The following is a 221,041-nucleotide window of genomic DNA, read 5'->3' on the forward strand; positions in this document are numbered from 1 at the left end:
GCCGCATACACCACGGGTGCCCACACACCAAGACCAGCAAACAGGTCAGGGGTGATAGCACCAATAGCAGCGATGACCGCTACAAGAAGGATTGAGGTTACCGCTGATGCGATCACCTTAGGGCTGATAGTTTTCTCTGCATCGTTCATCGTGTTACTCCTTAGCGTTGGTGGCCTGTCGGCCTGGTTTTAGCGTGGTAAGCCCACCGGCCACGCAGGTGGTGGCGGGGCAAGTCCCTCCCAAATGTGGGAGCGGAGTTCGTAAATGTGTTCCCGGTACCCGTCCGAGTTGGTTTCTAGGCGGTTCAGCCGGATGTCCTGCTCGGTGGCTCTGCGGCCTGCATCATCCCGGTAGGTGCGTAGCTCTTCCTGTAGTTGGTCGATGAGAGTATTTTCGGCTGTGGACGCAACAACTTTTGAGGCGGTGCGGTTGCTGAGGATTGCACCCAACCAGACACCGGATGCGCCAATTGTGGCGACGGCGAGGGTGATGAGGGCAGTTATGAGCCATTCAGACATGTGTGACCTCCTACGGCCTAGGAGGGGTTATTTGATGATGGCGTCGCGTGCTGCTTTGCCATTGTCGGCAGCGGTCGGAATCTTGATCTGTGCTGCGAGTTTCGCGTAATCAATGACCACCGGTGTTGAGGTGGCTGGGTGGCCGGCCAACCATGCGGCATGATCCAACCGGGCGAATTCTTGTGCGGCAACATACTCATCACGCGCAAACCCGTCAGCACTACCGGAACCCAGCTCATAGAAGCGTTCCCACCAGAGGGCGCGTTTCGGGTCACTGGTGGTCACATAGCCGCGTTCAATGGGGGTAGGGCCGACCAGTGACGGCCATACCAGAGACCACTCTGCGGTTCCTTCGGTGCGTTTGATTACAGCGGGCATATCTGCTCCTTCGGAGGTTGTTGGGAATGGTGTTGTGTCGCCACTGGCAGGGGTTGAATCTTTGAGTAGTGCTTGGGCCAGATTGACGACAAGGTTGATGTTCATCCCGCCTGGGCAGGCTGTGGCATACGAGTCACCGAAGTAGCCGTAAATTTCTCGGTGCCCAAACACTGTCCACGTTTCCGGGGCACCGTTGCGGTGCGGCCAAAAATTGTCTTGCTCAGCCCAATATGCAACCTGCGCGGCCATTGTTTCGTGGGACTCACGACTGATTGTCCAGCCTGTCGTGGATTCGTTGGCGCACTCGATGGAGCGCAGTACCGAATCCCAGTAAGGGGAGCCGAGAGACCATGCACGCATCCCATCATCAACAACTTTTGCGTTGCGTTTGTCTTTGATGACACGCTGTGATGAGACTGTGCGTGACCCTGAGACCATCATGTTGATGATCCCTGTGGCGCTCGTTGTTGCCCCGTGATGCAGGACAACGCCACGGCGGGGGGTTTCTGTTAGTGCGGACTGCTGCCGTGTCCGGTGCGACTCCGTAACCGGGTTTTTGATAGCCATGGTGCCCCTCTCTGTGGTTTAGCTGCTGCGTGGTTTAGCGCCGACTTCTACACGGTCACCCACCCGGGGGAAGGGAGCTGCACACTGACAAACGTCTTCGACGCCCACTGCAGAATATTCTGCGCAGTAAGGACACCATCCAAATTGTCAGTAGTTGTGTTGATGCTTACTGTCGTGGCGTTAATATTTTTGACGATCACCGTCGTGCCAGGAGATCGACCCGCAACGGCCGGAAGTGACAGAGATCCGCCGCCAGCGATGTTGCAGATCAACGTCTTTCCCTCGTCGGTGTTGTTCAACGTTCGGGCAGTGGTGATGACCTTCGGGCCAGAGTTACGGACGATGCGGTTCGCAGTAGTACCCGTGAGAGTTTCCACAATCGCGTCAACGTTCACCCCGCCACGGATCTCATTGGCCAGACTGCCTGCCTTCCAGAACGCCCGCGGAATGCCCGACGCTGTTTCGTACCTGCCCTGGTCGAAGAGAATGTTGTTGCCAGCGCTGTCGATGGTCGCCTCGACGACCCCGCCCGAGTCTTCTAGAGACGGCTGATGAAACGTCCACCCATCGATAGCGGATGCAACACTGTCAATGAGAATATGCCGGGTACCCGCAACAGCAGTTCCCTCAGCTGCGTCGAAGTTGAAAGCCCCGCCGAACGTCTGGTTTTGGTTCGCATAACCGGCACCATCGGAAGTGATCTGCAGATTCCGTTTGTTGTTCAGCAGTGTTCCGAGATAGAACTCCGAATAAGTCACACCATTGCCTGCCGTTTCACCGCGGAACTGCAAACCCGTTTCGAAATTACGGACAGTCCCGATCTGGACAGTGCAATCGCTAGTGTTCACTACGCGCACACCGACCGAGCCCGCCACCTGTCCCCACCCGATAACAGTCTTTGACAAAGCGATGACGTATGGGGTGCGGATCGTTTTGCGGGAAATACTCGCGGGCGGGTTCCCGACAATGATGGCAATGCCCGTACCGGTGTAGTTGAAAACAGCACGAGACAAGTCGGCGTCATCCTTGATGGTGACGGTCGCATTGATGTTGTACTGGGCCGTCCCGCTCACAAGAGGAATACCTGCCGCGGAAGCGGCATTCAGCGCACTTTGTATAGCGCTCGAGCATTCAGTCACCCCGGTAGGGTCAACACCTGGAAACGTGTCCAGTTTCACGGCGGTGCGGTATTTTGCGCGCAAAGCATCACCGGTCGCGGTGGTCGCGGCTGACTCGGCAATGAACGCCGCAATCGCCGCATCATCTGCTGCCGCACCTGTCGCATTGTAACCGGCAGGCCCACGCAGTTCCGCAATCTTTGTCCACACCATTATTTACTCCATATCAGTAGGTCAGCATTGGGAGAATCGGTATCAAGCCACAAAGACGATTCGACAGGGACACCCAAAGGGGTATCGGGGCCAACGAAAGCTAAGGTCGGATTCCACTCAGTTACAAGAAGATCGGCAATCGTTCCCCCGTCTGGTGCTGCCCGATATCTTCCGGGTAGGAAGTCTTGTCGAATGAAATTACTGGCAGAATCAAGCCATGTGACATCGATCGTGTAATGACTATCTGGGCGCGCATCGGCATTTATAAAAAGATTCACACTGAAATCGCCGCCAGCGTCGGGAAACACTTTGATCGGTTTGGTGATGAATATGAATCCGAGATCAAAAGGTTGATAGGTGGCCGGGTTTGACGGAGTGAAGGTGATGACCACGTTTGGGCTCAGCGGAGTCGTGGTGAAGTCGGAAAGTTTGCCAGTATAGATAGCCATGAGTCTCCCTAGGAATACAAAAAGCCCCAGATTGGGGCTAGTGAAAATGGTGAATGCGAGTAGGATTCAGGGCACGTAAGAGGCCCGCGACTACGTAAATAGCCCGGACCCATGACCGACCTTAGGAGTCGATATGAACAAGATAACCCACACACTCATTGCGAGTGTTGCCGCCGTGCTGCTGCTAGCCGGATGCAGTGCCGCACCAGCCGAGACGGTTGAGCAAGGAACCGCCGCTCCCGCCGAAACGGTTGAAGCAACCCCGGAACCGTTAGTGGCAGACGAAGCAGAACCCGAAACCGCTGCTGCTGCTGGTGATGAAGTGTTCCTCACCGAAGTACGCATCCGCATCCAAGGCATCAAGAACGCCACCGACGAGCAACTCATCACAGCAGGGCATGAAGCTTGCGAGCTCTACACACAGGGCGAGACCAAGGACACCATGCGACTCATCGAAGGCGAGGAGCCAGACGCTGATGCCGGTTGGTACTGGGACAGCATGGTCATTGCTTCGTGGGCACCCCGAGCTTACTGCCCAGAGTACGACGAACTAGGTTAGGGCTCGACCGGCTTCTTTGACTCTGCAGCAAAGTCGCCGCCGATGCGCTCGCCCTTCACTATCCAATCGAAGTCGCGCCCAGCAGTGCCGTAAGCGGTAAATTTACCCGCGACCACACGGTCAGCGCCAACCATAAACGGCTGCCCGACTGCAGTGATATGAGCGGTGCGGTTCCCCGTTTTGTTTAGCGCCTCAAAGTATGCAGGCAACGTCACAATGCACTTGCCCACAGAATCGAATTTCTCTGTGCCTGTGTACTCTGTGCCGCTGATCGGTGACTCGGTTGAGCCGTGTTGAATCCACCACCCGGGTTTCGTGGGGTGATCCATCCGAAAACTCTTCGTGCCCGTCACAGTTTGATTGCCACTGACCGTCAGGTCGCCACTGACACCCAGATTGCCGCAGCCTAGTGGGCCTGAAACGGTGGTCGATGCGCCAAGGAAAATACTCGTGCCGTCAACAACCATCTGCCCAGATGACCAAATCCGCCCAGACGCAGTGCCCAACTTGTCGATCGTGACCGACCCGGCCTTGATCGTGCCAGTGCCCAGCACCAAGTTATTGTCTAGAGTCGTCAGACCCTTGATAGACATTGTGCCATTGACCGTCGTGGCACCGTTGATCGTCGTTACGCCGTCAATGATCACCGGGCCGTCGAGGTTCGATGTCCCAGTCCAAGTAAGCGTTCCCGAGCCGTTCAGCGTGCCCGTGATGACCAACTGACCATCGACCGTAGCGATACCTGACACCTTCAGGTTGCCGCCCTCAATGAGGAGTTCGGAGCCGTCATACATCCGCAGACGGCCACGACCCACCGACGTATTCGACAACGGGGTAGCCATCTCTAGCCGACTAATCCGAGAAACCAGCTCCGACAGCTCACCCTTGGTGAGATTATCTACCCTCGACATCAGACACCTCCCGGTTGGAACTGCAACTTCACTGTCTCCGAAAGATCACCAGAGAACCCAATAATCCTGTTGTCATGCCAACCATCAGAAAGCCACGGGTCATCCTGCACCCACGTCTTAGCAGAACCACCCAACAACAGATCCGAAACAGACGGTGTACCAGACGTGAGAATCGAAAAACCCCACTGCTCAGTTGGTTGCTTGAACGCCGCCAAATCACCAGACGCATACCGACCCAACGCCGCCAAATTGGTTGCATCAGGCAACGCCGCAAGACGTTCTGTAAACGGATACACCGGGCTAAGAACCCGCTGGTTTTGGGCAAGCTTGTCAATTTCAGAACCCTCACCAGTAGCAACCGAGTTCTGGGCAAGCTTCGCGGAATCCTCCGTCACAGTCAGCCCCAAAACACCAGACTTGCCCGCACCAACATTCCACTCAAAAGAACCCGCCGTCAGCGAACCTGTACGCATCTGCCAACTCAACTTGCCAGCAACCCACTGCGGACGGAAATCAATATCTGTTCCACCAGACTCATTCATCAAATCCCGCAACACATCGCCCAGCCACGGAAAGTGATACCCGTAATAGGTGCGCGAAATAGTGCCCGCAGCATCCGCAGAGAACGTGATCGGCAACAACATATTCGCATCAGGCAAACCGAGTAGAACCAGCTCAACCATCTTCTTCGCAACAGTCCCCGATGAGCGAGACGTGAACACCTGGTTTACGAATTTCGACTCAACCGTGTGATCAACAGCCAAACGGCGACTAAGGATCGTCCAAATATCTGAATGGGGAAAAGTCACCGTGCCAGCAGCATGGTTGTAGATCCGGTTATCAACGACACCCGCATAAACAACAACGCCATCCCAATCGAGAACCAGTGTTGTTGCGAGAGGCTTCGTCAACGTCTTCATGTCGAGCTTGCCAAAGTTGGTATCCCGAATTGGAACAACCATCGAACCGCCCGCCCCAGAATTCAGCGAACGCTCCCACGAAAACGACGCCGGCACCGGCAACTTCTGAAGCTTCGTGCCCGTAACCGTGTCACAAGACCACAACGACCACGCCATCAGATGTACGTATCCAAAACCGCTGTAGACAATGTGAGACCCGAACCGGTAAGTGTGTGCGTCACAGTGCCACCCCCCGGAATTGCCCAAGTATCTGCCGACGTCACCTGACCCGTCACAACCACACCGCCCACCTCAAGAAACCCTGTCGCCATATCAATGGTGTGAGGATTCCCAGAAGTGACCGCCTGCGTGACCGTGAACGTTTTACCGCCCGGCCCATTAATTGTGTAACCCGAACCAGTACCCGAAACGGTATGGATAGGAGATGCCGCAAAGTTGCCAAAATGGTATGCAGCAACACCCGCCGCGAACGTGCGAGTCTCACCAAACTTGCGCGGATCAGCAGCCCAAACCTGTAACTGGTATTGGGCAATCGAACCCGGCACAATCGTTTTGAACTTCGACCCCACACGTTGAACATCAGCCCACGACGTAACACCCTGATACTCAATAACCATCCGGTGCTGCTTACCATCAGCAGCCACCCCAGACAGTTGATTCTTCAAGTGCCCAAGCTCAAGCTCAGAGGCCGCAAAACACAAACCAGAAACCGAAATGCGCCGAGTGCCCGCAAACGCAGGCACCTCGAAAGAGCCGTGCGCTTGTGGACGCTCAATATCCGTTGTGCGGTAATCCACACTGTCGTCCCACCCAGCAAACCCGTCGTCACCAACGGTGAACCCGTCAGAACCGTCACCAGCATCCGCGAACCATGACCCAATACGAATTGACTCCATTAGGCGCTCCTTAAGTTCCAGTTCAATTGGTCGGCAGCAATGCGCCCCACAGTTTCAGCCGACATCCCCGGCTGTGCATAAATAGGCATGTTGACTTGTGCGCCCTGAGAGGTTGGTGCCGAACCCATCTGAGGTGCCGACGAATACTGCGACGACGCAAACTGTGAAGCCCCAAAACGATCAGCCGCAATATCCTTCAACAACGACCGATACTTAGACGCTTGCGGTTCAGGGGTAACCTCTTCACCCACCGACAGCATTGCGGCCACCGAGTCCGACTTTGATGTCCCCGGCCCGTGAACAGTTCCACCATCCGCAAACCCCAAAACGCCAGAACCCAACTTTGGAGAAGTCGTCGACCGCAAGTTGACTGTGGCACCATTCCAACGGGCAAGGAACCTCTGCATGGAAAGCTCAGCAGGGTCAGTATTGATGATGACCGCTGTTTCAATGTTTTCGGGAATCAGCCCTAACTTGTCGATATAGGTTTCTGCTGCTTCGCCTGTGATCCCGAACTTGGCCAGTTGCTCGATAAGAGCTGCACGACCATCATTGATCGCCGCCGTTGCTCCCTCTTGTGAACCAGTCTGTTCAAGAATTGATGCAGCAGACTCCAAGGCAGACTTAGCAATCGCATCAAGTGCGGCCTCATTGTTGCGGCCGGCCTCAGAGTTGATGTCAAGCGTCTTACCATTCTCAGCAACCGCATCCGTAGCATCATCGATCGCTGACTGGAACTGACGTTCCGCATCACGTGCAGACAAAGACGTTGCACCAAACCCACGAATCAGATCCGCAAGCCCCGCAATCTCCTGTCCGGCGCCCTCCGCCGCACCAGCCAACTCATCCAAAGTTTTCTTATGCCCATTGGCTGCACCAGCCGCGTCGCCATCAACGCTCGCCTTTTGCTTCGTGACACGTGCAGCCTCATCAAGCGATCCCGCAGAACCCTCAACAGCCATCTTCAAGTCACTGGATGCGGTGGACAGTTCTAGGGCACTCAGCCCGGTTTCGTCCATCTGTCGCTTCAAAAGATCAGAACCAGCCGCACCGATAACCAGTGCGCCCTTTAGTTCCTTCATTGCGCCAGCGTTACCCAGCGCCGCATCCGTCACAACATCAAGTTCAATGCCCAACTTCTTGGCTGCGTCAAATGCTGAATCAGATTCCATCCAGAGAAATGAATTCTTTGTGGCAAGGTTGGCTTTGACCAGCTCGCGTGAAGCCTCCGTGACCTTCCCCGTCTGCTGGTCAAGAGTGCCCGAGAACTCTTCTGTGCGCGCCTTCGCGTTAGCTTGCGCCGCGGTGAAAATTCCAAGAACGGCAGCAGCAGCAACAAAAGCCACCCCCAACACGCCCGCAGAAGTCGTGACTATCCTCGACGTTCTCTGAGCAGTCGTGCCCATCGTTGCCAAAGCAGCCTTGTACGCAGCAACCTTCGGGACGGCCAACAGGAACGCACCACCAGAAACAGCAGCAACACCACCCAGAACGGTGACAATGCCAACGACACCCATTAACGGCTTAGGCATAGCGCCTACCCCATCAGCGAAGATAGCTATACCATCAGAGGCAGCACTAACCGCAGGCAAAAATACTTCACCAAACGAGATCGCAGCATCAACAATGCTGTTACCTGCAACCTGCACCTTGGAGGCCGTCGTGTCATAACGTTTCGCTGCCTCGTCAACTAGGGCAGTGTTGTCCTCCCACGCCTCATTACCCAACGTAAGAGACTTCCGAAGAAGATCCCCAGAGTTAGCCATATTCAACAGGGCGCGAGTCGTACGAATATCTGTTTGCCCCAAAGTTTCCAGCGTGGCAAACACGTCACCACCGGAAGCGTCAAGCTTTCCCAAGCCCTCAACAAATGAGGCAATGGCCTCAGCCGGTGCCCCCTTGAAAGAACGTGCAAAGTCTGCCGACGACAAACCCGCAACCTTCGCGAACTCGTCCAAATCTTTACCACCAGCCGAAACCGACTTAGCAATATCAATCATGATTTTCGATATTGCCGAACCGCCAGCCTCAACCTCAACCCCAACCGACGACAGAGCGTTAGCCAAACCAAGAACCTCAGCCTCAGTCAAACCAACCGTCTTACCAGCACCAGCAATACGCGAAGCCATCATTACGATGTCGCGCTCAGTGGAAGCACCGTTGTTACCAAGCTGCACCAGCGCTGCACCCAAACGGTCAACATCACCAGGTGCGGTCTGCATCACGTTCATCATCTTTGCGATGGCTGTGGCCGCTTCTTCAGCAGACAAGTTTGTGGTCTGCCCAAGGTCAACCATTGTGCGTGTGAACTCAAGAATGGAACCTTGCTCGACACCCAACTGTCCGGCAGCTTCGGCAACAGCCGCCAACTCTTTGTGTGCGATAGGCAGCTCGCGTGCCATGCCCCGCAAACCGTCTTGGATTGCTTCGAGCTGTTCCGGCGTACCGTCAACAGTCTTCGTGACACCAGTCCACGCGGTCTCCCAGTCCATGGCAGCCTTAGTTGCAAGAGCAGCACCAGCCAGAGCCAACGTGCCCGCAGTGAGCGACGCACGGCCCAACATCTCGAAGGATTCTTTTTGCTTAGCCAAAGCCTCAGAAGAATCTTTCGACATCTTCTTGGTAGCGTTGGCAGCCTTCTCCATGCCCGCGATGTACCCATTCACCTGAGCAACGAGCGTTACCTTTGTGGTTCTTTCGGCCATGAGGTCTTCCTTCCCACAAAAAGCGGAGTATCGTTCTGGGCATGACAACGACACCGACCGCAGCAGGAAACCCTGTAGCAATCAGCTCGCTAGTTCTGGGAATAATCGGGGTAGCTGGTGCAGTTGTCGCAGGCGGTGCAGTCACAGCCCTAATCGGTGTCGTAGCCCTGTTTCTTGGGTTCCCAGGGCTTACCCGTTCCAAAACACTCGACTACCGCAAGGGCTACAACATGGCCATATTCGGTATTGTCATGGGCTGTATTGCCATAATTGTTTCGATCGGCAGGGCGATAGGCGCTTAGCGGCGCAGTTTTGCCGACCACATATGACCGGCCCGAATTATCGGATTCTTCGGGTCATCATTCTTGTAATAATCTTTTTGGCCCTTAGCCAACGCCTGCATCGACCAGTCCACAGTCGGACCCTTAGGCACCTCGAACTTGAACTGGTTTGCGGGATCGGTCGCATCCTGCATGTGAATACCAATCGGGTTTAGTTCGCCCTCGTACTCAGCCGCAGCCAACATGAGCGCTACCTGCCCTGAATCCCACTCAGGTTCCGTCAGCACAACAACTTCACGAACCCGGTTCCACGTCCACGGTTGCCACCACACGACCTCTTCATATTCGTAGAGGTGTGTTTGTGTGGGTTCCCACCCGTCGAGGCGACGCAACGAAACGCCAGCCTCACGCGCAAGCTTGGCGCGTGCGCGGACGTAACCGGTTAGGCTTTTTTTGCTGCTGCGATCCTCTGTTGCGGGTTCCACTCATTCAGATACCAGATAGCATCCGCAACGAGCGAAAAACTGTGACCATCGAGCGAATCGAGCAGGTCTGACCACTCATCAACCTTGTCGGTCACATCAAGTTTCGTTTCGACACCATCGACCAGCACAAACCCAGACAGCGGCGCAATACTGCGAACAACTTTGTGCACGTCATACCCGTAACGGAGGGCGATCAGACCGCCACCCACAGCCGGATGCTTAGCCGTAATCGAACCCCACACATCACCGGGAACTTGCTCGAACACGAGCGAGCGAACCTTCCCATTGAAAAGGATCTCAACTGGTTCGCACTTCTCACGCGGTGCAGCCTTAGCCTCCGCGATTTCTTCACTCAAAACAGACATAACAAAAACTCCCACCATCCCCGCCAAAGGGAGAAACCGGGTGCGTGTGAAGGCAGGGGAACACACACACCCGGTCGTTTATTGTTAGACGACCGTCGCCTGATTCTTCTTCAGAAGACCAGTCACATACAGCGTCTGCGAAATTGTTTGCAAACCATTCTCGACAGGTGCATCCCTACGCTGCGAACCCGCAACATAGATGATCGTGTCAACGACCTGAGCCGCAGCCCACGAAGTCGAGTTCGCAATCGAATAGCGCAGGCTCAGGTTGCCCGTGGAGCCCTCAGTGAGAGTCGTAGCAGCAACATCGCCCGCGTCACCAAAGACGTACTGAAGCTCAATAACAACAGTTGTCTTACCGGGACGTTGCAGATCCTGCTTCAGCGAAACACGCTTATCAGTGATCGTTGCCTGAGTCTCACCAATGTTCAGAGTGACCAGTGAATAGGTCAGATCGACACCAGCAGCAAGAGCCGCAGTGCTCAGTGGGTTAGCGCCAATCGCGGTCTTAGTGATTCGTAATTTGTCGTCGGAGTTGACGGATAGGGGAACATCTTCAGCGGCCATGGTTAGGACTCCTTCTTCTTATCGCCCGTGGGCGTTTTAGTGGTCACAGGTGCGACCTTTTCGGCGACCACAGGCGTGGCCTTAACCGGCACAGGCCGGAACTTTGCACGAACATCAGGCCAACGGTCGTAATGCTCCTGAGAGACCGTGACCTTGTTGCCGTGTGCATCTTGAACTTCCATGAGTGCTCCTTAAAAGCGAAAAGCCCCACACAAGGTGAGGCTTCAAACGGGGTAGAGGACTAGACAGGTTCAGAACGCCAACCGCACTCCACCACCTGAAAAACAATCTGCGGCAAAGGATCAGTAGACACCTGAACAGGAACGGGCGACTCAAACCAGAGAGGCTTCGCAGACTCCCCCACAACAGACACAACCACGCCACGACCACCAGGGAACAGTGCGGCCTCAAGAATGTCGGTAAGTAGCTGTGTTTGATCTGCGGTCACACCAACAATGTGGCCGGTGAACCGTGGATGCTTAGTCACTCTCGGCCCGGTCACACGCCCTTGGCTATTCGTGCCATTCGCCGGGTGTAAAACTAGGTAGGGTGCCTCGAATCCGGCTGTAACCACAGAGACGAACGTGCGCCCCGTGAATGCCGGAATTGCCTCACAGAGTGCAACCAGCGCCTTAGTGTGGACTCTGCTCATAGACCGGCCTGCCTCTCCGCATCAATAAGCGCGTTCTTTAGTCCACGCTCGAAATCGTCCTCATTCTTATGCAACGCATTCGCAAGATCCGACGTAGGCGCGAGCGCATTGGGAGAACCCGGTGCGCCAAACTCAATAAGGTTGCCAAGCTTGCCCGCATCAGTGTCTTTGTTGTAACCAATGTCAGACTTCAACACCGACACACCAAACGCCTGCAAAGTGTTGACCTCGTAGTCGATCCCAGCAGCGCCGCCCTTGAAATGCTTACGACGGCCAACCGTTTTCTGTGCATCCGTCTTGATCAGCTTCGACGTGAACTGCACAGCCGAGTTGATTAGCGGCCCCGCAATATCTGGGACATCGCCAAGATCAGCAGCAAGTTGTGTCAGCTCGGAAAGATCAAAATTGATGCTGTCAGCCATTGCGCTCCTCATTCCTACAACGTGGACAGAGCCAAATGAACTTGGGCACGTCATCCCAGAATGTAAGCGCCGCCATGATCGAATCAAACCGACACTTGGGGCACTCTTCGCCTGTGACGAATGGCTTACATGCGGTCAGCGTCACGATTCTTGAAGCCACCTAAACCGCCTGCTCAACTGGATAACGATGAACTGTTGTCTGCCCACCCTGTGGTAACGATGTCGTGCGAAACTCGCGCAACACCAACGACGCATCTGCTGTGGAAGCAGTCACGCGCCACACATGATTTTTGACAACATTCGGGGTCGCACCAACCGCAACATGAATCTGCACATCCGACACGGCAGGCACAAGCCCACCCTGATTGCGCTCATCAACAGACAGGTTCGGGAACTTCACCCGGCCAGAAACGGCAGCATGAACAACAACCTCAGTGTCCACATACAACCCAGTGGTCTCGTTCAACACCTGCGTCACATAGAACACCGTGAACGTTTCCGTTGCGCGAGTCGCAGCCTGTGCGCGGCCCATACCCAACACGCCACCCAGTAACGTCATCGTGTCGTCACCACCAGCGCACTATCCGAACCAAACTGCTTACGAATTAGTGCAATGTTGCGGTCATTTAGGGTAATGCCCGTAGCCTCACCAGCATCAGCAAACGCAGCCTTGAAATCATCAATCTGAATCGAAGACAAACCGCCAGCAGTCAAACCCAACTTTTGCTCAAGCGGGATTAGCGCCTGCGAAACAAGCACACACGTCCACCGCTTCAACGACTCAGGTGCCAGCGCATAGCCGTAAGTGAATGTAATATCCACCGGCTCATCAGAACTAAACCACAGCATGTTATCGCGCCGGGTATAACCCGAACCATCCACCAACACCACACCAGCACGGGCAACCGCACCAATACTAATCAGGGGAGGATTCGGGAGGTCAACCCGCCCACCATCCGGCCAGAACCGGACAGTGGACGAGCTTTGCGGGTACACCTGCGCGCCAATAACATCGTCACGCAGGTAGGTGGACGCATCCTCAAGAAGCGTCGTAATCCAAGGCTGCTCAGCCACACTAAACGTGCGATTGAGTCGAGTCCCCAGTTCTTGATATGTTGCGAATGCGTCCACCATGAACCCCCTACTTAGCTAGTTTTGACAGAAGCAACAACCAGCGCTTCAGGACGAACAACCTTCGTGCCGAACACGTGAAGACCCTTAAGGGCATCAGCGAAACGCTTCTCAGGGCGGTACGCTTCGAGCTCAAGAATCTGCTGTGCGTAAGATGTCGCAATGTTCGAGCCGGCGTAAGCAAGCTGTCCACCACCGGAAAGCGTGACGGTTACAGCAGCCGAAGCAGTCGAGTTGACCGTACCCGTAGCAACCGAACCATCAGCGTTCACCGAAGCGATAACCGACGCAGCACCAACACCAGTACCAGCAATGGCAAGACCGACATCGCCCTGGTTGAAGGTTCCAGCAGTAGCCGTGTAAGTCTTCGCACCAGTTGCAGTCGTGACCGCAGCAATTGCGCGGTTCGCCTGGAACGAGTTGTTCGACTTGTAGATTGTGAAGCCGTTAGCTGCACCAACGTTACCCGTGTGAAGGGCAGTGTTGCCGGACTCATTCGCCTTAATGAAACGGCTGTCCAACTGAAGCTGACCATAAGCGGCCGGCGACAGCACAAGCCAACGCATTTCTTCGGGAACGTTCGCCTCATCGAGCGAAACACCGGCAGGAACAATCAGGTTGTCGTAAACGTTCGCAGCCGTGGTGCCATCGACCAGACCAATCGAGTTGCCAGCATCGCGGGCAATACGGTTAGCGATAATCTTGTCGGCAGCATCACGCAGACCGAACGCCGCACGCTGAGTTGCCTCAGACATGAGTGCACCGTTGTTGCGAACCTGCGCCTTGTCGATGTCATCAATCTGGAAGTTGAAGCTGTTCGCTTGGTCGATAACCAGAAGCTGCTCAGCGTCAGTCAGTGCCTGCGGCGAACCGAGGTCAGTGTCCTTCGTGTACGGCGAAATTGCGGGGTCAGCAACCGACGTGATGTGAACAGTGTCACCAAACGCCGAAATGTCACCCTCATAGTCGCGGTTCGCAACGGAACCAAACACGAGAGACTTGTCGAGCACGGACAGCAGGCTCGCTGACCACACTTCAGGAATAAACTTTGTAATAGCCATTTGGGGCTACCTTTCTTGGGTTAGAGAATCGATGTAAGCTGCCCAGCTTTCTGCGCAGCCATAATTTCTTGCGGGGACATCGTTTTGAGCTGTTCGCGTGTCAACTGCGTGACACCTTCCGTTTTCTTCGCACCCTGATCGCCTGAGCCCTGAAACTTTCGGGCATCCGGCACGCCAAGATGCGGCTTGCGGGTCAACAGATCCGTGATGGCCTCCGCGAGAGCGTCAGAGTCAACGTCGCCGTTGTCGTCCACCTCGAAATCGTCCAGATTGATATAGAGAGCAGCATCGGTGGGGTCAGCAAGTTTGCCCGTGGCCGCAGCCTTGAGTTCACTTTTGATGTACCGTGCATCTGCTGCTTTGGTTGCTTCAGCGCGAGCTTCTGCCCGTGCCTCGTCCAACGCTTTCTCTTCTGCAGGCTTGTCCTTGTTCGCAAGTTCGGCGCGGATGTCCGCGAGTTCCTTTGCGATCGCCTTCTTCTCATTCCGAGCAACGTTGCGTTCCTCTTTCATGGCGTCGATGGCTTTCTTGCCTGCATCGCCCAGTTCCGGTTCAGGGGTTACCTCAACAGGTTCGGGCGTGACTTCAACTGGTTCTTCCGAAACTGGTTCGGGCGTAACGATTGGATCTGACATTAGAGAATTGCTCCCATAGTTAGCACCATTGCGGTGCGCTAAAACCCCACCAATAGAGTGGGGAAAATCGAACGTGCGTTCTAAGGCGCACGAATAGCACACGCTCAGCGGCCATGTGAGCCGATCTGAGGGTGTTAGGGGTCGATCTGGCAATAGTTTGATTAACCGACAATTCGGGGGTCGGGAGAGGCGAGTTTAGAACATGCGTTCTAAGGGATCAGACCCAACCAATTGACCGGCCTATACCCGGTTGTTTTTCCTTGAGTTGCAAATAGCATGCGCAAGTTGCGCATTCGCGTGGGAATGCTTGCCGCCTCTGCTGAGCGGCACAACATGGTCAAGTGTCTTACTCATCTTGTCCGGCCACGCCAAGTCAGGATCTATCGCTAAACCGCATATCCCACAGTGACCGGCATGCTGATCCCAAAGTATTTTTAGATCAACATCCTCTACGAATGCGTCGAGCAATCGAGCGCGACGGCGAAGATTTTTTTGACGCACGCCGTCCGCGTTAGATTTCCGATACGCACGATTTGACTCCGTCATTCGCGCGCGGTTTACGTCGCGCCATGCAGCGCGACGCGCCTTCTCTGAATCGACGTTCTTTGCGCGCCATTTGCGGTTAGCCTCGCGCCCGCTAGCCTGTACCGACAACCGACGCGCAGAATCGGCGTACCGCTCAATATGATTCTGCTTACTCCGCTGCTTATCGCGCTGAGATGTGCACGCACCAGAGTGCACCAGTCGTCTCGCGCCAGCCTTTTGTGCTGGTAGCGGCTCGCTACATATCGCGCAGGTTGCTGTTTCCATATCAACCTTCCGGTCTATTGCATGTACCCATAACGGATTAGAAGTTCCCGATATCGCGCCGGGTTACTCCCAGCCATTGTTTGAATGGCTTCTGGCATCAACCGAATACTTGTTGTGCGGCGAAGATCGCCACCAAACCGACCACGAGCCGTAGTGCCCTCCGTGGTCGCAAACACCCGCAAAGGTGAACCGTCAGCTTTCACGCCGATAGTTAGTGGCTTCAGACGGTTGCCCGAAACTGCCGCACCGCCATGACCGGAATAACCGATCCCGTAAGCGCCACGACGAGCATTGACAACCTGAATAGGGTTAGCCCCATTGCGGATAGCCTCAGCCCCAGCTTTTGTGAACACCCGGCTCTGTTCAGCCGGAGTCAGCGTCTCGAAATACTCTTCAGGCGAGCTCGGGAGGCCGTCGGGAATTTTCGCCCCGCCAGGGATCGCCATTGTCCCGCACTTGCACGAAACGTGCCGCTCGAACGCAACCATCCCCGACGACTTGCCGGCAAGAATCGCACACCGCGAACACGCACCAGCATTGAGTACACGCACATAAAGCGTGTACCCCTTACCAGCGGCAAGAACGCCGTCAGAACTGCGCCCCAAATCATGTACTGCGGCCTGAGCCAAAATGCCCAAAAATGCGGCTCCAGACTCGAACGCCCTCGACGGGGCAAGCCCAGAACCAATAAGACGTTTCGTTTGCGTCACAGCACCATACATAGCAGGGGCAACCTCACGGCCATCACTCATAACGCCAGCAAAAGCACCCTCGTTGAGAGTCACCGGCTTAGGTTGATACCCCCACGACTGGTCAACCGCAGCCATATAAGGAACGGACTGCTGTGCCGCCACCAACTGTGCAGAAGTCACCAACCCGACCAGTTGCGGTGCCACCCGATCCCAACCCGCTTCGAGGTCATCTAGCGGAACCGTTCGGAATGCCCTAACAGCTCGAACCGCTAGGTCATTGCCCAGGGCTTCGCGTCGAGCATTCTGCGCGTCACCAAGATCAGACTGCCGAGACATCGTTTTGGTTGATCGCATCGTTTACGGCAGCGTGAGCGGCAAAAGTAACCGCAGACTCTTCCTCAAGCTTCTTCATAGCAAGAACACGTTTGATTTCCACCGGATCGAGCCCATCAATTTCCATCAGGTACTCAAGGGGGTAACCAATCGACTTCTTCTTCACAAGCGCATCGGCAAGCTGAGACTCAGAACGAATCTCAGGGTTTGCCCACGCGATAGTTGCCAACCGTGCAGCCTGAGCCAACTTCTTATCACCCTTAGCGAGCGCAATAAGTCGGTACACCTCACGCAGTCGCGGGGTCACGAACGTCTGAAACTCGATGGTCTTCTTCACAAGACCAATCTCCGACGCTTTCAAACCATCAGCGCCCACATTCGACATCCCGGTTTTTGTAATCAGGTACGTAGGCGGTGTGCGAGTCTGTGCAGCAATATGGCCCACAGCTTCATCAATGACATCGGTGAACACATCCAGCTTTGCAGCCGGCCATGAATCAATCTTTGCGTCACCATTGGTCAGATAAAGGAGTCGCTTCTCAGCCAAATCCTTAATATCAACCGGCTTATCGCCGACGTGTTTTCCCTCACCGTCCAAAATGGGCATCATCGGTGGGCCTTGACCCGTAACCACACGAGCAGGCATCGACGCATAATCCGCCGCCAGGAACAGGTACGCCCAAAGAAGGTTGATCGCATCCTGCATCGGCATCACACCAGCAGTCTCGCTAATCGGATCATGCCCGAGCAGTGGACGGTTGGGGATCTCGACCACAGGAACCTCGCCAATGAAATTAGGCAAAGGCCACTGTTCATTCGCGGGCTCACGCGGAATCCAACCACCCTCAGTGCGGGCATCATCCTTCGCCTGCTCCGCCTGAGACTTGCGCTCATCCGGCGATGTCGTGCGGCCCCGCTCAAACTTCCACAGAAACTCTGGCGTGTAGAGGGTCGCGTACTCCTTCGAGTCATCCACCCACGTTTTCAACGCAGCCTTACGGATACGCGGGTTTTCCCAGTCGTACTCAATCTCAACCGAAGAAGGATGTTCCCAGGTAACCATTGGCTCATCGGTGAAACTATCGCCCCAGACAATGACAAACGAACGAGACGCATTCAACGAAGTCACAAAACCCTGTGACGACTGCATCTCCATATCGTTGAGCAACCACTGCTCCCAAAGAACCTCAGCACCCGAACCCGCACCATCAGGCAACTTGATCCCCGTATGGGTCAGACGTTCCGCCTCAGCATCAACCACCGGACGACACCAGTTATCCGAAAACCCCTCATAACGGGCAGCGTTCGCCTTCTTCCACTCAGCCGTAGCAAAGTTCAGCGGCTGCTTACCGTCGTAATAGTTCTCAGCCGTCGTAATTTCTGGGCGGCGATTCGACAAACGTGCATAAATCCTATTCACCAATTGGAGGGCTTCATCAGCATCCATCGAACGGCCTCCTAAAGGGCTTAGAAATATATGTAGTCCTGCTCCACGACCGCATTCGCCCCTGCCGCGATCGCATCCGAAACAGCCTCATGCGCCAAAACTGACGACATCGTGAGGTCAAACTTTTGATGATCCGCAGGCTTGCCCAAAATGTATTGACGCAACCCAGTGAGCTTGTCCACATTCCGGGCACGAATAATCGCATTCCGCATATGCGTTTCCACATCAACGTCACCGTCATGCGTAAACGTCGAATCCGTGTTGTAAACATCAGTACGGAACCGCTCGAGTGAAGCGTGCATAGCCGCAATACGGTTCGTGGGCCACTTGACGAAAACTTTCTCGCCATACTCCGCAGCCCAGTTATCAATGTCCGTTTCAAAGAACATCGGGTCGCAATACGCGCGCACCACCTCAAACTCAGAGTTGATCTCCGACCACGCCGAATTGATCTCAGAATGCGGGATCTTCCCGTTCCAGTCCTGCGGTCGCCAGTACGCTTTCCGGCGCGTTTCCCCATACGTCGGGGTGAACTGGAAACCATCAAGGGTCTCTAGACGAATACCGGTGTGGTCGTTGTTGTCCGAACCATCGAACCCGCCGCAAACCTTCGTGCGCGGACTGACAAAGAACGACTCAACACGTTTCCGCGCCGACCACTTCCCCATATCCATCCACGCACCAGAACCAGGAATAATTCGGTTACCAAAGAACCGTTCAGCCTCAGCAGGATTTAACTCTGCAAGAGCAACAGACTCGGCCTCAATCGACCGCTGATCAACCCATGGCGAAGACGAATAGTTCCACAAGAAAATCTGCTTACGATCAGCCTTCAAACTGAAATCAAGATGCGCAGGCGGGGGGAAATAATGTTTCAAAACATCAGGCCGCTTCGAGTCATATGTATCCTGAGCGACAGAATTTTCTGAAGGGTCGAAAGGGTTCGTGGACTGCGAAATGCGGCCACCCATACCAGCAGCACCACGCTGCAAAGTACGAATAAACTTCTTCATCGAATTCTGATCAGTCCACAAACCAGTCTCATCACACTTACCCGACGAAATACGTGCACCGAGCTTGCCGTCCGCCTTCGACGTCACAATCTCCACACGCGAATCCCGGTTCCGATTCGGATGACGAATAAACGCCTCACCAGTCTTAGGAATCACATTCGCAAGCGGCCCGTTATCAATCATCGGGATGAGAGCGCCCCAGGTGTTCTCCACCTGATCCTCAACCACAGCCGCAAGCTGTACACGCGGAGTAGGCCACGGGCGACCCATCGGCTCGCCCACCTCATAGAAGTACACCCCGCCACACGGGCACGGGATCGACTGATCCGCACAAGCATAAAAATCGCCCTCGACAGCAAAGCCATCAAAGAGAGCAGGGCCAACAAACTCAAGACACGTCTCAGCAGCCACACCCGGCGACTTGCCAACCTTCTGTGCAGCCATCCACATACTCGTGCGATACCTAAACGCCTGGTTCAGCTCACCACGCTTCGCAGCAGGACGAACCTCATACCAATTCGCCAAATACACACGATGGTCAACAGTCGGCACAAACGGATCACCAGCAGTCTCCCCATCAGGGACAACACAATGCTGCTCAATCCACCACATGCCCAAATAACCAAGCGAACGAGTACGCGGCGGGATCTTGTAATCAGGCCCCTTCAATGGAAACAGCCTTCAGCCAGTCGCCCGAAGTCGTCCGGCGCTTACCAGTCGACAACGAGGTAGCAACATCCGAAGAATCAGCAATCTGCCACTGAAGCGTTTTCATGCCATTCAGCGACAAACCAAGCTCGCCCTCCATACGCATAACCGCAGTCTTCAAACCAGCAGACGCATCGACCATCACAGACTCAAAATAGGAACGCACATACTGCGCCACCTGAAACTCAAGGCCCAAAATCTCCCACATCAGAGCCTGCGGTTTCGCCCACAACTTCTCCCACAAAGCAATCTCGACATAACTCGACTCCATCAACGGCCACTCAGGCGGCGCATCAGTACGACCCTGAACCGGCAACGTCACAAAATCCTCTTTGCCACCCAAACCACGAATCTGCGAACGCATCGAATTCGGATCAGCCGGACGACCAGCGCCCACACGTTTCCCACCCATAACAATCACTCCCTAGCCACATTGCGCGGCATAAAAAAAGGGCCCCCATTGCGGAAGCCCAAAACTGTGTGAAAACCACGCACCAACAACCCGAAAAAGCGGAAAGGCACCACCGAGGGGGCGATTTGGAAAGGTCTAGAATCCACCTCGCGCTTTTTTGCCCTCACCGGCGGAAAACTCGGATGGGCCGTTCGGGGGTCGTAGCCCGGTCGCTTTCCGGTGCCCCTCGGGTGTGCCTCTGACTGTCTGTTGGTGCCGTGCTGGGGCGTGGTGTGCGCTACTTGGTAGCGTGTGTTCGGCTTAGTCTCTGTTGTTCCATCCACCGGGGCTTGTGGCTGCTGTGTGTTTGTCGTGGCAGCCTTTGTCTAGCCCTCGCCCGTATTGGGGGTCGTTGGGGTTGAGTCCTAAGTCTTGAAGTTCTTTGCGTGTGCGTGGGTAGTGGTCGGCTACTGTCGCTTCACGTATCCCGCAGAGTACGCAGATGGGGTCGGCGGTTAGTACTGCCCGTCTGAATCTCTTATGGCCTGCGGTGGCGTATGGGTTGCCGTTTGGTCGTCGTGTTTGTTCTGCAAGTTTGCGGTGGTCACTGCATTGTGAGCCTTCGCCGGTGGGGTAGAGGTTGGGGCATCCTGGTTTGGAGCACACCCTCATGGTTGCTCCCTATGTGCAGATGATGACCGTCGCGGTTCCGGCGATGGCAATCACTGGGGTGGCGAGTAGTAGCATGATTGCTTTGTCGTATCGGATTGCTTTGCGCAAGGCGGGTGTGCAATCGGTGTGTTCTGGTGTCCAGAAGCTTCGGATGGTGTTTGCGAGTTGGCTGCTCATGGCTGCTCCTGCTCGTCTTCGTGCCCTGCGATGATCCGGTCGGCTGCGTCTCTAGCTGCTTGACTGATCCTGGCGCGTATGGAGTTGGTGGAGTATGGCACGCCGTTAGGTGCGATCCAGTCAGTCATGGGTGAGCTCACAATCGCGGGCGATTGATGGCACTACGAAGCGTCGTTGGCATCGGGCGCACTGGTAGGTGTCAGTCATTGCCGGCCAGAGCGTTGTCGAGCCATTCGTTGAGGCGTTCGACAGTCTCAGGTGGTAGCGAGCGGATGATTGAACATGCTGCGGTTTCTGCTGCGGTGAGGTTCATGTTGTCAGCCCGTCGTTGGGTTTCGGTTAGGTGGTGAAGTGCAGAGGGGTAAACGCTCCACACCACACCGGTCCCAGGTTGTTACTCGTCGTGCCCATACGCTGAATCGCGAGCGTTGCGCAATGTCTTGATGAGACGGTTGATCTGTGCCCGGTCAAGGTCGATGCTGATTGGGCCGACACCGTCACCCTCGGAAAGATTGAACGTTTCCGGGTGCTCGGGAGAAAAATAGAACCCGCCCGAATATCCAGGAAGTTCCCTCGCAGCAACAAACAAGTTCACACAGAGACCTTCAGGACCGCCAATTTCTTCCTGCTCGGCGCTTCCTTCTTTGCTCCAACGAACCATAATGTCCGCATACCCGCTGTTACCGCTTGCTCTTACACGTTCTTTAGGCATAATCGCCCCTATCGTCTTAGCTGCATCACGCAGCCTGCCCAGCATCGCGCCGGGAAGAATGAAACCTTGTGCACGAATCCTTTACACGCCGGTAAGACGTGTAAACATTTCGGGTGATTCTTTACAGGTGGTCACGAACCAACGATCTCTGAAGTGCCATCCCAGACGAACTCCGAGACAGGTGCGTGAAGTTGGCAAGCGCAACAATAAGTTGATCCGTAGAACTTCGGGTCGCGCGCGTACGTCTCAGCAAGTGCTCCACCCATGGTCGTCACCGCACCACACTTATGCACGTAGCTGCGGCGCACGGATCGGATGAATCCTTTGGCGCGCTCTTCATCACTGAGGACAAGATAAACGTCCTGCTGTGGGCGAGGCGCGCTGTCTGTACCGTGACCGAGACGCGGGTCGGTTGGATCAGTTGTTAGTGCCATGAGGTACTCCTGTCAGTGGTCGCGAGCAGGTGAGGGCACCGGTTGCGGAATCGAACCGCTCCACCCTGACTCAAACATGGTCAGGTGCTCTCACCAGAGAGCTTTCCCGGCACGCCCCACCGCTCCGAATTGGCGCTCTCCGCCCTAGACGGTGCAACCCATCCCGGTAGCGACCGAGCCTGTAAGCCCTGCTAGGCACGGATGACAGCAGGGAACTAAGTGAACGGCACATGCGCGATGCCCGCTGCTATCAGAGTGGTCGGGAGCGAGTGCCGAAGATTAAATGCGAAAGGCACCCAGTCCCACTATCAGGAACACGGATGCCTACGGCACCAGCCTACAACACCGATGCGACATCGCTCACCCATTTTTCTCTCGGCGTGTCTTAGATTCCGGTTCGGTTATGAGGATCAGCCGCAAGCGGGCGAAGAGGTCACTGGATCGGATATAGCGCGTCCCCCTCACCCTCTGCGTTGGCAATCCTGCTTTCAGCCACCGCTCCACTGACCGCCGTGAGCGTTGCACTTCCCGTGCCGCTTCTGCGATCGTGAACCACTCTTCACCGTCTGAGTCACGCACCTTTGGGATCTTCCCCTGTCTCTGCCCCCATAGGTTTGTTTCGTGTTCGCCAGCGGATAACAGTCTCGCCGGTAGATATGTCGTACTCACGGTTTATCTCAAATCCCGGATTGGTTTCGATGAACTCCGTCACGGCCTGCTCGAAGGCTCGGAGTTCACGCCAATGCATGTTCTCGATGACTTCGCGTGGAATGCGTTTCTCCCCGTGATCGCCTATAAAAGTTAGATCAGTACTCACGGTGTCTCCCCTGTCTCTGTACCTGCTGCACGGATAGCAAGGGCGGCTTGTTTTGATCCCCACCTGTGCAGTTGTGCGAGTTGCCCGGTGCCGAAGTATCGAGTTTCAGCAATCACCGCATCGGCTTCTCGTTGCTCTGCCCGCATCAGGGCATCATGGGAGGCAAGCCAGCGGTCGAACTCCGCAGCAGCCTCAGCATTGGTGCGTGATGTGCCTTCGAGATAATGGCAATAAGCCACCCTTACAGGTTCGTCCCGCAGTTCGTCACTCATGCGCTTTGCCCCGCTTCCCTGAGAATGTCCCAACCGTTGTCGTAGTGCCCCGCCAATTCCCAGAACACTTCGTCCATCTCCGCATACGTTTCATCGAACATCGCCGCAAGCTTTGATGTGGCGCTGGCAATCTCCGCAAAACCCAGCGAGAGCCAAATGGCCCCATCTTCTTTGAGGCTTTGGAAGTCTGCGAGCAACACCAAAAATCGGGTCATCTCGTCGTCTGTCATGATGCGCTCCTAAACATTTCGGCGTAATGAACATACTTCTCCGGCTCGGCGACCCACTTACAGCGGCCACAAAGCACCATCACATCAGAGTTGAATTTTGACGGCCACGCAACAAACACTTCCCTCTTCCCACACACAGGGCATTCCCGTTTATCGGCTGCCCTCGGTGGACGCGGTTCGACACCATACTGGCCGGTCAGTTTATACACCCCGGGTGATTCTTCCCACCCCCACGAAATGTCGTCGTGAAAGGCGATAGCAGACGGTGACCCCGCGATGGTGTCGAGTCTGACAAGGAACCACGAGGTGAGCTGTGCAGCCTGATCATGTGCCGCAATAGGTGAGACAGGGCGTGAACCTTGCACCTCACTGAATCCCATCCACACACGAATTGACGGCGGGTCAACATGCAGTTGCTCGGAGAGTGCATCAATCCATGAAACGAGTTTCGCGAAGAGGGCATCGGACGAATCCAAAGGACCAACCCGCAACGGTGCCGGCGAACCATCACCACCACCCTGGATACGTTCGCTGAGTTCGTAGTTGCCACCGGGCGTGATCTGCATTCGCATGTTCGCCATGAGGTCAGGAATCATCTTTAGCGCGTACCGCATCCGATAGAAACATGAGTCGCACAATTGCTCGCCGTGGTTGGCCGGTTTTGGTCGCGGCTCCTCACCCTCGACCATTGACTCCCAGACACAGCCACGGATGCACGGTGGCTTCTTGCGCTTTTCCTCGTGGTCGCTCATTTCGGTGTTCATAGCTCTTCCTCCCAATTGAACTCGCGCTTGACTCCTTCGAGCTTGAACTCAGGCTCCATCGGGTACGGCATCTCATCTGGTAGCACAACTTCAAGCGTGAAGCTGTCCTCATACAAGATGCGCTCAACCAGTGCTCGCGCCATTGCTCGGGCATAGTCGGTGGGGATGTGGCTATTGCCAGTCTTGAGGGAGTCGGGGTTCTCGGTTGCCCACGCCGTCTCAGGAACGTCGTCGTACTTGTCGTTCAGGTCCATGTGCGCGACGTGCAGCAGGGTGACGAACTCATCGACCATCCCGTCAATCAACATCTGGGCCTTCTTTAGTGTGTAGGTGTTCATAGCTCCGTGCCCTTCTCGTTGTTCTGCCATGCCCTGAAAGCTTCTGCTGATGAGATCGGGTCAGCAGTGTTGTTGGTGATGAACTGGCCATATTGGGCGTTCATTTGAGCCAGAAACGCTAGGCTTCGATCTACTTGGTGAAGGTGCTGCTTTTTTCCGCCCCGCATCTTCATCTTCGGGAAGTAGCGCGGGGTGCGAGGCAGTTGGCTCACTGGGTGCCTTTCGGTGTGTGGATTACGCGCAAAGTTCCTTGGGCGCACTCAACAATGGATTGCGGGGACCAGCGGCGTTCAGGATCGCCACCCAAAAGTTGCCAATCGCCCCAAGCTGTTTTGCAGCAGATCACCGGGGCATCCTCTTTAGCGTCGAACGGATCAATGACGATGCTTCCCACCGGGAGCGCATCGAGTTCTTCCCGAGTCGTGATCGTCGTGAATTTCTTAGTCTTCACTGGGTGCCACCTTCCTCGGTTAGCGGCAGGGCGCGGATCGACTGAACGTTTCGGCAGACACGGCACGTAAATTGGTATTCAGGGTGCAGCATGTCGTCGCATATCAGCGCCGCCCGTTCCCGCATATTGGCCACCCGCAGGTCAGCCTCGGCAGTCGTGACGACCAGGCCGGATGCGAGGATGGCGTCGGTCGCTGCGAGCGATTGATGCTCATTCAAAATTGAGGCCGTGCCCATCAGTACGGATGCAATCGCTTCGCGTGCTGCGTTCGTGTCAGACATGGGTGCCACCTTCCGTAACCTGCGTGGGGGTGGTCGGTTGTGGGAGCACCACTAGCAACCACCCGCCACCATCCCACTCGACGCTGACCGGATATGTTCCAAGCGCAAGCCCCTCAAAATATGTCTCAGGGGGCTCAGACTCGAAGACGAATAGGAGACCGCACCCGTTTGTCACTGGAACCATCCACATGCCGTCGATGTATGCGTGGTGCCCGACGCGATCATTGCCCCATTCGTCGCCAACAATTTCGTCATCTTTGGGGTGCCGGTGCCACGACTTTGTGCACTTACGGTAGGTTTCGCAGCGGCTATCGTGCTCGCCATGAAACTCGAACTCGATCTCTTCTTCACCAATACGGTTAATTGTCACGGTGTGGCTCATGCGCTCTGCCCCTTCGTCTCGTGCGGTTGTGGGTCTACCTGAACAGGCTCGACCGGGAGCCACTTAGTTCTTTTGGATGGAACGCCGTTGACTTTTGCGTACTCCCATTCAGGCTCTACCGGGAGGGCATCCATACGGCTAGCGAGCTTTCCGAGCATCGCCGCGATCAACGGGCCATCCGCCGAATAGCACTCATCAAAGAATGGATGACGGGCAATAGACTCCCACGCGTCCAAACGCTCGTCAGGCTCTACCGTTACGCTGAGGGTCGCGTGTAATTGGGCCTCAGCGAGAAACACATCCGCCTGCTTCGCCCAGCCTGCGCGAATTGCAGAACCTGCCGCGTTGCGGTCGCCAGCTGATGAGCGATATCCGCGCGAGAGCTTCAAAAGCTTTTCGGACTTGGCCCGGTGTTGCTCTGGTGTCGTGTCAGTCATTTCGTTACCCCTTCGCTCTCAGGCTCTACCGGGACAGGGAGACGTTCGGGTGCGCTCAGGATTTGATCGAGAGCACACCAAGCGCATTCATCCGTGCATTCGGCGGGTTGCTCGTCGGTGGCCTCATAAATTTCGTGAGATTGATTCTCGTGCGCCCACTCGCGGACTGCCATCAGTTTGTCCGTTAGTCGCTCAGACTCGTCATACCAATCCTTCGCCAGAGCGTCACTCTCTGTCGGTACGGTGACAGCCTCCAAAGCATCCGCAAGGCGACCGATTAGCCCCGTGACTTTCGCACTAACTTGCTCGGTCGAATCCGCATCAGGGTCTTCGTTTCGCCAAACCGTCGCTTCTGCGATCAGGTCGGTGATCGATACACCAGGCTTTTTGTTGAACTTCCACGATTCAGACATTTAGGCTGCTTCTTTCTCGTTGTTGGTGTGACACCGGCACGCAAGCACATGGCCGGTCGGATATGCATCCCGCACAGTCGAGTGACCGTGTGGGGTCTTGCAGCATGAAGGGCGACAGTTGCCCGCAGTTTGGTTATCCCTCGACTTCGGCAACCATTCGTTTCGTGGTTGACGTATCGGTCTTGTTGAGGTGCTCATTTTCAAAACGGAGTTTCGTCGCTGTAGCCCTGTGAGGCCGTAGGATTCTCCGCTGGGGTATTTGCCCACGGCTCCCCCGTTGTCGCCTCTGTGGTGGCACCGTTAGCCAGTCTGGCCTTATTCAGCGACCGCTTCACACTGTGAACTGTCTCGCCGTCACGGTTTTGCCACTCATCAACCTTGTCCCCATGCATCCCAGAAACCTCGATCACGTCACCCTCAGACAAACCATGCGGCTCATCAAAGAATGCTGCCCACCGGGTTTTCCCCTCCGAGCCGTCGCGCTTCTTGAACGCCTCAACAACTTCGGCGCCTTTGCCGTCAAAGAATGTGCGAGTTACCGTGCCCTGAACTTTTGTGAAAGCCATTTACTTCTTCTCCTTGATGGTTGCTGACTCTGAAACGTCGGGTTCATTTATCGACTCGCGGTCGATCATCTGCTCCAACGCTTTTTTGATCATTGCTCCGTCCGTCACCGTGCGGGTCTTCGCTTTGAGTGCGTCAAACTGTTTGCGCTGCTCGGCGGTGATCGACACGGTAATAACACGCTTCTTGAATGGCTCGCGCTCAGTGAAAGAGTTCTCATCCACGGTCATCACTTCCCCCGGTGAGTTTGCGTAGTGATTCCGCAATGTCAATCAGCGCGCCACACATCACTTCGTCGTGCATTGCGTTGCGAATATCTGGCGATGAAACCAGGTGTGCTTCCTGCAACGAACCTGCCGCCGCATCTGGATCGAAATGGTTACTTGCCATCGGTCTCTTCTTCCTGTTTCGGTTCTGGAAATGGTTTTCTGGACTTCCCACACGCACACACGAGAGTGCCGCCGGGGGTAATCCAGAAGTTGCATGAATGTGAATCGGTCATGCCACACGTCTCCAAACTTGTAACTCGATCTCAACTTCTTCGGACTTGTCGATCTGCTCCCCGCCACGAAAGAAGCGGTCAATCTGTTTCTCCTGCTTCGAGAACATTGCTGAACGATCACGCAACGCCTTATTTGGGGTCATGCGGGCAAGGAAATGTGAGAACTTGTGATCCGATGGGAACTCGACGTAGCTCATTGCGCCTCCGCCTTAGCTGCCCGGTGTGCTTCGATTGCTGCCAGGGTTTCGGCCTCAAACTTTTTGCGATCCAACGTGATCTTCGATGCCTCAATCGCCGGTTGCCGTTTGCGTTCCTCACGCTCCCGAGCATCCCTCGCCCGCACAGCACCAACACGAATATGATTCGGTGTCAGATACGCGGACGACTCGCGACGATGCAACCTGACAGCCTCGATCGCATCCTCAAACTTGAGATCACCAATCGACTCATGCCACTCACGCAACACAATTCCCTTGTCGTCAATCTCGCGGTTATCGCCTAACTGGATCTTCGCCAGCACTGCCGCCACTTGTGAGTTATTCATGCGCTGAGCTCCTTTCGTGCTTGCGCTTCATCCATCGCACGCCCCTGCTCGATAATGGACAGGGCGCGTTCATCCTTCGTTGGTTTGGTCTGCCGTGCAGTACGTTCAGCGTTAGCCGCCAACCGCAACTGGTCGTACTTCTCGCGAAACTTCGGCATTGACAAAACGTTCCCTTGCCAAAACTGATCTGCCTGAACCCACATGATGAGGCGGGCAGCGCTTTCGAGGTCGCGCCCGTCCTTGTCGATTAGCAGCCGTGCCGCGTCATGCCACCCAGCTCCGATAGTCGGTCTGAGTGAGCCGTTGCTCTCGATGAGGTCAGCGAGCAATGTGCAAAGAGATTCGACGTCGGCGCGGATTTCCGCGACGTTAATAGTGCTTTGCTTTGTATTGACTTGCTTTGTAGTGCTTTGGCAGGCGGAATCCGTACCGTTTCCATCCTGATTCCGGGCGGAATTCGTCGTCTTTTCCCCGAGATTACTGGCCTGCCGCAGCAAGTGACTTGCTGGCATTAATCCGTAACCCGCAGCGGTTGTGTCGTGATCATGCTGCGGAGTGTCGAGAGAGTGTGGAGAGAGTGTGGTCGGAGTGTCGTCGGAGTGTCGAGTTTTTGCGGCCTTCCTGTCACGATCGCGCTTCAGATTCTTGCCAATCTCTTCCGCCGTCTTGTTCCACTTGTGCCATGAGCGCGGTACAAAACCTCCATCAACTGCCTCCAACAAGCCGACTTCCTGCAACCGAGTGACGCGTTTCTGCACACTTCGCAGTCCGTAGCCGACCGCAAACTTGAGTTGTCGATCAGTAATGAACCCGTCACTAGAGGCATCCGAGAGAAACGCAAGCACTCGCACAAAGAGCAACTCGGCATCCGGGCCAGCCTCAAGGATCGCGTCGTCACGAAAGTAGGTAGCCGAAAGCGGGGCATATGAACCGTTTGATTTAGGACGTGCCATTCTTTTCCTCCTTCCTTGTGGGCATCAAAACGCGATCCCGTAACCTGTTTCGAGGGCACCAATCAGCACCATGTATTCGACTGCTGTGTGTGCATTCACCGGGACACGCACGACCCCTTCGAGGCGATACCAACCGTCCGCATATTGCACCGGGATGTTCACGCACCGTTCCGCTGTCTGCGCGTTCGTGGCACGCTTCTGAACACGGATACCCCGCGCGACGAGTTGTGCCCTGTACGGGCCGTTAGCGTCCTCTTTCATGCCATTGCAGATGGTGCACGCTGCGATCAGATTTTCGGGAATGTCGAGCACCTTCGATCCTCCCGCGCCTCTGTTCGCTCGATGGTCACTCGCCGTCGCTACCCCTGTGCAATGTGGGCCAGCGATCACACACCGGTGATTATCGCGAGCCAGAACAGCGGCGACAACCTTTCTCGGAATAGTCATAAGCTCCCCCAGAAGGTTGTCCCGAATACCCACACGATCTGCCACACAGCAACCGCCATGAGGATGGACAGGACCACAAGGAAGGGGAGGATAACTGCGGGGCGGGTCATGCGATGTCCTCAATAAGTTCTAGGTCTTCGGTGTAAACCTGCTCAATGCCATTACCGAAATCGACGTAAACAATGTCGTCGTCGTAGTGGCCGACTACCTTCCCGATCTCGCCCGCTAGCTTCACCTGAGCGCCCGTAGTCTGCGTTATAAGACGCCGATGCCGGGGACTGAGATGGGCGCTCATTCGGTGCCCCCTGAGATGATCGCGTCAGCCAACCGCACAATCAGGTTGTGTTCCTTGCCGAGCATCCCGGTACCATTCGTGCCGTCCGTGAGCTGGTAGAGAGCTTCGCTGAGTATCCCGATTTGTGCGTCGATGGTCGCGTGCAGAGTGCATATCAGGTCAGCATTGCTGCGATTGCCGTGAGTGCTCGCGACTAAATCCGCAGCATCGCCGTCACCGTTTCCCCACACGCGCGGCCAGCTAAGCGCCTGCTGTGTGAGAAACCATAAACCTGGAGTGCTGTTAGATTTCAACTCTTCGAGTCGCACTATGGCCGCTTCAATCCTCTGGGCAGGTGTTAGATCACTCATTGGGCACCCTTTCTAAGGTCTGCCACATGTTGCTCCCATGTGGCTTTACCGGCACGCAACTGTTCGATGCGGTGAGCGTGTGCGCCGGTATCGTCAAACTCCGCAATCTGGGCGTTGAACATGGCAAGTAGCCAGTTGGCTGTAGACAGTTGGTCTTGAGCTGAGCGAGTCATCGGTCTGCCTCAGGTGCGACATAGCTCGGATCGGATTCGTCCATAGGCCTGGGATCTGATTCGTCTACAGGCTTCGGCTCGACCACGACCGGTTCGGGTTCGTCACGAGTTACAACAAGATCGTGCATACCTGCGATGGACTCCACCTTCTGCTCGTCGGCTTCGACAGCGCGGCCCATCTCCGTGGACTTCGGCATGTACGGCGCGAGTGCACGAACACCAGACTTACGCGCCATCTCTTCCTCGTTGGTCTTCCACGGCGACTTCTCCCAATGCGCGGGACGACGGGCGAGCACCTTCTCGCGAGGCAGATACGCCCACACAGTTCCAGCACCAACGATCTTCGCCATAGCGACAACGCCGGTCCACTCACGGGTTTCGTCGTAGTCGGCAGGGTTCCAATCGAAAAAACGTCCTCTTTCGCTATTGGCTCCGTGGTCAAACTTGTCACCATCACGCACAAGGAATGTTTCGATCTTCTCGACCTTGCCCGAGCGGTACGCCAACTCCATATATCCGGCGTACCCAATAATGGGTAGGCACTCCCAGCGCTTCTGCCAGTTGTTCTCATTGTCTTTGTATGAGATCAGGCGGGGCGTGAGGTAGAAGTGCCCGAGCGCGGGGCCGACCTCAAGCTTGAGTTGCGCCGCGAGCATGATCGCACCAAGCACAGATGCAGGGGTGGCCTGTTGCAGCTTCTCGTCTTTCATGATGGTGCTGATCGCGGCTCTCACGAATGCACCAGAATTCAGGGTTCCCGCGAGCTGAGCCTCAATTGCAGGCTGTTGTGCTTGCACGAGATCGCGGATGGTGGGATTCTTCTTCTGCTCAACCGCTTTACTTGCGGTTGCTGCGGATAGATCACTCATTTGTCTGTCGCTTTCTTGCGTAGGAACGTGCGCGTGGGTTCCCCTTGTTTGGTGAACTCCGCCACAATTTCGGGGTGCGCTGTTTTCAGCGCTGAGGTGTCGAGCCGTTTAGATCCGGCGCGGGGCTTCCATGTGAAAAGGATTTGATCGCCGTAGGTCAGTTCGGTCGCGTCCTGCATCGCTTTTTGCAGTTCGAGCTTCACTCCGTCGAGCCGTTCGCCCACGTCGATCGCTTCGGCCTGCATCAACCCGTAAGCGCCCCACAGCTCGTAGAGCGCTTCACCACCGTCAACCGATAGTTCGGTGTCACCCGGCCACAACTCGACCGCCTCAGCGGACGTGGAGGGTTCCGGTGGGATGTTCGCCAAGACGTGCTCTTCCCAGAACGCTCTTGTCTTAGGAATGAGATGGTTGTTGATGAAATCGTCATCGCGCTCGACGCGGAACAGTTCAGGAGTGTTGCCACCGTGCAAAACTGCAAGCCACCCGTAAGGGGCACCAAGCACGGCAAGTTGTGTCTGAACTTGTGTTGCGTAGTAGAGAGGTACACCGTCAGCCCACGACTCCTTCGAGTACGCGCTAGACGTTTTGAGTTCCACCGGGATAACAACATGCGGGCCACCCGCCACTGTGCGGTCAGGTGTTGCCGTCAGCCACGGCCACTCCACCGAACGAGCAGACAAACCGGGCGATAGCGGCCCAACCTCAGCGAACCGTTTAGCGGTGATCCACTGCGAGATTGGCTCTTCGAGGGCGTGCCCAAAGAACGCCAGATTTTCGGGGATATCGTTTCTGACACCCTTCTTCGCCATGTAAACACCGAGCGGGGTTTGCCAAGGCGAGAGACCCAAGATCGCCGCTACTTCTGATGCGCCGATACCTTGCTCGCGGGATTGGTGCCACTGCTCGCTGTCTTGCTGAAACTCTGGGAGGATTTCAAAAGTCATCGGATCTTCTCAATTCTTAGTTCCATATGTGCGACATCCTCTGCCTTGTCGATCCACTGAATGATTGGCATGTGCTTGACCATGAATTGCTTTGTGTCGTCCTCAACAATTCCCGCGTCAACGAGTCCGTCACACCACGCTTTGAGGCTCGGTACGGGGTTCTCATCGTCGCGGCGTGCCTTTGTGATCACGAACCAGGTGAGGGTGATTTCGCATCTGCCGAGTTGGGGGATGCGGTGTGCGGCTACAGCGGCTTCGAGCCTCATCGCTGCGACCTTCTTCGCTTTCACCATGTGATGAAGTCGGTCGTTCATGCTCACCGGGGGTCGTGTGTGCTCGAACCGCAGCACGACCTCGAAGGGGATAAACCCGTCCTCTGGTTCGTGGTCGGCAAAGTCAGCAGCCGGTTCGAGAGTCATTCGTCTACCTCCACACCGAACTCCACAGAAAGCACTTGCACCATTGAGCGGAACGAATCACGTGTTCCGATGCCGTCATGGTTGCCTTGGTCACTGGCAATAATTTGGTCTCGAACCCGGTCGAGTACCTTCTTGGCTGTTACCGCTACCGGCTCCAAGCGGGTGAAAGGGACATAGCGGGCCGCATCCGAACGCTTCCACGACTCGCCAGCGTGCCTGAAAACAAGGCCCCCATTAAGCTTTTCGTAAGTCCAGAGCATCGCGTACCTATCAAGGAAAACCCCAGCCTCGGTCGGCAACTCGACGGCAGGTTTCGCAGGGACAAACAGAGACCAGCCGGCACAACGCACTTGCACCGTGTCTGACAGAATCCCGACTTCGAGATCAATTGCCCGAACTCGACAAACCGGTGTCGTGTAGATGTACTGAATCTTTCCGGTCAACATTCCACCTTCGCGTGTGACTCGCACCTGATCGCCAACCTTGACCGTTGACCAATCCTCTTGGGGTGTCCAGTCGGTATTCATGGCATGTTCCTTACTCTGTGATTGTGCGTCGGCGGATATTGCGAAAGGTGAGGCTGTAGATCGTGATCGGAACCACGAAAACCAGCACTCGCGCCCAGAACGACATGTCAAGTCCGTCAGTGAGGCTGCCCGCGATCCATGCGAGGGCTACAGATAGGTAGCCGAGCCAGTACCTCCATCGGGGCAGGTAGCGTCCATTCCGTTCGTCTTCTATGCGGACAATTCCTGCTGCGGTCATTTCTTCGTCTCCGTAAATGTCTGTACCCGGTAGGGATGATCTGCACCCCGGTGGTCTATGAACCAGAGGGTGTTGCCGAGTGGTGTCCGTTTGGGGAATGGGGTCGGGTCGGTGTAGCCGATGATTCGCACCATGTAGGTGGTGTCGGTGGCTGACTCGAATACGCCGGCGAATGACTCATCACGGTCAGGATCGAAACTGCTCATACGCCACACGGTGACCGCTTCACCCTTGACAGGTATCCACGTTGTGCGTCGTTGGTATCGGCGCGGGATGAACTCAGCTTCAGGGGGCCGCTTTGTGTTCAGGGTGTTCAGGATGTGGTTCGTTAGGTCAGTCATCGTCTTCCTCCGGGCTGCACTCTTTGCAGTTCTTCTCGTGGTCAGCCCACCCGAGCGGGTCTGTGTAGTAGCGGGTTGAGTCGTGCTCGTTCCACAAGTGGCGTGGGTTGATTGCCGAGAGTGCGTAGTTCTCACAGCAGACGTAAGACTCCATCGCAGCCGAGCGCCCAAATGGGTTCATGCGGTTGCCGTGGTCGGGGCACGCAACAGGTGTCCAACACTTCGGGCCACACACGAACTCGCTCACAACGTCACCCCCGAACCAACGAACGCGAACCATGCACCAATAGCGACATGCAACCCAATGGAAGCCGTCACAATTGCGACAAGGGGGGCTAGACGGAAATAACCTTTGGGGGCTTTCGTGAATCTGCCGTGCTCGCAGGTGTACATTTGGCGGGTCATCTTGCTCCTCCTCTTTCCCACTCAACGACGCGATGCTTTCGGCTCCCGTAGATAGCGAGCCTTTGAGCGCAGAGGATTGCAAAGTCGCGGTCATCATGGCGCTCGACGGTGATCCAGCCAGCAGCCCGCCACTCTTGGATTGAATAATTCGGGTGGCGACCCCTACCTTTGAACTCAGCAATAACCTTCGCTTCACGGGTCATCCCTGCACCTCTCTCTTGGCACGATCCCGGCGAACCTTCGCCCGACGCGACGACACCAAAGTGAAAACCGCAGTCACAGCAAGGATGATGAGCCAACCGCCAATTTCAGACACGGTGGCCGCGAACATTGCGGGGGTCACTTCGGCACCCCTGAACCAGTAATCCATGTGAGCGTTTGCTTGTACGTTTCGAGCACTCGCGACACTGCAAGCGAATACTCACGGATCAACGCTGTGCGCTGGTCGGCTCCCCTCGTTGGGCCTGAGTAGTCCCGGTCGAGTGACTTCGATGCTTTCTCGAACTCGGAGTGAAGGTCATCTAGTACACGCTGTACTTGGGCGTATCCGTTGTCACTCATGCTCGTACCGCCTTACGGATCAGGAACGCACCAGCCGCGAGAAGCAGTGATGCGATACCAGCAGGGATTAGAGGGCTAGGAGATCCCGTGCGTGCGAGTTCTTCAGCAACAGGGACAGTCGGCAACTCAACCGGGACAACTACCGCCGGCGGAATAACAGACGGGATGATAGGTGTCTCAACCTCAGGCGTTTCGACCGCGGGCACCTCAGGCACTACCGGGACAACATCGACCGGGCAGGTTTCCCCAAACTCAACCTCAGGGCACGGGTTATTACTCACACACGAAGTCGGATCGCCGAACTCATTGAGCCAACCTGGTACGGTACCTTCGCCACAATTCAGCACAGGCGGGGTATACGGCGGCTCCACCGGGGGTTCCTCTGGTTCCTCGACGGGCGGTTCCTCGACCACCGGTACGGCAACAAATGTCAGCGCGTAATGTGAGATGTCCTTACCCGAAGAATGCGTCAGCGTCAGCGACTGCACCGGCGAATCAAGGGTGAAACTCTCCGGCCCCAAACCCCGCTTGATTGAACCGGCCTTCACGCAATACCCGGCGATCAAAGATCCTTCAGGTGCGACAACATCCCAGGAAGTACTATCCGTGGTCGGTGTGAGGTGGCCTGTATCAAGTACCGGACAAACACCCTCATTAGCTGAAGCGGTGGTCGTACCGGCGAAAGTTAGTGACGCGGCAAGGATGCCAACGCCAAGAGTTGCAAGAGCCTTATTCATTTCGTGCTCGATTCGGTCGGGTCGGAGAGTTGCCACACGATTGCGCGGCGGTTGTTGCGAGTCATCCGGTAAATGCCGGTGGACTCGACAAGCCCCTTGCGGACCAGAGCGGCACGAGCTGTACGGAGTCGCTGGCCGGTATAGGGAAGAGCGACCCACGTTGCTGCGTTCTCAATCTCGTGATCTGCCAGAGGGCCACGCTCGGTCAGAGTTGCGAGTACCCAGCCGATGGACTTGGACACATCGTTTGTGTCTGCCGATTCGTGGGACGTGATCGGATCTGAGCGTCTAGCTCTTGGGCTGTCATCACCGAATGACGAATGAATCGCCGGACCGGTTACTATTGCTGTAGACATCTGGAATCTCTCTTCCTTGTGTTGTGCCCCTCATTCGCGTGAGGGGCTTTTTGGTTGATCCGGGCGACGGCTGGGGGCCAGAGTTGGCACCGCCGCCCGAAAATGTGTTTGTGTGACGCTGGGAATCGAACCCAGAAAAGCCCTTACGCCTCGCCACTGCCTTGCCTACGCCGAGCTGCTAGTCGTCGTAGGTTGTGGTCTCCGATTCGTGGTCTAAGGGGATGTCCTCTACCTGCCCGCCTAAGCGGTCTCGCCTACCACCCCGGGTACGTTGGGGGCGTTCTCACGAGTCACGAACCGTATGTAGTTGTTGCGCGACTACCCGTTTTTGGGTATGGCGTCGCCGTGCCTGAGACGCTTTCAACGGCGAAACAGGCTGAGAAGTGGGGAGGGTTATCCGGTTCGGCGCATAGGCTCTTCGGCTACATTCGGCGGGAACCCGTCAGCCTGATATGCGGCACCGAATGTTCCGTGCTGCATCATCACTTCGCGGATACGAACCAGCGCGGCGTTGAAGTCGCTGTAGGACTGTTCGGCTTGCTTGTAGTTCTGGAACCGGATTTCGTTCATCGCTGTCAGATCAGAGAGCGTCACATCACCCCACTGTTTCCGCAAACCTTTCCCAAGGGTGACAACAACGTCGAGGTCAGCGGCGACAAGTGGAACCTGCCCGAAAGCGGCACGGCGAATGATGGTGTCAGCGTTGCGCCCATCCTTCTCGTCGGCCTCAACTAGGCGACTGCGGAAGTAACGCTCAATGTCAACATCAAGCCTTCCCGCCCGGTGTTCAGCCATCAGGGTGCTCACCCCTGACTCGATTGCTTCCTGACGTGACACCCCCTCTGCCCCGTACAGTCCCACCGTTTCGCGGTAGACGCGTGTTATCGTTTCCTTAGACATTGGTTGACTCCATCTCAGTTGCCAGTTGTCCCAGCGATTCAGCTATTTGTCGTAGCTGTGCTGGATTGAAAAGATCGCGGTTGATTGGTGGCACTGCTCCATTGCCGAGCGGCCACCACTCACCGACGATCCGCGCCCGGTGTGCCATGTTCCCGAACCTCGACAAGACTTCGAGGGCACTACCGAGTTCTTTGGATGCTGTTTCCGCATTGAGCTTGAGTGCGGCATCACCGACAACAACAGGTTTCGGTTCAGGCCGCTTGTACTCTTTGCCATCAATCCCGGTCACGACCTTCACCGAGTGGGTTTCTGTGACTACAGAGTCATCGAGGACTTCGCCGGTGATCGGGTGAGCGATAGGCGGGCGGGTTGCTGCCTCAGCTTCGGCAACATCACGGTCGATAGCGTCCGGCTCAGGTGGGGAGATGTCCCCACCTGCACGAAGATCATTGCGAACGGTCTTCGGGTCGATGCTGAGAACTGGCGCGATAGCTCGCGTGCTCAGGCCAGCGTTCGACAGTTCGCGAACGACCTCGCGCCGCAACTCTGCGCCGAGCTTGCCGAGCGCATCACCGAACCGGTCTTTGACGTAAGCGCCAGGACTGGCATAACCGAGGATCGCGTGAACGTTGCGGTTGATCGCCTCACGGATGAGGGGCATCACCTTCACGTAGTTATCTGCGATGGTGTCGAGCCGGTCACCGATCCGCTCGGAAAGGCGCTCAGCACCCTCAACAGTCATTGCTGGGAGGGTAGCGACGATAGTCATGCTGCGTCACCCGAAGGTGCCGCCGACGTGCCCGAAGGGTTACGCACGTCGGCGGCGTCTCCTACAGTGCTCTTATCGGCATCAGATGTACCAGCATCCGAGCCAGCAACTGAAGGAGAAGAATTATGAGCTACAGCGATGTTGAAAAGTTCGCGAACGCGGCGAGCACCAGCGGACTGCAAGCGCGCCACCTGACCGAAGACCAGGCGACCGCAAAGATTGCCGAGGGAATCGAGAACCTTGGAATGGCTCTCGCTGAACTGGCCGGAGTCTTGCGCCGTACGGAGCGTTAGGTTCGCCCGGCGCAACAGGTCAAGTCTCATCCACCGAAGGAACTCTTCCGACGAGTCGAACCCGAACTGCTCTGCGGCTTCGGCGATAACGAGGTCGGGGTCACTGGCCATGCTCACTGTCGCGCTCATGATGTCTCCTTAGATACAAAAAAAGCCTCCCCACCTGGCGCGGAGGTCTTGGGGGAAGACGCATCAGGTGAGGAGGTGGTTTTAGGGGTGAGGGATTCGCCGCGAAGTAATGCTTCAACGTCGGATTGGCGGAACTTTCGCTGGTTGCCGGGAGTGCGAATGGCGCTGATCTTGCCGTCGCGCTCCCACGCTCGAACCGTGACTACGGTGACATCGAAGGCTTCCGCAACTTCACCGATTCGGAGAAGTTTGGGGACTTGGTACGTATCCGTATTTGCCATACGGGTACTTTGACACGCTGAATGCTAACTGTCAATACGTATCCGTATCTACGGCGTGTCTTGACAGGTTTATATACCTATTGCTAGGTTTGTCTTATGTCAATCGCACCAGTGATTCAGATACACGCGAAGGTTCCCGCATGGAGCTTCCCCGAGCGTCTCCGCAAGGTACGCCGTGAAGAAGTCAAGCTCACACAAGCTGAGTTCGCAGACCTGCTCGGGGTAAAGGAAAGCACCTATAGCGCATGGGAGAGCGGGCGCAATACGCCGGACATTCTCAAGCTCAGCGACACCCTAGAGGAAAAGACACACGTGTCCCGGTACTGGTTCCGGGGTGATCTAGATGCGAGTGCGTCCTATGACCCCGACACCGACCCCGACAATGGGAGCCACCTCGGAGAATCGAACTCCGGACCTTCTCATTACGAGTGAGATGCTCTACCAACTGAGCTAAGGCGGCCGGCCGCATTTTCATGAGGCACAGCAAGATAGCTTAGCCGAAGTTTTAGGGCTCCATAGCCGACACCGTGAACTTGGAGTTAGGCACTACAGTCAGGGTCGGCATCCGGAACCGTTCCGCTCACGAAATAGTCATCAACAGCGTTATCGATGCAGGTCACACCACCGTTGTAGGCCGTGTGACCTTCACCGTTGTAGGTGATCAGCTGCGCGCTTTGCAACTGCTCGCTCAACGCAACACCCCACTCGTACGGTGTCGCCGGGTCACCCGTCGTCGACACAATGAGCACCGGAGGTGCACCCTCACCGGTCAACTCGGTGATGCCGGGGCCGATGTACTTGTAGGGCCAATTCAGGCACGTGAGGTCCCCCGTTGGCGGGAAGTTGCGGTACGTCGTCGGCGACGCCTCGCGCATCAGCTTCTGCTGCTCAACCAACACTGCGGGGTCAGTCTCCACCGGATAGTCAACGCAGTAGATCGCAATGAACGCCTCAAGCGAGTTGTCAGTGTACGCACCGTCAGTGTCGCGGCTGTAATAGAAATCAGCCAAGAAAAACGCGGTATCCGTTTCGCCGCGCGCTGCCTCCGAGAACAGGTCGTTGAGGAACGGCCACGAATCCTGAGAATAGAGGGCAGTGCTCATCGCGATATCGATGACACCGGCATCCATCATGCGGCCATCGGGGGCAGCAACCGGATTCGCGTCATAGCGATCGTAGAGTTCACGGATGGTCGCCAGTGCGGCATCCACCCCACCAGGGAACGGACAGTCATCGAACGAGGTTGGGCAGGCCGCCAAATAGTTTTCGAGCGCACGCTGGAACCCAGTCGTCTGCACACGTCCAACCTCGAACACCGAGATCGACGAATCTGTGGCCCCATCGAGCACAATGCGGCCCGCGTTCTCGGGGAAGTTCTCGAGGTAATACGAACCAATATCGCTGCCATACGAATAGCCCAAATACTGCAGCTTCTCGTCGCCAACAATCGCGCGCAACATATCGAGGTCGTGCACCGTGCTCTGGGTATCAATGAACTGCAAGATCGGGCCCGTGTTATTGAAGCACGCCTGGCCGAAACTGATCGCCGCCTCTTCGCTCTCTGCAAGCCACGCGTCGCTGCCGACCGGCGCATCCGGAATCCCGAAAATAAACTCGTCGAGACCCTCATCATCGAGGCAGGTCACGGGAGTCGAACGGCCAACACCGCGAGGATCCCACCCGATCACGTCATAGTTCTCACGCAGGGTCGCACTCACGGCAAAATCCACATCGTCATGGATGAGGTCATAACCTGAAGCGCCCGGCCCACCAGGATTTACAAACAGCGACCCCATGCTCTCACCGGTAGCCTCGTGACGAGCCAGCGCAAGAGTGATGTCGGTCTCCGGTGTCGGGTTCGCCCAATCCATCGGTGCTGTCGCAGTCGCGCACTGAGCGCCATCATCACAGTCAACCCAGGTGAGCACCTGCTCGTAGTACGGGGCGAGCTCGGCCGACACTGACTCGCCTGTCGGCGCAGAACGCTCGCCTAACAACTCAAGCACGTTTAGGCAACCGCTCATCAACACCGTCACCGCCGCAGCAGTCACCACAAGGGCGAACCTGCGAGCACGAACAGCAGAACCAGTATTGGTGGACTTCACGGCCCCGAGCCTAGCGGTTAGCAGTTCGGGTCGGCGGCCGGAACCACGCCCGTCAATAGAAAGTCGTCCACCGTCGAGTTCACGCACTCATTCGACTTGTTATACGCCGTGTGACCTTCACCGTTGTACGTAATAAGGTGTCCGCTGTCCAGATTGTCCGCCACCGTCACCGCCCACTCATAGGGCGTAGCAGGGTCGTTAGTCGTACCAATCACCAACATGTCGGCAGACCCGGGAGCGGAAATCGCCACGCGATCACGCTTCACCTCCACTGGCCAGTTAGCGCAACCCGGAGCCCCATATGACATCTGCGGACCAAAAATGGGAGCCGCGACCGCAAGTTCGGCAGCCTGCTCACGCATGCGGGCGACATCGGCGGGCTCGCGGGCATCCAAACAATTGATCGCGATGAAGGCTTCAGTCTGGTTCTCGGCATAGCTGCCGTCTGGGCCACGGCCGTTATAGCTGTCAGCCAGATCGAATGCGATGCTCGCATCTCCCTGCATAACTGTGGTGAAAAGTTGGCGAAGGTAGGCCCAATTGTCTTGGCTATACAGCGGCAGGATGATGGCGCTGAACATGGTTCCGCTGCCCAGCTGGCGGCCGTCAGCGTTAGCGAGGGGACTCTCGTCGAGGCGATCCAGCAGTGTGCTAATTGCATCGCGCGACTGGTCGGTCGACCCTGTGAATGGGCAATCGCTTGCCCCCGCGCAGTCTTCCAAGAAGGCATCCAGTGCGCCCTCGAATCCTTGGGCCTGGGCCTTCGTCGCCTCAAATTCGGATACTGCGGGGTCAACCGCACCGTCGAGCACTAGCCTTCCCGTCTTATCGGGGAACAATTCGGCATATACCTGGCCCAGTAGGGTTCCATAGGAGTAGCCCAAGTAGTTGAGCGTGGTGTCGCCCAGCGCGGCACGAAGCATATCGAGGTCGCGGGCAGCGCTCGGAGTATCGACAAACCCTAAGAGCGGGCCTGTCTCCTCAAGACAACGCTGAGCAAACTGGGCGGATGATTCTGTGGCGGCGGTAATCCACTCGTCGCTGCCCTTCTCCCCCGGCGTGATGCTGTAAATGTATTCGTCGAGCTCGGCTGGGTCGGAGTAACACGACACCGGCGTAGAACGATTCACCCCACGAGGGTCAAAACCGACAACATCAAACTGAGACTGCAAGGCCTCACTCGTGGCGTAATCCACACTGTCGGCGATGAAGTCGAAACCAGAACCACCCGGACCACCCGGGTTCACCAACAGGGAACCGATGCGGTCATTGCCGCGCGCAGTTTGACGTACGAGAGCCAGCTCGATGGTGTCGCCTTCAGGGTTCTCCCAATCGACCGGCGCAATTGCCGTGGCGCACTGCAGCGCTTCGCCACAGTTCGCCCACTCCAGCACCTGCTGGTAGAAACGCTCAAGCTCCGGAGCCACAGCTTCTTCGGTGGGCGTCGACGTCAGGTTGGATGCCGGGGGCATGAACCACGAGACACAACCGCTGAGCAGTAATGAGACCACAAGTGCGACCGATGCCACCCCAAAGATGCGGGTGCGGGTGGTGCGGCTCATGCGCCGCGTCCCGAAACCGCGACCTTCACGAGCATTGCTTCGAGCGCCAGCGCTGGCGCAACGTTACTCTCAATGCGACGACGGGCTTCAGCGATACCATCCATGATTGCGAGCGTCGCGACAGGTGTTGTGCGGGCGGCGACCGCGGTGATGTTGTTGAGAATGCTGAGGTTAATGAGCTCGCCCGGGGCACCGATCTGCGTCAACAAGATGTCGCGGTAGAGCGAGAGCAGGTCAACCATAATGCGGTCGATGCCATCACGCAGCCCGCGGGTGGCGCGACGCTTTTGATCTTCTTCCATCACCTTGAGCTGGGCGCGCAATGCCGGCGGGATGGTTCCGCCAGGGGCAACACCGAGCGAATGCAGGGCAGATTCGCGTTCCTGGGCGTCCCGTTCTTCGGTGAGGGCTGTGGCATCCGCCTTTGACAGATCGAGAAGAGTTGCCGCGGCAATCACTGCCTCAGAGACCGAGCGGATGCCGAGAACAGTTGTCAGGGTACGTTCGCGTCGTTCGCGGGCTTCAGAATTGGTAGCGAGGCGGTGTGCCATGCCGATGTGGCTTTGAGCTTCACGCGCGGCACGCAGTGCAATGTCGGGTGCAACGCCATCGCGGTCTTGCAAGAGTTGGGCAACATCCGCGATGGCGGGGGTTCGGAGTCGCACACTGCGCACGCGCGAGCGGATGGTGGGGATGAGGTCGGCTTCGCTGGGTGCGCACAGAATCCAGACGGTGCGCGGCGGCGGTTCTTCGAGAGCTTTGAGCAGCACGTTGGAGGTGCGCTCGGCCATGCGGTCGGCGTCTTCGATGATCATCACCCGGTAGTGACCGACCGAGGGTGAGAATTGCGACGACGAAACGAGCTTGCGCACTTCGTCGATCGAGATGATGACACGTTCTGTGCTGAGCACTCCCAGGTCGGGGTGGGTGCGTGCCATGACCTGCTTGAACACGGACTCTTCGGTCTCGTCGCCGCGGGTTCCGAGCAGCGCTGCGGCGAACGCATACGCAATATTTGAGCGACCAGAACCGGGCGGGCCGGTGATCAGCCATGAGTGGGTCATCGACGATTCGTCGGTGCTCCCCAATGCCGAAGACGACGCGGCGGCTTCGAGAATGGCGATCGCCTCAGCTTGGCCGGTTAGGCCCTCCCACAACGACATGCGCTCAGTCTAAGCGGGTTGCGGAAGGTGATTCTGGATGCGCTCACGAATCGCTGTGGCGATCTCATTAATGTCGCGTGCGGCATCCACAACAAGGATGCGGTCGGGCTCTTTCGCGGCCCGCGCGAGAAATGCGTCGCGCACTCGAGTGTGGAACTCTTGCTTCTCAGCTTCGAGTCGGTCGTAGCGGGTGCGGGCACTATCGAGGCGTTTGCGTCCGTCGGTGGGGTCGAGGTCGAGCAGCACGGTCACGTCGGGGAGCAACCCTTGGGTTGCCCAGAGTGAGAGGTCGCGCACTTCGTCAGCACCGAGCACTCGTCCGGTACCTTGGTAGGCCTCGGATGAGTCGATGTAGCGGTCCTGAACCACAATGTCGCCACGTTCGAGTGCCGGTCGCACGACGGTTGCGATGTGGTGGGCACGGTCTGCAGCGTAGATGAGTGCTTCGGCGCGCGGGTCCATGTCGCCACGACGGTGCAGCACGATCTCGCGCAACTCAAGGCCGAGGTCGGTGCCGCCAGGTTCGCGGGTCACCACAACGGTGTGTCCTGCTTCTTCGAGCCAGTTCACGAGAAGCTTCGATTGCGTGGTCTTGCCCGCACCATCGCCGCCCTCAAGTGTGATGAAGAGTCCGGGCACGCTACTTGGTTTCGTCAGCCGACGGTGCGGCGGGCTTCGCGGCTGCCGTCTTCGCGGCGGGCTTTTTCGCCGTAGTCGATTTGGCTGCGGTGGTCTTCGCGGCGGTCGACTTGGCTGCCGGTTCTTTGGCTGCCGGTTTCTTGGCGGCTGGTTTCTTAGCTGCAGGCTTTTTGGCCGCGGTCTTCTTCGCGGCAGGCTTCTTCGCCGCGGTCTTGCGCTTGACCGGTCCCTTGGCGCGCTTGTCTGCGAGCAGTTGCACTGCACGCTCGAAGTCCACGTCTTCAACAGTTTCGCCGCGCGGGATGGTGGCGTTGGTGGTGCCGTCGGTCACATAGGCACCGAAGCGGCCATCCTTGATCTTGATCGGCTTTTCGCTCACCGGGTCAGCATCGAATTCTTTGAGAGCACTGGACGCTGCGCGGTTGCCGTATTTGGGCTGCGCGTAAAGTTCAACGGCTCCGGCTACATCGATGTCGAAGATGAGGTCTTCACTCGTGAGCGATCGGGTTTCAACGCCCTTCTTGAGGTAGGGGCCGTAGCGCCCGTTTTGCGCGGTGATTTCGACTTGGGTTTCGGGGTCGAGTCCGACAACTCGCGGCAGGCTGAGCAGCTTGAGCGCGGTGTCGAGGTCAATGGCGTCGAGTTCCATTGTCTTGAAGATGGATGCCGTACGTGGCTTGACTACGGCAACCTTCTTGGGTTTCTTGGCCTTTTTGACTTCGCCCGTCTTGGGGTCGATCTCTTCGACGGGCTCCGGTACGGGTTCCGGCTCGGGCTCAAGCTCGGTCACGTAGGGGCCGAAACGGCCATCCTTGGCGACGATCTCTTTGCCGGTTTCGGGGTTCACCCCGATTACACGGTCTCCGATGATGGGGGCGTCGATGAGTTCTTGTGCCTTGGCGAGGGTGAGTTCGTCGGGCGCGAGAGCTTCGGGAATGTTGATGCGGCGTGGTTTCTCGGGGTCGTCACTGGGAGTCTCCAGGTACGGGCCGTACTTTCCGATGCGCAGTGTCACGTCATCCGAGAGTCGCATGGAGTTGATCTCTTTGGCGTCGATCTCACCGAGGTTGTCGATGACGGTGCGCAGACCGCGGTACTTGTCGTCGCCGAAGTAGAACGATTTGAGCCATTCGACCCGGTTCTGGCTTCCTCCGGCAATGCGGTCGAGGTCATCTTCCATGCCTGCGGTGAAGTCGTATTGCACGAGGTCGCCGAAGTATTCTTCGAGCAAACGCACTACGGAGAAGGCGATCCAGTTGGGCACGAGTGCCTGGCCGCGCGGGGTGATGTAGCCGCGGTCGATGATCGTGGAGATGATCGATGCGTAGGTCGACGGGCGGCCGATTCCGAGTTCTTCTAGCTTCTTAACGAGGCTTGCTTCGGTGTAGCGCGGCGGCGGGCTAGTCTCGTGACCCTTGGCCTCGATGTCGAGCAGGGTGAGCGTCTGGCCTTCCTTGAGGGGAGGCAGTTTTGCTTCTTTGGGCTCGGCGGTGACGTTGCGTTCTTCGTCGTGGCCCTCTTCGTAGGCCTGCATGAAGCCGCGGAAGGTGATGATGGTTCCACTGGCCGAGAATTCGGCGACGGGTGCAACACCTGCGGTAATGGTGATGGATGCCGTTGAGCCTTTAGCGTCGGCCATCTGTGAGGCGACGGTGCGCTTCCAGATCAGTTCATAGAGCTTGAAGTCATTGCCGCGCAGCGTGGACTGCAGCGAGCTGGGAGTGCGGAAGGTGTCACCGGATGGGCGGATCGCCTCGTGCGCTTCTTGAGCGTTTTTACTTTTGCTGGCGTAAACGCGCGGCTTCTCGGGAATAGCATCCGCGCCGTAGAGGGAGACCGCTTGGCTGCGGGCTGCGGTGATGGCCTGCTGCGAGAGCGACGAGGAGTCGGTTCGCATATAGGTGATGTAACCGTTTTCGTAGAGCGACTGGGCGACGCTCATAGTTTGGCGGGCAGAGTAGCGCAGCTTGCGGCCAGCCTCCTGCTGCAGCGTTGAGGTGGTGAAGGGTGCGGCGGGGCGACGCGTGTATGGCTTGGTTTCGACCGTTTTCACGGCGATGGTTGTGCTCGGCATTCGCAGTGCGTCTGCAAGGGTTTGTGCGGCCTTTTCGTCGAGGGCTACGGCGTCGCCTGTGAGGTTTCCGCGGTCGTCGAAGTCACGGCCCGCAGCAACACGCTTGCCGTCGAGGCGTACGAGTTTGGATTCGAAGCCGTTGGTTTCGCTGTCGGGCGAGAGCTGGGCGATGAGGTCCCAGTAGTTGGCGGTGATGAAGGCGAGGCGTTCACGTTCGCGCTCGACGACGAGGCGGGTGGCTGCGGACTGCACGCGGCCGGCGGAGAGGCCTGGGCCGACTTTGCGCCAGAGGACTGGTGAGATTTCGTAGCCGTAGAGGCGGTCCAGGATGCGGCGGGTTTCTTGGGCATCAACGAGTGCGGTGTCGACGTCGCGGGTGTTGTTGATGGCCGCTTCGATGGCGTGTTCGGTGATTTCGTGGAACACCATGCGCTTGACGGGAACTTTGGGCTTCAGCACTTGGAGGAGGTGCCAGGCGATGGCTTCTCCTTCGCGGTCCTCATCAGTTGCGAGGTAGAGCTCGTTGGCTCCGCTGAGCGCTTTTTTGAGTTCGGAGACGGTTTTCTTTTTGGCGTCTGAGACTACGTAGTAGGGCTCGAAGTCGTTTTCTACGTCGACGGAGAACTTGCCGAGTGAGCCCTTTTTTAGCTCGGGCGGCAGATTGCGGGGTTCGACGAGGTCGCGGATGTGGCCGACGGACGAGAGCACGTCGTAGTCGTCACCGAGATACTTGGCGATCGTCTTGGCCTTGGTGGGCGACTCGACAATGACAAGCTTTTTGGTGCCAGACACGGGACTCCTTGGGTGATGACGCACTTGACCGGTGGCAGCGCCACTGTCTGCGACACATTACACACACCGACCGCTCAGTTACCTAATCCGCCCCAGTTGGGGGTGGGCCTGCTGTTGCGCTCGTTGTGACCAGTATGCCGAGGATGCGGCGGCTGGCGGTAACTGTCACGATACGCCCATCCACTGTGCACTCCTCTATATAGGCGTCATTTGCGACCGCAAGTCGAGCCGCGTTGTCGCACGGGTACCCGGCGATGAGGCCACTTGCGGTATCGGCGGCGGCGAGCGCGGCGGCGTCGGCTGCCCCCGCGAGTGCGTGCCTGACGCTCAGCGCCCAATAGAGAGGGATGACGAGGGCAGTAAGCGCGATGACTGTTGCGACGAGGCCGACCATAAGGATGGTGCCGGCACCGCGTTCGTCACGCATCCGGTTGTTCTCGCCCATCATTTGCCTCCGGCGAGCGCACAACTGCTGGCGCTGAGCGTGATCGGCAGCAGTCCGAGCAGTGCGTTGCGTGCTGGGGCGCTTACCGTGGCGCAGACGAGGTCGTCGCGGCGGTGAGTAGCAAGTCGTGCGGAGGAGACGAGGGCGGATGCGGTGGTTGCGACGGTGCCAGAGCTTTCGTCGCGCGCGAGGCTGCGTGCCGACGCGGCTGCCGCATCCTGAAGGCGGACCTGCATTCCGGCGAGCTGCACCCCGCTGAGGCAGAGTACGAGCACGAGAGCAACGGCGGGCAGCGCCAGCGCAAATTCTGCGGTGACGCTGCCGCGCTCGTTGCTGGCTCTTCGCCCGATGCTCGCGGCTCGTCCGTCGGCTCGCCCGTCTGCTCCCCTCCCCTCGCTACGAGGGAATGGAAAGCGCACTGCGAACAATGTCGGTGAGCATGCCGCGCACTTCTCCCGATCGAAGCACGACGACGAGCAAGCCAGCAAAACCGACCGCGGCGAGGGTGGTGATGGCATATTCGGCGGTGGCTGCGCCGCGTTCTGAACGGAGTCGGGCGCGCAGGATCGTGATTGCGCCGAGGTGCTGAGGCAGCGGCAAAGCAGGCCGCCCAATGGCTCGCGCTCGAGAGAAACGTCCCGGTTCTAAAGCGGGAAACTGGGCAAGGTGCGGATCGTTCATGAGGTACTCCTTCGTGCGCTGTCGCGCAGTCTGCGGCCGAGTACCTCAAGCCTGCCCAGCGTGAGTCCGCTGCGACACAAGACCGCCGGATGTGTGGAACACGGTCAGAACCCGGTAACGGTGGATGAGATGACCGCGACCATGAGGGGCAGCACCCCGAGAACCATGAAGGCGGGGAGCACGCACAGCCCGAGCGGGAGCATGAGTCGCACGGAAAGTGCGGCGGCACCGGCACGGGCATCCGCGTCCGCAGCACGACGCAGCTCGTCAGCTTCGGCCCGCAATAGCTCAGCGGCCGGAACCCCCGCCTCGTGCGAGAGCTGCAGTACCTCGTCAAGGTGATCACCATCACCAGGCAACCCGAAACGGTCAAGCGCTCCAGCAACGACCCCCCGCGCCTGCACGAGAGACCCGCCACCGGAAACCGCGATGGCCATGAGCTCGCACTCCAAACCGGGGGCTGCACGAGTGGGCGTTGCCGATCGCACGAGCCGCCGGTTCCAGCGCACCGCGACAACGATCAGCCCACCGCCTACCGCAAGGCACCCCCACCCGATCGGTGTCGTCACGAGCACTCCCAGGGTGTCGAAACCCAGCAGCGCCCCAAACACGAGTCCGACCGCGGGCAGCGCCAGAACCATGCGCGCCGTTGCGACCGGGGCTGCGAGTGCGGTCGCGACTTCGCGCTGCACGTGCACGAGCATCCGCAACGCCCTCGCGTGGGTGCGCAGTGCACCCGCAAGCGGCGCACCCACCTGACCCGCAACCGACCAGGCCGCAGCCAACGAGTTCCACGCCTGTCGATCAAGCGACGGCAAACTTTCGGATGCCCGCACGATCCGTTCCGGCGCTCCCCCGGGCTCGTCGCCCACCGCCGCTACCGCCGCAGCCACGCTCTCCGCAGGGCGACCGCGCGCCACATGACGCCAGGCCGACGACGGCGCGAGCCCGGCGTTCAGCAGCACGGCCAGACGCTGGGTGACGCCCGCCACCTCTGGCAGCTGTGAGGGTACGCGCTTCATCCGAGGTCGGCGATCGCGAGCCGGTCATGCTCATCGAGCACGAGCCGCCCCACATGGGTGAGCCTGCGCCTGCCATCGACCCGATCGATGTGCAAAACCGCACCAATCGCACTCACCGCCTGCCGGGCAATTGCGGACGCATCCAGTCCCGCGAGCGCCCCCAACGCCTCCAAGCGGCTCGGCACATCCTTCAACGAGTTCGCATGCAGGGTGCCTGCACCACCGTCGTGACCAGTGTTCAAAGCACTCAACAGTTCGCGGATCTCCGCCCCGCGACACTCCCCCACTACCAGACGGTCGGGCCGCATCCGCAACGCCTCTCGCACTAACGCGGGCAGGCCGTAGCCACCGGCGCCTTCGAGGTTCGCTTGCCGGGCCTCCAGCGACACAAAGTGTGGATGCTCGACCCGCAGCTCAGCAACATCCTCGATCGCCACAATGCGCTCCGATTCGGATGCCGCCCCCAACAGTGCGCCCAAGAACGTGGTCTTTCCTGCTCCCGATGCGCCCGAGATGAGCACGTTCTCCCGCCCATCGATGAGCGCTTTCACTCGCTCCAACGGCACCTCGCTGAAGAACCCCGCAAAGTCGAGCTGTGCGAGCCCGAACGGTTGGCGACTGGGAACCCGAATAGACAGCAGTGTGCCTGTGGGCGAAATCGGCGGCAGCACCGCATGCACGCGCACGCCGCCAGCCAAACGCACGTCAACGCACGGGGTCGCTTCGTCAATATGACGACCGCCAAGATTGATGAGGCGCACGGCGAGCGTCCGCAAATCTACCTCGGTCATCCCCACATCACCGACGGCCTCCAATCCACCACCGCGGTCAATCCATACCTGCTGGGCACCGTTCATGAAAACATCGGTGATGTTGGGGCGGCCGACATAGGGCGCAAGGGGGCCGAATTCGTGAACGACCTGTGCCGCGGCATCCCGGACCCCCACACCAATAGCCGAGCCCGAACCGACACCAGCACCAGCACCAGCACCAGCAACTGGCACCGCAAACGAACCACCGGCGGTCACACTCACGGTGAGGCTGGTCTCGGCCGTGAGCCGTCGACGAGCAACAAAAGGGACAGTATCGGGGGCGCTAGATGTCTCAGTCACGCTGCAACGCTAAGCACGCAGCGAAGCAGTATCGGCGGTTCCGCGCAAATCGTGGCTCGATCCCCGACACCGGGACTGTGCAGGAGCGGTAAAACGGCGGCTCAAAGCCACTATTCCGCCTCAGCGGTAGGCAGAAACGAGCTCAGCCCGGTTCGAAACACCCGCTTTACGGAGCAGGTTCGCGACATGAAATTTCACCGTGTTCTCGCTGATCGTCAACGACTGCGCGATCGCCTTATTGCGCGCCCCGGAAGCGAGCAGTTCGAGCACATCAGCTTCCCGTTCAGTGATCTGCCACTGCGCGTGAATTGACCGGTCGATTCCTTCGACGCTCAACGGCAAAACTACAGAAATCTCGGATCCCCAGCCCGCGGTGCCGGTCACCTGCAACCTTCCGCTGAGCGCGACTGCTCGTTCCAGAAGCTGCCGTACGGCCGGATCTTCGAGTGTCAACTCGCCAGGACCGTCGTCGCGAATTCCGATCAGTAGATTCGATCCGTCACAGTCCCACTCGACTCGCAGCCGAGCAACTCCCGGCTGATCCGCCAGCGCCAGCACCGCACCTCGAACAATCGCACGGCCCGCGTGCGCGACCTCTCCGGGAAGCGCCCGACCATTGGCCGGAGGCTCAATGAATTGCACATCGAGATCCCCGAATCTCACCAGCGGACGGAGGTCTGCCTTAAGTCGCTCGAAGGCTCGCGTGACCGGCTCTTCAGCCAAACTCCGATCCCGATCTGACACTGCCCGCAATCTGACCATCGCACTGGCTGCCAATTCGGTTGCCTCGCGCCTCACGGTCGAATCCGCAGTGTCGCGCGAACGCAACGTGGCAAGTAACTGTTCAAGCGTCGTGGAATGCGCATCCGTAAGATCGGCGATCACTTGCGCACGCTCACGCGACGCCATCCGTGAGTCTCGCAAATAGTCAGGACTTGCCACCGCAACCTGCTGCTGAATACTCACCGCAACCAACCGCCAGAGCGAAGCGATAGTCGCGAGGGCGTTGGCTTCAGACTGGGTGCCAGAAACAAGAACAGGATCGGTGAGGACCAGCAGAGACCCAGTCGGTGCGATCCACACTGCGGTCGAGCGTTCAGTCCGCGCGACTACCGCGCGAAGGCCCCACACTGGATGGCCCAGGTTGGAGACAATCTCCCGCACGACGTCGAGCTCCGCAATGCTCACATGGTCAGTGATTGACACATCACCTGCCTTCTTCTGCGGCCGCCCCGTGCAATCCTCCGTGAAAATAAGCAAGGAGCTGTGCGCAACCAGCGGTTCCAGCACAGCTGAAAATGCGCCCGCAATCTGCAGCAGTGAGCTTGATACCACCGAATGAACTGAGTCGACGAGTTCGAGCGAACTGGCCCTATTGAGATTGGTCACTCTCAAACTTTAGGCCGAGACTACCCGTTTGGGTAGTGAATACTCGTCAAATGGCGGGCAGTGCCCAGCCCAAACGGGTGGCACAGTGAAGAGATGGCCAACCGCAACCCCACCGATGACGTTTCCACCGCGCTCACATTGGTTCTCTCTGAGAACACAGGAATTGGAGCATCCATTAGACAGGATTGCGCGGAAAGCGTTCCCGCAGCAATCACCCTCATAGAGTCAGCCAAACGAGTCTTCGTGCTCGGCTCAGGGCGGTCGGGCCTTGCTCTCCGAATGCTCGCTATGCGACTGATGCACTTAGGCCTAGAAGTTCACATTGTCGGGGATGTGACAACGCCCGCGATTGCGACGGGTGATCTGTTGGTGGCGGCCAGCGGCTCCGGATCCACCGCCGGCGTCATCCGCTCCGCAACGACCGCAGCCGCAGCCGACGCGCACATCATCGCAGTCACCACGGCAGCTTCGTCCCCTCTTGCTTCGCTCGCTGACGTCGCAATCGTCATTCCCGCCGCCCAAAAACAGGATCATGGTGCGACTCGATCCCAGCAGTACTCCGGCAGCTTGTTCGAACAGGCGCTGCTCCTGCTCGGCGACGCAATGTTTCACACGATGTGGAAAAAATCCGGAGTAAGCGCCGAAGAGCTTTGGCCGCGTCACGCAAACCTCGAATGACACGCCAGCAGCCAGCCCGGCACCAATATTTCCTCCCCAATCCACAACACAACGAAAGAGAATCAAATGAAGCTTCAAGTAGCAATGGACGTCCTGACCACCGACGCAGCCCTCACGCTTGCCGGACAGGTTGCTCCGTACGTCGACATCCTTGAGCTGGGTACACCTCTCATCAAGCACGAGGGCCTCAGCGCAGTGCGCGCGATCAAAGACGCACACCCCGATAAGCTCGTGTTTGCCGACCTGAAGACGATGGATGCTGGTGAGCTGGAAGCGGATATCGCTTTCTCCGCCGGAGCCGACTACGTTTCCGTTCTCGGCGCAGCAGGTGACAGCACGATCATCGGTGCGGTGAAAGCAGCTAAGGCCCACAAGAAGGGCATTGTTGTCGACCTCATTGGCGTTGCCGATAAGGTCACTCGCGCCACAGAGGCCACCGCACTCGGAGCTGCTTTTGTTGAAATGCACGCAGGACTCGACGAGCAAGCAGAACCGGGATTCACCTTCCAGACCCTCCTCAACGATGGCGAAGTCGCACGAGTGCCGTTCTCCGTTGCCGGCGGCATCAATGCCAGCACCATCGCATCGGTGCAGCGTTCCGGAGCCACAGTCGCGGTCGCAGGGGGCTCCATCCACGGAGCACCTGACCCCGCAGCGGCAGCAGCAGAACTGAAAGCAGCAATCGTCTAGATCGATTGTTAACGAGAGAGGGGCGGTGCCCATTGGGGGAACAGGCACCGCCACCGCGGCAATCGATTGGGGGGAATCAAGATTACCGCGTGCCGAACTTGCATTCAGCGACTCTTAGTGTAGCGCAACGGTTGGTTCCCGCAATGGAGGATCTAGAATCAGTGGAATACTTTCAGAAAGCACGTGATCGAGAACCGCAATCACACGATCGAAGAGGATCAAATGACCAGTAACTCTATTGACAGTCTTCTGCACGAATCACGCCGTTTTGCCCCGTCAGAGACCTTTTCTTCCGGCTCCGAGGCTAGCGCTGACCTCTACACGTCGGCCAAAGAAGACCGTATTGAGTTCTGGGCCGACAAAGCTCGTGAGTACGTGCACTGGCACAAGCCGTTCACCGAGACCCTAGATTGGTCTACCCCGCCGTTCGCCAAGTGGTTCGCCGACGGCGAGCTCAACGTGGCCTACAACTGCCTCGACCGCCACGTTCTCGCCGGCAACGGTAACCGCATCGCCATCCACTGGGAGGGTGAACCCGGCGACAGTCGCAGCATCACCTACTCCGAACTCACAACCGAAGTGAAGCGCGCGGCCAACGCGATGGCAGCACTCGGCGTCGGCCAGGGCGATGTTGTCGCCATCTACATGCCCCTCGTTCCCGAAGCCGTCGTCGCGATGCTCGCAACGGTTCGCCTCGGTGCCGCCCACTCTGTGGTCTTCGGTGGGTTCAGCGCCGAAAGCCTTCGCAGCCGCATCGACGACGCGAGCGCCAAGCTTGTTGTCACAGCCGATGGTGGGTGGCGAAAAGGAAAAGTCTTCCCCCTCAAAGCCGCAGTGGATGCCGCACTCGCCAACGGGGAATCCACAGTCACGAATGTGTTGGTCGTCAAGCGCGGCGACAACGATGTGGAGTGGACCGAGGGTCGCGACCTGTGGTGGCACGACCAGATTGAGGCAGCGGAGCCCGAGCATGAGGCACAGGGCTTCCCCGCCGAGAACCCGCTCTTTGTGCTCTACACCTCGGGCACGACGGGCAAGCCGAAGGGCATCCTGCACACCAGTGGTGGTTACCTCACTCAGGCAGCGTTTACTCACAAGAACGTCTTCGATCTGAAGCCCGAAACCGATGTGTACTGGTGCACCGCCGATGTCGGCTGGATCACCGGGCACACGTACGTCACCTACGGTCCGCTCGCCAACGGTGCCACTCAGGTGCTCTACGAGGGAACCCCTGACACCCCAAACCAGGGCCGTTGGTGGGAGATCATCCAGAAGTTTGGGGTGAGCATTTTCTACACGGCGCCCACCGCCATCCGTTCGTTCATGAAGGCCGGGCGTCAGATTCCTGAGCAGTACGACCTGAGCTCGATTCGCGTGCTCGGCTCGGTGGGTGAACCCATCAACCCTGAGGCGTGGATTTGGTACCGCGACGTGATTGGTGCGGGCACCGCCCCCATTGTTGACACGTGGTGGCAGACCGAGACCGGCGCCATCATGGTCTCGGCATTGCCCGGACTCACAACGTTGAAGCCAGGCTCGGCGCAGGTGCCCATCCCGGGAATCAAGATCGATATCCTTGGCGAAGACGGCACCCGAGTTGACCCACCCAACGGTGGGCTGCTCGTCGTCTCCGAGCCATGGCCCGCCATGCTGCGCGGAATTTGGGGCGATCCGGAACGCTTCAAAGAAACCTACTGGTCGAAATTCCCCACCTTGGACGCCCCTAAGTACTTTGCGGGCGACGGTGCACACGTCGATGAAGACGGTGACATCTGGCTGCTTGGCCGTGTGGATGACGTGATGAACGTCTCCGGTCACCGCCTCTCGACCACCGAAATCGAGTCAGCACTCGTCTCTAACCACATCGTTGCCGAAGCCGCAGTCGTCGGAGCCGCTGACGAGGCTACCGGTCAGGCCGTTGTCGCCTTCGTGATTATCAAGTCCAACCAGGAGAGTGCGCAGACCGCTGCCGAAGCAAGCGCACTCCTTCGCCTGCACGTTGCGAAAGAGATCGGTGCGATCGCTCGCCCGCGTGACATCTTCATCGTCTCGGAATTGCCCAAGACACGCTCGGGCAAGATTATGCGCCGCCTGCTTCAGGATGTTGCGGAGGGTCGCGAGATCGGTGACACCACTACCCTCGCCGACACCACCGTGATGCAGATCATCTCCGACAAGCTCAAGTAGTCGCGAGCCGAATACGGCGAAGGCCGGGTCGCACGTGCGGCCCGGCCTTCGCTTGTACTGGTTCTACTTCGCCCGCTCTTTGAGTAGACGAATAGCGGTGTCGATGTCGCTGAACGGCACGCGCTCATTGCCGACAATTTGGTACGGTTCGTGACCTTTGCCCTGCAGCAGCACCACATCATCCGGATTCGCTACATCAATCGCATAGGCAATGGCACTCGCACGATCGCGAATCTCTGCGACCCGCTCAGGATGCTCGAAGCCGGCGCGAATGTGCGCCACAATCTGGTCGCCATCCTCGTTGTGCACGTCGTCGTCGGTAACCACGATCAGGTCAGAGCCCTCTTCAACAATGCGTGCCATCTCGGGACGCTTGCCCGGATCACGGTCGCCCGTTGCGCCAAAGACGGTCACAACGCGGGTATGGCCCGACTCGCGCAGAGCCGTGACAGCGTGCCGTACCGCATCGGGGGTGTGTCCGGCATCCACAACCACCAGCGGCAACTGGTCATTTTCGCGGATGCGAGTCATACGTCCAAGAACCGGCTCAAGGGGAGCCAATACCTCGGCGATCGCTCGCGGCTCGATGCCCTGAGCCCACAGCACTGCCGCGCAGGTGAGCAGATTGTCGACGTTGAAGCGACCGATGAGTCCGCTCGCGACGTGGTGGCTTTCACCCTCAATCACGAGATCGAACTCGAGACCCTCGGTCGTGAGCCGCACGTTGTCTGCTCGCACGCTTGCTTCAGCGTGGCCCTTCGAGGTCATGCCGATGCCACGCATTCCCTCGGGAAGGGTGTGGTGGAAGTGGTTCTCGGCGGCCGCGTCATCCATGTTGAGGATGGCGGTTTTTACACCCGGGAGCGTGAAAATCTTCGCCTTCTGTGCCGCATATTCCTCCATCGACCCGTGATAGTCGAGGTGATCGCGGGTGAAGTTCGTGAACGCCACAATGTTGAACTCAACACCATCGACTCGACGCTGCTCGAGCGCGTGAGAGCTGACCTCCATGGCCACGTTCTCTACGCCAGCACGGTGAAAATCATCCAAGAACTGGTGCACGGCCGTCACTTGCGGGGTCGTCATGCCCATGTTGATTCGGTGCTCGCCCGTGATGCCGGCACCCAGCGTGCCGATCGTCGCGGAGGTCACTCCCAACCGCTGCCAGGCCTGCGTCAGCAAATGCGCGGTAGAAGTTTTGCCGTTGGTTCCGGTGATTCCGACCATCGACATCGAGCGCGACGGATGCCCGACAAACGCATCCGCCATCGACCCGATCACGTCGCGCAGATTCGCAATCGCGAACACACGTTCGCCAAGGTTCACGCCCTTGGCTGCCGCCGCATCCACGAGCACCGCAACGGCACCCTGCTTCAGCGCGGGGGCGATGTAGGGCAGAGCTGGGGATGCCGTGGTACCGATGGCAACAAAAATGTCACCCTCGCCAACTTCGCGGCTATCTTGCACGAGCCGACGCGCGCTGAGCGTTACGCCCGCATGCGTCGGATCCCACTCGCCAAGCTCGAACTGGCGAAACGGCGCGTTCTCCCCGGCCTGACCGGGGTACCACACTTCGATCACGCGAACTCGAAAACGAACTCGATCTCCACCGGAGCATCGAGGGGCAAAACAGCAACGCCGACGGCACTGCGAGCGTGCTTGCCCGCCTCACCAAAGATTTCGCCCAACAGCTCAGAAGCGCCGTTGATGACGCCGGGCTGGCCAGTGAAGTTCGGGTCAGAAGCCACAAAACCGACAACTTTCACCACACGCGTGATGCGGTCCAACGAGCCGATGACACCCTTGGCGGCAGCGAGGCCATTGAGAACACAGGTCTTGGCATACTCGTGTGCTGCTTCGGCATCCACTCCGGCACCAACCTTGCCGGTGGCGGGAAGCTTGCCATCAACCAGAGGCAATTGGCCGGAAGTATACACAAGGTTTCCCGTGACCATCGCCGGCAGATAGGAGGCGAGAGGCTTAGACGACTCCGGAACGGTTAGATTCAACTCCGCAAGCCGCTCATCAAGCTGTGACATTAGTGGTTCTCTTCCTTGATGCGTTTGAAATAAGCGACCGGGCCACCCTCAGGGCCCGTGCCAACCTGCACAAGTTCCCAGCCCTCAGAACCCCAATTGTTGAGGATTGCGGTGGAATTGTGCACGATTAGCGGTGTAGTCAGGTACTCCCAAGTGGGCATATTTGCGGCTCCCGTTCAGCATGGCGTTATCAATGATCCCTTACTCTTGATCATATGTCTGCCCAAAAAACTCCGCGTCGTGGCATAGTCTCGGCTCTCGCCGGACTCATTGGCTTTAGTGCGCTCTCTGGCGTGCTCATTACTGCCATGGTCGCCCCCGCGCTCGCCGTTACCGGCATCACTGCTTCCAGCACCATCGGCATCTTCGATGGCCTGCCCGATTACCTCGAAATCGGCCAACAGCCAGAGCGCAACACGATCTACGCCAATTACACCGGGCGGGGCAATGTCGGCGGGTATTACCCGATCGCGACCATCTACGACCAGAACCGTCAAGAGGTCGGCTACGACCAGATCTCCGAGTACGCGCTGGAAGCCACAGTTGCCGGTGAAGACCGCCGCTTCTTCGAACACGCCGGCGTCGACCTCAAGTCAATTATGCGTGCGGCCGTCGGCAACGTTGTGGCTTCAGATATTCAGGGTGGTGCATCCACATTGACGATGCAGCTCATCAAGAACACCTATATTTCTGAGGCAGAGTCGCTCTCGAACGAAGACAAACGCAAGGCCGCCTACGAAGACGCAGTTCGTGAGTCATTCGACCGCAAGCTCAAAGAGATGAAGCTCGCCATCGGGCTTGAAAAGCGGTACACGAAGAAAGAGATCCTCACCGCTTATCTCAACATTGCCAATTTTGGCAATGCAACCTATGGCATTCAAGCTGCCGCGCAGCGTTATTACAGTGTGAACGCTATAGACCTCACCCTTGAGCAGGCAGCAAGCCTCATCGCAATCGTGCAAGAACCCAGCGTGCGAAACCTTGCTGATCCCGAAAACTTCGCTGCTAACCAGGATCGGCGCGATGTCATCCTGAGCGCCATGCTTCAGGTCGACTCAATCACGCGCGACCAGTACGACGAAGCTGTAGCAATTCCCGTGGACGAGGAGACCGTCGTTCCGTCGGCCCCCAACAACGGTTGCACTTCTGCTTACGTCAACGCGAAGTGGTTCTGCGACTACGTCGTCAAGAGTGTGCCCGACTTCGAGTTCCTCGGCGACACCGCCGAGGAACGCCAGGCGAACTGGGAAAAGGGCGGCTACAAGGTCTACACAACTCTCGACCTCGACGCCCAAATTCCTGCACAGCAAGCGACATGGGCATATGCCCCACCGACCGAGACCTCTTATGCGCTCGGTAGCGCAACCTCAACGGTTGAAGCGGGTACCGGCCGAGTGCTTGTCATGGCAGAAAATAAGAAATTCAATGACACCGCTAACGGTGGCGGCGTTGATACCTCTGCGGTGAACTACAACACGAGTTATAAATACGGGGGTTCTGCCGGCTTCCAGCCTGGATCGACCTACAAGGTCTTCACCCTGATCGAGTGGCTAAATCAGGGCAACGGCATCAAAGAGCGACTTCTTGGTACTGCTCGCACCATGGACGGTTCCCAATTTACCGATAGCTGCAATGGCCCATATTCAGGGCCGGTCCCCTTCAAGAACAATGCTGGCGAGCGCGGAATTTATACCGTTGCCGAGGGTACCGCTCAGTCAATCAACGGCATCTTCTTTTCGATGGCGAGCCAGCTCGACCAGTGCAACATCAGAAATGTAGCGGCAAGCTTGGGCGTCGAGCGAGCTGATGGAAAAGAACTCGAGAGCTTCCCATCCTCGATCATCGGAACCAACACCGTTACGCCGCTGAGCATGGCTTCCGCCTACGCAGCGATTGGTGCAGGCGGGCTGTGGTGCGAGCCGATCATCATCGATAAGGCGATCGACGCTTCAAATAACGAGCTTGCTGGCCAAGAGAAGGACTGTCGCCAGGCAATCTCGCCCGAAGTTGCGGCCACGACCGCCTACGTGCTTAAAGAAGTACTGAACCGCGGAAACGCTGCCTACGCCGACCCCAACGACGGCATCCCGATCTTCGGTAAGACAGGAACCACTGACGGTGCCAACCAAACCTGGATGGCAACCGGAACCACCCGTTACGGCACCGCCACGTGGGTGGGCAACAGCATCGGCACGCAAGATATGAGTCGCGTCAGCTATGAAGGAGTGCAAGGGTACCGACTGCGCCACTACATCACGCGTGCAACCGATATCGCACTCAACATCAAGTACCCCGGAACTGAATTCGGCGCACCAGACCCCAAACTGCTCACCGGCTCTGGCACTGAGGTGCCCGACGTGCGACTGCAATCCCTGCAGCAGGCAAGGTCCGTGCTTGTGAGTCTCGGATTCATCGTCCGAGATGGCGGTGAGGTCGATTCCGAGTTGCCAGTTGGCCAAGTAGTGCGAACTGCTCCCTCCGCGGGAACTCAATCAGCGGCCGGGGCGATAGTCACGGTCTATGTGAGCAAGGGCAACAAGTCGCAGATTCCCGATGCCGTCGGTGACGGCCAGTCGAATGACTTCAAGACTGGTAAAAAGATATTGAAGGATGCCGGATTCTCTAACGTGGATCAGGGTTGTGAAGTCGTTCCGCCAGGCGACCCGCGCATCGACAAGGTCACATCCTCGAATCCGACAGCGGGAACGTTGGCGACGGCAGATACCGTTGTGACACTAGTCGTGGCGCAAGTGATGCCCTGTTCATGACCCGTCATCTCTCCCCCGCAGCTACCGCACTCGGTGCGGTAGCTGCGGTAGGGGTAGCCGCATTCGCGTGGGGTTCGCTCGTTGAGCGAAATCGCTTCACAGTCCGCCACGAAACACTGCCGATCCTCGATCCGGGTGCGCGCGACATCACGGTGCTGCACATTTCCGACCTGCACATGGCACCGTGGCAGACACGCAAACAGGACTGGGTGCGTGGGCTCACCGCCTACGAACCCGACCTCATCATCAACACGGGTGACAACCTGGGCCACACCGACGGCATCCTCGGAATCAGACGTGCCTTCGAGCCGTTCGAGGGCACCCTAGGGGTATTCGTTCATGGATCGAATGATTACTACGGCCCCCAGTTCAAGAACCCGTTCGGCTACTTCACTGCGCCCACCTCGAATCATCGCCCCGTCGAACACCTCGACACGGATGCTCTTAACGCGTATTTCGAGAATCGACTCGGCTGGCTCTCACTCAACAACCACGCTCGCGCCATCGAACTACGCGGCTCACGTCTTGAACTATTTGGAACTGCCGACGCGCACCGCGGCTGGGAGCGGCTCGATCGTTTGCCCGCCAACGTCGAAGAGATGCGCGAGAACGTCGGTTGGGCGGATGACCGTCACGGCCCCGAAACGGTATCAATCGGCGTAACGCACGCTCCCTACCGCCGAGTGCTCGACGCGCTCGTCACCAACGGTGCTGACGCGATCTTTGCCGGACACACTCACGGTGGTCAGGTTCGGATTCCGGGAATGCCTGCGCTCGTCACGAATTGCGACATTCCGCGGGAGCAGGCGAGCGGGCTCAGCATCTGGCATCACTTGCGTCGTGCCGCGTTCTTAAACGTCAGCGCAGGCCTCGGGACCTCGATTTATGCCCCGGTTCGCTTTGCGTGCAAACCAGAAGCAGTAGTTGTGACTCTCACCGCCGGAGATATCGGCTATTCTTGATGTGTTGATCACGTAAGTGGTTAATGATCGGGGTGTGGCGCAGCTTGGTAGCGCGCTTCGTTCGGGACGAAGAGGTCGTGGGTTCAAATCCCGCTACCCCGACAAATTTTCACGTCTCGAGACATCGTTCATATATGTCTCAAGACATGGTTCACATTTCGCTCTCCTTCGGGAGGGCGTTTTGTGTTTTCGGGGCTGGGAATCGATGGCGTGGTCGACTGTCAGCCAAGGTTAACCCGAGAGTGTCCGTTACTTGCCGTGTTCAGATGGCTCTTCATGCACCAGTTCGCACGTCACGATACTCGCTAGCAACGGCCAGGCGACGGCGGGCCCGGTGGTTGTTATTGCGGGCGACCTCGATCGGGTCAACAGCTTCGGCTGGACCGCGCTCCTCGAGGCGATCCTGCTCAGTGGGGGTGATGAGGATCACCGCGTTACCATGTCAGACGAACATCTCTCGGTCGCTGCGACCATCACAGGCTGAACACGGACGGTAGATCGAGTCTGAAAAGCGATCGGTGGAGTGTCCACCGAGCTGACCATGAAGGAGAAACCCGCGATGGAGACCAAACCGCGGAGCGGCGATCACCAATCACCGGAGGATGCGCCGGGCAGCCTAACCCTGGTTGGGGCTGTTTCCCTAGGAACCGGCGTCATGATCGGCGCAGGGATCTTCGCGCTCACCGGGCAAACCGCCCGACTGGCGGGCAACCTATTCCCACTGGCCTTCGTCGCCGCGGCAGCGGTTGTCGCCCTCAGCGCCTACTCCTACGTCAAGTTGTCCAACGCATACCCGTCCTCGGGTGGAGTTGCAAAGTTCCTCCGTGAGGAGTACGGTCCCGGCGCAGCGACAGGCGTGTTTGCGATCTTGATGTTCGTCTCCATGGTCATCAGCCAGAGTCTGGTGGCCCGCACTTTCGGCGCTTACGTCCTGCAGATCGTCGATCTCAAACCAGTCTCGTTGTGGGTGCCGGTTTTCGCCATTGGGCTGCTCGCCATCGCCTTTATTGTCAATATCGTCGGGAACCGGGCCATCGAGGTCAGTCAACGTTCAATGGCGGCCGTAAAGATCGTCGGGCTCGGGCTGTTCGCGATCGTGGGGCTTTGGTTTGCGTCCGTCGCTAACTTCAGCAGCGGTTCCGACGAGGCTGGGATCGATCCCTCCGCTATGGGGTTTCTTGCTGCTGTCGCGCTCGCAATCCTTGCCTACAAGGGGTTCACCACTATCACGAACAGTGGTGGCGACATCGTCGATCCGCACCGGAACACCGGCAGAGCGATCGTGATCGCCCTAGTCATCTGCACGGTCGTTTACTTGGCCATTGCTGCGGCCGTTGCAGGCAACCTCACCTTGCCACAGATCCTTGCTGCCGAGGACTTCAGTCTGGCCGAGGCAGCAAAACCGGCCTTCGGTGACTTTGGGGTGCTGTTCACAGTAGTGCTCGCCATCGTCGCGACGGCATCGGGTGTGATGGCGAGTATATTCGCGGCATCACGGTTGCTGGCCATGCTCACGCGCATGAAACAAGTTCCCCACCGGGACTTCGGGATGCCTGGCACGGTACGTGCCCACACCACTGTATACACTGTCGCTTTCGCCATGACACTCGCCGCAACGTTGGACCTGAGCAGGATCGCGGCTCTAGGTGCGATCTACTACCTGATCATGGATATCGCCATCCATTGGGGGCTTCTCACCAAGCTCCGCACCCGCATCGATTTCAACCCTGCTGTCGTTGTGACCGCCATCGTTCTCGACGTGGTTGTACTCACAGCGTTCATCTGGGTCAAGGCTTCCACCGACGCGCTCAGTCTCTACGTTGCCGGCGCGGGGATCGCTCTCATCGTTGCCGGTGAGCGTTTCCTGATGCGCTCTCACACCCGTAACGACGGCACGATGGACATGTAGTCGGCGGCATCTAGCACGCAACGACTGAGATGGTCATCCGTTAGGCTCGCGTCGTCGGGACTCCATCCAAACACCCCAACAGCACCACAGTATCGACGTATGATACCCGGGTGGGGTATAGTCGCCCGTTCCCGATGCATCACACTAATCGTCAATTGAGAGAAGTCACCATGATTGAATCCGATAAGAATCTTCTGTCCACGACGGAAGGCTCGTGTTCGTGCTGCTCGACAGACACGCAAACGACCAGTAATGCTGCAGCTCAGGTAAATGATGGAGAAACCGTCACGTATCAAGTCGCGGGGATGACGTGCGCACATTGCGCAAGTTCTGTCACCGCAGAGCTAGCCAAGCTACCCGGTGTGTCAGACGTCCAAGTCGATGTTGCGTCTGGTCAAGTGACGGTAACCAGCCAAACAGCCGTGGGTCGTGAGCCATTCGCAGCGGCGGTCGAAAAGGCTGGGTACTCGGTCGCCCCAGCATGAACCAGAGCTATCCCGTGGCATAGTGATTAGGGTCTTGCGCGCTCAACTCGTGAGGCGAGCATTTAGGTCGCGTTTCTTGCTGTCGAAAGAGTGCCACAATCGGCCCTCTGCCCACATCGACGAAGGAGCCCTGTCAGCGGACAAAACAGGGCTCCACTCGATGGTTAGATGCCGCTTACTGGGTCGAGGTACGTGTCCCTAAGACCCATCGGCTTCCCTTAGCTCATCGTGAACTCGGCTACTCTCGCAGGGTCGCGAGGCGATTGCGGTACTCGACGTCATCAATTTCGCCGCGGGCAAATCGTTCAGCGAGCGTGCTCTCAGCGCGCCCCGACGTCGTCAATTCGCCGCGATTCTGTGGTTTGTTGCCAACGGCGCGGGCGAGCAGCACAATTCCAAGGATTACTGCCCCCCAGAACAAAGTCATGCTGATCACCATGATGGCGATGCCCCATCCACCGAGATCATTCCCGTACCAATACATCATGTCACTCCCATCCAAATACATCATTGCGATTCCGCCTTCTTCAATCAACGCTTCGATAGTGTCGAACTCAGTTATTGTCCGATAACCCATTTTCGCATCCTGGTCTGGAGCCGCATAGAGGATTTGGTCCCGTTCGTTTGACGCGATCAGCGCTCAGCGGACCCGACGGGCGCTACAAATTGGCTGTGGATTTCAGAATTGCAGCACGGAGAGCGCAGCGAGCAAGTGCTCATCGGCCTGATCAGCGACGCCCTGAATCTCCTCGGAATTGCTCAACTGGACCATTGTCTGAGGGTTAATCGCTTGAACCGTAGTCATAGTCGCCGACGGGTCCCGTCGAACGACAACGTTGCACGGGAGCAGCAGTCCCATGTCGGGGTCAGCGGTGAGTGCTAGTTCAGCAAGGCGAGGGTTGCACGCTCCTAGGATCAGATAGTCCCCGAGAGTATTGGCGCTCTCGTCGCCGAGTTTTGTTTGGAACGTTGCGTGAACATCGATTTCAGTAAGGACGCCAAACCCCTGGTTCGCGAGTTCCTCGCGCACCTTGGTGACCGCTTCCTCAAAGGTCAGAGCGATGGTGATGGTGTGTGCGTAATTCATAAGTTTCTCCTTAGTTAGGTTGCGTTGATGATGCCCATCATTCCCACATCCTCATGGTCGAGGATGTGACAGTGGTACACGGTCTTCCCGGCGAAATCGTCGAACGGGATCCGCACACGGATGCTGGCGTTGGCTGGTACGTTGACAACGTCCTGCCAGAGGATCTCCTGCACGGCCGCACCGTCCTGCTCAACGATCTGCATTGGCCAAACATGGAGATGCATCGGATGATCCATCGAACTGGTGTTGGTGAGCGTCCACTCTTCTATGGAGCCGCCCTGCACGATCGTGTCGACCCTGTCTGCATCGAACAGCTTTCCGTCGATCGTGAAAGCCATCATGTTGCCTCCCATGCTCATTCCACCGGCGCCCATCCCCATCGCGAAAACTAGCTCGCGTTGACCATCAACCGTTGACTTCCTCAGGTCTCGAGGCAACGGTTGGGTCGGCACGGCGTCAGACGCCTCAACGGTGGCGCCTGCAACGACAAAGGTGGCTAGGTCTGTGGCGGAAGAGAAGAGGCTACCTCCGCCCAACATTCCCATCGTGGTTCCCCTGTCAACAGGGAGAGTCTGAAGAGTTGCGGTTCCGTCAACCGCGGTCACAATGAGATCCGCGCGGTTTCCCGGAGCGAGGACAACCTCAGTAACGTTGCGCGGCTGCGCGAATCGACCGGAGTCGATCCCTAAGAGTTGCAGCTCTTGGCCATCCAGCCGGAGCCGGAGATACCGCGACGAGCACGCGTTGATGATGCGCCAGCGTTCGCGTTCGCCTGGTCGAGCATCCAATCTCGGCGACGCTTGACCGTTGATCAGGACTATGTTGCCTTCCCTGCCCATCATTTGATCGCGCGGTGCCGCCGCTGGGATCGCCCCGGATGAGTCAAGGCTGATGTCGGAAATCACTAGGAGTCGCTCACGAATGACCGGGATCGGTGTCGGATCCTCCACGATGATGGCGCCGTACATGCCCCCGAATACTTGAGTGGCAACGTTGCCGTGATGGTGCGGGTGGTACCAATACACACCGGGCGGATGGTCTTCTGGCAACTGATATTCGTAGTCGAACGTCGTTCCCGGATCGATTGATACCAGCACGTTGTCGCTATTGCCGTTCGGAGATACATGTAGCCCATGAACGTGGAGATTGGTTGGTTCGTTCAGCTGGTTTTCGACGGAAACCTTCACTCGATCCCCCGGGTGCACAATCCAGGTTGGGCCGGGGAGTCCGCCGTTATAGGTAAGTGCGGTTGCTTGTCGTCCCGCGATCTGTGCGGGTGCTTCTGCAGCCGTTAGTTTTAGCTCCAACACACCGTTGATGCTGCGGAGCGTTGTCGGCTCAGTGAAATCTTCAGCTTTCACGGGAACGAGTCCATTATTCGCTGACCAGAAGAGCCCGGTACTGCCGACAAGAACGCTGGCCGTTCCCAACCCTCCAAGGATCAGCGCGTGCCGTCGACTGATGGGTTCCATCAGGTACCGTCGCCCAGAACGCGGACTCGGTCTTGGTATTCCTCCGCGGTCAAATCCCCCCGGGCATACCTCTCATCGAGCAGTTGGCGCGCACTGCTTGGGCTTCGCACTTCCTGCACTCCGTGACCTTCTCGCCTCACGCCACCTCCGAGGAGGCGCATCAAGAGAACTATCAGCAACGTAGCTCCGGCAGCGATGAGCACACCGAACAGCCATCCGCCGTCGGTCCAAATTCCATCCATCATGATTCATGCCCTTTCTGAGACTGTGCGCCTTCAATCCTGCGGATCCAGCGTAAGAAACAGTCGTTTGGGTCTGTCAACAGTCAACGAATTGATGACGAACACGCCTCAACATCCTGAGCGCGAGGAATTGTCGTTCGCGTCGTTCACAATACCCCCATGGGTATCGCATTTGCTGTGAATGCGAGTTCAGTTCCCGCTAGGACCTTCGCCTCTTGTCTATCGCGGAGTAGAGCGAGAACATCGATTTATCACTGGCAAGAGGATGCGGGGCACAGAGTGAGGACAAACGGAATATGGGAACACGCACAGTTGTACTAGAAGTTTCCGGCATCCATTGGGCCTCGTCCAAAGCCGGTCGCCACGACTGCGCGATGTCTCCCCGCACGTCCGGGAGGAAAGGCGCAACACCCTCTTCCGGCACGGCGTCTAGATTCGCGAGCACGGCCAGGATCCCTCCGAGATTCGAGACTGGACGTGGGACGGGAATGGCAGTGTTTCTCCGGCTCAGGTCGGCGCTACCGGCGCCAGAACCCGCCGCGTCATAAACGCGACCATCCTCGTCCGCACTGACGTGTCACCTGTCCGTCTTCGCCGGGCACAATGAAATAGGGAAAAACATGAACAAGATCAAAGTCGGCGTCAACGGTTACGGAGTAATCGGCAAGAGAGTCGCCGACGCAGTCGAGCTGCAACCTGACATGGAACTCGTCGGAATTGCGGATATCGCTACTGACTGGCGCATCAAGTCGGTCGCCGACAAGTTGACGCTGTTCGCGTCCACTGAGGAGGCTAAGAACGCCATGGTTACTGAAGGCCTTCGACCGGCAGGTACTCTCGAGCACCTCATTCAACGGTCTGACATTATCATCGACTCGACACCGAAGCGTGTGGCAGCTGGCAACATAAATCTCTATCGCGCAGCGGGAGTAAAGTCGATTTTCCAAGGCGGAGAGTCCCACGAATTGACCGGTCATTCCTTCGTGGCTCAAGCTAACTATGAAAGCGCCCTTGGACTAGACACCACCCGGGTGGTGTCCTGCAATACAACCAGCATCGTCCGCGTGTTGGGCGCGTTGGACAATGCGGGGCTCTTGCTTCGCGCGCGTGGTGTACTCATCCGCCGTGCGACGGACCCTTGGGAGTCACACCTTGGCGGCATCATGAACACGATTGTCCCCGAACCCGTCATCCCTTCCCATCAAGGCCCCGATGCCCAAACCGTACTACCCGACCTAGACCTAGTCACCATCGCCGCGAAGGGTTCCCACACCCAGACGCACAATCACTACTGGACAATTCAGATGACGCGAGAGGCAACGCGGGAGGACGTACTGAGCGCCCTCCGTGCTGCCCCACGCATCGCCTTCATCAGAATGTCCGACGGACTGGTCGCGCTCAACTCCACTATTGAGTTGATGCGTGACCTCGGGCGCCCCCGGGGCGATATGTGGGAAGTAGCCGTGTGGGAAGACCTCGTCACCGTCCAAGGCGATGAGGTCTTCCTGACCTATCAGGTCTACAACGAGGCCATCGTCGTCCCCGAGACTATCGACGCAATCCGTGCGCTCACGCGGATTGCACCCGACGCCGCCACCTCTATGCGGATCACCGACACAACCCTCGGAATGCGTAAGGATTTCCTGACCGCGTCATCCGATGCCGTGCCCGACTACCGATAAGAGCGACCCAGGCCTACGCCGGCGCAGCAGCCCGATCACACTCATTTACTGTATGCAAGAACGCCCATCATCCCGACTTCGCCATGGTAGAGGTTGTGACAGTGGGTGAGCCAGCGACCTGGGTTGTCTGCGTCAAATTCGACGCTCAGAGTTTTCCCGGGGAACACGATGGAGGTGTCCTTGCGCGGACCGCCGTTAGCGTGCTGATATGTGTGACCATGCAGGTGCATGGGATGCCACATCTCGGTCGTGTTAACGAAGTTGAGCCGCACACGCTCGCCCGCCGCAATGAGATAAGGGTCGCTCATCGGCTTGTCGAGTGTGAATGGTCGACTATCCAACGACCAATCATATTTCTCCATACCCCCCTTGAGTTGGATCGTAACCTCGCGGTCCGGCTTTCGACGCGAGAGTAAGACATCACTTGCCGCACGCAGTTTGTCTGCTGTTGCTAGGCGCCCCGACAGTTCAGGAAGTGTGCCATTGCTGGGAGGTACGGCGCCAGCACCAGTACGGACAACGGCAAAGGCCCGAGCGTTTTTGCCTTCTGCTTCGGCAACGAAGGCAAAGACTCCGTCACCCAGGGTGACGATTACGTCATAGCGTTCACCCATCCCGATAAGAACCGAATCAACCTCAAGCGGTTCGACCGGAAACCCGTCGGTATGCGTGACGGTTAACTGGTGCCCGGAGAGAGCGACCCTGAATGCCGTGTCTCCTCCGGCGTTGATAAGACGGATGCGCACGCGTTTTCCTGGCTTGGAGGTGTACGTCTCCGCGTCCGCAGGTGGGCGCCCGTTGATCAAGTAATGAGGGTAATACACATCGCCAGCATCTCCACCGAGCGCGTCTGACTTCGCACCCATCAGCGTGTTTCCCATCCTCATAGTCATCCCTTCCATGCCGCCGCCCTCCGCCATTCCGTTGGACAATTCGGCAAGCACCTCAGGCGGTGACGCAGTGACACCATCGAGCCAGTCGTCGAGGACGACGACCCATTCGTCATCGTAAGCCAGTGGCTCACGTGGGTCTTCGATAATGAGGGCCCCGTAGAGGCCCCGATCCAATTGGGTACCGACATGCGGGTGGAACCAATATGTTCCTGCGTGCGGTGCAACAAACTGGTAATCGAAGGATGAGTTTGGTGCGATGGTGCTCTGGGTGAGGTTGGGTACTCCGTCCATGTCGTTGCGGAGCGCGACTCCGTGCCAGTGGATCGTGGTCGGTTCAGGAAGGGCGTTCTGGACCGTAGCGTTAAGTTGATCGCCTTGGGTCAGACGGATGACGGGTGCGGGAACTGAGCCATAGTTCCAGGTACGTGCCGACGTTCCGGCAAGGTCAATCGTTCCCGCTTGAGGCCGGAGCACGATGTTGGTTGTGGCCCCCGTCATTTTCCGAGCCGCTTCGGCCTTGGCCACCGCCGGTGAGGTCGGCATAATGAACTCTGGGGCGGAAGTGCATGCGGCTAAGGTGAGGAGCGTCGCCCCAGACAAGCTGGCACCGAGGAACGAGCGGCGGGTAAGTTGCGGCTGATGAAATGATGAATTAGGCATTGATTGATACCTCGTAGATAGGTGTTGGGGAAAAATGGACACGATGGCGCAAGCGCGATAACGACGCGCAACGAATCCGCTTAGGTTCGGCTGACGGAAAGCACGGCCAACGACGGCAGATAGACGTGGTTTCTCGTCTCAGAGATGGGCCGGAGGGCGACCCGTCCGCTGTCTACTAACCGACGAAAAAGGGACGGAGATCGGGCGAGGAAAATCACTCCCATAAGAATGACGAGCAGCACGCACGTCATCGCAATCACAACGCAGCCCAACGCCCGGTGGTGGTCGCAGTCCAGCGAGAAAAGCCCCACCCTCATCCCCTGCTCGGACACTGCGATCGGGGAATCAACGTCGGATGCATCTCCCTGAAGCAGCAGACGCTCGGTGGACCCGATGGTACTGGCGGGCGTTCCCGCAGCGGAACTAATCGCCAAGTGAAGAACAAGCAGCCCGGCCACTACAGCGCCGATTGCAAGTGAAACGATGAGGACGCGTCGAAGCATGTGAACAGGTGCGGTGGCTTGGGTACTGGTCAACGCCTGCCACCTCCACTCTGATTTATCTACTGCGGCTGTTCGCGAGCCACAGCATATACTCCCTTCAATATATTTCCCTCGTATTGATAGCTGCTCAACCATCCAGCAATTCGTTCTCAACGAGGGATTGTTTGGTGCATTGCTGATTCCTACTAGTCGTGCATGGGACTTAAGACTCTGGGTAAATGCACAGCGTGCCGCAACACTAGGAGACGGAGCCGAGCTGCGGCATCCGCACAACAGTAGGAGGAGTTCAGGCGATGGAAAAAGCGTCCACGCACAGGGGCAGTCTGCGCAGACATGGTCCGACCGTCAGAGGCATTGTGCCCCGCCTCCTTGCGGCTGCGGTTGCGGTGCTGGCGATCGTCTCTGGACTTGGGTTGGCGATGCCCGCGTGGGCAGACGGCGGTTCCACGGAAGGCGAAGGCTACATCATAGTTTTGCAGGCAACGAGCTTTCTCGTGAATGAGCCGGGAGCTATGGGAACGGCTGAAGCGATCGAGAAGGTTGACGAAGCTCTGGCTAACGAGGATCGGGACGGAATCGACATCGCAATGCTCGAGAAAGGCAAGGCAGCGCTCGAAGCGGGCGACAGAGAGAGCGGTCAAATGCTGCTCGAAGAGTCAATAGCCGAAGCTATCGCCTCCATGGAGCCAGCTACCGGCGAAGAGACCGGCACTTCTGTGGTGCTGCCGGAGTTGACGTCACGCGATGGTCTCTCGACCACAGACTGGATCTTCCTCGCGTTGTCCGCGCTCGTGGCTGGCGTCGGAACCATCCTGGCTATTCGATTCCGGCCAACGGAAAGCCTTCGTGAACTCGGCCGAAACATCGCCACGGCGAAGACCGCCGCCCGTGAAGCCAGCAACTCAACGAGTAAGGAATCATAATGTCCCGCAATTCAGCTCGTTCCGCCGAAACGGAACCTACGACAGCGGACTCGGAGACGGCCGTCGTCCCTGACGAACGCCCCAACCCCAGTTGGATTCGACGCGCCTGGGATGTTGTCGATGAACGAATGGGTATTTCTGCACTCGCCTACCCGGTTCCCGAGCACGCGAACCGATTCGCGTGGACGCTCGGTGGCATCACCGCGGTCAGCTTTGTCGTGCTGATTGTCACGGGAATTATTCTGGCGCAGTTTTATGCGCCTACCCCGGAAGTAGCCAACCAGTCGATCCGAGCAATCGAGCAGGATGTTTGGGCCGGCAGTCTGATCCGAGGCGTCCACTTCTGGGCGTCTCAGGCGATGTACGTCGCCGCGATACTGCACATGGTTCGCGTCTTCGCCACTGGCTCCTATAAGAAGCCGCGGGAGGGCAACTGGCTAGTCGGCGTCGCAATGCTCGGACTTGTGACGTTTGCCGTATTCACCGGCACCGTTCTCAAATGGGATCAGGAAGGCTTCGAGGCTCTGGGTCACAACATTGAGATCGGGAATCTACTCGGAGGTTTGGGATACTGGTTCTCACCGGGCTTCTCCGGAGAACTGCCGATCCTGCTTCGCCTGTACGGTGCGCACGTAGTCATCATTCCCGGCCTCATTCTCGTGTTGGTTATACTGCATTTCCTGCTCGTCAAGCGCCACAAGATGTCGCCGCACCCGGTTCTCCCCAGCGGAACATCGAGCGAGCAAGCTGTCGAAGAGGAACCCACGCAGCCGTTCACCGGCCACCTTCGTCGCCTTGTCGCCTTCGGTATCGCCTTGACCGGAATTCTCGGTATACTCGCCGTGCTCTTCCCGGCGGCGCTCGGATCGACGCCTATCGAAGGCATCGAGATTACGAAGCCACCGTGGATGTTCTGGTGGCCGTTCACCCTCGAGAACTGGTTCGGCCTTTCAGCGATCGTCTGGGGGGAGCTAGCGTTCTTCCTCCTTCTGGCAATCCTGCCGTTCGTCGACCGCAATCCGAATCGCTGGTGGCGTCGTCGACCGGTCGCAATGATCATTGCCGTCGTCGTAGTCGTGGTCTTGATAGCTCTCACCATCTTGATGGCTGTTGCCCCTGCCCAGACACACCTATGACATCGGGCAAAGTGACCCCACGTTCGCGCTCACCATTGCGCCGCGCACACGTGTCGCTGAGTGTTCTACTCATCGTTTCAACCCTTGCCGCGGGCGGGGTCACGGCATCGATCACGTCGGACCCCAACCCGGTGGCTGGCATCGGATTCGCCGCAAGCGCTCTGTTGCTCGCGGTTTCTGGCACGCTCGCAGTGCGGGTGGTGATCGCACTCGAACGGGTGCGCCGGATGAGTCGCGTGCCTGCCGAGCCCCTTCCCAACGCTCCGTTGTTCAACAAGCTAATGCGTTCCTTGCGTCGGTAGCCCCCGCCTCGTCAATGAGGTAGCGAGTCGGGGCGCCCAGAATGGCAGGCCCCCGTGGGGCTTCTGACTCTGTTCGGTCACATGAATATCGGCAAGTGTGCAATGGACTATGAGAGAACGGACTGGCGCTGTGAACCGAGAACGAGTGCTCGTCGGAATTAGCGACGATGCCGACAACCAGGCGGCTCTCGACTGGGTTATCCAGCGGGCCGCCTACAAGTCAATTCAGGTCGTGGTGCTTGCAGCGCTCAACGCTTCCAGTTCCGAAGGTGCAGAAGACGACTATCCCCTCGCGCGAGCCCTGGGCCGGATCAGGTCAGCACTACCCGAGGTCGGCGTGGATATTGTTCCCACCACGCAGTTGCTGCTCGAATCTCTGATCGATCGATCGGCATCCTTCGACCTGCTGGTTGTCGAATCATCCTCGCACGGCAGGCCGTCCTGGACTCTTACTCGTTCACTCCCGTTCCGAGTCGCAGCCCTAGCGCAATGTGCCACCGTAATAATCCCCAATACCTGGCAGGCATCCGACGGGCCTATCATCGTCGGCATCGGTGGCGACCAGTCCGCTGACCGCGCCACACTTTTCGCCGCACGCGAGGCGATCGACTGCGACTGCGATCTAATCGTCATGCACTGCTGGTCAATGCCGACCGCACTGGGCACGGTCGCGACTTCATTCCTCGGCCCAGCTGAGTGGAAGGCGTCACACCGCGAGATTCTCCACAATGCCGTTGACCGTATCCGAGCCGCCTTCCCGAAGGTCCGGCTGCGGGCCGTACTCGAGCACGGCCTGCCCTGCTCGCAGTTCCCGACCCACGCCGGGCATCCACGACTTGTTGTTGTGGGCGCTCACCAGCGTGAGCCGCTCACCGAACTACTCCTCGGTTCCACCGCCGGTGACGTACTGCGCGACGGTGCCGTGCCGCTGGCCATCGTGCCGCTCAAACGGCAGGCAATTGCAAACCAAAATAATCCACCCGCCCGTCACCGCCCCTGAGCTGACGCTTCTTCATCGAGCTGCGTCTCTTGTCGACGTGGGACCTTCGGCCCTGATGCCGGAGGCACCACTCTGGGACACTGAAAGTGGGTTCACGGATCGTCCGCAATCCCCGCAGGGAGGTATGCACACCATGAAAGCCCTCGTCTACAAAGGCCCCGGACAGAAGGCTTGGGAGGACGTCCCCAACCCGGTCATCCTGCAGCCGACAGACATCATCGTCAAGATCGACACCACCACAATCTGCGGAACTGACCTGCACATACTCAAAGGTGATGTGCCCGCCGTCACACCGGGCCGAATCCTCGGTCACGAAGGAGTCGGTACCGTAGTCGAGTGCGGATCAGCAGTGACCAGTCTGAACATCGGAGATGAAGTGATCATCTCCTGCATTTCCGCCTGCGGACACTGTGATTTCTGCAAACAGGGTGTTTACTCGCATTGCCTTGGTGCGGAAGGCGCTTCGGGCATCGGTTGGATTCTTGGTCACCTCATTGACGGCACACAAGCCGAATATGTCAGGGTGCCCTATGCAGAGACCTCTGTCTACCCGCTGCCCGAAGAAGTCACACCGGAGCACGGTGTGATGCTCTCCGACATTCTCCCCACCGGTCATGAGATCGGAGTCAGATACGGGCAGGTCAAGGCAGGCGACGTGGTCGCGGTAATCGGCGCAGGTCCGGTCGGTCTCGCCGCGATTGCCACGGCCGGACTTTACGGTCCGTCGCGCATCATCTCGATCGACATCGATGCAAACCGCATCGAGCAGGCGAAGACATTTGGGGCCACGGATGCCGTGAATTCGGGAGACGAAGACTGGAAAGACCAGGTGCTTGGCCTCACCGATGGGCTCGGAGTGGATGTTGCCATCGAGGCGGTCGGAATCCCACAAACGTTCACAATGTGCCTGGACATCGTTCGCCCGGCCGGACACGTCGCCAATGTCGGCGTGCACGGTCGCCCAGTGGAGCTCGCGCTCCAGGACCTGTGGATCTCGAACATAACAATTAGCATGGGTCTGGTAAATACGGACACCCTCGGCACCCTGCTCAAAATGGTCGCGCAAAAGAAGATCAACGCCGACAGGTTCATCAGTCACTCCTTCGCACTGAGCGACATCTTGGAAGCCTACGATGTCTTCGCGCGCGCCGCCGAAACACAAGCACTGAAAGTTGTCTTGAGCGCCTAAGTGGCGGCCCTAGTTCGCCCGGCACACCCCACACGGTCGGGTGTGCCAAATCACAAGTCCCGTCACCGAGGCTGCGTATGGCTATCGATTCTCGCTCCATACACGGCCGCTTGTGTCCGGCGCTCCATGCCGAGCTTCGATAGCAGACCGGATACGTAGTTCTTCACAGTCTTCTCCGCCAGCGCTAAACGCTCCGCAATCTGGCGGTTGGTTAGACCCTCTGAGATGAGTTGCAGAATCTGGCTTTCACGGAGGGACAGGTCGGGCGTGAGCGACGGAGTCGGCCTACTCAGAGCAACCACGACCTGTTCGGCAACATCCCGTCGCATCAGGGTCTCGCCGGCCGCGACTCGACGGATGGTGTCAATGAGCCGCTGGCCCCGCACGTCCTTGAGGACGTAACCGCTGGCCCCGGCGAGCACAGCGGCAAAGCTTGCTTCATCATCGTCGTAGGCGGTGAGCATTAGGCAGTGCATGTCAGGGTTCGCGGAACGAATGCTGCGACAGAGATCTACTCCGTTCCCGTCAGGCAATCGCACATCCAGCACCACCACCTCGGGACGAGTCGCCGCCACACGCCCCAGCGTGCGGCTCACCGTGCCCGACTCACCGACAACCTCTAAATCGCGTTCAGCATTGATTAGTTCCGCAATTCCGCGGCGGACGATCTCGTGGTCGTCAACGAGGAACACGCGCGTCATTGGTCGCCCCCCAGCGGGGCACTCCAGAGCACGCGAGTGCCCCCGTCGGGATGCTTGCTAATGGTGCACACCCCTCCAAGTTTCGCGGCACGCTCCCTGAGATTTTTGGTTCCGCCGACGTGAACATCTGGAGCGTAGCCAACCCCATCATCATCGATCCGCACGCTTACGTGATCATCATCGATCGTGACTTCTATTTCAGTTCGCGTGGCTTGGGCGTGGCGCACCACATTCGTTAGCGACTCTCTCACAACTGCCGCGACATCGTCGGCAAGCCCATCCCGCACTAACAGGTCTACCGGCCCTCGGAAGGAAAGCCTCGGTGTAGAAGTGAGCGCGGCACCCAGTTCGGTGGAAATGTCAAGGAGGCGGTGTCGAAGCGAGCTTTGTGAATCCCGGTGCTCCAAGGATAGGGCGAACACGGCGGCACGAATTTCTGAAATCGCAGCGTCAATTGCATCAACCTGCTCAAGAATTGGCCCGCGCACGTCGTCGGCGCTTCGGTCGGCTACCCCCTGCAGACTCAGACCAGTCGCGAAGAGACGCTGGATCACATGGTCATGCAAATCTCGTGCGATTCGCGTGCGATCTTGGGCAAGCTCCAGTTGCTGGCGGTCGCCACGACCACGGGCGACTTCAATGGCGACACCAGCCTGCGTGGCAAATCGTGTAATCATATCTACCTCTGCGAGGGTGAACCTCGGGTCTCCGACACGACGTGCGACACTCACCGCAGCGATCCAGCGGTCAGATGCGCTCAGCGGGATCACCAGCGTCGGGCCTGTTTCGGGCCCGCCGCCGAACAACTCGCTTGCCTCCTGCCCCTCAACTAGGACTGGTAGTCCACTGTTCAACGCTTCACCACTCAAGGAATGCTGAGACGGGAACACTTGGCCGAGGAACTGCCCCGCGCCCTCGCCACGAGCAGCTGCCACCCGCAAGTCGCTACCCCGTTCAGGTCCAGTTCCGACCGGCGTGGCGACGACGACCAGGTCAGCATCGATGAGCTCTGCGACGTGGTCTACGAGGATCTGAAGTGGGTCGCCTTGGTCACCGGCAAGAAGAGCAGAGGTGACGTCCGCCAGCGCAGCGCTCCAGCGCTGCCGACGGGTTACGTCATCGAAGAGTCGCGAGTTCTCAATGGCAATACCGGCGGTGGCCGCCAACATACTGACCAACTCCTCGTCCTCGACAGTGAAGCGCCCTGCTCTCGGATTGGTCAAATAGAGGTTACCGAAAATCTCCGAGCGTACCCGGATGGGAACCCCAAGAAACCCATCCATCATCGGATGATGTTCAAGAAAGCCGGATGATCGGGGATCGTCCTCAAGGTGCTCCAACCGGATCGGTTCACCAGTGTCGATGACCGCACCCAACAGTCCGCGCCCCTCCGGCAGGTGGCCGATTGCCTCCACATCGTCTTTCGGCATTCCGACATGGATGAACTGTTCTAATCCTCCGTCCGCCGCGATCACTCCTAAGGCACCATATTGAGCGTCGACCAGCTCTATTGCAGCCTCAGCGATACGACGCAGGACCACGCTCAGCTCGAGTTCCTCCACCACGATCCGGTTAGCCCGCAGCAGGCTCCGCAACCGCTCCTGGGTAGTAAGTACTTTCTTAGCTCGGTCTACGAGCTCTCCGATCGTCTTTTCCAACTCGGATCGGGGCATGTCAGGAAACGTGATCTCCTCGCTCATTGAGCTCCCTCCCGGTCGGTCGACGACTCAATATTCTGGCGCAGAGCCAGCCTGGGTGAGGAAATTCGAGGATTCATGAGCAGGGCCTACGCGAAGTCGGAGTCGGGGGCGCTTCCGTAGCTGAAGTCGATCTTGGGGCGCCACCCGCTATTGAGAACGCCGCCACTCTCCTTCAGGTAGCATTCGCCGCAGAGCGACTGATAGCCGACATCCACACCGTCGATAGCAACTTGGTCCCCGTCAAAAATGAACTCGTCGCCCACAGTGCGCGCATTGAAGACTGCCTTGCGTCCGCAGCGGCAAATCGTCTTGAGCTCTTCGAGCGAGTGAGCAATCTCAAGCAGCCGCCTGCTGCCCGGGAAGGCAACCGTCTGAAAGTCGGTGCGGATGCCATACGCCAGCACCGGAACACCCTCAACAATGGCGATGCGCAGTAGATCATCCACCTGCGCTTCGCTAAAGAACTGTGCCTCATCCACGAGCAGGCAGCTCACGGGCAACCCAGTCTTCTCAAAGACTCGAGCGCGTTCGCGCGCAAACACTTCGTAAACATCATCGGTCGGTGAGATAGTGAAATCAACTTGGCGGGTCACCCCCAGGCGAGAAGTGATGGCGTTGTCGCCCTTGGTGTCGATGTGAGGCTTCGCCAACAGCACCTGCTGGTCACGCTCTTCATAGTTGAATGCCGCTTGCAACAGTGCGGTGCTTTTGCCGCTGTTCATGGCTCCGTAACGGAAATACAGTTTGCTCATCAGCGTAGAAATCCATCCTCAGCGGCCCGACGAATCAGGTCTGCCTTTTTACTAGCCGGGCGGTTGGCCTTTGCGTACTTTTCACGCACCCTACGAAGATACGTCTTCGCAGTCTCGTATTGCACATTCATACGTTCAGCGACCTGGGGTGTGCTTAGTCCAGAAGCGTACAGCGTTAGAGCATCCGCCTCACCGGCACTGAGTTTGGGTTTCGATTGGCCAGCGGAGCCTGAGGGCAGCGGGCGCCAGTCAAGCTGCTCACCACCTTCGGCTTCGACGCCCATGATTTGGCGGGCGGCATCCATCACTTCTTGCATGGGCAGTGACTTGGAGAGGAAGGTTACCGCTCCAGCAGACAGAGCTCGCTCGCGTGCTTCTCTGCTGTCAAGGCTCGAGAGCACGATCACCTTTGCGCCGGCAGCACGACACGTGCGCACTCGGGCCTCAATCGACACCGGCTCCTTCAGCTGGAAGTCCAAGAAGACCAGCTCGGTGGGGAAACGATCGCTGTGCACCAGCTGCAGCCAAGTGCTCGCGGTGAGCACGACATCAAAGTCTGGGGCGTTGTTGGTGATCCAGCTGTTGAGGCTGTCGAGCAGCACTTCGTGATCGTCCAAGATCGCGAGTCGTATAGGCGCGCGATCCCCAAGGTGCGCGCTGAGACGGGAATCAGGGGGTGTCATAAGTGAACCTAACCGTGAGGGAGGGTGAGTGATAGGAAACCTGAAGACCAGTAAATACCACGCGGAGTACGGCGAAGTAGGGGGCGAGGGATGACCGCCACGACGACTCGGACGACGTCACAGTCGCGTGAACAATGATCATCGCGCCCGAGGGCGTTTTTTCGATAGCGAGCCGCACGCCGTCACGATCGAGCTCATCTCCGGTTGCGACGGCGAGCACTGCCGCACGCAACGCCGTGCGCTGATGTGCCGTCATAGCACCGGCTAGCCGATGAGGGTCCCTAACCCGACGATCGCTGTCGCTGTCGAGAGCGCCGAACGAACTCGCAACGACCGACTCCAGCCAGCTGCGATTTACCTCGATGACCATAAGTTCTCGAAGAGATGCCGAATACTCCGCTGCTTTCGCGCGGTCATCTGGCGACACAATTCCCCGCGTAGAGAGATCTGCGAACAACGGCACAACGTCGCGGTTGAGGATCGTCACGCGATCTTGCTGCACTGAACGCGCGACACTCACGTGCTGGCGTTCACGTTGACGACGCGCTCCATATATTGCCCGCGACTCCCAACGTTGGTGGCTCAGCGCAAGCGAACGAGCGAAAGCAGCGCCACCGAGTGACATCGCGAGAACTGGGGTGATCGAAAACAGCATCACTATCATCGGGCTCGCATCCGTGGTCGACCCTGTGGATCGAACCAGGGCAATGAACCCGGTGAAGATCGATGCCAAGATTCCCACGGTGACAAGCTCGCGCACGGCTCGATACGGCGCAAGCGCCATACACGTCGTGCCGATAACTAGGGGCCCCCAATACGCCGTCATGATCGCGGCCGAATCACCCAGCGACGCCGAGCTCAGGGCAAAAGCTATGAGGGAGGACCCGACCCCGATCACATGCATCGCGCCAGTGAACGGTGCCCGCAACGGGCTCGTACCCAACACCAGCACTAGCGAGGTAACGACCACGGCGAGCAGCGCCAAACTGGTGAGGAGCGGATACGCGATCTCATCCAAATTGGCCCACGACATAATGGAGCTGAACGCCACAACCGCGATGCCGGCGGTCACACTGATAGGGCGCCCATCAAGAGTGCCGAGCGGATCAAGCTGTTGAATCGCCACAGGAGTTGAGCCCGTCTGTGTCGACGTTGCCGGTGTTCTCTGCGTCGGGGCAGTGTTCGCGCTCACTTTGTAACGCCCGGTGCGGCAACTGGGGCGATCTCTCCTGTGGGAACTCGAATCATCACCGAGGTTCCCCGGCCAGGAGTCGACCACACCTGAACGGTGCCCGAGACATGTTCGATGCGGCGGCGCACAGAATGCCGCAACCCGAGACGGTCTTCACCGGTCTCCGCTTCCTCAAACCCTTTGCCCGCATCCACAACCAGCACACTAACCTCATCTGACGAGGCGAAGATGGCCACCTCAGCCTGCAGGGTTCCGGAGTGCTCGATTACATTGACGAGGCACTGTTTAACTGCCGGGCCGAGGGCAGAAGAACCACGTGCATCAAGGAGCGATAGCGCGGTCAAGTCGCCGGTAACTTCAACTTCAAGACCCAGCTCACGCGCTTCAGTGACTGCCACTAGCAACTCGCTGCTCTGCCAATCAGCGCGCACGGATTCGTGACCATCAGAGGCTGACTCCGAAAGCCACTCTTCGCCGACGAGCACTTCAAGGTCGCGGGCGATCTGAACTTGAAATTGTGGGTTAATCGCACCGAAGGGTGCATTAGCGATCGCGGCGAGGTGCCCGAGCACCGTGTCGTGCATTACCGCGGCAGAAGTTGCCTCGATTCCGTAGCGCAACGACGCCATGTCGTCATCTCGGGCCGCCCGATGCAGACTGGATTGAACGCGACGCACGCCACGCTGGCTGAACCGAAGCGTGATCAGCACCGCCACGACAGAGAAGTAGGTCCACAGCACGGTCGGATCGACAGTCACGGTGCCGAGCAACTGCCACATAGCGAGTGAAACCGCTAGTTCTGCGACCACGAGGCCAATCGTGCACCACACGATTGCTGATACAACAGTCAGCCCTGAGCCTCCAATCAGCACGAGAGCAACCTGGGGCAAGTCGAGCAGATAGTGGCCTGCGTCCCCCAGCGGCATGAGCTGCGAGATAACGGTCAGGGCGAACCAATAAATGGCCGCGCCACCGATCAGAATGTGAGCGACTGAGAAAAACATTGTGCGGTAGCTGTTAACCAGCCACACCGTTGCGAGTAGCGGCACCAGAGCGAGCGCGGCTGGCCACAACGAGATAGCGCTGTCGCTGGCATAAATGCTGAGCACTCCAATAACGGCGAGCGACAAACAGACGAAGGCGACAGTATTCGCGGTGCGCGCGAATGCCATGCTCACGCTCTTCTGACGCAGGTGCGCGGGCAAGCCGATAGACATGCACCCTCCCCTTCGCAGTACTGCTGCAACAGCTACAGTATGTCAGTATGTCAGTATTCGGGGTACGTTACGTACCCCGTTTTCGGGGTACACTCTGGACGAGCAGCCAACGCCTCGGCGTGGAGGAGCCTGCTACGGGTGGATGTTCAGAGCCTTCGCCGTGCGCTCAAGCGTTTCGTGAGCAAGTGGCGGCGAATCTGAAAGCTGTTGGCCGAAGCTCGGGATCATCTCTTCGATCTTCGGACGCCACTCATCCATGCGGTTGGGGAAGCACTTCTCGACCAAACCCAACATGATCGGAACAGCAGTGGATGCCCCCGGCGATGCCCCAAGAAGGCCAGCGATGCTGCCATCAGCCGACGACACCACCTCCGTACCAAATTGCAAGACACCGATCTTCTTCGAGTCTTTCTTCATGACCTGCACGCGCTGACCAGCAGTAATGCGGTACCAGTCTTCTGGCTTCGCGTTAGGAACAAAGTTCTTGAGCTCCGCGAACTTCGTCTCTGGGCTCGCCATGAGCTGCCCGATGAGGTATTTCACGAGTGAAAGATTGCTAATGCCGGCCGCGATCATCGGAAGCAGATTGTGCCACCGAATCGAAGCGAACAGATCGAGCACTGAACCTGTCTTCAAGAACTTGGGGCTGAATCCAGCGTACGGACCAAACATGAGGCTGCCCCGGCCATCAACAACACGAAGATCGAGGTGAGGAACCGACATCGGGGGCGAGCCCACCGCAGCCTTGCCGTAGACCTTAGCGCTGTGTGCAGCAACAACCTCGGGGTTGTCGGTACGCAAGAACTCGCCGCTGACAGGAAAACCGCCAAAGCCGCGGATCTCCTTGATGCCTGACTTCTGCAGCAGGTTGAGAGCATAACCACCCGCACCAACGAACACGAAGCGCGCGGTGACGGGCTCCACTGGAGTGCCCCCGACGTCGTGGCGAAGCTTGAGCTTCCACAAACCATCGCGCTGCTTCTTGAGATTCGTAACCCGAGTGCCGGTGTTGAGTTGCGCGCCCGACTCGACCAGAGTGTCAACCATGTGGTGCGACAGTGCACCGAAGTCGACATCCGTTCCTGACGGGATGTGGGTAGCAGCAACCGGCTCAGACTTGCGTCGACCGGGCATCATGAGAGGCGCCCAACCGTGAATGACGGCGGGGTCTTCGCTGTACTGCATGCCAGCAAAGAGCGGGTGGTCTTTGAGCGCCTCGAAACGCTTGCGCAGGTACTCAACGTTAGTCTCGCCCCACACGAAACTCATGTGCGGGGTGGGGTTGATGAACGAGCTGGGCTCGGGCAGCGAGCCATCGCCAACGAGGTGCGACCAGAACTGGCGTGACACCTGGAACTGTTCGTTGACCTTCACTGCGCTCGAAATTTCGATCGAGCCATCGCTCTTCTGCGGGGTGTAATTGAGCTCGCACAGCGCGGAATGCCCGGTGCCAGCGTTGTTCCAAGGGTTCGAACTCTCTTGAGCAAGGTCGCCCAAACGTTCGAAGATTTGGATATCCCAATCGGGCTGCAACTTCTTGAGCAGCGTTCCTAGGGTGGCACTCATGATTCCGCCGCCGATAAGCGCGACGTCGACGGTTTTATTCACAACTCCACTTTAGCTGCCCGCTAGAGACCTAAAGTGCGAAGAGCCTGATCCATTTGAGTCGCTATCTCGGCGTACCCACCATCGTTGGGGTGCAGACCATCGCTGGCCATCCACTCGGGGTGACCCTCGATCCAATACGAGGCGTCTGGGATGTAGTCAGCGCCAATTTCAGTCGCCGCGTCCTTCACCCACGAGATGATCGTTTCGACCGAAGCTGGGCGTTCATCGGTGTACCAGAACGGCTCAACAACAATGAAACGGGCATCCGGAAGCGCCATCGCCAGCCGGCCAAAGTCATCAGTGATTTGCGCGTGGATGTCGTCTGCCCGCGAGCCGAAAGTGAAGTTGTCGTTGAGGCCCATGGTCACCATCACGATGTCGGGTTCATCGGCGATGATGAGGCTTGGCAGGTCCCCCTCACCAAATATGCTGCGGTTATTGATGAAGCCCAAACCGCTGACGCTCGGGTTGAACTCGCTCCAGTCACGCTGTTCACTGAGGACGGTCGACCAGCGTTTTTCCTGAGCTGAAGCCCCGGCGCCGCGTGTGTAGGAATCGCCATAGAAGGCGACCCGAACCTCCCCGGGGGCACGGTCATCCGCTTGCACAGCGCTACTGCACCCGGCAAGGCCAATCGTCGCCGCAACAACAGCAACTGAGACAAGGGTGCGAGCTACAGAAATAAACAACATGTAGGGAGTTCGGTGCGGCCGCCCAGCGGGATTGCTCAAGCTACACGCTCAGCTTTGCCGAGACCTTGGCTGCAACGAGTTCGGCTATCTGCACGGCGTTGAGTGCGGCGCCCTTGCGCAGGTTGTCATTGCTGATGAACAGCGCGAGCCCGCGACCGTTCGGCACACCCTCATCCTGACGAATGCGGCCAACGAAGCTGGCGTCGGCACCGGCAGCATCGAGCGGCGTGGGAATGTCGCTAAGGCTGACCCCTGGGGCATTCCCCAGCAGTTCCATAGCGCGCTCGGGGCTCACAGGCTTGGCGAATTCTGCGTTGATCGACAGCGAATGCCCGGTGAAAACGGGAACGCGCACGCAGGTGCCACTAACAAGAAGTTCGGGCAGCTCAAGAATCTTGCGGCTCTCGTTGCGCAGCTTCTTCTCTTCGTCAGTCTCGTACAGCCCGTCATCGATGATGCTGCCCGCTAGCGGCACCACATTGAACGCAATGTTCTTGGGGAACTTGTTGGGCGCCGGCATCGTGACAGCGGCACCGTCCTCAACAAGTCCGATCGTGTTCTGCGCAACAGCAGCAGCAGCCTGCTCAAGTAGTTCTTCGCCACCGGCAAGGCCTGCGCCAGACACAGCCTGGTAGGTGCTGACGATCAGGCGCTCGAGGCCAGCTTCGGCATCCAGAACCTTCAGCACGGGCATTGCAGCCATCGTGGTGCAGTTCGGGTTCGCGATGATGCCCTTCACCGCCTGATCGATTGCGTGCGGGTTCACCTCACTCACAACCAACGGGACCTCAGGGTCCATGCGCCAGCCAGAAGAGTTATCAATCACGGTAACGCCGGCAGCAGCAAAGCGCGGCGCCTGTGCCTTAGAGGTCGTCGCGCCGGCCGAGAAAATCGCAATGTCGAGGCCAGTGGGGTCGGCGATCGATGCATCTTCAACAGTGATCTGCTCGCCCTTGAACGGCAAAGTCGTGCCAGCGCTGCGTGCCGACGCGAAGAAACGAATCTCCGCTACCGGAAAGTCGCGCTCCTCAAGAAGACGACGCACAACAGCGCCAACCTGACCTGTTGCACCAACAACACCAATACGGATGCCCGCGTTACCCATGAGACCCTCTACCTACAACTCTGTGTTCGCCACGAACGCCGCGAACCGTGAACAAATGTGGCCGACTAGCGACCAGTACCTGCGTGAACGACTGCGTCTTCGTCGCCATCAAGCCCAAATGCGGTGTGAACAACCCGCACCGCTTCTGCAACCGTATCGGCACGAGTGACAACAGAGATACGAATCTCACTAGTCGAGATCATCTCCATGTTGATTCCGGCCTCAAAGAGAGCAGTGAAGAGTCGTGCGGAAACGCCAGCATTCGTGCGCATTCCGCCTCCGATGACCGAGAGCTTTCCAATCTGGTCATCGTGCTGCAGCGACTCGAAGCCAACTTCGTCTTGGTGAAAAGTCAGCGCCCGCAGCACATCTTCAGCATCCGACTTCTTCAACGTGAAGGAGATGTCGGTGCGACCAGTGGATGCCAGAGAAACGTTCTGAACGATCATGTCGATGTTGGCGTCTGCCGAGGCCACAATCGTGAAGATCTGCGCGGCCTTACCCGGAACGTCGGGAACCCCAACCACCGTGATCTTTGCTTCGCTCAGATCAGAGGCAACACCTGTGATGATTGCTTCTTCCACGCTCTCTCCATCCTTCGGATTGACCACTAACGTGCCCGTGTTGTTGTTGAACGACGAACGCACGTGAATCGTTACCCCGTGCCTGCGCGCATATTCAACCGCGCGCACATCGAGTACTTTTGCGCCAGCAGCCGCAAGCTCCAGCATTTCTTCGCACGTGACGACGTTGACCTTGCGCGCCGACTTCACGATGCGTGGGTCGGCGGTGAACACACCATCGACGTCGGTGTAGATTTCGCAGCTCTCGGCACCGAGTGCTGCCGCGAGTGCTACCGCTGTGGTGTCCGAACCACCGCGGCCGAGGGTCGTGATGTCCCCGGTTCCGCGGTTGAAGCCTTGGAAGCCGGCAACGATCGCGACTGCGCCATCATCGAGAGCTTCTCGAACACGGCGGGGCGACACCTCAACGATGCGTGCGGCGCCGTGCTGGGCATCCGTGACCATACCGGCCTGGCTGCCGGTGTAGCTGCGGGCGTCAACGCCCAAACTTTTGATCGCCATGGCGAGGAGCGCCATAGCGATTCGTTCGCCTGCGGTCAGCAGCATGTCGAGCTCACGGCCGGTCGGAACGGGCACGACCTGTTCGGCGAGATCGAATAACTCATCGGTGGTATCGCCCATGGCAGACACGACAACGACGACATCGTTTCCGGCTTTGCGAGTTTCGACGATACGCTTTGCGACGCGCTTGATACTCTCAGCGTCGGCAACGGATGAGCCACCGAACTTCTGAACGATGAGGCTCATTGTTCTCCTGAAGCGGGTTTTAGCGGGCAGGTGCTGCCCAAAGTGCGAGTCTAACGGTGCGCGCACTCCCCGCCGAGTTCGTTACGGGCAGTGCTACTGGTCGACAGTCCTGCGGCCCTCAAAGGCCCGCCCAAGCGTGACCTCGTCGGCATATTCCAAATCTCCGCCGACCGGAAGACCCGATGCGAGGCGCGAAATTCGAAGGTTGGGCTGAACTAGAAGCCGCGTCAGGTAGGTAGCGGTTGCTTCACCTTCGAGATTGGGGTCGGTCGCGATGATGACTTCTGTGACGACACCGTCAGCCAACCGGCCCAATAGTTGCTTGATGCGCAACTGGTCTGGGCCGATTCCGTCGATGGGGCTGATAGCTCCACCGAGTACATGATACAGCCCAGAAAATTCGCGGGTGCGCTCGATAGCGACGACGTCTTTAGCTTCTTCGACAACACAAATGGAGGCGGGTGACCGGCGCGGGTCGCGGCAAATTGAGCAGGTTTCGTGCTCGGTCACGTTTCCGCAGATGGCGCAGAAGTGAACCTTGTCGCGGATGTCGTTGAGCAATTCTGCAAGTCGACGAACGTCAAAGCTTTCGGTCTGCAGAATGTGGAACGCGATGCGCTGGGCCGACTTGGGGCCGATTCCGGGAAGCCGACCGAGTTCATCGATCAGTTCTTGAACAATTCCGTCGTACACGGGTTACTCGTCTCTCGGCTGGGGTGTTACTCGTGGAGCAACCTGCTGCTCTTCGATGAAGGTAGCGTTCAACAGTTCGCGCACAACCGATTCTCCATAGCGGGAGCGATCGATCTGCGCGGCCGCTGCTGACATGGATGGCCGTGCTGGCTCCGCTGGTGGTGCGGATGCTGCTTCGGCTGTCGAGGAAGGCGCCGACGACTGTTTCGCTTGCTTGTTCTGCGCTGCCGTCTGTTCCTGCTTGGCTGCGCTCGACGCTGCTGCCGCACCGCTGCGCGACATCGATGGATCAACGTCGGGTTCTGGCTCGGATTCGGGAATGGCGGCTACAGCCCATCCCCCAGGCTCACGGTCTTCAGCCGGAGCAGGTTCCTCCGGTTCCGGCCCCTCATCTGGTTCGGGTGGTGTCTGCTGCGAGGAGCGGGGCTGTGATGCAGAAGTTTGAGGTGCCGCTACCTGCTGAGCAGTCGCTTCGACGGCGGGTGCTGGCTGCGCGTCTGCACGGTTCTCCTGCTGGGGTGCGGCCGAGGGCGGCGCTGCAGAAGTGCCTTCTACTTTTGCCGACAATGCTGGCTCAAAACCGAGCACGTGCACGAAGGCTTTCTTGAGGTAGTCGCCGACGCCTTCGCCCGGAGCGCTGCGCTGCTTGAGCGCATCCACATCACGTTCGCTCGGAAACGAGAGCACCAAGGTCTTATCGCGCAATTCAAGGGGTTTAGCAGTAAAGACAACCATCCAGGCAGTGCGCTTGAGCTTTTCTACGACATCGAGAATCTCGGGCCAGGAATCTTTGATCTGCTGGATCGATACGGGAGTTGTGCGCGGTGCTGCGGCTGGAGTGGAAAGCACAGCGCCGGATGCGGCGGGTACGGCGGGTGCAGCTGCGGCTGCGGCAGGCGCAGCTGAGGTCGACTCGTCGCGGGATGCCGGGGCGGCCTGCGTGGATGAGGCCGGAGCCGCCGGTGCAGCTGCGGGTGGCGCCGCTGCGGCCACGGGTGCTGCTGTTCGCACGGGTGGCGCCGCCGCTGCCGCGGCGGTTGGTAGCGCCCCGTCGCCTTCGATGCCGATACGGCGTTCGAGCCGTTCGACGCGAGCGAGCGCACCACGCTGGGTGTTGTCGCTTGCGGGAATCAGGATGCGCGCGACCATCAGTTCGAGGTGCAGTCGCGGTGAGGTGGCTCCTGTCATCTCCGAGAGTGCCGCGTTGATGACGTCGGCAGCGCGCGAGAGTTCGGCGGCACCGAGCGTGTGTGCTTGCTGCGCCATGCGCTCAAGTTGGTCTTGAGGAATGCCGCGCAGAACGGATGCCGCGTGGTCGGCGGTGGCCGCAACGACGATGAGGTCGCGCATCCGCTCGAGAAAATCTTCAACAAAGCGTCGCGGGTCTTGACCAGTCTGAATGACCCGATCAACTGACGAGAATGCGGCGGCCGCATCGCCAGAACCGAGGGCGTCAATAACTTCGTCAAGCAGCTCAGCATGGGTGTAGCCGAGCAGGGCAACTGCACGTTCGTAGCCGACTGTGGCGGTGTCAGAACCCGCAATCAGCTGGTCGAGAAGCGAGAGGGTGTCTCGCACAGAGCCGCCACCGGCACGAACGACAAGCGGGAGCACGCCCGGCTCGACTTCGACCTTTTCACTCTCAGCAAGCTGCTGAACGTAGTCGAGCATCTGGGCGGGAGGAACCAAGCGGAACGGGTAGTGGTGGGTGCGCGAACGAATCGTGCCAATTACTTTGTCTGGCTCGGTAGTCGCGAAGATGAACTTCACGTGCTCCGGCGGCTCTTCAACAATCTTGAGCATCGCGTTGAAGCCCTGCGGGGTGACCATGTGCGCTTCATCGAGAATGAAGATCTTGAAACGGTCGCGGGCCGGCGCAAAGACGGCGCGCTCGCGCAGGTCGCGCGCATCATCAACACCGTTGTGGCTCGCAGCGTCAATCTCGACAACATCGAGCGATCCGCCACCATCGCGTGAAAGCTCCACGCACGACGGGCACACGCCACAGGGTGTGTCGGTTGGACCCTCAACGCAGTTGAGACAGCGAGCAAGAATGCGGGCGGATGTCGTCTTGCCACATCCGCGAGGCCCACTGAATAAATAGGCGTGATTCACCCGGTCGGTGCGCAATGCTGTGCGCAGCGGATCGGTCACTTGAGACTGGCCGATGAGTTCAGCAAATGTCTCGGGCCGGTATCGGCGATATAGGGCAGCAACCACGCCCCTAGCGTAGTCGTGCCCGCTGACGATCCCAACGTGCGTACAGCGAATACGACTGTGTCAAAAGTTTTCGTCCAATTGCCGCGCATCCGCCCCAACTAGACAGCAGCCGCAGCCACCGCTTCGCGAGCGATCTGGAGCTCTTCATTGGTGGGGACGACAAGCACTTTTGTTGCCGAGGTCGTGGTCGAGATGTCACGCGCGCTTCGGTCCGACGATTCGTTCGCAACCGCATCCAACTCAATCCCGAAGCTTTCAAGACCGGTCACCGTTTCACGCCGGGTCGCAGCGTTGTTCTCGCCTACGCCCGCCGTGAAGACGATCGCGTCTGCGCCACCGAGCACCACCAGGTACGCACCGAGGTAGTGCCGGAGGCGGTGGCAGTAGACCGCGAGCGCGGCCTTCGCGTTCTCATCACCGGCATCCGCAGCAGAGTGAACGTCGCGCATATCGCCGGTGCCCGTCATGCCCACAAGCCCACTGCGACGGTTGAGTAGGTGATCAAGCTCGGGCAGCGACATGCCTGCGCGGCCGAGGTGAAAGAGCGCACCAGGGTCTATATCGCCAGAGCGCGTGCCCATGACGAGCCCCTCGAGAGGTGTCATTCCCATTGAGGTGTCGATGCTGCGACCGCCGTCGATGGCGCACACCGACGCACCGTTGCCGAGGTGAAACACGATGAGTTTGAGTTCGGAGAGTTCGCGGCCCAGCAGTTCGGCAGCCTTGCCCGCGACGTAGCGGTATGAGGTGCCGTGAAAGCCGTAGCGCCGGATACCGTGCTCGCGGGCAACGTCGGCGTCAATTGCGTAGGTGTAGGCCTCGGGCGGCAGTGTGCCGTGAAACGCGGTGTCGAAAACAGCAACGTGAGGAACATCGGCAAAGGCCGCTCGCGCAGCCCGGATGCCTTTCAGATTTTCTGGATTATGCAACGGCGCGAGCACCGAGATCTCGTCGAGCCGACGCTCAACCTCGTCAGTGATGACGGTCGCGGCAGTGAACTCCGCTCCCCCGTGCACGACACGATGACCGACGACTGCCGGATGCTCGTCGCCGAGCTCTGCCAAGATCTGCTGCATCCCGTGGTCGTGGTCCGCGGATCCTCCGCCGGGTTCCCCGATGCGTTCCACAATCCCGCCGTTATAGACGGAACCGGACTCGGCATCCAACAGCTCCCACTTGATCGACGACGAGCCCGAGTTCACAACGAATACGGTGGTCATGAGTGCTTCCCTGCCGCTTCAGCCGCAACGCCTTGAGCCTGAATCGCGGTGATCGCGACAGTGTTCACAATGTCTTGCACGAGCGCTCCCCGCGAGAGGTCGTTGATGGGTTTGCGCAATCCCTGCAGAACTGGCCCAATCGCGATCGCTCCGGCGCTGCGCTGAACAGCCTTGTAGGTGTTGTTGCCAGTGTTGAGGTCGGGGAACACGAACACGGTGGCGCGGCCAGCCACCTCTGAGTCGGGCATCTTTGATTTGCCGACTGCGGCGTCAATGGCGGCGTCGTATTGAATGGGGCCGTCAACCGCAAGATCGGGCCGACGCTCAATAACTAGTGCCGTTGCCGCGCGCACCTTGTCGACATCTACTCCGCTGCCGGAGGTTCCGGTGGAATACGACAGCATCGCAATCCGCGGTTCGATTCCGAACTGTGCCGCGGTTGCTGCCGACGAGATCGCGATGTCAGCAAGCTGGGCCGCATCGGGGTCGGGATTCACCGCACAGTCCCCATAAACCAGCACGCGATCTTCGAGGCACATCAAGAACACACTCGACACAATCGACACGTCTGGCTTGGTTTTGATGATCTCGAAGCTGGGTCGAATCGTGTGCGCGGTCGTGTGTGCGGCGCCAGACACCATTCCATCGGCCAGTCCCAAGTGCACCATCATGGTGCCGAAGTACGACACATCGGTCACGGTCTCGCGGGCGACCTCCATGGTCATCCCCTTATGGGCTCGCAGCTTCACATACTCGGTCGCGAAGCGCTCCCGCAGTTGCTCATTAAAGGGACTCAGGATGCTCGCGCCCGAGATATCGAGACCGAGCTCGGTCGCACGACCGCGTACCTCCCCCTCGTCCCCAAGAATCGTCAGCTTCGCGACACCACGGCGCAACAGCGTGCTCGACGCACGAAGGATGCGGTCATCGCCGCCCTCCGGCAGAACGATATGTTTCGGCTGCTGCCGGGCACGATCCAGCAGCCCGTACTCAAACATGAGTGGTGTAACCACCATGGGAGGGTTCAGCTCGAGGCGCTGCAACAGCACCTCGGCATCCACATGCTGTTCGAACAGGGCCAGCGCAATATCAAACTTGCGGGGTGAATCCGCCGCCAAGCGACCCCGCGTCTTCGTAATAATGCGCGCGGTGTCGTAGGTGCCGAATCCGGTACGAATCACCGGCAATGACAAATCAAGACCATCGATGAGCAGCTCAATCTGCGGCAACAGCTCAAAACCACCGTTCAGGATGATGCCAGCCAGCGACGGGAACGTCTCCGATGCGTGCGCCATCAGCGTCGCCAACAGCACATCTGATCGGTCGCCAGCAACCACCACAACCGAGCCCTCGATCAGACGGGTGAGCACGTTTTCCATCGTCATGCCCGCAACAACAACGCCGAGAGCCTCGCGCAACAGAAGTTCGCTGTCGCCTTTGAGCAGTTCGCCATCGACCGCAGCCAAAAGCGAGGCGAGGCTCGGAGCAATAAGGAAGGGGTCTTCAGGGATAGCCCACACCGGAGTATCACCACCCACTGCGGCGCTCACTCCTGCGATGATCTGCGGCAGCTGCTCGGGGTCAGAACGGTTCACCACCACGCCAACCAGCTGAGCGAATGTGGCATCCAACTCCTGATGAGCTATTGCGTACACCTGTGCCAAATCGTCGGGGGTTCGGCTCTCGCCATCCTCAGACTGACCACCCAAAACAAGGAGAACCGGCGCGCCAAGGTTCGCAGCGACTCGCGCGTTGTATGACAGCTCGGTTGGACTGCCGACATCCGTGTAATCAGAACCGAGAATCACTACGACATCGCACTGGGCTTCGACGGCCTTGAAGCGCTCAATGATGCGACTCAGCGCAGCTTCAGGATCGGCGTGAACATCGTCGTAACCGACACCGACAGCATCCTCATAGCTGAGATCGACAGCATCATGGCCGAGCAGCATCTCGAGTACGTAGTCCCGCCCATCGCTGGTGCGGGCAACCGGCCGAAACACTCCCAACCGTTGTGCTTCGCGACTGAGCGTATCGAGCAGACCGAGGGCGATAGTGGACTTGCCAGCGTGGCCCTCGATGGAAGTGATGTAGATGTTTCGCGCCACGTCTTCAGCCTACGCGGCCAGCATGAACCCGGCCCGAGAAACTTGGGCTCTGCCGACAAAAGAAAAGACCCCTCGCGCACCCGCCAGAGCCCGGTTACCCTTGCTACGTTTCCGTCCTGGGGGAATTGGCCTGGATGGCACCACGCGAGGAGCCGAAATCAGTCTACCCAAATCTGTGGCGCCTCGCGCCCCAGCGAAGCTCGCGCAGATCTACACGCCACGCGCACTCGATTACCGCTGAACCGCCCACCCCGTTATGATCACTTGAGGTTGTTTGCGGTAGCCCGCGTTCAACTCGTCAGGAGAATTCGCCTAGTGGCCTATGGCGCACGCTTGGAAAGCGTGTTGGGTGCAAGCCCTCGGGGGTTCGAATCCCCCATTCTCCGCTGCTACAGGCTGGTTTCACTTGCGGACCGACGAAGGGACTGCTTGGTGCCGAACGACAGTCTCAGCACACCGACTCGGAACGATCCGCGACGCCGCCTCGGTCAGCCGCGTTCGCTCTTTCATCGTGGCCTGCTTGCCGCGGTCGCCTTCATCGGGCCCGTATTCGGCGTGCTCTATGTGATCGTCTTGCCAGACGGCCCCTGGCTGGCGGTAGTACTCACTCAAGCGCTTGCGACCCTGCTCGCGGTCGCAGCATCGGTCGCCTTCTTTCGCAGTGCGATCTGGATTAGTCCCCACTCTCCGATCGTGACCGAGCGTGGGTTCTTCGGCCGACTCACACACTTTGACAAGTCACAAGCAGTGTCGATTCTTCTCGCAGAGGTCTATACGAGCGACGGCTCAGAAACACGACCGCAATTGGTTGTTTTGGGCGCCGACAAGAAGCGGTTGCTTCGCATGCGCGGCCAATATTGGACTCAGGGTGACATGGATGCGGTTGCGTCGCACTTCGATGTACCCGTGCTCAGCATTCCTGGCGCCGTGTCTACCGGCGAACTCCGCGAAGACTATCCGCACGCCCTCTACATAATGGAACGTCACCCCGTTTTTGTGGTGCTCATCGCAGTAGGCGGTACCGCGCTGACCGCCGCAATTCTGATGCTCGCGCTCGCGCTAATCCGCACGCTCGCCGCATAGCCGTCGCCGCTTAAACGACAATGCCGCGGCCCCGCAGCCGCCGAAGCGACCTACGGTTCCGCGGCAACTGCCGTACGGGCAACTAGCTCTTGACTGACCCGCTCATGAGCCCGCCGATGAAGTACTTGCCGAGCACGATGTAGACGATCAGCGTCGGCAGCGACGCGAGCAGCGCACCAGCCATGGCAGCGCCATAGTTAGCCAACTGTGCACCCTGCGCGAGGTTGTTCAGCGCGAGCGATACTGGCCCTTCATTCTGGTTCGAGAGGAACAGAGCGAACAAGAAGTCGTTCCAGGCCGACGTGAACTGCCAGATAATCGTCACAACAAAGCCGGGTAGAGACAGTGGCAACACGATGCTGCCAAAGGTGCGCAGCATCCCGGCGCCATCCATGCGCGATGCTTCCATCAACTCGTGCGGAATGCCCGCGTAGTAGTTGCGGAAGATCAGCGTACAAATCGGCAGACCATAAATGACGTGAACGATTAGCAGAGTTGAGATATCACTGGGCAAGCCAAGAGTCGTCTTCATCTGCACCAGTGGCGTCATGATCGCTTGGTAAGGAATGAACATTCCGAACAGGATGACCGTGAACACGATGTCGGCGTACGGGAAGCGCCAGCGCGCAAGCACGAACCCGTTCATCGCTCCGAGGAACGATGCGATCAGTGCGGCCGGGATTGCCAACAGGAAGGTGCGACCGATGGATGCCGAAAGCGCGTTCCACGCGAGCGCCCAGTTGTCGAAGCCGGTGGGTCCGCCGTCAAGCGCGGGCTCCCATGGCCACCGAACGGGTAGTCCCCACGAGGTTGCCGGGTTGACGTCTTGTGGCGGCTTGAGGCTCGTGACGATAAGTACGTACACGGGCATCAGCACGACGATCATGAACAGCACCAAGAACACGTACTTCACGGTGCGGCTCAGTCGCTTGCGGTTACGGAGTACCGTTTCCCCTGGCATCTCCGACTTGATGGAGACACGAGGCTTTTTCTTGGTTTCAGTACTGACGCTCATCGCTGCTTCCTCTCTGAACGGGCCGTATAGACCAGGTAGGGCACGATCAGCACGGCGACGAACAGCAACAGGATTGTCGCGATCGTTGCAGACTTTGCGTAGTCGTTAGCGGTGAGGGCGACCCACAGGTAGGTTGCGGGAACCTCGGTCTGGTAGATCGACTTCGTGATCGCCATGATCAGGTCGAAGACCTTCAGCGACATGTGGCCCACGATGATGAGGGCGGAGAGTGCGACGGGGCTCAGCTGGGGGAAGATGACGTAACGGTAGAGCTTCCACTCGGTTGCGCCATCCATGCGGGCCGCTTCACGCAGCTCCATAGGAATACCGCGGAACCCGGAGAGGAACAACGCCATTACGTAGCCAGCAAGTTGCCAGATCGCGGGCAGTGCGATTGCCGCCATGCCCCAACCTGGTTCACTCCACCACGCGTTCTGCAGAAAGTCGAGACCCATGATCTCGAAGATCCGGTTGAGACCGGATGCACGATCACCCTCGGCACTGTTAAGCAACCAGCGCCATACGACACCGGATGCTACGAACGAGATCGCCATCGGGAACAGGAACACCGAGCGGAAGACACCCTCAGCGGTGACGCCCTTGTCGAGCATCCATGCCCACAAGAAGCCGAAAAGCATGGTTCCACCGATGAAGAACACGGTGAAGACACCGAGGTTCTGCAGCGAATGAATAAAGCGCTCTTCGGCAAAAAGAGCGAAGTAGTTGTCGAGTCCTACGAACTCGGTTCCCGGCACGAGACTGTGCCGGTTGCTCAAGGAAACCGCGACGTTGGCACCGATCAAGCCATAGACGAATATCCCGATAACGATGATCGTCGGTGCGATCAGCAGGAGCGGTGGCCCCCAGTTTCTGTACCCTTTTTTCACGCGCGAGCTCCTCGGTTTGCACGGTAGTGGGTGGGGGCATCGCTGCCCCCACTCACTATGTCTCGTGGTGCTTATTAGCCCTGAGCCTTGTCAGAGGCTGCGACTAGGCCTGAAAGGAGCGAGTCGGCGTCGCGGTCTGCACCGAACTTACCGATGGCCGAGGAGATGTCTCCCGACCATGCGATGCTCGCTGCTGCACCGTGTGCGAGCGAGCTCACAACAGTGTCTTCACCGAATGACTTGATAGCGGTCTGCTGGTACGCGGGGTAGTCAGCGGCAACCGTATCGGTGCGTGCAGGGATCGAACCCTTGGCGAGGTTGAATGCCTTCTGGCCTTCAGCAGAGCTGATGGTCGTCAACCAGTCGAGTGCGGCTGCTTCGTGAGGTGCACCAACGGAAAGCGTGAACGAGTCAGCGAGGAAGTCGAAGACTCCGTCGGTGCCGGGTGTTGCCCAGGTGGTGTATTCGTTGTCGTAGGTCCAACCAGCCTGCTGGAATGCAGACTCGGCCCAGTCACCCATCACGTTGTATGCGGCGTTGCCGTCAAGAACGATCTGCGTTGCGGCATCCCAGTCAAGACCAGCGAAGTCGCTATTTGTGTACTCAAGAAGGTCGCCGTAGTGGCCGATAGCGGTTTCAACGCCAGCGTCGTCCCAGGCGGTGTCGCCGGTCCAGAGTCCCGAGTAGTCGTCGGCGCCGAGGTCAGCGATGAGAACGTTTTCGAAGAGCTGCATCTGAGTCCACTCGGTACCGAGTGCGAGAGGTGTCTCGACACCTGCATCCTTGAGCTTCTTCAGGTCTACGAGCCATGCGTCGATGTCAGCAGGTGCCTTCATCGGGTCGATGCCAGCATCCTCGAGCACCTGGGTGTTGGCCCAGACAACGTTCGCACGGTGGATGTTGCTGGGTACGGAGTAGATGGCACCGTCAACGGTGATGCGCTCGATCAGGCTCTCGGGGAATACATCGGTGAGTCCGTTCTCCTGGAAGAACGAGCTGAGGTCCTGAAGCTGACCGGCGTTGATGTAGTCGGTGAGCTCCGCTCCGGCGTGGGCCTGGAACGTATCTGGCGGGTTGTTGGCTTCGAGGCGTGACGCCAAGGCAGCCTTGGCGTTGGAGCCGGCGCCGCCAGCTACCGATGCGTTGATGAACTCGGCGTCGGGGTTCTGCTCTTCGAATACCTTGACGAGAGCGTCAAGGCCGACCTTTTCGGATCCTGATGCCCACCAGGTGAACACCTCAACCTGGTTAGCGTTGTCCGGGTCTGTCGTCCCGGTGTTGCTTGAGCAGCCCGCGAGAACGAGGCCTAAGGCCACCGCCCCGGCGATAATGGAAAGTGGCTTACGCATTCTGTGTTCCTCCATTGGAAAGTGAGTGCTGTTCCGTTCAAGAAGTGAATCGGACGTTCCCCAGTAAACTGTGTGGCCTTGGGTTTGACAAGTGAACGCAACAGTTTTCTTCGAAATTGTCTGATCACGATTTGGCAACAGCTCCCTGAATGGGGCACACCGATGACAAGCTCACGCTACTAGATCGTCCTAGAAATGCTCGGAAACACAGGGAAGTGGCTCCCAAAGTCGGGATCCAATCGCCTCGGAGCAGCACCAAGATGACCGCTTTATCTAGCGTCTCTTGAGCGTTGAGAAAATTCCGCTCGACGTTCTTGATGTGGCTTCTCGCCGATCTCTTCAATGACCTCCCAGAGGTGGGGGACATCGACAAGCCGAAGCTAGTGTTCTTCTTCGATGAAGCGCACTTGCTGTTCAACGATGCCTCGAAGGACTTCATCGCCTCAATCACGCAGACCGTTCGTCTGATTCGCTCTAAGGGTGTCGGTGTGGTCTTCGTCACGCAGACGCCGAAGGATGTGCCGAGCGATGTGCTCGCGCAGATTGGTTCGCGCTTTCAACATCAGCTACGGGCGCACACCCCGGATTCGGCGAAGGCGCTCAAGGCGACAGTATCGACGTATCCGACTTCGGGCTACGACCTGGGTGAGGTGCTGACGAGCCTAGATGATTGATTCCAAGGTGTGCTGTGCGGTGTGGCAGAGGGTGTTTGTGGCGAAGAGCGTCCAGAATCGGCGGTGTTATCTCATTGTCGAACCGTTGGAGGACCGTCATGAACGCCGATCTGGACACTCTTGCTACTGCACTGTATGTGAAGACTGACGACTTGTTCAAGGCATACCCGGAGCGTCTTCCTGCGCGACCACGGGTAGGTTTCATCCCGAAGATCACGGATACGGAATTGGTCGCACTCGCGGTGATGCAGCCTCTGCTGGGCTTCACCAGTGAACGGCGGTGGTTGCGCTACGCACGCGAGTATTTGCTGACGATGTTTCCTTCTCTGCCGGGCCAATCGGGTTACAACAAACGGCTGCGCAAACTCGCCGATCCTATGACCTGGCTGGTTTCCATGCTCGGCGCGGACACCCAAGTCGCCGGCGACGACGTCTGGATTGTGGATTCGACCCCGGTCGAATGCGGGCGTTCCTGCGAAACCGCGCAACGCTCTGATCTGGCGGGATGGGCCGAATACGGTTACTGCGCCTCTCACTCCAGGTATTTCTGGGGGTTACGACTGCATCTGGTCTGCACCCTGCATGGCCTGCCGCTGGGATGGTCATTGACCGGAGCCAAAGCCGATGAACGCTACGCGCTGCACGACATGCTCGCCGGCACACCAGCGCTGTCTCATCCCAGCAACAAACAAGTGCTGATCGGGGATAAAAACTACTTCGGTGCGGAGTTCGAGTCGGGCTTGGCCGTGGGCGGCATCATCCTCCTGCGTCCCGCCCGGAAAGGCGAAAAATCCAGGCCAGGATCCCAGTTCTTCAAACCCCTGCGTCAGATCATCGAATCAGTCAACCAAACGTTCACAAGCCAACTCGACCTCGAACGCCACAACGGGCGGACCTTTTCCGGAGTCTGCACACGAGTCGCCCAACGCATCCTCGCCCTGACCGCCGCAATCTGGCACAACGAAAACCTCGGCCTCAACATCCGACGCTCACTCACCGCCTACGACCACTGAACACCTTGGAATCAATCATCTAGGTGTGGTCCGTGTTCTGTTTCTACTCCAGAGTTTGGGTGGTTGCCGAGTCCACCTGTGACTGAGGTCAATATGCGTGCCTGACCGGCACGGTTTACTCACGAGCGGATACGCGCGTGAAGCGTTGCTGTGCACCTTGACGCGACACACCGAGTTGGGCTCCGATCAGCAACCAGGATGGTCCGGCTTGGTGGGCTCTGGTGGCGGCGGCCAGGGTGGCTTCGGCGGCGTATCTCGGGCAGCGTTTTTGACACGTCCCGCACCGGTTCCGCATCGACCTCGTGGGTCTGACTTGAGCTACCAAAACGCCGGTAGTGAAGTCGATATCCACGTCTTCCACGACTGTTTTGTCGACACCGAGCAGAGTTCGCTCGGACTGACGAGTGCCGTTGTGGCGGGGATTCGATGCGAGCACTGGGTAGCGCAGAAACGCGATCGGTGCTATTCCTGAAGGGATACCTACGCCTACTGCCGAATCAAGGAGCTGCCATGACGGACTATGACGCCCGCGAACCCGAATTGCGTGACTGGAGCCGCCAGCTCACCCAGGCCTTGCAGATTCTCGACCTCCAGGTTGATCGCAATCTACTTCTTGACCTCGCGGCGGAATCGAGCGTTGTCAGCCCGTCAGCAGGCCCCATCAGCACCTTCGTTGTCGGCTACGCGGCCGGACTCGCGGCGGCTACGGGCGAGAAAAACGCGACAGCGGCAGTGGAATCAGCCGCCGCGGTCGCACGTCAAATCTGCGCCAAGTCGACGGCCCGCCCCAACTGGGCCGACACGGCCCGCAACGGCTGGGCTGACACGGCGCAGTAACGCTGGTGGCCCGGGTGGCCCCGGCCGCGCGGCCGAGAGCAGGGTCCCGGCGGTCAGCTCGGCAGTGCCGCCCCCGACCGGTTAGGAGCCGCGCTTGCCTTCGCGCCAGGCGCGCTGTCGGCATCCGCTGCCACCGGATCGAGCCGCACGATCACCGCCTTCGACACGGGGGTATTGCTGCCCTCGGCGAGGTGAGTAAGCGGAACCAGAACGTTCGCTTCCGGATAGTAGGCCGCCACGCAGCCGCGAGCGGTGGGGTAGGACACCAAGCGGAATTTCCGCAAGACCCGCGGGATCTTGTCGCTGAAAACCCCGTGCACATCCACGAACTGGCCATCGACAAGGCCCAGCTCAGCGAGGTCGTCGGGGTTCACGAAGATCACGTGGCGGCCATTTTTGATGCCGCGATACCGGTCATTGTGCCCGTAGATCGTGGTGTTGAACTGGTCGTGCGAGCGCAGCGTCTGCAAGATGAGGGTGCCCGGCGGGCGATCGACGCGCTCGAGAACGTTGACGGTGAGTATCGCCTTGCCGATGGGCGTGGGAAAGGTGCGCGAATCCCGCGGGCCGTTGGGAAGCATGAATCCGCCTTCCTGACGGATCTTCTGGTTGTAGTTTTCGCATCCGTCGACCACGTGGGAGATGTGGTCGCGAATGACGTCGTAGTCCTGCTCGAAACCGGCCCAGTCGACCTTCACCCTGTCACCGAGAACGGCCCGCGCCAGCCGGGAGACGATCGCGACCTCCGAAAGGAGGCCGGGTGCCACCGGATCGACCTTTCCCCACGACGGATGCACGGCGCTGACGGTGTCCTCGACCGACACGAACTGCGGCCCCGAGGCCTGCATGTCGATCTCGGTGCGGCCCATCGTGGGCAGGATGAGTGCCTCGGCGCCGGTGACCACATGGGACCGGTTGAGTTTCGTGGACACCTGCACGGTCATCTCGGCGCCCCGCATAGCGGCCTCGGCCGCGTTCGTGTCGCTGATTGCCGCGACCAGGTTTCCACCGAGCGCCATAAACACCTTGATCTCACCGTCACGCAGCCCGTTGATGGTCTCGACGGCATCCGCACCGTGTTCTCGGGGCGGATCAAACCCGAACTCCCGCTCAAGGGCGTTCATGAATGCCGGCGGCATTTGTTCCCAGACACCCATGGTGCGGTCACCCTGCACATTGCTGTGCCCGCGAATCGGGCAGGCGCCCGCACCGGGTTTGCCGATGTTCCCGCGCAACAAGAGCAAATTGATGATCTCTTTGATGGTCGCCACAGCCTTCTTCTGCTGGGTCAGGCCCATGGCCCAGGTCACGATCACGCGATCGGCCTTGAGATAACGTGCGGCCAATTCGTCGATCTCGTGTGCCTCAAGTCCCGTGGCCTCGAGCACGGCCTGCTCGTCGAGCAGGTTCAGATGCCTGGTGAGATCTTCCAGGCCAGAGCAGTACTTCGCCAGGAACTCGTGGTCCAGCACTGTTCCGGGATGCTGCGCCTCTGCGGCCAACACCCGTTTGGAGACCGCCTGCAACAGCGCCATGTCGCCGCCCAGCCGGATCTGCACGTGCTGGTCGGCGATGGGGGTGCCGCGTCCGATGATGCCCTTGACCCGCTGCGGGTTTTTGTACCGGTGCAGGCCGGCCTCCGGCAGGGGATTGACGGCGACGATCTCGGCGCCGGCGTCCTTCGCCTCTTCCAAAGCCGTCAGCATCCGCGGATGATTTGTTCCCGGATTCTGGCCCATGATGATGATGAGATCGGCTTGGGCGAAGTCGTCGTAGCTAATCGTCGCCTTGCCGATCCCCAGCGTCTGACCCATGGCCCATCCGGTTGACTCATGACACATGTTGGAACAGTCAGGCAGGTTGTTCGTTCCGAAAGCGCGCACAAAAAGCTGGTACGCGAATGCGGCCTCATTCGAGGCGCGGCCGCTCGTGTAGAAGGCAGCCTCGTCCGGGGACGTGAGAGCATTCAGCTTCGTGGCCAGCACCGAGAACGCGTCGTTCCAGCTGATCGGTCGGTAGTGGTTCTCGCCGGCGCGCTTATAGACCGGCTCGGTGAGACGACCCTGCATTCCAAGCCAGTATTCCGACTTCTCCAACAGGTCGTCAATGGAATGCTCGGCCCAGAAGTCCGAGTCGATGGTGACCGGTGTCGCTTCCCAGGTGACGGCTTTGGCGCCGTTCTCGCAGAATTCGAAGGTTTTGCGATTAGTCGGGTCCGGCCAGGCGCAACTGGGACAGTCGAAGCCGTCTTTCTGGTTGAGGGCGAGCATCGTCTTGCCGGTGCGGATCACGCCCAGTTTCTCCAGCGCAGGCTTCATGGAGTGGTACACGCCGGGCACGCCCCCGGCCCAGTCTTTCGGTTTTGTGACCTCGAGGTCGGTTTCGTCTGGTTCTGCCGCCGAGGGATGCTGACGAGTCATGGGCCCTACCCTTTCACACCCCAACTTGAGATCTGTCCTCCAGACCTAACAGGCTTGGCGAGTTGTTGCAAGGCCTCAACCCGTATTGGATGAGAAGAGCCCGCTCGTGTGGACTGAATCAGGCTCGTAGTGCCCCATATCAAGGTGCTCGGGAAATGACTGTGCGTGCCTCACGTATTTTGCTCGCATGGGTGGGGTCTGTCATTTCCCGAAACAGTTGTTCTGGATTCCCGGGTGTGGCGGCGCGTCACGTCCGGGCAGGGCTTTGCCCTGCCCGGTATCGCCGCCCGCCAGGGGCCGCGGAGGCTCCAGATCGAGGGCGGCCGCAGGCTGGACTTCGAGGCTCAGCTGAACACACGCTGGCCGTTTTGGCGGTGGACCCTGCCCGGATCTACGTGGACACGGTTTTCTCGGGCGAGACCATGACGCACGATGGCTTGGCGAGGGCATTGGATGTGTGCCGGGGCGGGGACACACTGGTGGTTTCGTCGTTGGATCGACTCGCGGGAAGCGCGCTAAGGATTGTGGAGATCATCAGGGTGTTGAGGGCTTGGGGCATCATGCTCAGTAACAACGGTGACCTGTTTGACCTGCAGGGTCCTCAGACCACGCTGTTCTAGCGCATGCTTACTGCGGTGGCTGAGGCCGAGTGCGGTTGGGAGAGCCTGCGGACCAGGGAGGTCATGAATAGGCCAAGAGTGCGCCCAAATCTTCGAGAAACAGCCGCGGCTGGCTCACTCCCGAGGAGGATGCGTCTCTCGCCCGCCACTTCACCGATCCTGAGGTGGATGTTCCGGCGACCGCGTCGATGTTCAACATCTCCCGAAGTGGTGTCTACTGAGCACTTGAGCGGTATCGGAAACGCGAAAGCGCGACGTCTGCGATGTCCGTGGAGCCGGTGGGAGGAGCCTGCCGCCAGCTGGTTTTTTCCAGCTTGACGTCAATTTTTTATAAAGATTGTTGTGGATTTGCGCGGTAGTGCCTCAATTTTGATGGGTTGGCGGGGTGAGGTCATTATTGACCGGGGCATGGTTCGGTGGTCTTGATCGCTGGCGCGGTTCAGATTTTGAGGTGTTCGAGTGCGGCTTGATAGGCCTCGTTGTAGGTTGGAAACTGGGCGACCTGATCGCGGAGAGTTTCGATGGGTAGCTTGGTGCGGATCGCGAGAGACGCGTGATGAATCCATTCCGCGGCCATCGGTCCCACAGCCCAGGCGCCGATCAAGGCTTTGCTCCCGGTATCGGCGAGGAGGCCAAGGTGTCCGCGCGGGTTCTGTTCATAGGTCCAGGGGCGGGCGATCGCTTTGGCGAGGTCAAGTTCGGTGCTGACGGTCGTTAGGCCTTGCAAGTTGGCTTGTTTTTGGGTACGGTCGGCGGCAGCGATTTCAGGGTCACCGAAGACGACGCGCGGGATTCCTTCGTAGGTTGCGGGGTGGGGTTTGCCGAGAAGGCTGTCGGCGGCGATGCGGCCTTGGTATTTGGCGACGTGGGTGAAAGGCATCACTCCGGTGACGCCGATGGTGTCCAAACCGAGGTTTTGTGTGCGAGGTGTGCGGCCGGTGGCGAAGATGACCACGTCGATATTGATTGCGGTGCCATCGTCGAGGTCAAGGACACTGCTGTTGCCGTCCCGGTGACCGCGAAGGGCGGTCGCTCCGAGGCGGATGTCGACTCCTGCTTCCTGCAGGTACTGGGTAGCGAGTTCGCTGACGCGGGGCTCTTCTCGTTCAAGGAGCCTCTGACCGCGGTGAAGGAGGGTGACGTGGACGCCGAAACGGGTAAGGAATGTTGCGGTTTCCACAGCGACGGCGCTCCCGTTCGAGTCGGGCTTGGCCGTGGGCGGCATCATCCTCCTGCGTCCCGCCCGGAAAGGCGAAAAATCCAGGCCAGGATCCCAGTTCTTCAAACCCCTGCGTCAGATCATCGAATCAGTCAACCAAACGTTCACAAGCCAACTCGACCTCGAACGCCACAACGGACGGACCTTTTCCGGAGTCTGCACACGAGTCGCCCAACGCGTCCTCGCCCTGACCGCCGCAATCTGGCACAACGAAAACCTCGGCCTCAACATCCGACGCTCACTCACCGCCTACGACCACTGAACACCTTGGAATCAATCATCTAGCGACAGGTGAGGCAATCATCACGGTGATGAACGAGAAGGGTGCGCCCACTCCGGTGGCGTGGACTCGCTTGCGGGCTCCGCGTGGCTCGATGTCTCCGACGGATGCTGCAGTGATGTCGGCAGCTGTGGCTACGTCCCCGTTGATGGCAACGTATGGCACCGCGGTCGACCGAGAGCCTGCGCGCGAAATTCTTGCCGTAAAGATGAACGCCGCAGCTGAGGCGGATGCTGCTGTCGAGGCCGCAGCAGAGGCCGAAGAGAGTGCACAAGCGACGGCGAAAGAGCAGGCGAAGGGTCTGCTGCACGAGTACGAGCGCGCACTCAAAGACATGAACAAAAAGCCTGCGTCGAAGACGTCGACACGCACTACAACGCGCACGTCTACACGTAAGCACCCGAACGTCTTAGAAGACGTCTTGGGTTCACGAACTGGACAGACGGTCGTTCGCGAGGTCTTGCGAAGAGTGCCGGTTTATCGTTGACTCCCGGGATCTCGAGCAGACTCACGATGCCCTTGCCCGCCGCATTCGTGCGCAAGAACAACGACGTATCGATCTCAGGCTCGCCAAAGAAAGCGTCAGCACCCTCGTTCGCAAAGCCAATGAGTTCGCGCAGGATGACGCCGGCCGTCGCCGAGGAAAGCCCACCAAGAGTCTTCAGCTCGGCCTTCCCGTCGTCGCTCAGTAGGTATTGGACGACTGCGCGCAGGTCGCTGAGGTCAACAAGTGGCAGTCCGGCCTTGTCTGCGTAGTGGAAAATCAGACCCAGGCTCGACTCTTGAGTGTCATTGAGCCCAAGCACCTTTGAGAGAAGCAGTGGCCCAAAGCTCGACACCGTGGCCCTGATCGGAACACCCGTACCCATACCACCGAGAGTGAAATATTCGGTCGGGGATGCCGCGGGCTGCCAGTCCTGACCGATCGACTCGGTGCGCTCCAGCAGCTTCTCACTCGAGGTTCCCGCCGTTGCAATCCCAGAAAGATCACCCTTGATGTCGGCGGCGAAGACCGGAACACCGGCAGCCGACAACTGCTCAGCCAACACCTGCAAAGTCTTGGTCTTACCCGTTCCCGTCGCCCCGGCGACCAGACCGTGACGGTTGAGCATCGCGATCGGAATTCGCACGGGAACGTCGGCGAGCGCCTCACCATTCACCAGCGCGCCCATCTCGAGCACCTCGCCCTCGAACGCATAGCCATCGCGGATCGCGGAGACTTCTGCATTGGTGAGCGGGCCGTCGACCGAGCTCGACTGTGGCGCTGGCTTCTTTGCTTCGGTAGCCGCGAGCGCAGCCTGTGCTTCAGCGAGGGCCTTCTTGGCTGCTTCTACTTGCGCTGCGGCATCCGTCATTCTTCTAGCCTACGGAGTGGTGGGCGTTCAGCGCTCTTCTAGGCTCCAGATCGTGGCCTGCGCTCGCCGGGTCGCGCCACTCTCAACCCGTTTCGGCAGATAGCTTTCGCGCGAACGGCGCCCACACGATCACCGCAACGCCTACCCCGATCAGAGCGCCACCGATGGTGTCGCTGAGCCAGTGTGCGCCCAGGTAGGTGCGGCTAAGGATCATCAGAATCGTGTAAATGATGCCGACAAACCACACCCAGCGACGTTGCAGCAGGATGATCAGCACGACAGCGAGCGTCGCCGCATTAGCTACATGCCCCGACGGGAATGAACCGAGGTCAGCGGTCACCAAAATTTCAGTCGGGCGGGCACGACCGAACGTTACCTTGAGCAGTTGCACGACTCCAGCGCTCGCGGCCGATGCCGCAATAAAGTAGAGGGCTGCCCATCGACGTTTAGCAATCAGGAAAGCCAGAGCACCGCCCAGCGGCACTACAAGCACCCCGAACCACCCACCACCGATGAAATTCATCGCTAGCGCGGGCAGCGTAAAGAAATTGGAGCGGATGTTCACGAAGTCATTGAGCACCAACTCATCGAGGCTCACTGTGCTGTTGCGCGTGGCAATCAGCACCCCAAGCAAAACGGCGAGCCCCACAGCGCCCACACCGCTAATCAGCGGCCAGTGCGATGTGACACGGCGAGCATCGGCGTGAGAGAGCTGTTTATTCACCCTGTTAAAGTAGCGGGCAAACCTCAAGAAATGCCTAGACAGACCAATCGCAGAGCCCCGAGTCTCCTCGGGATTGTGACGGGCGGTGCTGCCCTAGCGTGACAGTGCGGGCACCGAGCGCGGACGCACTACAACCCACATCACGATGATCGAGACGGTCGCCGTGCAACCCATCACTATGCCCATCGGAATCGCGTTGGTGATTCCGAACCATCCGACAATCGGCGAAGTGAGCCCGGCAAGACCGAAGTTCACGGCTCCCAGCACTGATGCCGCGGTTGCTGCCTCGCCCCCGTGGTTTGCCAGCGCAAGAACCTGAGTGCAGGGGAACGAGAAGCCACAGAACATTACGAAGAAGAACAGCGGAATGAGAACGGCAAACAGATCACCGTTGACAACATCCAAATAGACGATCGCGGATGCCGACAGCAGAAGTCCAACACCGGCGCCGGCGAGAATCCACTGCGGCCCGACGAAACGCATAAGGAACGCACTTGTTTGCACACCGAGAACGACGCCGATGGAATTGACGGCAAACACGAGCCCGAAAGCTTGAGGATCAAGACCGTAGACGTTCTGCAGAAGGAAGGGAGAGGACGACAGGTAGGCGAACAACCCCGAGAAGGTCATGCCAGCGATGATTGCGGTACCCACGAAGACCCTGTCGGTGAAGAGTGCTTTGTAGCGATCCCGGGCGGTGGCATGGCCAAGGTCCCGACGTCTAGCCGGTGGCAGAGTTTCAACGATGAAAAACCAGGCGGCAAGCAACACGAGCGCGCCGTAGATGGCCAAGAATACGAACATTCCGCGCCACGGCGTGATCAGCAGCAGTTGCGATCCAATGAGCGGAGCCAGGATTGGAGCAAGACCTTGAACGAGCGCGAGCCGAGAAAGCATCCGCACGAGCGGTAGTCCGCCGAACAGGTCGCGCACAACGGCCATCGCGACCACAGCACCTGCAGCAGCACCCATGCCCTGCACGAGGCGAAAAACAAACAGCAATTCAATATTGCCCGCGAGCGCGACTCCGAGGCTTGCCATCAAGTGCACGCTGGTTGCCACGATCAGCGGAAGACGTCGACCAAGTCGGTCGCTCAACGGACCAACGATCAGTTGACCAAGCGCGAACCCCAGCGTTGTTGCGGTGAGCGTCAGTTGCACAACGGCAGCGGTGGTCTGCAGATCTGCCTCGATCAGCGGAAACGCCGGCAGGTAGAGGTCTACCGTAAACGGACCGAGCGCGGTCAGCGCGCCAAGCACGAGTACATAGACGAGTCGTTGACGTGCAGACAGCGAGTCACCGGGATGAACGACGGTAGTCAAACGAATCCTTGCTAAGAGAATACCCGGAGAGGGCGCGGCACAATGAGATTGCCCGCAACCCCGAGGGCTAACCCAGCCTACGCCCGCTTAAGCGCCAACCATGACCCGCCGAAAAGTGGGCTCCGACCTCTTCTCTAGTCGGTACGGTTTTGCTCCGCGTACAGCCGCGAGTAAACCCCGCCGCCTGCGATCAATTCGGAGTGCGTTCCTCGCTCCACAATCTCGCCAGCGTCAACAACAAAGATCACGTCAGCCGAGCGCACGGTCGACAGTCGGTGCGCTACAGCAATCGTTGTTCGGCCTCGGGATGCGGTGTCGAGCGCGCCCTGCACCGTGCGTTCCGAGATGGAATCCAGTGCGCTCGTCGCTTCATCGAGGATGAGCACGCTTGGGTCCTTAAGCAGCACGCGAGCAATGGCAATTCTCTGCTTCTCGCCACCTGAGAGGCGGTAGCCCCGCTCCCCTACAATCGTCGCGTAACCCTCCGGGAACGACATGATCGTGTTGTGAATGTTCGCACCGCGAGCGGCCGCCTCCAGCTGCTCAACAGTCGCGTCGGGGCGGGCGTAGGAAAGGTTCTCGGCGATCGTCGCGTGAAATAGGTACGTTTCTTGGCTAACGATGCCAATGTTCTGAATCAGGGAGTCCTGCGTCACATCGCGTACGTCATCCCCCGCAAACAGCACGCGTCCATCGCTGGCCTCATGCAGCCGAGGAATCAGGTACGAGACCGTAGTCTTGCCGGCACCTGACGGCCCGACGAAGGCCGCATATTGGCCCGGCTCGATCGAGAAGCTCACCGACTGGAGCGTTGCCTTGGTGGATGCGTTGGCATCCGGGTACCGGAAGGTCACGTTGTCGAATGCAACCGCTCCCAATGCATCCGTGCGGACCGCTCGGGCGTCAGGCTTGTCTGTGATGGCTGGCTTGAGATCGAGGTACTCAAAGATGCGGGCGAAGAGTGCGGATGACGTTTGCAGGTCGAGCGCAACCCGCATGAGCCCAAGCAGCGGGAACATCAATCGCGCCTGCACCGTGGTGAAGGCCACGATCGTTCCTGCGGTCACGTCTACGCCTCCCGTGATGAGATACGCGGCGACAACGTAGACGATGGCGGGAATGATCGACAAGAAGATGTTGACGGTGGCAAAGAACCACTGCCCGCTCATCTGTTGACGAACCTGCAGACCAACCTGCAGATCATTTTCTTGCGAGTAGCGTTCGGTCTCGACTGTTTGCTGGTTGAAACTCTTCGACAGCAGGATGCCCGAGACGCTGAGTGACTCTTGGGTGATCGCCGTCATGTTGCTCAGCGACTCTTGGGTCTTAGTGGCGATCCGCGCACGAACCTGACCGACGCGGCGCTGGGCGATCACGATGCCGGGCAGCACGATCACTGCAACGATGGTGAGCTGCCAACTGAGTACAAGCATGCTGATGAAGGCGGCGATGACTGTCACGGTGTTTCCGATGACACTCGAGACGGTGTTGTTCAGCACGCCAGCAACACCACCGACGTCATTCTGGAGTCGTGACTGGATGACCCCGGTCTTGGTTCGCGTGAAGAACGCGAGTTCCATGCGCTGCAGTTGGTCGAACAGGCGCACACGCAGTGCGCCCATCACCTTGTTGCCAACGGTTGCCGTGAGATAGGTCTGCCAGACACCGAGCGCGGCGGACGCAATCCACAACCCGACCATGATGCTGACGAGCTGCAGGAGGATCGGGATGTTGGGGTCGCCGCCCGGAGGAAACAGGCCTTCATCAAACGCTCGCTTAGTGAGCAGTGGCGGGACCACACTAATTGCTGCTCCGATGAGTACGAGCGTGATCGTGAGACTCAGCGCAGCGCGATGTGGCTCAAAGAGTTGGGCGATCCGGCGGAGCAGGTGCGGGATCTTGGGCGCTGATGCGTTCTCTGCCTTTTGGGCCGAATAGTCACCGCCACTGACCCTGCCACCGCGTCTGTGGCCACCAACTGTGCTCATAGTTCGAGACTAGTTTGCGGAAACCCTGTTAACGACCAATCGGGGCGCAGTCCACATCCGCACGTTTTGGCCTATAAGCCCCCAATGGTCTCCTTCTGCTGCCTGTTAACGCAGTAAGGCGCCACCCGGAGGGGTGACGCCTTACTGGCTAAGCATGCCTCTAATGAGGCGCGATCCTAACTAAAGGATTCGACTACTTAAGGGTTACGGTTGCGCCGGCTTCTTCAAGAGCAGCCTTTGCCTTCTCCGCAGCTTCCTTGTTTGCACCCTCGAGCACAACGCTGGGAGCGCCATCAACGACTGCCTTCGCCTCGCCGAGACCGAGGCTCGTGAGGGTGCGCACCTCCTTGATAACCTGGATCTTCTTCTCGCCAGCTGACTCGAGAACGACGTCGAATGAGTCCTTCTCTTCAACTTCTTCAGCGGCAGCGGGTGCAGCAGCTGCCGCAGCAACCGGAGCAGCAGCGGTAACTTCGAAGACCTCTTCGAACTTCTTAACGAAGTCGTTGAGCTCGATGAGGGTCAGTTCTTTGAAGGCCTCAATGAGGTCGTCGCTTGACAATTTCGCCATGATTTTCTCCTATATTTCTTAAGCTAATTAACCCGCGCGTTACTGCGCGGAATCCTGCTTCTCGCGCAGCGCGTCGACCGTGCGAACGGCCTGAGCGAGCGGTGCGTTGAACAGATACGCGGCGCCGAACAGTGAAGCCTTGGCTGCTCCAGCAAACTTCGCAAGGAGCACCTCCCGGCTTTCCAGATCGGCCAGCTTGGTGACCTCTGCTGCAGTGAGCGCGTTACCGTCAAAGTAACCACCCTTCACCACGAGAAGAGGGTTTGCCTTGGCAAAGTCACGCATAGCCTTCGCAACGGTGACTGGGTCACCGTGTACGAATGCGATTGCAGATGGGCCAACAAGTTCCTCGTCGAATGACGAGATTCCTGCGGCATTTGCTGCAATCTTTGTCAGCGTGTTCTTCACCACGGCGTATGTTGCGTGCTCACTGATTGACTTGCGCAGCTCCTTGAGCTGGGCAACAGTGAGTCCGCGATACTCGGTTAGCAGAACGGCGGTCGAGTTGCGGAAAAGTTCCGTCATCTCGGCGACCGATGCTTCCTTGTTCGCCATGGTGCTCCCTACTGGTTGATGTGTGTCTGCCTCAGAACCGCACGAAACTGTCAGAAATAGCCGGGCTGGCAAAAGAAAAAGCTCCGGCCCTACTGCATAAACGCAGAGGCACGGAGCTGAGTTGCGACCAGATCTGGTCGAAAATCTACTTCACACACCTGCGCTGGCCTTCGTTTTCACGAACTTCGATCGCACACACTTTCGCGCATGCAAACGACCGGCGGTCTTTGGCTTCGGTAAGACTACGGTATCGCCACCGTTGCTGCAAATTCATGCGGGTGCGGAGTTGGGCTTGGGCTTGGGCTTGGGCTTGACGTTTCTACACACGACGTCCGCGCCGTAGTGGGACAGTTGCCCGCTAGAGAACAATGCCGCCAGGCAATTCAATGCGGAACACGGTATTGCCTGGCGTACTGGAAACTTTGGTCTCTCCACCGTGAGCGGCCATCACTGCAGCGACGATCGCTAGGCCCAGTCCTGTGCTCCCGGCCGCCCTCGAACGCGAACTGTCCCCACGCACAAACCGTTCGAACACGGTTGGCTGCAATTCTGGAGCGATACCGGGGCCGGTATCGCGAATCTCGATTATCGCTTGCTCGCCCTCCCGCATCAAGGATGCAGTAACCGTAGTGCCCGCAGGGGTATGCATACGCGCGTTGGCGAGCAGATTGGCGACGACTTGGTGCAGTCGTAGTCGGTCTCCACTGATCAACACCGCGTCATCCGGAATCTCCAACTCCCAGACGTGGTCGGGGCTGGCGGCATGCGCGTCACCCACAGCGTCGATCATGAGACGTGAGAGATCGACCGACTCGTGCTCAACGGCAGCAGCTTCGTCGAGCCGTGCCAAAAGTAGCAGGCTCTCCACGAGCCCCGTCATTCGTACGGATTCGGCTTCGATGCGTCCAATTGCGTGGGCAACATCATCAGGAATTTCGTGCCCACCCCGGCGAGTAAGTTCGGCGTAACCCCGAATCGACGCAAGCGGGGTGCGCAACTCGTGACTTGCGTCCGCAACGAACGTGCGCACCTTGTTCTCACTGGCCTCACGCGAACTCAGTGCGGATGCCACATGCTCAAGCAGTCGGTTGAGCGCGGCACCCACTTGCCCAACTTCGGTGCGTGGGTCGGCGTCATCGAGAGACACTCGTTCGGCAAGAGCCACGGCTCCGCGATCAAGTTGGAGCTCGGTGACACGGGTTGCGGTGCCTGCGACGCGCTCAAGGGGACGTAGTGCGAACCGCATAGCGACCGCACCGACGATAGCTGCGATCAGTACGGCGAACAGGCCAATACCCGCAACCAAGAAGGTGAGCCGCAGCACGGTCTCGCGAACATCGGCGAGGGGTAGTGCGACGATGAGCGCCGCTCCGGCGATCGGAGTGCTTGAGACGATCGCTCGATAGTCACCAAGATCACCTCCGAGATTCACGGTGGTGGGTTCATCGGTGTGGCTGAGTTTCGCCAGCACATCGAGTTGAGCTTCGGCTAACGGGGCCGATGACCCCCTGTTGCCCAAGACGCCTGCGGTGATTGTTCCATCGGAGGCGACCAATCCGGCAATGGTGCCTTCCCGTTGCCCCGGCAGTGCAAGAAAGTCACCTGCGTGTGGCGGAGTCTGGTTCGCCCCTCCTGGGCGTCCATCAAGCGCCCCCTGCGAACGACTCGAAGCAGAGATCAGTTGAACGTCGAGGCGGTCGACAAGAAAGCCTTGAAGCGCGAGCACGCTGACGACACCGATCAGCACGGCGGCGAGCGCGATGAGTGCAGCACTGCCCAGCACTAGCCGATTGCGCAGGCTAAGTTTGCGGCCCGATCCCGGTGCCTTTACTTCTCGTGGTCGTATCACTCGGCAGCCCGCAACATGTACCCGACACCACGCACGGTTTGGATCATGGGAGGGCCTAAAACATCAATCTTCTTGCGAAGGTAGGAGATATAGATCTCAACGACGCTGGCTCGTCCACCAAAGTCGTAGCTCCACACCCTGTCGAGAATCTGTGCCCGGCTGAGCACACGTCGCGGGTTGCGCATCAGATAGCGCAGTAGCTCAAACTCGGTTGCGGTGAGCTCGACCTTGGTGCCTGCGCGACTCACTTCGTAGGTGCTCTCGTCTAGAGAGAGGTCGCCGACTTCGATCACGGGATCAGCATCGCCGGCAATAGTGAGTGCTGAACGGCGCAACAGTGCGCGCAGTCGCGCAACGAGTTCTTCCAGGCTGAACGGCTTGGTGACATAGTCATCGCCGCCGACCGTGAGGCCAGCGACTCGGTCTTCGACAGCATCCTTGGCCGTGAGAAAGAGAATGGGTGTCTCGATACCGTCAGCACGCAACCGAGTGAGTACCGAAAGCCCATCCAGGCCCGGCATCATGATGTCCAGAACAATCACGTCGGGGCGAAACTCTCGGATCGTGGTGAGGGCTTGGTGCCCGTCAGGGGCGAGCCGAACATCCCATCCTTCATAACGTAGCGCCATAGACAGAAGGTCTGTGAGCGAATCTTCGTCGTCGACAACTACTGCGCGGATGGCGGTGCCGTCGGCTCGGCTCAAACGCGGTTGCGCTTGGACTGCCGGAAGGTGACGGGACTGGTTCATGATCTCTAGTTATTCGGAGTTTCCTATGAAATTTCTGTGTACGCACAGCCTGGTCTCGTCACGGGAGGCTATTCCCGCGCTCAAAGCTGGTTCTCAGGTTGACCATAGCGACCTGATAGACGCGGTTCCTACATTTACCTTGACCACCCGACGGAACCTTCGCGCAAGCGAGGTCTCGCTAGTGGGCGGCGCGGGTGAGTGTTACCGCGTCGCCCCTGTTACGAGCCAGCGGTCGCCTCGCGCACGCAAGCCAAGGGTCACCGCACGCGCACCGATGTATCCCAGGCCGAACGCGAACCACAGCGAGACCAGCGCTGGCACTGCGGTGAGATCGGCAGCCTCGACCCACCAGAGCAATGGCAGGTAGACGGCTAGGTTAATGAGCCCGGTGAGCGCAAGGTAGCGGGCATCCCCCGCACCGATCAGCACCCCATCGAGCACGAACACAAACCCGGCTATAGGGATGCCGAGGGCCAGCACCGGAAGAAGCGCGGCTAGTCCTGTGCGAACGTGCGGGTCGGAGCTGAACACAAAGCCGACCCACGGCGCCATCGCCAGAACCACGAGCCCGAGGACTACCCCGCTGCCCAGTCCAAGCTCGATGAGCCGCCGAGTGATGGCCCGCGCTCGTGGAACATCGCTCGCACCGAGCTCTTTGCCGATCATCGCTTGGCCGGCAATGGCGAGGGCATCGAGCACAAACGCGAGAGTGGCGAAGATGGTGAGCGCGATCTGCACTGTCGCAAGCTCGGGCACCCCGAACCCGGTTGCCACCGCAATTGTTGCGAGCATCGCTGCCCGCAACGAGGCGGTGCGCAGCAGCAGCCACGCCCCCGCATGGCCGGCGACGAGCATCCCGCCCAGGTGTGGCCGCACTCTCGCGCTCTCGCGGCGCGCGATGACGACGAGCATCACGATGTACGCAATGGCCATTCCCCAACTCGCCACCACGGTGCCGATGGCTGACCCAGCAAGGCCCCAGCCGAATCCGTAAATGAACAGCACATTGAGCAGGGCGTTGGAGACGAATCCGGCCACCGCAACGATGAGTGGGGTTCGAGTGTCTTGAAGGCCACGCAGAAGTCCGGATGCCGCAAAGGTGATGAGCATTGCCGGTAGACCAAGGATGGAAATTGCCAAGTACTGGTTGGCGTATTCGATGATGCTGGCATCCGGCCCAAACAAACTGATCAACCACGGCGTCGCCGGAATACCAATGACGACGAGCAGCACTCCTAGGGCGATCGCGAGCCACACCCCGTCGACACCTGCCGCAACCGCTCGTGCACGATTGCCGACACCCAGCCAGCGCGCGACAGTCGGTGTCGTGGAGTAGGCGAGAAAGATGAGCAGGCCGACCGCGGTTTGTAGCACAGCGCTGGCGACGCTGAGCCCGCCCAACTGTGCGCTGCCCAGATGGCCAACGAGGGCGGTGTCAGTGAGGAGAAAGATGGGCTCCGCAACGAGAGCGCCAAGCGCCGGTACGGCAAGCCGCCGGATGTCGCGGTCAAGCGGCGAGTGCAACAAGCTCACTGCTAGCTAGTCTGCCGACGACTCTGTCGCGGTTGGCGGCTCTGACGCAGCAGGCTTCGCAGGAGCAGGCTTTTTGGCGGGAGGCTTCTTGGCGGCCGGCTTTTGGGCTGCGGGCTTCTTAGCAACGGGTTTCTTAGGGGCAGTCGTTGGTGCAGCGGGCTTCGCACCCGCGGCCTTTGCGGACGCAGTCTTTGCGGGTGCAGCCTTTGTTGCGGGTTTCTTCGCAGGCGCCTTCTTTGCAGGCGCCTTCTTTGCAGGCGCTGCCTTGGTCGTGGCCGTCTTTGTAGTGGCAGTCTTTGTTCTGACCGCCGTTGAACTAGCTACAACAGGAGCATCCTGAGCTGCATCGGTATCCGTAGTCGGGTGTGCATCCGACTCCGTGCTCTCTGCCGCGACATCTGCGACAGCCGCGTTGCCTTCATTCTCAGTCTCAGTCTCAGTGGCACCCTCAGCCGCAGCCCCGCCTTCGGCCTGGCGCTCGCGTCGTTCACGCACTTGCCCAATAATCGTGGGAATGAGTAGCGCAAGAAGCAAAACAACCACGGTCGTGACGATGAGCACGACCGATTGCACGGAGCCCTGATCGGGTTGTGGCGTCGGGTCAACGATCGTGACCACGCGGCCCGAAAGCAGCCGTTGGTACTGGGCTAGGGTGATTTCTCCTGAGATTCCACTGTCTCCGCGGACGAGTGGAACAATTACGCCGTCGCTGAGGCTGAACCACGCCTGCGTCTCGGGCTCATGCACGAGGGTTGCGTCTTCGTCGATGCTGTCGAGCGCGAGGGTCGTACCCGGACTGCGGATGAAGTCGATCATTTCTGGTTCGACCGTGGCTGGGTCGATTCCGATCATCGCGATGCCGACGGGCTCTTCGCCAATCAGAACTGGGACCTTCCAACGGTTCACGTACTGCACTGGGGTATCGGTGGTCTGACCCGAGTGATACGCCTCTGACCAGAGGAAGATTCGATCGATCTCGCCCAGCTCAATGCCGTCAGAAAAATCAAGACCATCACCGCGCTGATCCACACCAAAGTACTCTTCAAGCTCAGTGATGAGGCCATTGTCTGCCTGTGCAAACTCGGTGACGTCTGGCGGGATTGACCCAACGGATGCCGCCGCACCTGCCGCAGGAACGAACGTCACGATCGCAAATAGCGCCGCCGCTGCGATAACGGACCAGCGTCGACGGAGTCTCGAAGGTGATGCATTATCAGTGTGGCGAGCTAGCATGCGCCTAGTCTGCCAGTACCGACCCACATCGGATGACGTGACGCGTGCGAAGACCCCACCTAGCGGCTGTGCATCGGAGTTTCTGCGCGGTGGACACACCAACGTCACAGGTACGCGAGACAATGGGGTGTGACTATGCAACCGGAACTCGATCTGTGGGAGCCGGTTGCGCCCAATCACCATGACCGCGTCGTCGCCCATGCTGAAGATCGGGTTGCCTGGCTTCGTGCGCGAAGTCAGGGTGTGACTGCCACGGATGCCGCCCGCCTAGCCACCGAACAATCGTTGCGTGGTGTGGTGGAGACCAAGCTTCTCGGCTCCGGTTTCACAGGCAACGCCTTCACCGATCACGGCCGCCTGCGGGAACCGCAGATTGCACGTTGGGTGCTTGCGCAGCACGGCATCCGTTCAAGTTCTGCGCTTTATCACGCGCATGATCAGCCGCTGCATCTGGCAACACCCGATGGTGTCGCTGTGATCGATGGCGTGGTTGTGTTGTCAGAGATCAAGACGACGCACAAAGCGTGGCGCAGCATCCCGCGTTCGTATCTGCGTCAGGTCTGGTGGCAGCAGTATGTCTTGGGAGCGGATCGCACTCTGGTGGTCTGGGAGCAGCACGACGGCTTCGTCCCCGTGCACGCCGAGCCGAAGTGCCTGTGGGTCGAGCGGGACGAAGACCAGATTCATGCTCTTGTCGGGCTTGCCGATCGGCTGCTCGACCTTATGCGTGCGCCGTAACTAGCTGACTCGCGCGCGCCCTAGTTTGCGTGTGGCAATCACGGTGCCGAGCATCATGAGCCAAGCGATGGCGATTGTGGTTGCCACAAATTCGAGCCTGCTCCCGAGCACGACCTGAATGCGGAAGAGCGAAAAGAGGCCGCCGGTGCCGGCGATCACCGCAACAGCGATGGCAGTGACCAGCGACAGGCGAGCGAGACCACGATGCTCTCGCGCGAATGAGGTTTGGATCATCGCCCAGCAGGCGGCAGCGAACGCGAGCACTGCGGCGAGCGTGTGAGTGAAGTCTTGCCAGGTGAAGCTCGGGCCGTAGGGCAGCGGGCACCCCGAGGTGCAGGTCACTTGTGAGGCGAGAAGAAAAAATCCGCAACCCAACCAGAGCGACAGCGCTGGTGAGCCGAATGAAAGCAACGGCGGCCACGCTCGAACACGGCGTGCAGCCCACGCGACGGCGGTGCCTCCTGCGACGATCAGCAGCAGGGCGGTCTCGAACGCCGCAGCAGTTGGTTCCCCCTCAGCGCCGAGTTCGCTGACGTAGATCTCACGAGGAATAGTGAGACGCGACGCCCAAATAAGAACGAGTGCGACGCCGACAGCGATGCTGCCAACAACTGCCGCGTAGCCCTCAAGCGCGTCGAGGGCGACACGAGGCGGGGTGACTGCAGTCATAGCCTGAACACTCGCGGGCGAGAGGTCAGCGATGCGAGCATTCCACAATTGTAGAGCACGACAGTAGCGCAGGCACCGGTCACAAAGAAACCGTCTTAGACGCTTTCGTCGAGAAGCAACTCACGAACGTAGTCGTCTTCCCACCGATCCCCCACCAGAAACTTCTTTGTACCGGCGAGTCGAAAGCCCATCTTCTCGTAGAAGCGATTGGCGCGAACGTTCTCCTGATTAACGCCAAGCCACATCGCGGCGAATCCCTGAGCGCGCGAGCGCGCGATGCCGTGATCGATGAGTGCCCGCGCTACCCCAGCTCCGTGGAAGTCGCTGAGAACGTAGCACTTGCTTAGCTCCACCGTCGGGCGCGCACTGAGAGCGGCAGCGACATCCGGATCACTCGGTTCGTCGCTGCAGAAGAGTAAGTACCCTGCGGGCTGGTCATCAACCTCGCCGATCAGAACCTCGCGGGCTGAGTCTCCCAAGTAACCACGAAAGGACTCAACAGAGAGGTGTTGGGCGATGAACTCGGCCACTGCGTCTGGAGTTGTGGTTGGAGGGCACGCAAGCGGAAACGTCTGGCGTGCGAGCTCATGCAAGAGCTCAGCATCGGCCGCAACGGCAGAACGAACGGTGGTGGTCACGACGAACTCCTCGGGAATGCGAAAACGGGGGCCGGCAGCAGCCGACCCCCGTTCATTCAAGCAGTATTAGATCGAGTTGATGTCGACCGGGATGCCAGGACCGAAGGTCGTGGAAACCGTTGCCTTGCTGATGTAGCGACCCTTCGAGGAGCTGGGCTTGGCGCGAACAATCTCGTCGAGCGCTGCCTTGATGTTCTCGTCGAGCTGCTCAGCGGTGAATCCGGTCTTGCCAACAATGAAGTGCACGTTGGCGTGCTTGTCGACACGGAATTCGATCTTTCCGCCCTTGATATCAGAAACTGCCTTAGCGGTGTCTGGGGTAACCGTTCCGGTCTTCGGGTTAGGCATGAGGCCACGCGGGCCAAGAACCTTACCCAAACGACCAACCTGGCCCATGAGCTCAGGAGTCGAGACGGCTGCATCAAAGCTAGTATAACCAGCGGCAACCTTCTCGATGAGCTCTGAGCCACCGACCTCGTCAGCGCCAGCAGCAAGAGCTGCCTCGGCTGCAGGACCGGTTGCGAATACGATAACGCGGGCAGTCTTACCCGTGCCGTGCGGCAGGATAACGGTGCCACGAACCATCTGGTCAGCCTTGCGAGGGTCTACACCCAAGCGAAGAGCAACCTCAATGGTCGAGTCGAACTTCTTGGAGCCGGTCTCGCGAGCGACAGCGACAGCCTCGGTGGGCGTGTAGAACTTACCGTCTTCAAGCTTGTCGACGGCGGCCTTGTATGCCTTGGAATTCTTGGACATTATGCCTCCACCGTGATTCCCATCGAACGAGCAGTGCCCGCGATGATCTTCATTGCGCCGTCGATGTCGTTGGCGTTGAGGTCAGCCATCTTCTGCTCGGCGATCGTACGAACCTGGTCTTTTGTGAGTTGCGCAACCTTGACGGTGTGCGGCGTGCCCGATCCCTTGGGAACTCCAGCAGCCTTCTTGATGAGCTCTGCTGCCGGCGGGGTCTTGAGGATGAACGTGAATGAACGGTCCTCGTACACGGTGATCTCTACCGGGATAACGTTTCCACGCTGTACCTCGGTAGCGGCGTTGTACGCCTTGCAGAACTCCATGATGTTAACGCCGTGTTGTCCCAGCGCAGGCCCGATGGGCGGTGCGGGGTTAGCGGCGCCGGCTTGGATCTGAAGCTTAATCAGACCTGTAACCTTCTTTTTCGGTGCCATTGTGTTTCCTTTACTGTACGAACTAGCCCGTGTGGCCAGCTCTCCCGCACCCCTGAGGGCGCGGTGGTTTTTTAGGGGCGTTAGCCCTTAAAGCTTGGTGACCTGGTCGAAGCTGAGCTCGACCGGGGTCTCGCGCTCGAAGAGTGAAACCAGAACGATGAGCTTTCCGCTCTCCGCCTTGATCTCGCTGATCGAACCAGGCAGGCCCGCGAACGAACCTTCCTTGATGGTGATGGTCTCGCCGATCTCGAAGTCGATCTCGGCAGGAATCGAACGCGCAGCGGTCTTGCCCTTGGTGGACGAGCCTTTAGTTGCGGGAGCTTCGACGATCTCAACAAGGCTCTTCAGCATGTTGAAAGCTTCCTCGAAGCGAAGCGGTACCGGGTTGTGCGCGTTGCCAACGAAGCCAGTAACTCCTGGCGTGTGACGAACAACCGACCAGCTGTCTTCGTTGAGATCCATGCGAACCAGAACGTAACCAGGGATGCGAACGCGGTTGACGAGCTTGCGCTGGCCGTTCTTGATCTCGACAACATCTTCCATCGGCACCTCGACCTGGAAAACATAATCTTCCATAGCCATCGATACCTTGCGGTTCTCAATGTTGTGCTTGACGCGCTTCTCGAAACCGGCGTAGGAGTGGATGACGTACCACTTGCCCGGCTGAAGACGCAGATCCATGCGGAACTCGGCGTAAGGGTCAACCTCAACTTCGGCACCCTCAGCTTCAGCGTCATCCTCAGCTTCGTCGTCAGTTGCTGCAACGGATGCATCAGCATCGGTCGTGTTGTGAACGTCAAGAGCGCCGTCGACCGCAGCATCTGCTTCGGGGTCGGCTGCGGCATCCAGAGCTTCAAGGAGGCCCGCAAGATCGGCATCGACATCAGTCGAGCCGTCTTCAACGTGCATTGCCTGGTGCTCAGCGGAGTCTTCGGAACGCTCTGCCTCAGCCAGGGTGTTACCCGTCTGCGCCTCATCCTCCTCGGAGGACTGCTCTGCTGCCGTAGCGAGCTCGGAGTCTTCGCGGTGGTTCTCGGACACTAAATCTCTTTTCGTTGCTCTGCAGTTCGGCCGTGGCCGATGCGGTTTGTGAAGGGCGGTTTGTAAAAGGCCTAGACCACTAAGTCAGGGTTACCGAACAAGAAGTTCACCAATGCGCTGAACCCAAAGTCGAGCCCGGAAACGATACCCATCATGATGATGACGAAAACAAGAACAATAAGAGTGAACCTGATCAATTCACGCTTCGTCGGCGTTACGACCTTCTTGAGCTCGTTAATTACTTGGCGAATGAAGAGTGCCATGCGCCCGAAGGGTCCACGACGTTGCTCGCTGTCCTTCTTCGCTTTGGCGACGACGTCCTCGCTGGGCTCGTCTAGGTCTTTCTTGGCCACTCTTATTACCTTCCGATACTTCGGCTTGCTCGGCCCCGCCCGTGAAACATGGACCAGGACTTGCAGGGCGGACAGGACTCGAACCTGCAACCTGCGGTTTTGGAGACCGCTGCTCTACCAATTGAGCCACCACCCTCTACAAGAGACCTAAATCTCTTGCACCACACCTTCGCATATCTACCTTCACCAATGAGGAGTAGGCGCGCAAAAGCATGGCAGTAATCAACTACTTCTTCCAGTGTACGTCATCCAGCGGCCTCCTGAAATGCACGCCGAGGCTGGGCTGCAATTGATCAGCACAAGACCGCACAATCCTGCATCAAAATCTTTTCTGAGAAGATTCTGAAAATCCTCGCCTCTCCGGTCGCTTCTCTTTGTCTGCATGGTGCGTGCGTTGCGCCTGCGTTGTGCGTGCGTTCAGGCTGTGCGGCGTCTGAAATCTCTGGGCACAGCCACCCTCCACGCCTTAGACTTAGCGGGTGACTTCACCTCGCCTCTCTGCCAGAATTTCCGCTATCGCCGAGTCGGCCACCCTCAAGGTGGACGCGAAAGCTAAGTCGCTTCTCGCCGCCGGTCGCCCCATCATCAGCTATGCGGCAGGTGAACCCGATTTTCCGACACCAGCGAACATTGTGGATGCGGCATCCCGAGCAGTGCTCGACCCCAAGAACCACCGCTACACACCAGCAGCCGGCCTGCCAGAACTGCGGGAAGCAATCGCCGCGAAGACGCTGCGCGACAGCAGTCTCGACGTCGGAATCAACCAGGTTGTTGTTACCAACGGTGGCAAGCAGGCCGTCTACCAAGCCTTCGCGACTCTCGTTGATCATGGCGACGAAGTAATCGTTCCCACCCCGTACTGGACCACCTACCCCGAAGCGATCAAGCTCGCCGGCGGCACCATGGTTGACGTCTTCGCCGGTGCTGATCAGGGTTACCTCGTCACGGTCGAGCAGCTTGAAGCCGCGCGCACCGAAAACACCAAGGTGCTGCTCTTCGTTTCGCCGTCGAACCCCACCGGTGCCGTCTACTCACCCGAGCAGACCAAGGCAATTGGCGAGTGGGCACTTGAGCACGGCATTTGGGTGATCAGCGATGACATCTACCAAAACCTCGTCTATGACGGAGTGCGCGCTGTCTCGATCGTCGAGGCTGTTCCCGCGCTCGCTGACACCACGATTTTGGTGAACGGTGTAGCCAAGAGCTACTCAATGACCGGCTGGCGTCTCGGCTGGATGGTTGGCCCTGTCGACGCCATGCAGGGCGCAGCAAACCTGCAGTCGCACCTCACGAGTAACGTCTCCAACATCTCGCAGCGCGCAGCCATCGAAGCTCTCACCGGCCCGCAGGATGCCGTTGAAGAAATGCGCCTTGCTTTCGACCGCCGTCGCAAGCTGATGGTCTCCGAACTCAACAAAATTGACGGCTTGCACTGCCCGACACCTCAGGGCGCGTTCTACGTGTACCCGGATGTCACGGGCCTGCTGAACCGCGAATGGGCCGGAGTCACCCCGACCACCAGCCTCGAACTCGCCGACTTGATTCTCGAGAAGGCCGAAGTGGCCGTCATTCCCGGAGAAGCATTCGGGCCAAGCGGCTACCTGCGCCTCTCCTACGCCCTCGGCGACGACGCACTGCTCGAAGGCGTGCAGCGGTTGCAGAAGCTGTTCAGCTAGAGCTCTGCTGCTCGCGTCTTGGTGCCGAATGCCGTTACCACGGCATCCTCCACGTCAGGGAAGAACGTGGTGGCGTCGGCGTCGCGGCTTTCGGAACTGCCTGCGTCAGAGCGTGAACCGGATGAATGCGCACTATACTTTCACTGACTGCTTTTCCGAGCTTTATAGGCAGAAAGAGCGATAATGAGTGATATTTCAAGCACCCCGCGCACTATCCACGAATGGGAGCAAGAACTCGGTGACGCTTTCCGCCAGTTGAGGCTCGATGCCGGCTACGGACAAACCAAACTCGCTGAACGCGCGAACCTATCCCGTTCGTCAGTCCAAGCCCTCGAACGAGGATCTGGCACCCGCTTGGCCACGGTTCTGTCGATCCTTCGGGCGCTGGACCGTCTCGATGTATTCGACAGCATCATGCCTGACGACGGGCCCAGCCCGCTGGAGGCACTCGCCGAGGCGAAGCGAAAGGTGACGCCTCGTCGCAACCGGAAAGCGAGGAGCTGACGGTGGCCTATATACCGACAACCGTTGTGGAAGTTCGTGCGTGGGACAGCCGCGTCGGCGCCATCAGCAGCACACGCAACGGGTATAGCTTTCAGTACGATCCAGCGTGGAAGCGAAATGGGGTCGAGCTGAGCCCACTGCTCATGCCGATGGTCAGCCCGAAACCTACCTTCTCGTTCCCCCGCCTCAATGACGAGACGTTCCACGGATTGCCGCCGATGATCGCCGACGCACTACCCGACAAGTTCGGCAATAGTCTCGTTGATGCTTGGCTTGCCACCCAGGGTATCGATCGGTCACAGATCACCCCGCTTGACCGACTCGCATACCTCGGTCAGCGCGGAATGGGCGCTGTGGAATTTGTTCCCGATCGCGGGCCTACTGCCCCAACCCCGACAGCACTCGATATGGGCGAACTCATTGCTGCGGCGCGTGCTGTTATTACCGGAACAATCACTGGCGACGATGACGCGGCAGACACGCTCTCCCAGATCATCTCGGTCGGCACGAGCGCTGGAGGAGCACGCGCGAAAGCGATCGTAAACATCAATAACACGACTCATGAGATCCGCCCAGGCCAGTCGTTGCCTAGACCCGGTGAGGAGGCGTGGCTGCTGAAGTTTGACGGAGTCGGTGCCGACCAGCAGCTGGGTGAGTCTCAGCAGTACACCAGGATCGAGTACGCGTACTCGCTAATGGTCCGCGCTGCCGGCATCACGATGGCCCCGACAAGGCTTCTGGCTGAGAATGGTCGAAGCCACTTTCTTACACAGCGTTTCGACCGAGAAGGAAGCCGCCGTGTGCATATGCAATCCTTGTGCGGTCTGAATGCTGTCGACTTCAACCTTCGCGAGACCAGCGACTACGCACAGCTATTCACCGCCGCTCGCGAACTCGGTCTCGGTGAAGACGCGAAGGTGGAGCTGTTTCGCCGGATGACGTTTAATATCGCCGCAGCCAACCACGATGATCACTCCAAGAATCACTCGTTCCTGCTCTCGGAGGGCGGTGACTGGGAGCTCTCACCGGCCTACGACATCACCTACGCGCGCGACGCTAAGAGCATTTGGCTGAACCAGCACCTCATGGGCGTGAATGGAAAATTTGGCGACATCGAACGACGTGACCTTTTGGCTGTCGCCGACCGTTTCGCCGTGCCTAGCGCCAAGCGAGCAATCACCGATGTGGCCGATGCGCTCGATTCGTGGACAGAGTTCGCCGCAACTGCAGAAGTCACAGCATCCGCGATGGAAAGTATCGGCAAAGACTTCACGAATCTGCGCACGTAAGTTCAATCAACCGATCGGTTGATTGAACTCTAATCGTCAGTTGCTGTTGCCTGCGGCCCGAACTTAGCCAGCATCAATTACGTCAGCTCGACACCGACTGCGACGGGTTCGGGCTGCAGGCGGATGCCATGTTCGCCCAATACTCGGGCTGCAATGTACCGCGAAAGCTCTGATACTTCGGCCGCTGTTGCTCCTGTGCGGTTGACGATCGCGAGGCTGTGCTTGCTAGAGACGGCAGCGCGCGAACCGGGCAGCCGGAACCCTTTTTTCACCCCGGAGTGTTCGATCAGCCAGGCTGCGCTCAACTTCACCTTGCGCTGTTTTGGCACAGGAGGGAGAGCGGGAGCTTCGCCGAGCGGAACCGCAACGTCGGCGACTGGTTCGTCATCGATCACCCAGCGTGGGGCATCCGATGGTAGGGCTCGTGCAATGTTTTCGGGAACGATCGGGTTGGTGAAGAACGATCCGCAGCTTGCGGAGTCTGGTTCGTTGGGGTCGAGCACCATCGCTTTGGATGCGCGCAGGGCGAGGACGGTGTCGCGCACTTGTTGCACAGGCACTTGGTCGCCAATGTTCACGCCGAGAGCTGAGGCGAGCTGTTGATACTGAACGGTGCTGGTCGGCGTTGCAGTGAGTGCGAGGTAGACAGCGACCACCAGGCCAACGCGCCCGCTCTTGATGACGGAGCTGCGGTAGCCGAGGTTGAGGTCGGCGGTGCTGAGGTGCACGAGTTCGCCGCTGTCGTAGTCGAGAAAGTCGATGCCCTCTAGTGCGCTGGCAACTTCTTGACCGTAGGCGCCGATGTTCTGGATGGGGGCTGCGCCGACGGATCCGGGGATGCCGCTGAGCGCTTCGATGCCGGCCCAGCCGCGGGCGACGAGACGTTTGACGAGACGGTCCCAGGGCTCTCCTGCTTGCACGCGAATGCGGAGCGAGGTGTCGTCTTGTGAGAGGACTTGGATGCCGCGGGTGGCGATGTGGATGACGGTGCCGTCGAATCCTTCGTCACTGATGACCATGTTTGAGCCGCCGCCCATGAGCAGCCATTCGTCGCCGCGCTTCCAGACCGCGCGCACGTTCTCAATGAGTTCGTCTTCGGTAGTGGGCCGGAGCAATTGGTGCGCGGGCCCGCCGACTCGCATGGTGGTGAGGTCGGCAAGCATCAAGCTGTCACTGGCAACGGTGTCGGTCATTAGCGGAGCTTGACCCTTACTTGGGATTTGCCGAGTACAGTTTGGTCGGCTGCGCTGACGGTGAGGTCAATGCGGGTGACGTCTTCTTCAATGGCACCAACTTTGGCGGTGACGGAGACGGTGACTCCGCCGTTGCCGTCGACGACGACGGGGCGGGTGAAGCGCACGCCGTATTCGATAAGGTCTCCGCGGTCACCCATCCAGTCAATGACAGGTTGCACGGCGAGGCCCATGGTGAGCATGCCGTGGGCGAGTACGCCGGGGAGGCCGACGGATGCTGCTACGTCGTCGCGGTAGTGGATGGGGTTAAAGTCTCCGGATGCTCCGGCGTAGCGCACGAGGGAGAAGCGGGTGAGGGTGACTTGGCCGGTGATGAGTTCTTGGCCGACGACGAGGTCGCTCATTCTGTGCCTCTCATGACGAGTACGGAGGTTGCGGTGACGACGTGGCTGCCTGTGCTGTCGCTGATGGCGGTTTCTGCGGTGATCATGTCGTTGCCGCCGAGTGATTTGATGCTGGTGACGGTGAGGATGGCGGTGAGTTCGTCTCCGGCGACGATCTGCCGCGTGTAGGTGAACTTTTGTTCGCCGTGCACGATGCGGGAGAAGTCGATGCCGGTGTCGGGGGCGGCAAGGAGGAGGGCGAGGCCCGCTTCTTGGATGACGACGGCGAAGGTTGGTGGTGCTACGACGTCGGCGTAGCCTGCTGCTCGCGCGGCTTCGGGGTCGTGGTTGAGGGGGCTTTGGGCGAAGACGGCGCGTGAGAATTCGCGCACTTTTTCTCGCCCGACGAGGTAGGGGGTTGTTGGCGGGAAGACCCGGCCTTGTAGTTCTTTATTCACTGGCACGGTTACCAGCTTAGGCAATGTTATGGGTTCTGCGTGTTAATGGGTGAAGCCCCAGTGACCGTGAGGTCTGCCGGGGCTTCAGGAATCTCTTGAGGTGCGAGCTCAGTAAGTTTTTACTGGCAGCTGTCGCACTGCAGAAGATCCATTGGGTCGACGGGAATTGCATATCCGCCAACATTGTCGTTGTCGTTGTCCATATCGATCCTCCTTAAAGTCTTCTCGAAGTTTACCAACGGGTTGTTGGAGTTTCCACTATATAGGGGGAATGACACCCATGTCATTACACAAGATGTAGTGTCTCGGCGTGTCGCCCACTTTCTTTAAAACATACTCCGGGGCACTGATATTCCCGCGAATCGGTGTCGAAGTTCGCTGCCACAGCGCGCCGCGGATGTTAAGGCCCACCGCGCGCCCACCTGACTAGGGATGGCGCACGCCAGCCCCATTCAGCACGGTCGCATAACCTTCCCGGTAGGTGGCGTAGGCGAATATGAATCCCGATTCGCGTAGCCGGGTGTTGCGGCACCGTTTTCCCCGGCCTCTCTCAGCGATACCAGATTCGGCGACAATTGGTGGCACGGGGACGTTGAGGCTGCGTGCCAAAAACTCGACAACGTCACGCTGATCAGCGGGGCGATCATCCACGCCAATGTAGATAGTCTTAGGCCGATCGTGCATGGTCACGAGGTGAACGATGGCCGCCGCTGCATCGTCACGATGGATCAGATTGGTAAATCGCGATTCACGCGAAATCGTCTCGCCGCCGTCACGTATGCGATCAATCTGTCTAGTCCGTCCGGGTCCGTAGATGCCTCCCAGACGCAGAATAGTGGCCTCAGGGAGCCGTTCGAGCACCGTCTCTTCGGCTTCCCGCAACACGACAGCGGTCGGCGCGACCGGTTCAGCCGGAGTCGCCTCATCAATCCAGACGCCGTCGTCAACACCGTAGACCGCCGTCGACGACACGTACAAGACACGCGGCGGCACAGTGCAATCGCGCTGGATGGCCGTCGCCATACTTCGAACGCTGTCGACATATGCCGCCCGATACCCAGCGACGCTGCGCTCATCCGGGCTCATGGCAATCATCACGATGCTGGTGTCGGCCGGTAGCGTCGGTACTTCCGCGGACAGATCAACCGACTGTCCTTCGATTTCGCGGGGGAGCTTCTCTGCTGAGCGTCGCAGCCCCATGACGCGATAGCCCAGCGCGGCGAAACGCAGCCCGGTCTCGGTACCCAGGTCACCACAACCGGCGATCACCACCGTCATTTCAGTCTCCTCCGCTCGCGCAGTAGCTCGATGCCGGTCAGCGTGGAGAACAGGCTCATTTCGAGCGTTCATTCTGGTTTGCGCGATCGATCGGCGTCGGGGTTCCGGGATGCGCACTATTTCCGCGCGTCTTAAGCAGGCTCGCGATAGTCGCGACGGTAATCGTAGCGAAGATAAAGAGCAGAGAGACCGAGATGGGGATCTCCGGGGCCCACAGGAGCGGCTGCCCACCGTTGATAAACGGCAACTCATTGACATACAGGGCGTGGAAGACAAGCTTCACACCGATGAACGCCAGGATTACCGCGAGACCTTGCGCCAAGTAGACCAAACGCTCGAGCAGACCACCGATGAGAAAGAACAGCTGCCGCAGGCCCATCAGCGCGAAGGCATTCGCCGTGAACACGATGTACGCCTCATTCGTGAGCCCGTAAATGGCGGGGATGGAGTCGACCGCAAAGATCAGGTCAACGAAACCGATAGCGACAATAGTGAGCAGCATGGGCGTGACGAACCGCTTACCGTTCTTCTTCACGGTCAGTCTGTCTCCGTGATATTCGTCGGTCACCGCCAAGTGGCGGCGCACGAAACGCATGAACCGGTTATTGGCCGGGTCCGTTTCGTGGCTGGAAAATGCCTGCCGGTAGGCCAAGAAGAGCAGGAGAGCGCCAAAGATATAGAAAATCCACGACAGGTTCTCGATCAGTGCGGCGCCGACGGCGATGAAGCCACCCCGCAGGATGAGGGCAACGACGATGCCAATCATCAGCACCTTCTGCTGGTAAATCTTCGGCACCGCGAACGAACTCATGACAAGCAGGAACACGAAGAGGTTGTCGATCGAGAGTGCCTTCTCGGTGAGATAGCCGGCGAAGTACTCGCCACCGAACGTCCATCCCGAGACCGTTCCCACACCGACGCCGAACAGCAGCGCGAGACCGATGTAGAACGCCGACCAGCGGGCCGACTCACCGATCGTGGGCTCGTGCGGTTTTCGCACGTGAGCGTAGAACTCGTAAACGAAGAAGGCGATCGTCACGGCAATCGTGATGAGCCAGATCAGGGGTGTGATCTGCATGAGAAAACTCCAAAGGGGTTGGCGTTGAAACGGCGCCAAGGTCTCCTCCGCTCTGATCAGATCAGAACCGACGGCCCGGAATGCAACTATGCATACGTATTGACGGGCCGACCGCAGACGGGAGTACTCCCCTTGTTGAAGATGAGACTACAAGACAAAACTGGCAAATTGCTATTTACGCAACCTGCAGTTTTGAGTTACCTGTCTTTCTTGTGGTGGAAGACGACCGGTAGCCCTTGCGTGGCCCCCCGATCTAGCTGCCGAAGATGGTGGGGATGAGGATGGGTGCATTCACCAAGAGATGCGTGAGCATGCAGGCGTAAAGGTTTCGCCGCCACACATACAGCGCGTACACCGCGAGAGCCCCCGGAGCTTGGTGATCAGCCAGTCCGGGGCGAAGAAGATCACGTGCGGGAGGATGAAGATAGCGAGACTCACCGCAACTCCGATCCACCGTCGCCCAGTGAGAGAAGTGAGTTGCTCGATGGAATAGCCGCGGTAGAGAATCTCCTCGGTCACTGCGGCGGTGATGATAAGCGCGACGACCCCCACGATCGGCATGGCGGTGATCGCCTCAGTCCCCGTGTTGGAGGGTTGGGGTCGAACCAGACCAATTATCCAGGAGGTCGAGACCGAATGCGCGAACCACGCTCGGGAGCCATGTGGCGGCATACGCAATGCCCAGCCCCAGCAAAATATTGCCGGTGTGTTGCGCTCGCCGCCGGTTGGTCATCGTCGCACGCGGCGTGGCTAGCTTGTCTGTTGAGCTCACCGTGGAACCCCTACAGCGGACAGCAGCAACGGAACTAAAGCACGAGAGTATGCCATCAAGTCGGTGCTGGGATCCCGTTGAAATGTTGTCACGGCGCCATCGATTGCGTGGCTGATCGTGGTGGCGGCAACCGCTACGTCGTCCACTATGAATGCACCGTCTCGAACTCCGCCACTGAGAAGTTCTTCGAGATAACTGAGATCGGCAGCAGCCTCACCCAACATCATCGGCCAGCTCGGTGCGGATATATGTTTCCAGCTTGGCTGGCCACGATGCCTCTGCCTCGACTGCCTGCGGCATAGCTGATCGCGAAGCGGAGCTTCCATAACTTCGTGCTCGCGACGTTCCGTAAGCATCGCGTAGCGCCGCATCCTGCGCTCTACCGGCTTCACTTCTCGTCGGCTGGGAGCTAGCTGACCGCAAGTCCGGAGTCTTCGACGGAACGCCCGGTTTCCTCCACATGAGGAGGCTCTCCGGCGCTTATATAGCGGAGTTAGTCGAGCACGGCAGCGACAGCTTCGACCTCAACTAGCTGGTCATCGTATCCGAGTGCGGTGACGCCCAACAGCGTGCTCGGCACATCATGGTCGCCAAAGGCTTCGCGCACCACATCCCAAGCAGACCGGAGATCAGCTTGGCTCGACGATGCCACGAGCACCCGTGTGCTGATGACGTCTGTGATAGATGCGCCGGCCGCTTTCAACGCGACCTTCATGTGGTCGATGCAGACCTGGGCTTGTCCGGCATAGTCACCAAGTGCGGCCGTCGAACCGCCCGCGGTGAGGGGGCACGAGCCAGCAAGGAAGACCAACCGAGCCTCAGCAGGGGCACTGGCTGCGTACGCGTATTGCGCACGCGAAGAGAGCTCAGGCGAACGAATCAAATTCACGACACTGGACATGGAATACACCTCTCGAAGTGGATCGTCGCCAAGTTTGGCAGAGTTAGGCGCCGCAGGTTAGACCTTGCCCCAACGACTGAAATTTGTGCGGCGCTGCCGAAATCGTGCGCTGCTTGAGCTCCTCGACAATTGCCTGCCGAATGTCGTCTTGACGCCGCCCCGTCGTCGTCATCGATAGCGCCCCTTGCCATGTTGAACCACGACGCCAAAAAGAGTGGACTGGAAGAGCTCAAAATGGTATCTTAGAAGCGCTCAAAATAGTATACTAACGAACGTGCGTGGGGGTCCTAACAATGGACGGATACAAGAGACGCCTCATCGATGACTCGATCGACGAGCTCTTCCCTTCGTTCGCTGCAATCTCCATCGAGGGGGCTCGCGCGATCGGTAAGACCGCCACTGGGAGGCAGCGAGCTAAGACAATTCTCGACTTGGACCTCCTCGAAATGCGGGAGTTGGTCCAGGCGGACCCCAAATACTTGAGCAGAGTAGACACCCCGGTGCTCATCGATGAGTGGCAACATGTCCCCGAGGCGTGGGACCGTGTCCGCCGCCTCGTCGACAGCGATCCGACGGCTGGGCGATTCATCCTGGCCGGCAGCGCCGCACCCGTTGGTGCTCGCATCCACTCCGGGGACGGCCGCATCATCAGATTCCGGATGCGGCCTCTCTCCATCGCGGAACGCAACTTAGCAATAACCACCGTTCGCTTCCGCGATCTGCTCAGCGCAAACACCACAGACATCCACGGTTCCAGTGATGTCGAACTGCGCGACTACGTCCGCGAAATCGTCGCCTCGGGATTTCCACAGCCCCGGCAAATGAGCGATCGTGCCCGCCGCGTTTGGTTGGATGACTACATCGAGCGAGTCATTACTCACGACTTCACCGAACAAGGACACCACATCCGCCAACCTGAGCTGTTGCGAGGTTGGTTGCGGGGTTACGCCTCGGCCACCGCATCCGCAACCACGTTCGCGAAGATCAATGCCAGTCTCGACTCAGGTGAACCCGTAGGACCGACGAAGAAGACCTCTATCGCCTACCGTGACATCCTCAGCAGCCTCTACCTGCTTGACCAAGTGGATGCTTGGTCGCCCAGCCAGAAGCTCCTGTCACGAGCATCCCTCGCGCCGAAGCACTTTCTCGCCGACCCTGCGCTCTCCGCACGCCTGCTCAACCTCAACGAGGTCAAACTGATGTCCGCCGCCCAACCCGCGACGAACAACGGGGATCGAACGCGCCTCGGTAATTTCTTCGAAGCACTCGTCGCCCTCAGCCTCAAGACCTATGCGGAGGCGAACGACGCGCAGGTATCTCACTTCCGCGACCATGATGGGCGGCACGAGATTGACTTCATCGTCCACCGAGGACACGCAGAGGCTGTCGGTGTTGAAGTGAAGCTAAAATCCTCAATCACCGACCATGACGTTCGCCACCTGCTCTGGTTGAAGAAGTCGCTCCCCAACCAAATCGTCGACCTCGTCGTCATTAACACGGGCGCCCACGCCTATCGTCGACAGGATGGGGTGGCGGTCATCCCGCTCGCATTGCTCACCGCCTGACTGCCCCCTAGGGTCATGAAAGAGGATCCATGTAGCTGCCGAGTGCTGATACCGCGTCATCGCTCTCGTCGACACCGTGGCTGTGAGCGATGCTTCGCTAGTCGCGGGATTACCGGCGCCTACTCCCTCACGAGACTTCCGAAATTTGCCCGAGTTCTTCCCTGATGATTCGTGTCGCCCAAGACGAATCGGCATTCGCGGCTTGCATGAGCAGGTGCACGGCGAGGCCGTCGATGATTGCGTGCAGTCGGCGAGCGGTCGTATCGTGGTCCGGGCGTAGCCCGCCCTGAACCCGCGCGACGATCATCCGGCAGGCCTCGCCTAATTTCTCGTAGGCGACATCCCGGACGTCGGCGAGTTCGGGCAGTGCGGGTGTTTCCGCGATGAGGGCGATGTTGACCTCAAGTTCGGCCCGACTCTCAGGTGACAACGGCAGCAGTTCCCGGATGATCTGTTCCGCGTCGCCGATCGGGTCCTCGGTGCGCGGGAGGGCGAGGATGCGTCGGGTGGCGCGCTCAACCATTAGCTCGGCTGAGTATTGCAGGAGACCAGCACGATTCGGGAAAAGATGTCGTAGAGAGCCCACGACGACACCTGCTTCGTTGGCGACGACACGAACCGAGACCGCGCCGATGCCCCGCTCCCGGATGACACGCCAGACGGCTTCCGCCAACTCGACTTTTCGCTGATTGCGGTCGATCCGTCGCAACATTCATCTAGATTAGCACGATTGTGCTAGTTTGCGTTCAGGCACGATCGTGCCTGAAAGGACAGCTGTTATCCTCGCCATTATCGTCGCCTGCGAAGTCGGCTTCTGGGTGCTCATTCTTCTCGGCCTGCTCGCCCGCTATCCGTTGAGGATGCGCCGCCTCGGGTTGGCGCTACTCGCGCTCACCCCGCTCGTTGACCTGGTGCTGCTGGCGGCGACAGCGATCGACCTGAGTCATGGTTCGACGGCGACGTTCTTTCATGGGATCGCGGCGATTTATCTTGGGCTCTCTATTGCCTATGGGCACAAGATGATCGCCTGGGCAGATATTCGCTTCGCTCATCGTTTCGCGGGTGGACCGGCCCCGAAGAAGGACTATGGAGCGACCTATGCAGCTGAATGTTGGCGGGACGTGGTGCGGACCATCATTGCTGTCGGCATCGCCGCCGGTGCTCTCTGGGTACTCATCGGCATCAGCGGTGATCCAATGCGTTCGTCTGCACTCGAGAGCATGTTCCGCGTCCTCGGAATAATCACGGTCGTGGAACTCATCTGGGCAATCAGCTACACCTTCTGGCCCAAGAAGGCTCCTGCTACACGCTGACTTAGTCCCTGCTGCTGCGAACGTGCCACTGCGTGCATCGCAGTGCATCGCAGTGAGTCGAACCGAGCGCCGGGAGTAGGCAACGACATTTGGCGCATGACACCGGTCACCGCATTCGACGAGATGGAAAGACTCAACGAGGCAGGTCGGCGTGGTTGGCACTCAGTGGCATTCGGAACGCTATACCACGACCTTGCACCGTCCGAGCATCAATGGCAGCACCGCCGCGTGACATTGCGGACGAGGTGGAAGTCGCCCTCCGAAAATCATTGGTGACTTCACTTCCTGCTCCCATCAGCAGACTAGTCGCTAGGCCACCTTCAGTTCTGAGCCGAGTTTTTCGAGCCGGCAAACGCACCGACAAGGACTTGACAAGATGCGAAGATTCTCTTTTGATCAAGGGAGGCATCGGAGCTTTGACGGGAGCCGCCGCAAACTCACCTCAGGACTACGGCCGACCAACTCATGGTTGAGACGACATCTTTACGCCGATTTTAAAGCCATCGAGTGCAGAATAATTTGACCGAGAACGGAGACACACCCCATGGAGTCGAACACCAACCTTCCTGCTATCGAGCGCTGGTGGCCAGAGCTGAGCATTCCGGCCAAGCACGAGCTGCAAAAAGATCTCGACGGCGAGATTAGCGAGCTAGTGCTTAAAGAAATTGAAGCTCTACTCGCCTGCAGCATCCCCAGGTCACCCCAGCACCTCACCGAAGCCGAACGCGCCTTTATCGAAACTCAGACCGAGATAGTCGACTGAAGCAGAGGGGCGGGACCTGAGAGGTTCCTCGGCGGACTCGCTAGGCGAACCGTTCGAGCGATCAGCAATCATTCCCTCGCCGACGGTTACGAACCGCAGTATCGGTGCCAGGTAGACAATGCAGCCTCCGCTGCACTCGCCCTCTCTGCGGGCTTCGGGTTCTGTGGACAGTGGGATGTCGTCACGCTGAGCCCCAGCCAAAGCTGACTCGCTACTCCCCGCGCCAGGTCGCCGGAACGATCGTCCACACGACTTCGGCCCCACGCTCGGCGTCGGCCACCCAGTTGTGCGGCTCCCGTCCGGGGAAGGTGAGCGAGTCACCTTCCTCTAGCGGAATCTCCCGATCCACGAAGCGCAGAGTGATCGCTCCGGAAAGCACGTGGAGCACTTCGACTTCACAACTGATCGTGTAGAAAGCCTCGCCGCCATTTGCTGCCGGCTGCATCTTCGTGCGGATGACCTGCACCCGAGATTCGTTGCGTGGAGAGATGAGCCTTTCGTCAACGCCTTGCCCACCGAGGTTGATGTGCGGAGCGTCTGCCAACGAAATCTTTACGGCTTCAGGTTCGGCGAAAAGCGACCCGATTTCGAGGGAAAGCACTTGGCACAGCTGCACCAGCGTGGCGACGCTGGGAGAAGTTTCATCGCGCTCTAGGCGACTCAAGAAACCCTTAGTTAGCCCGGCGGATGTTGCGATCTGCTCGAGCGTGAAACCTTGAGCCTTGCGGGCGCTGCGGATGCGCGCGCCGATGGCAAGCGCTTCGGCGCTGGGGGCCGGCGATAACGGTCTCATAGCTCTACTCCATCAGTTAGCGGGGTTGACGAGGGCGACCTCTGGGTTTATTGTGAGTTCACGTTTACTGCTGTTTATCGAAAGTTTACTATGACGAAACCTATTGTTGGCCCGGTCGATGCAAGTATTGTCCCTCGCTTTGCCGGTATCGCCACATTCGCTCGTCTCCCGCGCATCGAAGATGTAGGACGAGCAGACGTTGCCATCGTAGGTGTCCCCTTCGACAGCGGAGTAAGTTACCGGCCCGGTGCGCGCTTCGGCCCCGCTCACGTACGCGAAGCCTCACGCCTACTGCGGCCGTACAACCCAGCGCAAGACATTTCGCCCTTCGCCGTTCAACAGGTTGCTGACGCAGGAGATATTGCCGCGAACCCGTTCAGCATCGACGAAGCAGTGCTCGAAATCGAAGCAGCAGCACTTGAGCTCGCAACCCGTGCCGACAAGATCGTCACCATTGGCGGTGATCACACCATCGCCCTGCCCCTGCTGCGCGCCGTCGCGAAGAAGCACGGGCCGGTCGCCGTGCTCCACTTCGACGCCCACCTCGACACCTGGGACACCTACTTCGGTGCTCCCGTCACCCACGGCACCCCATTCCGTCGTGCCTCCGAGGAGGGACTGATCGACCTCACTGCGAGCATGCACGTGGGAACTCGCGGCCCGCTCTATAGCGCCGAGGACCTCACCGACGACAGCCGATTGGGCTTCGCCGTAGTGACAAGCGAAGACGTCGAAGAACACGGTGTTGCGGCGGCAATCGACCGCATCCGTGCCCGCATCGGCGACAATCCGCTCTACATCTCCATTGATATCGACGTGCTCGACCCAGCCCACGCCCCCGGCACCGGCACCCCAGAGGCTGGTGGCCTCACTAGCCGCGAACTGCTCCGGATGCTTCGCGCACTTTCCGACAAGAACATCGTGGGTGCGGATGTTGTGGAAGTCGCCCCGGCCTACGACCATGCCCAACTGACAGCGGTCGCTGCGAGTCACGTCGCCTACGAGCTGATCAGCGCCATGGCTCCACGCGATGCCCACCAGGCAACCGCAACATCAGAGAGTTAGAGGAGCGCACGATGAGCAGCAGAACACCGCACGAGGATGAAGTGCTGAGCGCAGCATCCGCCATCGTCGACGCCTTCACGGCCACCGACGGCGACCGCTACTTCCGCGGATTCGCACCGGAAGCGACGTTCATTTTCCACACCGAGCCAGCCCGTTTGGGCGATCGCGCAGAGTATGAGCGCTTGTGGGCCGGCTGGGTCGACAGCGGATGGCGCATTCTGGACTGCGAGTCATCAAACCCCTCGGTTCAGTCGTTCCCCGGCGGCGCAGTGTTCAGCCACAACGTCTTCACGAGAATCAACACCGGTGAAAGCGAAGACTCCTACCGCGAACGGGAAACCATCGTGTTCCGCGTCGACAGCGACCAGTTGCTGGCCGTGCACGAACACCTCTCGCCAATGCCCGACCCCGCCAACTAACCCAAAAACTCAACGCCCCACCATTTCCGCACCCTACTCAGGAGACTGAAGCAATGTCGCTCTATTCCCGGCTCAACCGCCACACCCAAGCCCAATCCGATGGCGGAAAACCCGTCAAGGGAACGTATTCTCTCGCCCGGATCGGCATGATCTGGCTCGCAGCCAACCTCGTGGTGACGACTCTCCTCACGGGAACGCTGTTCGTTCCGGGTGTAAGTTTCGCCACCGCCTTCCTCATGATTGTGCTCGGAACCCTCGCCGGCGCCGTCGTGCTCACCTCCATCGGCGCAATCGGAACCCGCACGGGGCTGCCAACAATGGCAATCACCCGCGGAGCTTTCGGAACGCGCGGCAGCCTGCTGCCCGTCGCGGCAAACGTGATCGTGCTCATGGGATGGAGCTGGGTGCAGGCGATGCTTGCCGGCGTTACGGTCAACTTCCTCGTCGAGAGCGCAACCGGATACTCAAACCCAATCCTGTTCTCCGTGATCTGCCAAAGCATCGTGGTCATTCTGGCGATTCTCGGCCATGAAGGCATCTCGAAGATTGAGCCGTGGCTTGCCGTGCTCATCCTCGCCATCATGGCGTGGATCTTCATCACCGCATTCACCGCGTTCGATTTGGGCAACTTCCAGGCCGTCGCTCCCGACGCGAGCCTCGGCTTCACCCCGATCATCGTGCTCGACATCGTGATCGCCACTGCAATCTCGTGGACGGTGCTCTCCGCCGACTTCAACCGTTTCGCACGCACCACCAAAGCTGGCGTGCTCGGCTCGGGTATTGGCTACACGGTCTCCACCGTTACCGCCATGACGCTCGGCCTCACCGCGTTCGTGTACGTACTGCTCTCCGGCGACGAAGCTGCCGCTTTCGACCCCACAACAATCGTGGCCGCCTTCGGCGCACCGCTGGCCATCGTCATCTTCCTCTCCGTGATGGCCACAAACACCATGGTCGTCTACGGAATGGTGACCTCCGTGGTCAACGCGAAGGTGGGCAGCAAGCTGAAGTTCCTGCCGACCGCGCTCGTGCTCGGCGGCATCTCGATCATCGGAGCGACCTGGTTGCAACTGCTCAACCAGTTCACCGACTTCCTCGTCGTCATCGGCGCGTTCTTCGTTCCCGTCTTCGCCATCATGATCGTCGACTACTACATCGTGAAGCGCGGTGCCTACACGAAGGATATCCTCGCCGCCCGCGGCGGCCGCTACTGGTACAAGGCCGGGGTCAACTGGTTCGCCGTCATCATCTGGATCATCGGTGCCAGCATGTCCTACGTCTGGGCGTATGTGTGGCCACTGCCGATCGGGGCGACCATTCCCGCCTTCGTTCTCACGTTCGTGCTCTACCTGGCCGTGATGCTTCCCGAGCGAGGCCGACACCAGGCTGTGCACAGCCAACATCTGGCAGAGAATGTTGACGAGGGTGCCACACCGATCCACTCTGCATAACTACTAGCGACACGACCAAACAGAGAAGTAGGTGCAGGATGCGCGAACTGAGCCACCCGATCATCAGCGGCATGCAGGTTTACCCTGGTGATCCGGCAGTCTCAATCGAGAGCGCTCTTGCAGTGGCCGAGGATGGAGTAGACGTAAGTCTGCTCCACCTCGGGTCACACACCGGCACCCATCTTGATGCGCCTTCGCACACCGTCGCAGGCGGGCGTACTACCGGCTCGATCACGCTCGACGAGCTCGTCGGCGATGCGCTTGTCGTGCACCTTTCCGGACTGGCAGCCCGCGCCACGTATGGGCTCGACGAAATCACCGCTGCTCTGGGAGAACTGCCACCGGCGGTGCCCGATATTGTGATCATTGACACCGGATGGGCCAAGCACTTCAGCACCGATGAAGCCCTGAACCACCCCGCGCTTGCCCCGGATGCAGCTACCGAATTGATGCGTCGAGGGATGCGGCTGCTCGCCGTTGACACTCTCAGCCCTGATCCCACCGGAGAGGGTTCGACGGACTTCCCTGTTCACGAGGTAGTACTCGGCGGCGACGCGCTCATCGTCGAAAATATCACCGGACTAGAGGGGCTGCCGCAGCGGCTTCGGGTCGGCTTCTTCCCGCTGGCGATCGACGCGGATGGTGCGCCAGTGCGCGCTGTCACTCTCGACGACTAGGACAGCAGAACGCGGGGCGAGTGTCGTACGATCGGTCGTGTTCGCACTACGGTCGATTGGAGAATAATGTCTGTACGTGACACCGCCGTCGCCACGTTGGGACTGATGCAGCGATTTACTCCGCGCCTAGCGGCTGAGGCGGCGTACGTTCTCTGGCTCTCAAGCGGACTTCCTAAACAGGTGCACCCTCGCGAGCAAGCGATCATCGATGAGGCCACCCGCTCGACGATTCGGGTCAACGGCCATCGCGTTGCCGTGTACACCTGGGGTGATGGCCCTAACGCTGTGTTGCTGACTCATGGATGGCATGGCCGCGCCGCCGAGTTCGGTGACATTGTGCAAGAGCTGCGCCGTGGCGATCGCACCATCCTCGCGTTCGATGCCCCTGGTCATGGCCATTCACGGGGACGACTGCCCGATGTGCGTGATTTCGCCTCCGTCATCGACGCACTCGGCCACCGCTATGGCCCATTCGAAGCAATGGTGGCGCACTCGTTTGGCAATCTCGCGTCGACTCTCGCCATCCGCAACGGCACACAAACTGGGCGGCTGGTGTCCATCGGCGGGGTCGCTGAGCTGCGGTATGTCGTCACGAGCGTCAGCGGCATCATGCAGCTGAATCCGCACACCCTCGACGGCCTGGTGCGGCGCATCGAACGGCGACGATTTCGCGAAGTGCCCGACTTTTGGAACAGCCTGTCAGCAACCGCCGCACCGCTCGAGGTGCCACTGCTGATCATCCACGACCGCGACGACACCTGGGTGCCCTACGGTCAGGCCGAAGTACTCGCTGCCGCGCATCCGGAGACCTCACGCACCATGCTCACCTCCGGACTCAACCATCACCGAGTGCTGCGTGACCAACAAGTCTTAGATGCAATCACCCAGTTTTTGAGTGAACCAGACGCCAGCGCAGCCTAGCTGCGGCCGCCACCGATCAGGCAGTCCCGGCGGTGCCCCGGCTTCCCCTAGGCTGATCCCAGCGGTCGTAACGACCGGAGGCTGGCAAGAGGAAGAGTTGATGATCATAACCCCCGGGCACGTTCCCGCCATTGTTCTTTCGCGGGCATCTTCGGGCGGCGATCAGGAGAAACCACACCTGACAAAGCTCATCCACGACCTTGAACAGTCGATGAAGTCGGCCATTGAGGCGACGGGCGCTCGGGTGATCACCGTTGACGGCTTTACCCCTGCTGATGTGGATGCTGCGCTCAGCCAAGCTGATGGTGTTGTCATGCTGGGTGGCAGCGATGTTGACCCCGACGAGTATGGGGCAACTGAACGGCATCCGAAGCTCTACAACATCGATCGCGCCACCAACCGGGTCGACATCGAACTCGTGAAGCAGGCCACGGAGCGCGGGTTGCCCATCCTCGCGATTTGCCGCGGAATGCACATCGTGAATGTCGCGCGCGGCGGTACCCTCATTCAGCATCTTGAGCCGAGCACTGTTGTGCACAGTGGTACGGGCGCCTCTGCGATGATCGACCATGACGTGGTCCTTGAACCCGCGTCTGTGTTGGCCGAGATCTTTGGCCAGACAACCATGACCATCAGATCTGGCCACCATCAGGCGGTCGGTGTTGTCGGCTCCGGCCTCACGGCGACAGCTCGTGCTGCCGACGGCGTTGTTGAAGCGCTGGAAAGCCTCGACCCCACAGCCCCTCTGGTTGCCGTGCAGTGGCATCCAGAAGACAGCGAGTCAAACACTTGTGACCGAGAGCTGCTCTTCGGTTGGCTCTCGGCGAAAGCGGTTGAGCTTCGTGCACTGCGGGCTGCGCCAGTTCACTAGTCGTGGCTCAAAGCTCGCTTCCCGCCGTAAAGCTGAATCATCCTTGATATTACCGGTCGAGGGATCCACAATGAACCCATGCTGAAGCCACGTTTTTTCATCCTTGCCGCCGGGGTAGTCCTTGCCCTGAGCGCCTGCATCGCAGCACCCGAGACCGAGGTGGCCGCGATGGATAGCGGCGGAACTCAGATACCGGAGTGGCTCGATCTTGATGGAACCGGGCAGCCCGTCAGAGACCTGACATTTATTGGCGAGACTGACGTGCTCGTTGCGTTTTCGAGTCACGATGACGTTAGCGATTGGTGCATCCTGGTCGCGCTCAAACCCAACGAAAAAGAACTCGGCGTCACAGCCGGATCAAGCTGCGTGTCACCGGCAAAGTTTGCGCGAGAGGGCGTCGGCGTCCTGATAGGCAACGAGACAACCAGCGGCAGTGCTCGGATCTTCCCCGACGGCTACAGCGGCACCATCGAAGACGGTTGGGTGCGACTCAATGACAATCTTGCTGTGCGGGAGTAGTCTCGCGACACAGGAATTTTCCGCGAGAAGGCGAGCAGCACATGGCGAAAGAAAGTTTCAGCGCAGACGAACGCGCAGCGATGAAGGAGCGCGCTCGCGAAGCAAAACGAGAGGCATCCGCGGCTGAAGATCTCCAGGATGTGCTCGGCAAGATCGCCGAAATGCTGGACGACGACCGCAACCTCGCCGAACACGTGCACGCCACCGTTCTCGCCGCAGCACCCGATCTTGCACCCAAAACCTGGTACGGCATGCCCGCCTACGCCAATGACGGCAAAGTCGTCTGCTTCTTCCAAGCCGCCCACAAGTTCAAGTCACGCTACGCAACCCTCGGCTTCAGCGACGAAGCCGCGCTTGACCACGGGGCGATGTGGCCCGCCGCCTACGCACTCGTCGACTGGACTGATGACGTCGAGACCCAGATTACGAAACTCGTCACGCAAGCCGTTAGCTAGTTTCACTCGCCGGGATCGCAACCCACTCCGCCCAGCTGAGGTCGCGCCCGACATATCGCGGTGCCGCTAGTGGCCAGTCTGTTGCAATCCAGGTGGGCACAAACTCATTGAGGGCGGCCTCCACCGCGGACCCCACATATTCGTCGCGAACCCACCACGAAATGTCCGCATCAGCGCCAGGCTTGTCCGTCGGATCGATGTAAACGCAGCCAATGAGCTCCGTTTCGTGCTCATCGAAGAGCGCAAAGTTGAACGATTCGTGGGCCTCCATCTCGTCGGCATGGCGCTGAAGATCTTCGCGAGCCCATCACGGCAATCCATATCTAACGCTGTGTCGTCTGCTCGGATCGGACGAAGGTGATGCCCGGTCGAGGTGTACAGCGATTGCGTCGATCCTAGCCTCGCCCGCAGGATGCTGGGAATTTCTCGTACGCGACCTTAATGATCCCTGAAAAACCCCCATTTGTCGCAACCGAGGTTCATAGAGTGAGCACCTAGCTGTTCAAACTAAACAGGAGGATTTTCGATGGGAACCGTAACTAAAGACATTCAGGTCGACGTTCCAATTAGCGTCGCCTACAACCAGTGGACACAGTTTGAAGATTTTCCGGCGTTCATGTCTGGCGTGAAATCAATCACTCAGGTCGGCGACCGCAAGCTCCACTGGGAAGTATCCGTCGGTGGCGTCGACCGCGAGTTCGATGCTGAAATCGTGGAGCAGCACCCTGACGAGCGAATCGCGTGGAGTAGCACCGGAGACAAGGTGCATGCCGGGGTGGTGACGTTTCACCGCATTAGCGACGACTCCACAAAGGTCACCCTGCAGATGGACTGGGAACCAGAAGGATTTGTCGAAAAGGCCGGCGAAATCCTTCAGATCGATGACATGCAAATCAGCAAAGATCTGTCGGAGTTCAAGCGCCTCATCGAATCCAATGGGTTCGAATCCGGGAACTGGCGTGGAGAAGTGCCTCGCGCAGAAGACGGGCTTGGCCGCTAAAGCATCTCACGCGGGCCTCACCGCTCGAACCTAAGAGTGATGCCGGTGAGGCCCGAGCAATAGGCCTCAAAGATCGTCCTTGGTCTTGAGATGTGAAAAGTGACGCTTCCTTGTGATTACAGCGCGGCATTGCGAGACTGGGGTCATGCCCAAGTCGAAGTTGATCATTGCCAGCGCCATCGCCGCAGCAACAATACTCGCGTTGAGCGCCTGCACTTCCGGCACCATGCTGGCCGCGATGGATGACACCCCAGACAAGTTTCCAGAATGGATGGATAGCTCCAGCGAGCTACCCGCAGAGGACCTGACCCATATCGGCGACAGTGACGATCTGACTGTGTACGCTAGCCGCAACGACGATGGCGAGTGGTGCGCCATCGTTGCACTCGCGCCATCAACAGAGGGCGCCCAAGACTGGTCAGCATCCTCATCCTGCGTGACCGGCGACGAGTTTTCTGCCAGCGGAGCCTGGATCCACATCGAGCCCCCTTCGCGCACGATCGACGTGAAAGTTCTGCCAGACGACTTCAACGGTCTGCTCGAAGACGGCTATGCGCGCGTGAACGACAACCTCGCCGTGCGCGACGAACGTTAGCCCTATCGCGCGGCCAACCTCGTCCGGGTCAGCGAAGCAGCCCATTCTCGTAAGCGTGCGCAACAATCTGCACCCGCGAACGACGGGCAACTCAAGCGCACCGCTCGTTTCCAGCGATACAAAACCGTGTAGCGCTGAGCGCAGGAAACGTGTTGCGTCGACTGCATCGTCGTCACGCAGGCCGTAGCAGCCGAGCACCGCGAAGATGATGTCGACGAGTTCAGTTGAGACGGCAGCATCATCTTAGCCAAATAGCCTATTGCGAACGACGACCGTCAAAGCATTGGCTCCCTCGTCAGACGTGCAATTAGCCCGCAGTGAGAACCGTCCACGATTCGCCACCATCGAACGACTCAACAAGCCCGCGGTCATCGATCAACGCAATGCGTTCGCCGTCAGCACCAACAGCGAGCGCATACGCAGTGCCCTCCACCGTGCCGCGATCGGACCATGGGGCATCCTCAGCCGAACGCACCCACACAGCACCCTCGACATCCACGCCAACAAGCGCACCCGGAACATTGGGCACCGCAGCCAGCAAATAGAGAAGTGGCGTGCCCTCAAACGCAGTAAACGACTGCCCCGCATCATCGCTCACCCGCATGCCCTCAGGAGTCGTCGCAAAGAGTCGCTCAGGCGTGTTCGGATCAGCCACCAACGCATAGGCCTGGATGCTCGCACCCTCACTCCACGTGACCCCACCGTCCTCGCTCGCTCGTAGTGGTGCGCCATCAGATGACAGCCCGTACACCCGCTCCGGATCCTTCTGATTCACCGCGAGCGTATGAAAGTCGGCAGTGCCCGCAAGCGAGAGGCTCTTCCACGACTCCCCCGCATCCGCGCTAGAAATCAGTCCCAGATGTGGTCCTGCGAACGCCGTCGACTCAGGACTCGGATGCCCCGAAACGAAATACTGGTCACCCGCCACAGAGAACCCCATCGCATCAAACGGGACCCCACCCAGCGGACCACTCAACTCGCCTGCAGCATCGACCCGATAGATTCCCGAATGGCCCGCAACCAACACGTTCTCGCTTGAGTCAATGCCCAAGCCGTGCACGCCCTCAAAGACGCTCGCCGCCGACAGAGCGGACTGGGGGGTCTCGGTGGACGACGACGGCGTGCAGCCCGCCAAGCCAACGACGGTCAAAGTAGCGCCTGCTACGAGCGCAATGGTGGTCTTCTTCATTCTGTTCTTCACTGTGTTCCCTTATATTTTTCGTACACGCATCGGCGGCATCAAGAGTGGTGCCGTGAGATCTCGGCGAAGCCGACATCCCGCCGATCAGGTGCGACTAATAGAAAGAACGTGAAGTGACGGAGCAGTCGGCTGCGCAACGACCTTGGCGCGCTGCGCAGTGCGTGGCGAGAGCGGCGCGAATGCTGCACATTCAGCGCGGAGCTGCGCAGCCGCAGTGAGGCCACCGAGTGACACGAGAGGCGTGCACTCAGGCATGACCGAGGACGAGTCCGCCCCGCACAGGTGCGGGTACACCGCGACGCTCGGGCTGCCAGATTCGTGCGGGATGCCATCGGCGTGAGCGGCGGCGTGCATGTTCGCACCGGTCTGGCTCTCGGCGCTACTGGAAACGCGCGTCGCACTCGCACTCGCTGCAACGGAGTACATAGCCACAACGGACACGGCCGCCATCAGGGCAACAATAAGAATCAGAGCAACACGCAGCGCTCGAACAACGTTCATTCCCTGTTGCGTCACGTCAACCACCCTTGCTCAGTTCCCACATCGATCGTAATGGACAGCAGGGCGCATATTGTTGAGTAGCAGCCCCAACGCAGCAACCTGGCAGGCTGGCGCGCGCTACGCGAGCTCGTGGATGGCAGCCACAAACTCGTCAATGTCAGAAGCTTGGTGCGCGAACGACACCACGATGCGCACGACACCTGGCTCCCAACGGTTGGCGTAAAAACCGAAACCGCGATCGTGAAGCGCTTCGGAAAGTTCGTTAGGGAAAACGGCAAACAGGATGTTACTACCAGGCTCGCTCGTGACTGTCACGCCCGCAACATCCGCGATCCCCGCACGCAACCGCGCAGCCATCGCATTCGCCTGGCGGGCATTATCGAGCCACAGGTCATTGCTCAGGTAGGCATCGAGCTGGGCGGCCTGAAAGCGCATCTTGGAGGTCAGTTGACCGCCGCGCTTATGACGGAACGACAACTCTGTCGCGAGGGTCGGGTCGAAACTGACGATGGCATCCGACGTCAGTGCGCCATTCTTGGTGGCACCAAACGAGAGCATGTCGACGCCAAGCTTCCACGTCATCTCAGCCGGGCTGACATCGAGTGCGACCAGCGCATTTGCGAACCGGGCACCATCCATGTGGATGCGCAACCCTGCGTCACGCGCGATAGTCGTCAGTTCGCGCAACTCATCGATCGAGTAGACGCTGCCCGTCTCTGTGACCTGGGTGATGCTGAGCACCGACGCCTGCACGCTGTGCACATCGCCGCGGCCCGCCTTCACCGCCACTCGCAACTCGTCGGGGTCAATCTTGGAGTGCTCGCCACCCAACAACACGATCTTCGAACCATCGGTGAAGAACTCGGGCGCACCCGCCTCATCGTTCTGGATGTGGCTGTCAGCGTGAGCGAGAATGCTTCCCCACGGTCGCGTCAGCGACGCAAGACCAATACCGTTCGCCGCCGAGCCGGTGCCGACCGCAAACACGTCGAGCTCGCACTCAAACGCTTCCGCCATCTTGGCGCGCATCTGAGCCGTGAGCGAATCATTGCCATAGGGAGCTGCCGGGCCCGCAGCTGCCGCAACAACGGCATCCAAAATTTGAGGCGAGGCACCTGCAGCGTTGTCACTCAAATACCCGCGCAGGATGGAATCGGTCGAGGTCATGGCAGCTTTCTGTAACGAGAAATACGGGATGCCAATCGATACACCGTCGGGCCTTGAGCCACCGGGTGCTGCTGACAGTTTCGCCACCGCAGAAAGCGAAACAGTCAAGTGTTCGGCAACGATCAGCACTGCTCCGAGCCACTCACTCTGATGATAACTTGCGGCGGCTGTGTGGGATAGTGATGTGCTTGCGCCTGAGGACTGTCGCAGTATTTTTGCGCGTGACGCAACTGGACGCCGCCGTCGGAGCCATTGCTTGCGCCAGGAACCACGGGTAGTCTTGCAAACATGAGCATTTTTGCGGCATCTGGTGAGGGCGAAGTCCTGAATCCGCTTCTGCCGGCAGGATACGACATCGCGTGGACTGCCATTGTGGCGTTCGCGGTGATCGCAGCCGTTGCCGCTTTCATCTCTATCTACCGCCAGCGGCAACAGATGAGTGGCCTCGAGCGCGCCATTTGGGTCGCGATCTGCCTCTTCATCGGGATCATCGGCCCGATCGCCTGGTTTGCAATCGGCCGCCGCAAAGCGCGTGAAGGTCCGGGCGAAAGAGTGCAACCAGCGCGCGTCTGAGCGCCGAATGTTACAAACATCGAAAATGCTCGAATGAGGTCTCGACAGACCGCCTCAGGAGGGGTTGAATCGAAGTAAGAACCCACCGCACAGCAGCGGGATGCACCACAGCCGTGTCCGAGGTCTTCAATAGTGTGAACTCGAAGGAGTAGAAAACTATGACGATTGCCGAGCCCCGACCGACCGAAGGTCCAGCCAACAGAGCACGCCAAACAGTGGCGTGGACAAGCATCCAAACCGGTCTCTGGGTGGGCAATGCTGGCGGCGAATTCGCTGGCATGATCGAGAGAGGGTCCAGCGGTGAATACTTCATCACTGACCATCGCGCTCGCCCACTTGGCACCTGCGCAACGCTCGGCGAAGCAAAGGCTCGCCACCAGCGACAGCTAGCGCAACCAGCAGCCAAACCCAAAATCTAGGGTTTAGTCGCGCTGGATCCCCCAACACCGACGCGACACAGCTCGGCCAATTAGAATCAGCCCATGAGCCGAAACAGGATCGCGCACCGCGCAAGCGCCCGCGAACAGTTTCGGTGCTGCGCCAGAGGCGGAGCCAACTAGTGGGCGCCGGACACAACCACACCGCAGGCAACAACAATCGCACCCGGCTGCTGATCGCCTTCATCATTACGGTCGGCGTTGTCGTGGCTCAAGCCATTGGCGCGATCGTCACCGGCAGCCTCGCGCTGCTCGTCGACACCGCGCACATGCTCACCGATTCAGCCGGCCTGCTCATGGCACTGCTCGCTGCCGGGCTCATGCAACGCCCCGCCACCGCCACCCACTCGTGGGGGCTCAAACGCGCCGAAGTGCTCAGCGCCATGGCCCAGTCGAGCCTGCTATTCGCGGTCGGCATCTACGCCCTCATTGAGGGCGTGCGCCGCCTCTTCGATCCGCCCGAGATTCAAGCGAGCGGATTGCTGATCTTTGGCATCATCGGTCTTGCTGCGAACATCGCCGCGATGATCGTGCTCACTGGTGGGCGCAACTCCAACCTCAACATGAAGGCCGCATTCCTCGAAGTTATCAACGACGCCCTTGGCTCTGTCGGAGTGATCGTCAGCGCCATCGTTATCGCCCTCTTCAGCTGGTATCAGGCGGATGCCGTGGTCGGCATCCTGATCGCCCTACTGATCGTGCCCCGCACCATCATCCTGCTGAAGGCCAGCTTGGGCGTGCTGCTGGAGTCAACGCCCAAGGGCATCAACCCGGTGGACGTTCGCGCACACATCATGGAAATGGAGCACGTGACTGACGTGCACGACCTGCACATCACCCGCATCTCATCCGACCTGCCCGTGCTCACCGCTCACGTCATCGTCGAAGATTCCTGCTTCATTGATGGCCACGCGGCCGAGATGTTGCCTGCACTTCAGCAGTGCGTTGCTGAGCACTTTGCGCTCAGTATCGAACACTCTACGTTCCAGATTGAGCCCGAGAGCAACATCGACGAGGAGCACGTTCACCACCACTAGGTGTCGGCGCTTCCACGGAATCCGCCCATGCCCAAGGTGTTCGACCTATGATTCTCTAGACGCTTGCAGCACGGCGGAAGAGCTAAAACTCCCCCGCTTTCGCTGAGACACATCAGCAGAAATCTCATGTTCGGCATGCCACAAGTGCGCCGCGGATGGGGTCTCGCGCAGCTAGGAGCAATCAACGATGAAAGCCCTCTATAAGGACAAGGCCGGACCCGGTCTGATCTTGGCCGAACGACCAGAACCCACGCCCGGGCGTGGAGAGGTCAAGATCCGAGTCGCCCGCACCGGTATTTGCGGCACCGACCTGCATATTGAGTCGTGGGATGCGTGGGCCGCCGGCGCCATCAACGCCCCCCTTATTCCTGGCCACGAGTTCTCGGGCCACGTCGTTGAACTTGGCGAAGGAGTCACCTCGGTCGAGGTTGGCGCACTCGTCTCCGGCGAGGGCCACGTCGTCTGCGGACACTGCCGCAACTGTCGCGCAGGCCGCCGCCACCTGTGCAAGTTCACCTCGAGCATTGGTGTGAATCGCGATGGGGCATTCGCCGAGTTCGTCGTGATTCCCGAACAGAACGTGTGGCAACATCCACTCGATATCGACCCCGAACTTGCCGCCATCTTTGACCCACTCGGCAACGCTGTGCACACCGCACTGTCGTTTCCGATGGTCGGCGAAGACGTGCTCATCACCGGCGCAGGCCCCATCGGCCTCATGGCAGCGAAGGTCGCCCGCCACATTGGCGCCCGTCACATCGTGATGACCGACGTGAACGAAGAGCGCCTGCAGCTCGCCCGCGACATGGGAGTGAGTCTTGCCATCAACGTGTCGAAAGTACGCATCGCCGAAGCACAAGAGCAGCTCGGCATGAAGGAAGGCTTCGACATCGGTCTCGAAATGAGCGGTCACGCAACCGCCCTGCCCGAGATGATCAGCAACATGAATCAGGGCGGCCGCATTGCGATGCTCGGGCTGCCCGCAGAGCCGATCAGCATCGACTGGGCGACCGTCGTGACCCACATGATCACCATCAAGGGCATCTACGGTCGCGAAATGTTTGAGACCTGGTACGCCATGAACGCCATGGTGCACACCGGATTGGATGTCTCAGCCGTCGTCACCGACCGGTTCCCCGCTGAGCGCTGGGAAGAAGCATTCGCGACCGCCCGTAAGGGCAATGGCGGCAAAGTCATCATCGACTGGTCGTAGTGCGGCACCAGCCGCTACCCCACACGTCACGCGACCGCACCCCTCGGTCAGCCCACGATTTTTAGGAGAACACAATGTACGGAACAGTTCGCGAACAGCTCAACGAGACTCTCGGCGAGATCCGCTCGGCAGGCCTCTACAAAACGGAGCGCCAACTCGAGACCGCCCAGTCGGCCCACGTGGAATCGGCAGGCAAGCCAGTGCTCAATTTCTGCGCCAACAACTATCTCGGCCTCGCCAACCACCCTCGCCTTGTCGCTGCAGCCAAAGTAGCTCTCGACGACTGGGGTTTCGGGATGGCAAGCGTGCGTTTCATCTGCGGCACCCAGACACAGCATGTTGAGTTGGAGAACCGGCTCTCGGCTCTGCTGAGCATGGAGGCGACCATCCTGTTCCCCTCCTGTTTCGACGCTAACGGTGGCATTTTTGAGGTGCTGTTGGGTGCCGAGGATGCGGTGATTTCGGATGAACTCAACCACGCCTCGATCATCGACGGCGTGCGCCTCTCAAAGGCTGCACGCTACCGCTACAAGAACCGCGACATGGCCGACCTCGAAGCCCAGTTGGTTGCCGCGAAGGGTGCCCGTCGCCGCCTCATCGTCACCGACGGTGTCTTCTCGATGGACGGCTACCTCGCTCCCCTCGAAGCGATCTGCGACCTCGCCGAACAGTACGACGCGATGGTCATGGTCGATGACTCGCACGCCGTCGGCTTCGTCGGCGAAACCGGTGCCGGAACCCCTGAGCACTGCGGTGTCTCTGACCGCGTCGACATCATCTCGGGCACCCTCGGCAAGGCTCTCGGAGGCGCTTCCGGTGGTTACATCAGCGCGCACTCCGAGATTGTGGAATTGCTGCGCCAACGCGCCCGCCCCTACTTGTTCTCGAACGCCGTCGCCCCCGCTGTTGTCGCCGGCTCGATCGAAGCGCTCAACCTTGTGGCCGAAGGGGCCGAGAGCCGCGCGAAGCTCAAGGCGAACGCAGAGCAGTTCCGCAACGGGATGGCTGAGGCCGGGTTCACGCTACTGCCGGGCGAGCATCCGATCATCCCCGTCATGTTCACTGACGAGCACGAAGCTGTTGCCATGGCGGATGCTCTGCTCGAGCTCGGCGTCTATGTGATCGCCTTCTCATTCCCCGTCGTGCCTCTGGGCAAGGCCCGTATTCGCGTGCAGGTCTCGGCAGGGCACTCGAGCGAGGACATCACGCGCTGTGTTGATGCGTTTGTGGCGGCGCGGGAGTCGATTGCGGCGTAGAGGATCGTCGACGCTAAGGTTTCGATCATGGCCAGTCGACGAATTGCGGGGAATCATCCGCCCCGCGTACACGTTGCCACTTTTATGAAAGCAATTGTCTACAGCGAGACCGGCGACCCATCCGTACTTCACCTCGTTGATCGGTCGGTACTCGAACCGGGCCCCGACGAGGTGCGCGTTCGCATTGTCGTGAGCGGCGTGAACCCCACCGACTGGAAGTCACGCCGGGGCGCGGCACCCGGTCAGGCGTTGCCCTTCGATGATGTCGTGCCCGGTTTGGATGGTGCCGGGATCGTCGAGGCGGTCGGCACCGCAGTGCAACACCTCAGCGTTGGTGACCGGGTGTGGCTGACACTCGCCGCGTATCAGCGGGCAGGCAGCGGAACGACCCAAGAAACCTCCGTGCTTCCGGCAGAACGTGTGTTCGCCCTGCCCGCAAACGCCAGCTTTGACCAGGGCGCGAGCCTCGGTGTTCCTGCGATCACGGCATATCGCGCGCTGACTGTGGCCGAAGACGGACCAGACCAACTGCATCCGGGTGCCCTTGCTGGCGCGATCGTACTCGTGGCTGGTGGAGCGGGCGCAGTGGGCCACGCAGCGATCCAACTCGCGCGCTGGGCCGGAGCAACCGTCATCACCACCGTGAGCGGACCAGCTAAAACGGCGCTCGCCACGGCTGCTGGCGCACAGCACGTGCTCACCTACACCGATGCCGACATCGTCGACCAGATTCGTGCGATTGCACCGGATGGCGTTGACCTGATCGTCGAAGTCTCCCCCGCTAAGAACGCTGAGCTCGATCTTGCCGTCATCCGCAATCGCGGGGCGGTCGCCGTCTATGCCAATAATGGCGGCGACCACGTGTCGCTCGATGTGCGCCGCCACTTCAGCCTCAACGTGCGCTACCAGTTTGTTCTGCTCTACACGATGGGTGCCGATGTCATTCAGGCGGCGGCCGAGGCCATCAACAGTGCACTCCGTGATGGTGCGCTGGCCGTCGGGGAAGACAGCGGTCTGGCCCTGCACCGTTTCGACCTTGCACATACAGCGGATGCTCACGCCATGGTCGAGAGCGGAGCGGTCGGCAAAGTGCTGATCGACGTTACGGCCGAGTGATGCTCGCCGGGCTGTAGTCGAGAATCTGGAAGCGACCGCAATCGATCGTGGCTGAGGGCAGTTCTTCTGTGCCAGAAGGAAGCGTGAACGGAATGCTCTGGCCGTCAACAATCAGGAACGAAACGGCTGGTTGGGCGAAATCTGCTCGATCCACGAGCCACGCGTAGTCCCGGAGCGCGAAATCGGTCTGAATGAGTTGGGCGGGGTCAGCCACGTGAGTCTTGACGGCTCGTACGCTCCAGAACTGACCCGCGCCGACAGCGCCTGATTCGTTCACCCAGTCGACCGCACACTCAAGCGAAGAATCCGCCACGGATGCCCGCTCGGCCGCTGCCGGAAGGGCGACGACGACCAGCACGCCGCCCAGCAGAGCAGGGATCGCCGCCGTGGCCGCGAGCCGTCGCCACGGCATCGCTGCGAGCGTCGCGGGCCGAGCATCCGCTATCAGAACAACCAGCGCAAGCACCGGCACGAAAGCCCAGAGTTGCAGGTAGCGGGCTGCCTCGGTGCCCATCAGGATGAACCCGACCGTGGTCGCCATCGGGGCAAACCACGAGTATGCCGCCACAACGGCCGAGGCGATTGCGCCCTGGCGCAGCGAGCGCAGCGTCAGCCATGCGCCAAGCAGGGTCAGCGCAATTACCACAGCGACTGCGAAAACACCGGCCGGGCTCGAGAGTCGCTCGACGAGGAGAGACCAGTAGTACGCGAACGACCCCCGCGAGCGTGCCGGCTGAAAGTAGTTATCGGGGTTCGCCACGATCCACGGCGCCAACGGGATCCGCAGCACGTACCCGAGCGCGGATCCGCCGATGAGTGCTGCGATAGCCCACACGGGAGCCCGCCCCCACGCGGCCCCCACGCATACGACGAGCACAACGACCATGAGCGGGGCGGTGACCCAGGCGAGGTAGAGCGGATTGGAGAACACCGACAGGGCTGCGACGACAAACACCAGTATCGCGAGCACTCGCTGCGGCGAACTGCTATCGAGGATGCGGCGGGTTAGTCCGACCGTGAGAACCGCGCCGAGGACGGTCCCGACATAGTAAGTGGTCATTGCGAGTAGCGAGGCGAGCTGCAGGCTGTCGCCATCACCGTCGCCCTCCGCCAGTGCGAGAAGACAGACCACCACGAAGCCTGCCGTCGCTGCGAGCGCCGCCCGGTTTCCCTTGACGACGGTGACTGCGGCCACCCGGAAAACGAGATAGAGCCCCACAAAGTTCATGATTGCGGCAAGAAATTGTGCTTCTTGGATGCCGAGACCGGTTAGAGAGAGGCCGAGGAACGCAATGATCTCGGGCACAAATAACACCGCAGACATCGCCCAGTTATTCGCGGTCCCCTCAAGGACCGACCGTGAGAACAGCGGCACGATCATGGAGTCACCATCGAGGAACATGAGCTCGCCCCGGCCGGCAGACCCCGCTAGGTGCGTTACGACGAACAGCGCAAGGCCTAGCGCACCCAAGAACCACAGGGACTCGACCGCTAAGCGGCGAAGGATGCGCACGCGAGACTGAGTCGTGACTGCGACGAAACGCATTCCACCCCTACTCTCTCGTCGCGTGCCCGGGCGACAACCAGAATCTAACACCGGGGAAGTCAGCAGCCTCGTAGGCAACGAATGTCCAGAGACACGAGCATCCGCCGCTAGCGAACAATGCGGCGGTGTGCGTTCGATTGCTGTTGCATGTAGCCATGCGAAAAGTACTGATTCTTGGCGGGACTGGGTGGCTTGGCCACGCGATCGCGAAAGCAGCGTTGCGCGGTGGTGCAAGCGTGACTTGTCTAGCGCGAGGAGAGTCGGGGACAGTGCCCACGGGTGCCGATCTTATTCGTGCCGATCGCACCCAACCCGGCGCATACGACGGAATGCTCGGCGACTGGGATGACGTGATCGAGCTATCGTGCGATCCCGAGCAAGTGGAGTCAGCGCTGCACGCGCTCGCCGATCACGCGGCGCACTGGACGTTCGTTTCAACAGTGTCGGTGTACGAGCGCAATGACGAACCGAATGCTGATGAGCTGGCATCGCTGCTCACACCGCTGGATCTCTCTGACTATGGGCAGGCCAAGGTCGCCGCCGAAGTATCCAGCACTAAACATCTCGGCGAAAGGCTACTAATTGCACGGCCTGGGCTCATCGTCGGCCCCGGCGACTCCAGTGATAGGTTCGGCTACTGGCCTGCCCGACTTCATCGCGGAGGCAACGTGCTCACGCCCATCCTCGCTGACCGTTTCGTGCAAGTTATCGACGTCGACGACCTTGCCGAGTGGATCGTTCAAGCCGGGAGGTCAGGGATCACAGGAACAATCAATGCCGTCGGCGACTCACTCTCGTTCGAGAGGTTCCTGGAACTGACCGCAGAGATAAGCGAGTTCATCGGCGAGTTCGAGGAACGTGACGATGCATGGCTAGCGGCGCGGGACGTGCAGTACTGGGCGGGGCCACGATCACTACCGCTCTGGATACCCGTCAGCGATGCTGGCTTCGCGCAACGAAGCAACCAACGATACCGCGCGGCAGGCGGAGTGCTGCGGCCACTTAAAGAAACGATCAAGCGCACCCTGGATGACGAGATCGCTCGCGGCCGGGAGCGGCCACGGAATGCCGGGCTGAGCGCAAAAGAGGAGACAGAGGCGCTGAAGTCCAACCTATGATTCCGGCTGAGTATATTCCTTACTTCGCTTACGACACCGGGTACACGACGCCAGGCAGAGTCCAGATAGCGCACGTGCGGGCCGCCGTCGAGAGCGTGAGCCTCACCGGGAGCGCTCGTTATCGGTCGTGAAGCCCTCTCTGCTCGCACGCTTCTCCAATGTCTCAAGTTCTTGAAAGAAGGTGACCTGCCAGCCGGCGGGACCTTGCACTCGAGCGTTAACCGTCTGAAAAGGTGTTCGCGTGGGTGGTGCCAACGTCTCCGCGCCATGGTCCCTAGCGGAAGTGAATGCGTGCTCTGTGTCGTCAACTTCGAGCGCGATCCGCAATGTCGGCCCCTTGGTTGACGGAGCATGCTCGATGGCGTCGATATTGCGCACATGGGCGGAAGTTGCGAGTTCGATCGTCGCTATTCCTGCATGCAGAATCGAGACGCGATCGTCGCCGTCGGTCGCGAAAGCGGGCTGCTCTGACATACCGAGCACGTCACGATAGAACTGAACGGCTTCATCGAAGTCGTCGGTCTCGATGATCAAACGTAGTTGTCTGGGAGGGTGTGGAAGTGTCATGTTCCTCATCCTGCGGTATGACGTGGGTGTCAGGTGCAAGTCCAAGACGCTTCCGCAGTCCTCGAAGCGCACGCAGTTCAGTCTCAATCGAGTTGATTTCGCTCTCAAGCCGAGCCTGCGCTGCAGCGAGGGAGCTGCGGAGCAGTTCACTACCCCTCACGGGGTCTTTGAGCGCCGGGAGGAGTTCTCGGATTACGGAACTGCAGAAACCAGCCTGGAGGAGCTCTTGAATCTGAACGACGAGAGTCCCATGCTCGATCGTGTACACGCGGTGGCCAGTTGAGGTGCGTTGAGGATCGAGAAGTCCTTGCTGTTCGTAGTAGCGGAGCGAGCGAACGCTCACCCCGCTCCGGGCCGCAAGCTCGCCAATCTTCATGTCCTAATCTTCCATCACGTTACCCGTTTCTGGGTCGATGACGCTGGGAGCCGTATCAACGCGTCAACAACCAGCTGCTTGACAGCGCATCCGGCACATTCTTCGATGGCACCCGTACACAAAGGCGTCTCTCGCTGAGAGCGTTACGCGGGAAGCTCGACGCCGGGCAAAGTCCAGATTGCGCAGGTGCGGGCCGACGTCGAGAGTGTGAGCCCAGCGGCAGTGGATTCCATGGTCGCATCGCCTGCGAGGAACGCGGGGATCGTGGCATCCGCCCCGCTCGTAGCCAGCGCGTTCGGCGGAAGCGTCACGGTCAGCGGCGAGCGCGCCACCACGACGAGCACGGTGGCGTCAGCGTCTTCGCGCACAAATACGAGGGCGTCAGCGGCGACGTGCAGCCAACGTAGGCCTCCGTGCGAGAGGGCAGGAATGCTCCGGCGTAGCGCGATCAGTTCGCGGTAGAGCTCGAGGGTGGGCGCGACTTCCGGGGCGGTTTCGGTTCCCCATGGGATGGGGGTGCGCGACATTTCGCCGTCGTCGCCGCTGAGACCAAACTCGTCACCTGCGAACACGACGGGCACACCGGGGAGAGTGACGGAGAGCGCGAGAGCAAGCGGCACATTCTCGGCGGGCGCATGCGTACGGAACCGAGCAGTGTCATGGGTGTTGAGGGGGTTCATGTTTCCGAGGCGGATGCGCCACGGGATGCTCGCCGTGAAGCGCACCGTCATTTCGGCGAAGTCGCGGGCGCTGTAGTTCGGGATGCCGCCGATGGGCTGCCCGAAGAACCACGCCTCAGGATCAACAGAGCCATCGGCCGTCACGTGAGAAGTATCACCAGGTTCGGTGAGCCAACCCCACACCGGGCGGGTGAATGACGGGTACGTCATCGCCCCGTGCCAGGCATCACCCTGCAGGTCGCTCGCGGCATCGTTCGTCGATTCGGCAAGCAGCACGGTGTCAGAGTTCACGGCCTCCATGGTGCGGCGCGTGATCTGCCGCACTTCCTCGTTAAGGTCCTCGGCACCCATGCGGCCAGTCATGTTGGCGACATCCACCCGCCAACCGTCAAAATTGTATGGCGCCTTGAGCCAGTGCGCGACCACCGAGTCATCGCCCTCGATGAAACGGCGACGCAGCTCGGGCGAATTCCAATTGAACTTGGGCAGCGTCGGGGTACCCAACCAACCGACATACTCGGTGTGCTCGTCGTTCGTGAAGTAGTAGAAGTCGCCCTCAGCAGCATCCGGTTTTCCGAGCGCAGCCTGGAACCATTCGTGCGCATCCCCCGAATGATTCGTCGTGAGATCACCAATGACCTTGAGGCCGCGAGCGTGGGCCTCCTCCACCAAACGGATCAGCGCATCGCGCCCGCCCAACAGCTCATCGACATCCACAAAACTCGATGCGTCATAGCGATGGTTTGAGCGCGCGGGAAAGACCGGCGTGAGGTACAGCATCGTCACACCGAGCGACAACAAGTGATCGAGGTGTTCACGGATGCCGTCGAGGTCTCCCCCATAAAACTGCTGCGAACGTCCCGGCAGCACCGGGTCGACCGGCTCATCCCACGGGGCAGCAATCGCCCACTCGGGGGTGGGGTGCGAATCCGCCGTGGATGACCGGGCAAAGCGATCGGGGAACACCTGGTACATCACCGTCTCGGCCAACCACTCCGGCGCGGCCGGGGTCGCGAGCAGAGCAAAGTCTTCGGAGTCGAGCGTCTCGATCGAGTGCACGCCACTCTGGTTGAGCCACTCGACGCGACCGGCATTGCCGTGGCCAAGCGTGCTGTCGCTGTGGCCGCGAGCCTGAGCAGCATCAACAGCGTGAGCACCAGCGACTGCGCCACTGCTCTCGTGCACCAGCAACCACCGATACCCGTGGTGCGGGTTTGACACCACGATCTCAGCCCGCCACCAATCCCAGCCTGCAGCAGTGCCAGCAAGGCGAGCATCCGTCCAGCGTGGCTCATGGTCGGGATTCTCGCGCACCCGCACAGCCTTCAGCGGGCCATAACCCACAGGCACGCGAAGACGAATCGTGACGGTGTCGCCGAGCGCGGGGGTCTGCGTAGAGACGTGCAGCGCTGAGCCGTCGTGGTGCGGGAGCAGGGCATCCATTACTTCACACTTCCTGCGGTCAGCCCACCGACAATGTATTTCTGCAGGAACAAGAACAGGGTCATCACGGGGATGGCGGCGAGCACGGCACCAGCGGCGAAGATGCTCCAGTTGCGCGAGAACTCTTCCGAAACGAACTGGTAAAGCCCCACAGCGAGAGTCTGCTTCTCGGGGTCGATCAGCACGATGCTCGCGATCACGAACTCGCTCGTCGTCCCCACAAATGACAGCAGACCAACGACGGCCAAGATCGGTGCGACGAGGCGCAGGATGATCGTGAAGAAGATGCGCGCGTGACCGGCACCGTCAATCTTTGCTGCCTCGTCGATGGATGCCGGCACCGTGTTGAAGAACCCGTACATCAGGTAGGTGTTCACTCCGAGCGCGCCACCCAGGTAAACCATGATGAGCCCGATCTGGCTGTTGAGTCCGATCGCTGGGAAGATCTCGGAGATACCGGAGAGCAGCAGGAAGATCGCAACGACTGCGAGCAGTTGCGGGAACATCTGCACGAGCAACAGCGTCAGCAATCCAACACGGCGACCGACGAATCGCATGCGCGAAAAAGCATATGCCGCGAGTGCGCCAAGGAAAACGGTGCCGAGCGAGGAGATTCCGCCAATCAGAAGGGTGTTGCCAAACCAAGCAGCGTAAGGCTGCTGTGGACGGTTAAAGAGATCGACGTAACTACCGAAGTTGAAACTGGAGAATAGCGAGTTGGCTGTGACCAACGTGCCGCCCGGGTTCAGCGAGGCGCTAAACACATACAGCAGCGGGAATGCCGCGAAGATCGACATGACGATTCCGATGAGGTGACGCCAGCCGGTTTCGCGGGCCCACCGCTTGAAGCGCCGACGCGGGTGGCCGACGACGACGGCATCCGGATCGTGTTCGTGAGTTGTCGTGGTCATCTCAATTCAACTCCTCAAGCGACTTGGTGCGACGAAAACTGATAATTGAAATACCGGCCACCAGCAGGAAGATGATGATCGCGAACGCACTCGCGAGCCCGTAGTCGCGGTTGGCGCCAACAAAGGCAACCTTGTAGACCATCGAGATGAGGATGTCGGTGGCGCCCACATTCACCCCCGCCGACACATCACGTGGACCACCATTGGTGAGCATGTAGATGAGGTTGAAGTTGTTGAAGTTGAACGCGAACGATGAGATCAGCAGTGGTGCGACCGAGACCAGCAACAGGGGCAGCTTCACGAAGCGGAAGATGGCCCAAGGCTTCGCGCCATCCACTGTGGCCGCTTCGGTGAGCTCTTCTGGGATCGCCTGCAGCGCACCCGTCGTCACTAAGAACATGTACGGAAAGCCCAGCCACAGGTTCACGAACAACACCGACCCCTTGGCCAGCCACTCGTTCGTGAGCCACGGAACTTCAGCCCCGCCCAACAGCACAGTGTTGATGAAGCCGAACTCCTGATTCATCATTCCGGCCCACACGAGCGCTGACAAGAAGCCGGGAAAGGCGTAGGGCAGGATCATGATGATGCGGTAATACTTGCGACTCTTCATCCGCTTGTCGTTGAAGACGATCGCCAAGAACAGGCCGAGCGCGAAGGTCGTGAAGACCGACAGAAACGCAAACGCAAAGGTCCAGATGGTGACGCTAATCAATGGGCCACGGATGGATTCCACAGTGAAGGCGCGAATGAAGTTGTCGAGCCCGACCTCAATTTTCCATCCCGGCAGCAGCTCTTGGCCGGCATCCGAAGTGAAGGCACCCGTGCCGATATCCGAGTAGGTGATGCCAGAGTTCTTGTCACGCATCGTGCCGGCAGCTTCGTCGTAATCGAGCGACGAGGTATAGAGGAACGCGCTCGACCCGTCTGGCGTGCGCAACATCCCATCGTTGGGGTCGTCGGTGAGGGGAACGCTGATCGCGGCGATCGCACTTTGGCGGCCGAGGATGTCTTGGAAGCCGAGGCTTGTGTAGCCGTCGAGACCGACCGCGACGCCACCCTCGAGGCGGGCGTTGCTGACATCCTTGAGTGGACGCTCATTGCCGCCAATGCTCACACTGCCGTCGGGTTCAGTGACGAGGAACGAAAGTTCCCCGAGTTGTTCGAGCACCGTTAGCCGGTAGTTCGGCGAATCCTCCACCCGGTTCTGCGACGACAGCAATAACGAATTGACCGCATCAGCCTTCGTCGAGTTGTGGCCGGTGCCGTAGTTGGTGAAGGCGATGTAGCCCGAGTAGAGCAGAACGAAGATTTGGAAGATGGCCAAGAAGATCAGTCCCGGCGCCAGATACTTAGCCGGGAGTTTGCCCCGGGAGAAGTAGATCCAGTTGACGACCAGAGTGACCAGGACGACGAGGCCGGCGACAAGCCAGTCCTGACCGCGAACGAGCACGAACAACGCAAACAACGCGATCGCGTCAACGACACCGAGGGCCAGGATCTTGATGGCGACCAGCTTCCACCCGCCGGCTGCGGCATCCGCAATTCGGGTCGCACGCTTGGCGCGGGCGGACTGCCGAATGGGGCCAGGATCAGTCGCGGGGGGTGTCGTCACAGGGATTCTCCGTTGAAGTCGTGCGGTTCATTCAGGCGCTGCGTGTATTCGACAGCGGGCGGGGTGGGGTTACGATTCGCGACCGCAGGACCCGAGTTGGTACAGGGGGAAGGAAGTGGCCGCCCGCTTGCAGAGGGGCGGCCACGGTGCGCTATCCAGCGATAGCGGTCTGAATGTCGCCTGACATCTTCTGCCAGAGCGTCGTGGGGTCGCCACCGTTGATGATGGCGGCTTCGGTTACGCCCCAGAATTCCCAGACGGCTCCCATTGCGGGGATCGAGGGCATGGGCACAGCGTTTTCACCGACGGCACCGAATCCGGCAACGATCGGGTCTGCACTTGCTGCTTCGAAGGATGCCGTGAGCGCTGGAGCGCGTCCGCCAACCTCGAACAGTGCGGTCTGCACATCTTCGTTACCCATGTAGTTCACGATGAACTCGTTCGCAGCGAGAGCGTTCTCGCTCTTGGAGCTCACGAAGAAGCCCTGCACACCCACGAACGGCTGCGCATCTTCACCGCCAGCAGAGGGGATCGGGTCGATCGCAACGTCGATGCCTGCTTCGACTGCTGCGGGTACGTTCCACGGCCCGGTCAGGTAGAAGGGCGATTCGCCGGCAACGAACTTCTCCTTGGCGAGGTCGCCGGTGATGTTGGTGTTGAGCACTCCTGCTGCACCCTGCTTGGCGAGCCAGGCCGCGAAGTTCTCGCCACCGGCATTGCCGATTTCGAGTGCCTCAGCGTCGTAGCTTCCGTCAGCGGCGGTGCCGAAAACGGGGGCACCGAACGAGGTCTGGAAGGGGTAGAGGTGGTACGGGTCGGCGGCTTCAGGGTCGAGTCCGACCAGGAACGGGTATTCGGTTCCGGCAGCCTCGCCCATGGTGATCATCTCGTCGAAAGTCGCTGGCGTGCTAGCCGCGAGGGCCGTGTTGCGCACGAGTGCGATGTTCTCGATCGAGTACGGAACGCCGTAAACCTGTCCCTCGTAACTCATGGCGGTGATCGCTACGTCTTGGAAGGCACCCGACTTATCGCCAAGCTCGACGGGAGCAACGACGCCGTTGGTAACGAACGTACCAAGCCAGTCGTGAGCTCCGATCACAATGTCGGGACCCTTGCCTGTTGGCGCCTGGGCGATGAACTGGTCACGAATGTCACCGAATTCTTTTTGCACGAGCTTGACCTCTACGCCAGTCTCGGCGGTGAAGTCTGCTGCGGCGTCTTTCAGAACACTGGCACGGTCTGCATCGACCCACACCGTGAGCGAGCCGCCGTTGCCGGAGCCATTATTGGCTGTGTCGGATGCTGCTGTGCATCCGGTTAGCGCTAGCGATGCAGTAACTGCAAGCGCGCCTGCGGCCCACAGTCCTTTGTTGTTCACCCTCATTGGTGCTGCCTTTCGTCAGTGAAAGCATTGCAAACTGCAAGCGCTTCCATGTATACCTCTTAGTAGGGCGCTTCGGCAAGTGTTCGTTACCGAATCGCAGGACTTTTCGAGGAGAAATGAGAACGACGCATGTGCAAGCGCTTAGATATTTTGGAAGAAAGCGATACTGTGGCAGCTATGACTAGCATTCTCCCGAACAGCCAATGGTGGCGTTCCGCCGTGATTTATCAGATCTACCCGCGCTCGTTCGCCGACGCTAATGGCGATGGGATGGGCGATCTGCTCGGTATCCGTGACCGACTCGCCGCTCTGGCTGAACTCGGCATCGACGCCGTTTGGCTCTCGCCCTTCTACACTTCTCCGCAGCGGGATGCCGGCTATGACGTCGCCGACTACTGTGACGTCGACCCGCTTTTTGGCACACTTGACGACTTCGATTCGATGACTGCGCGCGCTCACGAACTCGACCTCCGCGTGATCATCGACCTCGTTCCCAATCACTCCTCAAGCGATCACCGCTGGTTCCAAGAAGCGCTTGCAGCAGTACCCGGCAGCGATCAGCGCGCTCGCTACATCTTCCGCGACGGACGCGGTGAGAACGGCGAACTCCCGCCCAACAACTGGGACTCCGTCTTCGGCGGCGAAGCCTGGACTCGCACCGAAAACCCTGACGGCACCCCCGGCCAGTGGTACCTGCACCTCTTCGACAGCACCCAGCCCGACTTTGACTGGAACAACCCGTGGGTGCGCCGCCAGTTCGAAAACGTGCTGCGTTTCTGGCTCGACCGTGGCGTCGACGGATTCCGGGTGGATGTCGCCCACGGCATGATCAAAGCCGACGGCCTTCCCGATTGGACTCCTCCTATCGCAGGCGGCAGCATGGGCGGAGCCGGCACCACTGCCGACGCCGACTCGGCAGGCGCAAACGCTACCGACGCCCACGCCGCCCACGCCGCGGCTGACGACCTCGCAGCATCCCGAGCACCGTTCTGGGCGCAGGATGGTGTGCACGAGATCTACCGCGAGTGGCGTCGCATTCTCGACAGCTACGAGGGCGAGCGCATTCTTGCCGCCGAGGCGTGGGTTGATCCCCTCACCGAGATGGCCAAGTGGGTGCGCCCGGATGAAATGCACCAGGCCTTCAACTTTCCGTATCTCGAAACTCCGTGGGCTGCCGAACCGCTGCGTACAGTCATCGATGCGTCGATCAGCGCCTTCTCTGCCGTCGAAGCGCCCAGCACGTGGGTGCTCTCGAACCACGATGTTGTGCGCCACGCCTCACGACTGGCACTCACAGCTGCGAACCCGCAGGGGCACGGCATTGGCCCAAACTCTGCCGGTCTCCCGATTCCCGAGTTGGGCCTGCGTCGAGCCCGTGCCGCCACGGCGCTCATGCTCGCCCTCCCCGGCAGCGCCTACATCTATCAGGGCGAAGAACTTGGCCTGCCCGAAGTGATCGATCTGCCCGATGAGGCTCGCGAAGACCCCACCTGGTTCCGCACCGACGGCGAACGCTACGGTCGAGATGGATGCCGCGTACCGATCCCTTGGGAGTCCGACTCCCCCGCATACGGCTTCGGACCCTCGGATGCCACGTGGTTGCCGCAACCCGCAGACTGGGCACCTCTCGCCCGCGATGTGCAGCGCAACGTTAGCGACTCGACACTCACGATGTACACGCGGGCGCTTGCGCTTCGTCGCGCCCACGAACTCGGCACCGGCGAGCTTGAATGGCTCGACGCCGGTACCGGCACTGGCGCCGAAAAGGTGCTCGCACTGCGCAATGGCGACGTGGCTGTGTACGCCAACACGGGAGAAGCTGCCGTGACCCTGCCTGCCGGCGAGGTGCTGCTTTCGAGCGGTCCACTCGGCGACGCAGAACTGCCCGCAGACACGACAGTGTGGCTGCGAGCCTAGACCTGCACACGCGAATGGGTGCCCGGTCGATAGAATCGGCAACGGCGCGCTTACTTTCGGTCGGCATCCATTCTCGTCAGCATCCAACGAAGGGCAACTGATGGTCAGCATCGAAGACGTTGCCCAGCGCGCTGGCGTATCAACGGCAACGGTGTCGCGCGCGCTCAGCGGCAATGGCCCCGTTTCGGCGGCTGCCCGCGAGAAAGTTGCGGATGCCGCTGCGGCGCTTGGCTATGTCGTCTCGTCGAGCGCATCGAGCTTGGCTTCGGGTCGCACCAAAAATGTTGGGCTCATCGTGCCCTATTTGGCACGCTGGTTCTTCACCTCAGCGGTGGAGGGCGCCCAGCAGGCGTTGATGCGGCACGGCTATGACGTGACTCTGTACAACCTGTCGGGTGGCGGCGGCGAGCGCGACAGCGTCTTCGATGTGTTCTTGCAGCGACAGCGCATTGACGGCATGATCGCCATCTCGCTGGAGTTATCGCCAGCGGAAGTGGCTAGCTTGCACGCTCTCGGCAAACCGGTCGTTGGCGTGGGTGGACCCATCAAGGGTGTGCGCACGTTGACTGTGGATGATGTCGCGATTTCGCGTCTCGCCACCGAACACTTGCTGTCACTCGGCCACGAACGTATTGCGCACGTGGGTGGTTCTGAGACTTATGACCTCGACTTTCACATCCCCACTAACCGTCGCGTCGGCTATGAACTTGCCCTCCGCGAGGCCGGAATCGAACCACGCCCCGAATACTTTACGAGCGCTGACTTCACGATCGAGGGTGGCTATCATGCTGCCAAACAGCTCCTCGGAAACCCGCGCAGTCGCCCCACCGCCATCTTTGCTGCTGCGGATGAGATGGCCATAGGCTGCATCCTGGCCGCGCGTGATCTTGGGCTGGTTGTGCCCCGCGACGTTTCCATCATTGGAATCGACGACCATGAGCTCTCAGAATTCTTCGGACTCACCACAATCGCGCAGTATCCGCGTGCGCAGGGCGAGCACGCCGTCGACATCCTCATGAACGAGCTGAGCCCCGGCAAGCACGCCGAAGTGCCCGCCAACATCCCGCTCGGCTATGACCTCATCGTTCGCTCAAGCACGACGCGACCTGCGGAGTAGCCAACTCTTACGCTCGAGGTGCACCAAGCAGCGCAAGCTGTCAGCGAGCGCGTTCTAATCGCGCGGCTCGACGAGGCGACGCGCAGTTTCGCGAACGGAGTCGCAGCGGGCTTTCTCGCTTCCGGCGAATTCTGCGCATCCGATGCTCCGCAGTTCTGCGGGCGCACGTTCCCAGTTGCTGGCAACCGCGAGCAGCAGCGCGAGCAGCTCTTCGGGTTTCCAGGTGCTGTCGACGACGCCACGATCTTGGGCATCGCGGATGACGTCGAGTTTGTGGCGGTAGCCCTCGACGCGTCCCTCTGAGAACGACCCCATTGTTTCGGCGTCGTGAAGCCAGGCCCACATGGTGACGCGTTGCGCGCTCTGGTCGTTGACGAAGTAGTTGTGTAGTCGCACGGTGTACTCGACGAGATCGGCGTTGATCGGAACCGCGTGGGCAAGCTTGTCGAGTCCGGTCTGCATGACGTGGTCGAAGAGCGCATCCTTATCGCCGAACCAGGCGTAGATGCGTTCCTTGCTCGCTTTTGCGGTTTCTGCGATGCGATTGATGCGCGCACCGGCGACACCGTACTCGGCGAATTCGGCCGCTGCGGCCTCTAGTACGCGCTGTTTTGTTTCGCGGCCACGGAGTTGATCACGCGGCATTTCTGTCGAAACCACCAAACACCTCCAAATCGAACCGGTTGGTTTGACTTAGCCTACACGCCGACATAGTGTCAAACCAATTGGTTCGGTAAGGAGCCAATCGGTTTTGTAAGGAGTTGGCATGACAAACGTACTAATGGTTCTCTCGGCTGCGTCACAGTGGACGCTCGCCGACGGCACACAACACCCGACCGGTGTCTGGGCCGAAGAATTCCTTGAGCCGTACCGCATCTTCACCGAAGCCGGCTGGAAGATTCAGGTCGCGAGCCCCGCAGGTGCCGCACCCACTTTCGACGCCGTGAGCCTCAGCGAAGGTGGCGTAGGTTCTGCCGAACGAGTCGCTGACTTTGAGGCACGCATCGCTGGTCTGCAGAACGTTCTGCAGAATCCACTCCGCTTGGATGCCGTCAACGCTGGCGACTTCGACGTAATCTTCTACCCCGGCGGCCACGGCCCCATGGAAGACCTCGCTGTAGATGAAGACTCCGGCCAGCTCATCGTTGAAGCCGTGAAGTCGAACACCACCCTCGGTGTGCTCTGCCACGCCCCCGCCGCCCTGCTTGCCGCAAACGACAAGGCAACCGGCGAATGGGTTCTCACGGGCCGCAAGATGACCGGCTTCGCGAACAGCGAAGAAGAGATCAGTGGCCTCGCAGCCAAGGCAAAGTGGCTCGTAGAAACCCGCCTCGTCGAGCTGGGTGCGGACTACTCCAAGGCCCCAGAGCCCTTCGCTTCGTACGTAGTCGTCGACGGCCAGCTCTACACCGGGCAGAACCCCGCATCATCCGTCGCTGTCGCTGAGCGCATCGTCGCCGACAAGTCATAACGACCACAAGGAGATTTACATGAGCACCACCACAAGCACCCAATGGCAACTCGCGTCACGCCCCACGGGTGAGCCCACCACCGACAACGTCGTGAAGGTTCAGATTGACCTTCCCGAGCTGGCCGACGGCGACGTTCGCGTGCGCAACACCTTCCTTTCCGTCGACCCGTACATGCGCGGCCGCATGAACGAAGGTCGCTCATACGTTGCGCCCTTCAACCTCAACGAGACCATGGGCGGCGCAGCCGTTGGTGAAGTCATCGAATCGAACGATGAGTCGCTGCCCGTCGGCACGCTTGTGCAGCACCAGCTCGGATGGCGCGACATCGCGCAGGCTCCCGCCGGACAGTTCACGGCACTCCCGAATGTTCCCGGCATCTCGCCCTCGCTGTTCCTCAGTGTTCTCGGAATCACCGGAATCACCGCCTGGACTGGTCTAACCCAGATCGCGCAGATCAAGGAAGGCGACACCGTCTTCGTTTCTGGCGCAGCAGGCGGAGTCGGCACCATGGTCGGCCAGATCGCTCGCCTCCTCGGCGCAGCCCGTGTCGTCGGTAGCGCCGGCACCGACGAGAAGGTTGCACTTCTCACGAGCAAGTACGGCTACGATGCCGCCTTCAACTACAAGGATGGGGATATTGCTGGCCAGCTCGACGCTGCAGCACCCGACGGAATCGACGTCTACTTCGACAACGTGGGTGGCGACCACCTCTCGGCAGCACTCGGAGCGTTCAAGGACGGCGGCCGCGCAGCAATCTGCGGCGCTATCTCTGGCTACAATGCCAAGGGAGTAACGGGCATCCAGAACACCCAGAACATCGTGACCCGCGGTCTGACCATCAAGGGCTTCACTATGGGCAGCTACTTCCATCTCGCACCTCAGTTCTCTGAAGCAATGCAGGGATGGCTCGGAGACGGCAAGATCGTCTTCGACGAAACCATCACGGACGGCATCGAGAATGCTTTCGAGGCCTTCACCGGCATGATGAACGGTGCCAACATCGGCAAGGCAATCGTTCGCCTCTAGCCCTAGAGAAAATGCTTCGCGCTGCGCTACCGCGGGCTTGGTCGACGGCAGAGTCGGTCCGGCTGAACGGTTGTCGCGTTGCCCGCGATTACTCCCCGAAGTAGCGCAGCGCGAGCACCAACAAGTCCAGCCGCTCATCACTGTCGTCGAACCTTGCTTGAATGTCAGGTCGGCACCGGATTGCTCCGATTGCGTTTGCCACCCGATGCTTTTCGAGCTTCTCCCAGGGCTCGCGCCCGTTTAGCTCTCGTCGTGAAACAAATCCTGCTAGCGCCAGTACATCAATGAGGTGCCGTGGAACCAGTACGTCGATCTGAGCGTCATCTCGAACCCACCTGTGTTGGTATCCCTGTGGGGTCGATCCCGCGGATCGAAAACCAACGTGCTTAAGCGCAGCGACAAAGTCTCGGAGTGCGTATCCGTGGGCGCGAACATCTACGACAACATCGCCATCATCGCTTGGTCGTTCGGGAAACGTCGCTCTCTGTGCGCAGTGCAGGTAGACCATTTGCCCGCCAGCAACCGCCCACCCTGAGGCAGTATCTCCGAGACGTCGATGAGCCCGTGCCATGCCGCAGCAGCCGCGGGTTCAAGCTCGCCAAGATCAACCGTGATCATCGTGCTGCTTTGCCGGGTCTAGTTCGCTAATTATTATCCGCGCCTGCCTTTGCTCTCTGGGGCGATTCCAATCAGCTAGATCGGCTGCCACGAGCACGGGGCCCACCTGTGCTTCACGTGACGGAACGCGCAGAATTACGTTTCCCTTAACAGCTTCTCGCAGAAGGTACTCCTGAACAAGCATGGGGAGGTCCTTCTCCGATACATAGCCTTCTACAACATCGGGCGCGGACATTCGCGAGATGGGAGCGCTTACTCCTGATAAGACCAGTCGGCGGTCGCGGCGCAGATCTGAAATGTCGTCCACCGAGACTGAGAAAGAATGCCGCACCGCCCGCTTGGCCATGTAGCTACTCAATAATTGGGCGGAATTTTGAGATTCGAATAGCCGTCGCGCGTAGGCCTTGACCCGGCTGCGTTCGGAAGGCCTCAGCTCGTCACTTACTCCGCCTTCCAAGTGGTGCGCGAGCGACAACGCCATTCGTGGCGATAACGACCGTGAAACGCGGGGGGACCAAGCGAGAGCCTCGCTCTCGATGAGTAGTGAGTTCCCCAGACCGTCTCTAGCGGTGAGGCTAGCCACCTTGGTGCGCTCGGATTCCAGCGATCAGACACAACCGACTCGGCCTCGACGCGGTCCATACCCGCTGCGCCCGAACGTCGGGTCATCAGCCGGTGATCGCCGGGATGATCGCGCCCGAGAACACTTGCCAGGCCAGCGCAGTCTTGGCGACCAAGCTGAGGGTGATATAGGTGCGTTCGCCCTGCAGGTAGCTCTTCCATTTGCCGATCTGCTTGTACTGCAACCACTGGTTGATCGCGAAGGTGTTGAAGAACAGGAACAGCGAGATCACAATGCCAACGACGAATCCGGGAGCCGCAACCTCGTTCGTGCTACCGGGGCGCAAGAAGTAGATCAGAATGAGGATCCACGGCACGATGCCAACCATCGAACCAAAGATGAACGGCAACATGCCGCCAGAACCTGGCTGCTCATACTTTTCCTGCAGCGCGCCGAAGAAAATCATTGCAGCGTTCACGGCAAACACGGCGAACAGCGCTGCGATGTCGGTTACTCCGTTGATGGCCAAGATCAACCAGATCATGATGGATGAACTGAGCGAGTACTCTGTCCAGCGGAAGTAGTTGCGGCTCTGTAGGAGACCGTTCTTGTAGCGGCCGAAGAACCACGGGCTCGAAATGAGGAAGTGGAATACAGCACTGAGCACGAGGAACACCACGACGCCGACGCCGATGTTGACCTCGAACACAGTCACCCGCTCGGGCGGGATCGGTGCTCCGGGAGGGCCAGCCAGATAGTCGGCTGTTACAGCAAACAGCACCTGAGAGCTGAGCATCGTGAGCACAATCGCGAAGCCGATCGCCTGTACAAGATGCAGACTGCCCGCGACGATGTTGTAGATCCGCAGCCGATCGACTTGCTGCTCCGGAGAATAGGTCTTCTTCGACATGGGGCGTTCCCTTCGACGGTGTGGGTGCCACGTTAGCAGCGCCGTTACGGGACCCTGCAGCAGATTTACGCAGTTTGCGGGCCAGCACCTTTAGTGGATGCGGCCAGTCTCATGATGTGGGGCAGACGCGACTTACTCGTTAAGCCTCGGGTCGTTCGCTGAGGTTGCCCGCGACGAAGCCCAGGGAGTCACCGTCGTGCGCCATCTTCCGGAAGCCCAATCGTTCCGCGAGCACGATCGAGGCCGCATTGGGAGCTTCGATCACAGCTACCAGCAACTGAATCTGCACTCGGTCGAATGCAAAATCCATCATCGCGGAGGCGGCCTCAGCGGCAAAGCCATGACCGTAATGGTCGGGGTGCAAGATCCAGCTGATCTCAGCCGTGCGGCTTGTTGAGACGATTGAGCGCAGATGCAACGCCACATCTCCGATGAGCTTGCCGTCGTGTTCGATAGCGAGCGCCAAGAAGTCATTCGCCTGTTTCAGCACCACTTGCTTCGTGCGTTGCTTCAAGTGGATGCGCGACTCAGCTTCGTCTCGTTGCGGCCAAGACGTGTACGCCAGCACGTCTGGGGACGACTGGATCTCGTACCAGCGCTCGGCATCCTCAATGCGATGCGGCCGCAGAACAAGGCGCTCGGTGCCCAGCGTCGGAGCGTGCACGACGTGCTCAAGCGATGAACCACGAAGGAATCGCGGGCGGAAGCCTAGTTTCATCGACTAATCACACCCTCCCGCGTTAGGCAAAATTGAGAATTGCGAACCACAAGTTGTGGCCCTTTCATTAAATTCTAGTGGCCTTGAAATCGTTGAGCACTTTTGGAGAACGCCCAATCCCATTCCATGTTAAGGGCCGCTAGATTCCAGCTCGAACGGCAGCTCCCCTTGCGGAGACTGCGGGTGTCTTACTGCATCACTTTTGGGTTGTTGCGTTTCCACTAGGGAATTCAGGGTTGATAACTCGCGGCGAGTATTGGGTCCCATTCTTGGTCAAAAGAAAATCACGATTGGCGACTTTGATTTCTAACGGCATTTCTGCCCGCTGAACCATCTGGCCGCCATTGTGCATCGTGGACAACTCGATCGATGTGCCACTGTCACGTCCAGAAGAACCCGATTCGAGCATCCGATTGATGCTGTCCGGCACCCGCTGAGCCTCAAGCTGCGTCATAGCTCTGTTCAGAAGTGACGTGCCCTCCGGTTTGGTTACCCGTGTTGGTGTGAAGATCAGGCCGATATGGATGTTTGTGTGAAGCGTAACTCATGCTCGACTGGTGAAAGATATTCGAGCTGGGAGTGACGTCGCTGACGGTTGTAGAAGATCTCGATGTAGTCAAAGATCGCGTTCGCCAAGTCGAGCCGGGTGCGCCATTTCTTTCGGTTCAGAAGCTCGATCTGCATGCTCGACCAAAACGATTCCATCATGGCGTTGTCGTAACAATCCCCGATTGTGCCGAACGAGGGCATCAGTCCGGATGAGCGGATCTTGTTGGTGAAGGCCCACGAGGTGAACTGGACTCCGTGGTCGGCATGCACGATTGCGCCTGCCGGCGGTTTCCGGTTCTTGATTGCCATGTCGAGTGCGTTCACGACCAGGGTCGAGTCCTGGGCGTTGTCGATCGACCAGCCGACGATCTTTCGGGAGAAGGTATCCATCACGGCACAGCAGAAAATTTTGCCTTCTCTCGTGGGATGTTCGGTGATATCCGTAATCCAAAGCTCGTTAGGCGAGAGCCTGCGGAACTTGCGGTGCACCAGATCATCGGCGGTGGCAATGCCATGAAGGCGTTTTACTTTCGCCGGCCCCGGGAGGCCGCGAATGCCGGCTTTGCTCATCAGGACGGCCACCAGGCGTTCGCTCACCTGCACCTTCATGCCGATCGTCAACTCCGCATGAACCCGGCGGGAACCATAGGTTTGCCGGGATGCGATATGGACTTCGCTGATCAAACTCGTGAGCCAGAGGCGCCGCATTTGGGTGGGCGATATTGGCCGATTTCTATATCTGTAGTAGCCGGGGCTGCTCACTCCGAGGAGTCGGCAGCACTGCTTGGCCCGGTAGCCGGCCTCGATGAGGCGGTCGACGACCGGGTGAATCCTTTTGGGCCGGGACGATCTTCCCCGAGCAGTTTCGCGGCGATCTTCAGTATCTCGACTTCGGTTTCGAGTTGCCGAATTCGTTTCTTCGCTTTTGCCAGTTCGGCAGTTTCCGGCGTCGTAATCCCAGGCCGTTCGCCTCGATCGATCTGGTCCTGGCGCACCCAGCCATGCAGAGCTCCCGTGCTCACCCCGAGCTGAACGGCTGCGGTCGTGATGGGTTTACCAGCTCGCACGAGCGCGACTGCTCGAAGACGAAACTCGGCGGGGAATGGTCGTGGCATGAATGAAGCCTCTCAAGAGGCGGCCGATATTCACATCGTTTTAGGTAACCAAACTATGGGGCACGTCAAAGAATCAACCAAACCTTCAGCAGTCCCATCCGTGCCGAACCTCGTCCGGGAAGCCTGAATCCCACCGCTCCCGACAGGTATTCAATCCCGAGCGCGATGAGCCAGAACCAGATCCGAAATTCGATCGACACGAGTCCGCCGAGGATCCAAAAGACACCCGACGCAGCAAGCCAAATGAGGACGCGGACGAAATCGTGGGACAGATCGCGATTGTGGCGGGCTACGGCGGCGATCATGAATACCGTGCGGCCGATCTGGAGCACGACGTACGCGATCGCGAAGGTCAGACCACGATCGCCGAATGATTCAAAGATTGAGACGCTCATGATGAGTCCGACGAGCGCGAGCCCGATGACCGCGGCACGCACTGGAAAACGTGCCGGGTCGAGCCAATTAGTTACCCATGTCGCATAAACCCAAACCCGCCAGAGAGCAAGCACGAGCACTGCGGACTCAAGGGCACCGGTCGGTGACTGGTTCTCATAGAGGTAGCGCGATAACTGGGTGAGAGCCAACACGAAAATGAGGTCGAACAGCAGCTCAATGTACGTGACCCGATCGCTCCGCTCGCCGCCATCCGGTCGGAGCAGGTTGCGGCGTATCCCGAAAGAGGGCAGTCGGGGAGCCTTCGGCGTCGTGGTCACTGCTCCATTCTGTCTAAGCATCCGGGCTGCGCGACAGTGATCATTCACGCGCTGCTGGTGTGGTGTCGACGGTAAAGCTTTGGGTGATGGCGGCTGTCAACACGTTGCGGCCTTTAACGTCGTGTTCAACCGCACGCAGGACCAATGCTCGTCCGCGGTGTACCCGTGGCGAACGGCTATGCCGAAGCTGTTGCTACCGAGGAGCTCTTAGATGCAAATGATCTGGTCACGAGTGATCCACCGAGCGGCTGCCCCGATCGCGGGCCTGTCCCGGTTGGTTTCGTAGTGCAGCCGGAACGGGGCGCTGGTCGGCCCTCCTCTGAGCGCGCAGACGAAGGATCCGGCAGAGGGTGAGACGCGCAACACCCGGTCTTGGGGACGCAGAACGACAGCATCAGCCCTGAGCGCCTCCCCCTGCCACACCCTGTCACCAGCAAAAGCGCGGAATCATTGCACCGCGACTCACCACACAGCCAACGCAGCGACTACTGACCCACGCTCCCCGTCGGGAAGCACAGGACTCGGCGTGCGCTCCATACCGCGCTGGTCCGCGGCCTTAAGTGAAGAGGCTCACACCACCTGGACCAACCAGCAGTCCCACGACGATGAGCACAATGCCCCAGATGAGCTGGCGGCGAAAGATCGCGACAATGCCAGAAATAACGAGAATTGCCGCAATGATCCAGAGAAGTGTTGCCATGGTGTTGCTCCATTTCGTTAAGCTCCGACGGCCTTACGCCTACAGCCAGGTCGAGTCTGCTGAAGAAACTGTACCCCCAATCGGGCTCTGACCACCGTATTTCATCCAAATTGTCGCGGTGATAACCACGACGGCAAGGGCGCAAAAACCGATATCGCCGGGTACGAAGTCGAAACCGCAACAACAGTCTGGAATCGCCCTTCTGAAAGTGAGCTGTTTCCATCCGTCGTCACCGCCATCAGCTTCCATAAGCCCGGCGAGCTCGCCGGTCATGGGATGAAGCTCATTGAGCGACACAAGGCCGCCTCCGACCTCGACCGTTTTCTCGTCATGGCCGACCGCGCCTACAACAACAGTCGAGTCGAAACATTCCACATTCCTGCCCGCAAAGCCGGGGTCGAACTCGTCATCAACTACGACCAGAAGCGCGCGACGCTTCTCGCTCGCCTTCGCAACCGCAGCCAGTACCGCATGATTGCCAAGGGTCTCCCCGACCGCGACGGCTACCAACGGTTCACCTATCCAGCGGGGTCCCCCGTGCCGCACACTCCGCTCAACGGCAAAAACAGCATCATGGTCCCGTTGATGATTCCGGAGACAACCATGAAGTCTCGGGAGCCCGGAGGCAAGACACGTCGCCTCCAGCCCCTCAAGCACCTACAACGGTTCGCTTACAAGAGCGACGCGTGGGCAAGCTACTACGGCATGCGCAACCTCGTCGAAGCGTCCAACTCGCGCTTCAAAGATTCCAACCAAGAAGACCTGGGAAACCCCAAGAAACGTTCCGGCCGAGGATTCAGCTCGAACTACCTCGTCACGGCCCTCGCCATCAGCTCATTCAACCTGCGCTCAATAGCCACATTCATCCTGAAACTCAGAGATAGAGCCATCGAGAAGCCGCTCCGCACACGCCGTCGAAAAGACGAGAACGAGCGCCCTCTGGCCCGCCTGGTCACCACTCGGGCCGCCGCACCACCCGGGTAACCAGCACCCAAACCCAGACACCGCTACCGCTTCACCGAGACAATTCAGCCTGCCCAAAAGCGGGCTAATTCGTCGTTAACGGGAAATCGGCCACTATCAGCGGCCGAACATTCCGTCACGACCGACCGTAAACGGAAAGATCTCATCAAGATCTCCGTGGTCAATCAATTGAATGAACAAGACGGTTTCAAAGAATGAAACCGCCAGTTGTAGCTGAGGCGGGATTCGAACCCGCGACCTCACGATTATGAGTCGTGCGCTCTCACCAACTGAGCTACTCAGCCACGGCACCCGATTACCGGATGACCGAGCCCCCTGTGGGAATCGGACCCACTACCTCTTCCTTACCAAGGAAGTGCTCTACCAATGAGCTAAGGGGGCACACAAAAGCGCATATCGCGCGATCGGCACCGTAAGAGACTAGCACCCGTTTAAGAGCTCACAGTACGGTTGGGACTGAAATTTAGCGGTCACGCAAGATTAGTCGATGGCGTTCACGGTAAGCCACGCAAACGAGTCGACGGGAACCTCATCGAGATGAATTTCGAGGTGCAGATGTGCACCAAACGAGCGACCCGTGTCGCCCACGAGCCCGACAAAGTCGCCAACTTTAACCTCGTCGCCAACCACGAGCGGGCTCGAGTCAGAAATCATGTGAGCGTAGAGGCTCTCAACCTGCTGGCCGTCGATCACGTGGCTGATCCTCACGTAGTAGCCGTAACCGGAGTAGTCCGACTGCACGAACGTGACAACACCATCAGCGATCGCGTAAATAGGGGTTCCAGCGCCCGCAGCAAAGTCTGTTCCCTTGTGGAACCCACCGATGCGGTCTCCGAATTTATCGGTGGTGGGCACTGCGTAGGGGAACGGCCAGCGGATGGGTCCCGCAGTGGCGTTGTACTGATAGTCGATACCCGCGAATTTGAGAGCAAGCACTTCGGCGGAGGAGACGACCTTGACACCGTCGCGCCTGTCTACACCACCAACAACCTCATCAGACACTGCCAGTGACTGTGTCGGTCGCGAGTCTGCGGCGAGCTCTGGGAACTCTGCAGCAGGTGCTGCAGTAATCGCCATGACGTTGTCAGAACTGACAAATGCGTTCGACGGCACCGACACTCCGACTAAGAGCGCGGCAGCGAACAACATCGCGACACTCGAGAGTGCCTTAGATGCGAGCGCCTTACCTGGGCGACGCGGGGGGCCACTGGCCGAGAACGCCGCAGGCGACACTCGAATGCGCTTCGACTTTGCGGCGGAAGGACGTGGCTTTCGTGCCGGAGGAACAATCGCGGTCGACTCCGCTGTCGGCATGAACAGTTCAGCCACCACGGCAACTGTCGGCGCCTCCACCGACTGCCGCGTTCTGGGCTGAGTGCTCTCGTTTTCTGTTGCTCGTTCGCGCTCACGCAATTGTCTGCGTGTCAGGGGGATGCTATCCCTCGTTCCTGGTTGCTGTGGGAACGCGGTGTCGAGGCTCACTTCACAAGCCCCGTTTCACGAGAGGAGAACGTCACTGCGGCACGCGTGCTCGTCAGTGACATTCTTCTCCTCCACGCGATTCACGTGCTAGGTGTGAATGCATAATTTGGGCATTTGCCTACGCCCATACGGGTTACGCGCAGGTAACAGATTCATAAAGCTTAGCGTGCAAGTGGTCTACCCGCTACCCCACGCGTTGGCTCATAAGAAACCTCCGCGTAGCCCTATCCGTTGCCGGACGCGAAAATGAGGGTTGGTGTGCACTTTGGCAGCGTGTCGGAGTGATCTGACGTCGTTGGCGGCAGGTGGTCTTGCTGTCGGGGGTCACGTGGTTGTCGAGGCTGAGACCCGAGACACAGTGGTGGCCAGGGACGACCGAAAGGGCCGGAGAGAACGACGAAAGTCGCCTCCCCGGCCCCGATACTGCCCTGCGGAATACCTACTTCGCGGGCTCCGTGATGGTGCTGCTCTGCAGCGTGACCGCAGTCTGGGCCAGCAGTCGGCCGTTGATCGATGCGCCTGTGTTCATGGCGATAAGGGTCTTACTCAGGATGGTGCCCTCGAAGTGGGCTGTGGTGCCGAGGGTCACGGAACCGGCGGTCTGCCAGAACACATTCTTGGCCTGAACGCCGCCCGTGAGGATCACGCTCTTAGCCGGCGCCTCGGAGATATTTCCCGCGATCTGGAAAATGAAGACGTCGTCAGGTCCACCAGCGAGTTTGACGTCGTTGGAGATAGAAACGTCGGTGCTCCACTTGTAGAGGCCGGGCTGGAGGGTGCGCCCACCGATCTCGCCGGCGCCGAGATTGACGAAGTCGGGGTTCGAGCGCCCGGCGGCGTCGGTGTAGGCGATGCCCATGTCGCCGATGGCGGTCGTGAGCAGCGTGGCATCCGTCACCTTACAGGCCGGGCCAGCGGCGTCGACCGAGAAGATCGTGCCGGTCACCTCCGGGCAGGTAAGCAGGATGGCTGCACCCGTGATCGGGCTCGCCCCGACGTTGCCGGTGACGACAGATGAGGGGACATCCGTCACGCCAGTCTGCGACAGGATTGCGAACGTACCGGCAACGCCGAGCGCAACGGGCGCTTGGGGGAGCGGGTCTGCGACGGCGGATGCGCCGAAGCCGGCGGTGCCGATTCCCACGACGGCGACGGCTACGGCGGCGGCCAGGAGGCGTTTGCGCGAGGCGGATAGCTGATGGAATTTGGTCATAGTGTGTTCCCTCCCTACGGACCCGCAGGGTGCGGGTCCAAGCGGATCCGCAGTGGGTGCGGTCGCCGATGCTACACATCGGGTTTCGGGGTGTTGGCCAGGTTCGTCCCGGCAGAGTTCACCCAAAAAAGAGAGGCCCCCGGTCCCCCGAAAACAGACGTCCACCACGCACGAATTTGCACGCCCCACGGGACCGGTTCCACTTAATCTAATCTGTCTACCCCAATATAGGAGGGACACTACCCGGTGTCAATGGAACGACGAGACTCCCGTAAAGTGCTCGCGAAATGGGGTGCGAGTCGGGAGATTACGAAAAAGGCTAAGTGTGCGAGGTTGGGCCCGTTGGTCGCAACGACTGGATGCTGAAACCGACCAGGGATGGTGCCCAACTTGTCGGCCTGTCGGGGACTAGGCCCGGGCCGTTGCTCCACAACTCGATTCAGGTGAGTAAGGCCGGAGACGAGCATGAGAAGACGCGCGTCTCCGACAAACCACGCACCCCTTACCAGCGAGTCCTTGCTCAGGGATCCTCACCGACACGAAAGCCGCCGCGCTGGCCCGGAAAATCAACGCGATTCAAGCTCGCCTCTTGACATCAGGCGCTACCCCACTTTCAAGTGGGGTAGTTAGGCGTCTAGCCGCGCCAATGCGGCGTCCAAAAGCAGTGCAACATCCGGCTGTGCGGCCAAGATAAACTCCTCGCCAGCCGCGTTACCGCCCCGGCCTTTCACTGTTGCCCCGGCCTCCTGAGCGATGAGCGCTCCTGCTGCGTGGTCCCACGGATTCAGGCTGCGCTCGAAGTACGCGTTTACGCGCCCAGATGCCACCATGCAGAGGTCTAGTGACGCTGTGCCCATGCGGCGAATATCGCGCACTTGGGGAATCAGTTCTGCAATCACACGGCCTTGCTCGACGCGGGTGGTCTCTAGATAAGAGAATCCTGTGGCGACAAGGGCTTCAGAGAGGTCTACTGCTTCAGCAACCTGCAAGCACTCTCCGTTGAGAAACGATCCTCCCCCGACGCTTGCCGTGTAAGTCTCACGAGCACCAGGATTCACTACCGCACCGGCGAGAGCGCGCCAGGTTGCGGGGTCTGGTTCTCCTTCAACCACAGCGATACTCACCGCATAGTGCGGGATGCCATAGAGGTAGTTCACGGTGCCATCGATGGGGTCGACAACCCAGGTCAGTCCGCTCGTGCCAACGGATGCTCCACTCTCTTCCCCAAAGAAGCTGTCGTCGGGGCGCGCTTCGGCCAGCAGGCTGCGGATGAGCTGCTCGCTTTCACGATCAGCGTGGGTTACGACATCCACTGATGATGATTTGCGATCGGCAACGGCAACACCTTCGCGGCGACGCAGCGCAACCAGATCAGCTGCTTGAGTTGCAACGCTGGTGGCAAGAGAGAGAAGTTCGGCGTGAGGCATGCCTTCAGCCTAGGGCGCGCTAGCGTGGGTAGCTGTCGAAACTGGGCATGCGGATGCCGCAGCACGGCACCGCGGCAGGTGATGATTTAAGTGGTGGCGAGTGAGGGATTCGAACCCCCGAATGCGATGCAGTCTGATTTACAGTCAGATCCCTTTGGCCACTTGGGTAACTCGCCAAGACGCCTCCGGCCACATGTATTCATCTGACCGAACGCGCTGAACCAGAATACAAGGAATCCGGGAACCGTGTGACCACATCACCAAAAGACGGCAATGGGAGTTCTGCGCACTGCGCGGGTAACATGGGCGCATGGCTGATTCCTCGTTTGACATTGTGAGCAAAGTTGACCAAATGGAGGCGGAAAACGCCGTCAACCAAGCACAGAAGGAGCTTGCTCAGCGCTACGACTTCAAGGGCGTTGGCGCTTCGGTGGAGTGGACCGGTGAGAGTCTTCTGCTGAAGGCAAGCGCCGAAGAGCGCGTCAAGGCGGTTCTTGAGGTGCTTGAGGCCAAGTTCATCAAGCGCGGCATTTCACTGCGCAGCCTTGATGCGGGCGAGCCTTTCCCCAGTGGCAAGGAATACCGCATCGAGATCAGCCTCAAGAATGGCATCTCGTCGGAGGACGCAAAGAAGATTTCGAAGATCATCCGTGACGAGGCCCCTAAAACGGTGAAGTCGCAAATTCAGGGCGAGGAACTGCGTGTGCAGTCCAAGAGCCGCGATGACCTTCAGACGACGATGGCGCTGCTGAAGGGCAAAGACCTCGAAGTCGCCCTCCAGTTTGTGAACTTCCGCTAACAGCCTCCCCACAGCGTGGACCTCTTCCTGCTGATCTTTGCGGCAACTCTGCTGGTCGCTGTGCTCTTCTCTGCGCTCGCAGGGCGGACAGTGCTGTCAGCAGCCGTGTTGTTCTTGGTGGTCGGTTTTGTGATCGGCTCGGAGACTACGGGCATCCTGAACTTCGATTCCACCTCAGAAGAGGTCTCGACGATTGCCGAGATTGCCCTGTTCGTGGTGCTGTTCACGGATGGCATGAAGATGGGCTGGCCTGACCTGCGCAAGGCGTGGCGGCTTCCCGGTCGCGCCCTGGGTTGGGGGTTGCCACTCACTCTCGGCATCACTGCAGTGTTGGCGCACTATCTTGTGGGTCTCGACTGGCCTGCTGCACTCCTGATTGGCGCAATTCTGGCCCCCACTGATCCGGTTTTTGCGGCAGCGCTTGTGGGCGATAAGCGTGTGCCTCAGCGGCTGCGGCAGCTGCTCAACGTGGAGTCTGGCGTGAATGATGGGCTCGCCCTGCCATTCGTTGTGGTGTTCTTGGCAGTGAGTTCTGGTGCAGAAAATTTGCACTTGGGTGAGCTGGGGCTCGAGTTTCTTACCGGGACAGCCATTGGTATTGCGGTGCCATGGCTCGTGATCAAGGCCCTCCACACCAAGCTGTTTGCGGCTGCCGGGGTATTCGAACCGATCGTGCCTATCGCCATCGGGCTGCTCGTGTTCGCGCTCTCCACCACCGTGCACGCCAACCTGTTCTTGGCAGCGTTCGCCGCCGGTGTGACGGTAGCGACCGTCGGCCAGAAAGAGCGCGAAGCCTTCGATGAGTTCGGCGAGATCATTTCCGAGCTGCTCAAGCTGCTTGCGCTCATGATCTTCGGCGCACTGCTGTCATTCAAGTTTCTTGGTGAGATCGAGTGGACTGGATGGGTCTTCGCGATCCTCGCGCTCCTCGCTGCCCGGCCCGCAGCGCTCTACATCTCGTTCCTCGGCTCCGGGCTCTCCATGCGCGAGCAACTGGCAGCGATGTGGTTCGGTCCGAAAGGCTTCGCTTCGGTGGTCTACGTGCTCGTCGTCGTCACTGCGGGCATCCCCGAAGGAGACCTGATCTTCCACCTCGTCGCCCTCACCATTGCGCTGTCGATCATCGCCCATTCATCGACGGATGTGGTGGTCGCCCGGTCATTCAGCAGGCCGGATGAGACGCCCGCCTGGCAGGGACCGCCGACCAACAACGGATCCTCACCCCCTAGTTCCTGAGCTAGCCCCAAAGCTGGCTAGACTTCGAGCAATGGACGCCGGCGGCATCACCCTCAATTTCACGGCCATTGTCGCCGCTGCTCTCCTGCTGCTCGACTTCACGATTCGAGTGCTTTCGCTCATCTATGTGCCGCGCAACCGCCGGCCGCAAACTGCGATGGCGTGGTTGCTGGCGATTTTCTTCCTCCCGTATGTTGGCATCCTGCTGTTCCTGATGTTGGGCAGTCGCAAGCTGCCGAAGGGCCGCCGCGACAAGCAGATCGAGATCAACGACTTCATCCTCGAATCAACCGAGGGCATGGATCAGGTCAGGCGAGATCAGCCGTGGCCATCGTGGCTTGAGCCTGTTGTAGAGCTCAATCGCACCCTGGGCGCCATGCCGCTCGTTGGTGGCAACTCGGCGGAGCTCTTCCCTGATTACCAAAAGTCGCTGGATGCCATGACCGACGCCGTCAACGAAGCCACCAATTACGTGCACGTCGAGTTCTACATTCTCAGTCTCGACTCCACCACTGCCTCATTCTTCAACGCGCTAGAAGCGGCACATAAGCGCGGTGTTCGGGTTCGCGTGCTGCTCGACCACCTCGCATCACTGCGCGCTCCCGGATACTTCACGACCATTCGTCGCCTAAAGCAAATGGGCGTGCAATGGCAGGTAATGCTTCCCGTGCAGCCGCTCAAGTGGAAGTTCCAGCGCCCCGACCTGCGCAACCACCGCAAGCTGCTCGTCATCGACAACAAGCTCGCCTTTACGGGTTCGCAGAACATGGTGGATGCCACATACAACAAGCGCGTCAACAAGAAGCGCGGCCTGGAGTGGAAAGACCTCATGGTGCGCTTTGAGGGGCCGATCGTTGCCGGAATCCACGCGCTCTTCATCACCGACTGGTACAGCGAAACCGATGAGCTCTTAGTGCGCGAGGGATCGCTAGCACCGCCGACGGCGACCGCAGCAAACCTTGACGCCCAAGTAGTACCGAGTGGCCCCGGCTTTGAGGGCGAGAACAATCTGCGCCTGTTCAACTCGCTGCTCTATGCCGCCCAGGAGCGCGTAATCATCACGAGCCCCTATTTTGTGCCAGACGACTCGATGCTCTACGCAATCACGACGGCCGCTCAGAGCGGGCTCGACGTACAGTTATTCGTTTCTGAAGTCGGCGATCAGGCCATGGTCTATCACGCTCAACGCAGCTACTACGAGACCCTCCTGCGTGCTGGAGTGAAGATCTGGCTCTACCCGTCTCCAACGGTGCTGCACGCCAAGCACTTCACTATCGATGATCAAGTCGCGGTGATCGGATCGAGCAACATGGATATGCGCTCGTTCAGCCTCAACCTCGAAATCTCAGTCATGGTTCGCGGAGCCGAATTCATTGCCGACATGCGCAAACTCGAAGAGCAATACCGCAGCGTCAGTCGCGAACTCACTCTCGAGGAGTGGATGGAGCGCCCACGACGTTCCAAAGCGCTCGACAACATCGCACGACTCACCGCAGCTGTTCAGTAGAACAGGTCGGTAGAACAGGTCAGCAGCGAGTCGAGCTAGTTGGTGCCGAAATCTTTCGACGCAGCGATCATTTCGTCGCGATCGACGAGCTTGATGCGCGCACGGCCCTCGGGCTCCCCCAGAGCGATTTCGCGGGCATCCAGCAGCTGCCAGCCTTGCAGGTTGGTGAAGTCGACGTCGCGGGCCTTCAGCAGGTCGACGACTGACTGCTCGTCGGGATGCTCGGGGCTCCACCAGTTGGCCTGGTCATTCATGACGTGCTTGATGGTTTCCATCGCATCAGACTTGGTGTGGCCGATGAGGCCGACAGGTCCGCGCTTGATCCACCCGGTGGCGTAGACGCCGTGCACCTGCTGGTCGTTGTCGTCGATGACTTGACCTTCACGATTCGGGATCACGCCTCGGTGGTCGTCGAAGGGGATGCCGTCGAGCGGCGACCCGAAGTAGCCAACAGCGCGATAGAGGCTCTGCACCGCAACCTCGCGGAACTCGCCGGTGCCAACGACCCCGCCCTGTCCGTCTGGCTTGGTGCGTTCGTAGCGGAAGCCCTCAACGCGGTCGGTGCCGAGCACCTCGACGGGGCCGGCGTAGAAGTGCAGGTGCAGGCGACGTGAGGCCGTGCCCTTCTCTTCGCCGCGCCACTTTGTGAAGATGCGGTCGAGCACCATGATCTGCTTATTCGACTCGATGGCCGCTTTCGAGGCGTCGTCGTAGTTGAAGTCTTCTTCGTAGACGATCAGGTCGACATCGTCGAGCTCGCCGAATTCGCGCATTTCTAGCGGGGTGAACTTCACCTGCATTGGGCCACGACGACCAAACACGTGCACGTCGGTGACGGGGCTCGATGTGAGGCCCTCGTAGACGTTGGCGGGAATCTCCGTCGGCAGTAGGTCATCTGCGTGCTTAGCGAGCATTCTGGCGACGTCGAGCGCGACGTTACCGTTGCCAATGACGGCAATCTCTGTGGAGTCGAGAGTCCACTCGCGGGGAACATCGGGATGCCCGTCGTACCAGCTGACGAACTCGGCGGCACCGTGGCTGCCAGGCAGATCGATTCCGGGGATCGACAGCGGAGCATCCTGAACCGCACCGGTCGAGAAAATTACCGCGTTGTAGTGCTTCTTGAGGTCGTCGAGCGTGATGTCGCGCCCATAGGTGACGTTGCCGAAGAGGCGAATGTTGCCGGTGTCGAGCACGTCGCGAAGCGCGTTGACGATGCCCTTGATGCGCGGATGATCGGGGGCAACGCCGTAGCGCACGAGACCATACGGTGCTGGCAGTTGCTCGAACAAGTCGATCGAGACCTCAAACTGTCGTTCTGCTTTCAGCAGAATGTCTGCGGCATAGATTCCGGCGGGGCCTGCACCAACAATGGCGAGTCTGAGCTTGCTCATCGGCTGTAGTTTCCGTTCGTCTCGTTGCGCCCGAGCGCGGGCGAATGTGGCGTGCTAGTTGGAGCGTTCGACGATGCTGTCGGCGAAGCGCGTGAGGGCTTTCTTTACCGGGCCGTTGGGCAGGGGCGCAAGAGCTTCTACTGCTTCGCTACCCCAGCGACGGGCCTCATCCAAAGTCTTCTTCGTAACCGAGTGCTCCCGCAGTTCGGTCACCGCGGCATCAAGTGCAGCATCGTCACCTTCGCCAGAGAAGTTGTCGTTGACGTCGCGCTCGATGCGAGTGAGCAGGTCTGCAGCATCGCTATTCGTCGCGGCCAGCTCGCGCAGGTACAGCAGCGGGAGCGTCGCAACACCACTGCGCAGATCGGTGCCGGCCTTCTTGCCGGTCTTGTCGGTCTCGTCAGACAGGTCGATGACATCGTCGATGAGCTGGAAGGCAACACCGACCTTCTCGCCAAAGTCGCGAACCGGCACCGTGTACTCATCGGGAGCGCCAGAGAACATGACCCCGACCTCGGCCGCTGTAGCAATGAGGGAACCGGTCTTATCTGCGAGCACCTGAAGGTAGTGCTCAACAGGGTTCTCGCCGGGCTTCGGGCCGAGAGTCTCGTGCAATTGGCCCAGACACAGTCGCTCAAACGTGTTCGCCTGCAAAAGAAGCGCATCTTCGCCGAGGCCCGCAATGAGCTTGCTCGCCCGAGCGAAAAGCAGATCTCCCGTAAGGATCGCGACCGAGTTGCCCCACACTGACTGGGCGCTCGGAACACCGCGCCGCAGCTGCGCCTCATCCATAACGTCATCGTGGTAGAGCGAAGCCAGGTGGGTGATCTCTACTGCCTGAGCCGCCGTGACGACATCGGCATTATTCCCGTTGCCCAACTGTGCCGTGAGCAGAGTGAGCACAGGGCGCACGCGCTTGCCGCCAGCTTCGAGAAGGTAGCGGCTCGTGGCATCCGCAATCTCGTCGGCAAAGGTCATGTGTGAAAGCAGGCCTGCCTCGACCTGCTCAAGACCCTCTTCGATGGCAGCAGCGAATCGACGCTCGTCGCTTGAGGCAAAGAGCTTCTCGCCCAGTCCCAATGAGGAACTCAGGGTGTTGCTGCGGCGAGCAGACGGAACGCTCGGGTTCACTATCAACCGATTTCTTTTGCGAAGCGCTAAGGCTTCGGTTTGGCGTTTTTAATGGTCTTGATGGGCCGGGTGGCGAGGTCTTTGCGCTTGGCAACCGACGCGAGAACCGTTTCATCGACAGGCTTATGGCCGCGGTGCATCGCGACAATGCCCGCAGTGAGGTTGCGGTGGGCAACCCTAGTGAATCCGGCAGCCCGAATCCACTGACTCAATTCGCCTTGATCTGGCCATTCACGAATCGACTCCGCCAGATAGGTGTACGCCTCAGGGTTGGAACTCGTGCGATCGGCAATGAGCGGCATTACGCGGTTCAAGTAAGTGAAGTAGCCGGCGCGCACAATGGCGACCGGCGGCTTGGAAAATTCGGTGATCACGAGACGACCGCCCGGCTTCACAACGCGGAACATCTCCGAGAGTGCCGCACGAGGATCATTGACGTTGCGCAACCCAAAACTGATGGTGACCGCATCAAACTCGTTATCGCCAAACGGGAGCTTCTCCGCATCGCCCTGAACGAACTCGATCTTCTTGTGACGCTTGCGAGCCTGCTCGACCATGCCTGTGGAAAAGTCGAGACCAATAACTCTGGCGCCGTTGCGGTGAAGGGCCGCCGAGCTTGTGCCGGTGCCCGAAGCAATGTCAAGGATGCGTTCGCCAGCCTCTGGGGCAACAGCGCGCACCGTGGCAGCCCGCCACAGCACTGCGTTTCCGGCCGACAAAACGGCATTTGTGCGGTCGTAGTGTTTTGCGACACCATCGAACATCCCGGCCACGTCGTCCGGTCGCTTGTTCATGTCAGCCTTACCCACGCCATCAGTCTAGGGCGCTCAGGGCCGATGCTCACTTTCCCCGCCGCAACTGACAGGTACTCTGATACCTGTGAGGCACTATTGGGCTACAGAGCAGCCCGTTCCCGGCACCAAATTTGGCGTTCGCGATGACTAGCACCCGCGAACCGCTCACCGCTGTTACGCGTCCGAGCGCGTCGATTGGCAGCATCCTCGACTGGATCGCCCCCGACTATCCTCTTGCGTTCGTTCGCGGCGGTGACGGAATCGTCGGAGTCGGCGAACTGCTTCGCCTCGAATTCCGAGGTGCAGATCGATTCGCCCAAGCAGCAGCAGCCTGGAGCGAGCTCTCGCGCACCGCAATCGTGCACGACAGCGTGAAACGTGCCGGCACCGGCCTCGTGGCACTCGGCAGCTTCGCGTTCGCTGACTCGTCTGCTGCTGCGAGCGTGCTCATCGTGCCTCGCCTCCTCATTGGTAGCCGAGACGGCATCCACTGGGTCACCTCAATAACTGTCGGCGAAGTCGGCGGACTCCTCAACACCACGGATGCTCTCGCCACTATCCCGCGTACACCCCACGGGGCACACGTGCATATTTCGTTCACGCCAGGAGAGACGAGCCCCAAAGGCTTCACCAGCACCGTCACAGCTGCACTGCGCGAGATCTCCCAATCCCACGCAGCAAAGATCGTGCTCGCTCGAGATCAAGTCGCCACCCTTCCCGCAGATGCTGACCTGCGCGTGCCAATCGAAGCCCTCGCCAGCCGCTACCCCGACACCTTCACGTTCGCCGTCGACGGCCTCATTGGCTCCAGCCCCGAAACTCTCGTGCGGGTGCACAACGGCAGCGTCAGCGCCCGCGTCCTTGCGGGCAGTGCAGCGCGCGGCGACGACCGAATCTCCGATGGGCGAGCCGCAGCGACCTTGGCGAACTCACCCAAGGATCAGCAAGAACATGCGCTTGCGCTTGCCAGCGTCATGGATGCTCTGCAGTCGTTGAGCAGTGAACTGGTTGCGGCATCCGCCCCATTCGCATTGCAGCTGCCGAACCTGTGGCATCTCGCCACCGACATCAAGGGGCAGCTGACGGAGCGCTCAAGCGCACTCGACCTCATCGAAATCCTGCACCCGACAGCGGCAGTCGCGGGAACACCCACACCAGCAGCAATTCGGATCATCGACGAGCTCGAAAGTTTCGATCGCGGTCGCTACGCCGGGCCGGTTGGTTGGGTCGATGCAAATGGCAACGGCGAATGGGCTGTCGCTCTGCGCTGTGCCCAAGTCGACGGCACGAGTATCACCGCGTATGCCGGTGCAGGCATCGTTGCGGGATCGGATGCCAAACGCGAACTCGCCGAGACGGAACTCAAGTTCCGCCCCATCGTCGACGCGTTCGGCTAGAGCCCTTCGAGACCGCGCGGTCCTGAACGAGGTCGACTAGCTGTCGGCCAGCCGACCCTTTTCGGCCTCAACGTCATAGTCGGCACTCGGCCACTGCGGATCGATCCCCTCTAGAGCCTCCAACAGAAGCTGCTGAACGGCCCACCGCGCGTACCACTTCCGGTTCGCAGGGATCACGTACCAGGGAGCAGCCGCGGTTGTCGTGCGACGCAGTGCAATCTCGTAGGCCTCTTGGTATTCCGACCACAGCAGTCGCTCATCAACGTCGCCGGGGTTGTACTTCCAGTTTTTTTCTGGCCGGTCGAGACGCTCTTGCAGTCGCTCTTTCTGCTCGTCGGCACTGATGTGCAGCATGATCTTGATGACCGTGGTGCCCTGTGCCACAAGTTCTTTTTCGAACTCCTCGATGATCCCGTAGCGTTCTTCGACCGTCTCGGGGGTGGAGAATCCGTGCACCCGGTGAATCAGCACATCCTCGTAGTGCGAGCGGTCGAAGACGCCGATGTTGCCAGCAGTGGGAAGTTCTTTTCGGATGCGCCACAAGAAGTCGTGCGACTTCTCTTCGTCGGTTGGTGCCTTGAACGCATAAATCTGCACGCCCTGCGGGTCCACCCCGCCAATGACGTGACGCAGGATGCCGCCCTTGCCCGCCGTGTCCATCGCCTGCAACACCAACAGCACTCGGCGCTTGCCGCCGAACTTGCTCTCGGCGAAGAGCCGCTCCTGCAGTTCGGCTAGGCGCTCGGTGTTCTTAGCGAGCGCCTTTTCGGCATCTTTCTTGTCGCCATCGAATCCGGGAGTCGACGACGGATCGATGTTCGCGAGCTCAAAATCGGTGGAGACAGGCGTGAGTGTGCTCATGTGCACAAGATTACCCGGCGAACCTAGCGGCTCAGTGGAACCTCAATGATGGTTGGTTCGGGATGCGCCGAGAGCGCCTGATCGAGTTCGCCGCGCGTCGCCGCCGAGATGTAACGCCAGCCGTAGGCGACAGCAAGTGCCTCAATGGATGCGTTCTGTTGCGTCAGCAGCACGCGATCAAAGCTGTCGCCGGCCTGGCCCGCAACTTCGAGCACGTCGAAAATTGTGCCGCCACCGTCGTTGCCGACAATGACCTGGATGCGCGGTCGAGGCTCTCCAACACCAAACATGAGTGCCCCAACATCGTGGAAGATCGCGAGGTCGCCGAGCAGCACCCGAGTGACACCCTCATTTCCTGCCTCAGCTTGACTGGCAAGGGCGATACCGAGAGCGGTGGAGATCGTTCCGTCGATTCCTGCGAGGCCGCGGTTGGCATGCACCGGGATCTTCTTGCCCGGCACAACGCGGTCCACTTCGCGGATCAAGCGTGAGGCGCCAAGCACCAGCCGGTCGTGCGGCCAGGTTGCCCTCCACACTGCTTCGGCGAGCATGCGCCGGTCGACAGGGGTACGCACAATCGCCAGCTCTGATTTGGCGTGAGTGCGAGCATCCGCGTCAATATCAGGGGCGATGCTTTCGGTTTCGAGAAGCTGGCGGCTCGAACTAACCCAACGGCCGAGCCATGCCCGGTCGGTGGCCTCGCCCGACACAGAAACTTCGTCGACGAAGAGACGAACGCAACGGCCAGGGTTGTAGTCGTCGGCAGACGGATGCCGCACCACGATGGTCTGAACTCCGGGCCGCTGAATCAGCGCCGGAATCTCGCGACTCAACGTTGGATGCCCGAAGACGATCACGCGCGCCACCCGATCGCCGAAGTTCGCGGTGTTCAGGAGCTCGCGGTAGGCAACAACGAGGTTGGGTCCGAAGTGCGCTCCACTGGCAACCTCGGCGATGAGCGGTGAACCGAGTTCGCGGGCGACCTGCTCGGCACGCGGTCCAGCACCGGTGCCGGCAACGACAACGGTGGCCGGGGCGGGGCTGAGCCCGACTCTCGTTGGTGCTCCCGGCGATTGCTGGGTGGTGATTTCTACGACCGGATCGAGATCGCTGAAGAGGTCAGGAAAGGAGGGTTCGCGAGCGGTTGCTGGCTCGGGAGTGACATCGCGCAGCGAGGGCTGCCACGTGAATGGTGCAGAGAGCGGTTCGTCGAACGAGAGGTTGAGGTGCACGGGGCCGTTGACTGCGGCAACGGCTTCGCGGGCTAGTTGCGCTGCGGCATCCATCTCGTCTGCCGCACCAGTGGGTGCTTCGACATCCCAGGTTTGGTGCACAGCGGTGCCAAAAATGCCCGGCTGCTGGGTGGTCTGGTTCGAGCCGATGCCCCGGAACGAGTCTGGACGGTCGGCACTGATGATGATCAGGGGAACAGCAGAGTGATGCGCCTCAAGAACCGCGGGGTGAAGGTTGGCTACAGCCGTGCCCGAGGTCGTGACAACCAGCACGGGTGCACCAGTTTCGACAGCGAGACCTAGTGCGAGAAAGGCCCCGACTCGTTCGTCGATGCGCACGCGCAAGCGCAGTAGTCCTTGCTTCTCGAATTCGGCGGCGGCAAGCGCGAGTGCCTGCGAACGCGAGCCGGGGCTCACCACGATGTCTCGAACGCCGAGACGAACGAACTCTCCGAGAAGGGCTACCGAGAAATTAGTTGCCGGAGAGCTAGTTGGTCTTATCGTCATCGTCGAGATCTGCGAGTTCCTGTTCAAGGCGGCGGATGCGTTCATCTTGTTCTTCTTTGAGGCGCATCTTGCGCAAGAAGTCGGGGTCGTCATCGGGAGCAACCGTGCGTGTTCGACCGGCACTGGCACTACGTGCCTTGCCGAGCCTGAACCACAGCACAACGCCGATAACGGGAAGAAGCACAATCACTAGCACCCACAACACCTTGGGCATTGCGCGCACCCGACTGCGATCGGTGAGGATCACGTCGACAACGGCGAACACGTCTACCGCGACGAGCGCGAAAGCGAGAACTACCAGTAGTCGAGGCATATGCCCATTCTACGCTCGCAGGCTGCGTGCGGGATGCGAGCCTAGACTGTTGGCGTGAAACCTTGGATCCTCTACTCACTATTGCGGCTCGGAATCTTCGCGGCGGTGTTTGCTCTGCTGATGGTCGCGCAGGTTGACTGGTGGCTTTCGGCCATCATCGCCGCAATCGTGGGATTCGCGATTTCGTATATCTTTTTCGGCAAGCTTCGAGATGCCGTTGCGCTCGATATTGTGGCGCGACGCTCAGGCCCCAGCCACGACCCCGACCGCGACGCGGAAGATGCGGCAGCAGATCTCAGCGCCGAAAGTCGCGACCTAGAAGGCGATCGCTGAGGCTAGCCCCAGACCAAACAGCAGTGCTGTAAGCCCGGTGAGGCGCAGCGCCAAGATTAGCTCTGACGCTGTCTTGGCGGTCAGCACAATCACGCACGCTGGCAGCGCTACGAGCAGCACGAAGTACACCAGGTAGGCGTTGACGTAGAGCAACGTGTAGACGCCCAGGATGCCAAAGGGCACAAGCATCGCACCAACGTAGAAGATGCGCGATGGCAGGTTGCCAATCATCACGGCCAGCGTGCGCTTTCCCGCAAGCTTGTCTTGCTCAATGTCGCGGATGTTGTTGACCATGAGGGTCGCAACGGCGAACAGCCCGACTGCCACCGCCGCCAACCACGACTCGAGGGTCACCGTGTCCGCGAGCACATACGTGGTGCCTGCGGTGGCAACGAGTCCGAAGAAGATGAAGACGAACACTTCACCCAGACCGAGGTAGCCGTAGGGTCGTCTGCCACCAGTGTAGAAGTACGCGGCCAGAATCGCGAGGGCACCGACGGCGAGCAGCCACCAGTGTTCACTGCGAATCACGATGATGAGGCCTGCCACGGCGGCGATGCCGAACCAGACGAACGCAACCGTGATGACGGTGCGGGGTCGTGCAGCGCCCGAGCCGGTGAGGCGGCGGGGGCCGACGCGGTTCTTATCAGTTCCGCGCACTCCGTCTGAGTAGTCGTTGGCGAAGTTCACTCCAATCTGAAGCGACACGGCAACGATCAGGCACAGCAGGGCACGCAACCAGTGCCATCCGGCGCCGTCTTCTTCGTGCGGCAGCACATAGGCGGCAGCTGTGCCCAACGCTACGGGCGCGAAGGCGAGTGGAAGCGTCTGAATGCGGGCGCCACCAATCCAGTCGCGCGCGGTCACTTTCGCGATCTTGGGCGCTTTAGGCGGGCGACCACCGGGGCGACCGCTCTTGTTCTTCGCCGAGTTGGTGTTCGATTTCGGTGCGACGGTTGTGGGGTCGATGGTTTTGGGGTCGATGCGTTGCTGTTTAGGAGAGGCCACGGTGGGATTCTACTTAAGCACGACTGACGCAAGGGCCAGGCGGTCGGGCTTTCCTGTTGCCAACATCGGAATCTGATCAATCAGCATTACGCGGGCGGGGGCCGCTGCAGCCCCCAATTGTGCGGAAATCGACTGCCGAAGGGCATCCACATCAATCGCGGATGTCGTAATCACCACGAGCGCTTCACCCCATTCTGGGTGCGGCACAGCAACAACAACGGCAGTACTCTGACCGGGCAGAGCGTGCACCGCAGTCTCCACTTCGGCGAGGGACACTTTCACTCCTCCGGAGATGATCATGTCGTCTGCGCGACCACGAACCCGCAGCACGCCGTCCACGATCTCGCCGATATCGTCAGTGCGATACCAGCGGGTGCCCTCGTGCTCACGGAACGTAAAAGCACTGCGGTGCGGGTCTTCGAGGTAGCCCTCGGCCAGCATGGGACCAGCAAGTTCGATGCGATCATCCACAAGCCGCATCTGCGCGGTAGGCAGCGGTGTGCCGTCCCACACGCAGCCGCCGCTGGTTTCGCTCGACCCGTACGTTGTCGTGACGGCGAGGCCGCGAGCGCGTGCTGCCGCAAGCAAGGAGCTCGGGGTTGACTGGCCGCCAACCAGAATCCGAGTGAAGGTTGCCAACGCGGCGACGGCATCCGCTGATTCGAGAAGTCGCGCCAATTGCACCGGCACGAGCGAAATGAAGCGTCGTTCTGCAGTGAGCTCGGCTGCGGCTGCAACGAAAGTCTCGGCAGTGAATCCGTTCGGCGACATCATGACCGGCACGGTGCCCGAGAAGTGCGAACGCGCCAACACGTTGATGCCCGCAATGTAGTGAGAGGGCACAGCCAGGAGCCACTGCCCCGACCCACCCAACAGTTCATCGGATGCCGCGGCACTCGCCTTCAGCGCTTCGGCACTGAGCATCACGCGCTTAGGTCGGCCTGTCGATCCGCTCGTCTCGACAACAATGGCTACGTTCGCGGGCACGGTCTCTGGCAGTCCAGAGGGGGAGGCCGGGTGCGGCAGAATCGCGGCCCCCGTTCCCTCGAGTGCTGGCACTAGCGCTGCCCAAACCTTGCGTGGATCGCGCGCGTCAATCGACCAGAGTTCTCGTGTCACAGCAATTGCTCCGTTGCTCAGTACTGCCAGGGAAACGGTGACCAGTCGGGTGCACGCTTCTCAAGGAATGAGTCGCGCCCTTCGACTGCTTCGTCTGTTCCGTAGGCCAATCGGGTGGCTTCTCCCGCAAAGACTTGCTGACCGACGAGGCCATCGTCTACAGCGTTGAGCGCAAACTTCACCATGCGGATGGCGGTGGGCGACTTGGTCATGATCGTCTGCGCCCACTCGTAGGCGGTGGCTTCGAGCTCAGCGTGCGGCACTGCGGCGTTGATCGCTCCGGCGTCGAGGGCGCGCTTGGCGTCATACTCGCGGGCTAGGAAGAACACTTCTCTGGCAAACTTTTGGCCGACTTGGCGGGCGAAGTATGCGCTGCCGTAGCCAGCGTCAAAGGAGCCGACGTCGACATCCGTCTGCTTAAAGCGTGCATGTTCGGCGCTGGCAATCGTGAGGTCGCAGACGACGTGCAGCGAGTGTCCTCCTCCGGCAGCCCAGCCGGGAACCACAGCAATGACGACCTTGGGCATGAAGCGGATGAGCCGCTGCACTTCAAGAATATGCAGGCGCCCGGCGGCGGCCCGGCGTGCTCCAGCCGCAGCGGCAACGTCTGCCTCCGAAGCCTCAGCCTCCTCCGCGGCGCTTGCTGCCGTGGGGTTAGTTGCTCCGGCCTGACCTTCATACTCGTAGCCAGCACGGCCACGGATGCGCTGATCGCCGCCAGAACAGAACGCCCAGCCGCCATCTTTCTCGCTCGGCCCGTTGCCGGTCAGCAGCACAACGCCGATGCGGGGATTCTGGCGGGCATCGTCGAGGGTTTGATACAGCTCATCGACGGTGTGCGGGCGGAACGCGTTGCGCACTTCGGGGCGATCGAACGCGATACGCGCGATCGTGCCGGTCACATCCTGGTGATAGGTGACATCCGTGAGGTCATCGAACCCGGCGACTGATCGCCACAACTTTTCGTCAAATATTTCTGAAACCAGCGCCATGGCTCCACCATAGCTACCGAAGAGCTGTACTTAGCCACCGAAGAAGCGAAACACCGTGACGAGCACGATCGGGTTGGCAAGGATCGCCATGGCGAGACCGAAGGCTGCCCAACGACGCTGGTAGCCAAAAACGAGGCTGATGACTGCGGTTATTGCGGCCGAGATCGACACACCAACGGTGACGTAGCCGAGTATGGTTCCCGTGGGAAAGTTGCCGCCGGTCGTGACGAGCATGGCCACGATGAAGAGCACGAACGTTGCCACTCCCAAAGCTGCGGCGATGAAACCGATCCAGGTCGGGCGGGCGCGACGAACGACCTTTTCGCTCTCGACGTTGTCAGGCTCGGGCGCTTCGGTGGAGATTTCTGGCTCGTCGTCGACAACGCCTACGACGTAGTACGGCACGACTTTGGTTCCGACGCGCTCGATATCTCCCGGATTAGTCACGCAATTACCCTAACTGACAGAGGAACTTGTCAGACTAGGGACATGTTCCCTTCAGTGAACGAAATTCTCGACACCGCTCATGTGGTGTCCCTTCCCATGACTTCCCGCTTTCGCGGCATCGATCAGCGTGAAGCGCTGCTCTTTCGCGGCCCCCAAGGCTGGAGCGAGTTCTCTCCTTTCGTGGAGTACGACGATGTCGAGGCGAGCACGTGGCTTATGGCCGCAATCGACTACGCCTGGAATGAGACTCCCCCACTCGTGCGTGACCATATTTTTGTGAATGCAACAGTTCCCGCGGTGGAAGCCGAACTTGTTGAAGCGGTGCTCGAACGATTTGATGGCTGCCGGACAGCCAAGGTCAAAGTTGCCGAGCCAGGCCACACCCTCGCGGATGACGTCGCCCGCGTCGCTGAGGTGCGTCGCGTGATGGGGCCGGCAGGTCGCATCCGCATTGACGCGAATGGCGCTTGGACGGTCGATGAGGCCGAGCGTGCCGTTCACGCCCTCGCAGAGTTCGACCTCGAGTATGTGGAGCAGCCCTGCGCGACTGTTGAAGAGTTGGGTGAGTTGCGCGGTCGCATCGCCTACATGGGCATCCCGGTCGCTGCAGACGAGAGTGTGCGCAAGGCAGAGGATCCTCTGGCTGTTGCTCGCTCAGGCGCAGCCGATTTGCTCGTCATCAAGGCTCAACCCTCTGGGGGCATTTCTCGCGCCCTCAGCGTTGTTGAGCAGGCAGGACTACCCGTGGTGGTCTCTAGTGCTCTCGAGACGTCAGTGGGCCTTGCAATGGGTGCGCACTTGGCTGCCGCGATCGATCCGCTCGACTACGACTGCGGGTTAGCTACGGCATCCCTGCTCGCCGCAGATGTCACCCCATCTCCGTTGCGTGCGCGTGGTGGGCGCATTGAGGTACGGCGAGTGGATGCCGACGAAGCGTTGCTCACTCGCTGGGCCGCCAATCCGGAGCGCACCCAGTGGTGGCTCTCGCGCCTTGAGCGCTGCCACGAACTAGGTAAAAACTAGTTACAGCCCTGAGTAGGAGTGGAGCCCCTTGAAGAACAGGTTGACGACCGTGAAGTTGAAGACAATCGCGGCGAGACCTACGATCGCGAGCCAAGCTGAACGGGAGCCGCGCCATCCACGAGTCGCCCGGGCATGGATGTAACCGGCATAGATGGTCCAGATGATGAAGGTCCAGACCTCTTTGGTATCCCAACCCCAGTAGCGACCCCAGGCGCGCTCAGCCCAGATGGCACCCGCCATGAGGGTGAAAGTCCACATCACAAAGCCGACAACGGCGAGTCGGTAGGCCAATGTTTCAAGGCGATCAGCCGCAGGAAGAGTGTCGAGGAAGCGCAGCTTCAGCGCCTTGCCCATTTCGCGTCGCGACTGCATGAGCTGCACGATCGAGAGACCCGCAGCGAGCGCAAAGAACCCGGTGCTCAGGCTGGCAACGAACACGTGGATGACCAACCAGGCCGACTGCAGAGCAGGAGGCAAGGGCACGACATCTACATAAAAACTTGACGTACCAACACCGAGCGCGATGAGCGCGAAGCCAGTGATGAACGCGCCGAGGAAGCGAAGATCCTGCCAGAACTGCACTACAAGGAAAACACCGATGATCAGCGCGGTGGCGGTGATCGTGAACTCGAACATGTTGGCCCAGGGAACGCGATTTGCGGCTACACCACGCAAGACGACAGCACCCACATGCAGCACCCAAGCGATGACGGTCATGGCTACTGCGAGACGCAAATACTTGGGCGAATCCGCGCGCGGGGCGGCAGCGCCTGAACCCGCAGCCTTGTCAACGGTGAGTGTGGCGGTCGATCCGGCAGCGGAGCCGCCGACCGATGACGCCGCAACGCTTGCGCTGCGAGCGGATGCCGCAGCCAGCCCGGTCACGGACGCTTCGGCAGCGTCACCCGACTCTGCCGAACGGCGCGCCAAATCAATGGCGAACATTACGAACGCAAGCGTATAAATCGCCATCGCGGAGTAGACCGCAATCAGCGAGTACGAAGCAAAGGTCTCAGTCACGAATCCACTCTAACTTTCAATTGCTGGGAATGCCTATCGGCGAAGTCTGCGACCGCAGCCTCAAGGTTGGGGTCGTCACCGCGGGCGAGAGCCGCGTATTCAACGGTCGTCGTGCCGTCATCATCGGTGCGGGCTGAAACCCACATCCGGCGCCGCGGCACAAACAGGCTCGTCACAAGACCGGCGAGCACGAGAATCGAGAACAACAGCACCGGTACCTGCGAGGGGTCATGGTGCACTTCGAGCGAAGCGAAGCGCGGGATGCTCGCCAACTCGACACTACCCAGGTTGTTGGGTAAATCGACTCGATCACCGGGCGTCAACCGCACCGTCTCTGCCTCGGAGTCGCGGCCCGCAATCTGCTGAAGCGAGTCGGTGTTGAGCGCATAGGCGTTGGTACCTTGGCCGTTGTCGAGGCCGAGGTCACCCTGATAGACCTCCAACGTCAGCGTGGGCGAAATGAGATCGGGATACACAGACGTAAGCGCGCCCGAGGTGAGCGTGCCAGTCGTCGGGTAGAGGAAGCCAAGCATGCCGATCTGCTGATCGAGACCATCCGGAATCTTAATGATGCACGTGCTACCGAGGTTGCCATCAAAAGGAATGCATGCAGTGGGCTGCGAGGAGATTACCTTGTCATCGGCGTCGCGAACCGTGAGAACCGGGGCGTAGCCGTTGCCGAGAAGGTAGATGGACGTGCCTGCAACGCTTAACGGTTCATTGACTTTGATGCGTGCAGATTGGGAATCTTCGCCGCGTATGGTGGTTGTGACATTGGCGGTGAAGTCAATGGGTAGCCCAATGGCTTGGCGGTTGGACTGTTCGTAGACGGGTTCAAAAGAGTCAAGAGCGACAGCGAACGGGTCCAGGGCCACGTCCGTGAAAAAGCGGCCAGGATTGAAGGAGTCATAGCTGGCGAGAGAGTTGCTGAACGCGTACCCCTCCACGACAACGCGCTGGCCCGTATAACCAAAGCCACCACCAATGCCGACCGCGATCAGCACACCGACTAGAGCAGAGTGAAACACGAGGTTGCCGGTCTCGCGGAGGTAGCCACGCTCAGCACTGACCGAACCGCCATAAAGCTCGGTACGATAGCGCTGCGAGCGCAGCAAGCGGCGAGCGGCCTCGATAGTGGTTGCCGCATCCGCTTCGGTCGTGCGGGTCGTGAAGCCCTCCAGCCGCGACAGGCGGGCGGGGGTCTTCGGTGGGCGCGCACGCAGTGCATCAAAGTGGTGCTTGGTGCGCGGCAGTACACAACCAACGAGCGAGATGAACAGCAGAAGATAGATCGCCGAGAACCACACCGAGGTGAAGGTGTTGAACACTTGAAAGAAGTCGAGAATCGCTGCGGTGTCTGGGTTGTTGCGGCGATAGGCAATGACACCGTTGGGGTCGGAGCTTATCTGCGGAACGAGCGAACCGGGGATCGCCCCAACAGCCAGCAGCAGCAGCAGGAAGAGGGCCGTGCGCATGCTCGTGAGCTGGCGCCAAAAGAACCGCGCGTAACCAACGAAGCCCAACTTCGGCTGCTGAATCTTGCTGTGCGCCAGTGGCGCATCCATGTGGTCGGTCGGCCTGGTCGAGTCACCACCGTTCGCCGGCTCAGATGACTGTGTCGAAACCACCGATCACCGCCCCCAAACTTGTCACGATTGCACGCCACACACCGGTAACCATGAGCAGCCCAATCAGCACGAGCAATCCCCCACCAATCAGATTAATAGTGCGGATGTGGCGGCGCATCCACGCCACCGACCCAGTCGCCCAGTTCAGGCCCAAAGCCACGAGCAGGAATGGGATACCGAGACCCAGACTGTAGGCAACGCCCACCATTGCAGCACGGCCGGGATCGCCCCCGTCGAGCGCCATGCTGCCGACAGCAATGAGAGTAGGCCCAAGGCAGGGCGTCCAGCCGAGAGCGAAGACGATGCCAAGCACTGGAGCACCGGCAAGTCCGGTCGTGACCTTCAGTCGGGGTCGAATCGTGCGCTGCGCAAATGTGACCTGCCCAATGAAGACAAGCCCCATGACGATTACGAGGGCTCCAGCGATGCGAGTGATGAGATCAAGCCAGGGCCGCAATAGGAGGCCAGCCGTGCCGAACAGCACCGTGAACGCGACGAACACCACGGTGAAACCGAGGATAAAGAGCCCAACGCCCAAAGCGAGCCGCTTCGTGCTGCTCTTGCCGTCGGCGCTCGTGAATCCGCCGATGTAGCCCAAGTAGCCGGGAACCAGGGGCAGAACACACGGTGAAGCAAACGACACCAGTCCGGCGAGCAACGCAATCGGGATCACGATCAGAAGGTTGCCGCTGAGAACGAGCTCCCCAATCGGGTTCGACACTATTGACCTTCAGCGAGGACAGAATCTATCATCGCTGCCAGAATGCTGGGGTCGCGCACCAGACCACTGATGCGGGCCGCGAGGCGCCCTTCGCGATCAAGCACGAGAGTGGTAGGGACCGCATTCGGCGGCACGGCACCGGCAAATGCAAGTTGCACGCCCGCAGTCTTGGCATCCAAAACTGAGGGATACTCAATTCCATATTCACTTGCAAAAGTGAGGGACGTTTGAGCCGTGTCAAGGATATTCACTCCCAGAAAGGGAACGTCGGGGTATTGGGCGCTGAGGTCAACTAGATCGGGAGCCTCAAGGCGGCACGGAGGGCAACTAGCGTACCAAAAGTTCACGACATAGACCGAGCCTACGAACTCGCTGCTCGAGACGGTTCCTCCGGTATCAAGGGATCCCTCATATGTGACTGGCGCATCGCGGTCAGCTTCCGGAATCTCGGCAGTCGAACCATCCCCAGAGATATAGCCCTGTTCTGAACCGTTTTGGTACTGCTGCGCAAGCGATTCGCTGGGGGACGCACACGACGCAGTGACCAAAGCGAGGCTCGCGACAACGGCGGCGAGAAGATAGCGCTTCACACTGCTCCTAAATCGATGGATGCTGCGAGCAAGTCTCCCGCAGGTTCCTGATAGTCAACCTCGACAAAGTTATCACCCTCGCGGGCGAGCGTCGTAATGCTCGAGAGGGTGCAGCGACGGCGGCGCGGGTCGTGCGCGAGCCGCATTTTCTTCACCGAACGAGCCACCATAACAATGGGCATTTGGTGGCTGACCATGACGACTTCGCCGCCATCGGCTGCAGCCCACGCCTCATCGATGGCTTCGAGCATCCGCGCTTCAACACTGAGGAAGGCTTCGCCCCAGCTCGGCTTGAGGGGGTTGATCAGTTGCGGCCAGGCGCGCGGGTTGCCCAGCACCTGAGGAAACTGAAAGCGACTGCCTTCGAACCAGTTGACTGGCTCGATAATGCGCTCTTCGGTGACGATCGGCAGGTTGTAGCGCTCCGACCAGGGCTGCGCCGACTCTTGGGCGCGCTGCAGGGGGCTCGCGTAGAGCGCCGTAAGCGGCCGATCGGCAAGGCTTGCGGCGGCAACATCCGCCATCTGGTGTCCGAGTTCACTGAGGTGATAACCCGGTAGCCGACCATAAAGAATGCGGTCAGGATTGTGCACTTCACCATGGCGGACGAGATGGATAAGGTCTGCTGGCACGGTATTCAGTCTACGTTGGCTGGCGTCCGCACTTTCTCCCACGCTATCCCCGGTAAACTCGGGGCCGTGACTACACGCACCCTTATTAAGAACTTGGCCGCAGCGACCGACGGAGCAACCTCTGTTTCGGGTTGGGTCGATACGGTTCGAGATCAAAAGAAGGTGCAGTTTGTTGTGCTGCGCGATGAGTCGGGTGCGGTGCAGCTTGTTCACCCCCGCTCATTCAACGAAGACGGCACCCCAGCTGAGGATGCTCTCGCTGGCACCATTTCGGGTCTCGCACAGGGCACGTTCCTCACTGCTACCGGCGAGCTGAAGCACGACGAGCGCGTAAAGCTTGGCGGTGTTGAAATCAAGCTCGACGGCCTCGAGATCGCTGCTGAGGCCACCCCCGAGACTCCAATCGCGGAAGACTCCAGTGTCGACAAGCGTATGGATTGGCGCTTCCTCGACCTGCGGGTTCCTCGCAACAGCCTGATCTTCCGCATTCAGACCACCCTTGAGCACGCGTGGCGCACCTACTGGGTCGATAACGACTTCATCGAGGTACACACCCCCAAGCTCATGGCCAGCGCCAGCGAGTCAAACGCTGAACTTTTTGAGGTCGAGTACTTCGACACCAAGGCGTACTTGGCGCAGAGCCCCCAGTTCTTCAAGCAGATGGCTCAGGCAGCCGGCTTCGGCAAGATCTTCGAGATCGCCCCCAGCTTCCGTGCCGACCCGAGCTTCACCTCGCGTCACGCCACCGAGTTCACGATGGTCGACAACGAGATCAGCTGGATCGACAGCCACGAAGATGTCATGAAGCTGCACGAAGAACTCATGATCCTCGGGTTCCAAGCCGTGAAAGACAAGCACGGCGAAGAAATCGAGAAGCTGTTCGGCATCGAGCTGACAGTTCCGACCGCACCGTTCCCCCGCATTCCGCTGGCTGAGGCCAAGCAGATCATCAGCGACCGTGGCTACACGGTGCCGCGCGCAGATGCCGACATGGACCCCGAGGGTGAGCGCCAGATCGCCGCCTACGTGAAAGAAACGTATGGCCACGATTTCGTGTTCTTGACCGACTACGCCTCCAGCATCCGCCCGTTCTATCACATGCGTCATGCGGATGATGCTGGCCTCACGAACAGCTACGACCTCGTCTACAACGGCGTCGAGATTTCTACTGGCGCCCAGCGCGAGCACCGCGTTGACGTGTTGGAGGCGCAGATTCGCGACAAGGGGCTCGACCCCGCCGAGCTCGACTTCTATCTCGACTTCTTCCGCTACGGCGTACCCCCGCACGGTGGCTTCGGCATGGGCCTCGGCCGCGTGCTGATGCTGATGCTTGGCCTGCCGAACCTGCGTGAAGCTACGTACCTCTTCCGCGGACCCACGCGCCTCACCCCGTAGTTATAGCTGACGAAGCGGTCCGACACACCTCCCCATAGCCAGCACGCAACCCGTTAAGGCAGGATGACGACATGTCAAAGAAAATTGATGCCGCGCTCAAGGATCTGAAAAAGGCGCTCAACAAGCATGCCGAAGTTGTGGGCAGCAAGCCGGTTTCGCTGAAGAAGGCGCAACGAGCTAGTGCCCAGGTGGCTGCAGCAGCAACCAACTATGCCGAGATTGTGCACGCCAAGAGCGGAATGGGTAACCCGTTCGACGACATGCTGCAGCCCGGCCTCGATAGCGGAACGCTCGCCTCATTGGCCGCTGAGCGTGACTCGATCAAGAACAACATCACGGGCCCGATCCCCATCAAGAGGTAGGGCAACCGCGCACGCGCTAGACCTCGAAGTCGACGCAGGCGCGTTCGCGCGTGTGTTCCTTCACAACAGCGCCAGCGGTGACGTGAAGCGGGTGCGTGGCATACACCGCGAGTGCCTCAATCGAGCTGTGGTCTGACTCGAGGATGACGTGCCAGTTCGACTCCGCGTTGGCGACATTCGGGCGCACCGTGAGACTTTCGAGGCCCTCGATCTGACCGACCAGGGGTTCAAGGGCAGCAGCTATGGCATCCACTGCGCTTTTCTGAGCTTCAGAGTCTTCGGCGGTGAGCTTCCACATAACGACGTGACGGATCATTCGGATTCCTCCTGAAGTGCGGCGCTAAGCCGTGCGGGGTCGACACGCCAGATGGTGTGTACGCGGTCATTGATCAGCACTACCGGAATTTCGTCCCGGTACTTCGTGTGAAGTTCTTCATCATCGAGAATCGACTGTTCCGTGAGCTCGACCGAGAACTCGGGGGGCAGTTCGGCAATGACGCGGACGATCGTATCCCGGGCATCGTCACACAAATGACAACCGGGTTTGCCGATTAATGCAAGACGTTTCGTGGGCACGACCCTAGAATAATGCGGATGCCCGAGGTAACGTCGCCACAGTCACGTCAGAACGCAGTTCTGGCCTTCTTCGACGTGGACAACACCCTGATGCGCGGGGCGAGTGTCTACAACCCCGCAACTCGTTGCCGAGGTGATCGCCGCGTGCCTCGGGCTCACCGGGGCGCTGGGAACGCGCGTGCACGCCCGAGGTGGCGTTCTCACGGGAGAACTGGATGGCCACGTGCGTCACGGCGCCGAGAAGGCTGCCGTCGCCACAGAACTTGCTGGGCGACTCGGGGCTGACCTCGCTGAATGCTGGGCGTACTCCGATTCCAGCAACGACATCCCGCTGCTGACTGCAGTCGGAAACCGTGTTGCGGTGAATGCGGATGCGAAGCTAAGGAATCATGCCCAAAAAATGGGGTGGCAAATTCTGCCGCTCAACCGCGCTGGCCTGAAAGAGGCGAGAAGACGAGTTAAGCGGCAGGCCAAGACCGTGCGAAAGCGCGGTCGTTGAAACTATCTACTTCTTGTTGCGACGCTGGTGGCGCGTCTTGCGGAGCAGCTTGCGGTGCTTCTTCTTGGCCATACGCTTGCGACGCTTTTTGATGACTGAACCCATAGGGACCTCACTGATTTCTGAACGAACCGACCCGGTCCGATTCAGAACCGCGGAAAGACATACCGGAAGAGTTTACCGCACCGGGCGGGTTTTGAAGATTCGATGAACGGGGAATGAACCCAGCCTGAATGCTGGCTGCTAACCGACCTCAGAGATCGAGGGGGCAACCGCGCTTGCTACAGCCGATTCCGGAATGCGGAATGAGCGGCCGAAACGAACCGCAGGCAGCTCACCAGAGTGAACAAGTCTGTACACGGTCATGTTTGAGACACGCATCATGTCTGCCACTTCAGCGACGGTGAGAAAACGCATCTCAGAAAGATCCCGTGACATTGGACTAGCCCCTTTTAGATTCACAGACGGCTGCAAAACACACCCAGCGTGTGACTGAAGTGCTAATCGGTAACAATAGGGGCTGGTGTGACTCGGTGTCCAGCCCTAATCCACAATCTGCGGCGCGCCTGCGGGCTAATCGTTGCCAAAGATGCGTGAGCGGACATTGCGCGGTAGCTGCTTGGCAGCCTCCGTGACATCGTGCAGCGCAGAGCGAGCCTGATGTGTTCGCTCGGCGACCTGACGACCAAAGTTGTCTCCGACATCCGCCCCCGACCACGCAGCGAATGCACCCGACGAAGCGCGAACCTCGTCGTCGAGATCGTCATGGAAGTCGGCGCTCAAGAACGGAATCAGCCAGTCTTCGACCTCCTCTAGGGGCGAAGAGTCGAGGCGGTAATAGCGGTGTTGGCCATCTTCACGCACCGACACCAACCCGTGGTCGCGCAGCACCTTCAGGTGCTTGGAGACAGTCGGTTGGCTCAAATCGAGCTTCTCGACAATCTCGCTAACGCTGAGCTCGCCGCTGGGAGAATCAGAAGCGATGTACTGCTCAAGCAGCACCGTCAAAAGGCTACGCCGAGTTGAATCGGCTACTACGTCAAAGATGTCGGCCATTACATAAGGGTAGTCGGGCTTGCTGGGGAGTACCATGGCCTCCTGTGCATGGGGAGAGAAAACTATGAGTCCACGGGCACCCATGCGTGCACATACTCATGACCGCAGCGTTGCCGGTCGAGTACGTGACCTGATCGATCGTTTCGCCGCCGCAACGCCGGCCCGCTTCGCGATCGCCATCTTCTCCGCGCTCGTAATCGTGCTCACGACACTGCTCGTTTTGCCCATCTCGGCACGCGACGGGCAGGCCACTCCCCTCGTCGATGCCCTGTTCACTGCAGTTTCCGCGATCTGTGTGACGGGCCTCACGACGGTAGACATGGCCACTCACTGGTCAGCGTTCGGCAATACCGCGATCCTGATCGGGTTGCAGGTCGGCGGAATCGGCGTGCTCACCCTGGCCAGCATGCTCGGCCTCGTCGTCTCCCGTCGCCTCGGGCTCCGCCAACGTCTCATCGCGGCCAGTGACTCCAACCCCTCACGAATTCACGTTGGGCCTGTCTCCGAGTCACAAGCAATTCGCTTAGGCGAAATTGGGGGGCTCCTGGCGACGGTAGCCATCAGCGCATTGGCCATCGAGTTTGTGTTGGCACTCGTCATCATTCCGAGGCTGCTGGTTGAAGGCCTCGATGTCTGGCCCGCCATTTGGCAGGGATTCTACTTTGCAGCATCCGCCTTCACGAACACTGGCTTCGTGCCCGCGGTCAGTGGCATGGAAGCTTTTGCCCAAGACCCGTGGATGCTCGGAGCCATCGGCACCGGCGTGTTCCTGGGTAGCCTCGGCTTTCCCGTAATCTTCGCCGTCGTGCGCAAGCTCAAGGCCGGTGCCCGCCTTTCGGTGCACGCTCGCCTCACGATCACAACGACCATTTTGCTCATCATTGTCGGAGCTATTGCCGTAATCGTGCTCGAGTGGAATAACACCAACACGCTCGGCGGTCAAAGCCTCATGTCTCGGCCACTGACCGCAACTTTCCTCTCGACGATGACCCGCTCGGGCGGCTTCTCGACCATCGACATCAATGAGCTCAATGGGTCGACGCTGCTCATATTCGACATGCTGATGTTTGTGGGCGGCGGGTCGGCATCCACCGCTGGCGGCATTAAAGTCACCACTCTTGCGGTGCTCTTTTTAGCTGCTCTCGCTGAGGCACGCGGCGACAATGACATGCACGCTTTCGAGCGTCGCATCCCCACCGATGTGCTGCGATTGGCGGTGAGTGTCACGCTGTGGGGAGCAACAATCGTTGCCATCTCCACCACCGCGATCCTGCAGATCACTGACGAACCACTCGATCGGGTGCTCTTTGATGTGATCTCTGCCTTTGCCACGTGTGGGCTCTCGACCGGGCTCACCGAGTCACTGCCCGATAGTGGCAAGTACATCCTCGCCGCCACAATGTGGGCAGGGCGAGTGGGAACGGTTACTCTGGCGGCAGCCCTTGCGGCCAGTCAGCGCCGTCAATTGTTCACGAGAGCAGAAGAGAGGCCCATCGTTGGTTGACAAGATTCCGCACAATGCGCCGGTGCTAGTGATCGGCCTCGGCCGCTTCGGTGCCGCCACCGCCGGTCAATTGCAGCGCCTCGACCGCGAAGTTCTCGCGATCGACGAAGACCTTGGCCTCGTGCAAAAGTGGTCAGAGCGTGTGACCCACGCCGTGCAGACGGATGCTCGCAGCATCGATGCTCTTCGCCAGATCGGCGCCGAAGACTTTTCCATCGCGGTCGTTGCGGTGGGTTCGTCAATCGAGGCGAGCGTGCTCATCACCGCAAACCTGGTTGACCTCAAGATTCCTCAAATCTGGGCAAAGGCCATCAGCCGCTCGCACGGCAAGATCTTAAACCGCATTGGTGCTAACCACGTGATCTACCCCGAGGCTGAGGCTGGCGAGCGCGTCGCCCACTTGGTGTCTGGCCGGATGCTCGACTTCATCGAGTTCGATGATGACTTCGCCATCGTCAAGATGTACCCGCCGAAGCCGATTCGCGGAGTGCCGCTCAGCGAGTCGCAGGTGCGGCGCAAGTACGGAATTACCGTGGTCGGTGTGAAGGCGCCCGGCAAGGAATTCACCTACGCGACCCCCGAGACAGTGATCTCGAATCACGATCTCGTAATCGTCAGCGGCAACTCTGAGAACATCGAGAAGTTCGCGACACTAGCGAGTTAGCCCCGTTCGTGGACTGATTTTCTCGCGCTGTCTACCTGTATCTTGATTCAGTGAGCAAAATACGGGCGACCCCGGGGTCGCAATCTTCGCTCCGCGAAGCGAACCGCGCTCGCATCGTCGACGCGGTCAAGCATCACGGCGGGCTCACGCAAATCGAACTAGCCGGCGTCACTGGTCTTTCCCCTGCCACGGTCTCCAACATTGTCAAGGAACTTGCTGCTGCAGGGGTTCTGGCAACAAACCCGAGCACACGCAGCGGCAGGCGCGCCCATCAGGTGACGCTCGCTCGCGCGTTGGGTCTTGTTGCCGGAGTACATTTTTCCGAACGCCACATGCGGGTAGCACTCTCTGACGTGGCTCACACCGTTGTTGCAGAACAACACATGCCGCTGGCTAAAGACCACCGCGCAGACAACGAACTCAACCGCGCTGCCCAACTCATCACCGACATGCTTGAGTCGGTTGACGCCACTCACGACGAGATTCTCGCCGTTGGTCTGGCGATGCCGGCCCCCATGGATCTAACCAGTGGCATCATCACGAGAACCGGCATCATGCGCGGCTGGGATGGTGTGCCGGTCGCCGAGTCTTTGGGCATCCGGCTCAACAGCCCTGTATACGTTGACAACAACGCCAATATGGGTGCGCTGGCCGAATACCGCACCGGAGCGTTGCGCGGAAAGCCAAATTCTCTCTACATCAGTGTCGACGAAGGCATCGGTGCCGGCCTCATCCTGAACGGCGCAGTATTTCGCGGCCACAACGGCACCGCTGGCGAGTTCGGGCACATGGTGCTCAACGAAGACGGCGCTCTCTGCCGCTGCGGAAATCGCGGATGCCTCGAAACGCTTGTCGGAGGACAAGCCATTATCGAGTCGGTGCGGGCTGGTCGCCGCGGGCTCAAGTTGCACGATGTTGTCGTGAAAGCGATCGCGGGTGATGCGGCGTGCATCCGCGCGATTGCCGATGCGGGACGCCACTTGGGTGTTGCTGCGGCGAACCTGTGCAACGTTTTTGATCCTGACCGCATTGCAGTAGGCGGCGAGTTGTCACAGGCAGGCGAATTGCTTCTTGGTCCGATGCGGCACGCCATGGAGCGAGCAGTCATCGTTGGCCCTGAGCGCGCGGCCGATCTGGTGCAAAGCCAACTTGGCGCAAGAACCGAGCTGTTGGGCACGATTGCTTTTGCCATTGACCAACTCACCATCGGTGCAGACTCGGCGACTCCCTCGGCTGTCTCGGCTGTCTCGTCATGAGAGCCACACGGTCGACGAGGCTGGCCAAAGTCATCGTCTCGCTAATGTTCGCCGTGTTGTTTCTTGGCGGATGCACGGCCGTCGGCGCGAACGGTGCTGGTGCGGAGTACCGGATTGCGCTGCTGTTACCCGAGTCGAAGACGGCTCGGTACGAGGCCTACGATCGCCCGTTCTTTGAAGCGAAGGTTGCTGAGCTGTGTCCACAGTGTGAGGTCGTCTACGCCAACGCCGATCAGGATCCGGCAAAGCAGCAGCAGCAGGCTGAGTCCGCTTTCGCTCAGGGCATCAGTGTTCTCGTGCTCGATCCCGTGGATTCGTCTGCGGCGGTGACGATTGTTGCCTCAGCACAGCGATATAAGGTTCCCGTCATTTCGTATGACCGGCTAATCGGCAGCCCCGAGCTAGCGTTCTGGGTGTCGTTTGATGGCGAAAAAGTTGGCTCGCTTCAGGGCAAAGCGCTCGTCGAAAAGTTGGCCGATCAGGGGCTCTCTTCTGGCAACATCGTGATGATCAACGGGTCACCCACCGACAACAATTCGCGTCTGTTCGCGAAGGGCGCGCACAGCGTGATCGACGGCAGCGCCTATACCCTCGTCGCCGAGTTCGACACCCCCGACTGGAGTCCAGACAAGGCCCAAGAGTGGATGGCGGGCCAGGTCACGCAATACGGTGACAGTCTCGTCGGCGTCTACGCCGCAAATGATGCAACCGCGGGTGGCGCCATTGCAGCACTCAAGGCTGGCGGGGTGAGACCGCTGCCTCCCGTTACTGGTCAAGATGCTGAACTCGCCGCTATCCAACGCATTGTGAGTGGCGACCAGTACATGACGATTTACAAGGATCTGAAGCGCGAAGCAGAAATCGCGGCCACCCACGCGGTTGCCCTGCTCAATGGAAAGACGTTGGTGGGCCAGAGCGAAGAGACCAACGGCATCCCGACCACGCTGCTGACGCCGGTGATCGTGACGATCGACAACATCATGGAGACCGTCGTTGCTGACGGTTTCTACACGGTTGAACAGATTTGCACACCCGAATATGCGCAGGCTTGTGCGGCTGCGGGGATTCAATAATGGCACACGGAATCAGGACAAATTCGGGCCAGGAAGAGAGCACCTCATGACCGCAGTCACACCGACTACTTCAGACGATGAGCCCATCCTTTCGCTGCGCGGAATCAACAAGTCGTTTGGTGCAATTCAAGCGTTGGCTGATGTTTCGCTCGACATTTATCCCGGCGAGGTTGTGGCGATTGTTGGCGACAATGGTGCGGGCAAGTCAACGCTTGTGAAGATTCTGGCTGGCGTGCATCCGGCTACCTCTGGCACGATCACTCACTACGGTGATGAGGTTACTCTCGCCAACCCGACAGACTCCCGCGATCTCGGCATTGCCACCGTCTTTCAAGATTTGGCACTGTGCGACAACCTTGACGTTGTCTCCAACCTATTTCTCGGTCGAGAGCTCGGAACCCGCGCCCTCGACGAGGTTGAGATGGAGCAGCGCACCTGGGAATTGCTTCGCCAGCTTTCGGCCAAGATCCCGTCGGTGCGCACGCCCGTTGCTGGACTCTCTGGCGGGCAACGACAGACTGTCGCCATTGCCCGTTCGCTCATCGGCAACCCTTCGATCGTCGTGCTCGACGAGCCGACGGCAGCCCTCGGCGTTGCGCAGACGGCTGAAGTTCTGAACCTGATCGAACACCTCCGCGAGCGCGGGCACGGCATCGTGTTGGTGAGCCACAACATGGCTGACGTGCAGGCGGTTGCCGACCGGGTTGTCGTGCTGCGACTCGGTCGGAACAACGGTGACTTTGCTGTTGCCGATGTGACCTACGAAGACATCATTGCGGCGATCACGGGGGCAACAGACAATGCGGTGACCCGTCGCGCGAGCCTGCAGGGTGCGATATTCACTCGCGCTCAGGAAGGACTCAGTTCATGAGCACCTCCACACCCCGGCCACCCAGCAACAGCACGCCAGCGGTCGAGCTAGCGCCCGCCGTTGGCATGGCAGAAACGTGGGCTGCGTTCCGCTTCAAGGTGAGCGGCGGCGATCTGGGTGCGATTCCCGTGGTTGTTGGGCTTGCGATTATCTGGACCGTCTTTCAGATTCTGAACCCGACGTTCCTCTCAAGCGCCAACCTCGTCAACCTCGCGATGCAGAGTGCGGCTCTCGGCACCATCGCTCTCGGCGTGGTTCTTGTACTGCTTCTCGCCCAGATTGACCTCTCGGTTGGATCGCTCTCCGGGCTTGCAGCAGCGATTCTGGCCGTAACTTTCACGCAGTTGAACTGGCCGCTACCGTTCGCGATCCTCGCCGCACTGGCCGCCGGCGCTCTCTTCGGCTGGTTCTACGGCTTTCTGCTCACTCGCTTCGGCGTTCCCAGCTTCGTGATCACCCTGGCTGGCCTCCTCGGGGTGCTCGGTCTGCAACTGTGGGTGCTCGGCCAGCTGGGTTCGATCAACATTCCGTTCGACTCCTGGATCGTGCAGTTCGCCCAACTGATGTTCTTGCCCGCTTGGCTGTCGTACCTCCTCGCCGCGCTCGCAACGCTCATGTACGTCGGCTCGCACCTCGCACTCGCCAACCGTCGCCTGCGCGCTGGACTGCTGCCCGAGTCGCGCACTGCAATCCTGCTTCGCGGCGGCCTGATGATCGTTGCCCTCATGTTCGGTGCTTGGTACCTCAACACCGACCGCGGCATCGGGCTCATGTTCCTGCTGTTCGTCGTCCTCGTGATTGGCGTCGACTTTGCGCTCAAGCGCACGCGGTGGGGTCGGTCAATTTATGCGGTCGGCGGCAACGTTGAAGCAGCCCGGCGTGCTGGCATCCGAGTTGATCGGGTGTACATTTCGGTGTTCATGGTCAGTGCGACCCTCGCGACTCTCGGCGGAGTTCTCGCCGCGTCACGTTTGGCCGCTGCCAATCAGAGTAGTGGTGGCGGCGACACCAACCTCACCGCGATTGCGGCAGCCGTCATCGGCGGAGCGAGCCTGTTCGGCGGTCGCGGAAGCGCCTGGTCTGCCCTGCTAGGAATCGTCGTGATTCAGTCGATCTCCAGCGGCCTCACGCTGCTGAGTCTCGACTCGTCAGTGCGCTACATGGTCACCGGAGCTGTCTTGCTGCTCGCTGTGATCATCGACTCGCTCTCACGCCGCTCACGGGCTCTGCACGGCCGCTTCTAGGCTGGCGCCTGGTCACCGGCAGGTCGAGTGCGCTCGCTAACGCTGCGTGCTCCGCTAGCGAGCGCTGATGCCTCTAGCCCGCTGCGAGTTCCTTAGCCCGGACCAATGCTGCGCCCGTTGCCTTGTCGAAGATCGACTTGAGGTCTGCCGCTTGGAACTGCTCAACGGCACGCTCAGTGGTGCCCTTGGGGCTCGTGACCTGCTTACGCAACTGCTCAGGCGAGCTGTCGGATGCCGCAAGCAGTGCCAACGAACCTTCAAACGTTCCCGCAACCAGGGTCAGGGCCTGCTCCGGAGTAAACCCGAGATCAACGGCGGTGCGCGTGAACTCTTCGAGAATCAAGAAGACGTAGGCGGGACCCGATCCGGAAATCGTGCTCAACGCATCAATCTGCGACTCGGGTGTTTCAACAACAGTGCCGACAGTTTCGAACACGGCACGGCCGATCGCGAGGTCATCGTCGGTGGCACGCGATCCGGCGCTGAGACCAGTCACTGCCTTGCCGACGATAGCGGGGGTGTTGGGCATGGCGCGCAACACAACGTTGTAGACGATGGCTTCCATCCGCGCCGTCGTCACACCCGCGGCGACACTGACAACAATCGCATCAGGCTCGAGGAACGGAGCAAGCTCGGCGAGGGCATCAGGAATCATGTGCGGCTTCACGCCCAACATAACGACCTTGGCGCCCTTCACGGCGCGAGCATTACCGTCTGGAGTGTTCTCCAAAGCAAACGACTCGACACCCTCAGAGCGCACTGCCGCAGCCTTCGCTTCGGTGCGATTCGTCACGCGGATGCCCCCGGTTACCGTCACCGAAGGGTCAAGCAAACCCTGCAGGATGGCACCCCCCATTGATCCGGCGCCGACAATTGCAATGCTAGGAAGAGAAGTAGTCACCTGAACATCCTAGGATTGATCACATGAGCGCGTCAGGCGGAAACAAAGCAATCATCGCGGCACTGTTGGCAAACAGCGGTATCGCCGTCACAAAATTTATTGCATTCCTCGTCTCAGGATCCAGCGCGATGCTCGCAGAGAGCGTGCACTCCCTCGCCGATGCAGGCAACCAGGGCCTTCTGCTGCTGGGCGGCAAGCAAGCAAAGAAGCACGCGGATGCCGAGCATCCATTCGGCTACGGCCGTGAACGCTACGTGTACGCCTTCGTCGTCTCGATCATCCTGTTCTCGGTCGGCGGCATGTTCTCGCTCTATGAAGGCATCAACAAGCTGCAGGAGCCGCATCCGCTCGAACAGGCATGGTTGCCGATCACCGTTCTGCTCATCGCGATCGTGCTCGAGTCGTTCTCGCTGCGAACCGCCGTGCGTGAATCGAACCTGGTTCGCGGCAAGCAAAGCTGGATCGCATTCATCCGTCACGCTAAAGCCCCCGAATTGCCCGTCGTGCTGCTCGAAGACGTCGCCGCGCTGCTCGGTCTCGTGCTCGCCCTCTTCGGTGTTGGCCTCACGATCATTACCGGCGATTCGATGTGGGATGCCATCGGCACCATCGCCATCGGAATCCTGCTGATCATTGTCGCCATCGTTCTCGGTATCGAAACCAAGAGCCTGCTCGTTGGTGAGGGTGCAACGGTGAAGCAGCGCAACCTCATCCGCGACGCCATCAACGCGCACCCCGACGTGCGCTCGCTCATCCACATGAAGACGCTCTACCTCGGCCCAGAAGAACTGCTCGTTGCCGCCAAGATCGACTTCGGCGCCCAAACCCGGGTATCGGATGTCGCAGCCAGCATCGACAGTGTCGAACGTGAGATTCGTGCGGCCGAGCCCATGGCGCGCGTAATCTACATCGAACCAGACGTCTACCGCCGCCCCACCGAAGCCGCCCCGCCCACTGATGCGATCGTCATCAAGGGCAACGACTAAAGAAAGCACCCATAACCATGACTGCAATTGAAACTATTCGTCTCGTGCTGCTCGTTTTCCACTTCCTCGGGCTGTCGTTGATCCTTGGTTCGTTCTTTCTGCAGATCAGCCGCAAGCAGGGTTTTGAGTTTGGAACTATGCTGATCGGCGCAATCACCCAGCTCGTTACCGGGCTTGCCCTCGTGGGTGTGTTGCAGGCTGATGGCGATCACGACATCGACAACGTAAAGATCGCCGTAAAGACCGCTGTCGCCGTTGTCGTGCTGGTCGCCGTGATCATTGCTCGCTCGCGCCAGAGCAAGGCTCTGGCTACCGGAACCAGCGAAAAAGCTGCACTGCCGTTCATGCACCTCGCCGGAATCGGCGCACTGATCAACGTGCTCGTTGCGGTGCTCTGGCGCTAGGCCCTGCCCCCGCCGAGCGAAATGACGTGGCTAGCGACGGGCCTCAAAGAAGTCAGTGAGCAGCGCAGCGCACCCTGCCTCTTGAATGCCGGCAACCACCTCAACCTTATGAGGCAACCGCCGGTCGCGAAGCAGATCGTTCACGCTGCCTGATGCCCCCGCTTTCTCATCCCACGCACCAAACACCACGCGAGGGATGCGCGCCTGCAAGATCGCGCCAGCACACATCGTGCACGGCTCAAGAGTGACCACGAGAGTCATATTCTCGAGCCGCCACGAGCCTGTTGCCGCCGCCGCAGCCCGGATCGCCACAACCTCGGCGTGCGCCGTGGGGTCGCCCGTAAGCTGCCGCTCATTGCGCCCAACGCTGACGAGATTGTCGTACTCATCAAAGACGAGAGCGGCGACCGGAACGTCAGCAGAATCGTGCGTGAGCTTCGCCTCGGCGATGGCCCGCGTCATCCACTGATCGAACTTTGTCACAATCGGTTCTCCTGTTGGTCCAGACCTCAAGTAGATTTAGCCTATGCGAGTTCACGTTGCCGACCACCCGCTCATCACGCACAAGCTGACAGTGTTGCGCGACAAGAACACTGCAGCCCCCACTTTTCGGGCGCTGACGGAAGAACTTGTAACGCTGCTGGCCTACGAGGCCACGCGCTCAGTGCGCGTTGAGGCGGTCGACATTGAGACCCCCGTGACCAAGACCACAGGGGTGGCGATCAGCTCGCCCAAGCCGCTGGTCGTGCCGATTTTGCGCGCTGGGCTCGGAATGCTCGAGGGCATGGTCAAGCTTGTTCCCACCGCCGAGGTCGGGTTCTTGGGCATGGTGCGCAACGAAGAAACTTTGCAACCAGACACCTACGCCGAGCGTCTGCCGGATGACCTCTCGAACCGCCAGTGCTTCGTGCTCGACCCCATGCTTGCCACCGGTGGCTCACTGATCGCCGCGATTCAGTACTTGCTTGACCGCGGTGCTGTGGATGTCACGGCAGTCTGCATCCTCGGAGCCCCCGAAGGCCTCGCCGCCGTCGAGAAAGCGATGGAAGGCCGCGACGTCACCATCGTGCTCGGAGCCCTCGACGAGCGCCTCAACGAGCACGGCTACATCGTGCCCGGACTTGGCGACGCTGGCGACCGACTTTACGGTCTCGTCTAGCCACAGTTTTTCCGCGCGCAACTTGACAGACGCGTGCTGCATGAAACATAGTTGAGTCCATGACTGTACAAACTCGCGACCTGACCGCCTTCATGGCTTCCAGGACCGCCAGCTCGATGCCTGTGGGCACAGCACTGGTGAGCGACGTTTCGTGTTGTCGAATGTGTGCCTAGTCGGCCAACCTGCGCCGGGCATTCTCACCAGAATGGATGCCCCCAGATTTACGTCCTCATAACGGCGTCTATCTAGCTCGTCACACTTAATTTTTTCCGAAGGATCACACCCTCATCATCAGAGGCCCTTCACCCTTATCCAAGGATTTCTGGACCCATGTCTCTCGCAACCATCGAACGTACCCCTCGCACCGCTTTCGCTCCTGCAGCTCCTGCACTTGCGCCAACTCACGCTCCGGCCCGCGAACTGTCGCTGGCCGTGCAGCCTGCACGCGACACTCGCCCAGTAGTAACGCCAGCACCTGCGGCTCCCGCGGCTGAAGCGCCTCGCCTTCGCGCCGTGCCTCAGGGCACCGAGGCTCGCGGCTTCGTGCTCTACGTCGGCATCGACGAGCTCAAGGCCGCCTCAGCTGGCACTGATCTGAGCGCGATCGTCGAACAGCTCAAGCAACTCGCGCAGCAGCTCGTGCCCACCGCTGAAACCCACGCCGCTGTCGCCCTCGCGCCAGTTGGTGCTGGCGGACGCGACGTCGACGTTGTGCGCCTCGCGCTGCAAGACCCTTCGGCTCTCGCTAAGCACCGCCAGGTTGAAGAGCCAGAAGAGAAGGCTGCAAGCGGCGTCATCGTTGACCTGTCGCGCAAGCGCGTACTCATCGATGACGAACCAGCGGCACTCACCTATAAAGAGTTCGAACTGCTGCAGTTTCTGATTTTGCGCGAATCACAAACCATCGCCCGCGCACAGCTCATCTCCACCCTGTGGTCGGCCGAAGACGACGAAGCGCCCAACGAGCGCACCATCGACGTGCACATCCGTCGCCTACGCTCCAAGCTCGGCGCGTATGAAGACGTTGTACGCACCGTTCGTGGTATCGGATACCGCTACGACCGTCATCCGGATGTCTCGGTGCGCTACGCATCGACCCCCAGCCCCGACTTCATCTAAGGTTCGGTCCCGCCACCGAAGCGAGCCTTCGGCACACTGGAATTCCACACTGACCGGGTGAGTAAAACGAGCGCTACCCGGATGCCTGAGTTGATGACCCACAATCGTGAAGTGCTGGATGCGCTTGGTTTCTGGAGCGCCTGCAGCGGTGTCGGTCACCCGTGCGGGCATCCGATCCACAAAGAAAAGGGCGCCATCCCCGAAGGAATGGCACCCGACCAGATCACCCGAATGACCCGGCCTTAGGGGTTAAGCGTTTGTTTCCGCAGTCGGGGCAGCAGCCTCTTTCGCTGCCGCCTTTTCAGCTGCTTTCTCAGCTTCAGCTTTCTCCGCCTCGCTAGCAAGCCAGGCATCGCGCTTCGCTCCCGGTAGCCAACCCTTGTTGACGACGCGGATCTGGAAGATGGATGCGACAACAACGAGCACGACCGCGATCAGTACTGTCAAGATCGCTCCGATCGCCGGCACACCACTCAGCAGGCTGACGCCGATGAGCGTTCCGAACCAACCGAAGTCGGCGTCGCCGAAGGTGCTGTTGGCGAATCCGAGCTCGCCGAGCACGAGCAGCAGGATCGCCGGGAGGATCGTGATGAGCACACCGTTGACGAAACCACCGACGACGGCACCCTTTCGTCCACCGGTTGCGTTGCCGTAGACACCGGCACCACCACCCGTGAAGAAGTGGGGGACCATACCGGGCAGGATCAGCGCGAGGCCGAACACTGGTCCGAGCCAGGTCGCGAGCAGTGCAAGCGAGACGAGCCCGCCGAGGAACGATGCAAGGAATCCGATCAGCACAGCGTTAGCTGCGAAGGGGAATACCAGCGGGATGTCGAGGGCCGGCTTTGCACCGGGTACGACCTTCTCGGCGATTCCCTGGAAGGCAGGAACGAGCTCACCGAGGATGGTGCGCACACCGTAAAGGATGATCGCGACACCAACACCGAACTGCAGTGCTTGAGCGAACGCAGCCATGATGTAGGCACCGGCATCGGCTGATCCGAAGATGTCGAAGGCTTCTTGCTGCGGCAGTGCGATGAGGCCCCAGATGGCGAAGACCAGGTAGATGAGCACCATCGAGATTGCGGTGGCGACCATCGAGTCACGCAGGAACTTGAGGCCCTGCGGGAAGTTGATCTTCTCGGTGGAGTGGCTCTTCTGACCGGTTGCTTGGCCTGCAGCACCTGCGGCGATGTAGCCGAGGGTTCCGAAGTGGCCGATGGCGATGGTGTCGTCGCCGGTGATCTTCTTTGTCCACGGATGCGCGAACGCGGGCATCACGACCATGATCACGCCGAGCAGCAGTGCGCCGATCAGTACGACAAGCCAGTTGAGGTCGGGGCCGAAGCCGACGGAGAGCACAACGCTGAGCAGCAGCGCCATGAACACCATGTGGTGACCCGTGAGGAACACGTACTTGAGCGGTGTGAACCGCGCAAGTGCGAGCATCACGACGAACCCGAGGGTAAGAACGTAGGCGCTGGTGGCACCGTACTCAACCGAGGCGAGGGCCGTGATGACCTCGTTGGTGGGGATGACGCCCTGTGCACCGGTGACCAGAAGGATCAGGTTGCCGAGCGGGGTGAGCGAGCCGACGACAACGCCTGCTCCGGCACCCAAGATCAGGAAGCCGAGCGCTGCCTTGAGGCCACCGCCGATGACCGCCCCGGCTGGTCGCTTGAGGGCGATGAGACCGACTGCAGTGATGATTCCGACAAGATATGCCGGGACGTTGAGGATCTGTTGTCCGATGAAGTTCAGGACTACAACAAGCCACTCCATTGTGTTCTCCTTTGTGTTAGTTAGTTATGGGAAGAGGTGACGTGTTATTCGGGCAGCGCTGCCTTGAGCTTTGTGGTGATTTCTTCGAGGTCGAAGAAGTTGTCGATGATGATGACGTTTGCGGGAACGTCGCCAATCTCGGGGGCGAGTTCTTCGGAGGTCAACACGATCTGAGCGTCGCGTGCCATGCCGCGGGCAACTCCGATATCGGCAGCCTCGACGTCGGCGTCAACTCCGAGCGTGCGAAGAACCTTTTCTGCATTCATTTTCAGGAGAACCGATGTACCGATTCCCATTCCACAGACCGCAACGATCTTCATGTGTTTGCCTTTCGATATCGCAGTGGGCTACTGCGTGTTCTCTCGGATGAGTGCCCGGAGTTGTTCAGGGTTGGTCGCCTCAAGGAGACGGTCGATGTCGCCGCTGAGTACACCGGCAAGGTTCGACATGGTGGCGAGGTGAGAGTCGTGGTCGACGGCCGCGAGTCCGACGACGAGGCGAACGGGATCGTTGGCTGAGTGGCCGAATTCGACCGGGTTGGTCAGGCTGACCCAGCTAATTCCGGTCTTGAGTACGGCGGGAGAGGGGCGCGAGTGCGCCAGTGCGATTGACGGGGCGATGACGATGTATGGGCCGAGCTCTTCGACTGCTCGAATCATTTCGGCGGTGTATTCGTCGGTGGTCGACCCTGTTGCGGTGAGTGCATCCCCTGCGAGGCGAACGGCGGAACGCCAGTCGCTGGCCTCGGCGCGCAAGATAATCGCGTCATCGCTCAGTTCGTCTGCCAATGTTTCGCTCATTGCATCCTGCTTTCTCACCTGTCGTTCACGCGGCCACTAAGTGACTACGTCGGGCGACTGAGAGCCTAGTCCCAAAACGGGACTTATGTCTACGAATAGCCATAAGTGGCTATTTCTCGCCGTATTTCTCAAGAGACGCATCATCTTCGCGCGTCAACCGACTGATGCGGTCGGTTTCAAAGAGCGCATCTTGAGCAATGAGCGACGCACCAATGATGCCTGCCTGGTGCCCCAGCTTTGCTGGAATCACCACAAGATCGCGCCGAGAGAACGTCGTAGCGTCGCGCAACAAACGCTCCCGAATGGGATCAAGGAACATGGCGCCCGCCTGGGCAATGTTGCCCCCGATCACCACTGCAGAAGGGTTCAGTAGCGCCACCGGATCAAGCAGCGCCTCGGCGATGTGGCTGCCGGCATCCGCCAATAGTTGGGCGACACCCTCATGCCCGCTGGCGGCGAGCGCCACGATGTCTGCACTCGTGCGCACCGTCGCGCCGAGCGCACGCAACTCGCGTTCGATCGCACGGCCACTGGCCACCGTATCGAGGCATCCGATTCGTCCACACAAGCAGAGCTCGGCACCACCCGAGGGCGAGTGCGCCAGATCTCCCGCGCCGCCACGACCGCCGTGATAAACGCGGCCGTCGAACACGAGACCGCAACCGATACCCATACCGACCTTTAACACGATGGCATCGGCAAACTCGGGCCAGCCCAAGCGATGCTCCGCCACCGCAAGAATATTCACGTCGCGATCGACCGCGAACACCGCTCGGTAATCGTCGGGAAAGTAGTTCTTGACCACCACATCCGCCCACTGGGCATTCACCTGCGGGGATGCAACGCGACCGCTGGCGGGGTCAACCGGCCCAGGAACGCCAACACCGATGCCGCGCACGTCGGAGCGCGATTTGCCAAGGTTGGCGAGCAGGTGGTCGAAGACCTGGCAGCTCCAATCAAAGATGTCACCGGGTCCCTGACTGAGCCCGATATCTGCTTCGTCTTCGAGGAGGATGTTCGACACGAGGTCGGTGATGGCGAGGCGCGAGTGTGAGCCGCCGATATCCATAGCGAGCAGGAGGCCGGCATCTTTGTTGACGACAAACTCTTCGGGCGGGCGGCCTCCCCGGGAATCGGACTGGCCCGCGCTCACAATGATGTTGGCGTTCAGTAGTTCATCGAGCCGGCGGGCGAGAGTGATTCGCGACCAACCAAGCTGCGAGATGAGGTCGGAGCGGGTGGTCGCCTGACCGGAACGGATGAGGTCGAGCACAACGCCCGAACCCGTCGAGATCACATGCGCCATAACTTTGTCCTCCGCGTTGTGACCGGCCCCGAGAGGGAAGTCTACTTCGTGACTGCACAGATCGGTCTGCACACGTTGACTTTAGTACACATGTAGACCAAAGTGTCAGGTATGTCAGAAAACGGCCTCCCCTTTTCCGGAAATATCACGCCTGCTGAGGCGGACTCCGTGCGCGCAGCCATCGCCATTCCCGCCCACGTTGTGCAAGCCAAAGGCCACGGTCACGGCGGAACAGCAATGGCGCTGGCACCCCTCGCCCACGTGCTCTACCAGCGGATTCTGCGCCACAACCCCAATAACCCCCAGTGGCTCGGCCGTGACCGACTCGTACTCTCCGCCGGGCACGCAAGCCTGCTGCTGTATGTACAGCTGTTTTTGACGGGCTACGGACTGGAGCTCGACGAGTTGGCCAAGAGCCGCACCCTCGATAGCCGCACCCCCGGGCATCCGGAGCTTGGCCACACCCCCGGCATTGAGATGAGCACCGGCCCTCTCGGTCAGGGTGTTGCATCTGCGGTGGGAATGGCGTTGGCCGCACGCCGCGAGCGCGCCCTCTTCGCGCCAAATAATGACCTGCTCGACACCACCATTTGGGCCATCGCCGGAGACGGCTGCATGCAAGAGGGGGTGAGCGGCGAGGCCTCGAGCCTTGCGGGCACTCTCGGCCTCGACAACCTGGTGCTGATCTGGGATGACAACAACGTCACGATCGACTCCACCGGCGAAGCCGCCTTCAGCGAAGATGTGCGCGCACGTTATGCCGCCTATGGCTGGCGGGTGCTCGAGATCGACGACGCCAGCAACCTTGACGAGATTGAGGCCGTGCTCACCGAAGCGCAGTCGCGTGATGGTCGCCCCACCTTTGTTGCCCTGCGCAGCGTGATTGGCGCACCATCGTCCGAGTTCTCAGGCAAACCTGCCGCCCACTCTGGCGGCTTCGGTGACGATGAGGTTGCGGCGATCAAGACCGCGCTCGGCTTTGCGCCGGATGCTCCGCTCGACGCCCTTGTGACCGATGACGGTCTCGGCTTTGCTCGTGGCGCTCTCGCCCGAGGTCAGGCGTTCGAAGACGAATGGAATGCGGCGCTCGCCTACTGGAAGGCAGCGGAACCAGAGGCTGCGCGGGCCTGGCATGCGTTCCGGAACCCGCATGCTGCGGCATCCCTCAGCGCACTGAACGAGATCGAGCTGCCCGCCGTCGGCACCCCATCAGCAACTCGCAAGCTCAACAGTGTCGCGATCAAGGCCCTGCAGAACGTGTCATCGCTGTGGGGTGGTTCGGCAGACCTGGCCGGATCAACCGGCGTGGATGTGCCCGGCTCCGCCGTAACCGCGAGCAACCCGGGTGGCGAGTTCATCCGCTTCGGGATTCGTGAGCACGCCATGGCAGCAATACTCAACGGTGTCGCGATTCAGGGGCCATGGCGACCGTTTGCGTCGACATACCTCGTGTTCAGCGACTACATGCGGCCGAGCATCCGCCTCGCTGCTCTCATGCAGTTGCCCGTTGTCTATGTCTTCACGCACGACAGCGTTGCGGTTGGCGAGGATGGACCAACACACCAGCCTGTCGAGCAGGTTGCGTCGTTGCGCACCGTGCCAGGGCTTGACGTTGTTCGCCCCGCGGATGCCGCCGAAGTTGTGGCGGTGTGGAAGCGGCTGATCGCTCACCCCGCTGGCCCCACGGCTCTTGTCTTCTCTCGTCAGGATGTTCCCGTTCTGCACGAGCGGGATGACTTGGATGCCAAGGTCGCCCACGGCGGTTATGTTGCGTGGCAGTACGGCGATGGCCTCGATCTCGCACTCATCGCCACCGGCAGTGAGGTATCTCTCGCCCTAGAGGCGGCGGAAACCCTAGCTGCAGACGGCGTTTTGGCGCGGGTCATCTCGATGCCGAGCGTTGAGTGGTTCGCCGCGAGTGACGCCTCATATCGCGAGAGCGTGTTGCCCTCCTCGATCACGGCGCGCGTCGCAGTGGAGGCAGGGCGCGGTGATGGCTGGTACCGCTGGGTCGGCCTCGACGGAGAAGTGGTGAGCGTTGAAGAATTTGGCGAATCTGGTTCTGGTGCTCAGGTTATGGCTCGTCGGGGGATCACGCTCGACGCCGTGCTGGAGGCTGCACGGCGCACGCTGGGGCGCTAAGCGACACCGCCAGCGCGCACCAACTGACCCGCACGCGGCACTGCGTAGTGCATGGATTCGGGGCTGGTTCCTACCGCAGCAATGTAGCGATCTGGGCGAACCAAAATTACGCTGTTGGAGCGGGAGTGACTGTCGGGCTGGGATAGATCAGAAGCCTTCAGCACAACTACTGGTAGCCCCATCCAACGCGGCGCATCCCCATCTGAAGCATCCGATTCCACTGTGTTGTGGCCGCAGACTACCCAGCTGTAGCCGGTGTTCGGCATCCGGTCGTAAAGTCGCTCACCATCGCTAAGTATCGGATTGGGCAGGCGGTGACCCTCATCCCACTTACCCGCGCCGCGGATACGGTGACGTTGTGAATACGAGAGGTTGAGCATCCCGACTCCCCGTGCCAGTTTCGCCTGCACGAAAGAACGTGACACGACGATTGGCGCGATCACACTGCGTATTCGACGAGCCACAAACCGAGGCGAGGTCATTATCGCGGTCATGCGCGCCACCCCGCCCACCATCGCACCAGCAGTTCCCTGACGCTCGACCTCATAGGCCGCCAGCAACTCTTCTGCGCGTTCTGTCGTTGCGTTCCGGGATTCAGCGATCCGCCACATCACATTGTGGGCGTCCTGCACGCCGGTGTTCAAGCCCTGTCCGCCAACGGGGCTGTGAATGTGTGCGGCGTCCCCTGCCAAGAAAATCCTGCCAGAACGGAAGCGGTCGGCGACACCGTGGCTGAGGTCGAACTGAGATGTCCAAGTAACATCGTAGGCTCCGAAAGTGACGCCCGCTCGTTCGCGAATAAGTTCGTCGAGTCGGGTGGCATCGACGGAGGCCAGCATGTTTTTCTCGCCGGAGGCCAGGTGGGCGATCATTCTCCATTGGCGGGGCTCGGGCATCGGAACAAGGATGAGCAACCCCTCGGGTGCGAGGTACATGTGTCCCTCATTTTCGACGAGGTCGCTGGTGGTTTTTACGTCCGCAAGGAGAAAAGTCGCTCCAGCACCGGTGCGCTTGAGCGCGATGCCTGCCTGCTCGCGAACCGTGCTTCGGCCGCCATCACATCCGATCACCCAACCCGCTCGAATAACTTCGGCTTCTCCGTCACCAACAAGTGTGGCCTCAACAAAGTTTCCGCGATCCTCTAGCTTGTGCAGGTCGGTAGCCCACTCCACCCGGCCACCAAGACTGCTCAGGCGGTTCTCGAGAACTCGCTCGGTGTCATGCTGAGGCACAGAAAGCCAGAACGGAAAAGCGGTGTCTCCCCACGGCTGGGCGAGCAGGTCAACGTGGACGCGCTTCTTCCGGTTATTGAAGTGAAGATTGAGGGCCGCGAATGGCGTTCCTGCTTCGCGGATATCACGGTCGATGCCCATAACGGCGAACACCTCCATTGTGCGAGCGTGCACCACTAGAGCCTTGGAGAACATGCCCCGCTCCGACTTACGTTCCACGATGCGAACGGTCAGCCCATGACGAAGCGCTTCGGCGGCGGCGGTGAGGCCCGTGGGACCTGCGCCAATTACGAGAACATCGACGTCTGAAGCGTCCTTGATCCTCCCGGTCGGCGAGGTCGTGCGGGCATGGGTCGGGTTCGAAGTCATTCCATCATGCTATGGAAATGAGACAGTGGTGTCTAGTTTTATGCGCTGTGAGTTCCCTGAATGCCGCAAGAGAGGGTCCCGAACACAAGCTCGACAATTTCTTCCTCGGAAAGATTCACGTCCATGCGCACCGCTGCCGCCAGCAGAGCCATCAACGCCGTGACAATCCACAGCACCGAAACGTCAGTCCTGATCTGGCCGGCGCGTTGCCCACGCTGAACGATCACCGCAAGCGGCATGAACGCTTCTTCGCGTCGCCGCAAGAATTCGGGATCCTGAGCCGCACCCTCAAGAAGTAGCGGCCGAAACCGCGCACCCAATGAGACGATGCCCGCCACGACCCTACGGAGCGCTTCCAAAGCCGTTCCGTCACCGACCTGCACTCCAGCAACGACTTCTCTGGCACACTCCACAGCGTCATCGCGTAGCGCATCAAGCAGACTCTCGCGACTGCTGAAGTGGCGGTACAGAGTTGCTCTCGCTAATCCGGCACGGCGCGCAACATCGCCCAGAGTCGCGTCAGAATCGAGCGCGAGGGCACTGGCGGCAGCATCGAGAAGCATGCGGCGATTGCGTTCCGCATCCACGCGAGCCACCGGAACGGCATTCATCATAGACCTACCTTCTTGGGCTTGCTGGTGCGAGAATGTCACCTTCGCTCGGCAAAATTCTAGCGTGGCCTCGCTCACCGGCGGATCCTCGAGCCATACGGTTCAGGTGGATTGTCAGCAGCCCCGCCAACGCCCTCCGTTTTGATAATGTGAAGAGGTAGCCGCAATAGTCGGCTCCCGACGACGGATCAGTACCGGGTACGCGACAAGACTGGCCAAGGAGACTGTTGTGTACTGGCTAATTCTGATTCTTTCTGGCGTGCTCGAAGCCGTCTGGGCCACTGCCCTCGGCAAATCTGAGGGCTTCACGAAACTATGGCCGAGCATCATATTCGGTGTCGCCATTGTCGTGAGCATGGGCGGGCTCGCGCTGGCAATGCGCGAGATCCCCATTGGTACGGCGTACGCAATTTGGGTGGGCATCGGCGCTGCGCTCACCGTGACTTACACCATGGTGTTCGGCGGCGAACCTGTGTCCTGGGTCAAGGTCTTGTTGATTGTGGGACTGATCGGATGCATTGTCGGGCTCAAACTGGTTGACTCACCGAGCTAGCGGCGGTCGACCGTACACTATCGGCATGACCAAGATTTCGATCAAGGCTCTCGCACTCCAGCAGCTCCACGCTGCCACTGAAGCCGGAGGCGGGCGGGCAGCACACACGGTGTATGGCGGCCACGAGAAGTCGCTGCGCCAAACGGTGATCGGGATGCTCAAGGGTGCGAGTCTGGGTGAGCACGACAATCACGACGACGCCACCGTCTACGTGCTCCAAGGCCGCATCCAACTTCGGATTGGTGATGATGTCTGGAAGGCGCGCGCTGGCAGTCTGCTGATTGTGCCCCACGAGCGCCACAGCTTCGAAGCACTCGAAGACTCTGCCGTGCTCATGAGTGTCGCTAAGCGCCCGTATCCGCCCGGGCAAATTCTGGCTGATTGACCGACGATTTTCGGAACGCAAGCGGTTCACGCAGCCGGTTCCTTCATCCAGGATGCACCAGCGTCGAGGGAGGTCTATGGTGAAGTTATGGCTGTTGAACCTATTGAACTAAAGACCCCCGACGCCGCTGCAACCAAAGCTAGTGGTTGTGCGTGCGGTCACGAAAACACCTCCGAGATTGTATTGGATGTTCGCCCAATTCCCCACGCGATTCGTCACGCCACCATCTTTGGTGCGCTGGGCTCCATCGCTCCTGGCTTCAGCCTCGATATCGTTGCTGACCACAACCCTCTCCCACTGCTTGCTCAGCTTGATGAAAAGCAGCCGGGCAATTTCACCGTCACGTATGTGGCTGACGGACCAGACGAGTGGAAAGTACGCT

The 221,041-nt window shown here is 59.6% G+C and carries 250 protein-coding genes, 7 tRNA genes, 1 other RNA gene, 5 pseudogenes and 1 riboswitch (2 of these 264 only partly in view); of the genes and pseudogenes, 78 read left to right on the forward strand and 185 right to left on the reverse strand.

Annotation, left to right across the window (positions count from 1 at the left end):
- The 5 genes in view from ACTJJW_RS06210 to ACTJJW_RS06230 are tightly spaced (at most 47 nt apart) and all read right to left on the reverse strand, a layout consistent with a single transcriptional unit that may run on beyond the window.
- Positions 1–149: the 5' portion of a hypothetical protein gene (locus ACTJJW_RS06210; protein ID WP_462643270.1), read on the reverse strand. 61 nt of this gene lie to the left of the window's left edge; only the first 149 of its 210 coding nucleotides appear in the window; the start codon lies at positions 147–149; its stop codon lies off the left edge, out of view.
- 39 nt (positions 150–188) lie between these two features.
- Positions 189–518, reverse strand: a complete 330-nt coding sequence (locus tag ACTJJW_RS06215; RefSeq protein WP_462643271.1) for a hypothetical protein — start codon at positions 516–518, stop codon at positions 189–191.
- 27 nt (positions 519–545) lie between these two features.
- A complete protein-coding gene (locus ACTJJW_RS06220) occupies positions 546–1,463 on the reverse strand; it encodes an N-acetylmuramoyl-L-alanine amidase (protein ID WP_462643272.1) in 918 nt (305 codons plus the stop codon).
- A 47-nt stretch (positions 1,464–1,510) separates the two neighbouring features.
- A complete protein-coding gene (locus tag ACTJJW_RS06225) occupies positions 1,511–2,794 on the reverse strand; it encodes a hypothetical protein (RefSeq protein ID WP_462643273.1) in 1,284 nt (427 codons plus the stop codon).
- A complete protein-coding gene (locus ACTJJW_RS06230) occupies positions 2,794–3,243 on the reverse strand; it encodes a hypothetical protein (RefSeq protein ID WP_462643274.1) in 450 nt (149 codons plus the stop codon). Before ACTJJW_RS06230 ends, ACTJJW_RS06225 begins: the two co-directional genes overlap by 1 nt.
- Before the next feature lie 133 nt (positions 3,244–3,376).
- On the opposite strand from ACTJJW_RS06230, the gene ACTJJW_RS06235 reads away from it, so the two are divergent.
- A complete protein-coding gene (locus ACTJJW_RS06235) occupies positions 3,377–3,802 on the forward strand; it encodes a DUF732 domain-containing protein (protein ID WP_462643275.1) in 426 nt (141 codons plus the stop codon).
- Here ACTJJW_RS06235 and ACTJJW_RS06240 read toward each other — a convergent pair.
- From ACTJJW_RS06240 to ACTJJW_RS06255, 4 genes are all read right to left on the reverse strand, one after another.
- A complete protein-coding gene (locus ACTJJW_RS06240; protein ID WP_462643276.1) occupies positions 3,799–4,713 on the reverse strand; it encodes a hypothetical protein in 915 nt (304 codons plus the stop codon). The genes ACTJJW_RS06235 and ACTJJW_RS06240 overlap by 4 nt on opposite strands.
- Positions 4,713–5,675 carry a hypothetical protein gene (locus ACTJJW_RS06245; protein ID WP_462643277.1) on the reverse strand — a complete coding sequence of 321 codons (963 nt, stop codon included), beginning with the start codon at positions 5,673–5,675 and terminating at the stop codon, positions 4,713–4,715. Before ACTJJW_RS06245 ends, ACTJJW_RS06240 begins: the two co-directional genes overlap by 1 nt.
- Before the next feature lie 113 nt (positions 5,676–5,788).
- Positions 5,789–6,529, reverse strand: a complete 741-nt coding sequence (locus ACTJJW_RS06250) for a hypothetical protein (protein ID WP_462643278.1) — start codon at positions 6,527–6,529, stop codon at positions 5,789–5,791.
- On the reverse strand, positions 6,529–9,234 hold the full coding sequence (locus tag ACTJJW_RS06255) for a phage tail tape measure protein (protein ID WP_462643279.1): 2,706 nt from the start codon (positions 9,232–9,234) through the stop codon (positions 6,529–6,531). The genes ACTJJW_RS06250 and ACTJJW_RS06255 overlap by 1 nt, the downstream gene beginning before the upstream one ends.
- 41 nt (positions 9,235–9,275) lie before the next feature.
- Between ACTJJW_RS06255 and ACTJJW_RS06260 the strand changes: the two genes are divergently transcribed.
- Positions 9,276–9,536: a hypothetical protein gene (locus ACTJJW_RS06260; RefSeq protein WP_462643280.1), complete on the forward strand. Its 261-nt coding sequence runs from the start codon at positions 9,276–9,278 to the stop codon at positions 9,534–9,536.
- On the opposite strand, the gene ACTJJW_RS06265 is transcribed toward ACTJJW_RS06260, so the two are convergent.
- From ACTJJW_RS06265 to ACTJJW_RS06515, 51 genes are all read right to left on the reverse strand, one after another.
- Positions 9,533–10,000: a hypothetical protein gene (locus tag ACTJJW_RS06265; RefSeq protein ID WP_462643281.1), complete on the reverse strand. Its 468-nt coding sequence runs from the start codon at positions 9,998–10,000 to the stop codon at positions 9,533–9,535. The two genes, ACTJJW_RS06260 and ACTJJW_RS06265, sit on opposite strands and share 4 nt — an antisense overlap.
- Entirely contained in the window at positions 9,958–10,365 is a 408-nt protein-coding gene (locus ACTJJW_RS06270; protein ID WP_462643282.1) for a hypothetical protein, read from the reverse strand. The genes ACTJJW_RS06265 and ACTJJW_RS06270 overlap by 43 nt, the downstream gene beginning before the upstream one ends.
- An 84-nt stretch (positions 10,366–10,449) precedes the next feature.
- Positions 10,450–10,932, reverse strand: coding sequence for a phage tail tube protein (locus ACTJJW_RS06275; RefSeq protein WP_462643283.1), 483 nt, complete (start codon positions 10,930–10,932; stop codon positions 10,450–10,452).
- Between the two features lie 2 nt (positions 10,933–10,934).
- Positions 10,935–11,114 carry a hypothetical protein gene (locus tag ACTJJW_RS06280; protein ID WP_462643284.1) on the reverse strand — a complete coding sequence of 60 codons (180 nt, stop codon included), beginning with the start codon at positions 11,112–11,114 and terminating at the stop codon, positions 10,935–10,937.
- Positions 11,115–11,173: 59 nt separating this feature from the next.
- The gene (locus tag ACTJJW_RS06285; RefSeq protein ID WP_462643285.1) at positions 11,174–11,584 is read right to left on the reverse strand and encodes a hypothetical protein; all 411 of its coding nucleotides are present in this window, start codon (positions 11,582–11,584) and stop codon (positions 11,174–11,176) included.
- The gene (locus ACTJJW_RS06290; RefSeq protein ID WP_462643286.1) at positions 11,581–12,006 is read right to left on the reverse strand and encodes a hypothetical protein; all 426 of its coding nucleotides are present in this window, start codon (positions 12,004–12,006) and stop codon (positions 11,581–11,583) included. Before ACTJJW_RS06290 ends, ACTJJW_RS06285 begins: the two co-directional genes overlap by 4 nt.
- 160 nt (positions 12,007–12,166) lie before the next feature.
- A complete protein-coding gene (locus ACTJJW_RS06295; protein WP_462643287.1) occupies positions 12,167–12,565 on the reverse strand; it encodes a DUF6093 family protein in 399 nt (132 codons plus the stop codon).
- Positions 12,562–13,140 (reverse strand): hypothetical protein, encoded by a 579-nt coding sequence (locus tag ACTJJW_RS06300; RefSeq protein ID WP_462643288.1) that lies wholly within the window; start codon positions 13,138–13,140, stop codon positions 12,562–12,564. Before ACTJJW_RS06300 ends, ACTJJW_RS06295 begins: the two co-directional genes overlap by 4 nt.
- 11 nt (positions 13,141–13,151) lie before the next feature.
- Positions 13,152–14,198, reverse strand: coding sequence for a hypothetical protein (locus ACTJJW_RS06305; RefSeq protein ID WP_462643289.1), 1,047 nt, complete (start codon positions 14,196–14,198; stop codon positions 13,152–13,154).
- A 20-nt stretch (positions 14,199–14,218) separates the two neighbouring features.
- Positions 14,219–14,833, reverse strand: a complete 615-nt coding sequence (locus ACTJJW_RS06310) for a hypothetical protein (protein WP_462643290.1) — start codon at positions 14,831–14,833, stop codon at positions 14,219–14,221.
- A 240-nt stretch (positions 14,834–15,073) separates the two neighbouring features.
- Positions 15,074–15,643, reverse strand: coding sequence for an HNH endonuclease (locus tag ACTJJW_RS06315; protein ID WP_462643291.1), 570 nt, complete (start codon positions 15,641–15,643; stop codon positions 15,074–15,076).
- A 14-nt stretch (positions 15,644–15,657) separates the two neighbouring features.
- Positions 15,658–16,671 carry a hypothetical protein gene (locus ACTJJW_RS06320; RefSeq protein ID WP_462643292.1) on the reverse strand — a complete coding sequence of 338 codons (1,014 nt, stop codon included), beginning with the start codon at positions 16,669–16,671 and terminating at the stop codon, positions 15,658–15,660.
- The gene (locus ACTJJW_RS06325) at positions 16,655–18,115 is read right to left on the reverse strand and encodes a phage portal protein (protein WP_462643293.1); all 1,461 of its coding nucleotides are present in this window, start codon (positions 18,113–18,115) and stop codon (positions 16,655–16,657) included. The genes ACTJJW_RS06320 and ACTJJW_RS06325 overlap by 17 nt, the downstream gene beginning before the upstream one ends.
- Before the next feature lie 20 nt (positions 18,116–18,135).
- Positions 18,136–19,356: a hypothetical protein gene (locus ACTJJW_RS06330; protein ID WP_462643294.1), complete on the reverse strand. Its 1,221-nt coding sequence runs from the start codon at positions 19,354–19,356 to the stop codon at positions 18,136–18,138.
- A 427-nt stretch (positions 19,357–19,783) separates the two neighbouring features.
- Positions 19,784–20,257 carry a hypothetical protein gene (locus tag ACTJJW_RS06335; protein WP_462643295.1) on the reverse strand — a complete coding sequence of 158 codons (474 nt, stop codon included), beginning with the start codon at positions 20,255–20,257 and terminating at the stop codon, positions 19,784–19,786.
- A gap of 651 nt (positions 20,258–20,908) precedes the next feature.
- A complete protein-coding gene (locus tag ACTJJW_RS06340; RefSeq protein ID WP_462643296.1) occupies positions 20,909–21,076 on the reverse strand; it encodes a hypothetical protein in 168 nt (55 codons plus the stop codon).
- Positions 21,077–21,470: 394 nt separating this feature from the next.
- The gene (locus ACTJJW_RS06345; RefSeq protein ID WP_462643297.1) at positions 21,471–21,788 is read right to left on the reverse strand and encodes a hypothetical protein; all 318 of its coding nucleotides are present in this window, start codon (positions 21,786–21,788) and stop codon (positions 21,471–21,473) included.
- A gap of 131 nt (positions 21,789–21,919) precedes the next feature.
- Positions 21,920–22,222 (reverse strand): hypothetical protein, encoded by a 303-nt coding sequence (locus tag ACTJJW_RS06350; protein WP_462643298.1) that lies wholly within the window; start codon positions 22,220–22,222, stop codon positions 21,920–21,922.
- Between the two features lie 571 nt (positions 22,223–22,793).
- Entirely contained in the window at positions 22,794–23,039 is a 246-nt protein-coding gene (locus ACTJJW_RS06355) for a hypothetical protein (RefSeq protein ID WP_462643299.1), read from the reverse strand.
- A complete protein-coding gene (locus ACTJJW_RS06360) occupies positions 23,036–23,311 on the reverse strand; it encodes a hypothetical protein (protein ID WP_462643300.1) in 276 nt (91 codons plus the stop codon). Before ACTJJW_RS06360 ends, ACTJJW_RS06355 begins: the two co-directional genes overlap by 4 nt.
- Positions 23,308–23,541, reverse strand: coding sequence for a hypothetical protein (locus ACTJJW_RS06365; protein ID WP_462643301.1), 234 nt, complete (start codon positions 23,539–23,541; stop codon positions 23,308–23,310). Before ACTJJW_RS06365 ends, ACTJJW_RS06360 begins: the two co-directional genes overlap by 4 nt.
- A complete protein-coding gene (locus tag ACTJJW_RS06370) occupies positions 23,538–24,305 on the reverse strand; it encodes a hypothetical protein (protein WP_462643302.1) in 768 nt (255 codons plus the stop codon). Before ACTJJW_RS06370 ends, ACTJJW_RS06365 begins: the two co-directional genes overlap by 4 nt.
- The gene (locus ACTJJW_RS06375) at positions 24,302–24,643 is read right to left on the reverse strand and encodes a hypothetical protein (protein ID WP_462643303.1); all 342 of its coding nucleotides are present in this window, start codon (positions 24,641–24,643) and stop codon (positions 24,302–24,304) included. The genes ACTJJW_RS06370 and ACTJJW_RS06375 overlap by 4 nt, the downstream gene beginning before the upstream one ends.
- Positions 24,644–24,851: 208 nt before the next feature.
- Positions 24,852–25,094: a hypothetical protein gene (locus tag ACTJJW_RS06380; RefSeq protein ID WP_462643304.1), complete on the reverse strand. Its 243-nt coding sequence runs from the start codon at positions 25,092–25,094 to the stop codon at positions 24,852–24,854.
- Positions 25,091–25,375: a hypothetical protein gene (locus tag ACTJJW_RS06385; RefSeq protein WP_462643305.1), complete on the reverse strand. Its 285-nt coding sequence runs from the start codon at positions 25,373–25,375 to the stop codon at positions 25,091–25,093. The genes ACTJJW_RS06380 and ACTJJW_RS06385 overlap by 4 nt, the downstream gene beginning before the upstream one ends.
- The gene (locus ACTJJW_RS06390; RefSeq protein WP_462643306.1) at positions 25,368–25,757 is read right to left on the reverse strand and encodes a hypothetical protein; all 390 of its coding nucleotides are present in this window, start codon (positions 25,755–25,757) and stop codon (positions 25,368–25,370) included. The genes ACTJJW_RS06385 and ACTJJW_RS06390 overlap by 8 nt, the downstream gene beginning before the upstream one ends.
- Positions 25,754–26,194 carry a hypothetical protein gene (locus tag ACTJJW_RS06395; RefSeq protein WP_462643307.1) on the reverse strand — a complete coding sequence of 147 codons (441 nt, stop codon included), beginning with the start codon at positions 26,192–26,194 and terminating at the stop codon, positions 25,754–25,756. Before ACTJJW_RS06395 ends, ACTJJW_RS06390 begins: the two co-directional genes overlap by 4 nt.
- Positions 26,191–26,607, reverse strand: coding sequence for a hypothetical protein (locus ACTJJW_RS06400; RefSeq protein WP_462643308.1), 417 nt, complete (start codon positions 26,605–26,607; stop codon positions 26,191–26,193). Before ACTJJW_RS06400 ends, ACTJJW_RS06395 begins: the two co-directional genes overlap by 4 nt.
- 200 nt (positions 26,608–26,807) lie before the next feature.
- Positions 26,808–27,173, reverse strand: a complete 366-nt coding sequence (locus ACTJJW_RS06405) for a hypothetical protein (RefSeq protein WP_462643309.1) — start codon at positions 27,171–27,173, stop codon at positions 26,808–26,810.
- On the reverse strand, positions 27,174–27,395 hold the full coding sequence (locus ACTJJW_RS06410) for a hypothetical protein (protein ID WP_462643310.1): 222 nt from the start codon (positions 27,393–27,395) through the stop codon (positions 27,174–27,176). It lies immediately after the preceding gene.
- Positions 27,388–27,561 carry a hypothetical protein gene (locus tag ACTJJW_RS06415; RefSeq protein ID WP_462643311.1) on the reverse strand — a complete coding sequence of 58 codons (174 nt, stop codon included), beginning with the start codon at positions 27,559–27,561 and terminating at the stop codon, positions 27,388–27,390. Before ACTJJW_RS06415 ends, ACTJJW_RS06410 begins: the two co-directional genes overlap by 8 nt.
- A gap of 108 nt (positions 27,562–27,669) precedes the next feature.
- Positions 27,670–27,870 carry a hypothetical protein gene (locus tag ACTJJW_RS06420; RefSeq protein ID WP_462643312.1) on the reverse strand — a complete coding sequence of 67 codons (201 nt, stop codon included), beginning with the start codon at positions 27,868–27,870 and terminating at the stop codon, positions 27,670–27,672.
- Positions 27,867–28,217 (reverse strand): hypothetical protein, encoded by a 351-nt coding sequence (locus ACTJJW_RS06425; RefSeq protein WP_462643313.1) that lies wholly within the window; start codon positions 28,215–28,217, stop codon positions 27,867–27,869. The genes ACTJJW_RS06420 and ACTJJW_RS06425 overlap by 4 nt, the downstream gene beginning before the upstream one ends.
- Positions 28,214–29,170: a hypothetical protein gene (locus ACTJJW_RS06430; protein WP_462643314.1), complete on the reverse strand. Its 957-nt coding sequence runs from the start codon at positions 29,168–29,170 to the stop codon at positions 28,214–28,216. Before ACTJJW_RS06430 ends, ACTJJW_RS06425 begins: the two co-directional genes overlap by 4 nt.
- Before the next feature lie 24 nt (positions 29,171–29,194).
- Entirely contained in the window at positions 29,195–29,482 is a 288-nt protein-coding gene (locus ACTJJW_RS06435) for a hypothetical protein (protein WP_462643315.1), read from the reverse strand.
- A 241-nt stretch (positions 29,483–29,723) separates the two neighbouring features.
- Positions 29,724–29,912 carry a hypothetical protein gene (locus ACTJJW_RS06440; RefSeq protein WP_462643316.1) on the reverse strand — a complete coding sequence of 63 codons (189 nt, stop codon included), beginning with the start codon at positions 29,910–29,912 and terminating at the stop codon, positions 29,724–29,726.
- Positions 29,909–30,262 carry a hypothetical protein gene (locus tag ACTJJW_RS06445; protein WP_462643317.1) on the reverse strand — a complete coding sequence of 118 codons (354 nt, stop codon included), beginning with the start codon at positions 30,260–30,262 and terminating at the stop codon, positions 29,909–29,911. Before ACTJJW_RS06445 ends, ACTJJW_RS06440 begins: the two co-directional genes overlap by 4 nt.
- Positions 30,259–30,435 (reverse strand): hypothetical protein, encoded by a 177-nt coding sequence (locus tag ACTJJW_RS06450; RefSeq protein ID WP_462643318.1) that lies wholly within the window; start codon positions 30,433–30,435, stop codon positions 30,259–30,261. Before ACTJJW_RS06450 ends, ACTJJW_RS06445 begins: the two co-directional genes overlap by 4 nt.
- Positions 30,432–31,304, reverse strand: a complete 873-nt coding sequence (locus tag ACTJJW_RS06455) for a recombinase RecT (RefSeq protein WP_462643319.1) — start codon at positions 31,302–31,304, stop codon at positions 30,432–30,434. Before ACTJJW_RS06455 ends, ACTJJW_RS06450 begins: the two co-directional genes overlap by 4 nt.
- Positions 31,301–32,251: a YqaJ viral recombinase family nuclease gene (locus tag ACTJJW_RS06460; RefSeq protein WP_462643320.1), complete on the reverse strand. Its 951-nt coding sequence runs from the start codon at positions 32,249–32,251 to the stop codon at positions 31,301–31,303. The genes ACTJJW_RS06455 and ACTJJW_RS06460 overlap by 4 nt, the downstream gene beginning before the upstream one ends.
- A complete protein-coding gene (locus ACTJJW_RS06465; RefSeq protein WP_462643321.1) occupies positions 32,248–32,670 on the reverse strand; it encodes a hypothetical protein in 423 nt (140 codons plus the stop codon). The genes ACTJJW_RS06460 and ACTJJW_RS06465 overlap by 4 nt, the downstream gene beginning before the upstream one ends.
- The gene (locus tag ACTJJW_RS06470; protein ID WP_462643322.1) at positions 32,667–33,197 is read right to left on the reverse strand and encodes a hypothetical protein; all 531 of its coding nucleotides are present in this window, start codon (positions 33,195–33,197) and stop codon (positions 32,667–32,669) included. Before ACTJJW_RS06470 ends, ACTJJW_RS06465 begins: the two co-directional genes overlap by 4 nt.
- Positions 33,198–33,207: 10 nt before the next feature.
- Positions 33,208–33,435 carry a hypothetical protein gene (locus tag ACTJJW_RS06475; protein WP_462643323.1) on the reverse strand — a complete coding sequence of 76 codons (228 nt, stop codon included), beginning with the start codon at positions 33,433–33,435 and terminating at the stop codon, positions 33,208–33,210.
- Complete coding sequence (locus ACTJJW_RS06480) at positions 33,432–33,776, reverse strand: hypothetical protein (protein WP_462643324.1); 345 nt, start codon at positions 33,774–33,776, stop codon at positions 33,432–33,434. The genes ACTJJW_RS06475 and ACTJJW_RS06480 overlap by 4 nt, the downstream gene beginning before the upstream one ends.
- 744 nt (positions 33,777–34,520) lie before the next feature.
- On the reverse strand, positions 34,521–34,742 hold the full coding sequence (locus ACTJJW_RS06485; RefSeq protein WP_462643325.1) for a hypothetical protein: 222 nt from the start codon (positions 34,740–34,742) through the stop codon (positions 34,521–34,523).
- Positions 34,739–35,479: a hypothetical protein gene (locus tag ACTJJW_RS06490; protein WP_462643326.1), complete on the reverse strand. Its 741-nt coding sequence runs from the start codon at positions 35,477–35,479 to the stop codon at positions 34,739–34,741. The genes ACTJJW_RS06485 and ACTJJW_RS06490 overlap by 4 nt, the downstream gene beginning before the upstream one ends.
- On the reverse strand, positions 35,476–35,721 hold the full coding sequence (locus ACTJJW_RS06495; RefSeq protein WP_462643327.1) for a hypothetical protein: 246 nt from the start codon (positions 35,719–35,721) through the stop codon (positions 35,476–35,478). The genes ACTJJW_RS06490 and ACTJJW_RS06495 overlap by 4 nt, the downstream gene beginning before the upstream one ends.
- A 507-nt stretch (positions 35,722–36,228) precedes the next feature.
- Positions 36,229–36,735 (reverse strand): hypothetical protein, encoded by a 507-nt coding sequence (locus ACTJJW_RS06500; RefSeq protein ID WP_462643328.1) that lies wholly within the window; start codon positions 36,733–36,735, stop codon positions 36,229–36,231.
- Positions 36,728–37,504 (reverse strand): hypothetical protein, encoded by a 777-nt coding sequence (locus ACTJJW_RS06505; protein WP_462643329.1) that lies wholly within the window; start codon positions 37,502–37,504, stop codon positions 36,728–36,730. Before ACTJJW_RS06505 ends, ACTJJW_RS06500 begins: the two co-directional genes overlap by 8 nt.
- The gene (locus ACTJJW_RS06510) at positions 37,501–37,926 is read right to left on the reverse strand and encodes a hypothetical protein (protein WP_462643330.1); all 426 of its coding nucleotides are present in this window, start codon (positions 37,924–37,926) and stop codon (positions 37,501–37,503) included. Before ACTJJW_RS06510 ends, ACTJJW_RS06505 begins: the two co-directional genes overlap by 4 nt.
- Positions 37,923–38,207, reverse strand: a complete 285-nt coding sequence (locus tag ACTJJW_RS06515; RefSeq protein ID WP_462643331.1) for a MerR family DNA-binding transcriptional regulator — start codon at positions 38,205–38,207, stop codon at positions 37,923–37,925. Before ACTJJW_RS06515 ends, ACTJJW_RS06510 begins: the two co-directional genes overlap by 4 nt.
- A 96-nt stretch (positions 38,208–38,303) precedes the next feature.
- Between ACTJJW_RS06515 and ACTJJW_RS06520 the strand changes: the two genes are divergently transcribed.
- Entirely contained in the window at positions 38,304–38,639 is a 336-nt protein-coding gene (locus ACTJJW_RS06520) for a helix-turn-helix transcriptional regulator (RefSeq protein WP_462643542.1), read from the forward strand.
- Here ACTJJW_RS06520 and ACTJJW_RS06525 read toward each other — a convergent pair.
- The 12 genes from ACTJJW_RS06525 to ACTJJW_RS06580 all read right to left on the reverse strand — a co-directional run bounded on the left by ACTJJW_RS06525 (position 38,595) and on the right by ACTJJW_RS06580 (position 51,191).
- Positions 38,595–38,667: transfer RNA gene (locus ACTJJW_RS06525), tRNA-Thr, on the reverse strand. The two genes, ACTJJW_RS06520 and ACTJJW_RS06525, sit on opposite strands and share 45 nt — an antisense overlap.
- A gap of 79 nt (positions 38,668–38,746) precedes the next feature.
- Entirely contained in the window at positions 38,747–40,312 is a 1,566-nt protein-coding gene (locus tag ACTJJW_RS06530) for an alpha/beta hydrolase (protein ID WP_462643332.1), read from the reverse strand.
- A 17-nt stretch (positions 40,313–40,329) separates the two neighbouring features.
- Positions 40,330–41,874: an alpha/beta hydrolase gene (locus ACTJJW_RS06535; RefSeq protein WP_462643333.1), complete on the reverse strand. Its 1,545-nt coding sequence runs from the start codon at positions 41,872–41,874 to the stop codon at positions 40,330–40,332.
- Positions 41,871–43,037, reverse strand: coding sequence for a DNA polymerase III subunit delta' (locus ACTJJW_RS06540; protein WP_462643334.1), 1,167 nt, complete (start codon positions 43,035–43,037; stop codon positions 41,871–41,873). Before ACTJJW_RS06540 ends, ACTJJW_RS06535 begins: the two co-directional genes overlap by 4 nt.
- 9 nt (positions 43,038–43,046) lie before the next feature.
- On the reverse strand, positions 43,047–43,676 hold the full coding sequence (gene tmk, locus ACTJJW_RS06545; RefSeq protein ID WP_462643335.1) for a dTMP kinase: 630 nt from the start codon (positions 43,674–43,676) through the stop codon (positions 43,047–43,049).
- A gap of 1 nt (position 43,677) precedes the next feature.
- Positions 43,678–46,542, reverse strand: coding sequence for a type I DNA topoisomerase (gene topA, locus ACTJJW_RS06550; protein WP_462643336.1), 2,865 nt, complete (start codon positions 46,540–46,542; stop codon positions 43,678–43,680).
- Between the two features lie 82 nt (positions 46,543–46,624).
- Complete coding sequence (locus ACTJJW_RS06555) at positions 46,625–46,990, reverse strand: Rv3654c family TadE-like protein (RefSeq protein ID WP_462643337.1); 366 nt, start codon at positions 46,988–46,990, stop codon at positions 46,625–46,627.
- Entirely contained in the window at positions 46,987–47,406 is a 420-nt protein-coding gene (locus ACTJJW_RS06560; RefSeq protein WP_462643338.1) for a TadE family type IV pilus minor pilin, read from the reverse strand. The genes ACTJJW_RS06555 and ACTJJW_RS06560 overlap by 4 nt, the downstream gene beginning before the upstream one ends.
- Positions 47,384–47,668 carry a DUF4244 domain-containing protein gene (locus ACTJJW_RS06565; protein WP_462643339.1) on the reverse strand — a complete coding sequence of 95 codons (285 nt, stop codon included), beginning with the start codon at positions 47,666–47,668 and terminating at the stop codon, positions 47,384–47,386. The genes ACTJJW_RS06560 and ACTJJW_RS06565 overlap by 23 nt, the downstream gene beginning before the upstream one ends.
- 104 nt (positions 47,669–47,772) lie before the next feature.
- Positions 47,773–48,690 carry a type II secretion system F family protein gene (locus ACTJJW_RS06570; protein ID WP_462643340.1) on the reverse strand — a complete coding sequence of 306 codons (918 nt, stop codon included), beginning with the start codon at positions 48,688–48,690 and terminating at the stop codon, positions 47,773–47,775.
- Positions 48,687–49,802 (reverse strand): TadA family conjugal transfer-associated ATPase, encoded by a 1,116-nt coding sequence (locus ACTJJW_RS06575; protein ID WP_462643341.1) that lies wholly within the window; start codon positions 49,800–49,802, stop codon positions 48,687–48,689. The genes ACTJJW_RS06570 and ACTJJW_RS06575 overlap by 4 nt, the downstream gene beginning before the upstream one ends.
- Positions 49,803–49,922: 120 nt before the next feature.
- A complete protein-coding gene (locus tag ACTJJW_RS06580; protein WP_462643342.1) occupies positions 49,923–51,191 on the reverse strand; it encodes a helix-turn-helix transcriptional regulator in 1,269 nt (422 codons plus the stop codon).
- Between the two features lie 93 nt (positions 51,192–51,284).
- Here ACTJJW_RS06580 and hxlB point away from each other — a divergent pair, with 93 nt between their 5' ends.
- The 3 genes from hxlB (at position 51,285) to acs (ending at position 54,746) form a co-directional block, all read left to right on the forward strand.
- Positions 51,285–51,869 carry a 6-phospho-3-hexuloisomerase gene (gene hxlB, locus ACTJJW_RS06585; RefSeq protein ID WP_462643343.1) on the forward strand — a complete coding sequence of 195 codons (585 nt, stop codon included), beginning with the start codon at positions 51,285–51,287 and terminating at the stop codon, positions 51,867–51,869.
- A 66-nt stretch (positions 51,870–51,935) separates the two neighbouring features.
- A complete protein-coding gene (hxlA, locus tag ACTJJW_RS06590) occupies positions 51,936–52,559 on the forward strand; it encodes a 3-hexulose-6-phosphate synthase (RefSeq protein WP_462643344.1) in 624 nt (207 codons plus the stop codon).
- A gap of 222 nt (positions 52,560–52,781) precedes the next feature.
- Complete coding sequence (acs, locus tag ACTJJW_RS06595; RefSeq protein ID WP_462643345.1) at positions 52,782–54,746, forward strand: acetate--CoA ligase; 1,965 nt, start codon at positions 52,782–52,784, stop codon at positions 54,744–54,746.
- A gap of 63 nt (positions 54,747–54,809) precedes the next feature.
- Here the strand turns inward: acs and ACTJJW_RS06600 are convergent, their stop codons facing one another.
- From ACTJJW_RS06600 to ACTJJW_RS06610, 3 genes are read right to left on the reverse strand one after another with little or no spacing between them, the layout of a single operon-like run.
- Positions 54,810–56,327 (reverse strand): UDP-N-acetylmuramoyl-L-alanyl-D-glutamate--2,6-diaminopimelate ligase, encoded by a 1,518-nt coding sequence (locus ACTJJW_RS06600; protein WP_462643346.1) that lies wholly within the window; start codon positions 56,325–56,327, stop codon positions 54,810–54,812.
- On the reverse strand, positions 56,324–56,785 hold the full coding sequence (locus ACTJJW_RS06605; protein WP_462643347.1) for a RidA family protein: 462 nt from the start codon (positions 56,783–56,785) through the stop codon (positions 56,324–56,326). Before ACTJJW_RS06605 ends, ACTJJW_RS06600 begins: the two co-directional genes overlap by 4 nt.
- Positions 56,785–56,946, reverse strand: a complete 162-nt coding sequence (locus tag ACTJJW_RS06610; RefSeq protein WP_462643550.1) for a hypothetical protein — start codon at positions 56,944–56,946, stop codon at positions 56,785–56,787. The genes ACTJJW_RS06605 and ACTJJW_RS06610 overlap by 1 nt, the downstream gene beginning before the upstream one ends.
- A gap of 54 nt (positions 56,947–57,000) precedes the next feature.
- Here ACTJJW_RS06610 and ACTJJW_RS06615 point away from each other — a divergent pair, with 54 nt between their 5' ends.
- From ACTJJW_RS06615 to ACTJJW_RS06625, 3 genes are all read left to right on the forward strand, one after another.
- Complete coding sequence (locus ACTJJW_RS06615) at positions 57,001–59,553, forward strand: transglycosylase domain-containing protein (protein WP_462643348.1); 2,553 nt, start codon at positions 57,001–57,003, stop codon at positions 59,551–59,553.
- Complete coding sequence (locus ACTJJW_RS06620) at positions 59,550–60,515, forward strand: metallophosphoesterase (RefSeq protein WP_462643349.1); 966 nt, start codon at positions 59,550–59,552, stop codon at positions 60,513–60,515. The genes ACTJJW_RS06615 and ACTJJW_RS06620 overlap by 4 nt, the downstream gene beginning before the upstream one ends.
- 28 nt (positions 60,516–60,543) lie before the next feature.
- A tRNA-Pro gene (locus tag ACTJJW_RS06625) sits at positions 60,544–60,617 on the forward strand.
- 172 nt (positions 60,618–60,789) lie between these two features.
- On the opposite strand, the gene ACTJJW_RS06630 is transcribed toward ACTJJW_RS06625, so the two are convergent.
- Positions 60,790–60,945 carry a hypothetical protein gene (locus tag ACTJJW_RS06630; protein ID WP_462643350.1) on the reverse strand — a complete coding sequence of 52 codons (156 nt, stop codon included), beginning with the start codon at positions 60,943–60,945 and terminating at the stop codon, positions 60,790–60,792.
- A 129-nt stretch (positions 60,946–61,074) separates the two neighbouring features.
- Here ACTJJW_RS06630 and ACTJJW_RS06635 point away from each other — a divergent pair, with 129 nt between their 5' ends.
- Positions 61,075–62,424, forward strand: coding sequence for an APC family permease (locus ACTJJW_RS06635; protein WP_462643351.1), 1,350 nt, complete (start codon positions 61,075–61,077; stop codon positions 62,422–62,424).
- A gap of 170 nt (positions 62,425–62,594) precedes the next feature.
- Positions 62,595–62,909: a heavy-metal-associated domain-containing protein gene (locus ACTJJW_RS06640; RefSeq protein WP_462643352.1), complete on the forward strand. Its 315-nt coding sequence runs from the start codon at positions 62,595–62,597 to the stop codon at positions 62,907–62,909.
- 238 nt (positions 62,910–63,147) lie between these two features.
- Here the strand turns inward: ACTJJW_RS06640 and ACTJJW_RS06645 are convergent, their stop codons facing one another.
- The 4 genes from ACTJJW_RS06645 to ACTJJW_RS06660 form a co-directional block, all read right to left on the reverse strand.
- Entirely contained in the window at positions 63,148–63,486 is a 339-nt protein-coding gene (locus ACTJJW_RS06645; RefSeq protein WP_462643353.1) for an SHOCT domain-containing protein, read from the reverse strand.
- 102 nt (positions 63,487–63,588) lie between these two features.
- Entirely contained in the window at positions 63,589–63,996 is a 408-nt protein-coding gene (locus ACTJJW_RS06650) for a DUF302 domain-containing protein (protein WP_462643354.1), read from the reverse strand.
- Positions 63,997–64,010: 14 nt separating this feature from the next.
- Positions 64,011–65,468 (reverse strand): multicopper oxidase family protein, encoded by a 1,458-nt coding sequence (locus ACTJJW_RS06655; RefSeq protein WP_462643355.1) that lies wholly within the window; start codon positions 65,466–65,468, stop codon positions 64,011–64,013.
- Entirely contained in the window at positions 65,468–65,713 is a 246-nt protein-coding gene (locus ACTJJW_RS06660; protein ID WP_462643356.1) for an SHOCT domain-containing protein, read from the reverse strand. Before ACTJJW_RS06660 ends, ACTJJW_RS06655 begins: the two co-directional genes overlap by 1 nt.
- Positions 65,714–66,330: 617 nt before the next feature.
- Here ACTJJW_RS06660 and ACTJJW_RS06665 point away from each other — a divergent pair.
- Positions 66,331–67,392, forward strand: coding sequence for a type II glyceraldehyde-3-phosphate dehydrogenase (locus ACTJJW_RS06665; RefSeq protein WP_462643357.1), 1,062 nt, complete (start codon positions 66,331–66,333; stop codon positions 67,390–67,392).
- A gap of 41 nt (positions 67,393–67,433) precedes the next feature.
- On the opposite strand, the gene ACTJJW_RS06670 is transcribed toward ACTJJW_RS06665, so the two are convergent.
- Complete coding sequence (locus tag ACTJJW_RS06670) at positions 67,434–68,945, reverse strand: multicopper oxidase family protein (protein WP_462643358.1); 1,512 nt, start codon at positions 68,943–68,945, stop codon at positions 67,434–67,436.
- 80 nt (positions 68,946–69,025) lie between these two features.
- Positions 69,026–69,481 (reverse strand): hypothetical protein, encoded by a 456-nt coding sequence (locus tag ACTJJW_RS06675; protein ID WP_462643359.1) that lies wholly within the window; start codon positions 69,479–69,481, stop codon positions 69,026–69,028.
- Positions 69,482–69,741: 260 nt separating this feature from the next.
- On the opposite strand from ACTJJW_RS06675, the gene ACTJJW_RS06680 reads away from it, so the two are divergent.
- The 5 genes from ACTJJW_RS06680 to ACTJJW_RS06700 all read left to right on the forward strand — a co-directional run bounded on the left by ACTJJW_RS06680 (position 69,742) and on the right by ACTJJW_RS06700 (position 73,998).
- Entirely contained in the window at positions 69,742–70,371 is a 630-nt protein-coding gene (locus tag ACTJJW_RS06680) for a hypothetical protein (RefSeq protein ID WP_462643360.1), read from the forward strand.
- Positions 70,371–71,507: a cytochrome b gene (locus tag ACTJJW_RS06685; RefSeq protein WP_462643361.1), complete on the forward strand. Its 1,137-nt coding sequence runs from the start codon at positions 70,371–70,373 to the stop codon at positions 71,505–71,507. The genes ACTJJW_RS06680 and ACTJJW_RS06685 overlap by 1 nt, the downstream gene beginning before the upstream one ends.
- Positions 71,508–71,557: 50 nt before the next feature.
- Positions 71,558–71,809 (forward strand): hypothetical protein, encoded by a 252-nt coding sequence (locus ACTJJW_RS06690; RefSeq protein WP_462643362.1) that lies wholly within the window; start codon positions 71,558–71,560, stop codon positions 71,807–71,809.
- A 130-nt stretch (positions 71,810–71,939) separates the two neighbouring features.
- Positions 71,940–72,809: a universal stress protein gene (locus ACTJJW_RS06695; RefSeq protein WP_462643363.1), complete on the forward strand. Its 870-nt coding sequence runs from the start codon at positions 71,940–71,942 to the stop codon at positions 72,807–72,809.
- A 133-nt stretch (positions 72,810–72,942) separates the two neighbouring features.
- Positions 72,943–73,998: a zinc-dependent alcohol dehydrogenase family protein gene (locus ACTJJW_RS06700; protein ID WP_462643543.1), complete on the forward strand. Its 1,056-nt coding sequence runs from the start codon at positions 72,943–72,945 to the stop codon at positions 73,996–73,998.
- Between the two features lie 62 nt (positions 73,999–74,060).
- On the opposite strand, the gene ACTJJW_RS06705 is transcribed toward ACTJJW_RS06700, so the two are convergent.
- The 15 genes from ACTJJW_RS06705 to ffs form a co-directional block, all read right to left on the reverse strand.
- Positions 74,061–74,699, reverse strand: coding sequence for a response regulator (locus ACTJJW_RS06705; RefSeq protein WP_462643364.1), 639 nt, complete (start codon positions 74,697–74,699; stop codon positions 74,061–74,063).
- Positions 74,696–76,399: a sensor histidine kinase gene (locus ACTJJW_RS06710; RefSeq protein ID WP_462643365.1), complete on the reverse strand. Its 1,704-nt coding sequence runs from the start codon at positions 76,397–76,399 to the stop codon at positions 74,696–74,698. Before ACTJJW_RS06710 ends, ACTJJW_RS06705 begins: the two co-directional genes overlap by 4 nt.
- Positions 76,400–76,485: 86 nt before the next feature.
- Entirely contained in the window at positions 76,486–77,151 is a 666-nt protein-coding gene (locus tag ACTJJW_RS06715; protein WP_462643366.1) for a thymidine kinase, read from the reverse strand.
- Complete coding sequence (locus ACTJJW_RS06720) at positions 77,151–77,768, reverse strand: response regulator transcription factor (protein ID WP_462643367.1); 618 nt, start codon at positions 77,766–77,768, stop codon at positions 77,151–77,153. The genes ACTJJW_RS06715 and ACTJJW_RS06720 overlap by 1 nt, the downstream gene beginning before the upstream one ends.
- Before the next feature lie 52 nt (positions 77,769–77,820).
- Entirely contained in the window at positions 77,821–79,026 is a 1,206-nt protein-coding gene (locus ACTJJW_RS06725; RefSeq protein ID WP_462643368.1) for a hypothetical protein, read from the reverse strand.
- On the reverse strand, positions 79,023–80,243 hold the full coding sequence (locus tag ACTJJW_RS06730; RefSeq protein WP_462643369.1) for a sensor histidine kinase: 1,221 nt from the start codon (positions 80,241–80,243) through the stop codon (positions 79,023–79,025). Before ACTJJW_RS06730 ends, ACTJJW_RS06725 begins: the two co-directional genes overlap by 4 nt.
- A gap of 132 nt (positions 80,244–80,375) precedes the next feature.
- Positions 80,376–81,851 carry a malate:quinone oxidoreductase gene (locus ACTJJW_RS06735; protein ID WP_462643370.1) on the reverse strand — a complete coding sequence of 492 codons (1,476 nt, stop codon included), beginning with the start codon at positions 81,849–81,851 and terminating at the stop codon, positions 80,376–80,378.
- A 20-nt stretch (positions 81,852–81,871) separates the two neighbouring features.
- The gene (locus tag ACTJJW_RS06740; RefSeq protein ID WP_462643371.1) at positions 81,872–82,543 is read right to left on the reverse strand and encodes an SGNH/GDSL hydrolase family protein; all 672 of its coding nucleotides are present in this window, start codon (positions 82,541–82,543) and stop codon (positions 81,872–81,874) included.
- A gap of 40 nt (positions 82,544–82,583) precedes the next feature.
- Positions 82,584–83,648 carry an aspartate-semialdehyde dehydrogenase gene (locus ACTJJW_RS06745; RefSeq protein ID WP_462643372.1) on the reverse strand — a complete coding sequence of 355 codons (1,065 nt, stop codon included), beginning with the start codon at positions 83,646–83,648 and terminating at the stop codon, positions 82,584–82,586.
- A 65-nt stretch (positions 83,649–83,713) separates the two neighbouring features.
- Complete coding sequence (locus tag ACTJJW_RS06750) at positions 83,714–84,979, reverse strand: aspartate kinase (RefSeq protein WP_462643373.1); 1,266 nt, start codon at positions 84,977–84,979, stop codon at positions 83,714–83,716.
- 93 nt (positions 84,980–85,072) lie between these two features.
- Positions 85,073–85,672 (reverse strand): recombination mediator RecR, encoded by a 600-nt coding sequence (recR, locus tag ACTJJW_RS06755; protein WP_462643374.1) that lies wholly within the window; start codon positions 85,670–85,672, stop codon positions 85,073–85,075.
- 3 nt (positions 85,673–85,675) lie between these two features.
- Entirely contained in the window at positions 85,676–87,892 is a 2,217-nt protein-coding gene (locus ACTJJW_RS06760) for a DNA polymerase III subunit gamma and tau (protein ID WP_462643375.1), read from the reverse strand.
- A gap of 98 nt (positions 87,893–87,990) precedes the next feature.
- Entirely contained in the window at positions 87,991–89,112 is a 1,122-nt protein-coding gene (locus tag ACTJJW_RS06765) for an acetate/propionate family kinase (protein WP_462643376.1), read from the reverse strand.
- Complete coding sequence (gene pta, locus ACTJJW_RS06770; protein ID WP_462643377.1) at positions 89,109–91,220, reverse strand: phosphate acetyltransferase; 2,112 nt, start codon at positions 91,218–91,220, stop codon at positions 89,109–89,111. The genes ACTJJW_RS06765 and pta overlap by 4 nt, the downstream gene beginning before the upstream one ends.
- Positions 91,221–91,280: 60 nt before the next feature.
- Positions 91,281–91,377, reverse strand: an RNA gene (ffs, locus tag ACTJJW_RS06775) — signal recognition particle sRNA small type.
- Positions 91,378–91,521: 144 nt separating this feature from the next.
- On the opposite strand from ffs, the gene ACTJJW_RS06780 reads away from it, so the two are divergent.
- Positions 91,522–91,606 (forward strand) — tRNA-Ser (locus ACTJJW_RS06780).
- 46 nt (positions 91,607–91,652) lie between these two features.
- A complete protein-coding gene (locus tag ACTJJW_RS06785) occupies positions 91,653–92,303 on the forward strand; it encodes a hypothetical protein (protein ID WP_462643378.1) in 651 nt (216 codons plus the stop codon).
- A gap of 82 nt (positions 92,304–92,385) precedes the next feature.
- Here ACTJJW_RS06785 and ACTJJW_RS06790 read toward each other — a convergent pair whose 3' ends face one another.
- The 3 genes from ACTJJW_RS06790 to ACTJJW_RS06800 all read right to left on the reverse strand — a co-directional run bounded on the left by ACTJJW_RS06790 (position 92,386) and on the right by ACTJJW_RS06800 (position 95,554).
- A complete protein-coding gene (locus ACTJJW_RS06790; RefSeq protein ID WP_462643379.1) occupies positions 92,386–93,318 on the reverse strand; it encodes a carbohydrate ABC transporter permease in 933 nt (310 codons plus the stop codon).
- Positions 93,315–94,205: a carbohydrate ABC transporter permease gene (locus ACTJJW_RS06795; protein WP_462643380.1), complete on the reverse strand. Its 891-nt coding sequence runs from the start codon at positions 94,203–94,205 to the stop codon at positions 93,315–93,317. The genes ACTJJW_RS06790 and ACTJJW_RS06795 overlap by 4 nt, the downstream gene beginning before the upstream one ends.
- 74 nt (positions 94,206–94,279) lie before the next feature.
- Positions 94,280–95,554 (reverse strand): ABC transporter substrate-binding protein, encoded by a 1,275-nt coding sequence (locus ACTJJW_RS06800; protein WP_462643381.1) that lies wholly within the window; start codon positions 95,552–95,554, stop codon positions 94,280–94,282.
- Between the two features lie 305 nt (positions 95,555–95,859).
- On the opposite strand from ACTJJW_RS06800, the pseudogene ACTJJW_RS06805 reads away from it, so the two are divergent.
- The 3 genes and pseudogenes from ACTJJW_RS06805 to ACTJJW_RS06815 form a co-directional block, all read left to right on the forward strand.
- Positions 95,860–96,219, forward strand: a pseudogene (locus tag ACTJJW_RS06805) (helicase HerA-like domain-containing protein); the annotation flags it as partial.
- 107 nt (positions 96,220–96,326) lie between these two features.
- Entirely contained in the window at positions 96,327–97,241 is a 915-nt protein-coding gene (locus ACTJJW_RS06810; protein WP_462643382.1) for an IS982 family transposase, read from the forward strand.
- A gap of 510 nt (positions 97,242–97,751) precedes the next feature.
- Complete coding sequence (locus tag ACTJJW_RS06815; protein ID WP_462643383.1) at positions 97,752–98,078, forward strand: DUF6457 domain-containing protein; 327 nt, start codon at positions 97,752–97,754, stop codon at positions 98,076–98,078.
- 53 nt (positions 98,079–98,131) lie between these two features.
- Here ACTJJW_RS06815 and ACTJJW_RS06820 read toward each other — a convergent pair whose 3' ends face one another.
- Positions 98,132–100,498, reverse strand: a complete 2,367-nt coding sequence (locus ACTJJW_RS06820; protein ID WP_462643384.1) for an FdhF/YdeP family oxidoreductase — start codon at positions 100,496–100,498, stop codon at positions 98,132–98,134.
- A gap of 395 nt (positions 100,499–100,893) precedes the next feature.
- Here ACTJJW_RS06820 and ACTJJW_RS06825 point away from each other — a divergent pair, with 395 nt between their 5' ends.
- Complete coding sequence (locus ACTJJW_RS06825; protein WP_462643385.1) at positions 100,894–101,118, forward strand: recombinase family protein; 225 nt, start codon at positions 100,894–100,896, stop codon at positions 101,116–101,118.
- A 61-nt stretch (positions 101,119–101,179) separates the two neighbouring features.
- On the opposite strand, the gene ACTJJW_RS06830 is transcribed toward ACTJJW_RS06825, so the two are convergent.
- Both ACTJJW_RS06830 and ACTJJW_RS06835 read right to left on the reverse strand, forming a co-directional pair.
- Positions 101,180–101,317 (reverse strand): hypothetical protein, encoded by a 138-nt coding sequence (locus ACTJJW_RS06830; protein WP_462643386.1) that lies wholly within the window; start codon positions 101,315–101,317, stop codon positions 101,180–101,182.
- Positions 101,318–101,557: 240 nt separating this feature from the next.
- Positions 101,558–102,346, reverse strand: coding sequence for an FAD-dependent oxidoreductase (locus tag ACTJJW_RS06835; protein ID WP_462643387.1), 789 nt, complete (start codon positions 102,344–102,346; stop codon positions 101,558–101,560).
- Between ACTJJW_RS06835 and ACTJJW_RS06840 the strand changes: the two are divergent.
- A pseudogene (locus ACTJJW_RS06840) lies at positions 102,315–102,599 on the forward strand (IS982 family transposase); the annotation flags it as partial. The gene ACTJJW_RS06835 and the pseudogene ACTJJW_RS06840 sit on opposite strands and share 32 nt — an antisense overlap.
- Before the next feature lie 49 nt (positions 102,600–102,648).
- Positions 102,649–103,104: a helicase HerA-like domain-containing protein gene (locus tag ACTJJW_RS06845; protein WP_462643388.1), complete on the forward strand. Its 456-nt coding sequence runs from the start codon at positions 102,649–102,651 to the stop codon at positions 103,102–103,104.
- On the opposite strand, the pseudogene ACTJJW_RS06850 reads toward ACTJJW_RS06845, so the two are convergent.
- The 10 genes and pseudogenes from ACTJJW_RS06850 to ACTJJW_RS06895 form a co-directional block, all read right to left on the reverse strand.
- Positions 103,079–103,972: pseudogene (locus tag ACTJJW_RS06850) on the reverse strand (helicase HerA-like domain-containing protein); the annotation flags it as partial. The gene ACTJJW_RS06845 and the pseudogene ACTJJW_RS06850 overlap by 26 nt on opposite strands.
- Positions 103,973–104,054: 82 nt before the next feature.
- On the reverse strand, positions 104,055–104,696 hold the full coding sequence (locus ACTJJW_RS06855) for a phosphatase PAP2 family protein (RefSeq protein WP_462643389.1): 642 nt from the start codon (positions 104,694–104,696) through the stop codon (positions 104,055–104,057).
- A gap of 93 nt (positions 104,697–104,789) precedes the next feature.
- A complete protein-coding gene (locus ACTJJW_RS06860; RefSeq protein ID WP_462643390.1) occupies positions 104,790–106,019 on the reverse strand; it encodes a multidrug effflux MFS transporter in 1,230 nt (409 codons plus the stop codon).
- A 134-nt stretch (positions 106,020–106,153) separates the two neighbouring features.
- Complete coding sequence (locus ACTJJW_RS06865; RefSeq protein WP_462643391.1) at positions 106,154–108,007, reverse strand: ABC transporter ATP-binding protein; 1,854 nt, start codon at positions 108,005–108,007, stop codon at positions 106,154–106,156.
- A gap of 193 nt (positions 108,008–108,200) precedes the next feature.
- Positions 108,201–108,578, reverse strand: a complete 378-nt coding sequence (rplL, locus tag ACTJJW_RS06870; RefSeq protein ID WP_462643392.1) for a 50S ribosomal protein L7/L12 — start codon at positions 108,576–108,578, stop codon at positions 108,201–108,203.
- 39 nt (positions 108,579–108,617) lie between these two features.
- A complete protein-coding gene (gene rplJ, locus ACTJJW_RS06875; protein ID WP_343924057.1) occupies positions 108,618–109,133 on the reverse strand; it encodes a 50S ribosomal protein L10 in 516 nt (171 codons plus the stop codon).
- Between the two features lie 358 nt (positions 109,134–109,491).
- Positions 109,492–110,916, reverse strand: a complete 1,425-nt coding sequence (locus tag ACTJJW_RS06880; RefSeq protein ID WP_462643393.1) for a sensor histidine kinase — start codon at positions 110,914–110,916, stop codon at positions 109,492–109,494.
- Positions 110,917–110,978: 62 nt separating this feature from the next.
- Entirely contained in the window at positions 110,979–111,731 is a 753-nt protein-coding gene (locus ACTJJW_RS06885; RefSeq protein ID WP_462643394.1) for a response regulator transcription factor, read from the reverse strand.
- A 201-nt stretch (positions 111,732–111,932) separates the two neighbouring features.
- On the reverse strand, positions 111,933–113,264 hold the full coding sequence (locus tag ACTJJW_RS06890; protein WP_462643395.1) for an MATE family efflux transporter: 1,332 nt from the start codon (positions 113,262–113,264) through the stop codon (positions 111,933–111,935).
- 6 nt (positions 113,265–113,270) lie between these two features.
- Complete coding sequence (locus tag ACTJJW_RS06895; RefSeq protein ID WP_462643396.1) at positions 113,271–114,410, reverse strand: hypothetical protein; 1,140 nt, start codon at positions 114,408–114,410, stop codon at positions 113,271–113,273.
- 222 nt (positions 114,411–114,632) lie between these two features.
- On the opposite strand from ACTJJW_RS06895, the gene ACTJJW_RS06900 reads away from it, so the two are divergent.
- The gene (locus tag ACTJJW_RS06900; RefSeq protein WP_462643544.1) at positions 114,633–115,235 is read left to right on the forward strand and encodes a YqaJ viral recombinase family protein; all 603 of its coding nucleotides are present in this window, start codon (positions 114,633–114,635) and stop codon (positions 115,233–115,235) included.
- Here the strand turns inward: ACTJJW_RS06900 and ACTJJW_RS06905 are convergent, their stop codons facing one another.
- From ACTJJW_RS06905 to ACTJJW_RS06935, 7 genes are all read right to left on the reverse strand, one after another.
- On the reverse strand, positions 115,236–115,904 hold the full coding sequence (locus ACTJJW_RS06905; RefSeq protein ID WP_462643397.1) for a DUF998 domain-containing protein: 669 nt from the start codon (positions 115,902–115,904) through the stop codon (positions 115,236–115,238). It lies immediately after the preceding gene.
- A 95-nt stretch (positions 115,905–115,999) separates the two neighbouring features.
- Positions 116,000–116,542, reverse strand: a complete 543-nt coding sequence (locus ACTJJW_RS06910; RefSeq protein WP_462643398.1) for an N-acetyltransferase family protein — start codon at positions 116,540–116,542, stop codon at positions 116,000–116,002.
- A 66-nt stretch (positions 116,543–116,608) separates the two neighbouring features.
- Complete coding sequence (rplA, locus tag ACTJJW_RS06915) at positions 116,609–117,298, reverse strand: 50S ribosomal protein L1 (protein WP_462643399.1); 690 nt, start codon at positions 117,296–117,298, stop codon at positions 116,609–116,611.
- Positions 117,298–117,729 (reverse strand): 50S ribosomal protein L11, encoded by a 432-nt coding sequence (gene rplK, locus ACTJJW_RS06920; RefSeq protein ID WP_462643400.1) that lies wholly within the window; start codon positions 117,727–117,729, stop codon positions 117,298–117,300. The genes rplA and rplK overlap by 1 nt, the downstream gene beginning before the upstream one ends.
- A gap of 87 nt (positions 117,730–117,816) precedes the next feature.
- On the reverse strand, positions 117,817–118,770 hold the full coding sequence (gene nusG, locus ACTJJW_RS06925; protein ID WP_462643401.1) for a transcription termination/antitermination protein NusG: 954 nt from the start codon (positions 118,768–118,770) through the stop codon (positions 117,817–117,819).
- A gap of 71 nt (positions 118,771–118,841) precedes the next feature.
- The gene (gene secE, locus ACTJJW_RS06930; protein ID WP_462643402.1) at positions 118,842–119,123 is read right to left on the reverse strand and encodes a preprotein translocase subunit SecE; all 282 of its coding nucleotides are present in this window, start codon (positions 119,121–119,123) and stop codon (positions 118,842–118,844) included.
- 63 nt (positions 119,124–119,186) lie between these two features.
- Positions 119,187–119,259: transfer RNA gene (locus ACTJJW_RS06935), tRNA-Trp, on the reverse strand.
- A gap of 343 nt (positions 119,260–119,602) precedes the next feature.
- On the opposite strand from ACTJJW_RS06935, the gene ACTJJW_RS06940 reads away from it, so the two are divergent.
- The 3 genes from ACTJJW_RS06940 (at position 119,603) to ACTJJW_RS06950 (ending at position 122,592) form a co-directional block, all read left to right on the forward strand.
- Positions 119,603–120,799, forward strand: coding sequence for a pyridoxal phosphate-dependent aminotransferase (locus tag ACTJJW_RS06940; protein WP_462643403.1), 1,197 nt, complete (start codon positions 119,603–119,605; stop codon positions 120,797–120,799).
- 183 nt (positions 120,800–120,982) lie between these two features.
- Entirely contained in the window at positions 120,983–121,303 is a 321-nt protein-coding gene (locus tag ACTJJW_RS06945) for a helix-turn-helix domain-containing protein (RefSeq protein ID WP_462643404.1), read from the forward strand.
- A gap of 2 nt (positions 121,304–121,305) precedes the next feature.
- A complete protein-coding gene (locus ACTJJW_RS06950) occupies positions 121,306–122,592 on the forward strand; it encodes a type II toxin-antitoxin system HipA family toxin (protein ID WP_462643405.1) in 1,287 nt (428 codons plus the stop codon).
- 77 nt (positions 122,593–122,669) lie between these two features.
- Here ACTJJW_RS06950 and ACTJJW_RS06955 read toward each other — a convergent pair whose 3' ends face one another.
- The 8 genes from ACTJJW_RS06955 to ACTJJW_RS06990 form a co-directional block, all read right to left on the reverse strand.
- Positions 122,670–123,785, reverse strand: a complete 1,116-nt coding sequence (locus ACTJJW_RS06955; RefSeq protein WP_462643406.1) for a UDP-N-acetylmuramate dehydrogenase — start codon at positions 123,783–123,785, stop codon at positions 122,670–122,672.
- Positions 123,785–124,189, reverse strand: coding sequence for a MaoC/PaaZ C-terminal domain-containing protein (locus ACTJJW_RS06960; protein ID WP_462643407.1), 405 nt, complete (start codon positions 124,187–124,189; stop codon positions 123,785–123,787). The genes ACTJJW_RS06955 and ACTJJW_RS06960 overlap by 1 nt, the downstream gene beginning before the upstream one ends.
- A complete protein-coding gene (locus ACTJJW_RS06965) occupies positions 124,186–124,632 on the reverse strand; it encodes an FAS1-like dehydratase domain-containing protein (RefSeq protein ID WP_462643408.1) in 447 nt (148 codons plus the stop codon). Before ACTJJW_RS06965 ends, ACTJJW_RS06960 begins: the two co-directional genes overlap by 4 nt.
- A 420-nt stretch (positions 124,633–125,052) precedes the next feature.
- Positions 125,053–125,904: an SDR family oxidoreductase gene (locus ACTJJW_RS06970; protein ID WP_462643409.1), complete on the reverse strand. Its 852-nt coding sequence runs from the start codon at positions 125,902–125,904 to the stop codon at positions 125,053–125,055.
- Between the two features lie 55 nt (positions 125,905–125,959).
- A complete protein-coding gene (locus tag ACTJJW_RS06975; RefSeq protein ID WP_462643410.1) occupies positions 125,960–126,982 on the reverse strand; it encodes a TerC family protein in 1,023 nt (340 codons plus the stop codon).
- A 291-nt stretch (positions 126,983–127,273) separates the two neighbouring features.
- Positions 127,274–127,543 carry a CPBP family intramembrane glutamic endopeptidase gene (locus tag ACTJJW_RS06980; protein WP_462643411.1) on the reverse strand — a complete coding sequence of 90 codons (270 nt, stop codon included), beginning with the start codon at positions 127,541–127,543 and terminating at the stop codon, positions 127,274–127,276.
- Positions 127,544–127,750: 207 nt separating this feature from the next.
- Positions 127,751–127,981: a hypothetical protein gene (locus ACTJJW_RS06985; protein WP_462643412.1), complete on the reverse strand. Its 231-nt coding sequence runs from the start codon at positions 127,979–127,981 to the stop codon at positions 127,751–127,753.
- A gap of 266 nt (positions 127,982–128,247) precedes the next feature.
- The gene (locus ACTJJW_RS06990; RefSeq protein ID WP_462643413.1) at positions 128,248–128,655 is read right to left on the reverse strand and encodes a RidA family protein; all 408 of its coding nucleotides are present in this window, start codon (positions 128,653–128,655) and stop codon (positions 128,248–128,250) included.
- Between the two features lie 293 nt (positions 128,656–128,948).
- Between ACTJJW_RS06990 and ACTJJW_RS06995 the strand changes: the two genes are divergently transcribed.
- Entirely contained in the window at positions 128,949–130,220 is a 1,272-nt protein-coding gene (locus ACTJJW_RS06995; protein ID WP_462643414.1) for an ATP-binding protein, read from the forward strand.
- 127 nt (positions 130,221–130,347) lie between these two features.
- On the opposite strand, the gene ACTJJW_RS07000 is transcribed toward ACTJJW_RS06995, so the two are convergent.
- Positions 130,348–130,932 (reverse strand): TetR/AcrR family transcriptional regulator, encoded by a 585-nt coding sequence (locus tag ACTJJW_RS07000; protein ID WP_462643415.1) that lies wholly within the window; start codon positions 130,930–130,932, stop codon positions 130,348–130,350.
- Positions 130,933–130,978: 46 nt separating this feature from the next.
- Between ACTJJW_RS07000 and ACTJJW_RS07005 the strand changes: the two genes are divergently transcribed.
- Together ACTJJW_RS07005 and ACTJJW_RS07010 are read left to right on the forward strand one after the other, a co-directional pair.
- The gene (locus ACTJJW_RS07005; protein WP_462643416.1) at positions 130,979–131,533 is read left to right on the forward strand and encodes a hypothetical protein; all 555 of its coding nucleotides are present in this window, start codon (positions 130,979–130,981) and stop codon (positions 131,531–131,533) included.
- A gap of 544 nt (positions 131,534–132,077) precedes the next feature.
- Entirely contained in the window at positions 132,078–132,296 is a 219-nt protein-coding gene (locus tag ACTJJW_RS07010) for a hypothetical protein (RefSeq protein ID WP_462643417.1), read from the forward strand.
- Positions 132,297–132,507: 211 nt separating this feature from the next.
- Here the strand turns inward: ACTJJW_RS07010 and ACTJJW_RS07015 are convergent, their stop codons facing one another.
- Entirely contained in the window at positions 132,508–133,089 is a 582-nt protein-coding gene (locus ACTJJW_RS07015) for a helix-turn-helix domain-containing protein (protein WP_462643418.1), read from the reverse strand.
- Between the two features lie 90 nt (positions 133,090–133,179).
- Here ACTJJW_RS07015 and speB point away from each other — a divergent pair, with 90 nt between their 5' ends.
- From speB to ACTJJW_RS07055, 8 genes are all read left to right on the forward strand, one after another.
- Positions 133,180–134,154 carry an agmatinase gene (gene speB, locus ACTJJW_RS07020; protein ID WP_462643419.1) on the forward strand — a complete coding sequence of 325 codons (975 nt, stop codon included), beginning with the start codon at positions 133,180–133,182 and terminating at the stop codon, positions 134,152–134,154.
- An 11-nt stretch (positions 134,155–134,165) separates the two neighbouring features.
- Positions 134,166–134,573, forward strand: a complete 408-nt coding sequence (locus ACTJJW_RS07025; RefSeq protein ID WP_462643420.1) for a YybH family protein — start codon at positions 134,166–134,168, stop codon at positions 134,571–134,573.
- 53 nt (positions 134,574–134,626) lie between these two features.
- Complete coding sequence (locus tag ACTJJW_RS07030; RefSeq protein ID WP_462643421.1) at positions 134,627–136,024, forward strand: purine-cytosine permease family protein; 1,398 nt, start codon at positions 134,627–134,629, stop codon at positions 136,022–136,024.
- A gap of 38 nt (positions 136,025–136,062) precedes the next feature.
- Positions 136,063–136,701 (forward strand): cyclase family protein, encoded by a 639-nt coding sequence (locus ACTJJW_RS07035; RefSeq protein WP_462643422.1) that lies wholly within the window; start codon positions 136,063–136,065, stop codon positions 136,699–136,701.
- Between the two features lie 66 nt (positions 136,702–136,767).
- A complete protein-coding gene (locus tag ACTJJW_RS07040; protein WP_462643423.1) occupies positions 136,768–137,622 on the forward strand; it encodes an alpha/beta fold hydrolase in 855 nt (284 codons plus the stop codon).
- Between the two features lie 100 nt (positions 137,623–137,722).
- Positions 137,723–138,493 carry a gamma-glutamyl-gamma-aminobutyrate hydrolase family protein gene (locus ACTJJW_RS07045; protein WP_462643424.1) on the forward strand — a complete coding sequence of 257 codons (771 nt, stop codon included), beginning with the start codon at positions 137,723–137,725 and terminating at the stop codon, positions 138,491–138,493.
- A 78-nt stretch (positions 138,494–138,571) separates the two neighbouring features.
- Positions 138,572–139,012, forward strand: coding sequence for a hypothetical protein (locus tag ACTJJW_RS07050; RefSeq protein WP_462643425.1), 441 nt, complete (start codon positions 138,572–138,574; stop codon positions 139,010–139,012).
- A 41-nt stretch (positions 139,013–139,053) separates the two neighbouring features.
- Positions 139,054–139,467, forward strand: coding sequence for an iron chaperone (locus ACTJJW_RS07055; protein ID WP_462643426.1), 414 nt, complete (start codon positions 139,054–139,056; stop codon positions 139,465–139,467).
- On the opposite strand, the gene ACTJJW_RS07060 is transcribed toward ACTJJW_RS07055, so the two are convergent.
- Positions 139,460–139,738, reverse strand: coding sequence for a hypothetical protein (locus ACTJJW_RS07060; protein ID WP_462643427.1), 279 nt, complete (start codon positions 139,736–139,738; stop codon positions 139,460–139,462). The genes ACTJJW_RS07055 and ACTJJW_RS07060 overlap by 8 nt on opposite strands.
- Before the next feature lie 255 nt (positions 139,739–139,993).
- Here ACTJJW_RS07060 and ACTJJW_RS07065 point away from each other — a divergent pair, with 255 nt between their 5' ends.
- Positions 139,994–140,467 carry an SRPBCC family protein gene (locus ACTJJW_RS07065; protein WP_462643428.1) on the forward strand — a complete coding sequence of 158 codons (474 nt, stop codon included), beginning with the start codon at positions 139,994–139,996 and terminating at the stop codon, positions 140,465–140,467.
- A gap of 145 nt (positions 140,468–140,612) precedes the next feature.
- Entirely contained in the window at positions 140,613–141,062 is a 450-nt protein-coding gene (locus tag ACTJJW_RS07070) for a hypothetical protein (RefSeq protein WP_462643429.1), read from the forward strand.
- Between the two features lie 96 nt (positions 141,063–141,158).
- Here ACTJJW_RS07070 and ACTJJW_RS07075 read toward each other — a convergent pair.
- The 4 genes and pseudogenes from ACTJJW_RS07075 to ACTJJW_RS07090 all read right to left on the reverse strand — a co-directional run.
- A pseudogene (locus ACTJJW_RS07075) lies at positions 141,159–141,287 on the reverse strand (TetR-like C-terminal domain-containing protein); the annotation flags it as partial.
- Between the two features lie 82 nt (positions 141,288–141,369).
- Positions 141,370–142,251, reverse strand: coding sequence for a F510_1955 family glycosylhydrolase (locus ACTJJW_RS07080; RefSeq protein ID WP_462643430.1), 882 nt, complete (start codon positions 142,249–142,251; stop codon positions 141,370–141,372).
- A 96-nt stretch (positions 142,252–142,347) separates the two neighbouring features.
- Positions 142,348–142,779: a hypothetical protein gene (locus ACTJJW_RS07085; protein WP_462643431.1), complete on the reverse strand. Its 432-nt coding sequence runs from the start codon at positions 142,777–142,779 to the stop codon at positions 142,348–142,350.
- Positions 142,780–142,881: 102 nt separating this feature from the next.
- Positions 142,882–143,931, reverse strand: a complete 1,050-nt coding sequence (locus ACTJJW_RS07090; protein WP_462643432.1) for a threonine aldolase family protein — start codon at positions 143,929–143,931, stop codon at positions 142,882–142,884.
- Positions 143,932–144,219: 288 nt separating this feature from the next.
- On the opposite strand from ACTJJW_RS07090, the gene ACTJJW_RS07095 reads away from it, so the two are divergent.
- The 6 genes from ACTJJW_RS07095 (at position 144,220) to ACTJJW_RS07120 (ending at position 149,563) form a co-directional block, all read left to right on the forward strand.
- A complete protein-coding gene (locus tag ACTJJW_RS07095) occupies positions 144,220–144,504 on the forward strand; it encodes a PLDc N-terminal domain-containing protein (RefSeq protein WP_462643433.1) in 285 nt (94 codons plus the stop codon).
- Positions 144,505–144,662: 158 nt separating this feature from the next.
- Positions 144,663–144,923, forward strand: a complete 261-nt coding sequence (locus ACTJJW_RS07100; protein ID WP_462643434.1) for a hypothetical protein — start codon at positions 144,663–144,665, stop codon at positions 144,921–144,923.
- A gap of 140 nt (positions 144,924–145,063) precedes the next feature.
- The gene (locus tag ACTJJW_RS07105) at positions 145,064–145,978 is read left to right on the forward strand and encodes a cation diffusion facilitator family transporter (RefSeq protein ID WP_462643435.1); all 915 of its coding nucleotides are present in this window, start codon (positions 145,064–145,066) and stop codon (positions 145,976–145,978) included.
- 187 nt (positions 145,979–146,165) lie between these two features.
- Complete coding sequence (gene tdh, locus ACTJJW_RS07110; protein ID WP_462643436.1) at positions 146,166–147,191, forward strand: L-threonine 3-dehydrogenase; 1,026 nt, start codon at positions 146,166–146,168, stop codon at positions 147,189–147,191.
- Between the two features lie 74 nt (positions 147,192–147,265).
- Positions 147,266–148,447: a glycine C-acetyltransferase gene (locus ACTJJW_RS07115; protein WP_462643437.1), complete on the forward strand. Its 1,182-nt coding sequence runs from the start codon at positions 147,266–147,268 to the stop codon at positions 148,445–148,447.
- A gap of 84 nt (positions 148,448–148,531) precedes the next feature.
- The gene (locus ACTJJW_RS07120; RefSeq protein ID WP_462643545.1) at positions 148,532–149,563 is read left to right on the forward strand and encodes an NADPH:quinone reductase; all 1,032 of its coding nucleotides are present in this window, start codon (positions 148,532–148,534) and stop codon (positions 149,561–149,563) included.
- On the opposite strand, the gene ACTJJW_RS07125 is transcribed toward ACTJJW_RS07120, so the two are convergent.
- A complete protein-coding gene (locus ACTJJW_RS07125) occupies positions 149,550–151,109 on the reverse strand; it encodes a hypothetical protein (protein WP_462643438.1) in 1,560 nt (519 codons plus the stop codon). The genes ACTJJW_RS07120 and ACTJJW_RS07125 overlap by 14 nt on opposite strands.
- A 155-nt stretch (positions 151,110–151,264) precedes the next feature.
- Here ACTJJW_RS07125 and ACTJJW_RS07130 point away from each other — a divergent pair, with 155 nt between their 5' ends.
- Positions 151,265–152,227, forward strand: coding sequence for an NAD-dependent epimerase/dehydratase family protein (locus tag ACTJJW_RS07130; protein ID WP_462643439.1), 963 nt, complete (start codon positions 151,265–151,267; stop codon positions 152,225–152,227).
- 102 nt (positions 152,228–152,329) lie between these two features.
- Here ACTJJW_RS07130 and ACTJJW_RS07135 read toward each other — a convergent pair whose 3' ends face one another.
- The 6 genes from ACTJJW_RS07135 to ACTJJW_RS07160 form a co-directional block, all read right to left on the reverse strand.
- The gene (locus ACTJJW_RS07135) at positions 152,330–152,794 is read right to left on the reverse strand and encodes a VOC family protein (protein WP_462643440.1); all 465 of its coding nucleotides are present in this window, start codon (positions 152,792–152,794) and stop codon (positions 152,330–152,332) included.
- Positions 152,733–153,170: a MerR family transcriptional regulator gene (locus ACTJJW_RS07140; RefSeq protein ID WP_462643441.1), complete on the reverse strand. Its 438-nt coding sequence runs from the start codon at positions 153,168–153,170 to the stop codon at positions 152,733–152,735. The genes ACTJJW_RS07135 and ACTJJW_RS07140 overlap by 62 nt, the downstream gene beginning before the upstream one ends.
- Positions 153,171–153,313: 143 nt before the next feature.
- Complete coding sequence (locus tag ACTJJW_RS07145) at positions 153,314–155,293, reverse strand: alpha-amylase family glycosyl hydrolase (RefSeq protein ID WP_462643442.1); 1,980 nt, start codon at positions 155,291–155,293, stop codon at positions 153,314–153,316.
- Complete coding sequence (locus ACTJJW_RS07150; protein ID WP_462643443.1) at positions 155,293–156,204, reverse strand: sugar ABC transporter permease; 912 nt, start codon at positions 156,202–156,204, stop codon at positions 155,293–155,295. The genes ACTJJW_RS07145 and ACTJJW_RS07150 overlap by 1 nt, the downstream gene beginning before the upstream one ends.
- 1 nt (position 156,205) lies before the next feature.
- Entirely contained in the window at positions 156,206–157,819 is a 1,614-nt protein-coding gene (locus tag ACTJJW_RS07155) for an ABC transporter permease subunit (RefSeq protein WP_462643444.1), read from the reverse strand.
- 151 nt (positions 157,820–157,970) lie between these two features.
- Positions 157,971–159,203, reverse strand: coding sequence for a sugar ABC transporter substrate-binding protein (locus ACTJJW_RS07160; protein WP_462643445.1), 1,233 nt, complete (start codon positions 159,201–159,203; stop codon positions 157,971–157,973).
- Positions 159,204–159,380: 177 nt separating this feature from the next.
- On the opposite strand from ACTJJW_RS07160, the gene ACTJJW_RS07165 reads away from it, so the two are divergent.
- Both ACTJJW_RS07165 and ACTJJW_RS07170 read left to right on the forward strand, forming a co-directional pair.
- Positions 159,381–161,120: a glycoside hydrolase family 13 protein gene (locus ACTJJW_RS07165; RefSeq protein WP_462643446.1), complete on the forward strand. Its 1,740-nt coding sequence runs from the start codon at positions 159,381–159,383 to the stop codon at positions 161,118–161,120.
- A 100-nt stretch (positions 161,121–161,220) separates the two neighbouring features.
- Positions 161,221–162,237 (forward strand): LacI family DNA-binding transcriptional regulator, encoded by a 1,017-nt coding sequence (locus ACTJJW_RS07170; RefSeq protein ID WP_462643447.1) that lies wholly within the window; start codon positions 161,221–161,223, stop codon positions 162,235–162,237.
- Positions 162,238–162,291: 54 nt separating this feature from the next.
- Here the strand turns inward: ACTJJW_RS07170 and ACTJJW_RS07175 are convergent, their stop codons facing one another.
- Positions 162,292–162,897, reverse strand: coding sequence for a TetR family transcriptional regulator (locus ACTJJW_RS07175; protein ID WP_462643448.1), 606 nt, complete (start codon positions 162,895–162,897; stop codon positions 162,292–162,294).
- 106 nt (positions 162,898–163,003) lie between these two features.
- On the opposite strand from ACTJJW_RS07175, the gene ACTJJW_RS07180 reads away from it, so the two are divergent.
- Both ACTJJW_RS07180 and ACTJJW_RS07185 read left to right on the forward strand, forming a co-directional pair.
- Positions 163,004–163,708, forward strand: a complete 705-nt coding sequence (locus ACTJJW_RS07180; protein ID WP_462643449.1) for a type 1 glutamine amidotransferase domain-containing protein — start codon at positions 163,004–163,006, stop codon at positions 163,706–163,708.
- Positions 163,709–163,727: 19 nt separating this feature from the next.
- Positions 163,728–164,735 (forward strand): NADP-dependent oxidoreductase, encoded by a 1,008-nt coding sequence (locus ACTJJW_RS07185; RefSeq protein WP_462643450.1) that lies wholly within the window; start codon positions 163,728–163,730, stop codon positions 164,733–164,735.
- 88 nt (positions 164,736–164,823) lie between these two features.
- Here the strand turns inward: ACTJJW_RS07185 and ACTJJW_RS07190 are convergent, their stop codons facing one another.
- The 8 genes and pseudogenes from ACTJJW_RS07190 to ACTJJW_RS07225 form a co-directional block, all read right to left on the reverse strand.
- Complete coding sequence (locus ACTJJW_RS07190) at positions 164,824–165,306, reverse strand: type II toxin-antitoxin system HicA family toxin (protein WP_462643451.1); 483 nt, start codon at positions 165,304–165,306, stop codon at positions 164,824–164,826.
- Positions 165,307–166,021: 715 nt separating this feature from the next.
- Complete coding sequence (heR, locus tag ACTJJW_RS07195; protein WP_462643452.1) at positions 166,022–166,825, reverse strand: heliorhodopsin HeR; 804 nt, start codon at positions 166,823–166,825, stop codon at positions 166,022–166,024.
- Between the two features lie 139 nt (positions 166,826–166,964).
- Positions 166,965–167,543, reverse strand: coding sequence for a GNAT family N-acetyltransferase (locus ACTJJW_RS07200; RefSeq protein WP_462643453.1), 579 nt, complete (start codon positions 167,541–167,543; stop codon positions 166,965–166,967).
- Positions 167,544–167,739: 196 nt separating this feature from the next.
- Positions 167,740–167,997, reverse strand: coding sequence for a hypothetical protein (locus ACTJJW_RS07205; RefSeq protein ID WP_462643454.1), 258 nt, complete (start codon positions 167,995–167,997; stop codon positions 167,740–167,742).
- Between the two features lie 56 nt (positions 167,998–168,053).
- Positions 168,054–169,207, reverse strand: a pseudogene (locus ACTJJW_RS07210) (IS3 family transposase).
- A gap of 65 nt (positions 169,208–169,272) precedes the next feature.
- A complete protein-coding gene (locus ACTJJW_RS07215; RefSeq protein WP_462643455.1) occupies positions 169,273–169,920 on the reverse strand; it encodes a low temperature requirement protein A in 648 nt (215 codons plus the stop codon).
- 556 nt (positions 169,921–170,476) lie between these two features.
- On the reverse strand, positions 170,477–170,620 hold the full coding sequence (locus ACTJJW_RS07220; protein WP_343924148.1) for a GPGG-motif small membrane protein: 144 nt from the start codon (positions 170,618–170,620) through the stop codon (positions 170,477–170,479).
- Between the two features lie 39 nt (positions 170,621–170,659).
- Complete coding sequence (locus tag ACTJJW_RS07225) at positions 170,660–170,893, reverse strand: hypothetical protein (protein ID WP_462643456.1); 234 nt, start codon at positions 170,891–170,893, stop codon at positions 170,660–170,662.
- Between the two features lie 3 nt (positions 170,894–170,896).
- Here ACTJJW_RS07225 and ACTJJW_RS07230 point away from each other — a divergent pair, with 3 nt between their 5' ends.
- Complete coding sequence (locus tag ACTJJW_RS07230; protein WP_462643457.1) at positions 170,897–171,604, forward strand: hypothetical protein; 708 nt, start codon at positions 170,897–170,899, stop codon at positions 171,602–171,604.
- A gap of 210 nt (positions 171,605–171,814) precedes the next feature.
- On the opposite strand, the gene ACTJJW_RS07235 is transcribed toward ACTJJW_RS07230, so the two are convergent.
- From ACTJJW_RS07235 to ACTJJW_RS07260, 6 genes are all read right to left on the reverse strand, one after another.
- Positions 171,815–171,888 (reverse strand) — tRNA-Met (locus ACTJJW_RS07235).
- A 25-nt stretch (positions 171,889–171,913) separates the two neighbouring features.
- Positions 171,914–171,985 (reverse strand) — tRNA-Thr (locus tag ACTJJW_RS07240).
- A 99-nt stretch (positions 171,986–172,084) separates the two neighbouring features.
- Entirely contained in the window at positions 172,085–172,933 is an 849-nt protein-coding gene (locus tag ACTJJW_RS07245; RefSeq protein ID WP_462643458.1) for a M23 family metallopeptidase, read from the reverse strand.
- A gap of 592 nt (positions 172,934–173,525) precedes the next feature.
- Complete coding sequence (locus ACTJJW_RS07250; RefSeq protein ID WP_462643459.1) at positions 173,526–174,299, reverse strand: ice-binding family protein; 774 nt, start codon at positions 174,297–174,299, stop codon at positions 173,526–173,528.
- Between the two features lie 626 nt (positions 174,300–174,925).
- Positions 174,926–175,726 carry an inositol monophosphatase family protein gene (locus ACTJJW_RS07255; protein WP_462643460.1) on the reverse strand — a complete coding sequence of 267 codons (801 nt, stop codon included), beginning with the start codon at positions 175,724–175,726 and terminating at the stop codon, positions 174,926–174,928.
- A gap of 91 nt (positions 175,727–175,817) precedes the next feature.
- Positions 175,818–175,902, reverse strand: a tRNA-Tyr gene (locus ACTJJW_RS07260).
- Between the two features lie 134 nt (positions 175,903–176,036).
- Here ACTJJW_RS07260 and ACTJJW_RS07265 point away from each other — a divergent pair.
- The 3 genes from ACTJJW_RS07265 to cls are packed head-to-tail and all read left to right on the forward strand — an operon-like array spanning position 176,037 to position 179,268.
- Complete coding sequence (locus ACTJJW_RS07265; RefSeq protein ID WP_462643461.1) at positions 176,037–176,525, forward strand: YajQ family cyclic di-GMP-binding protein; 489 nt, start codon at positions 176,037–176,039, stop codon at positions 176,523–176,525.
- A gap of 15 nt (positions 176,526–176,540) precedes the next feature.
- On the forward strand, positions 176,541–177,761 hold the full coding sequence (locus ACTJJW_RS07270; protein WP_462643462.1) for a cation:proton antiporter: 1,221 nt from the start codon (positions 176,541–176,543) through the stop codon (positions 177,759–177,761).
- A 31-nt stretch (positions 177,762–177,792) separates the two neighbouring features.
- Positions 177,793–179,268, forward strand: a complete 1,476-nt coding sequence (gene cls, locus ACTJJW_RS07275) for a cardiolipin synthase (protein ID WP_462643463.1) — start codon at positions 177,793–177,795, stop codon at positions 179,266–179,268.
- Positions 179,269–179,303: 35 nt separating this feature from the next.
- Here cls and ACTJJW_RS07280 read toward each other — a convergent pair whose 3' ends face one another.
- From ACTJJW_RS07280 to ubiE, 3 genes are read right to left on the reverse strand one after another with little or no spacing between them, the layout of a single operon-like run.
- Positions 179,304–180,662: an FAD-dependent oxidoreductase gene (locus ACTJJW_RS07280; RefSeq protein WP_462643464.1), complete on the reverse strand. Its 1,359-nt coding sequence runs from the start codon at positions 180,660–180,662 to the stop codon at positions 179,304–179,306.
- 54 nt (positions 180,663–180,716) lie between these two features.
- Positions 180,717–181,793 carry a polyprenyl synthetase family protein gene (locus ACTJJW_RS07285; protein WP_462643465.1) on the reverse strand — a complete coding sequence of 359 codons (1,077 nt, stop codon included), beginning with the start codon at positions 181,791–181,793 and terminating at the stop codon, positions 180,717–180,719.
- Between the two features lie 26 nt (positions 181,794–181,819).
- The gene (ubiE, locus tag ACTJJW_RS07290) at positions 181,820–182,602 is read right to left on the reverse strand and encodes a bifunctional demethylmenaquinone methyltransferase/2-methoxy-6-polyprenyl-1,4-benzoquinol methylase UbiE (RefSeq protein WP_462643466.1); all 783 of its coding nucleotides are present in this window, start codon (positions 182,600–182,602) and stop codon (positions 181,820–181,822) included.
- Between the two features lie 128 nt (positions 182,603–182,730).
- Here ubiE and ACTJJW_RS07295 point away from each other — a divergent pair, with 128 nt between their 5' ends.
- Positions 182,731–183,984: an isochorismate synthase gene (locus ACTJJW_RS07295; RefSeq protein ID WP_462643467.1), complete on the forward strand. Its 1,254-nt coding sequence runs from the start codon at positions 182,731–182,733 to the stop codon at positions 183,982–183,984.
- 36 nt (positions 183,985–184,020) lie between these two features.
- Here the strand turns inward: ACTJJW_RS07295 and ACTJJW_RS07300 are convergent, their stop codons facing one another.
- Genes ACTJJW_RS07300 through ACTJJW_RS07310 form a run of 3 tightly spaced genes read right to left on the reverse strand, consistent with a single transcriptional unit; the run spans position 184,021 to position 186,897 of the window.
- Positions 184,021–184,845: a polyphosphate kinase 2 family protein gene (locus ACTJJW_RS07300; RefSeq protein ID WP_462643468.1), complete on the reverse strand. Its 825-nt coding sequence runs from the start codon at positions 184,843–184,845 to the stop codon at positions 184,021–184,023.
- 23 nt (positions 184,846–184,868) lie between these two features.
- Complete coding sequence (gene menD / locus ACTJJW_RS07305) at positions 184,869–186,584, reverse strand: 2-succinyl-5-enolpyruvyl-6-hydroxy-3-cyclohexene-1-carboxylic-acid synthase (protein WP_462643469.1); 1,716 nt, start codon at positions 186,582–186,584, stop codon at positions 184,869–184,871.
- The gene (locus ACTJJW_RS07310) at positions 186,565–186,897 is read right to left on the reverse strand and encodes a PLDc N-terminal domain-containing protein (protein ID WP_462643470.1); all 333 of its coding nucleotides are present in this window, start codon (positions 186,895–186,897) and stop codon (positions 186,565–186,567) included. The genes menD and ACTJJW_RS07310 overlap by 20 nt, the downstream gene beginning before the upstream one ends.
- A gap of 54 nt (positions 186,898–186,951) precedes the next feature.
- Here ACTJJW_RS07310 and ACTJJW_RS07315 point away from each other — a divergent pair, with 54 nt between their 5' ends.
- Positions 186,952–187,230 (forward strand): DUF4229 domain-containing protein, encoded by a 279-nt coding sequence (locus ACTJJW_RS07315; RefSeq protein ID WP_462643471.1) that lies wholly within the window; start codon positions 186,952–186,954, stop codon positions 187,228–187,230.
- Here the strand turns inward: ACTJJW_RS07315 and ACTJJW_RS07320 are convergent.
- From ACTJJW_RS07320 to ACTJJW_RS07335, 4 genes are read right to left on the reverse strand one after another with little or no spacing between them, the layout of a single operon-like run.
- The gene (locus ACTJJW_RS07320; RefSeq protein WP_462643472.1) at positions 187,213–188,238 is read right to left on the reverse strand and encodes a 1,4-dihydroxy-2-naphthoate polyprenyltransferase; all 1,026 of its coding nucleotides are present in this window, start codon (positions 188,236–188,238) and stop codon (positions 187,213–187,215) included. The genes ACTJJW_RS07315 and ACTJJW_RS07320 overlap by 18 nt on opposite strands.
- A gap of 9 nt (positions 188,239–188,247) precedes the next feature.
- Entirely contained in the window at positions 188,248–189,357 is a 1,110-nt protein-coding gene (locus ACTJJW_RS07325; RefSeq protein ID WP_462643473.1) for an AMP-binding protein, read from the reverse strand.
- A gap of 17 nt (positions 189,358–189,374) precedes the next feature.
- Positions 189,375–190,349 carry a 1,4-dihydroxy-2-naphthoyl-CoA synthase gene (locus tag ACTJJW_RS07330; protein ID WP_462643474.1) on the reverse strand — a complete coding sequence of 325 codons (975 nt, stop codon included), beginning with the start codon at positions 190,347–190,349 and terminating at the stop codon, positions 189,375–189,377.
- A 30-nt stretch (positions 190,350–190,379) separates the two neighbouring features.
- Positions 190,380–190,796, reverse strand: a complete 417-nt coding sequence (locus ACTJJW_RS07335) for a 1,4-dihydroxy-6-naphthoate synthase (protein WP_462643475.1) — start codon at positions 190,794–190,796, stop codon at positions 190,380–190,382.
- Positions 190,797–190,838: 42 nt separating this feature from the next.
- Here ACTJJW_RS07335 and ACTJJW_RS07340 point away from each other — a divergent pair, with 42 nt between their 5' ends.
- Positions 190,839–191,819 (forward strand): o-succinylbenzoate synthase, encoded by a 981-nt coding sequence (locus tag ACTJJW_RS07340; protein ID WP_462643476.1) that lies wholly within the window; start codon positions 190,839–190,841, stop codon positions 191,817–191,819.
- Here the strand turns inward: ACTJJW_RS07340 and ccsB are convergent, their stop codons facing one another.
- Genes ccsB through ACTJJW_RS07365 form a run of 5 tightly spaced genes read right to left on the reverse strand, consistent with a single transcriptional unit; the run spans position 191,820 to position 196,410 of the window.
- A complete protein-coding gene (ccsB, locus tag ACTJJW_RS07345; RefSeq protein WP_462643477.1) occupies positions 191,820–192,839 on the reverse strand; it encodes a c-type cytochrome biogenesis protein CcsB in 1,020 nt (339 codons plus the stop codon). It abuts the gene before it with no gap.
- On the reverse strand, positions 192,836–194,467 hold the full coding sequence (gene resB / locus ACTJJW_RS07350) for a cytochrome c biogenesis protein ResB (RefSeq protein ID WP_462643478.1): 1,632 nt from the start codon (positions 194,465–194,467) through the stop codon (positions 192,836–192,838). The genes ccsB and resB overlap by 4 nt, the downstream gene beginning before the upstream one ends.
- On the reverse strand, positions 194,445–195,188 hold the full coding sequence (locus tag ACTJJW_RS07355; protein ID WP_462643479.1) for a cytochrome c biogenesis CcdA family protein: 744 nt from the start codon (positions 195,186–195,188) through the stop codon (positions 194,445–194,447). The genes resB and ACTJJW_RS07355 overlap by 23 nt, the downstream gene beginning before the upstream one ends.
- Positions 195,188–195,778 (reverse strand): TlpA family protein disulfide reductase, encoded by a 591-nt coding sequence (locus tag ACTJJW_RS07360; protein WP_462643480.1) that lies wholly within the window; start codon positions 195,776–195,778, stop codon positions 195,188–195,190. Before ACTJJW_RS07360 ends, ACTJJW_RS07355 begins: the two co-directional genes overlap by 1 nt.
- Positions 195,775–196,410 carry a histidine phosphatase family protein gene (locus ACTJJW_RS07365; RefSeq protein ID WP_462643481.1) on the reverse strand — a complete coding sequence of 212 codons (636 nt, stop codon included), beginning with the start codon at positions 196,408–196,410 and terminating at the stop codon, positions 195,775–195,777. Before ACTJJW_RS07365 ends, ACTJJW_RS07360 begins: the two co-directional genes overlap by 4 nt.
- Positions 196,411–196,476: 66 nt before the next feature.
- On the opposite strand from ACTJJW_RS07365, the gene aspS reads away from it, so the two are divergent.
- Positions 196,477–197,805 (forward strand): aspartate--tRNA(Asn) ligase, encoded by a 1,329-nt coding sequence (gene aspS, locus ACTJJW_RS07370; RefSeq protein ID WP_462643482.1) that lies wholly within the window; start codon positions 196,477–196,479, stop codon positions 197,803–197,805.
- A gap of 71 nt (positions 197,806–197,876) precedes the next feature.
- Positions 197,877–198,167: a hypothetical protein gene (locus tag ACTJJW_RS07375; RefSeq protein WP_462643483.1), complete on the forward strand. Its 291-nt coding sequence runs from the start codon at positions 197,877–197,879 to the stop codon at positions 198,165–198,167.
- Between the two features lie 16 nt (positions 198,168–198,183).
- Here the strand turns inward: ACTJJW_RS07375 and ACTJJW_RS07380 are convergent, their stop codons facing one another.
- Together ACTJJW_RS07380 and ACTJJW_RS07385 are read right to left on the reverse strand one after the other, a co-directional pair.
- On the reverse strand, positions 198,184–198,483 hold the full coding sequence (locus ACTJJW_RS07380; protein WP_462643484.1) for a Dabb family protein: 300 nt from the start codon (positions 198,481–198,483) through the stop codon (positions 198,184–198,186).
- Entirely contained in the window at positions 198,480–198,743 is a 264-nt protein-coding gene (locus ACTJJW_RS07385; protein ID WP_462643485.1) for a glutaredoxin family protein, read from the reverse strand. The genes ACTJJW_RS07380 and ACTJJW_RS07385 overlap by 4 nt, the downstream gene beginning before the upstream one ends.
- A gap of 103 nt (positions 198,744–198,846) precedes the next feature.
- Between ACTJJW_RS07385 and ACTJJW_RS07390 the strand changes: the two genes are divergently transcribed.
- The gene (locus tag ACTJJW_RS07390; protein WP_462643486.1) at positions 198,847–199,242 is read left to right on the forward strand and encodes an HAD family hydrolase; all 396 of its coding nucleotides are present in this window, start codon (positions 198,847–198,849) and stop codon (positions 199,240–199,242) included.
- A gap of 6 nt (positions 199,243–199,248) precedes the next feature.
- Here the strand turns inward: ACTJJW_RS07390 and ACTJJW_RS07395 are convergent, their stop codons facing one another.
- From ACTJJW_RS07395 to ACTJJW_RS07405, 3 genes are all read right to left on the reverse strand, one after another.
- Positions 199,249–199,347 carry a 30S ribosomal protein bS22 gene (locus tag ACTJJW_RS07395; RefSeq protein ID WP_003792170.1) on the reverse strand — a complete coding sequence of 33 codons (99 nt, stop codon included), beginning with the start codon at positions 199,345–199,347 and terminating at the stop codon, positions 199,249–199,251.
- Between the two features lie 138 nt (positions 199,348–199,485).
- The gene (locus ACTJJW_RS07400; protein ID WP_449625628.1) at positions 199,486–199,680 is read right to left on the reverse strand and encodes a helix-turn-helix domain-containing protein; all 195 of its coding nucleotides are present in this window, start codon (positions 199,678–199,680) and stop codon (positions 199,486–199,488) included.
- A gap of 135 nt (positions 199,681–199,815) precedes the next feature.
- On the reverse strand, positions 199,816–200,298 hold the full coding sequence (locus ACTJJW_RS07405; protein WP_462643487.1) for an ArsR/SmtB family transcription factor: 483 nt from the start codon (positions 200,296–200,298) through the stop codon (positions 199,816–199,818).
- Between the two features lie 82 nt (positions 200,299–200,380).
- Here ACTJJW_RS07405 and ACTJJW_RS07410 point away from each other — a divergent pair, with 82 nt between their 5' ends.
- The 6 genes from ACTJJW_RS07410 to ACTJJW_RS07435 are packed head-to-tail and all read left to right on the forward strand — an operon-like array spanning position 200,381 to position 206,910.
- Positions 200,381–201,802 carry a TrkH family potassium uptake protein gene (locus ACTJJW_RS07410; protein WP_462643488.1) on the forward strand — a complete coding sequence of 474 codons (1,422 nt, stop codon included), beginning with the start codon at positions 200,381–200,383 and terminating at the stop codon, positions 201,800–201,802.
- Entirely contained in the window at positions 201,795–202,466 is a 672-nt protein-coding gene (locus ACTJJW_RS07415; protein WP_343925693.1) for a potassium channel family protein, read from the forward strand. The genes ACTJJW_RS07410 and ACTJJW_RS07415 overlap by 8 nt, the downstream gene beginning before the upstream one ends.
- A gap of 50 nt (positions 202,467–202,516) precedes the next feature.
- Positions 202,517–203,722, forward strand: a complete 1,206-nt coding sequence (locus ACTJJW_RS07420; RefSeq protein ID WP_462643489.1) for an ROK family transcriptional regulator — start codon at positions 202,517–202,519, stop codon at positions 203,720–203,722.
- On the forward strand, positions 203,719–204,795 hold the full coding sequence (locus ACTJJW_RS07425; RefSeq protein WP_462643490.1) for an ABC transporter substrate-binding protein: 1,077 nt from the start codon (positions 203,719–203,721) through the stop codon (positions 204,793–204,795). The genes ACTJJW_RS07420 and ACTJJW_RS07425 overlap by 4 nt, the downstream gene beginning before the upstream one ends.
- A 46-nt stretch (positions 204,796–204,841) precedes the next feature.
- The gene (locus tag ACTJJW_RS07430) at positions 204,842–205,666 is read left to right on the forward strand and encodes an ATP-binding cassette domain-containing protein (protein WP_462643491.1); all 825 of its coding nucleotides are present in this window, start codon (positions 204,842–204,844) and stop codon (positions 205,664–205,666) included.
- Positions 205,663–206,910, forward strand: coding sequence for a sugar ABC transporter permease (locus ACTJJW_RS07435; protein WP_462643492.1), 1,248 nt, complete (start codon positions 205,663–205,665; stop codon positions 206,908–206,910). Before ACTJJW_RS07430 ends, ACTJJW_RS07435 begins: the two co-directional genes overlap by 4 nt.
- Before the next feature lie 73 nt (positions 206,911–206,983).
- Here ACTJJW_RS07435 and proC read toward each other — a convergent pair whose 3' ends face one another.
- Positions 206,984–207,811: a pyrroline-5-carboxylate reductase gene (gene proC / locus ACTJJW_RS07440; RefSeq protein ID WP_462643493.1), complete on the reverse strand. Its 828-nt coding sequence runs from the start codon at positions 207,809–207,811 to the stop codon at positions 206,984–206,986.
- A 23-nt stretch (positions 207,812–207,834) separates the two neighbouring features.
- On the opposite strand from proC, the gene ACTJJW_RS07445 reads away from it, so the two are divergent.
- Together ACTJJW_RS07445 and ACTJJW_RS07450 are read left to right on the forward strand one after the other, a co-directional pair.
- Positions 207,835–208,797: a cation diffusion facilitator family transporter gene (locus tag ACTJJW_RS07445; RefSeq protein WP_462643494.1), complete on the forward strand. Its 963-nt coding sequence runs from the start codon at positions 207,835–207,837 to the stop codon at positions 208,795–208,797.
- A gap of 17 nt (positions 208,798–208,814) precedes the next feature.
- Positions 208,815–209,201, forward strand: coding sequence for a hypothetical protein (locus ACTJJW_RS07450; protein ID WP_462643495.1), 387 nt, complete (start codon positions 208,815–208,817; stop codon positions 209,199–209,201).
- 30 nt (positions 209,202–209,231) lie between these two features.
- On the opposite strand, the gene ACTJJW_RS07455 is transcribed toward ACTJJW_RS07450, so the two are convergent.
- On the reverse strand, positions 209,232–209,663 hold the full coding sequence (locus ACTJJW_RS07455) for a nucleoside deaminase (RefSeq protein WP_462643546.1): 432 nt from the start codon (positions 209,661–209,663) through the stop codon (positions 209,232–209,234).
- 64 nt (positions 209,664–209,727) lie between these two features.
- On the opposite strand from ACTJJW_RS07455, the gene upp reads away from it, so the two are divergent.
- From upp to ACTJJW_RS07470, 3 genes are all read left to right on the forward strand, one after another.
- Complete coding sequence (upp, locus tag ACTJJW_RS07460) at positions 209,728–210,360, forward strand: uracil phosphoribosyltransferase (protein ID WP_462643496.1); 633 nt, start codon at positions 209,728–209,730, stop codon at positions 210,358–210,360.
- A gap of 330 nt (positions 210,361–210,690) precedes the next feature.
- Positions 210,691–211,479 (forward strand): winged helix-turn-helix domain-containing protein, encoded by a 789-nt coding sequence (locus tag ACTJJW_RS07465; protein WP_462643497.1) that lies wholly within the window; start codon positions 210,691–210,693, stop codon positions 211,477–211,479.
- A 57-nt stretch (positions 211,480–211,536) separates the two neighbouring features.
- Positions 211,537–211,725, forward strand: a complete 189-nt coding sequence (locus tag ACTJJW_RS07470; protein ID WP_462643498.1) for a hypothetical protein — start codon at positions 211,537–211,539, stop codon at positions 211,723–211,725.
- Between the two features lie 3 nt (positions 211,726–211,728).
- On the opposite strand, the gene ACTJJW_RS07475 is transcribed toward ACTJJW_RS07470, so the two are convergent.
- From ACTJJW_RS07475 to ACTJJW_RS07490, 4 genes are all read right to left on the reverse strand, one after another.
- Positions 211,729–213,261, reverse strand: coding sequence for a PTS ascorbate transporter subunit IIC (locus ACTJJW_RS07475; RefSeq protein ID WP_462643499.1), 1,533 nt, complete (start codon positions 213,259–213,261; stop codon positions 211,729–211,731).
- A 44-nt stretch (positions 213,262–213,305) separates the two neighbouring features.
- The gene (locus ACTJJW_RS07480) at positions 213,306–213,581 is read right to left on the reverse strand and encodes a PTS sugar transporter subunit IIB (RefSeq protein ID WP_462643500.1); all 276 of its coding nucleotides are present in this window, start codon (positions 213,579–213,581) and stop codon (positions 213,306–213,308) included.
- A 27-nt stretch (positions 213,582–213,608) separates the two neighbouring features.
- Positions 213,609–214,061, reverse strand: coding sequence for a PTS sugar transporter subunit IIA (locus ACTJJW_RS07485; RefSeq protein WP_462643501.1), 453 nt, complete (start codon positions 214,059–214,061; stop codon positions 213,609–213,611).
- 109 nt (positions 214,062–214,170) lie between these two features.
- Positions 214,171–215,439: an ROK family protein gene (locus tag ACTJJW_RS07490; protein ID WP_462643502.1), complete on the reverse strand. Its 1,269-nt coding sequence runs from the start codon at positions 215,437–215,439 to the stop codon at positions 214,171–214,173.
- Positions 215,440–215,478: 39 nt separating this feature from the next.
- Between ACTJJW_RS07490 and ACTJJW_RS07495 the strand changes: the two genes are divergently transcribed.
- Positions 215,479–217,509, forward strand: a complete 2,031-nt coding sequence (locus tag ACTJJW_RS07495; protein ID WP_462643503.1) for a transketolase family protein — start codon at positions 215,479–215,481, stop codon at positions 217,507–217,509.
- Here the strand turns inward: ACTJJW_RS07495 and ACTJJW_RS07500 are convergent.
- Both ACTJJW_RS07500 and ACTJJW_RS07505 read right to left on the reverse strand, forming a co-directional pair.
- Positions 217,506–219,110 carry an FAD-dependent monooxygenase gene (locus ACTJJW_RS07500; RefSeq protein WP_462643504.1) on the reverse strand — a complete coding sequence of 535 codons (1,605 nt, stop codon included), beginning with the start codon at positions 219,108–219,110 and terminating at the stop codon, positions 217,506–217,508. The two genes, ACTJJW_RS07495 and ACTJJW_RS07500, sit on opposite strands and share 4 nt — an antisense overlap.
- Before the next feature lie 38 nt (positions 219,111–219,148).
- Positions 219,149–219,724 carry a TetR/AcrR family transcriptional regulator gene (locus tag ACTJJW_RS07505; RefSeq protein WP_462643505.1) on the reverse strand — a complete coding sequence of 192 codons (576 nt, stop codon included), beginning with the start codon at positions 219,722–219,724 and terminating at the stop codon, positions 219,149–219,151.
- A gap of 152 nt (positions 219,725–219,876) precedes the next feature.
- A riboswitch (guanidine-III (ykkC-III) riboswitch) is annotated at positions 219,877–219,941 on the forward strand.
- Between the two features lie 9 nt (positions 219,942–219,950).
- Here ACTJJW_RS07505 and ACTJJW_RS07510 point away from each other — a divergent pair.
- The 3 genes from ACTJJW_RS07510 to ACTJJW_RS07520 form a co-directional block, all read left to right on the forward strand.
- Positions 219,951–220,274: a DMT family transporter gene (locus ACTJJW_RS07510; protein ID WP_462643506.1), complete on the forward strand. Its 324-nt coding sequence runs from the start codon at positions 219,951–219,953 to the stop codon at positions 220,272–220,274.
- A gap of 25 nt (positions 220,275–220,299) precedes the next feature.
- Entirely contained in the window at positions 220,300–220,659 is a 360-nt protein-coding gene (locus ACTJJW_RS07515; RefSeq protein ID WP_462643507.1) for a cupin domain-containing protein, read from the forward strand.
- Between the two features lie 87 nt (positions 220,660–220,746).
- Positions 220,747–221,041, forward strand: partial view of a DUF2249 domain-containing protein gene (locus ACTJJW_RS07520; RefSeq protein WP_462643508.1) — the 5' portion only. Its footprint extends 14 nt past the window's final position; only the first 295 of its 309 coding nucleotides appear in the window; it begins with the start codon at positions 220,747–220,749; the stop codon falls past the right edge of the window.

Source organism: Rhodoglobus galactosidasius (assembly GCF_054957775.1).

What these genes read in the sequence shown, in the direction of transcription:
- ACTJJW_RS06215 (WP_462643271.1), bottom strand. Translation starts at nt 518, where the DNA reads ATGTCTGAATGGCTCATAACTGCCCTCATCACCCTCGCCGTCGCCACA.
- ACTJJW_RS06220 (WP_462643272.1), bottom strand. Translation starts at nt 1,463, where the DNA reads ATGGCTATCAAAAACCCGGTTACGGAGTCGCACCGGACACGGCAGCAG.
- ACTJJW_RS06225 (WP_462643273.1), bottom strand. Translation starts at nt 2,794, where the DNA reads ATGGTGTGGACAAAGATTGCGGAACTGCGTGGGCCTGCCGGTTACAAT.
- ACTJJW_RS06230 (WP_462643274.1), bottom strand. Translation starts at nt 3,243, where the DNA reads ATGGCTATCTATACTGGCAAACTTTCCGACTTCACCACGACTCCGCTG.
- ACTJJW_RS06235 (WP_462643275.1), top strand. Translation starts at nt 3,377, where the DNA reads ATGAACAAGATAACCCACACACTCATTGCGAGTGTTGCCGCCGTGCTG.
- ACTJJW_RS06240 (WP_462643276.1), bottom strand. Translation starts at nt 4,713, where the DNA reads ATGTCGAGGGTAGATAATCTCACCAAGGGTGAGCTGTCGGAGCTGGTT.
- ACTJJW_RS06245 (WP_462643277.1), bottom strand. Translation starts at nt 5,675, where the DNA reads ATGGTTGTTCCAATTCGGGATACCAACTTTGGCAAGCTCGACATGAAG.
- ACTJJW_RS06250 (WP_462643278.1), bottom strand. Translation starts at nt 6,529, where the DNA reads ATGGAGTCAATTCGTATTGGGTCATGGTTCGCGGATGCTGGTGACGGT.
- ACTJJW_RS06255 (WP_462643279.1), bottom strand. Translation starts at nt 9,234, where the DNA reads ATGGCCGAAAGAACCACAAAGGTAACGCTCGTTGCTCAGGTGAATGGG.
- ACTJJW_RS06260 (WP_462643280.1), top strand. Translation starts at nt 9,276, where the DNA reads ATGACAACGACACCGACCGCAGCAGGAAACCCTGTAGCAATCAGCTCG.
- ACTJJW_RS06270 (WP_462643282.1), bottom strand. Translation starts at nt 10,365, where the DNA reads ATGTCTGTTTTGAGTGAAGAAATCGCGGAGGCTAAGGCTGCACCGCGT.
- ACTJJW_RS06275 (WP_462643283.1), bottom strand. Translation starts at nt 10,932, where the DNA reads ATGGCCGCTGAAGATGTTCCCCTATCCGTCAACTCCGACGACAAATTA.
- ACTJJW_RS06280 (WP_462643284.1), bottom strand. Translation starts at nt 11,114, where the DNA reads ATGGAAGTTCAAGATGCACACGGCAACAAGGTCACGGTCTCTCAGGAG.
- ACTJJW_RS06285 (WP_462643285.1), bottom strand. Translation starts at nt 11,584, where the DNA reads ATGAGCAGAGTCCACACTAAGGCGCTGGTTGCACTCTGTGAGGCAATT.
- ACTJJW_RS06290 (WP_462643286.1), bottom strand. Translation starts at nt 12,006, where the DNA reads ATGGCTGACAGCATCAATTTTGATCTTTCCGAGCTGACACAACTTGCT.
- ACTJJW_RS06295 (WP_462643287.1), bottom strand. Translation starts at nt 12,565, where the DNA reads ATGACGTTACTGGGTGGCGTGTTGGGTATGGGCCGCGCACAGGCTGCG.
- ACTJJW_RS06300 (WP_462643288.1), bottom strand. Translation starts at nt 13,140, where the DNA reads ATGGTGGACGCATTCGCAACATATCAAGAACTGGGGACTCGACTCAAT.
- ACTJJW_RS06305 (WP_462643289.1), bottom strand. Translation starts at nt 14,198, where the DNA reads ATGGCTATTACAAAGTTTATTCCTGAAGTGTGGTCAGCGAGCCTGCTG.
- ACTJJW_RS06310 (WP_462643290.1), bottom strand. Translation starts at nt 14,833, where the DNA reads ATGTCAGATCCAATCGTTACGCCCGAACCAGTTTCGGAAGAACCAGTT.
- ACTJJW_RS06315 (WP_462643291.1), bottom strand. Translation starts at nt 15,643, where the DNA reads ATGGAAACAGCAACCTGCGCGATATGTAGCGAGCCGCTACCAGCACAA.
- ACTJJW_RS06320 (WP_462643292.1), bottom strand. Translation starts at nt 16,671, where the DNA reads ATGTCTCGGCAGTCTGATCTTGGTGACGCGCAGAATGCTCGACGCGAA.
- ACTJJW_RS06325 (WP_462643293.1), bottom strand. Translation starts at nt 18,115, where the DNA reads ATGGATGCTGATGAAGCCCTCCAATTGGTGAATAGGATTTATGCACGT.
- ACTJJW_RS06340 (WP_462643296.1), bottom strand. Translation starts at nt 21,076, where the DNA reads ATGAGCAGCCAACTCGCAAACACCATCCGAAGCTTCTGGACACCAGAA.
- ACTJJW_RS06345 (WP_462643297.1), bottom strand. Translation starts at nt 21,788, where the DNA reads ATGCCTAAAGAACGTGTAAGAGCAAGCGGTAACAGCGGGTATGCGGAC.
- ACTJJW_RS06350 (WP_462643298.1), bottom strand. Translation starts at nt 22,222, where the DNA reads ATGGCACTAACAACTGATCCAACCGACCCGCGTCTCGGTCACGGTACA.
- ACTJJW_RS06360 (WP_462643300.1), bottom strand. Translation starts at nt 23,311, where the DNA reads ATGAGTGACGAACTGCGGGACGAACCTGTAAGGGTGGCTTATTGCCAT.
- ACTJJW_RS06365 (WP_462643301.1), bottom strand. Translation starts at nt 23,541, where the DNA reads ATGACAGACGACGAGATGACCCGATTTTTGGTGTTGCTCGCAGACTTC.
- ACTJJW_RS06370 (WP_462643302.1), bottom strand. Translation starts at nt 24,305, where the DNA reads ATGAACACCGAAATGAGCGACCACGAGGAAAAGCGCAAGAAGCCACCG.
- ACTJJW_RS06375 (WP_462643303.1), bottom strand. Translation starts at nt 24,643, where the DNA reads ATGAACACCTACACACTAAAGAAGGCCCAGATGTTGATTGACGGGATG.
- ACTJJW_RS06385 (WP_462643305.1), bottom strand. Translation starts at nt 25,375, where the DNA reads ATGTCTGACACGAACGCAGCACGCGAAGCGATTGCATCCGTACTGATG.
- ACTJJW_RS06390 (WP_462643306.1), bottom strand. Translation starts at nt 25,757, where the DNA reads ATGAGCCACACCGTGACAATTAACCGTATTGGTGAAGAAGAGATCGAG.
- ACTJJW_RS06395 (WP_462643307.1), bottom strand. Translation starts at nt 26,194, where the DNA reads ATGACTGACACGACACCAGAGCAACACCGGGCCAAGTCCGAAAAGCTT.
- ACTJJW_RS06400 (WP_462643308.1), bottom strand. Translation starts at nt 26,607, where the DNA reads ATGTCTGAATCGTGGAAGTTCAACAAAAAGCCTGGTGTATCGATCACC.
- ACTJJW_RS06405 (WP_462643309.1), bottom strand. Translation starts at nt 27,173, where the DNA reads ATGGCTTTCACAAAAGTTCAGGGCACGGTAACTCGCACATTCTTTGAC.
- ACTJJW_RS06415 (WP_462643311.1), bottom strand. Translation starts at nt 27,561, where the DNA reads ATGGCAAGTAACCATTTCGATCCAGATGCGGCGGCAGGTTCGTTGCAG.
- ACTJJW_RS06420 (WP_462643312.1), bottom strand. Translation starts at nt 27,870, where the DNA reads ATGAGCTACGTCGAGTTCCCATCGGATCACAAGTTCTCACATTTCCTT.
- ACTJJW_RS06425 (WP_462643313.1), bottom strand. Translation starts at nt 28,217, where the DNA reads ATGAATAACTCACAAGTGGCGGCAGTGCTGGCGAAGATCCAGTTAGGC.
- ACTJJW_RS06430 (WP_462643314.1), bottom strand. Translation starts at nt 29,170, where the DNA reads ATGGCACGTCCTAAATCAAACGGTTCATATGCCCCGCTTTCGGCTACC.
- ACTJJW_RS06440 (WP_462643316.1), bottom strand. Translation starts at nt 29,912, where the DNA reads ATGAGCGCCCATCTCAGTCCCCGGCATCGGCGTCTTATAACGCAGACT.
- ACTJJW_RS06445 (WP_462643317.1), bottom strand. Translation starts at nt 30,262, where the DNA reads ATGAGTGATCTAACACCTGCCCAGAGGATTGAAGCGGCCATAGTGCGA.
- ACTJJW_RS06450 (WP_462643318.1), bottom strand. Translation starts at nt 30,435, where the DNA reads ATGACTCGCTCAGCTCAAGACCAACTGTCTACAGCCAACTGGCTACTT.
- ACTJJW_RS06455 (WP_462643319.1), bottom strand. Translation starts at nt 31,304, where the DNA reads ATGAGTGATCTATCCGCAGCAACCGCAAGTAAAGCGGTTGAGCAGAAG.
- ACTJJW_RS06460 (WP_462643320.1), bottom strand. Translation starts at nt 32,251, where the DNA reads ATGACTTTTGAAATCCTCCCAGAGTTTCAGCAAGACAGCGAGCAGTGG.
- ACTJJW_RS06465 (WP_462643321.1), bottom strand. Translation starts at nt 32,670, where the DNA reads ATGACTCTCGAACCGGCTGCTGACTTTGCCGACCACGAACCAGAGGAC.
- ACTJJW_RS06470 (WP_462643322.1), bottom strand. Translation starts at nt 33,197, where the DNA reads ATGAATACCGACTGGACACCCCAAGAGGATTGGTCAACGGTCAAGGTT.
- ACTJJW_RS06475 (WP_462643323.1), bottom strand. Translation starts at nt 33,435, where the DNA reads ATGACCGCAGCAGGAATTGTCCGCATAGAAGACGAACGGAATGGACGC.
- ACTJJW_RS06480 (WP_462643324.1), bottom strand. Translation starts at nt 33,776, where the DNA reads ATGACTGACCTAACGAACCACATCCTGAACACCCTGAACACAAAGCGG.
- ACTJJW_RS06485 (WP_462643325.1), bottom strand. Translation starts at nt 34,742, where the DNA reads ATGAGTGACAACGGATACGCCCAAGTACAGCGTGTACTAGATGACCTT.
- ACTJJW_RS06490 (WP_462643326.1), bottom strand. Translation starts at nt 35,479, where the DNA reads ATGAATAAGGCTCTTGCAACTCTTGGCGTTGGCATCCTTGCCGCGTCA.
- ACTJJW_RS06500 (WP_462643328.1), bottom strand. Translation starts at nt 36,735, where the DNA reads ATGTCTAAGGAAACGATAACACGCGTCTACCGCGAAACGGTGGGACTG.
- ACTJJW_RS06505 (WP_462643329.1), bottom strand. Translation starts at nt 37,504, where the DNA reads ATGACTATCGTCGCTACCCTCCCAGCAATGACTGTTGAGGGTGCTGAG.
- ACTJJW_RS06510 (WP_462643330.1), bottom strand. Translation starts at nt 37,926, where the DNA reads ATGAGCGCGACAGTGAGCATGGCCAGTGACCCCGACCTCGTTATCGCC.
- ACTJJW_RS06515 (WP_462643331.1), bottom strand. Translation starts at nt 38,207, where the DNA reads ATGGCAAATACGGATACGTACCAAGTCCCCAAACTTCTCCGAATCGGT.
- ACTJJW_RS06520 (WP_462643542.1), top strand. Translation starts at nt 38,304, where the DNA reads ATGTCAATCGCACCAGTGATTCAGATACACGCGAAGGTTCCCGCATGG.
- ACTJJW_RS06535 (WP_462643333.1), bottom strand. Translation starts at nt 41,874, where the DNA reads ATGAGCCGCACCACCCGCACCCGCATCTTTGGGGTGGCATCGGTCGCA.
- ACTJJW_RS06540 (WP_462643334.1), bottom strand. Translation starts at nt 43,037, where the DNA reads ATGTCGTTGTGGGAGGGCCTAACCGGCCAAGCTGAGGCGATCGCCATT.
- ACTJJW_RS06555 (WP_462643337.1), bottom strand. Translation starts at nt 46,990, where the DNA reads ATGATGGGCGAGAACAACCGGATGCGTGACGAACGCGGTGCCGGCACC.
- ACTJJW_RS06565 (WP_462643339.1), bottom strand. Translation starts at nt 47,668, where the DNA reads ATGAACGATCCGCACCTTGCCCAGTTTCCCGCTTTAGAACCGGGACGT.
- ACTJJW_RS06570 (WP_462643340.1), bottom strand. Translation starts at nt 48,690, where the DNA reads ATGAAGCGCGTACCCTCACAGCTGCCAGAGGTGGCGGGCGTCACCCAG.
- hxlB (WP_462643343.1), top strand. Translation starts at nt 51,285, where the DNA reads ATGGCCAACCGCAACCCCACCGATGACGTTTCCACCGCGCTCACATTG.
- hxlA (WP_462643344.1), top strand. Translation starts at nt 51,936, where the DNA reads ATGAAGCTTCAAGTAGCAATGGACGTCCTGACCACCGACGCAGCCCTC.
- acs (WP_462643345.1), top strand. Translation starts at nt 52,782, where the DNA reads ATGACCAGTAACTCTATTGACAGTCTTCTGCACGAATCACGCCGTTTT.
- ACTJJW_RS06605 (WP_462643347.1), bottom strand. Translation starts at nt 56,785, where the DNA reads ATGTCACAGCTTGATGAGCGGCTTGCGGAGTTGAATCTAACCGTTCCG.
- ACTJJW_RS06610 (WP_462643550.1), bottom strand. Translation starts at nt 56,946, where the DNA reads ATGCCCACTTGGGAGTACCTGACTACACCGCTAATCGTGCACAATTCC.
- ACTJJW_RS06615 (WP_462643348.1), top strand. Translation starts at nt 57,001, where the DNA reads ATGTCTGCCCAAAAAACTCCGCGTCGTGGCATAGTCTCGGCTCTCGCC.
- ACTJJW_RS06620 (WP_462643349.1), top strand. Translation starts at nt 59,550, where the DNA reads ATGACCCGTCATCTCTCCCCCGCAGCTACCGCACTCGGTGCGGTAGCT.
- ACTJJW_RS06635 (WP_462643351.1), top strand. Translation starts at nt 61,075, where the DNA reads ATGGAGACCAAACCGCGGAGCGGCGATCACCAATCACCGGAGGATGCG.
- ACTJJW_RS06640 (WP_462643352.1), top strand. Translation starts at nt 62,595, where the DNA reads ATGATTGAATCCGATAAGAATCTTCTGTCCACGACGGAAGGCTCGTGT.
- ACTJJW_RS06645 (WP_462643353.1), bottom strand. Translation starts at nt 63,486, where the DNA reads ATGGGTTATCGGACAATAACTGAGTTCGACACTATCGAAGCGTTGATT.
- ACTJJW_RS06650 (WP_462643354.1), bottom strand. Translation starts at nt 63,996, where the DNA reads ATGAATTACGCACACACCATCACCATCGCTCTGACCTTTGAGGAAGCG.
- ACTJJW_RS06655 (WP_462643355.1), bottom strand. Translation starts at nt 65,468, where the DNA reads ATGGAACCCATCAGTCGACGGCACGCGCTGATCCTTGGAGGGTTGGGA.
- ACTJJW_RS06660 (WP_462643356.1), bottom strand. Translation starts at nt 65,713, where the DNA reads ATGATGGATGGAATTTGGACCGACGGCGGATGGCTGTTCGGTGTGCTC.
- ACTJJW_RS06665 (WP_462643357.1), top strand. Translation starts at nt 66,331, where the DNA reads ATGAACAAGATCAAAGTCGGCGTCAACGGTTACGGAGTAATCGGCAAG.
- ACTJJW_RS06670 (WP_462643358.1), bottom strand. Translation starts at nt 68,945, where the DNA reads ATGCCTAATTCATCATTTCATCAGCCGCAACTTACCCGCCGCTCGTTC.
- ACTJJW_RS06680 (WP_462643360.1), top strand. Translation starts at nt 69,742, where the DNA reads ATGGAAAAAGCGTCCACGCACAGGGGCAGTCTGCGCAGACATGGTCCG.
- ACTJJW_RS06685 (WP_462643361.1), top strand. Translation starts at nt 70,371, where the DNA reads ATGTCCCGCAATTCAGCTCGTTCCGCCGAAACGGAACCTACGACAGCG.
- ACTJJW_RS06700 (WP_462643543.1), top strand. Translation starts at nt 72,943, where the DNA reads ATGAAAGCCCTCGTCTACAAAGGCCCCGGACAGAAGGCTTGGGAGGAC.
- ACTJJW_RS06705 (WP_462643364.1), bottom strand. Translation starts at nt 74,699, where the DNA reads ATGACGCGCGTGTTCCTCGTTGACGACCACGAGATCGTCCGCCGCGGA.
- ACTJJW_RS06710 (WP_462643365.1), bottom strand. Translation starts at nt 76,399, where the DNA reads ATGAGCGAGGAGATCACGTTTCCTGACATGCCCCGATCCGAGTTGGAA.
- ACTJJW_RS06715 (WP_462643366.1), bottom strand. Translation starts at nt 77,151, where the DNA reads ATGAGCAAACTGTATTTCCGTTACGGAGCCATGAACAGCGGCAAAAGC.
- ACTJJW_RS06730 (WP_462643369.1), bottom strand. Translation starts at nt 80,243, where the DNA reads ATGTCTATCGGCTTGCCCGCGCACCTGCGTCAGAAGAGCGTGAGCATG.
- ACTJJW_RS06740 (WP_462643371.1), bottom strand. Translation starts at nt 82,543, where the DNA reads ATGTTGTTTATTTCTGTAGCTCGCACCCTTGTCTCAGTTGCTGTTGTT.
- ACTJJW_RS06745 (WP_462643372.1), bottom strand. Translation starts at nt 83,648, where the DNA reads ATGGGTAACGCGGGCATCCGTATTGGTGTTGTTGGTGCAACAGGTCAG.
- ACTJJW_RS06750 (WP_462643373.1), bottom strand. Translation starts at nt 84,979, where the DNA reads ATGAGCCTCATCGTTCAGAAGTTCGGTGGCTCATCCGTTGCCGACGCT.
- ACTJJW_RS06765 (WP_462643376.1), bottom strand. Translation starts at nt 89,112, where the DNA reads ATGACCACCGTATTCGTTGTGAACTCGGGCTCGTCGTCGATCAAGTGG.
- ACTJJW_RS06790 (WP_462643379.1), bottom strand. Translation starts at nt 93,318, where the DNA reads ATGAGCGTCAGTACTGAAACCAAGAAAAAGCCTCGTGTCTCCATCAAG.
- ACTJJW_RS06800 (WP_462643381.1), bottom strand. Translation starts at nt 95,554, where the DNA reads ATGCGTAAGCCACTTTCCATTATCGCCGGGGCGGTGGCCTTAGGCCTC.
- ACTJJW_RS06810 (WP_462643382.1), top strand. Translation starts at nt 96,327, where the DNA reads ATGAACGCCGATCTGGACACTCTTGCTACTGCACTGTATGTGAAGACT.
- ACTJJW_RS06815 (WP_462643383.1), top strand. Translation starts at nt 97,752, where the DNA reads ATGACGGACTATGACGCCCGCGAACCCGAATTGCGTGACTGGAGCCGC.
- ACTJJW_RS06820 (WP_462643384.1), bottom strand. Translation starts at nt 100,498, where the DNA reads ATGACTCGTCAGCATCCCTCGGCGGCAGAACCAGACGAAACCGACCTC.
- ACTJJW_RS06830 (WP_462643386.1), bottom strand. Translation starts at nt 101,317, where the DNA reads ATGTTGAACATCGACGCGGTCGCCGGAACATCCACCTCAGGATCGGTG.
- ACTJJW_RS06835 (WP_462643387.1), bottom strand. Translation starts at nt 102,346, where the DNA reads ATGATGCCGCCCACGGCCAAGCCCGACTCGAACGGGAGCGCCGTCGCT.
- ACTJJW_RS06845 (WP_462643388.1), top strand. Translation starts at nt 102,649, where the DNA reads ATGAACGAGAAGGGTGCGCCCACTCCGGTGGCGTGGACTCGCTTGCGG.
- ACTJJW_RS06865 (WP_462643391.1), bottom strand. Translation starts at nt 108,007, where the DNA reads ATGAGCACAGTTGGTGGCCACAGACGCGGTGGCAGGGTCAGTGGCGGT.
- rplL (WP_462643392.1), bottom strand. Translation starts at nt 108,578, where the DNA reads ATGGCGAAATTGTCAAGCGACGACCTCATTGAGGCCTTCAAAGAACTG.
- rplJ (WP_343924057.1), bottom strand. Translation starts at nt 109,133, where the DNA reads ATGGCGAACAAGGAAGCATCGGTCGCCGAGATGACGGAACTTTTCCGC.
- ACTJJW_RS06885 (WP_462643394.1), bottom strand. Translation starts at nt 111,731, where the DNA reads ATGAACCAGTCCCGTCACCTTCCGGCAGTCCAAGCGCAACCGCGTTTG.
- ACTJJW_RS06900 (WP_462643544.1), top strand. Translation starts at nt 114,633, where the DNA reads ATGCAACCGGAACTCGATCTGTGGGAGCCGGTTGCGCCCAATCACCAT.
- ACTJJW_RS06905 (WP_462643397.1), bottom strand. Translation starts at nt 115,904, where the DNA reads ATGACTGCAGTCACCCCGCCTCGTGTCGCCCTCGACGCGCTTGAGGGC.
- rplA (WP_462643399.1), bottom strand. Translation starts at nt 117,298, where the DNA reads ATGTCCAAGAATTCCAAGGCATACAAGGCCGCCGTCGACAAGCTTGAA.
- rplK (WP_462643400.1), bottom strand. Translation starts at nt 117,729, where the DNA reads ATGGCACCGAAAAAGAAGGTTACAGGTCTGATTAAGCTTCAGATCCAA.
- ACTJJW_RS06945 (WP_462643404.1), top strand. Translation starts at nt 120,983, where the DNA reads ATGAGTGATATTTCAAGCACCCCGCGCACTATCCACGAATGGGAGCAA.
- ACTJJW_RS06955 (WP_462643406.1), bottom strand. Translation starts at nt 123,785, where the DNA reads ATGACCGACACCGTTGCCAGTGACAGCTTGATGCTTGCCGACCTCACC.
- ACTJJW_RS06960 (WP_462643407.1), bottom strand. Translation starts at nt 124,189, where the DNA reads ATGAGCGACCTCGTCGTCGGCCAAGAACTCATCACCGGCCAAGTCACC.
- ACTJJW_RS06970 (WP_462643409.1), bottom strand. Translation starts at nt 125,904, where the DNA reads ATGACGGTGGTGATCGCCGGTTGTGGTGACCTGGGTACCGAGACCGGG.
- ACTJJW_RS06975 (WP_462643410.1), bottom strand. Translation starts at nt 126,982, where the DNA reads ATGCAGATCACACCCCTGATCTGGCTCATCACGATTGCCGTGACGATC.
- ACTJJW_RS06980 (WP_462643411.1), bottom strand. Translation starts at nt 127,543, where the DNA reads ATGCCGATCGTGGGGGTCGTCGCGCTTATCATCACCGCCGCAGTGACC.
- ACTJJW_RS06985 (WP_462643412.1), bottom strand. Translation starts at nt 127,981, where the DNA reads ATGATGTTGGGTGAGGCTGCTGCCGATCTCAGTTATCTCGAAGAACTT.
- ACTJJW_RS06990 (WP_462643413.1), bottom strand. Translation starts at nt 128,655, where the DNA reads ATGTCCAGTGTCGTGAATTTGATTCGTTCGCCTGAGCTCTCTTCGCGT.
- ACTJJW_RS06995 (WP_462643414.1), top strand. Translation starts at nt 128,949, where the DNA reads ATGGACGGATACAAGAGACGCCTCATCGATGACTCGATCGACGAGCTC.
- ACTJJW_RS07000 (WP_462643415.1), bottom strand. Translation starts at nt 130,932, where the DNA reads ATGTTGCGACGGATCGACCGCAATCAGCGAAAAGTCGAGTTGGCGGAA.
- ACTJJW_RS07010 (WP_462643417.1), top strand. Translation starts at nt 132,078, where the DNA reads ATGGAGTCGAACACCAACCTTCCTGCTATCGAGCGCTGGTGGCCAGAG.
- ACTJJW_RS07015 (WP_462643418.1), bottom strand. Translation starts at nt 133,089, where the DNA reads ATGAGACCGTTATCGCCGGCCCCCAGCGCCGAAGCGCTTGCCATCGGC.
- speB (WP_462643419.1), top strand. Translation starts at nt 133,180, where the DNA reads ATGACGAAACCTATTGTTGGCCCGGTCGATGCAAGTATTGTCCCTCGC.
- ACTJJW_RS07025 (WP_462643420.1), top strand. Translation starts at nt 134,166, where the DNA reads ATGAGCAGCAGAACACCGCACGAGGATGAAGTGCTGAGCGCAGCATCC.
- ACTJJW_RS07030 (WP_462643421.1), top strand. Translation starts at nt 134,627, where the DNA reads ATGTCGCTCTATTCCCGGCTCAACCGCCACACCCAAGCCCAATCCGAT.
- ACTJJW_RS07035 (WP_462643422.1), top strand. Translation starts at nt 136,063, where the DNA reads ATGCGCGAACTGAGCCACCCGATCATCAGCGGCATGCAGGTTTACCCT.
- ACTJJW_RS07040 (WP_462643423.1), top strand. Translation starts at nt 136,768, where the DNA reads ATGTCTGTACGTGACACCGCCGTCGCCACGTTGGGACTGATGCAGCGA.
- ACTJJW_RS07045 (WP_462643424.1), top strand. Translation starts at nt 137,723, where the DNA reads ATGATCATAACCCCCGGGCACGTTCCCGCCATTGTTCTTTCGCGGGCA.
- ACTJJW_RS07050 (WP_462643425.1), top strand. Translation starts at nt 138,572, where the DNA reads ATGCTGAAGCCACGTTTTTTCATCCTTGCCGCCGGGGTAGTCCTTGCC.
- ACTJJW_RS07055 (WP_462643426.1), top strand. Translation starts at nt 139,054, where the DNA reads ATGGCGAAAGAAAGTTTCAGCGCAGACGAACGCGCAGCGATGAAGGAG.
- ACTJJW_RS07060 (WP_462643427.1), bottom strand. Translation starts at nt 139,738, where the DNA reads ATGGAGGCCCACGAATCGTTCAACTTTGCGCTCTTCGATGAGCACGAA.
- ACTJJW_RS07065 (WP_462643428.1), top strand. Translation starts at nt 139,994, where the DNA reads ATGGGAACCGTAACTAAAGACATTCAGGTCGACGTTCCAATTAGCGTC.
- ACTJJW_RS07070 (WP_462643429.1), top strand. Translation starts at nt 140,613, where the DNA reads ATGCCCAAGTCGAAGTTGATCATTGCCAGCGCCATCGCCGCAGCAACA.
- ACTJJW_RS07080 (WP_462643430.1), bottom strand. Translation starts at nt 142,251, where the DNA reads ATGAAGAAGACCACCATTGCGCTCGTAGCAGGCGCTACTTTGACCGTC.
- ACTJJW_RS07090 (WP_462643432.1), bottom strand. Translation starts at nt 143,931, where the DNA reads ATGACCTCGACCGATTCCATCCTGCGCGGGTATTTGAGTGACAACGCT.
- ACTJJW_RS07095 (WP_462643433.1), top strand. Translation starts at nt 144,220, where the DNA reads ATGAGCATTTTTGCGGCATCTGGTGAGGGCGAAGTCCTGAATCCGCTT.
- ACTJJW_RS07100 (WP_462643434.1), top strand. Translation starts at nt 144,663, where the DNA reads ATGACGATTGCCGAGCCCCGACCGACCGAAGGTCCAGCCAACAGAGCA.
- tdh (WP_462643436.1), top strand. Translation starts at nt 146,166, where the DNA reads ATGAAAGCCCTCTATAAGGACAAGGCCGGACCCGGTCTGATCTTGGCC.
- ACTJJW_RS07115 (WP_462643437.1), top strand. Translation starts at nt 147,266, where the DNA reads ATGTACGGAACAGTTCGCGAACAGCTCAACGAGACTCTCGGCGAGATC.
- ACTJJW_RS07120 (WP_462643545.1), top strand. Translation starts at nt 148,532, where the DNA reads ATGAAAGCAATTGTCTACAGCGAGACCGGCGACCCATCCGTACTTCAC.
- ACTJJW_RS07125 (WP_462643438.1), bottom strand. Translation starts at nt 151,109, where the DNA reads ATGCGTTTCGTCGCAGTCACGACTCAGTCTCGCGTGCGCATCCTTCGC.
- ACTJJW_RS07130 (WP_462643439.1), top strand. Translation starts at nt 151,265, where the DNA reads ATGCGAAAAGTACTGATTCTTGGCGGGACTGGGTGGCTTGGCCACGCG.
- ACTJJW_RS07135 (WP_462643440.1), bottom strand. Translation starts at nt 152,794, where the DNA reads ATGACACTTCCACACCCTCCCAGACAACTACGTTTGATCATCGAGACC.
- ACTJJW_RS07140 (WP_462643441.1), bottom strand. Translation starts at nt 153,170, where the DNA reads ATGAAGATTGGCGAGCTTGCGGCCCGGAGCGGGGTGAGCGTTCGCTCG.
- ACTJJW_RS07145 (WP_462643442.1), bottom strand. Translation starts at nt 155,293, where the DNA reads ATGGATGCCCTGCTCCCGCACCACGACGGCTCAGCGCTGCACGTCTCT.
- ACTJJW_RS07150 (WP_462643443.1), bottom strand. Translation starts at nt 156,204, where the DNA reads ATGACCACGACAACTCACGAACACGATCCGGATGCCGTCGTCGTCGGC.
- ACTJJW_RS07160 (WP_462643445.1), bottom strand. Translation starts at nt 159,203, where the DNA reads ATGAGGGTGAACAACAAAGGACTGTGGGCCGCAGGCGCGCTTGCAGTT.
- ACTJJW_RS07165 (WP_462643446.1), top strand. Translation starts at nt 159,381, where the DNA reads ATGACTAGCATTCTCCCGAACAGCCAATGGTGGCGTTCCGCCGTGATT.
- ACTJJW_RS07170 (WP_462643447.1), top strand. Translation starts at nt 161,221, where the DNA reads ATGGTCAGCATCGAAGACGTTGCCCAGCGCGCTGGCGTATCAACGGCA.
- ACTJJW_RS07180 (WP_462643449.1), top strand. Translation starts at nt 163,004, where the DNA reads ATGACAAACGTACTAATGGTTCTCTCGGCTGCGTCACAGTGGACGCTC.
- ACTJJW_RS07185 (WP_462643450.1), top strand. Translation starts at nt 163,728, where the DNA reads ATGAGCACCACCACAAGCACCCAATGGCAACTCGCGTCACGCCCCACG.
- ACTJJW_RS07190 (WP_462643451.1), bottom strand. Translation starts at nt 165,306, where the DNA reads ATGGCACGGGCTCATCGACGTCTCGGAGATACTGCCTCAGGGTGGGCG.
- heR (WP_462643452.1), bottom strand. Translation starts at nt 166,825, where the DNA reads ATGTCGAAGAAGACCTATTCTCCGGAGCAGCAAGTCGATCGGCTGCGG.
- ACTJJW_RS07200 (WP_462643453.1), bottom strand. Translation starts at nt 167,543, where the DNA reads ATGAAACTAGGCTTCCGCCCGCGATTCCTTCGTGGTTCATCGCTTGAG.
- ACTJJW_RS07205 (WP_462643454.1), bottom strand. Translation starts at nt 167,997, where the DNA reads ATGACGCAGCTTGAGGCTCAGCGGGTGCCGGACAGCATCAATCGGATG.
- ACTJJW_RS07220 (WP_343924148.1), bottom strand. Translation starts at nt 170,620, where the DNA reads ATGGCAACACTTCTCTGGATCATTGCGGCAATTCTCGTTATTTCTGGC.
- ACTJJW_RS07225 (WP_462643456.1), bottom strand. Translation starts at nt 170,893, where the DNA reads ATGACCGGCGAGCTCGCCGGGCTTATGGAAGCTGATGGCGGTGACGAC.
- ACTJJW_RS07230 (WP_462643457.1), top strand. Translation starts at nt 170,897, where the DNA reads ATGAAGCTCATTGAGCGACACAAGGCCGCCTCCGACCTCGACCGTTTT.
- ACTJJW_RS07250 (WP_462643459.1), bottom strand. Translation starts at nt 174,299, where the DNA reads ATGACCAAATTCCATCAGCTATCCGCCTCGCGCAAACGCCTCCTGGCC.
- ACTJJW_RS07255 (WP_462643460.1), bottom strand. Translation starts at nt 175,726, where the DNA reads ATGCCTCACGCCGAACTTCTCTCTCTTGCCACCAGCGTTGCAACTCAA.
- ACTJJW_RS07265 (WP_462643461.1), top strand. Translation starts at nt 176,037, where the DNA reads ATGGCTGATTCCTCGTTTGACATTGTGAGCAAAGTTGACCAAATGGAG.
- cls (WP_462643463.1), top strand. Translation starts at nt 177,793, where the DNA reads ATGGACGCCGGCGGCATCACCCTCAATTTCACGGCCATTGTCGCCGCT.
- ACTJJW_RS07280 (WP_462643464.1), bottom strand. Translation starts at nt 180,662, where the DNA reads ATGAGCAAGCTCAGACTCGCCATTGTTGGTGCAGGCCCCGCCGGAATC.
- ACTJJW_RS07295 (WP_462643467.1), top strand. Translation starts at nt 182,731, where the DNA reads ATGACTAGCACCCGCGAACCGCTCACCGCTGTTACGCGTCCGAGCGCG.
- ACTJJW_RS07300 (WP_462643468.1), bottom strand. Translation starts at nt 184,845, where the DNA reads ATGAGCACACTCACGCCTGTCTCCACCGATTTTGAGCTCGCGAACATC.
- menD (WP_462643469.1), bottom strand. Translation starts at nt 186,584, where the DNA reads ATGACGATAAGACCAACTAGCTCTCCGGCAACTAATTTCTCGGTAGCC.
- ACTJJW_RS07310 (WP_462643470.1), bottom strand. Translation starts at nt 186,897, where the DNA reads ATGCCTCGACTACTGGTAGTTCTCGCTTTCGCGCTCGTCGCGGTAGAC.
- ACTJJW_RS07330 (WP_462643474.1), bottom strand. Translation starts at nt 190,349, where the DNA reads ATGGCGCTGGTTTCAGAAATATTTGACGAAAAGTTGTGGCGATCAGTC.
- ACTJJW_RS07340 (WP_462643476.1), top strand. Translation starts at nt 190,839, where the DNA reads ATGTTCCCTTCAGTGAACGAAATTCTCGACACCGCTCATGTGGTGTCC.
- ACTJJW_RS07375 (WP_462643483.1), top strand. Translation starts at nt 197,877, where the DNA reads ATGTCAAAGAAAATTGATGCCGCGCTCAAGGATCTGAAAAAGGCGCTC.
- ACTJJW_RS07380 (WP_462643484.1), bottom strand. Translation starts at nt 198,483, where the DNA reads ATGATCCGTCACGTCGTTATGTGGAAGCTCACCGCCGAAGACTCTGAA.
- ACTJJW_RS07395 (WP_003792170.1), bottom strand. Translation starts at nt 199,347, where the DNA reads ATGGGTTCAGTCATCAAAAAGCGTCGCAAGCGTATGGCCAAGAAGAAG.
- ACTJJW_RS07400 (WP_449625628.1), bottom strand. Translation starts at nt 199,680, where the DNA reads ATGTCACGGGATCTTTCTGAGATGCGTTTTCTCACCGTCGCTGAAGTG.
- ACTJJW_RS07405 (WP_462643487.1), bottom strand. Translation starts at nt 200,298, where the DNA reads ATGGCCGACATCTTTGACGTAGTAGCCGATTCAACTCGGCGTAGCCTT.
- ACTJJW_RS07410 (WP_462643488.1), top strand. Translation starts at nt 200,381, where the DNA reads ATGCGTGCACATACTCATGACCGCAGCGTTGCCGGTCGAGTACGTGAC.
- ACTJJW_RS07425 (WP_462643490.1), top strand. Translation starts at nt 203,719, where the DNA reads ATGAGAGCCACACGGTCGACGAGGCTGGCCAAAGTCATCGTCTCGCTA.
- ACTJJW_RS07430 (WP_462643491.1), top strand. Translation starts at nt 204,842, where the DNA reads ATGACCGCAGTCACACCGACTACTTCAGACGATGAGCCCATCCTTTCG.
- ACTJJW_RS07435 (WP_462643492.1), top strand. Translation starts at nt 205,663, where the DNA reads ATGAGCACCTCCACACCCCGGCCACCCAGCAACAGCACGCCAGCGGTC.
- ACTJJW_RS07445 (WP_462643494.1), top strand. Translation starts at nt 207,835, where the DNA reads ATGAGCGCGTCAGGCGGAAACAAAGCAATCATCGCGGCACTGTTGGCA.
- ACTJJW_RS07450 (WP_462643495.1), top strand. Translation starts at nt 208,815, where the DNA reads ATGACTGCAATTGAAACTATTCGTCTCGTGCTGCTCGTTTTCCACTTC.
- ACTJJW_RS07455 (WP_462643546.1), bottom strand. Translation starts at nt 209,663, where the DNA reads ATGACGCGGGCCATCGCCGAGGCGAAGCTCACGCACGATTCTGCTGAC.
- upp (WP_462643496.1), top strand. Translation starts at nt 209,728, where the DNA reads ATGCGAGTTCACGTTGCCGACCACCCGCTCATCACGCACAAGCTGACA.
- ACTJJW_RS07465 (WP_462643497.1), top strand. Translation starts at nt 210,691, where the DNA reads ATGTCTCTCGCAACCATCGAACGTACCCCTCGCACCGCTTTCGCTCCT.
- ACTJJW_RS07475 (WP_462643499.1), bottom strand. Translation starts at nt 213,261, where the DNA reads ATGGAGTGGCTTGTTGTAGTCCTGAACTTCATCGGACAACAGATCCTC.
- ACTJJW_RS07480 (WP_462643500.1), bottom strand. Translation starts at nt 213,581, where the DNA reads ATGAAGATCGTTGCGGTCTGTGGAATGGGAATCGGTACATCGGTTCTC.
- ACTJJW_RS07485 (WP_462643501.1), bottom strand. Translation starts at nt 214,061, where the DNA reads ATGAGCGAAACATTGGCAGACGAACTGAGCGATGACGCGATTATCTTG.
- ACTJJW_RS07495 (WP_462643503.1), top strand. Translation starts at nt 215,479, where the DNA reads ATGTCAGAAAACGGCCTCCCCTTTTCCGGAAATATCACGCCTGCTGAG.
- ACTJJW_RS07500 (WP_462643504.1), bottom strand. Translation starts at nt 219,110, where the DNA reads ATGACTTCGAACCCGACCCATGCCCGCACGACCTCGCCGACCGGGAGG.
- ACTJJW_RS07505 (WP_462643505.1), bottom strand. Translation starts at nt 219,724, where the DNA reads ATGATGAATGCCGTTCCGGTGGCTCGCGTGGATGCGGAACGCAATCGC.
- ACTJJW_RS07515 (WP_462643507.1), top strand. Translation starts at nt 220,300, where the DNA reads ATGACCAAGATTTCGATCAAGGCTCTCGCACTCCAGCAGCTCCACGCT.